General features: G+C 71.1%; 197 protein-coding genes, 5 tRNA genes, 9 pseudogenes and 1 riboswitch (2 of these 212 only partly in view). Of the genes and pseudogenes, 144 read left to right on the plus strand and 67 right to left on the minus strand.

Annotated elements, in window-relative coordinates:
* From ligA to gatB, 6 genes are all read left to right on the plus strand, one after another.
* A protein-coding gene (ligA, locus tag ACWD1U_RS14925; RefSeq protein ID WP_451107622.1) for an NAD-dependent DNA ligase LigA crosses the window boundary here: on the plus strand, nt 1-1394 show its 3' portion. The gene continues 802 nt to the left of window position 1, outside the view; 1394 of the gene's 2196 nt are visible here — the last part of the coding sequence; the start codon falls outside the window, past its left edge; its stop codon occupies nt 1392-1394.
* A gap of 259 nt (nt 1395-1653) precedes the next feature.
* Nucleotides 1654-3957, plus strand: a complete 2304-nt coding sequence (locus ACWD1U_RS14930) for a putative bifunctional diguanylate cyclase/phosphodiesterase (RefSeq protein WP_451107624.1) — start codon at nt 1654-1656, stop codon at nt 3955-3957.
* Between the two features lie 329 nt (nt 3958-4286).
* Entirely contained in the window at nt 4287-4583 is a 297-nt protein-coding gene (gatC, locus tag ACWD1U_RS14935; RefSeq protein ID WP_018531282.1) for an Asp-tRNA(Asn)/Glu-tRNA(Gln) amidotransferase subunit GatC, read from the plus strand.
* A gap of 6 nt (nt 4584-4589) precedes the next feature.
* Complete coding sequence (gene gatA, locus ACWD1U_RS14940; protein WP_451107626.1) at nt 4590-6083, plus strand: Asp-tRNA(Asn)/Glu-tRNA(Gln) amidotransferase subunit GatA; 1494 nt, start codon at nt 4590-4592, stop codon at nt 6081-6083.
* Nucleotides 6080-6319, plus strand: coding sequence for a hypothetical protein (locus ACWD1U_RS14945; protein ID WP_451107627.1), 240 nt, complete (start codon nt 6080-6082; stop codon nt 6317-6319). The genes gatA and ACWD1U_RS14945 overlap by 4 nt, the downstream gene beginning before the upstream one ends.
* A 15-nt stretch (nt 6320-6334) precedes the next feature.
* On the plus strand, nt 6335-7849 hold the full coding sequence (gene gatB / locus ACWD1U_RS14950) for an Asp-tRNA(Asn)/Glu-tRNA(Gln) amidotransferase subunit GatB (protein ID WP_451107629.1): 1515 nt from the start codon (nt 6335-6337) through the stop codon (nt 7847-7849).
* 61 nt (nt 7850-7910) lie between these two features.
* Here gatB and ACWD1U_RS14955 read toward each other — a convergent pair whose 3' ends face one another.
* The gene (locus ACWD1U_RS14955) at nt 7911-8714 is read right to left on the minus strand and encodes a methyltransferase domain-containing protein (RefSeq protein ID WP_451107631.1); all 804 of its coding nucleotides are present in this window, start codon (nt 8712-8714) and stop codon (nt 7911-7913) included.
* A gap of 191 nt (nt 8715-8905) precedes the next feature.
* Between ACWD1U_RS14955 and ACWD1U_RS14960 the strand changes: the two genes are divergently transcribed.
* The 7 genes from ACWD1U_RS14960 to ACWD1U_RS14990 all read left to right on the plus strand — a co-directional run bounded on the left by ACWD1U_RS14960 (nt 8906) and on the right by ACWD1U_RS14990 (nt 16790).
* On the plus strand, nt 8906-9253 hold the full coding sequence (locus ACWD1U_RS14960) for a hypothetical protein (protein WP_451107632.1): 348 nt from the start codon (nt 8906-8908) through the stop codon (nt 9251-9253).
* Between the two features lie 158 nt (nt 9254-9411).
* Nucleotides 9412-11658: an MMPL family transporter gene (locus tag ACWD1U_RS14965; protein WP_451107633.1), complete on the plus strand. Its 2247-nt coding sequence runs from the start codon at nt 9412-9414 to the stop codon at nt 11656-11658.
* On the plus strand, nt 11636-12208 hold the full coding sequence (locus tag ACWD1U_RS14970; protein WP_451107635.1) for a GNAT family N-acetyltransferase: 573 nt from the start codon (nt 11636-11638) through the stop codon (nt 12206-12208). The genes ACWD1U_RS14965 and ACWD1U_RS14970 overlap by 23 nt, the downstream gene beginning before the upstream one ends.
* Before the next feature lie 35 nt (nt 12209-12243).
* Nucleotides 12244-12780: a hypothetical protein gene (locus ACWD1U_RS14975; RefSeq protein WP_451107636.1), complete on the plus strand. Its 537-nt coding sequence runs from the start codon at nt 12244-12246 to the stop codon at nt 12778-12780.
* A 197-nt stretch (nt 12781-12977) separates the two neighbouring features.
* Entirely contained in the window at nt 12978-13163 is a 186-nt protein-coding gene (locus tag ACWD1U_RS14980) for a hypothetical protein (protein WP_451107637.1), read from the plus strand.
* Between the two features lie 337 nt (nt 13164-13500).
* Nucleotides 13501-16566: a helix-turn-helix transcriptional regulator gene (locus ACWD1U_RS14985; protein WP_451107969.1), complete on the plus strand. Its 3066-nt coding sequence runs from the start codon at nt 13501-13503 to the stop codon at nt 16564-16566.
* A gap of 50 nt (nt 16567-16616) precedes the next feature.
* Entirely contained in the window at nt 16617-16790 is a 174-nt protein-coding gene (locus ACWD1U_RS14990) for a DUF6191 domain-containing protein (protein ID WP_451107638.1), read from the plus strand.
* 9 nt (nt 16791-16799) lie between these two features.
* Here ACWD1U_RS14990 and ACWD1U_RS14995 read toward each other — a convergent pair whose 3' ends face one another.
* Nucleotides 16800-17951: a PQQ-dependent sugar dehydrogenase gene (locus tag ACWD1U_RS14995; protein ID WP_451107640.1), complete on the minus strand. Its 1152-nt coding sequence runs from the start codon at nt 17949-17951 to the stop codon at nt 16800-16802.
* A 145-nt stretch (nt 17952-18096) separates the two neighbouring features.
* Complete coding sequence (locus ACWD1U_RS15000; RefSeq protein WP_451107642.1) at nt 18097-19095, minus strand: aldo/keto reductase; 999 nt, start codon at nt 19093-19095, stop codon at nt 18097-18099.
* Between the two features lie 76 nt (nt 19096-19171).
* Here ACWD1U_RS15000 and ACWD1U_RS15005 point away from each other — a divergent pair, with 76 nt between their 5' ends.
* From ACWD1U_RS15005 to serA, 6 genes are all read left to right on the plus strand, one after another.
* Nucleotides 19172-20122 carry a 2-hydroxyacid dehydrogenase gene (locus ACWD1U_RS15005; RefSeq protein WP_451107643.1) on the plus strand — a complete coding sequence of 317 codons (951 nt, stop codon included), beginning with the start codon at nt 19172-19174 and terminating at the stop codon, nt 20120-20122.
* A 425-nt stretch (nt 20123-20547) separates the two neighbouring features.
* Complete coding sequence (locus tag ACWD1U_RS15010; protein WP_451107645.1) at nt 20548-23559, plus strand: putative bifunctional diguanylate cyclase/phosphodiesterase; 3012 nt, start codon at nt 20548-20550, stop codon at nt 23557-23559.
* Between the two features lie 230 nt (nt 23560-23789).
* Entirely contained in the window at nt 23790-25637 is a 1848-nt protein-coding gene (locus ACWD1U_RS15015; RefSeq protein WP_451107646.1) for an acetolactate synthase large subunit, read from the plus strand.
* Between the two features lie 26 nt (nt 25638-25663).
* On the plus strand, nt 25664-26188 hold the full coding sequence (gene ilvN / locus ACWD1U_RS15020) for an acetolactate synthase small subunit (protein WP_010048631.1): 525 nt from the start codon (nt 25664-25666) through the stop codon (nt 26186-26188).
* A 120-nt stretch (nt 26189-26308) separates the two neighbouring features.
* Entirely contained in the window at nt 26309-27307 is a 999-nt protein-coding gene (ilvC, locus tag ACWD1U_RS15025; RefSeq protein ID WP_451107647.1) for a ketol-acid reductoisomerase, read from the plus strand.
* A 221-nt stretch (nt 27308-27528) separates the two neighbouring features.
* On the plus strand, nt 27529-29118 hold the full coding sequence (gene serA, locus ACWD1U_RS15030) for a phosphoglycerate dehydrogenase (protein WP_451107649.1): 1590 nt from the start codon (nt 27529-27531) through the stop codon (nt 29116-29118).
* Nucleotides 29119-29169: 51 nt separating this feature from the next.
* Here serA and ACWD1U_RS15035 read toward each other — a convergent pair whose 3' ends face one another.
* Complete coding sequence (locus ACWD1U_RS15035; protein ID WP_451107651.1) at nt 29170-30726, minus strand: MFS transporter; 1557 nt, start codon at nt 30724-30726, stop codon at nt 29170-29172.
* An 87-nt stretch (nt 30727-30813) separates the two neighbouring features.
* Here ACWD1U_RS15035 and ACWD1U_RS15040 point away from each other — a divergent pair, with 87 nt between their 5' ends.
* Nucleotides 30814-31392, plus strand: coding sequence for a TetR/AcrR family transcriptional regulator (locus ACWD1U_RS15040; RefSeq protein WP_451107653.1), 579 nt, complete (start codon nt 30814-30816; stop codon nt 31390-31392).
* Here ACWD1U_RS15040 and ACWD1U_RS15045 read toward each other — a convergent pair.
* From ACWD1U_RS15045 to ACWD1U_RS15065, 5 genes are all read right to left on the minus strand, one after another.
* The gene (locus ACWD1U_RS15045) at nt 31379-32059 is read right to left on the minus strand and encodes an ATP-binding cassette domain-containing protein (RefSeq protein WP_451107655.1); all 681 of its coding nucleotides are present in this window, start codon (nt 32057-32059) and stop codon (nt 31379-31381) included. The two genes, ACWD1U_RS15040 and ACWD1U_RS15045, sit on opposite strands and share 14 nt — an antisense overlap.
* Nucleotides 32056-33024 (minus strand): ABC transporter ATP-binding protein, encoded by a 969-nt coding sequence (locus ACWD1U_RS15050; protein WP_451107657.1) that lies wholly within the window; start codon nt 33022-33024, stop codon nt 32056-32058. Before ACWD1U_RS15050 ends, ACWD1U_RS15045 begins: the two co-directional genes overlap by 4 nt.
* On the minus strand, nt 33014-34777 hold the full coding sequence (locus ACWD1U_RS15055; protein WP_451107659.1) for an ABC transporter permease subunit: 1764 nt from the start codon (nt 34775-34777) through the stop codon (nt 33014-33016). The genes ACWD1U_RS15050 and ACWD1U_RS15055 overlap by 11 nt, the downstream gene beginning before the upstream one ends.
* Nucleotides 34774-36264, minus strand: coding sequence for an ABC transporter substrate-binding protein (locus ACWD1U_RS15060; protein WP_451107661.1), 1491 nt, complete (start codon nt 36262-36264; stop codon nt 34774-34776). Before ACWD1U_RS15060 ends, ACWD1U_RS15055 begins: the two co-directional genes overlap by 4 nt.
* Before the next feature lie 374 nt (nt 36265-36638).
* Entirely contained in the window at nt 36639-38132 is a 1494-nt protein-coding gene (locus ACWD1U_RS15065; protein WP_451107663.1) for a PucR family transcriptional regulator, read from the minus strand.
* Between the two features lie 191 nt (nt 38133-38323).
* Between ACWD1U_RS15065 and ACWD1U_RS15070 the strand changes: the two genes are divergently transcribed.
* The 4 genes from ACWD1U_RS15070 to ACWD1U_RS15085 all read left to right on the plus strand — a co-directional run bounded on the left by ACWD1U_RS15070 (nt 38324) and on the right by ACWD1U_RS15085 (nt 41992).
* Entirely contained in the window at nt 38324-39304 is a 981-nt protein-coding gene (locus ACWD1U_RS15070; RefSeq protein WP_451107665.1) for a proline dehydrogenase family protein, read from the plus strand.
* Between the two features lie 54 nt (nt 39305-39358).
* Entirely contained in the window at nt 39359-40990 is a 1632-nt protein-coding gene (gene pruA, locus ACWD1U_RS15075) for an L-glutamate gamma-semialdehyde dehydrogenase (protein WP_451107667.1), read from the plus strand.
* Nucleotides 40991-41063: 73 nt separating this feature from the next.
* Nucleotides 41064-41606 (plus strand): GNAT family N-acetyltransferase, encoded by a 543-nt coding sequence (locus ACWD1U_RS15080; RefSeq protein WP_451107669.1) that lies wholly within the window; start codon nt 41064-41066, stop codon nt 41604-41606.
* Between the two features lie 254 nt (nt 41607-41860).
* A complete protein-coding gene (locus ACWD1U_RS15085) occupies nt 41861-41992 on the plus strand; it encodes a hypothetical protein (protein WP_389093301.1) in 132 nt (43 codons plus the stop codon).
* Between the two features lie 48 nt (nt 41993-42040).
* Here the strand turns inward: ACWD1U_RS15085 and ACWD1U_RS15090 are convergent, their stop codons facing one another.
* Complete coding sequence (locus ACWD1U_RS15090; protein ID WP_451107671.1) at nt 42041-43621, minus strand: purple acid phosphatase family protein; 1581 nt, start codon at nt 43619-43621, stop codon at nt 42041-42043.
* 155 nt (nt 43622-43776) lie between these two features.
* On the opposite strand from ACWD1U_RS15090, the gene ACWD1U_RS15095 reads away from it, so the two are divergent.
* From ACWD1U_RS15095 to cimA, 4 genes are all read left to right on the plus strand, one after another.
* Entirely contained in the window at nt 43777-44820 is a 1044-nt protein-coding gene (locus ACWD1U_RS15095; protein ID WP_451107673.1) for a 3-isopropylmalate dehydrogenase, read from the plus strand.
* A gap of 243 nt (nt 44821-45063) precedes the next feature.
* Complete coding sequence (locus ACWD1U_RS15100; RefSeq protein WP_451107675.1) at nt 45064-46152, plus strand: branched-chain amino acid aminotransferase; 1089 nt, start codon at nt 45064-45066, stop codon at nt 46150-46152.
* A 134-nt stretch (nt 46153-46286) separates the two neighbouring features.
* Complete coding sequence (locus ACWD1U_RS15105; protein ID WP_451107986.1) at nt 46287-46550, plus strand: hypothetical protein; 264 nt, start codon at nt 46287-46289, stop codon at nt 46548-46550.
* 344 nt (nt 46551-46894) lie between these two features.
* Nucleotides 46895-48499, plus strand: a complete 1605-nt coding sequence (cimA, locus tag ACWD1U_RS15110; RefSeq protein WP_451107677.1) for a citramalate synthase — start codon at nt 46895-46897, stop codon at nt 48497-48499.
* 24 nt (nt 48500-48523) lie between these two features.
* Here cimA and ACWD1U_RS15115 read toward each other — a convergent pair whose 3' ends face one another.
* Nucleotides 48524-49183, minus strand: coding sequence for an SLATT domain-containing protein (locus ACWD1U_RS15115; protein WP_451107679.1), 660 nt, complete (start codon nt 49181-49183; stop codon nt 48524-48526).
* Between the two features lie 175 nt (nt 49184-49358).
* On the opposite strand from ACWD1U_RS15115, the gene ACWD1U_RS15120 reads away from it, so the two are divergent.
* Nucleotides 49359-50714 carry a hypothetical protein gene (locus ACWD1U_RS15120; RefSeq protein WP_451107681.1) on the plus strand — a complete coding sequence of 452 codons (1356 nt, stop codon included), beginning with the start codon at nt 49359-49361 and terminating at the stop codon, nt 50712-50714.
* A gap of 12 nt (nt 50715-50726) precedes the next feature.
* Here ACWD1U_RS15120 and ACWD1U_RS15125 read toward each other — a convergent pair whose 3' ends face one another.
* A complete protein-coding gene (locus tag ACWD1U_RS15125) occupies nt 50727-51899 on the minus strand; it encodes a Cmx/CmrA family chloramphenicol efflux MFS transporter (RefSeq protein ID WP_451107971.1) in 1173 nt (390 codons plus the stop codon).
* Nucleotides 51900-52227: 328 nt separating this feature from the next.
* On the opposite strand from ACWD1U_RS15125, the pseudogene ACWD1U_RS15130 reads away from it, so the two are divergent.
* A pseudogene (locus tag ACWD1U_RS15130) lies at nt 52228-52460 on the plus strand (EamA family transporter); the annotation flags it as partial.
* A gap of 188 nt (nt 52461-52648) precedes the next feature.
* Here ACWD1U_RS15130 and ACWD1U_RS15135 read toward each other — a convergent pair.
* Together ACWD1U_RS15135 and ACWD1U_RS15140 are read right to left on the minus strand one after the other, a co-directional pair.
* Nucleotides 52649-53434 (minus strand): S1 family peptidase, encoded by a 786-nt coding sequence (locus ACWD1U_RS15135; RefSeq protein ID WP_451107683.1) that lies wholly within the window; start codon nt 53432-53434, stop codon nt 52649-52651.
* A 217-nt stretch (nt 53435-53651) separates the two neighbouring features.
* A complete protein-coding gene (locus ACWD1U_RS15140) occupies nt 53652-54257 on the minus strand; it encodes a YceI family protein (protein ID WP_451107685.1) in 606 nt (201 codons plus the stop codon).
* A gap of 355 nt (nt 54258-54612) precedes the next feature.
* On the opposite strand from ACWD1U_RS15140, the gene ACWD1U_RS15145 reads away from it, so the two are divergent.
* The 3 genes from ACWD1U_RS15145 to ACWD1U_RS15155 all read left to right on the plus strand — a co-directional run bounded on the left by ACWD1U_RS15145 (nt 54613) and on the right by ACWD1U_RS15155 (nt 57613).
* Nucleotides 54613-55470, plus strand: a complete 858-nt coding sequence (locus ACWD1U_RS15145; protein ID WP_451107687.1) for an SDR family NAD(P)-dependent oxidoreductase — start codon at nt 54613-54615, stop codon at nt 55468-55470.
* 330 nt (nt 55471-55800) lie between these two features.
* Nucleotides 55801-57384: an acyl-CoA carboxylase subunit beta gene (locus ACWD1U_RS15150; protein WP_451107689.1), complete on the plus strand. Its 1584-nt coding sequence runs from the start codon at nt 55801-55803 to the stop codon at nt 57382-57384.
* 34 nt (nt 57385-57418) lie between these two features.
* On the plus strand, nt 57419-57613 hold the full coding sequence (locus tag ACWD1U_RS15155) for an acyl-CoA carboxylase subunit epsilon (RefSeq protein ID WP_451107691.1): 195 nt from the start codon (nt 57419-57421) through the stop codon (nt 57611-57613).
* Between the two features lie 171 nt (nt 57614-57784).
* Here the strand turns inward: ACWD1U_RS15155 and ACWD1U_RS15160 are convergent, their stop codons facing one another.
* The 8 genes from ACWD1U_RS15160 to ACWD1U_RS15195 form a co-directional block, all read right to left on the minus strand.
* The gene (locus ACWD1U_RS15160) at nt 57785-58366 is read right to left on the minus strand and encodes a GTP-binding protein (RefSeq protein WP_014675207.1); all 582 of its coding nucleotides are present in this window, start codon (nt 58364-58366) and stop codon (nt 57785-57787) included.
* Complete coding sequence (locus ACWD1U_RS15165) at nt 58347-58931, minus strand: DUF742 domain-containing protein (protein WP_451107693.1); 585 nt, start codon at nt 58929-58931, stop codon at nt 58347-58349. The genes ACWD1U_RS15160 and ACWD1U_RS15165 overlap by 20 nt, the downstream gene beginning before the upstream one ends.
* Before the next feature lie 94 nt (nt 58932-59025).
* Nucleotides 59026-59439 carry a roadblock/LC7 domain-containing protein gene (locus tag ACWD1U_RS15170; protein ID WP_033321188.1) on the minus strand — a complete coding sequence of 138 codons (414 nt, stop codon included), beginning with the start codon at nt 59437-59439 and terminating at the stop codon, nt 59026-59028.
* Between the two features lie 10 nt (nt 59440-59449).
* Complete coding sequence (locus ACWD1U_RS15175; RefSeq protein ID WP_451107695.1) at nt 59450-62758, minus strand: nitrate- and nitrite sensing domain-containing protein; 3309 nt, start codon at nt 62756-62758, stop codon at nt 59450-59452.
* A gap of 377 nt (nt 62759-63135) precedes the next feature.
* On the minus strand, nt 63136-63711 hold the full coding sequence (locus ACWD1U_RS15180) for a GTP-binding protein (RefSeq protein ID WP_451107697.1): 576 nt from the start codon (nt 63709-63711) through the stop codon (nt 63136-63138).
* Nucleotides 63692-64087, minus strand: coding sequence for a DUF742 domain-containing protein (locus tag ACWD1U_RS15185; RefSeq protein WP_451107698.1), 396 nt, complete (start codon nt 64085-64087; stop codon nt 63692-63694). Before ACWD1U_RS15185 ends, ACWD1U_RS15180 begins: the two co-directional genes overlap by 20 nt.
* Before the next feature lie 110 nt (nt 64088-64197).
* Entirely contained in the window at nt 64198-64611 is a 414-nt protein-coding gene (locus ACWD1U_RS15190; RefSeq protein WP_031138073.1) for a roadblock/LC7 domain-containing protein, read from the minus strand.
* A 9-nt stretch (nt 64612-64620) separates the two neighbouring features.
* Complete coding sequence (locus tag ACWD1U_RS15195) at nt 64621-68478, minus strand: nitrate- and nitrite sensing domain-containing protein (RefSeq protein ID WP_451107700.1); 3858 nt, start codon at nt 68476-68478, stop codon at nt 64621-64623.
* A 600-nt stretch (nt 68479-69078) separates the two neighbouring features.
* Between ACWD1U_RS15195 and ACWD1U_RS15200 the strand changes: the two genes are divergently transcribed.
* The 10 genes from ACWD1U_RS15200 to ACWD1U_RS15245 all read left to right on the plus strand — a co-directional run bounded on the left by ACWD1U_RS15200 (nt 69079) and on the right by ACWD1U_RS15245 (nt 75458).
* Nucleotides 69079-69270, plus strand: a complete 192-nt coding sequence (locus tag ACWD1U_RS15200; RefSeq protein WP_451107987.1) for a hypothetical protein — start codon at nt 69079-69081, stop codon at nt 69268-69270.
* A gap of 194 nt (nt 69271-69464) precedes the next feature.
* Nucleotides 69465-70241, plus strand: a complete 777-nt coding sequence (locus ACWD1U_RS15205; RefSeq protein WP_451107702.1) for a fumarylacetoacetate hydrolase family protein — start codon at nt 69465-69467, stop codon at nt 70239-70241.
* A complete protein-coding gene (gltX, locus tag ACWD1U_RS15210) occupies nt 70234-71757 on the plus strand; it encodes a glutamate--tRNA ligase (RefSeq protein WP_451107703.1) in 1524 nt (507 codons plus the stop codon). The genes ACWD1U_RS15205 and gltX overlap by 8 nt, the downstream gene beginning before the upstream one ends.
* Before the next feature lie 165 nt (nt 71758-71922).
* Nucleotides 71923-74133, plus strand: coding sequence for a FlgD immunoglobulin-like domain containing protein (locus ACWD1U_RS15215; protein WP_451107704.1), 2211 nt, complete (start codon nt 71923-71925; stop codon nt 74131-74133).
* 29 nt (nt 74134-74162) lie between these two features.
* Nucleotides 74163-74894 carry an HAD family hydrolase gene (locus ACWD1U_RS15220; protein ID WP_451107706.1) on the plus strand — a complete coding sequence of 244 codons (732 nt, stop codon included), beginning with the start codon at nt 74163-74165 and terminating at the stop codon, nt 74892-74894.
* Nucleotides 74895-74985: 91 nt separating this feature from the next.
* Nucleotides 74986-75057, plus strand: a tRNA-Gln gene (locus tag ACWD1U_RS15225).
* A 21-nt stretch (nt 75058-75078) separates the two neighbouring features.
* Nucleotides 75079-75151, plus strand: a tRNA-Glu gene (locus ACWD1U_RS15230).
* Nucleotides 75152-75192: 41 nt separating this feature from the next.
* Nucleotides 75193-75265: transfer RNA gene (locus tag ACWD1U_RS15235), tRNA-Glu, on the plus strand.
* A 20-nt stretch (nt 75266-75285) separates the two neighbouring features.
* Nucleotides 75286-75357 (plus strand) — tRNA-Gln (locus ACWD1U_RS15240).
* Nucleotides 75358-75385: 28 nt separating this feature from the next.
* Nucleotides 75386-75458 (plus strand) — tRNA-Glu (locus ACWD1U_RS15245).
* 123 nt (nt 75459-75581) lie between these two features.
* Here the strand turns inward: ACWD1U_RS15245 and ndgR are convergent.
* Entirely contained in the window at nt 75582-76298 is a 717-nt protein-coding gene (ndgR, locus tag ACWD1U_RS15250; protein WP_020270051.1) for an IclR family transcriptional regulator NdgR, read from the minus strand.
* Between the two features lie 195 nt (nt 76299-76493).
* On the opposite strand from ndgR, the gene leuC reads away from it, so the two are divergent.
* The 4 genes from leuC (at nt 76494) to ACWD1U_RS15270 (ending at nt 79809) form a co-directional block, all read left to right on the plus strand.
* A complete protein-coding gene (leuC, locus tag ACWD1U_RS15255) occupies nt 76494-77924 on the plus strand; it encodes a 3-isopropylmalate dehydratase large subunit (RefSeq protein ID WP_451107707.1) in 1431 nt (476 codons plus the stop codon).
* A gap of 6 nt (nt 77925-77930) precedes the next feature.
* Nucleotides 77931-78524, plus strand: a complete 594-nt coding sequence (gene leuD, locus ACWD1U_RS15260; RefSeq protein WP_451107708.1) for a 3-isopropylmalate dehydratase small subunit — start codon at nt 77931-77933, stop codon at nt 78522-78524.
* Nucleotides 78525-78801: 277 nt separating this feature from the next.
* Complete coding sequence (locus ACWD1U_RS15265) at nt 78802-79032, plus strand: SCO5555 family protein (RefSeq protein ID WP_333933759.1); 231 nt, start codon at nt 78802-78804, stop codon at nt 79030-79032.
* Nucleotides 79033-79167: 135 nt separating this feature from the next.
* The gene (locus ACWD1U_RS15270; protein WP_451107710.1) at nt 79168-79809 is read left to right on the plus strand and encodes an HU family DNA-binding protein; all 642 of its coding nucleotides are present in this window, start codon (nt 79168-79170) and stop codon (nt 79807-79809) included.
* A 72-nt stretch (nt 79810-79881) separates the two neighbouring features.
* Here the strand turns inward: ACWD1U_RS15270 and ACWD1U_RS15275 are convergent, their stop codons facing one another.
* A complete protein-coding gene (locus tag ACWD1U_RS15275; protein ID WP_451107712.1) occupies nt 79882-80085 on the minus strand; it encodes a hypothetical protein in 204 nt (67 codons plus the stop codon).
* Between the two features lie 9 nt (nt 80086-80094).
* Nucleotides 80095-80733, minus strand: a complete 639-nt coding sequence (gene cofC, locus ACWD1U_RS15280) for a 2-phospho-L-lactate guanylyltransferase (RefSeq protein WP_451107714.1) — start codon at nt 80731-80733, stop codon at nt 80095-80097.
* A gap of 158 nt (nt 80734-80891) precedes the next feature.
* On the opposite strand from cofC, the gene ACWD1U_RS15285 reads away from it, so the two are divergent.
* The 3 genes from ACWD1U_RS15285 to ACWD1U_RS15295 are packed head-to-tail and all read left to right on the plus strand — an operon-like array spanning nt 80892 to nt 83928.
* A complete protein-coding gene (locus ACWD1U_RS15285) occupies nt 80892-81704 on the plus strand; it encodes a lysophospholipid acyltransferase family protein (protein WP_451107715.1) in 813 nt (270 codons plus the stop codon).
* Complete coding sequence (locus tag ACWD1U_RS15290) at nt 81701-82711, plus strand: NAD(P)H-dependent glycerol-3-phosphate dehydrogenase (RefSeq protein ID WP_451107717.1); 1011 nt, start codon at nt 81701-81703, stop codon at nt 82709-82711. Before ACWD1U_RS15285 ends, ACWD1U_RS15290 begins: the two co-directional genes overlap by 4 nt.
* Nucleotides 82712-82770: 59 nt before the next feature.
* Nucleotides 82771-83928 (plus strand): D-alanine--D-alanine ligase family protein, encoded by a 1158-nt coding sequence (locus ACWD1U_RS15295; RefSeq protein WP_451107719.1) that lies wholly within the window; start codon nt 82771-82773, stop codon nt 83926-83928.
* Between the two features lie 28 nt (nt 83929-83956).
* Here ACWD1U_RS15295 and ACWD1U_RS15300 read toward each other — a convergent pair whose 3' ends face one another.
* Together ACWD1U_RS15300 and ACWD1U_RS15305 are read right to left on the minus strand one after the other, a co-directional pair.
* Nucleotides 83957-84475, minus strand: a complete 519-nt coding sequence (locus tag ACWD1U_RS15300; RefSeq protein ID WP_451107720.1) for a DUF3515 domain-containing protein — start codon at nt 84473-84475, stop codon at nt 83957-83959.
* Between the two features lie 20 nt (nt 84476-84495).
* Entirely contained in the window at nt 84496-84729 is a 234-nt protein-coding gene (locus tag ACWD1U_RS15305; protein ID WP_158990895.1) for an Lrp/AsnC family transcriptional regulator, read from the minus strand.
* 206 nt (nt 84730-84935) lie between these two features.
* Here ACWD1U_RS15305 and ACWD1U_RS15310 point away from each other — a divergent pair, with 206 nt between their 5' ends.
* Both ACWD1U_RS15310 and thiD read left to right on the plus strand, forming a co-directional pair.
* Nucleotides 84936-85901 (plus strand): thiamine-phosphate kinase, encoded by a 966-nt coding sequence (locus ACWD1U_RS15310; protein ID WP_451107722.1) that lies wholly within the window; start codon nt 84936-84938, stop codon nt 85899-85901.
* Nucleotides 85898-86689 carry a bifunctional hydroxymethylpyrimidine kinase/phosphomethylpyrimidine kinase gene (thiD, locus tag ACWD1U_RS15315; RefSeq protein WP_451107723.1) on the plus strand — a complete coding sequence of 264 codons (792 nt, stop codon included), beginning with the start codon at nt 85898-85900 and terminating at the stop codon, nt 86687-86689. Before ACWD1U_RS15310 ends, thiD begins: the two co-directional genes overlap by 4 nt.
* A 149-nt stretch (nt 86690-86838) precedes the next feature.
* Here the strand turns inward: thiD and rpmB are convergent, their stop codons facing one another.
* Nucleotides 86839-87024: a 50S ribosomal protein L28 gene (gene rpmB / locus ACWD1U_RS15320; RefSeq protein ID WP_004924906.1), complete on the minus strand. Its 186-nt coding sequence runs from the start codon at nt 87022-87024 to the stop codon at nt 86839-86841.
* Between the two features lie 268 nt (nt 87025-87292).
* Here rpmB and ACWD1U_RS15325 point away from each other — a divergent pair, with 268 nt between their 5' ends.
* A complete protein-coding gene (locus ACWD1U_RS15325) occupies nt 87293-89239 on the plus strand; it encodes a DAK2 domain-containing protein (RefSeq protein WP_451107725.1) in 1947 nt (648 codons plus the stop codon).
* A gap of 145 nt (nt 89240-89384) precedes the next feature.
* On the opposite strand, the pseudogene ACWD1U_RS15330 reads toward ACWD1U_RS15325, so the two are convergent.
* Together ACWD1U_RS15330 and ACWD1U_RS15335 are read right to left on the minus strand one after the other, a co-directional pair.
* A pseudogene (locus tag ACWD1U_RS15330) lies at nt 89385-90004 on the minus strand (tetratricopeptide repeat protein); the annotation flags it as partial.
* A gap of 149 nt (nt 90005-90153) precedes the next feature.
* Nucleotides 90154-90534: pseudogene (locus ACWD1U_RS15335) on the minus strand (hypothetical protein); the annotation flags it as partial.
* Between the two features lie 245 nt (nt 90535-90779).
* Here ACWD1U_RS15335 and ACWD1U_RS15340 point away from each other — a divergent pair.
* The 8 genes from ACWD1U_RS15340 to mutM all read left to right on the plus strand — a co-directional run bounded on the left by ACWD1U_RS15340 (nt 90780) and on the right by mutM (nt 99174).
* On the plus strand, nt 90780-94022 hold the full coding sequence (locus tag ACWD1U_RS15340; RefSeq protein ID WP_451107727.1) for a helicase-related protein: 3243 nt from the start codon (nt 90780-90782) through the stop codon (nt 94020-94022).
* A 79-nt stretch (nt 94023-94101) separates the two neighbouring features.
* Nucleotides 94102-94689: a 16S rRNA (guanine(966)-N(2))-methyltransferase RsmD gene (gene rsmD / locus ACWD1U_RS15345; protein ID WP_451107728.1), complete on the plus strand. Its 588-nt coding sequence runs from the start codon at nt 94102-94104 to the stop codon at nt 94687-94689.
* 26 nt (nt 94690-94715) lie between these two features.
* The gene (gene coaD / locus ACWD1U_RS15350; protein ID WP_451107972.1) at nt 94716-95195 is read left to right on the plus strand and encodes a pantetheine-phosphate adenylyltransferase; all 480 of its coding nucleotides are present in this window, start codon (nt 94716-94718) and stop codon (nt 95193-95195) included.
* 121 nt (nt 95196-95316) lie between these two features.
* Nucleotides 95317-96396 carry a cell division initiation protein gene (locus ACWD1U_RS15355; protein WP_451107730.1) on the plus strand — a complete coding sequence of 360 codons (1080 nt, stop codon included), beginning with the start codon at nt 95317-95319 and terminating at the stop codon, nt 96394-96396.
* A gap of 127 nt (nt 96397-96523) precedes the next feature.
* Complete coding sequence (locus ACWD1U_RS15360; RefSeq protein ID WP_451107731.1) at nt 96524-97168, plus strand: YceD family protein; 645 nt, start codon at nt 96524-96526, stop codon at nt 97166-97168.
* 2 nt (nt 97169-97170) lie between these two features.
* Nucleotides 97171-97344: a 50S ribosomal protein L32 gene (rpmF, locus tag ACWD1U_RS15365; protein ID WP_003951102.1), complete on the plus strand. Its 174-nt coding sequence runs from the start codon at nt 97171-97173 to the stop codon at nt 97342-97344.
* A gap of 7 nt (nt 97345-97351) precedes the next feature.
* Nucleotides 97352-98203 carry a ribonuclease III gene (gene rnc / locus ACWD1U_RS15370; protein WP_451107733.1) on the plus strand — a complete coding sequence of 284 codons (852 nt, stop codon included), beginning with the start codon at nt 97352-97354 and terminating at the stop codon, nt 98201-98203.
* Nucleotides 98204-98313: 110 nt separating this feature from the next.
* Nucleotides 98314-99174, plus strand: coding sequence for a bifunctional DNA-formamidopyrimidine glycosylase/DNA-(apurinic or apyrimidinic site) lyase (gene mutM / locus ACWD1U_RS15375; protein ID WP_451107735.1), 861 nt, complete (start codon nt 98314-98316; stop codon nt 99172-99174).
* Here mutM and ACWD1U_RS15380 read toward each other — a convergent pair.
* Nucleotides 99147-99551, minus strand: coding sequence for a winged helix-turn-helix transcriptional regulator (locus ACWD1U_RS15380; protein ID WP_451107737.1), 405 nt, complete (start codon nt 99549-99551; stop codon nt 99147-99149). The two genes, mutM and ACWD1U_RS15380, sit on opposite strands and share 28 nt — an antisense overlap.
* A gap of 176 nt (nt 99552-99727) precedes the next feature.
* Nucleotides 99728-100897: a CAP domain-containing protein gene (locus ACWD1U_RS15385; protein WP_451107739.1), complete on the minus strand. Its 1170-nt coding sequence runs from the start codon at nt 100895-100897 to the stop codon at nt 99728-99730.
* A 161-nt stretch (nt 100898-101058) separates the two neighbouring features.
* Here ACWD1U_RS15385 and ACWD1U_RS15390 point away from each other — a divergent pair, with 161 nt between their 5' ends.
* From ACWD1U_RS15390 to ACWD1U_RS15405, 4 genes are all read left to right on the plus strand, one after another.
* Nucleotides 101059-101340, plus strand: a complete 282-nt coding sequence (locus ACWD1U_RS15390; protein ID WP_451107741.1) for an acylphosphatase — start codon at nt 101059-101061, stop codon at nt 101338-101340.
* 382 nt (nt 101341-101722) lie between these two features.
* On the plus strand, nt 101723-101926 hold the full coding sequence (locus ACWD1U_RS15395) for a hypothetical protein (RefSeq protein ID WP_003993245.1): 204 nt from the start codon (nt 101723-101725) through the stop codon (nt 101924-101926).
* Nucleotides 101927-102137: 211 nt separating this feature from the next.
* The gene (smc, locus tag ACWD1U_RS15400; RefSeq protein ID WP_451107744.1) at nt 102138-105719 is read left to right on the plus strand and encodes a chromosome segregation protein SMC; all 3582 of its coding nucleotides are present in this window, start codon (nt 102138-102140) and stop codon (nt 105717-105719) included.
* 223 nt (nt 105720-105942) lie between these two features.
* The gene (locus tag ACWD1U_RS15405; protein WP_451107745.1) at nt 105943-107361 is read left to right on the plus strand and encodes a sugar porter family MFS transporter; all 1419 of its coding nucleotides are present in this window, start codon (nt 105943-105945) and stop codon (nt 107359-107361) included.
* On the opposite strand, the pseudogene ACWD1U_RS15410 reads toward ACWD1U_RS15405, so the two are convergent.
* Nucleotides 107321-108140 (minus strand): annotated as a pseudogene (locus tag ACWD1U_RS15410) (LLM class flavin-dependent oxidoreductase). The gene ACWD1U_RS15405 and the pseudogene ACWD1U_RS15410 overlap by 41 nt on opposite strands.
* Nucleotides 108141-108412: 272 nt before the next feature.
* On the opposite strand from ACWD1U_RS15410, the gene ftsY reads away from it, so the two are divergent.
* Complete coding sequence (gene ftsY, locus ACWD1U_RS15415) at nt 108413-109612, plus strand: signal recognition particle-docking protein FtsY (protein WP_451107746.1); 1200 nt, start codon at nt 108413-108415, stop codon at nt 109610-109612.
* Nucleotides 109613-109715: 103 nt separating this feature from the next.
* On the opposite strand, the gene ACWD1U_RS15420 is transcribed toward ftsY, so the two are convergent.
* Nucleotides 109716-110390, minus strand: coding sequence for a bifunctional DNA primase/polymerase (locus ACWD1U_RS15420; protein ID WP_451107748.1), 675 nt, complete (start codon nt 110388-110390; stop codon nt 109716-109718).
* A 444-nt stretch (nt 110391-110834) separates the two neighbouring features.
* Between ACWD1U_RS15420 and nsdA the strand changes: the two genes are divergently transcribed.
* From nsdA to ffh, 5 genes are all read left to right on the plus strand, one after another.
* Nucleotides 110835-112328, plus strand: coding sequence for a transcriptional repressor NsdA (gene nsdA / locus ACWD1U_RS15425; protein WP_451107749.1), 1494 nt, complete (start codon nt 110835-110837; stop codon nt 112326-112328).
* Nucleotides 112329-112665: 337 nt separating this feature from the next.
* Nucleotides 112666-114003 carry an ammonium transporter gene (locus ACWD1U_RS15430; RefSeq protein WP_451107751.1) on the plus strand — a complete coding sequence of 446 codons (1338 nt, stop codon included), beginning with the start codon at nt 112666-112668 and terminating at the stop codon, nt 114001-114003.
* The gene (locus ACWD1U_RS15435; RefSeq protein ID WP_102907163.1) at nt 114000-114338 is read left to right on the plus strand and encodes a P-II family nitrogen regulator; all 339 of its coding nucleotides are present in this window, start codon (nt 114000-114002) and stop codon (nt 114336-114338) included. Before ACWD1U_RS15430 ends, ACWD1U_RS15435 begins: the two co-directional genes overlap by 4 nt.
* A 28-nt stretch (nt 114339-114366) precedes the next feature.
* Nucleotides 114367-116814 carry a [protein-PII] uridylyltransferase gene (locus tag ACWD1U_RS15440; protein WP_451107753.1) on the plus strand — a complete coding sequence of 816 codons (2448 nt, stop codon included), beginning with the start codon at nt 114367-114369 and terminating at the stop codon, nt 116812-116814.
* Nucleotides 116815-116897: 83 nt separating this feature from the next.
* Entirely contained in the window at nt 116898-118448 is a 1551-nt protein-coding gene (gene ffh / locus ACWD1U_RS15445; protein ID WP_451107755.1) for a signal recognition particle protein, read from the plus strand.
* An 82-nt stretch (nt 118449-118530) separates the two neighbouring features.
* On the opposite strand, the gene ACWD1U_RS15450 is transcribed toward ffh, so the two are convergent.
* Nucleotides 118531-119385: a methyltransferase gene (locus ACWD1U_RS15450; RefSeq protein ID WP_451107756.1), complete on the minus strand. Its 855-nt coding sequence runs from the start codon at nt 119383-119385 to the stop codon at nt 118531-118533.
* Nucleotides 119386-119584: 199 nt separating this feature from the next.
* On the opposite strand from ACWD1U_RS15450, the gene proS reads away from it, so the two are divergent.
* The 18 genes from proS (at nt 119585) to ACWD1U_RS15540 (ending at nt 134191) form a co-directional block, all read left to right on the plus strand.
* Complete coding sequence (gene proS / locus ACWD1U_RS15455) at nt 119585-121000, plus strand: proline--tRNA ligase (protein ID WP_451107758.1); 1416 nt, start codon at nt 119585-119587, stop codon at nt 120998-121000.
* Nucleotides 121001-121270: 270 nt separating this feature from the next.
* Complete coding sequence (locus ACWD1U_RS15460; RefSeq protein ID WP_451107760.1) at nt 121271-121873, plus strand: hypothetical protein; 603 nt, start codon at nt 121271-121273, stop codon at nt 121871-121873.
* A 290-nt stretch (nt 121874-122163) separates the two neighbouring features.
* Nucleotides 122164-122583: a 30S ribosomal protein S16 gene (gene rpsP, locus ACWD1U_RS15465; protein ID WP_010044494.1), complete on the plus strand. Its 420-nt coding sequence runs from the start codon at nt 122164-122166 to the stop codon at nt 122581-122583.
* Nucleotides 122584-122585: 2 nt separating this feature from the next.
* Nucleotides 122586-122825 carry an RNA-binding protein gene (locus ACWD1U_RS15470; RefSeq protein WP_031100565.1) on the plus strand — a complete coding sequence of 80 codons (240 nt, stop codon included), beginning with the start codon at nt 122586-122588 and terminating at the stop codon, nt 122823-122825.
* A gap of 81 nt (nt 122826-122906) precedes the next feature.
* The gene (rimM, locus tag ACWD1U_RS15475; RefSeq protein ID WP_451107762.1) at nt 122907-123467 is read left to right on the plus strand and encodes a ribosome maturation factor RimM; all 561 of its coding nucleotides are present in this window, start codon (nt 122907-122909) and stop codon (nt 123465-123467) included.
* Complete coding sequence (gene trmD / locus ACWD1U_RS15480) at nt 123467-124300, plus strand: tRNA (guanosine(37)-N1)-methyltransferase TrmD (protein WP_451107764.1); 834 nt, start codon at nt 123467-123469, stop codon at nt 124298-124300. The genes rimM and trmD overlap by 1 nt, the downstream gene beginning before the upstream one ends.
* A gap of 135 nt (nt 124301-124435) precedes the next feature.
* Nucleotides 124436-124786 (plus strand): 50S ribosomal protein L19, encoded by a 351-nt coding sequence (gene rplS / locus ACWD1U_RS15485; protein ID WP_030852073.1) that lies wholly within the window; start codon nt 124436-124438, stop codon nt 124784-124786.
* Between the two features lie 45 nt (nt 124787-124831).
* Nucleotides 124832-125560 (plus strand): signal peptidase I, encoded by a 729-nt coding sequence (lepB, locus tag ACWD1U_RS15490; RefSeq protein ID WP_451107765.1) that lies wholly within the window; start codon nt 124832-124834, stop codon nt 125558-125560.
* Nucleotides 125553-126644 carry a signal peptidase I gene (gene lepB / locus ACWD1U_RS15495; protein ID WP_451107767.1) on the plus strand — a complete coding sequence of 364 codons (1092 nt, stop codon included), beginning with the start codon at nt 125553-125555 and terminating at the stop codon, nt 126642-126644. The genes lepB (ACWD1U_RS15490) and lepB (ACWD1U_RS15495) overlap by 8 nt, the downstream gene beginning before the upstream one ends.
* Nucleotides 126532-127494 carry a signal peptidase I gene (gene lepB / locus ACWD1U_RS15500; protein ID WP_451107769.1) on the plus strand — a complete coding sequence of 321 codons (963 nt, stop codon included), beginning with the start codon at nt 126532-126534 and terminating at the stop codon, nt 127492-127494. Before lepB (ACWD1U_RS15495) ends, lepB (ACWD1U_RS15500) begins: the two co-directional genes overlap by 113 nt.
* Nucleotides 127495-127545: 51 nt before the next feature.
* On the plus strand, nt 127546-128313 hold the full coding sequence (lepB, locus tag ACWD1U_RS15505; protein WP_451107771.1) for a signal peptidase I: 768 nt from the start codon (nt 127546-127548) through the stop codon (nt 128311-128313).
* Nucleotides 128303-128827: an NUDIX hydrolase gene (locus ACWD1U_RS15510; RefSeq protein WP_451107773.1), complete on the plus strand. Its 525-nt coding sequence runs from the start codon at nt 128303-128305 to the stop codon at nt 128825-128827. Before lepB (ACWD1U_RS15505) ends, ACWD1U_RS15510 begins: the two co-directional genes overlap by 11 nt.
* A 56-nt stretch (nt 128828-128883) precedes the next feature.
* Nucleotides 128884-129192 carry a DUF2469 domain-containing protein gene (locus tag ACWD1U_RS15515; protein ID WP_003993268.1) on the plus strand — a complete coding sequence of 103 codons (309 nt, stop codon included), beginning with the start codon at nt 128884-128886 and terminating at the stop codon, nt 129190-129192.
* Between the two features lie 88 nt (nt 129193-129280).
* Nucleotides 129281-129643 (plus strand): YraN family protein, encoded by a 363-nt coding sequence (locus ACWD1U_RS15520; protein ID WP_451107774.1) that lies wholly within the window; start codon nt 129281-129283, stop codon nt 129641-129643.
* Entirely contained in the window at nt 129643-131268 is a 1626-nt protein-coding gene (locus ACWD1U_RS15525) for a YifB family Mg chelatase-like AAA ATPase (protein ID WP_451107776.1), read from the plus strand. Before ACWD1U_RS15520 ends, ACWD1U_RS15525 begins: the two co-directional genes overlap by 1 nt.
* Nucleotides 131265-132425: a DNA-processing protein DprA gene (dprA, locus tag ACWD1U_RS15530; protein WP_451107777.1), complete on the plus strand. Its 1161-nt coding sequence runs from the start codon at nt 131265-131267 to the stop codon at nt 132423-132425. The genes ACWD1U_RS15525 and dprA overlap by 4 nt, the downstream gene beginning before the upstream one ends.
* Nucleotides 132426-132693: 268 nt before the next feature.
* Nucleotides 132694-133539 (plus strand): RNA polymerase sigma factor WhiG, encoded by an 846-nt coding sequence (gene whiG, locus ACWD1U_RS15535; protein WP_451107779.1) that lies wholly within the window; start codon nt 132694-132696, stop codon nt 133537-133539.
* Nucleotides 133540-133633: 94 nt separating this feature from the next.
* The gene (locus tag ACWD1U_RS15540; RefSeq protein WP_451107974.1) at nt 133634-134191 is read left to right on the plus strand and encodes a TetR/AcrR family transcriptional regulator; all 558 of its coding nucleotides are present in this window, start codon (nt 133634-133636) and stop codon (nt 134189-134191) included.
* Between the two features lie 130 nt (nt 134192-134321).
* On the opposite strand, the pseudogene ACWD1U_RS15545 reads toward ACWD1U_RS15540, so the two are convergent.
* Nucleotides 134322-134891: pseudogene (locus ACWD1U_RS15545) on the minus strand (murein hydrolase activator EnvC family protein); the annotation flags it as partial.
* 273 nt (nt 134892-135164) lie between these two features.
* On the opposite strand from ACWD1U_RS15545, the gene rpsB reads away from it, so the two are divergent.
* From rpsB to ACWD1U_RS15580, 7 genes are all read left to right on the plus strand, one after another.
* Complete coding sequence (rpsB, locus tag ACWD1U_RS15550) at nt 135165-136079, plus strand: 30S ribosomal protein S2 (protein WP_451107781.1); 915 nt, start codon at nt 135165-135167, stop codon at nt 136077-136079.
* Nucleotides 136080-136253: 174 nt separating this feature from the next.
* Nucleotides 136254-137090: a translation elongation factor Ts gene (gene tsf / locus ACWD1U_RS15555; RefSeq protein WP_451107782.1), complete on the plus strand. Its 837-nt coding sequence runs from the start codon at nt 136254-136256 to the stop codon at nt 137088-137090.
* A 184-nt stretch (nt 137091-137274) separates the two neighbouring features.
* Complete coding sequence (gene pyrH, locus ACWD1U_RS15560) at nt 137275-138033, plus strand: UMP kinase (protein ID WP_010044452.1); 759 nt, start codon at nt 137275-137277, stop codon at nt 138031-138033.
* 165 nt (nt 138034-138198) lie between these two features.
* On the plus strand, nt 138199-138756 hold the full coding sequence (frr, locus tag ACWD1U_RS15565) for a ribosome recycling factor (protein ID WP_031120910.1): 558 nt from the start codon (nt 138199-138201) through the stop codon (nt 138754-138756).
* Nucleotides 138756-139883, plus strand: a complete 1128-nt coding sequence (locus ACWD1U_RS15570; RefSeq protein WP_451107785.1) for a phosphatidate cytidylyltransferase — start codon at nt 138756-138758, stop codon at nt 139881-139883. Before frr ends, ACWD1U_RS15570 begins: the two co-directional genes overlap by 1 nt.
* 119 nt (nt 139884-140002) lie before the next feature.
* The gene (locus ACWD1U_RS15575; RefSeq protein WP_451107786.1) at nt 140003-140452 is read left to right on the plus strand and encodes an SRPBCC family protein; all 450 of its coding nucleotides are present in this window, start codon (nt 140003-140005) and stop codon (nt 140450-140452) included.
* 359 nt (nt 140453-140811) lie between these two features.
* Entirely contained in the window at nt 140812-141027 is a 216-nt protein-coding gene (locus tag ACWD1U_RS15580; RefSeq protein WP_451107788.1) for a hypothetical protein, read from the plus strand.
* Between the two features lie 49 nt (nt 141028-141076).
* Here ACWD1U_RS15580 and ACWD1U_RS15585 read toward each other — a convergent pair whose 3' ends face one another.
* From ACWD1U_RS15585 to ACWD1U_RS15640, 12 genes are all read right to left on the minus strand, one after another.
* Nucleotides 141077-141328, minus strand: coding sequence for a hypothetical protein (locus ACWD1U_RS15585; RefSeq protein WP_451107790.1), 252 nt, complete (start codon nt 141326-141328; stop codon nt 141077-141079).
* A gap of 280 nt (nt 141329-141608) precedes the next feature.
* The gene (locus ACWD1U_RS15590; protein WP_451107792.1) at nt 141609-142844 is read right to left on the minus strand and encodes a tyrosine-type recombinase/integrase; all 1236 of its coding nucleotides are present in this window, start codon (nt 142842-142844) and stop codon (nt 141609-141611) included.
* Nucleotides 142844-143041, minus strand: a complete 198-nt coding sequence (locus tag ACWD1U_RS15595) for a helix-turn-helix transcriptional regulator (RefSeq protein WP_451107794.1) — start codon at nt 143039-143041, stop codon at nt 142844-142846. Before ACWD1U_RS15595 ends, ACWD1U_RS15590 begins: the two co-directional genes overlap by 1 nt.
* A 2-nt stretch (nt 143042-143043) precedes the next feature.
* Nucleotides 143044-144414, minus strand: coding sequence for a replication initiator protein RepSA (gene repSA, locus ACWD1U_RS15600; RefSeq protein WP_451107795.1), 1371 nt, complete (start codon nt 144412-144414; stop codon nt 143044-143046).
* Nucleotides 144407-144595 (minus strand): hypothetical protein, encoded by a 189-nt coding sequence (locus ACWD1U_RS15605; RefSeq protein WP_451107797.1) that lies wholly within the window; start codon nt 144593-144595, stop codon nt 144407-144409. Before ACWD1U_RS15605 ends, repSA begins: the two co-directional genes overlap by 8 nt.
* Nucleotides 144596-144684: 89 nt before the next feature.
* On the minus strand, nt 144685-145008 hold the full coding sequence (locus ACWD1U_RS15610) for a SpdD-like protein (protein ID WP_451107799.1): 324 nt from the start codon (nt 145006-145008) through the stop codon (nt 144685-144687).
* Nucleotides 145009-145037: 29 nt separating this feature from the next.
* Nucleotides 145038-145193 (minus strand): hypothetical protein, encoded by a 156-nt coding sequence (locus ACWD1U_RS15615; RefSeq protein WP_451107800.1) that lies wholly within the window; start codon nt 145191-145193, stop codon nt 145038-145040.
* A 12-nt stretch (nt 145194-145205) separates the two neighbouring features.
* Nucleotides 145206-145397, minus strand: a complete 192-nt coding sequence (locus ACWD1U_RS15620) for a mobile element transfer protein (protein WP_451107802.1) — start codon at nt 145395-145397, stop codon at nt 145206-145208.
* 1 nt (nt 145398) lies between these two features.
* Nucleotides 145399-145593 (minus strand): hypothetical protein, encoded by a 195-nt coding sequence (locus ACWD1U_RS15625; RefSeq protein ID WP_451107803.1) that lies wholly within the window; start codon nt 145591-145593, stop codon nt 145399-145401.
* 19 nt (nt 145594-145612) lie between these two features.
* A complete protein-coding gene (locus tag ACWD1U_RS15630) occupies nt 145613-146308 on the minus strand; it encodes a DUF2637 domain-containing protein (RefSeq protein ID WP_451107805.1) in 696 nt (231 codons plus the stop codon).
* 85 nt (nt 146309-146393) lie between these two features.
* Nucleotides 146394-147749 carry an FtsK/SpoIIIE domain-containing protein gene (locus tag ACWD1U_RS15635; protein ID WP_451107807.1) on the minus strand — a complete coding sequence of 452 codons (1356 nt, stop codon included), beginning with the start codon at nt 147747-147749 and terminating at the stop codon, nt 146394-146396.
* A 2-nt stretch (nt 147750-147751) separates the two neighbouring features.
* The gene (locus tag ACWD1U_RS15640) at nt 147752-148105 is read right to left on the minus strand and encodes an SCO3933 family regulatory protein (RefSeq protein ID WP_059423151.1); all 354 of its coding nucleotides are present in this window, start codon (nt 148103-148105) and stop codon (nt 147752-147754) included.
* A gap of 149 nt (nt 148106-148254) precedes the next feature.
* Between ACWD1U_RS15640 and ACWD1U_RS15645 the strand changes: the two genes are divergently transcribed.
* The 11 genes and pseudogenes from ACWD1U_RS15645 to ACWD1U_RS15695 all read left to right on the plus strand — a co-directional run.
* Nucleotides 148255-148623, plus strand: a complete 369-nt coding sequence (locus ACWD1U_RS15645; protein ID WP_451107809.1) for a winged helix-turn-helix domain-containing protein — start codon at nt 148255-148257, stop codon at nt 148621-148623.
* A gap of 235 nt (nt 148624-148858) precedes the next feature.
* Nucleotides 148859-150073 carry a helix-turn-helix domain-containing protein gene (locus ACWD1U_RS15650; protein WP_451107811.1) on the plus strand — a complete coding sequence of 405 codons (1215 nt, stop codon included), beginning with the start codon at nt 148859-148861 and terminating at the stop codon, nt 150071-150073.
* Nucleotides 150074-150092: 19 nt separating this feature from the next.
* Nucleotides 150093-150578, plus strand: a complete 486-nt coding sequence (locus tag ACWD1U_RS15655; RefSeq protein WP_451107812.1) for an NUDIX domain-containing protein — start codon at nt 150093-150095, stop codon at nt 150576-150578.
* A 14-nt stretch (nt 150579-150592) separates the two neighbouring features.
* Nucleotides 150593-150802 (plus strand): e9imm peptide, encoded by a 210-nt coding sequence (locus ACWD1U_RS15660; RefSeq protein ID WP_451107814.1) that lies wholly within the window; start codon nt 150593-150595, stop codon nt 150800-150802.
* A 421-nt stretch (nt 150803-151223) separates the two neighbouring features.
* Nucleotides 151224-151403: pseudogene (locus ACWD1U_RS15665) on the plus strand (HNH endonuclease); the annotation flags it as partial.
* Nucleotides 151404-152051: a hypothetical protein gene (locus ACWD1U_RS15670; protein WP_451107989.1), complete on the plus strand. Its 648-nt coding sequence runs from the start codon at nt 151404-151406 to the stop codon at nt 152049-152051.
* 211 nt (nt 152052-152262) lie between these two features.
* Nucleotides 152263-153369 carry a 23S rRNA (adenine(2503)-C(2))-methyltransferase RlmN gene (gene rlmN, locus ACWD1U_RS15675; protein ID WP_451107815.1) on the plus strand — a complete coding sequence of 369 codons (1107 nt, stop codon included), beginning with the start codon at nt 152263-152265 and terminating at the stop codon, nt 153367-153369.
* A 24-nt stretch (nt 153370-153393) separates the two neighbouring features.
* Nucleotides 153394-153500, plus strand: a riboswitch (TPP riboswitch).
* An 88-nt stretch (nt 153501-153588) separates the two neighbouring features.
* A complete protein-coding gene (locus tag ACWD1U_RS15680) occupies nt 153589-154662 on the plus strand; it encodes a thiamine ABC transporter substrate-binding protein (protein WP_451107976.1) in 1074 nt (357 codons plus the stop codon).
* 38 nt (nt 154663-154700) lie between these two features.
* The gene (locus tag ACWD1U_RS15685; protein WP_451107978.1) at nt 154701-156302 is read left to right on the plus strand and encodes an ABC transporter permease; all 1602 of its coding nucleotides are present in this window, start codon (nt 154701-154703) and stop codon (nt 156300-156302) included.
* A complete protein-coding gene (locus ACWD1U_RS15690) occupies nt 156302-157321 on the plus strand; it encodes an ABC transporter ATP-binding protein (RefSeq protein WP_451107817.1) in 1020 nt (339 codons plus the stop codon). Before ACWD1U_RS15685 ends, ACWD1U_RS15690 begins: the two co-directional genes overlap by 1 nt.
* A 3-nt stretch (nt 157322-157324) precedes the next feature.
* Nucleotides 157325-157639: pseudogene (locus ACWD1U_RS15695) on the plus strand (hypothetical protein); the annotation flags it as partial.
* Between the two features lie 59 nt (nt 157640-157698).
* On the opposite strand, the gene ACWD1U_RS15700 reads toward ACWD1U_RS15695, so the two are convergent.
* The 7 genes from ACWD1U_RS15700 to ACWD1U_RS15730 form a co-directional block, all read right to left on the minus strand.
* On the minus strand, nt 157699-158349 hold the full coding sequence (locus ACWD1U_RS15700) for an LAETG motif-containing sortase-dependent surface protein (protein ID WP_451107818.1): 651 nt from the start codon (nt 158347-158349) through the stop codon (nt 157699-157701).
* Between the two features lie 204 nt (nt 158350-158553).
* Nucleotides 158554-159675 (minus strand): LOG family protein, encoded by a 1122-nt coding sequence (locus ACWD1U_RS15705; RefSeq protein ID WP_451107820.1) that lies wholly within the window; start codon nt 159673-159675, stop codon nt 158554-158556.
* A gap of 23 nt (nt 159676-159698) precedes the next feature.
* Nucleotides 159699-160106 carry a VOC family protein gene (locus ACWD1U_RS15710; protein ID WP_451107980.1) on the minus strand — a complete coding sequence of 136 codons (408 nt, stop codon included), beginning with the start codon at nt 160104-160106 and terminating at the stop codon, nt 159699-159701.
* Between the two features lie 116 nt (nt 160107-160222).
* Nucleotides 160223-161770, minus strand: coding sequence for a hypothetical protein (locus ACWD1U_RS15715; RefSeq protein ID WP_451107822.1), 1548 nt, complete (start codon nt 161768-161770; stop codon nt 160223-160225).
* Entirely contained in the window at nt 161752-162501 is a 750-nt protein-coding gene (locus ACWD1U_RS15720; protein ID WP_451107824.1) for an ABC transporter ATP-binding protein, read from the minus strand. Before ACWD1U_RS15720 ends, ACWD1U_RS15715 begins: the two co-directional genes overlap by 19 nt.
* A gap of 393 nt (nt 162502-162894) precedes the next feature.
* The gene (locus tag ACWD1U_RS15725) at nt 162895-164256 is read right to left on the minus strand and encodes an aspartate aminotransferase family protein (protein WP_451107825.1); all 1362 of its coding nucleotides are present in this window, start codon (nt 164254-164256) and stop codon (nt 162895-162897) included.
* 19 nt (nt 164257-164275) lie between these two features.
* Nucleotides 164276-164815: an Lrp/AsnC family transcriptional regulator gene (locus tag ACWD1U_RS15730; protein ID WP_059419035.1), complete on the minus strand. Its 540-nt coding sequence runs from the start codon at nt 164813-164815 to the stop codon at nt 164276-164278.
* Between the two features lie 164 nt (nt 164816-164979).
* Here ACWD1U_RS15730 and ACWD1U_RS15735 point away from each other — a divergent pair, with 164 nt between their 5' ends.
* From ACWD1U_RS15735 to ACWD1U_RS15745, 3 genes and pseudogenes are all read left to right on the plus strand, one after another.
* Nucleotides 164980-166419, plus strand: a complete 1440-nt coding sequence (locus ACWD1U_RS15735) for a gamma-aminobutyraldehyde dehydrogenase (protein WP_451107827.1) — start codon at nt 164980-164982, stop codon at nt 166417-166419.
* Between the two features lie 90 nt (nt 166420-166509).
* A pseudogene (locus ACWD1U_RS15740) lies at nt 166510-166839 on the plus strand (hypothetical protein); the annotation flags it as partial.
* 113 nt (nt 166840-166952) lie between these two features.
* Nucleotides 166953-168557: an RNA polymerase sigma factor gene (locus ACWD1U_RS15745; protein WP_451107982.1), complete on the plus strand. Its 1605-nt coding sequence runs from the start codon at nt 166953-166955 to the stop codon at nt 168555-168557.
* Here the strand turns inward: ACWD1U_RS15745 and ACWD1U_RS15750 are convergent.
* Both ACWD1U_RS15750 and ACWD1U_RS15755 read right to left on the minus strand, forming a co-directional pair.
* Nucleotides 168502-169260, minus strand: a complete 759-nt coding sequence (locus tag ACWD1U_RS15750; RefSeq protein WP_451107829.1) for a glycerophosphodiester phosphodiesterase — start codon at nt 169258-169260, stop codon at nt 168502-168504. The genes ACWD1U_RS15745 and ACWD1U_RS15750 overlap by 56 nt on opposite strands.
* Nucleotides 169245-170306 carry an adenosine deaminase gene (locus ACWD1U_RS15755; protein ID WP_451107830.1) on the minus strand — a complete coding sequence of 354 codons (1062 nt, stop codon included), beginning with the start codon at nt 170304-170306 and terminating at the stop codon, nt 169245-169247. The genes ACWD1U_RS15750 and ACWD1U_RS15755 overlap by 16 nt, the downstream gene beginning before the upstream one ends.
* A 258-nt stretch (nt 170307-170564) precedes the next feature.
* Between ACWD1U_RS15755 and ACWD1U_RS15760 the strand changes: the two genes are divergently transcribed.
* Together ACWD1U_RS15760 and ACWD1U_RS15765 are read left to right on the plus strand one after the other, a co-directional pair.
* Nucleotides 170565-171209: a DUF4190 domain-containing protein gene (locus ACWD1U_RS15760; protein WP_451107832.1), complete on the plus strand. Its 645-nt coding sequence runs from the start codon at nt 170565-170567 to the stop codon at nt 171207-171209.
* A 26-nt stretch (nt 171210-171235) separates the two neighbouring features.
* Nucleotides 171236-171391, plus strand: a pseudogene (locus tag ACWD1U_RS15765) (DUF4190 domain-containing protein); the annotation flags it as partial.
* A 60-nt stretch (nt 171392-171451) separates the two neighbouring features.
* Here the strand turns inward: ACWD1U_RS15765 and ACWD1U_RS15770 are convergent.
* Nucleotides 171452-172027 (minus strand): NADAR family protein, encoded by a 576-nt coding sequence (locus ACWD1U_RS15770; RefSeq protein ID WP_451107833.1) that lies wholly within the window; start codon nt 172025-172027, stop codon nt 171452-171454.
* Nucleotides 172028-172226: 199 nt separating this feature from the next.
* On the opposite strand from ACWD1U_RS15770, the gene ACWD1U_RS15775 reads away from it, so the two are divergent.
* The 7 genes from ACWD1U_RS15775 (at nt 172227) to ACWD1U_RS15805 (ending at nt 180152) form a co-directional block, all read left to right on the plus strand.
* Nucleotides 172227-173771 carry a gamma-aminobutyraldehyde dehydrogenase gene (locus ACWD1U_RS15775; RefSeq protein ID WP_451107834.1) on the plus strand — a complete coding sequence of 515 codons (1545 nt, stop codon included), beginning with the start codon at nt 172227-172229 and terminating at the stop codon, nt 173769-173771.
* A gap of 209 nt (nt 173772-173980) precedes the next feature.
* Nucleotides 173981-175228 (plus strand): polyamine ABC transporter substrate-binding protein, encoded by a 1248-nt coding sequence (locus tag ACWD1U_RS15780; protein WP_451107835.1) that lies wholly within the window; start codon nt 173981-173983, stop codon nt 175226-175228.
* Nucleotides 175229-175234: 6 nt separating this feature from the next.
* A complete protein-coding gene (locus ACWD1U_RS15785) occupies nt 175235-176398 on the plus strand; it encodes an ABC transporter ATP-binding protein (RefSeq protein ID WP_451107837.1) in 1164 nt (387 codons plus the stop codon).
* The gene (locus tag ACWD1U_RS15790; RefSeq protein WP_451107838.1) at nt 176398-177327 is read left to right on the plus strand and encodes an ABC transporter permease; all 930 of its coding nucleotides are present in this window, start codon (nt 176398-176400) and stop codon (nt 177325-177327) included. The genes ACWD1U_RS15785 and ACWD1U_RS15790 overlap by 1 nt, the downstream gene beginning before the upstream one ends.
* Nucleotides 177328-178128, plus strand: coding sequence for an ABC transporter permease (locus ACWD1U_RS15795; RefSeq protein ID WP_451107839.1), 801 nt, complete (start codon nt 177328-177330; stop codon nt 178126-178128).
* A gap of 19 nt (nt 178129-178147) precedes the next feature.
* Nucleotides 178148-179566: an NAD(P)/FAD-dependent oxidoreductase gene (locus ACWD1U_RS15800; RefSeq protein ID WP_451107841.1), complete on the plus strand. Its 1419-nt coding sequence runs from the start codon at nt 178148-178150 to the stop codon at nt 179564-179566.
* 130 nt (nt 179567-179696) lie between these two features.
* Nucleotides 179697-180152, plus strand: a complete 456-nt coding sequence (locus tag ACWD1U_RS15805) for a hypothetical protein (RefSeq protein WP_451107842.1) — start codon at nt 179697-179699, stop codon at nt 180150-180152.
* A 3-nt stretch (nt 180153-180155) separates the two neighbouring features.
* On the opposite strand, the gene ACWD1U_RS15810 is transcribed toward ACWD1U_RS15805, so the two are convergent.
* Nucleotides 180156-180839: a phosphatase PAP2 family protein gene (locus tag ACWD1U_RS15810; RefSeq protein ID WP_451107843.1), complete on the minus strand. Its 684-nt coding sequence runs from the start codon at nt 180837-180839 to the stop codon at nt 180156-180158.
* Nucleotides 180840-181606: 767 nt separating this feature from the next.
* The gene (gabT, locus tag ACWD1U_RS15815; protein ID WP_451107845.1) at nt 181607-182941 is read right to left on the minus strand and encodes a 4-aminobutyrate--2-oxoglutarate transaminase; all 1335 of its coding nucleotides are present in this window, start codon (nt 182939-182941) and stop codon (nt 181607-181609) included.
* Between the two features lie 252 nt (nt 182942-183193).
* Between gabT and ACWD1U_RS15820 the strand changes: the two genes are divergently transcribed.
* The 3 genes from ACWD1U_RS15820 (at nt 183194) to ACWD1U_RS15830 (ending at nt 188687) form a co-directional block, all read left to right on the plus strand.
* Complete coding sequence (locus ACWD1U_RS15820) at nt 183194-185326, plus strand: ATP-binding protein (RefSeq protein ID WP_451107847.1); 2133 nt, start codon at nt 183194-183196, stop codon at nt 185324-185326.
* Between the two features lie 120 nt (nt 185327-185446).
* Complete coding sequence (locus ACWD1U_RS15825) at nt 185447-187120, plus strand: PucR family transcriptional regulator (protein ID WP_451107848.1); 1674 nt, start codon at nt 185447-185449, stop codon at nt 187118-187120.
* Between the two features lie 121 nt (nt 187121-187241).
* Nucleotides 187242-188687, plus strand: coding sequence for an aldehyde dehydrogenase family protein (locus ACWD1U_RS15830; protein ID WP_451107849.1), 1446 nt, complete (start codon nt 187242-187244; stop codon nt 188685-188687).
* A 97-nt stretch (nt 188688-188784) separates the two neighbouring features.
* Here the strand turns inward: ACWD1U_RS15830 and ACWD1U_RS15835 are convergent, their stop codons facing one another.
* The gene (locus ACWD1U_RS15835) at nt 188785-191622 is read right to left on the minus strand and encodes a glycoside hydrolase family 3 C-terminal domain-containing protein (RefSeq protein WP_451107850.1); all 2838 of its coding nucleotides are present in this window, start codon (nt 191620-191622) and stop codon (nt 188785-188787) included.
* 370 nt (nt 191623-191992) lie between these two features.
* Here ACWD1U_RS15835 and ACWD1U_RS15840 point away from each other — a divergent pair, with 370 nt between their 5' ends.
* From ACWD1U_RS15840 to ACWD1U_RS15870, 7 genes are all read left to right on the plus strand, one after another.
* On the plus strand, nt 191993-193684 hold the full coding sequence (locus ACWD1U_RS15840; RefSeq protein WP_451107852.1) for an extracellular solute-binding protein: 1692 nt from the start codon (nt 191993-191995) through the stop codon (nt 193682-193684).
* Nucleotides 193685-193711: 27 nt separating this feature from the next.
* Entirely contained in the window at nt 193712-194746 is a 1035-nt protein-coding gene (locus ACWD1U_RS15845) for an ABC transporter permease (RefSeq protein WP_451107854.1), read from the plus strand.
* Entirely contained in the window at nt 194743-195678 is a 936-nt protein-coding gene (locus tag ACWD1U_RS15850; protein ID WP_451107855.1) for a carbohydrate ABC transporter permease, read from the plus strand. The genes ACWD1U_RS15845 and ACWD1U_RS15850 overlap by 4 nt, the downstream gene beginning before the upstream one ends.
* A 137-nt stretch (nt 195679-195815) precedes the next feature.
* Nucleotides 195816-198023: a WD40/YVTN/BNR-like repeat-containing protein gene (locus ACWD1U_RS15855; RefSeq protein WP_451107857.1), complete on the plus strand. Its 2208-nt coding sequence runs from the start codon at nt 195816-195818 to the stop codon at nt 198021-198023.
* Nucleotides 198023-200005: a beta-galactosidase gene (locus ACWD1U_RS15860; RefSeq protein ID WP_451107858.1), complete on the plus strand. Its 1983-nt coding sequence runs from the start codon at nt 198023-198025 to the stop codon at nt 200003-200005. Before ACWD1U_RS15855 ends, ACWD1U_RS15860 begins: the two co-directional genes overlap by 1 nt.
* A complete protein-coding gene (locus ACWD1U_RS15865) occupies nt 200002-202194 on the plus strand; it encodes a glycosyl hydrolase family 95 catalytic domain-containing protein (protein WP_451107859.1) in 2193 nt (730 codons plus the stop codon). The genes ACWD1U_RS15860 and ACWD1U_RS15865 overlap by 4 nt, the downstream gene beginning before the upstream one ends.
* Nucleotides 202195-202231: 37 nt before the next feature.
* Entirely contained in the window at nt 202232-202945 is a 714-nt protein-coding gene (locus ACWD1U_RS15870) for a glycoside hydrolase family 12 protein (RefSeq protein ID WP_451107861.1), read from the plus strand.
* Nucleotides 202946-202980: 35 nt separating this feature from the next.
* On the opposite strand, the gene ACWD1U_RS15875 is transcribed toward ACWD1U_RS15870, so the two are convergent.
* The 3 genes from ACWD1U_RS15875 to ACWD1U_RS15885 form a co-directional block, all read right to left on the minus strand.
* Entirely contained in the window at nt 202981-204168 is a 1188-nt protein-coding gene (locus ACWD1U_RS15875) for a sulfotransferase family protein (protein WP_451107863.1), read from the minus strand.
* A 111-nt stretch (nt 204169-204279) separates the two neighbouring features.
* Nucleotides 204280-206322, minus strand: coding sequence for a glycoside hydrolase family 31 protein (locus ACWD1U_RS15880; RefSeq protein ID WP_451107864.1), 2043 nt, complete (start codon nt 206320-206322; stop codon nt 204280-204282).
* A gap of 148 nt (nt 206323-206470) precedes the next feature.
* Entirely contained in the window at nt 206471-207484 is a 1014-nt protein-coding gene (locus ACWD1U_RS15885; RefSeq protein ID WP_451107866.1) for a LacI family DNA-binding transcriptional regulator, read from the minus strand.
* A 335-nt stretch (nt 207485-207819) separates the two neighbouring features.
* On the opposite strand from ACWD1U_RS15885, the gene ACWD1U_RS15890 reads away from it, so the two are divergent.
* From ACWD1U_RS15890 to ACWD1U_RS15920, 7 genes are all read left to right on the plus strand, one after another.
* Entirely contained in the window at nt 207820-209760 is a 1941-nt protein-coding gene (locus tag ACWD1U_RS15890; RefSeq protein WP_451107867.1) for an acyl-CoA dehydrogenase family protein, read from the plus strand.
* A 98-nt stretch (nt 209761-209858) separates the two neighbouring features.
* Nucleotides 209859-211115, plus strand: coding sequence for a 1-deoxy-D-xylulose-5-phosphate reductoisomerase (gene dxr / locus ACWD1U_RS15895; protein ID WP_451107869.1), 1257 nt, complete (start codon nt 209859-209861; stop codon nt 211113-211115).
* Between the two features lie 8 nt (nt 211116-211123).
* A complete protein-coding gene (locus ACWD1U_RS15900; protein ID WP_451107984.1) occupies nt 211124-212416 on the plus strand; it encodes a M50 family metallopeptidase in 1293 nt (430 codons plus the stop codon).
* Between the two features lie 168 nt (nt 212417-212584).
* Complete coding sequence (gene ispG, locus ACWD1U_RS15905) at nt 212585-213742, plus strand: flavodoxin-dependent (E)-4-hydroxy-3-methylbut-2-enyl-diphosphate synthase (protein ID WP_451107871.1); 1158 nt, start codon at nt 212585-212587, stop codon at nt 213740-213742.
* 193 nt (nt 213743-213935) lie between these two features.
* Nucleotides 213936-214784, plus strand: coding sequence for a GNAT family N-acetyltransferase (locus ACWD1U_RS15910; RefSeq protein ID WP_451107872.1), 849 nt, complete (start codon nt 213936-213938; stop codon nt 214782-214784).
* A gap of 30 nt (nt 214785-214814) precedes the next feature.
* Nucleotides 214815-215345 (plus strand): GNAT family N-acetyltransferase, encoded by a 531-nt coding sequence (locus tag ACWD1U_RS15915; RefSeq protein WP_451107874.1) that lies wholly within the window; start codon nt 214815-214817, stop codon nt 215343-215345.
* A 107-nt stretch (nt 215346-215452) separates the two neighbouring features.
* Nucleotides 215453-217153 (plus strand): proline--tRNA ligase, encoded by a 1701-nt coding sequence (locus ACWD1U_RS15920; protein ID WP_451107875.1) that lies wholly within the window; start codon nt 215453-215455, stop codon nt 217151-217153.
* Nucleotides 217154-217596: 443 nt separating this feature from the next.
* On the opposite strand, the gene ACWD1U_RS15925 is transcribed toward ACWD1U_RS15920, so the two are convergent.
* The 3 genes from ACWD1U_RS15925 to ACWD1U_RS15935 are packed head-to-tail and all read right to left on the minus strand — an operon-like array spanning nt 217597 to nt 219584.
* Nucleotides 217597-218535 carry an aminoglycoside phosphotransferase family protein gene (locus ACWD1U_RS15925; RefSeq protein ID WP_451107877.1) on the minus strand — a complete coding sequence of 313 codons (939 nt, stop codon included), beginning with the start codon at nt 218533-218535 and terminating at the stop codon, nt 217597-217599.
* A 48-nt stretch (nt 218536-218583) separates the two neighbouring features.
* Entirely contained in the window at nt 218584-219048 is a 465-nt protein-coding gene (locus ACWD1U_RS15930; RefSeq protein ID WP_451107879.1) for a ferritin-like domain-containing protein, read from the minus strand.
* The gene (locus ACWD1U_RS15935) at nt 219045-219584 is read right to left on the minus strand and encodes a hypothetical protein (RefSeq protein WP_451107880.1); all 540 of its coding nucleotides are present in this window, start codon (nt 219582-219584) and stop codon (nt 219045-219047) included. Before ACWD1U_RS15935 ends, ACWD1U_RS15930 begins: the two co-directional genes overlap by 4 nt.
* A gap of 206 nt (nt 219585-219790) precedes the next feature.
* Between ACWD1U_RS15935 and rimP the strand changes: the two genes are divergently transcribed.
* The 8 genes from rimP to ACWD1U_RS15975 form a co-directional block, all read left to right on the plus strand.
* A complete protein-coding gene (gene rimP, locus ACWD1U_RS15940; protein ID WP_451107882.1) occupies nt 219791-220288 on the plus strand; it encodes a ribosome maturation factor RimP in 498 nt (165 codons plus the stop codon).
* A 2-nt stretch (nt 220289-220290) separates the two neighbouring features.
* Nucleotides 220291-221292: a transcription termination factor NusA gene (gene nusA, locus ACWD1U_RS15945; protein WP_451107883.1), complete on the plus strand. Its 1002-nt coding sequence runs from the start codon at nt 220291-220293 to the stop codon at nt 221290-221292.
* 101 nt (nt 221293-221393) lie between these two features.
* Complete coding sequence (locus ACWD1U_RS15950) at nt 221394-221690, plus strand: YlxR family protein (protein ID WP_451107884.1); 297 nt, start codon at nt 221394-221396, stop codon at nt 221688-221690.
* A 145-nt stretch (nt 221691-221835) separates the two neighbouring features.
* Nucleotides 221836-224940: a translation initiation factor IF-2 gene (gene infB, locus ACWD1U_RS15955; protein ID WP_451107886.1), complete on the plus strand. Its 3105-nt coding sequence runs from the start codon at nt 221836-221838 to the stop codon at nt 224938-224940.
* Between the two features lie 153 nt (nt 224941-225093).
* Entirely contained in the window at nt 225094-225387 is a 294-nt protein-coding gene (locus ACWD1U_RS15960; protein WP_190053521.1) for a DUF503 domain-containing protein, read from the plus strand.
* A gap of 44 nt (nt 225388-225431) precedes the next feature.
* Complete coding sequence (gene rbfA / locus ACWD1U_RS15965) at nt 225432-225884, plus strand: 30S ribosome-binding factor RbfA (RefSeq protein ID WP_389617220.1); 453 nt, start codon at nt 225432-225434, stop codon at nt 225882-225884.
* Nucleotides 225881-226786: a tRNA pseudouridine(55) synthase TruB gene (truB, locus tag ACWD1U_RS15970; RefSeq protein WP_451107887.1), complete on the plus strand. Its 906-nt coding sequence runs from the start codon at nt 225881-225883 to the stop codon at nt 226784-226786. The genes rbfA and truB overlap by 4 nt, the downstream gene beginning before the upstream one ends.
* 262 nt (nt 226787-227048) lie before the next feature.
* On the plus strand, nt 227049-229636 hold the 5' portion of the coding sequence (locus tag ACWD1U_RS15975) for a trypsin-like peptidase domain-containing protein (protein ID WP_451107889.1). The gene runs 832 nt beyond the window's last position; 2588 of the gene's 3420 nt are visible here — the first part of the coding sequence; it begins with the start codon at nt 227049-227051; its stop codon lies off the right edge, out of view.

Consider the following 229636-nt stretch of genomic DNA (forward strand, 5'->3'; position numbering starts at 1 on the left):
ACAGGGTGGTCGACGGCCTCGACGGCGTACGGGAGTTCATCGCGTACTACGGCGAGAACCGCCACTCCGTGGAGCACGAGATCGACGGCGTGGTCGTCAAGCTCGACGAGATTCCCCTCCAGGGCCGCCTCGGCTCCACCTCGCGCGCCCCGCGCTGGGCGATCGCGTACAAGTACGCGCCGGAGGAGGTCAACACCAAGCTCGTCAACATCCGTGTGGGCGTGGGCCGCACGGGCCGGGTCACCCCGTACGCGCAGGTCGAGCCGGTCACGGTCGCGGGCTCCGAGGTCGAGTTCGCCACGCTGCACAACCAGGACGTGGTCAAGGCCAAGGGCGTCCTCATCGGCGACACCGTGGTGCTGCGCAAGGCCGGTGACGTCATCCCGGAGATCCTCGGGCCGGTCGCCGACCTGCGCGACGGCACCGAGCGCGAGTTCGTGATGCCGAGCGAGTGCCCCGAATGCGGCACGGCCCTCCGGCCGATGAAGGAGGGCGACGTCGACCTGCGCTGCCCCAACGCCCGTACCTGCCCGGCGCAGTTGCGCGAACGCCTGTTCTACCTCGCGGGCCGCAAGGCGCTGGACATCGAGCACTTCGGCTACGTCGCCGCGGCCGCCCTCACCAAGCCGCTGGAGCCCGAGGACCCCCCGCTGGTGGACGAGGGCGACCTGTTCGACCTCACCATCGAGCAGCTGCTGCCCATCAAGGCGTACGTGCTCGACCCGGACAGCGGCCTGCCCAAGCGCGACCCGAAGACCGGCGAGGAGAAGGTCGCCACGATCTTCGCGAACCAGGAGGGCAAGCCCCGCAAGAACGCGCTTGCCATGCTGGAGAACATCGCCGCGGCCAAAGAGCGCCCGCTCGCCCGCGTCATCACCAGCCTGTCGATCCGTCACGTCGGGCCGGTGGCCGCCGAGGCGCTGGCCCGCGAGTTCCGCTCGATCGAGCGCATCGACCAGGCGACGGAGGAGGAGCTGGCGGTCACCGAGGGCGTCGGGCCGACCATCGCCGCCTCCCTGAAACAGTGGTTCGCCGAGGACTGGCACCGCGAGATCATCCGTAAGTGGCAGTCCGCCGGGGTCCGCATGGAGGAGGAGAGCACCGGCGAGGACGAAGGGCCGCGCCCCCTCGAAGGGCTCACGGTGGTCGTCACCGGCACCCTCGAACACTTCACGCGGGACGGCGCCAAGGAGGCGCTGCAGAGCCGTGGCGCGAAGGTGACCGGATCGGTTTCGAAGAAGACGTCATTCGTCGTCGTGGGTGACAGCCCCGGATCGAAGTACGACAAGGCGATGCAACTGAAGGTTCCGGTTCTGAACGAGGAAGGTTTCGGCGTCCTGCTGGAGCAGGGACCGGAAGCGGCGGCCGAAGTCGCCCTTTCGGCCGAGGAGTAGCGGTTGAAGGCCACCCGTTCGGCGCATACCAGATGCATACGGGCGGCCGGGGCGCATTCGGGCAACCGTCGGCGACCGCTGCCCGTGGAAGCCTTCCGCGGCCTACTGTTGAGATGTGCGCCTGCCGTGCCCAGCTGCGGTCGGGGCATCGTCGTGCTCGGGCAGGGGCGCGGGGAAGGGTTTTCCAGCGCGGGCCGTTGAGGGTTGTCGGGCACCGGGCCGCGTGGCGTGGGCACCGCCGGCTGTGAGAGGGACGGGAATGGAACCGACCGAGAGCGCCGTGCCGGGCTCACGGCTGCGCCTGAGCCGCATGGCGGTCGCATGGCGCGCAGTCCGTGGGGCCGGCCGGCCGGCGGGGCGTCCGGGCGCGGAGGTGCGCGCCGTCGGACAGTACACCGCGGGCGGGCGTACCGGCGGGGGGCACGCCGCGGCGGACGGCCGCGGTGCCCCGCCGCCGGTCACCGAGCACGGCCCCGCACTGACCGGAGCGGACGCGGACCCGGACCCCGATCGGCACCACGCCCGGCCCGCGCTGCCCGCGGCGGTCGTCGTGGCGGCCGGGTTCGTCCTGGGCGCCGGCTTCTACCGCGCCTTCACCGGCGGCCACGCCTTCTTCCCGTCGGGGACGGCCGGCTGGGCGCTGGCCGTGCTGACCGGCATCATCGTCGGCCACCTCGTCATGCTGGGCCGCTCCCGCTGGTGGGGCGGCACCGGCTCGGGCGCCGCCCTCACCCTCGCCGTGCTGCTGCTGTACGGCTGGGTCCCGGCCGGCATGGTCAGCCTCACGGTCGTCGTACTGGTCGGCGTGGCCCGCCGCAACCGCTGGCGTCAGGGCGTGCTGCACGGAGCGGTCGACCTCCTCGGCGTCGGCGCCGGCGGCCTGGTGCTGGGTGTCTTCGGCACCGTGCCGTCCGTCGAGTCCCCGGCGGAGCCCGGCGCCTGGACGCTCGCCACCGCGCCCGTGGTGGCCCTGGTCGTCGCCGCCTACCTGGCGGTCACCCGCGTCCTGCTCTGGTACCTGCAGGCCCCGCGCCCCGGACTGCCCACCGTCGCCCGCACCGCCCTGGTCAGACAAGGCCTGGTCGCGGTCGCACTGTTGGGCATCGCGCCGCTGGTCTGCGTGGTCGCCGCGGCCAAGCCGATCCTGCTGCCGCTGTTCTCCATCCCCCTCATCGCCCTGGACTCCACCCTGTGGATAGCCCGGGCCCGGGCGGAGGAGCAGCTGCGCGACCCGCTGACCGGGCTGCCCAACCGCCAGTGGCTGCTGGAGCGGATCTGGACCGCGCTGGACGACGCGGAGCGGATCGACGCCCGCGCCGCCCTGATGCTGATCGACCTCGACCGCTTCCGTTCGGTCAACGACACGCTCGGTCATCTGGCCGGTGACCGGCTGCTGCTGCAGATCGCCGACCGGCTGCGGGTGGCCCTGCCGCGCGGTGCCGAGGCGGCCCGGCTCGGCGGGGACGAGTTCGCCGTCTTATTGCCGGTCGCCGACTCCACGACCTCCGCGACCCGAGTCGCCCGCAACCTGGTCGCCGCCCTCAGCTCCCCGCTCGACCTCGACGGCCTCACCCTCGTCCTGGAGGCCAGCGCCGGGGTCGCCGTCTTCCCCGACCACGCCCTCGACGCCGAAGGACTGCTGCGGCGGGCGGACGTGGCGATGTACCAGGCGAAGCGCGACCGTACGGGCGTGGAGGTCTACGAGTCCAAGCGCGACTCCAACACCCCGGACCGGCTCGGCCTGCTGGGCGACCTGCGCCGCGCCCTCGACGCGCACGAGGTGCATCTGCACTACCAGCCCAAGGTCCGCTTCGACGGACAGGTCGCGGGCCTGGAGGCCCTGGTCCGCTGGGTGCACCCCGAGCGGGGCAAGGTGCCGCCGGACGAGTTCATAGCGATCGCCGAGTCCTCGGGCCTGATGCCCCACCTCACCGAGTACGTCCTGGAGACCGCCCTCGGCCAGGTCGCCCGCTGGCGCGCCCAGGGCCTGTTCGTCCCGGTCGCGGTGAACGTCTCCCCGCGTGACGTGCACACCCCGGGCTTCGCCGGCTCCGTCGCCGCCCGGCTGGCCCGGCACGGCGTCCCGGCGGGAGCGCTCCAGCTGGAGATCACGGAGCACGTCCTGCTGGAGGACCCCGGGCGTGCCGCCGACACCCTCAACGCGCTGACCGGTCACGGCGTGAAGATGTCCCTCGACGACTTCGGCACGGGCTACTCCTCCCTCGTGCACCTGCGCCGGCTCCCGGTCAGCGAGCTGAAGATCGACCGCTCCTTCGTGGCCCGGCTCGCGGTCGACACCGAGGACGCGGAGATCGTGCGCTGCACGGTCGACCTCGCGCACTCCCTCGGCCTGCTCGTCGTCGCCGAGGGCGTCGAGGACGACGAGACCTGGGAGCGCCTGCGCGACCTCGGCTGCGACGCCGTCCAAGGCTGGCTGGTCGCCGCCGCGATGCCTCCCGACGAGACCACGGCATGGCTGTGCGCCCGCGGCTCCCGGGGCTGGCAGCGCCCCCGGGCCGCGCTTCCGGCCGCGGCGGCGGACGACTCGGGCCGGGTCGTTTGAGGCTCGCCGTGCCGGGGTCTTCCGGTTCGAGCAGACCGTGGCCGCGTACGCGGTGCCCGGAGAGGTCGTCACCGCGGCCCGAGCCGCGGCATCCGATCTGCTGACCTGGCTGGCTACCCCTACCGAGCCGGTCATTGCCGCAGGCTGGGAGTGGCTGGAACGGGTGTGACGAGCCCGGCCGGAACCACGACCGGACGGCGCCTGACACCCTCCGCACGGGCGCGACCCCTCGCGCCCGCCGTCAGGCACCGGCAAACCGTTTCACGGGCACGGCCCCCCGCCCCATAGGATTGGGCCAAACCACACTCACTCACCCAGAGGATCGCTGCATGCCTGGCATCACGCGCGAGGAGGTCGCCCACCTCGCCCGGCTGGCGCGTCTGGAGCTGAAGCCCGAAGAGCTCGACCACTTCGCAGGCCAGCTCGACGACATCATCGGCGCGGTCGCCCGCGTCAGCGAGGTCGCCGACCAAGACGTACCGCCGACCTCGCACCCCCTCCCGCTGACGAACGTCATGCGGGCGGACGAGGTCCGTCCGTCGCTCACCCCCGAGCAGGCGCTCTCCGGCGCCCCGGCCCAGGAGCAGCAGCGTTTCAAGGTGCCGCAGATCCTGGGGGAGGACTAAGAAGCCATGACGGACATCATCAAGCTCACCGCCGCCGAGACCGCCGCGAAGATCGCCTCCGGCGAGCTCACGGCCGTCGAGGTCACCGAGGCCCACCTCGCCCGCATCGAGGCCGTCGACGAGAAGGTGCACGCCTTCCTGCACGTCGACCGCGAGGGCGCCCTCGCCCAGGCCCGTGCCGTCGACGACAAGCGCGAGAGGGGCGAGAAGCTCGGACCCCTCGCCGGCGTTCCCCTCGCGCTGAAGGACATCTTCACCACCGAGGGCGTGCCCACGACCGTCGGCTCGAAGATCCTCGAAGGCTGGATCCCCCCGTACGACGCGACCGTCACCCAGCGGCTGAAGGCCGCCGACGTCGTCATCCTCGGCAAGACCAACATGGACGAGTTCGCCATGGGGTCCTCCACCGAGAACAGCGCCTACGGCCCGACCGGCAACCCCTGGGACCTGACCAAGATCCCCGGCGGCTCCGGAGGCGGCTCCTCCGCGGCGCTCGCCGCGCACATGGCCCCCCTCGCCATCGGCACCGACACCGGCGGCTCCATCCGTCAGCCCGCGGCGGTCACCGGCACTGTCGGTGTGAAGCCGACGTACGGCGCGGTGTCCCGGTACGGCATGGTCGCCTTCTCGTCCTCCCTCGACCAGGGCGGGCCCTGCGCCCGCACGGTGCTGGACGCGGCCCTGCTGCACGAGGTCATCGCCGGGCACGACCCGCTCGACTCCACCTCCATCGACGAGCCCGTCCCGGCGGTCGTCGAGGCCGCCCGCAACGGCAGCGTCGAGGGCATGCGCGTCGGCGTCGTCAAGCAGTTCCGCGGCGAGGGCTACCAGGCCGGCGTCATCCAGCGGTTCGACGAGTCGGTCATGCTCCTCAAGGAGCTGGGTGCCGAGATCGTCGAGCTGGACTGCCCGTCCTTCGACCTGGCGCTGTCGGCGTACTACCTGATCGCCCCGTCCGAGTGCTCGTCCAATCTCGCCCGCTTCGACGGCCTGCGCTACGGCGTGCGGACCGGCGACGACGGCAGCCACTCGGCCGAGGAGGTCACCTCCCTCACCCGTGAGGCGGGCTTCGGACCCGAGGTCAAGCGCCGCATCATGCTCGGTACGTACGCACTTTCGAGCGGCTACTACGACGCCTACTACGGCAGCGCCCAGAAGGTCCGCACGCTCATCAAGCAGGACTTCGACAAGGCGTTCGAGCAGGTCGACGTCATCGTCTCCCCGACGACCCCGACCACCGCCTTCGCGATCGGCGAGCGCGCCGACGACCCGATGGCGATGTACCTCGCCGACCTGTGCACCATCCCGACCAACCTGGCGGGCAACGCGGCGATGTCGCTGCCGTGCGGTCTCGCCCCGGAGGACGACCTCCCGGTCGGCCTGCAGATCATCGCCCCCGTCATGAAGGACGACCGCCTGTACAAGGTCGGTGCCGCCGTCGAGGCCGCCTTCGTGGAAAAGTGGGGCCATCCGCTGATCGAGGAGGCTCCGTCGCTGTGAGCGCACTGTCCAAGGCCAAGGGCTTCAAGGCGTCCAAGTCCGGCCTGTACCTGTCGATGGCCACGTCGGCGTTCGGCGCCGTCGGTGTCTACAAGCAGATGAAGAAGGCCCGCGGGGACAACGACACGCTGCGGCTGCTCGACGCCGTCGTGACCGGAGCGGCGGTCGTCACCAACCTGGCCATTCTCTATCGCGAGCTGAAGCGGCTGGGCGACGACGACGTCCTGCTGGGCTGAGAGGGAAGTTTCACCGTGACCACCACGACCGACCTGGTGTCGTACGAGGACGCACTCGCGTCGTACGACCCCGTCATGGGCCTCGAGGTCCATGTCGAACTCGGCACCAAGACCAAGATGTTCTGCGGCTGTTCGACCGCCCTCGGCCAGGACGCCAACACGCAGACCTGCCCGGTCTGCCTCGGCCTGCCCGGCGCGCTCCCGGTCGTCAACGCGACCGCCGTCGAGTCCGCCATCAAGATCGGTCTCGCGCTGAACTGCGAGATCGCCGAGTGGTGCCGCTTCGCCCGGAAGAACTACTTCTATCCGGACATGCCGAAGAACTTCCAGACCTCCCAGTACGACGAGCCGATCGCCTTCAACGGCTACCTCGACGTGCAGCTGGAGGACGGCGAGACCTTCCGCGTGGAGATCGAGCGCGCCCACATGGAGGAGGACACCGGCAAGTCGACACACGTCGGTGGCGCGACGGGCCGTATCCACGGCGCGTCCCACTCCCTGCTGGACTACAACCGCGCCGGCATCCCGCTCATCGAGATCGTCACCAAGCCGATCGAGGGCGCCGGCGAGCGGGCCCCGGAGGTCGCGCGGGCCTACGTCCGTGAGCTGCGCGAGCTCATCAAGGCGCTCGGCGTCTCGGAGGCCCGTATGGAGATGGGCCAGATGCGCTGCGACGTGAACCTGTCGCTGCGCCCGAACGGCAGCGAGAAGTTCGGCACGCGGTCCGAGACGAAGAACGTCAACTCGCTCAGGTCCGTGGAGCGCGCCGCGCGCTACGAAATCCAGCGGCACGCGGCCGTGCTCTCCTCCGGCGGCACGATCGTCCAGGAGACCCGCCACTTCCACGAGGACACCGGGTCCACGACCTCGGGCCGGGTGAAGGAGGAGGCCGAGGACTACCGGTACTTCCCCGAGCCCGACCTCGTCCCGGTGGCGCCGTCGCGCGAGTGGGTCGAGGAGATCCGGGCCGGCCTGCCCGAGCTGCCGCTGGTCCGCCGCAACCGGCTCCGTGAGGAGTGGGGCGTCTCCGCCACCGACATGCAGGCGATCCTCAACGCCGGTGCGCTGGAGCCGATCGTCGCCACCATCGAGGCCGGGGCGGACGCGGCCTCCGCCCGCAAGTGGTGGATGGGCGAGCTGGCCCGCAGCGCCAACGAGTCGGGCACGGCGCTCGACGAGCTGGCGATCACGCCGGCGCAGGTCGCCCGGGTCACCGAGCTCGTCGCGAAGGGCGACCTGAACGACAAGCTGGCCCGGCAGGTCATCGAGGGCGTCCTCGCGGGCGAAGGCACCCCGGACGAGGTCGTCGACAAGCGCGGTCTGAAGGTCGTCTCCGACGAAGGCGCCCTCACCACCGCCGTCGAGGAGGCCATCGCCGGCAACCCGGCCATCGCGGACAAGATCCGCGGCGGCAAGGTGGCCGCGGCCGGCGCCCTGGTCGGCGCGGTCATGAAGGCGACCCGGGGTCAGGCCGACGCGGCCCGCGTCAAGGAGCTGATCCTGGAGAAGCTGGGCGTCAGCGAGGGCTGACCTCCGCGAACCCCGCAGGGGGGATGCACCGACGGTGCATCCCCCCTGCGCGTGCGTACTCCTACAGGCGACGGCCGACGACCCGGACGAAGCCCAGCGTCTCGCCCCGGTCGAGGCGCAGCATCTCGGCGCACTGTCCGGCCATCCGGATGTGCCACTCGTCCGAGTGCTCCTCGACCACGACCTCGCACCAGCGCAGCCAGTCGCGCCAGCCGTCCTCCAGCCAGTCGGCCGTCTCGACCTCCACGGCACCGCTGCGGGTCCAGTGGCGGCGCCACCAGGCGGCGGTGTGGAAGCTCCAGAACCCGGGCTCCCAGTACGGCTTGAGGTGCTCCGGCGGCTCGACGCCGTCGATCTCCTCACGCAGCGCCGGTACGACGACGCCGATCCGGCCGCCGGGCTTCAGCAACCTCGTCAGCTCGGGCAGGTACAGGTCGTTGGTGCCGAAGTAGTGGTAGGCGTCGACGGAGACGATCGTGTCGAAGCTGTTCTCGCCGAACGGCAGGTCGTGCGCCTCGGCGAGCACGGGCAGGACGCGGTCGGCGACGCCCGCCTCGGCGATGCGCCCGGCGTTCTCGTCGGGCTTGATCCACAGGTCGGCGGCGGTGACCTGGGCGTCGTACTCCTTGGCGAGGAAGATCGACGTCATGGCGCGGCCACAGCCCAGGTCGAGCACGCGCGAGCCCGGGCGCAGGGTGTCGAGCCCCAGGGCGGGGGCCAGCCACTCCAGCAGCCACAGCGCGTGCGGGCCCATCTGGTTGTCGATGGTCCAGCGGGCGCCGTAGCCGTTGCTGCGCGGGTAGCCGGGGTGGCTCACACGGTCAGTGAGGGGGTCGTTCGAGGTCCGGGAAGTGATGTCCGACATCGGTGAACGGGCTCCTTGAGTCCTTGAGGAAGAAAGGGGATGCGTCGGAGCTCGGTCGGACCGTCAAACAATGCACCTGCTTCGGCCGGGCGGCGGGATGCCGCGGGCATTCCTCGGACCAGCGGACGCTAACAGCCGACCCCTCGGCCCCGCACCCGGTTTTCCCCGCCCGTCGCGCTACCGTCTCGGCCATGAGTGGACGTGCTGATTCCGGCACCGACCCGGAAACAGCTGACTCGGAGGCGACCGCCGAGCAGGACGATGCCGACGATCTCGACGACACCGGCGACCCGGTGGTGGACGCCCGCCGGGCCCGCTGGACGGCGGCTGCCGGCGCCGCACTGGCCCTGGCAGGCCTGGCCGCGGCACTGCACCGCCTCATCCGCTCGGCACCCCTCCTCGTCCCCGCGGCGTACGCCTGTGGAGCCGCCGTGTGCGCCGCCGCCGCCGTCCTGGGCTCCCGGGGCCGTACCCGGCGGGCACTGTGGCTGCTCATCGCGGGGATGATGGTGATGGCGCTGGGGGACCGGTTCGACTGACCGCGGCCGCTGTGAATAAGCCCACGAAACCGACAAATGATCTCGTTCGGCTGTAAGAGTGGCATCGCATTGCTCACGCGTTCTTTGCGGGCTGTTCAGTTCCAGTACGACTGCTCCCGGTCAAAGATCCACACGAAGCAACTCCGGGAGCACGTTCCGTGGCAGCCCTCGCACGCTGGTGCGTCCAGCGCCGTCTGGTCACCGTTCTGCTGTGGCTCCTCGCCTTCGCGGGCATGGCCGCGGGCGCCGCCGCCGCCGGCACCACGTACTCGAACGACTACCAGGTTCCCGGCACCGAGTCCGGCCGCGCCACCCAGCTGCTGCACGACGGCTTCCCGCAGCTCGGCGGTGACAGCGACACCGTCGTCTGGCACACCACGTCCGGCAGCGTCCGCGCCGCCGACGTCGAGCAGACGATGACCCGCACACTGAACCGCGTCGAGAACCTCCCCGGGGTGGCCTCGGTCACCAGTCCCTACGACGGGCCGGGCACGGGCCGCATCAGCGCGGACGGCCGGACGGCGTACGCCACGGTCACCTTCGACGCCCAGGCCCAGGACATCGGCAAGGGCGAGGCCAGGGCGGTCGTCGACACCGCGAAGGCCGCCGAGACCGACGGGCTCCAGGTGGAGCTCGGCGGCAGTGCCGTGGCGCTCACCGAGTCCTCCGGCGGGCACCTCGCCGAGATCGTCGGCGTGGTCGTCGCCGCGGTCGTGCTGTTCCTCGCCTTCGGTTCGCTCGCCGCCTCCCTGCTGCCCATCGCCACCGCCCTGGTCGGCGTCGGTACCGCCTACGCCGGGATCGTGCTCCTCGGGCACGCGATGACCGTGGCCGACTTCGCGCCCATGCTGGGCATGCTGATCGGGCTCGGCGTCGGCATCGACTACGCATTGTTCATCGTCACCAGACACCGGCGCGGGCTGAAACGAGGGCTGTCCGTGACCGAGGCGGCCACGAACGCCGTCGCGACCACGGGACGCGCGGTCGTCTTCGCGGGTGCCACCGTTTGCATCGCCCTGCTGGGCATGCTGACCCTCCGGCTCGGCTTCCTCAACGGCGTCGCCATAGCGGCCGGCCTCACCGTGGTCCTCACCGTCGCGGCGTCCGTGACCCTCCTGCCCGCCCTGCTGTCCCTCATCGGCGTGCGCGCCCTCAGCCGCCGCGAGCGCCGCCGCCTGGCGGACCACGGACCCGAGCCCGAGCTGCCCACCGGCTTCGCCGCCCGTTGGTCGGCGTTCGTCGAGCGCCACCCCAAGGTGCTCGGTGCGGTCGCGCTGGTCGTCATGGCCGTCCTCGCGCTGCCCACGTTCTCCCTGCGCCTGGGCACCTCCGACCAGGGCAACGACCCGAAGACCGCTACCACCCGCCAGGCCTACGACCTCCTCGCCGACGGCTTCGGTCCGGGCGTGAACGGCCCGCTCACTCTCGTCACCAAGGTCGACGGCGCCGACGACAAGCTCGCCCTGGACAACCTCGACGGAACGCTCCGCGCCACCGACGGCGTCGCCTCGGTGACCCCGGTGACCTTCGACTCCGGCGGCCGGACCGCCTACCTGACCGTCGTACCGGAGTCCTCCCCGCAGTCGAAGCGGACCAGCGACCTCGTCGACCGGCTGCGCGAGGAGGTGCTGCCCCGCGCCGAGTCGGGCACCTCCCTCGATGTGCAGGTGGGCGGGGTGACGGCCGGCTACGACGACTTCGCCGACGTCATCGTCTCCAAGCTGCCCGTCTTCGTCGGGGTGGTGATCGGCCTGGGCTGTCTGCTGCTCCTGCTCGCCTTCCGCTCGGTCGGCATACCGCTGAAGGCCGGCGCGATGAACGTCGCCGCCGTGGCCTCCGCCTTCGGCGTGGTCGTCGCGATCTTCCAGTGGGGCTGGGGCAGCGAAGCGCTCGGCCTCGGCAGCGCCGGGCCCATTGAGCCGTTCCTGCCCGTGATCATGGTGTCGGTGCTCTTCGGTCTCTCCATGGACTACCAGGTCTTCCTGGTCAGCCGGATGTACGAGGAGTGGCTGGAGACCGGCGACAACCGGCGTGCGGTGCGCGTCGGCCTCGCCGAGACCAGCCGGGTGATCAACTCGGCGGCGGTCATCATGATCTCCGTCTTCCTGGCCTTCGTGCTCAGCGGCGACCGGGTGATCGCCATGTTCGGCATCGCCCTGGCGGCCGCCGTCGCACTGGACGCCTTCGTCCTGCGCACGCTCCTCGTCCCCGCGCTGATGCACCTGCTCGGCGGCGCCAACTGGTGGCTGCCCCGCTGGCTCGACCGGCGCATGCCGCGCCTCAGCATCGAACCGCCCGAGAGCCGGGCTGCCCATGAGAGGCTGGCCGCCGCGACGGACGCCGAGGTGGCGGACGTCCTGGCGGAGGAGGAGCGGCAGCGGGATGTACGCGATATCCCTGGGTGACGACGCCGAACTGAAACCCCTGGAGCCCTGGCACGCCGGGGAGTTCCTGGCGCACCTGGAGCGAGGGCGGGAGTTCATCGGGCAGTACGTCCCGTTCGGGACGACCGAGACGGATCTGGCCTCGGCCCGTGCGAAGCTCCAGCGCTACGCCGACATGCGCGCCGCCGACACGGGGTCCCTGCACGGCCTGTGGCTGGAGGGCACGCTCGTGGGCGGAGTGCTGTTCTTGAACTTCGACGCCGCGACCGGCACCTGCGAGGTCGGCTGCTGGCTGGAGCCCGCCGGTACGGGCCGTGGCCTCGTCACGCGCGCGATGCGGGTGCTGATCGACTGGGCGGTCGAGGAGCGTGGCATCCACCGCATCGAGTGGGTCGCCGCCTCGGGGAACCAGCCGAGCCTGAACGTGGCGCGGCGACTCGGTATGAGCCGCGACGGTGTGCGGCGCGAGGCGCACCTCTATCGTGGCGTACGGCACGATCTCGAAGTCTGGTCGCTGCTGGCGCCCGAGTGGCGCGCCGCACACGCGCGTGCCGCTCACGACGATCATTAAGAGACTTCTCAGACAGCGACCCTACGGTGCGAGGCATGGCAACGAACGCAGTGGACGAGACCGAGGCCACCGAGGCCACGACCGACGAGAAGGCGGTGAAGACCACCGAGTCCGACGAGGTGACGCAGACCGAGGCCCCGGCCGCGGCCGAGGAAACGGAGATCAAGGAGGAGAGCCCGTCCGGCGTCGGCCAGGGCGCCGCCGCCGTGGTCTCCGCCGCGCTGGGCGTCGTCTCGCTCACCGGCAGCTGGATCGGCACGGTGGCCGCCGCGCGCCAGAACCTCATCGGTCAGCTGCAGACCGCGCAGAACGCGAGCGTGGCGAAGCAGATCCAGGCGGTCTACGGCGACGCCTGGCAGACCACCGCCCTGTGGGGCGGCCTGTTCGCGCTGACCGCGCTGATCGTCGGCGTCGTCACGCTGGCCCGGCCCGCGTTCGGCACGCCCGGCCGGATCCAGGCCCCCTGGATCAAGTCGGTCGCCTGGGCGGGTGTCGCGCTCGGCGTCATCGGCCTGTTCCTGGCCGTCCTCAAGTACACCGACATCCTGCTCGGACTGCCGTCGGCGAGCTGAGTCAGTTCGGTTTTCGAGGGGTCTTAGGACATCCGTGAGCACCTTACGGATGCCCTGGGGCCCCTCAGTCGTGTCCTAAGGCCCCTGCCGCCGCCGAAGATGCGGAACTCTCCCGATGTGGCCGCCCCGCCTGGGAGACGAGAGTGAAGTCATCGCGGAGAACCCCTCCGTGACCAACCTCTCTCCAAGGACACGACATGCACGAGTACGCACTCCAGCAGCTGCGCACCGCCGACCTCATCCGCCGTGCCGACCACGAGCGCCTGGTCCACGAGGCCGCCCGTGCGCGCCGCACCGCCCGTCGGGAAACGGCCCAGGACTCCGCCGAGCACGAAAGCCATACGCGCCGTTTCCGCCGCCTCCGCTCCACCCGGACCGCGTGAAAAGCGGGACGGGGACGGCCGCCGCGGTGGCCGCTCCGCCGGGACCGGCGGCGGACATCGCGTCCTCCGGTACGGGAGGGGTGGCCGGTGGCACGGTCACCGGTACAGGGCCCGCGACCGGTGGCGGAGGCGTCGGCGCGGGATCGGCGGTGGGGGCGCGGTTGTGCGTACGGGATCGGCGGCGGGTGACCCAATCGTCCCTACGGGCTCGGGGGCCGGTGCCGCGGTCGGAGGTGCGCAAAGCGGTGTCGGTCCCGTGACCGTCCGTAGGACAGTGGTGCCCGGTGCCCCGTACGCCCTGGGGAAAACCGGTGCCGTGCCGTCGGACCCGCATGCGATGCTCGGGCCCGTGGAGACCAGGTCCGTCAGCCCCGTGTTCGTCGGCCGTGCCGAGGAGTTGGGCACGCTGCACGACGCGCTCGCCCGCTCCGGCGGCGGCGATCCGCAGGCACTGCTCATCGGTGGGGAGGCCGGGGTCGGCAAGACCCGCCTGGTCGAGGAGTTCGCCGGTGCCGCCCGCCGCCGGGGCGCGGTGGTCGCACTCGGCGGCTGCGTGGAGATCGGCGCCGACGGACTGCCCTTCGCGCCCTTCTCCACCGCCCTGCGCGCCCTGCGCCGCGAACTCCCCGCCGAGATGGCCGCCGCGGCCGCCGGTCAGGAGGAGGAACTGGCCAGGCTCCTGCCCGAACTGGGCGAGTCCGGCACCGGCCGGCACGACGAGGACGGCATGGGCCGACTCTTCGAGCTCACCGCTCGCCTGCTGGAACGCGTCGCCGCCGAGCACACCGTCGTCCTCGCCCTGGAGGACCTCCACTGGGCCGATGCCTCCACCCGCCACTTGCTCTCCTACCTCTTGCGCACCCTGCGCACCGGCCGCCTGGTCGTCCTCGCCACCTACCGTTCCGACGACATCCACCGTCGACACCCCATGAGGCCGCTGCTCGCCGAACTCGACCGGCTCCGCACCGTCCGCCGCCTCGACCTCGGCCGCTTCACACGCGAGGAGGTGTGCCGCCAGGTCGCCGGCATCCTCGCCCACGAACCCGATCCGGACCGGGTCGACGCGATCTTCGAACGCTCCGACGGCAACGCCTTCTTCGTGGAGGAACTCGCCGTCGCCACCCACGAGGGCTGCCGGACGGGCCTGACCGACTCCCTGCGCGATCTGCTGCTCGTCCGGGTGGAGGGGATGCCGGAGCCCGCGCAGCAGGTCGCCCGGATCGTCGCCGAGGGCGGCTCCACCGTCGAGTACCGGCTGCTCGCGGCCGTCGCCCGGCTCGCCGAGGACGACCTCATCGAGGCGCTGCGGGCCGCCGTGAACGCCAGCATCCTGACCCCCGCGCCCGGCGGCGACGGCTACCGCTTCCGGCACTCCCTGGTCCGTGAGGCCGTCAGCGACGACCTGCTCCCCGGTGAACGCTCCCGCCTCAACCGCCGCTACGCCGAGGCCCTGGAGACCGACCCGGCCCTGGTCCCGGCCGACCAGCGCGCGACTCGCCTGGCCAGCTACTGGTACCACGCCCACGACGCCGCCAAGGCCCTGCCCGCCGTCCTCGACGCCTCGGTCGAAGCCCGCCGCCGGCACGCCTACGCCGAGCAACTGCGGCTGCTGGAGCGGGCGATGGAGCTGTGGGACACCGCCCCCGAGGCCGTACGCCGTACCCTGCGCCCCGTCGACTGCGCCGAGGTGTACCCTCCCCCGCCGCCCGAACGGCGTGGGGGGACCCCCAGCGGCTGCCACCCGGCCGCCGCCCTGCGCCACCTCGACCTCCTGGCCGAGGCGGCCGTGGCCGGACGGCTGTGCGGGGAGCGCGAACGCGCCCTGCAGATCACCAAGCGGGCGCTGCGCCTGCTGGACGAGGAGGCCGACCCCTTGCGCGCCGCCTGGTTCTGGACCCAGCGCTCCCGGCTGGTGCAGGGGCTGGCCCGGGGTGACGGCTGGAAGGAGATCGCCACCGCACAGGAGCTGGTCCGGGGCCTGCCGCCGTCCGTGGTGCACGCCGAGGTGCTCGCCACGGCCGCCCACTGGTCGATGCTCCACGAACCCGGCCCGGAGGCCCTGACGGCCGCCGAGCGAGCCGTCGAGTACGCGCGCATGGTGGGCGCCGACGACATCGAGTCCAACGCCCGCCTCACCCTCGGCGGACTCATGGTCGAAGCCGGGCAGATCGACGCCGGGCTCGCCCACATGTACGACGTCAGGGACGAGGTGGTCGCACGGGGTCTCGCGGCGATCGTGGGCCGCAGCCATGTGAACCTGCCCTCCGCCCTCGAAGGCGTCGGCCGCTCCGAGGAGGCCGTCGGGATGCTGCGTGAGGGCCTGCGGCTCACGCGGACGATGGGTCTGCGGGACGCCGAGGCCTGGATCTGGAGCAATCTCGCCGAATCGCTCATCTCCCTGGGCCGCTGGGACGAGGCCGCCGAGGCCGCCGGCAACGCCCAGCGGCGCGGTCAGACCGCCGGTCCGCACGGGTCCGGCGCGAACAGTTTGGCGTTCCTCGGGCTCGCCCGCGGTCGGGTGCCCGAGGCAGCCCGGCATCTCGCCGAGGGCCGCGCCGCCTTCGGGCCGCACGACCCCATGCCGCAGCACGACCTGCCGCTCGCCTGCCTCACCATCGCGGTCGCCGTCGCCGAGGGGCGTCTGGCCGACGCCCGCGCCGAACTGGCCCGCACCCTGAAGTCCGGCTTCCCTCCCGGCACCCAGCGCTACGCCTGGCCGTTGCTGCTCGAAGCGGCCACCGCCGAGGCCGACGCCCGGGCTCTGCCAGCCGCGCGGGACGGCCGTGAGGAGGTCCTGGACGCCGTCTTCAGCGCCGTCAAGCGCCTCACCACCCACGCCCCCGTCTGGCTCGCGCACGAGCAGTGGGTCCGCGCAGAGCTGCACCGCGCGGCGGGCCGGAGCACCCCGGACATCTGGTCCCATGTGGTCACGGCCTTCGAGCCCCTGGACCGGCCCTACGACCTCGCCCGGGTTCGGCACCGCCTGGCCGAGTCCCTGCTGGCGGGCGGCGGCGAGGACGACCGCGCCCGCGCCACGGAGCTGCTCCGCCTCGTCCACGCCGTCGCCCGCCACCTCGGTGCCCGGCCGCTCGCCGACGCCGCCGGCGCGCTCGCCCAGCGGGCTCGGCTCCCGCTCACTCCGGCCCTTGAACCGGCCTCCGCGGACCCCGCCGGGACCCTGGGCCTCACCAGCCGGGAACGGGACGTGCTGCGCCTGGTCGCCGCCGGGCACACCAACCGCCGGATAGCGCAGGAGCTGTTCATCTCCCCGAAGACGGCGAGCGTCCACGTCTCCAACATCCTGGCGAAGCTCGGTGTCTCCGGGCGGGGCGAGGCGGCGGCGCTGGCACACCGGCTGGGTCTGTTCCCGTCCGAAACGCTCATGCCCGGTCCGGCGGGCTGAGGCATACGCTGTAAAAGAGGTCGCGGCTCCCGCGGCTCAGGGAGGCTCCGTTGTTCAACGTGTTCGAAGAACTGTTCTCACCCGGCCGCAAACACACCCGTGACGAGCAGAATCGGCTGGAACTGACCCGGGAGGACGTCGGGGACGGCGATGCCGGACGCGGCCCGATAGACCTGGCGTCCGGCAAGGTCGTCGTACGTCCGCCGGAGGAGCCGGAGGAGTAGGGCAGGGAGCTACTCGACCCGCACTTCCAGGATTCGGTCGTCCCCGTTCTTCGGGCTGCCCCGGCCGTCCGTGTTGCTGGTCGTGACCCACAGCCGGTCGCCGCCCGCCGGGACGACCGTGCGCAGCCGGCCGTACTCGCCCTCCAGGAAGGGCTGCGGGTCCGCCGAGGCCTCCGTGCCGTTCAGCGGGATGCGCCACAGCCGCTTGCCGCGCAGGCCCGCCATCCAGATCGACCCCTCGGCGTAGGCGATGCCGCTGGGGGAGGCCTCGGCCGTCGTCCACTGGTCGACCGGGTTGTGGAACCCGGAGTCGCCCGATTCGCCCTCGGCCTCGGGCCAGCCGTAGTTGTCACCCGGCTTGATCGCGTTCAGCTCGTCCCAGGTGTCCTGCCCGAACTCCGAGGCGAACAGCCGCTGCTTGCCGTCCCAGGCGAGCCCCTGCACGTTGCGGTGGCCGTACGAGTACACCGGCGAGTCCGGGAACGGATTGCCCGGCGCCGGCTCGCCCTCCGGGGTCAGACGCAGGATCTTGCCGCCCAGGGAGTCCTTGTCCTGGGACAGGCCCGTGTCGCCGCTCTCGCCCGTGCCGATGTACAGCATCCTGTCCGGGCCGAACGCGATGCGGCCGCCGTTGTGGACGAAGCCCTTGGGGATGCCCTTGAAGACCGTGTCGGGCGCGCCGAGCTGTTCACCGGGGGGCTTCCGCTCGTCGTAGATCATGCGGACGACGCGGTTGTCGGAGGCCGAGGTGAAGTACGCGTAGACCATGTGGTCCGAGGCGTGGTCGGGGGACAGGGCGATGCCGAGGAGGCCGCCCTCGCCGGCCGCCGACACCCCCGGTACCTCGCCCAGCTCCGTCTTCTTGCCGGTCTTCTCGTCGACGCGGACGATCGTCCCGTCGTCCCGCGAGGAGACGAGCAGGCCGCCGCCGGGCAGGGGCGCGAGCCCCCAGGGGGAGTCCAGGCCCTCGGCGACGGTACGCACCACCTTCACCGAGCCCTTGGCGGGCGGTGTCTCCTCGGCGGCCTGCCGCGGCGGGGCGGACGATCCCGGTGCCGTCCGGCTCGGGGAGGCGCTCCCGTCCGTGCCGGTAGATCCTCCGCCGTCGGAGGAGCAGCCGGCCGTCAGCAGGAGCGCGGCGGCGGCCAACACGGCCGGCACGGCTCGACGTTGCACGATCTTGGTCCCTTCGACGGGGCAGGTCTTCTCCCTGTCATACACCGCCGACGGCTTCCAAGTTCCCGATCACGGAACGCCGAACCGCGAACACCGGGTTTGCCCGAAACGCCCCCGGGAACACCGCGGCTCAGTCCCACGACCCCTGGGCCGCCGGAAGGCCCGCCACCTCTTTCAGATCGTCGGGCGTCAGACGCAGGCCCGCCGCGGCGGTGTTCTCCGTGACCCAGCGCTCCTGCTTCGTGCCCGGCAGCGGCACCACGTGCCGGCCCTGGGCGAGGATCCAGGCGAGGGCGACCTGGGCGGGCGTGACGGCCGGGCCGTGGCGGCGGGCCACGCGGCGCAGGCCCACGACGATCGGCTGGTTCGCCGCCATCATCTCGGCCGTGAAGCGGGGGTGCCGGGCGCGCAGGTCGTCCGCCTCGAAGCCCGCGCCGGGCCGCAGCCGACCGGTCAGGAAGCCGTTGCCCAGCGGCATCGCGGCGAGGAAGCCGACGCCCCGGGTCTCGCACCACGGCAGCAGCGTCTCCAGCGCCTCCGGCGACCACACCGACAGCTCCGCCTCCACCGCGCTCACCGGGAAGACCTGCTGCACCCGCTCCAGCTGCCGCACCGTCGCGTCGTGCGGCCGGGCCCCGGAGCGGCGGCCGGCCCGCGCCCCCACCGCGCACAGGCCCAACGCCCGTACCTTCCCGGCCTGGACGAGCTCCGCCATCGCGCCCCAGGTCTCCTCGACGGGCACCTCGGGGTCGGCCCGGTGCAACTGGTAGAGGTCGATGACGTCCGTCTGCAGGCGGCGCAGCGACGCGTCGCAGGCCCGCTTCACGTACCCCGGGCGGCCGTTGGCGACGATGTGCTGGTCACCCACGAGCAGTCCGACCTTCGTCGACACGAACGCGTCGGACCGCCGCTCCTTCAACGCGCGACCCACCAGCAGTTCATTGGTGAAGGGGCCGTACATGTCGGCCGTGTCCAGCAGGGACACGCCCAGATCCAGCGCCCGGTGCACCGCCCTGACCGACTCGTCGCCGCGCTGCCGCGACGCGCTGTAGGCCCAGCTCATCGGCATGCACCCGAGCCCGACGGCCCCCACCGCGAGTGCGCCCGCGCCGATCGTCCTGCGCTCCACCTGGTCGTGACCCTCCCTGTTCCGGCCACCCCAACCTAACCTCTGCCTGGCGCGCTCCTGACATAGCCTCCAGAGCATGACTGCTGACGTGTGGCTGCCCATCCCGCCGGACGAGATCGAGGGACTCCCCGAGGGTCCGGTCTACCGCTTCTGGAACGGCGCGGAGGACTTCCCCGCGGACCCGGCCGACTGCGCCTTCTACGTCGTCCCCTACATGAAGCCCAGCCCGCTGTGCGTACGTCCCCTGCCCCAGATGCGTCACGTACAGGTCGTGCAGACCCTGTCCGCCGGGATCGACCACGTGGAGCCGGGACTCGGGCACCTGCGTCCGGGCGTGCGGCTGTGCAACGCGCGCGGAGTGCACGAGGCCAGCACCGCGGAGCTCACTCTGACGCTGATCCTGGCCTCGCTGCGCGGGATCCCCGACTTCGTCCACGCGCAGGCGCGGGGGGAGTGGCTCGGCGGATTCCGGCCCGCGCTCGCCGACAAGAACGTCCTCATCGTCGGATACGGATCGATCGGCGAGGCCATCGAGGACCGGCTCGTTCCGTTCGAGGTGGCGCGGGTGGCGCGCGTCGCGCGCTCTGAGCGCACCACGGCGCGCGGGCCGGTGCATCCGCTCACCGAACTGCCCGCGCTGCTCCCGGAAGCGGACATCGTCATCCTGTCCACCCCCCTCAGCGAAACCACCCGTGGCCTGGCCGGAGCCGACTTCCTGTCCCGGATGAAGGACGGCGCGCTCCTGGTCAACGTCGCCCGCGGGCCCGTCGTCGACACCAAGGCCCTGCTCGCCGAGCTGGAGAACGGCCGGATCACCGCCGCCCTCGACGTCACCGAGCCCGAGCCCCTCCCACGCGAACACCCGCTGTGGCGTGCGCCGGGGGTACTCGTGAGCCCGCACGTCGGCGGACCCACCTCCGCGTTCCTTCCGCGCGCCAAGCGGCTCCTGGTGGACCAGTTGAACCGTTATGTGAACCGGGAGCCGCTCCGCAACGTGATCCTCACGACGGGTGCACCCACCGGCTGACCGATTTCGGGTACCGTCCGCAACCTTTCGGGTGCGGTGGGTACTCATCCATCTGTTGTGATCGTCACGGAGCGTAGAGAACCTATGTCCCTGAGTGACGAGACTGGTGTATCGTCCCGACAGGGGCTGCGCCGGGGACCGTTCGGCGCCGGGGACGAACGCTTCAGACTGTGAGGGGGGCGACAGGCGATGCACGGCCTATGGACGAGCGATCCGACGGGGCGGGACTGCCGGCGACGACCCTGGCGGACGGCCGCGAGCAGACGCGGTCAGCACGCCGATCACGTCGGCCACCACACCCGCCGCGGCGATCATCACATCCGGCACAGCGATCACCACCACAGGCCCGACAGTCGCGGAAGGCAGGCCCAGCCGGTCCACCGAGGCCCGCGGGACCCGGGGGCGGAGCGGACCGGGAGGGCCCGGTGAGTGCGCCCCCGACCCCCACGCTGGACGGAGCGCTGCGGGCACAGCCTCCGTCCCCGGGCGCGCCGCCCCGTACCCAGGCCCCCCGCCATCGGCCGGGCCTGACCCGCCAGCTCGTCCTCGCCCTGGTCTGCGCGGGATACGCCGCCGGTGCCGCGCTCGGCTGGGGCTCGAGCGAACTGGCCCTCATCATGGGTGACTTCGGACTGAGCGCCGCGGCCGGCACCGCCGCGGTCTCGTGCTTCCTCTATGCCCGCAGTCCCCGCACCCGCTTTCGCCCCGCCTGGCTGCTGTTCGGCCTGTCCTCGGCCATGGCGTCCCTGGGCAACCTGGTCTGGGGGTGGTACGAGGTGGTCCTGGGACTGCCGGTGCCCAGTCCCAGCTATGCCGACCTGTTCTTCCTGTGCTTCGCGCCGCCCGCGATCGTCGGGCTGCTCGTCCTCGCCAAGCGGCCCGTGACCAGGGCCGGCTGGGTCTGCCTGGGGCTCGACGCGTGGCTCATCGGCGGCTCGCTGCTGACCCTGGCCTGGAGCCTCGCCCTCGCCCAGGCCGCGAAGTCCGAAGGGCCGAGCGTGGCGCACACCGCGCTGTCGCTGGCGTACCCGCTGCTCGACATCGCTCTGGTCAGCATGGTGCTCGCACTGCACTTCCGGCGGTCCGCGGTGAACCGCTCGGCGGTCAACACCGCCATCGGCGCCCTCGCGCTGACCGTGATGTGCGACGCCCTGTTCACCTCGCCGCTGATGCACCACGACTACCGCTCCGGCCAGCTGCTCGACGCGGGCTGGTTCGCCGGCTCGCTGCTCCTGGCCTACGCCCCGTGGGCCGGGCCCCGCACCCCGGACGGCGACCGCCACGGCCCGGACCGGCACGGCACGGAGGGGTACACGCGCGTGGTGCACGAGCATGTGCCCGGGCAGCGCGGCGGACCGAACCACCATCCGTCCGCGCCCGGAGGAGAGCCCGGCCGGTACCCGGCCGCACGGCCCATCGCCGGCTCCCTCGCCGCCCTCACGCCGTACCTCGCGGCCGCCGTGTGCACCCTGGGCATCCTTTACAACGTCCTCAACGGCCGCAGTGTCGACCGCGTGGTCCTGCTGACCGGGGGCACGGTCGTGCTCGCTCTCGTCGTGCGCCAGGGCATCATGCTGCTCGACAACATCACCCTCACCCAGGAGCTGGCGCAGAAGGAGAACCACTTCCGCTCCCTGGTGCAGGGCTCCAGCGACGTCATCATGATCGCCGCACCCAGCGGCGTTTTGAGGTACGTCTCCCCGGCCGCCGCCGGCGTCTACGGCCGCCCGGCGGAGGGCCTGGTGGGTACGGAACTGGCCGGCCTCATCCACCCGGAGGACCTGGGCTGCGTCGTGCACGAGGTGCGGCGTTTCCTCGCCGCCAACCCGGTCGAGGAACCCACCACGCGCATCGAGTGCCGCTTCCGCTCGGGCGACGGAGGCTGGCTGAACGTCGAGTCGACCGTCAACCGCCACCACGGCGGCCTCATCTTCAACTGCAGGGACGTGACCGAACGGGTGCGACTGCAGGCCCAGTTGCAGCACAACGCCGAGCACGACCCGCTCACGGACCTGCCCAACCGCGCCCTGTTCACCAAGCGCGTCCAGCACGCCCTGTCGGGCCGCCGCGCCTCCGACCGGGGCGTGGCCCTGAGGAACACGGCCGTGCTCTTCATCGATCTCGACGGCTTCAAGGCCGTCAACGACACGATCGGGCACCAGGCCGGGGACGAACTGCTCGTCCAGGCCGCCCGCAGGCTCCATGACTCCGTACGGCAGGGCGACACCGCCTCCCGGCTGGGCGGAGACGAGTTCGCGGCCCTGATCGTCGGGGACGGCACCCGCGACCGGGACGCCAGGGAGCGGCACATCCTTGAGCTCGCCGACCGCCTCAGGGCGACGCTGTCCCAGCCCTACCTCATCGACGGCAACGATGTCCGCGTCAACGCCTCCATCGGCGTGGCCTTCGCGGAAGCCGGCCTCGGCGCCGGCGAGCTGCTGCGCAACGCCGACCTGGCCATGTACCGCGCCAAGGCCGCAGGCAAGGGCCGCGTCGAGCTGTACAAGCCGCAGATGCAGCAGGACGTCGTCCGCAAGGCGGAGCTGGCCACGCGCCTGCGGGCCGCACTGCACGACGGCGAGTTCGCCCTGCTGCACCAGCCGGTGGTGTCCCTGCAGGACGGCCGGATCGTCTCGGTGTCCGCCCAGGCGCGCTGGCGCTCCTCCCAGGGGGTGCTGTTCACCCCGGCGGAGTTCCTGCGTGTGGCCGAGGACAGCGACAGGACCGCCGAGCTGGACCGGTGGATGATCGAGGAGGCTGTCGAGCAGGCCGGGGAGCGGCACGCGAGCGGGCTGTCCGTGCCGGTCGTCATCAGGATGAGCGCCCGCCGGCTGCTGGACAGGTCGATGCCGCTCGGCTCGATCGAGGCGCAGCTCACCCGGCACCGGCTGCCGTCGGGTTCGCTGATCATCGAGCTGTCGGACGCCGACCCGAGGGTCTCCCTGGACGAGCTGGAGCGGCGCCTGGGCGCCCTGCGGCGGGTCGGCGTACGGATCGCGCTCGACGGCTTCGGCAGCGGCTACGCGGCGATCACGGCCCTCCGCAGGCTCCCCGTCGACATCCTCAAGCTCGACCGGGATCTGGTCGACGGCGTCGTCGAGTCCGCCCGCCTGCACAAGATCACCGGTGGGCTGCTGCGCATCGCGGGTGATCTCGGGCTGAAGTCCGTGGCCGAAGGGGTGGACCTGCCCGAGCAGATCGTCGCCCTGCGCGCGATGGGCTGTACGCACGGGCAGGGCATGGCGTTCTCCGGACCGCTCGACGAGCACCGGCTGCGCCGGACGCTCGCCGGCGGCCACTATCCCGTGCCGCACGGGCCGGCCGAACCGGCATTCGCGGGCGGCGCCCCGCGGGTGTACAGCTCGGGCGTGTCCGCCGTCATCGGAGGCGGCACGGCTCTCCGCTCACATAATGAGACTCCCGTCCCACCCACTTGACAGTTGGTGCGTGCCGGGGGGAGGGTCTGTGCCATGCGCACCCGAATTCTCGTACTTGGAAAGCGCGTCGGCTGACGCTGAGCCTCGACCGCTCAGCGACCCCACCCGGCGCGCTCCCCTCGCTTGCCTTACGGCACGAGGGGTTTTTTGTTGCACAGGCACCTGCCGTGCGGCAGAAGAGCACCGCACAAACCTCGCAAAAACCCTCAGCATCTGAGAAGAGAATGCCGATGACCGAGCAGGCCACCGGGGCCCATCACCCGCAGCCCCGGCCCCGATCCGGAGGACAGCACTCCGCCCCCGAGCAGGTGACGGGCGCGCAGTCCCTCATCCGCTCCCTCGAGGAGGTCGGCGCCGACACGGTATTCGGCATTCCCGGCGGTGCCATCCTCCCGGCCTACGACCCGCTGATGGACTCCACCAGGGTGCGCCACGTCCTGGTCCGCCACGAACAGGGCGCCGGTCACGCCGCCACGGGCTACGCGCAGGCCACCGGCAAGGTCGGCGTCTGCATGGCCACCTCGGGCCCCGGCGCCACCAACCTGGTCACCCCGATCGCCGACGCGCACATGGACTCGGTGCCGCTGGTCGCGATCACCGGCCAGGTCGCGTCCAAGGCGATCGGCACGGACGCCTTCCAGGAGGCGGACATCGTCGGCATCACCATGCCGATCACCAAGCACAACTTCCTCGTCACCAAGGCCGAGGACATCCCGCGGATCATCGCCCAGGCGTTCCACATCGCCTCCACCGGCCGCCCCGGCCCGGTGCTGGTCGACATCGCCAAGGACGCCCTCCAGGCGAAGACCACCTTCTCCTGGCCGCCGGCCATGGACCTGCCCGGCTACCGCCCGGTGACCAAGCCGCACGCCAAGCAGATCCGCGAGGCCGCCAAGCTGGTCACCCAGGCCCGCCGGCCCGTGCTGTACGTCGGCGGCGGCGTGCTCAAGGCCAAGGCCACCGCCGAGCTGAAGGTCCTCGCCGAGCTGACCGGCGCACCCGTCACCACCACCCTGATGGCGCTCGGCGCGTTCTCCGACAACCACCCGCAGCACCTGGGCATGCCCGGCATGCACGGCTCGGTGGCCGCCGTGACCGCCCTGCAGAAGGCCGACCTGATCGTGGCCCTCGGCGCCCGCTTCGACGACCGCGTCACCGGCAAGCTGGACAGCTTCGCCCCGCTCGCCAAGATCGTCCACGCGGACATCGACCCGGCCGAGATCGGCAAGAACCGCGCCGCCGACGTGCCGATCGTCGGCGACGCCCGCGAGGTCATCGCCGACCTGGTCCAGGCCGTGCAGAAGGAGCACAGCGAGGGCCACCAGGGCGACTACAGCATGTGGTGGAACGACCTGAACCGCTGGCGCGAGACCTACCCGCTCGGCTACGACCAGCCTCACGACGGCTCGCTCTCCCCGCAGCAGGTCATCGAGCGTATCGGGCAGCTCGCCCCCGAGGGCACGATCTTCGCGGCGGGCGTCGGCCAGCACCAGATGTGGGCCGCCCACTTCATCGAGTACGACAAGCCGGGCACCTGGCTGAACTCCGGCGGCGCCGGAACCATGGGCTACGCCGTCCCGGCCGCCATGGGCGCCAAGGCCGGAGCCCCCGAGCGGGCCGTCTGGGCGATCGACGGTGACGGCTGCTTCCAGATGACCAACCAGGAACTCACCACCTGCGCCCTGAACAACATCCCGATCAAGGTCGCCGTCATCAACAACGGCGCCCTCGGGATGGTCCGCCAGTGGCAGACCCTCTTCTACAACCAGCGGTACTCCAACACGGTCCTGCACTCCGGCCCGGACGACGTCAACCCGCAGGCCCGCGGCACCCGCGTCCCCGACTTCGTGAAACTGTCGGAGGCCATGGGCTGCTACGCCATCCGCTGCGAGTCCCCGGCCGACCTCGACAAGGTCATCGAAGAGGCGAACTCCATCAACGACCGCCCCGTCGTCGTCGACTTCATCGTCCACGAGGACGCGATGGTCTGGCCGATGGTCGCCGCCGGCACCTCCAACGACGAGATCATGGCCGCCCGGGACGTCCGCCCCGACTTCGGCGACAACGAAGACGACTGAGAGCCGTAGGAAAAGGAACGAGACCCATGTCCAAGCACACGCTCTCCGTCCTGGTGGAGAACACGCCCGGCATCCTCGCCCGGATCGCCGCCCTGTTCTCCCGCCGCGGCTTCAACATCGACTCGCTCGCCGTCGGCGTCACCGAGCACCCCGACATCTCCCGCATCACCATCGTCGTGGGCGTGGAGGACCTGCCGCTGGAGCAGGTGACCAAGCAGCTCAACAAGCTCGTCAACGTGCTGAAGATCGTCGAGCTGGAGCCGTCGCAGGCCGTGCAGCGCGAACTCGTTCTGGTGAAGGTGCGCGCCGACAACGAGACGCGCTCCCAGATCGTCGAGATCGTCCAGCTGTTCCGCGCCAAGACCGTCGACGTCTCCCCGGAGGCCGTCACCATCGAGGCCACCGGATCCGGCGAGAAACTGTCCGCGATGCTCAAGATGCTGGAGCCGTACGGCATCAAGGAGCTCGTCCAGTCCGGCACGATCGCGATCGGCCGCGGTGCCCGTTCCATCACGGACCGGTCGCTGCGCGCCCTGGACCGGTCGGCCTAAGACCCGAAACGGGCGGTCGGCGCGCTTCGGCCGCCCGTATTCCGAGACCCTCAAGCTTCCCTTCCGCCCCCCGTCATACGGTGGGACGCAACACCTGCACTCCCGAGGAGAGAACCCAAAGTGGCCGAGCTGTTCTACGACGCCGACGCCGACCTGTCCATCATCCAGGGCCGCAAGGTCGCGGTCATCGGTTACGGCAGCCAGGGCCACGCCCACGCGCTGTCGCTCCGTGACTCGGGTGTCGACGTGCGCGTCGGTCTGCACGAGGGCTCCAAGTCCAAGGCCAAGGCCGAGGAGCAGGGCCTGCGCGTGGTGACGCCGTCGGAGGCCGCCGCCGAGGCCGACGTCATCATGATCCTCGTCCCGGACCCGATCCAGGCCCAGGTCTACGAGGAGCACATCGCCCCCAACCTGAAGGACGGCGACGCGCTGTTCTTCGGCCACGGCCTGAACATCCGCTACGGCTTCATCAAGCCCCCGGCCGGCGTCGACGTCTGCATGGTCGCCCCGAAGGGCCCGGGCCACCTGGTCCGCCGCCAGTACGAGGAGGGCCGCGGCGTTCCCTGCATCGCCGCCGTCGAGCAGGACGCCACGGGCAACGGCTTCGCGCTGGCCCTGTCGTACGCCAAGGGCATCGGCGGCACCCGCGCCGGCGTCATCAAGACGACCTTCACCGAGGAGACCGAGACCGACTTGTTCGGTGAGCAGGCCGTTCTCTGCGGTGGCACCGCCGCTCTGGTCAAGGCGGGCTTCGAGACGCTGACCGAGGCGGGCTACCAGCCGGAGATCGCCTACTTCGAGTGCCTGCACGAGCTGAAGCTGATCGTGGACCTCATGTACGAGGGCGGCCTGGAGAAGATGCGCTGGTCGATCTCCGAGACCGCCGAGTGGGGCGACTACGTCACCGGCCCGCGCATCATCACGGACGCCACCAAGGCCGAGATGAAGCAGGTCCTCGCCGAGATCCAGGACGGCTCCTTCGCGAGGCAGTGGATGGACGAGTACCACGGCGGTCTGAAGAAGTACAACGAGTACAAGAAGCAGGACTCCGAGCACCTGCTGGAGACCACCGGCAAGGAGCTGCGCAAGCTCATGAGCTGGGTCGACGAAGAGGCGTGAGCCCCTGGGCCCGGCCGCGGCACCGATGCCGCGGCCGGGCCCTTTCCCGTCCGGGTGATCCTTCCGCAGAGGCGTGAGACGCCCACCGTCGCACCACTACACTGCTGCACATACAACGCGTCAGGCCCACAGCGTCGTGCGTCTTCCACGCGGCAAGCACCCCTCCACCGCCTGCGGCCGTCGGGACGGCCGTCCGCAGCACTGGACTTGTGAGGACTCACGTGAGCTCGAAACCCGTCGTACTCATCGCTGAAGAGCTGTCGCCCGCCACCGTCGACGCGCTTGGACCGGACTTCGAGATCCGCCACTGCAACGGAGCGGACCGAGCCGAGCTGCTCCCGGCCATCGCCGACGTGGACGCGATCCTGGTTCGTTCGGCCACCAAGGTCGACGCCGAGGCGATCGCCGCCGCGAACAAGCTGAAGGTCGTCGCACGAGCCGGCGTCGGCCTGGACAACGTGGACGTCTCCGCCGCCACCAAGGCCGGCGTGATGGTCGTCAACGCCCCCACCTCGAACATCGTGACCGCCGCCGAGCTGGCCTGCGGTCTGCTCGTCGCCACCGCCCGCAACATTCCGCAGGCGAACGCCGCGCTGAAGGACGGCGAGTGGAAGCGCAGCAAGTACACCGGTGTCGAGCTGGCCGAGAAGACCCTCGGTGTGGTCGGCCTCGGCCGCATCGGCGCGCTCGTCGCGCAGCGCATGTCCGCCTTCGGCATGAAGGTCGTCGCCTACGACCCCTACGTGCAGCCCGCGCGCGCCGCCCAGATGGGCGTGAAGGTGCTGTCGCTGGACGAGCTGCTCGAGGTCTCCGACTTCATCACCGTCCACCTCCCGAAGACCCCCGAGACCCTCGGCCTGATCGGCGACGAGGCGCTGCGCAAGGTCAAGCCGAGCGTGCGCATCGTCAACGCCGCGCGCGGCGGGATCGTCGACGAGGAGGCGCTGTACTCCGCCCTCAAGGAGGGCCGGGTCGCCGGTGCCGGTCTCGACGTGTACGCGAAGGAGCCCTGCACGGACTCCCCGCTGTTCGAGTTCGACCAGGTCGTCGCCACCCCGCACCTCGGCGCCTCCACCGACGAGGCGCAGGAGAAGGCCGGTATCGCCGTCGCCCGCTCCGTGCGTCTCGCCCTCGCCGGTGAGCTGGTGCCGGACGCGGTGAACGTGCAGGGCGGTGTCATCGCCGAGGACGTCAAGCCGGGCCTGCCGCTCGCCGAGCGCCTCGGCCGGATCTTCACCGCGCTCGCCGGTGAGGTCGCGGTCCGCCTCGACGTCGAGGTGTACGGCGAGATCACCCAGCACGACGTGAAGGTGCTGGAGCTGTCCGCCCTCAAGGGCGTCTTCGAGGACGTCGTCGACGAGACGGTGTCGTACGTCAACGCCCCGCTGTTCGCCCAGGAGCGCGGTGTCGAGGTCCGCCTCACGACCAGCTCCGAGGCGACCGAGCACCGCAACGTCGTCACGGTGCGCGGCACCCTCGCCGACGGCGAGGAGGTGTCGGTCTCCGGCACGCTGGCCGGCCCGAAGCACCTCCAGAAGATCGTCGCCGTCGGGGACTACGACGTGGACCTCGCGCTCGCCGACCACATGATCGTGCTGAAGTACGAGGACCGCCCGGGTGTCGTCGGCACGGTGGGCCGCATCCTCGGCGAGGCGGGCCTCAACATCGCCGGCATGCAGGTGTCGCGGTCGGTGGCCGGCGGCGAGGCGCTGGCGGTGCTGACCGTGGACGACACGGTGACCTCCGGTGTGCTGGCCGAGGTGGCGGCGGAGATCGGCGCCACGTCCGCTCGTTCGGTGAACCTGGCCTGACCTTCCCGGGGCCTGCCCCCGGGCCCCCGTTCGCCCGGAACGGGTTCGTCCTCACACGCCGGACGGGCTGAGTCGATCAGCTCGTCCGGCTTTTTTCACGCCCGGTTCCTCGGGGCCGGGCACCCGGCGCAATGTGATCGCCGCCAGTACGGCCGCGCCCAGCAGCAGCCCGGCACCGGCCACCGCTGCCGCATGCATTCCGCTGGTGAAGGCCTCCCGGGCCGTCGTCGCCAGGGCGTCCCCCGCGCGTCCCGGCAACTGCCCGGCCACGGCCAGCGCGCCGCCCAGCGTCTCGTGGGCCGGGGGCGGGGCGGAACCCGGGATCTCCTGGCGGTAGACGGCCGTCCCGATCGAGCCCAGGACCGCCATGCCCAGGGCGCCGCCGAACTCCGCGCCGGTCTCCATCAGGGAGGAGGCGGTGGCCGATCGTTCCACCGGGGCCGCGCCCATCGCCAGGTCCATGACCTGGGCCGTCACCATCACGATGCCGAAGGCCAGGACACCGCACGCGGTCAGCACGAGCCACATCGAGTCCGGACCGGCGAGGGCCAGCAGGACGTAACCGCTCGCGGCGATCACGTAGCCGGCCGTGACGACCGCGGTGCGGGACAGGCCCTTGTGGACCAGTTGGGCGGCCGCCGGGGCCGCCAAGCCGATCGGCACCGACGGGAGCAGAGCCCACAGGGAGGCCTCCAGCGCGCTCTTGCCGAGCACCGACTGGATGTACTGCGTGGTGAAGAACGCCGACCCCATCATCGCGAACAGGGAGAGCAGGTTCAGCACGACGGCGGGCCCGAAGCCGCGGGCGCGGAAGAGCTCGGGCGGGATCATGGGGGAGGCCGACGTGCGCTGGCGGTGGACGAAGAGGGCCGCGAAGAGCAGGCCGACCGTGATCGAGACGACGTACCGGACGTTCCAGCCGTCCGACGTGATCTCCTTGAGGCCGTAGATCACCGGGAGCACCGCCGCCATCGACAGCGGCACGCTCAGCCAGTCGAAGCGGCCGGGGGAGGGGTTCCTCGACTCGGGGAGCAGGATCGGGCCGAGGACCAGCAGCAGGGCCATGGCTGGCAGGTTGACCAGGAAGACCGAGCCCCACCAGAAGTTCTCGACGAGCACGCCGCTCATCACCGAGCCGAGCGCGACGCCGCCGGTCATCACCCCGGACCACAGGGCGATCGCCTTCGCGCGCTGCGCGGGGTCGGTGAACATCGTGCGGACCAGCGCAAGGGTCGAGGGCATCAGGGTCGCACCGCCGATGCCCAGTACCGCGCGGGCCGCGATCAGGGCCTCGGCACTGTGGGCGTACGCCGCGGCCAGCGAGGCGGCTCCGAAGGCGGCGGCGCCGATCAGCAGCAGCTTGCGACGGCCGATCCGGTCGCCCAGCGCGCCCATAGTCATCAGCAGGCCGGCCAGGACGAAGCCGTACATGTCGAAGATCCACAGCTGCTGGGTGCCGGAGGGTTCCAGGTCGGCGCTGATCTCCGGGACCGCGAAGTAGAGGACGGAGACGTCCATGGAGACCAGCAGCAACGGGAGCATCAGCACGCCGAGAGCCGTCCACTCGCGGCGACCGGCGAGGGCGGGAGGGTGCGGGTTCGTCGTCATGGAGCAGGACTGTACGAGCGTATTAAACAGTTGTCTAGTACGCTTGTATAAGACGGGCGTCTGGATGCCGGAGTAGGGTGACGGGCCATGGGACACCGTGAGGATCTGCTCGAAGGCGCCAAGCGCTGCCTGCTGGCGAAGGGCTTCCTGCGCACCACCGCGCGCGACATCGTCAAGGAGTCGGGGACCAACCTGGGCTCCATCGGCTACCACTACGGCTCGAAGGACGCGTTGCTGGCGCAGGCGTACGTCGAGATGGTGGAGGGCATGTCCGACGCCTTCGAGGGGGGCGGCGAACTGCCGGGCGAGCCGGGGTCGTTGGAGCGGTTCACCGGGGTGTGGGCGAACATCATCGGGACCATGCGCGACCCGGGGTCCATGTGGCGCCTCAGCATGGAGATCGTGGCCATGGGGGACCAGCTGCCAGAGGTGCGGGAGCATCTCGCGCGGGCCCAGCGGGAGGGAGCGCGCGGCATCGTGACGCTCTTCCACGGTGGGTACGAGGACGAGGTGACGGACGAGCAGGTGGACACCCTCGGATACTTCTACCTGACCCTGATGATGGGCCTCATGGCGCAGTGGACCTTCGATCCGAAGAGCGCGCCGGAGGCGGGTCAGCTCGCGGCGGGGCTCCGCCAGGTGATCGAGGGCGTCAGGGAGAGGTGACGCGTCCCTCGCGCATCTCGATCACCCGGTCCGCGAAGTGCCGTACGACCGCCCGGTCGTGGCAGATGAACAGGTAGCCGAGCCCCAGGTCGTCCTGGAGGTCGGCGAGCAGATTGAGCACGCCCGCGCGGACCGACGGGTCGAGGGACGACACCGGTTCGTCCAGGACCAGCAGGTGCGGATCGGAGGCCAGGGCGCGGGCGATGCCGGCCCGCTGGCACTGGCCGCCGGAGAGTTCGTGCGGCCGACGGTCGCCGTACGCGGGGTCGAGGCCGACGCGGTCGAGCAGTTCGGCGACGCGGGCGGGGCCGTCGGCGGGGTGCCAGCGGCCCTGGACCTTCAGCGGTTCGGCGATGGCGTCCTGGATGCGGTGGCGGGGGCTGAGCGTGCCGTACGGGTCCTGGAAGACGGGCTGCATGCGGGGGCGCAGGGAGCGCAGTTCGCGTTCCGGGAGGGACGTCAGCTCCCTGCCTTCGAAGCGCACTCGTCCGGCGTCCGGGCGGCGCAGCTGGAGTACCGCCAGGGCGGTGGAGGACTTGCCGCAGCCGGACGGGCCGTTCAGGGCGAGGGTCTCGCCGGCGGCCAGGGAGAAGGAGACGCCGTCCACGGCGGTGACGGGGCCGTAGCGGACGACCAGGTCGCGCACGTCGAGCAGGGGATCGCTCATGCGGGCTGCCCCTCCTTCAGGAACAACTCGGTGGCCGGGTGGGGGAGGTCCTCCCAGCGGTGGCAGGCGACCAGGCGTCCGGACACCTGCCGGGGCTCGGGCTCGTCCGTGTGGCAGGGGTCCGCCGCGAGTGGGCAGCGCGGGGCGAAGGCGCAGCCGGGTGGGAGCGTGCCAGGGGCGGGTGGGGTGCCGCGCAGGGCCGGGAGACGACGGCCGGGGGTCGCGTACTGCGGGAGGGACGCCAGCAGGCCGGCCGTGTAGGGGGCGCGGGGGCGGGCCAGCACCTCGTCCGCCGGGCCCACTTCGGTGAGGCGCCCGGCGTACATGACCAGCACGCGGTCCGCATGGCCCTGCACGGCGTCCAGGTCGTGGGTGACCAGGACGAGCGCGGCCCCGACCGCCTCCCGCTGCTCGGCGAGCAGCCGCAGCACCTGGTCGCGGCGCTCCTCGTCGAGGGCGGTGGTGGGTTCGTCGGCGACCACGACGTCCGGTTCGTTGATGGTGGCCATGGCGATCACCGCGCGCTGCCGCATGCCGCCGGAGTACTCGTGCGGGTAGGCCCGCGCCCTGCGCGCCGCGTCCGGGATGCCGACGCGGTCGAGCGCCGCGACCGCCCGGGCCCGGGCCTCCTTGCGGGAGACGCCGGTCACGGACCGTACGGCGGTGGCTAGTTGGTCGCCGACCCGGTGCACGGGCGACAACGCGGACAGGGCGTCCTGCGGGACCAGGGAGATGCGGTGGCCGCGATGGGCCGAGAGGTCCGGGCTGATCGTCCCGCTCGTGGTCGCGGCGCGCGGCAACATGCCGAGGAGCGCGCGGGCCGTGAGGGACTTGCCCGCTCCCGACTCGCCGACGATCGCCAGCACTTCGCGCGGCCGGACGTCGAAGGACAGGCCGCGCACCACCTCGACCGCGTCGAAGGAGATCCGCAGCTCGCGCACCGACAGCAGTGGCTCAGACTCCAACGGGTGCCTCCTTCTCGAGCGGAGCCGGGGCGGCTCGCCGTACCTTCCGGCCCTGTGTGAGGGCCGCGCCCGACACCGCGAGCCCCGCCAGCAGGGCCAGGGCCACCGCCGGGGCGAGGGCCGCCCAGGGGGCGCGTTCCACATAAGCGCGGGACTCGTCGAGCAGCAGACCCCACTCGGGGGCGGGCGGCTGGGCGCCCAGACCCAGGAAGCCCAGCGAGGCCAGCGCCAGGGCGATGCCCGGCAGACGCAGCAGGGCGTGACGGGCGACCGGGGCGGCCACCGACGGCAGGACGTGCCGGGTGAGGATCCAGAACGGGCTCGCCCCGATGGCCCGTTGGGCGGTCAGGAACGCCGACGCCCGTACCTCCTGCACCAGCGCCGCCGCGTGCGCGGACAGGGCCGGCCAGGAGATCAGGGCGACCGCGAGGGCCGCACCGCCGGTGCCGGGGCCGACGGCCGCCGCGACCAGGATGCCGACGATCACCGGGGGCAGGGCGTTGGCGATGTCCGCCGCGCCCGCCGCGACCCGGGGCAGGAAACCGAGGGCGAGCGCGACCAGCAGGCTCAGCAGGCAGACGGCCGCCGCCGTGCCGACCGTGGAGGCGGCGCCGTGGCCCAGCCGGGCGAGCACGTCGCGGCCGAGGCCGTCGGTGCCGAGCGGGTGGGTCCAGGAGGGCGCGGCCAGCCGGGCCGTGGTGTTCACGGCGTACGGGTCGCGCAGCAGGCCCCAGCCGATGGTCACGGCGAGGACGCCGAACAGCGACAACGGGATCCCGGGATGTGCGCGCACCGGCCGCGCAGGAGGCAGCGCCAGCGAGGCGTCACGCAGGGCCGGGCCCAGCAGCCGCCGCCGTGCGAGCGCCGCCAGCGCGCCCGTGATCAGCCCGAGCGCGAGCAGCGCGAGCACCGAGCCCTGGAGCAGCGGCAGGTCCTGCGACTTGGCCGCGCCGAGCGCGGTACGGCCGATGCCCGGCACGGCGAAGACCGTTTCCACGGCGACCGCGCCGCCGGTGAACCCCACGGCGACCATGCCGAACTGCGGGACCAGTGGCGGCAGGACGCGGCGCAGCGCCGCCCCCGCGATCCGGGCCCGGCTCACCCCCGCGCCCCGCCACAGCTCCACCCACCGCTCCTCCAGCACGGCGGGCAGCGCGTCCGCCACCAGGCGGCCCAGCAGCCCGCCGCCGGGAACGCCGAGGGCCACGGCGGGCAGGACCATGTTCTCCGGCCCCAGCCAGCCCGACGTCGGCAGCCATCCCAGCCACACCCCGAACACCAGCAGCGCGACGGTGGCCAGCAGGAACTCCGGTACGGCGGCCAGCATCGCGGCCCACGCCCCGGCCGAGGCCCGGCCCCGCACCAGCACCGGCGCGACCAGCGCGCACGCCAGCAGCAGCGCCACGCCGAGCGAGGCGCCCATCAGGGCCAACGACACCTGGAGCCCGGCGACCACGGAGGGCAGGACCTCGGTGCCGGACACCCAAGAGGCGCCGAGGTCGCCGCGCAGCAGGTCCGAGGCCCAGCCGCCCAGCAGGGACAGGGGCCCGGCGTCCAGGCCGAGGTCCCGCCGTACGGAGTCAAGGGCTTCCTCGGTCGGATCCTGCTCGGCGGAGCGGGCCCGCAGCACCGCCAGGGCCGGGTCCCTGCCGGAGAGCCAGGGCAGCAGCCCGACGGCGGCCAGGACGGCGATCAGGCAGAGCAGGCGGGTCAGCGCGGCGGCGCCGGCCGACCGCCGTATGCGGCCACTCACTTGACGTAGGTGTCCGCCGTGACCAGCTCCCGCTCACGCGGGTCGTGCGCCGCGCCGGTCACGCCGGCGGCGTCGCCCTGGATCACGCGCTCGTGCAGCATGGGCACGGCCGCGTCCGTGCCGAGTACGGCGGCCTCGGCGGCGATGACCGCCTCGCGCCGGGCGTCGCCGGTGGGCGTCCCGCCGGCCTTCTTCAGGGCCTTGTCCACGGCCGGGTCCGCGACCTGGGAGATGTTGAAGGAGCCGTCGGAGGCGAAGTCGCTGTAGAGGTAGGCGGCCGGGTCGCCGGAGTCGAGGACGGTGGCGCGGGAGAGGATGAACGCGTCGAACTCGCCCGCCAGCGCGTCGGACTCGATGTTGGCGTACTCGCGGACGTCGAGCTTCACCTTGAACCCGGCCTTCTGGAGCTGCTGCTGCAGCGCCGCGGCGACCTCGGGCAGCTCGGCACGGTCGGTGAAGGTACCGATGGTGATCGTCTTGCCGGCCGGGTCGGCCGCCTCGGCCCGCCGCACCGGCTTCCGCAGCTCCGCGGCCCACGGCAGGGCGGGGCCGAGCAGCCCCTCGGCGACGTCGGCGCGGCCCTCGTACACGCCCTTCACGATCGACTCGGCGTCGATCGCCTCGCGGGCGGCCGCCCGCACCTCGGCGCTCTTGAAGGCGCCCTGCTCGGTGTTGAGGTACAGGGTGTTGGTGCGCGGCATGGGCACCTCGGTGATCAGGTCCTGGTCCAGCACCGCCGCCTGCGACACCGGCACCGCCTCGACGATGTCGGCCTCGCCGCTGCGCAGGGAGGCGGCGCGGGCGGTGCCGTCGGGCACGAACCGGACGTCGATGCCGGGGGCCTTGGCCTTCTTCCCCCAGTAGCCGTCGTAGCGGTCGAGGGCGGCGGAGGAGGTGCCGTTGACCTTCGTCAGCTCGAAGGGGCCGGTGCCCGCGCCGACGGGATCGACGGTCTTCCCCTTGTAGGCCTTGGTGGCGAGGATCGAAAGCTGGGGGGAGCTGAGCCGCTGCGGGACCAGGGGGTCCTCGGTGGCGGTGGTGACGGTGACCTTGTCGCCGTGGGCCTTCGCGGTCAGGTCCACGCCGTCGAGGATGCGGGGCTTGGGGGAGGCGGCGGCTGCCTTGGTGAGGGAGTTGACGACGGCTTCGGCCGTGAGTTCCGTCCCGTCGTGGAAGGTGACGCCGTCGCGCAGGGTGAAGGTCCAGCTCCGGCCGGACTGCGTCCACTCGGTGGCGAGGGCGGGCTCGGCGTCACCGTCCGCGTCGAGCCGGACCAGGGTCTCCGCGGTCGACCAGCGCGACAGCTTGAAGGCGTCGTCCGACAACGGGGACAGCCCGGAACGCGGGGGCTGCATCATCGCCAGGCGGATGCGCTTGCCCTCCCCGGAGGCGGAGTCGCCGTCGCCGCCCGAGGAGAAGCATCCGGTGAGCAGGGCGGAGGCCGCGGTGACGGCTATGAGGGGGACGGGACGAGCGGGGACGCGCACGGGACACCTCGGTCAAGGCATGGTCAATGGTTGAACGCGCCATGACCGTAGCATGATGACAATCGTTTTCAGAAGTGGCCCGACGGTCGGGGCCGGACGGAAGCACGTCCCCGGTGCCCACGCCGCGAGTTGCCGTCCGGCGGCGATGCCCACCTCGTCGGCCGTCCGGTTGTGGATCCCGCGCGGGCGCCCGGCAGTGCGGGCGCGAGCACCCAGCAGGCCCGCCACCATCGTGCGCGTCGCGGACCAGGCACCTCGGTACCGCACGTGAGCTCCTCCCCAGCCGCTGGCGCACCAGGAGAAACGTGACCGCATGCGGCGCGCCGGCCAGGACGGGGTCCGTCCTGGAAACCGCCCGTTCAGGGCGACGGGCCTCACCTGGACGGCCCGTCGGCCTCACCGGGTGAGAGCCGGGCTCCCTTCAGCGCCATGTGCAGCAGCAGACGGTCCTCGCCGTCGTCCAGGTCGAGGCCGGTGAGCTTCTCGATCCGGGACAGGCGGTAGTAGAGGGTCTGGCGGTGGATGCCCAGCTCGGCGGCGGCCCGGGCGGCCTGGCCGGCGCAGTCGAGGTAGACCTCGGCGGTACGGGCGAGCTCCTGGTGGACCGGGGCGAGCAGCCTTCGGGCGACGGGGTCGTGGGCGACTTCCGGGGGCAGGGCGGTGAGCAGCCGGAACGGCCCGATCGAGGCCCACTGCGCGACCGGCCCCAGCCGAGGCTCCGCCAAGGCCGCCCGCGCCGCCGCCGACGCCTCCCACCAGGCGGTTCCCAGCTCGGCGAGACCGGAACGGGGGGTGGCGAGACCGGCGGCGGGTCCGGCAGCAGCACGCGAGACGCCGCCCGCGTCGCCCGATGCGCCGCAGGCCGCTCTGCCCGCGCCGCCGGCCGATACGCCCGGCGTGCCCGCAGCGGTCCTGCCCGCGCCGCCGGCCGATACGCCCGGCGCGCCGGTGGCGGCTCCGGCCGACGCGCTGCCGCCCGATCCGCCCGAGGCGGAGCCCTGCGCGATCCGCGCGGCGCCGCCCCCCGGTCCTTCGGGCGTGTTTCCCGTGCTGCAGCCCACCGGTCGCCCGGGCGCGAGCCCCGTGCCACCGCCTCCTGAGCCGCTCCCGCCCCGCGCCCGCTCCAGCAACCGGCCCGCCGCGGTGGTCGCCGGGGTCGGTACATCCGGTGAGCGCAGGCGGATCAGCACGGCCAGGCACTGGGACGTGGCCCCCCACGGCAGCGTGCACAGGGCTGTCGCGCCCGGCAGCGCCCGGGCCGAGGGGGCGTCGTCGGGGTCAGCGCAGGGCCAGGGGGCGACGCACACCACCGTGTGCAGGGCGTCGGCGCGGGCGCCGAGTGCGGTGCGCAGCTCGGCGATGGCCATGTCGCTCTGCCAGCCGCGCTCGGCGGTGAGGACCGCCCTCAGTTCGCGGCTGAGGTCGGCGCCGTGCTGGGCCTCGTCCGCGAGCAGGGCACCTATGCGGGCCGTGACCCGCATGGCGGCGGACAGTTGGCGCTCGCTCGGGCCGGGATCGTCGTCCAGGAGCCAGACGTAGCCGTGGACCACGCCCCGGTGGCGGACGGGGAGGCAGATCCGGCCCCGGTGGACACCGGCCTCCGGGGTCGGCGGGATGCGGACCGGGTCCGTGGCGCGCGTGATGCCGAAGCCCTCGAACCAGGCCCGGACCGCGGCCGTCGAGCGGCGGGTGAGGATCGAGCGGGTGCGCACCGGGTCCAGGGCCGACGGATCGAGGTCGCCCTCACTGTCGTACGCCCCGAAGGCGATCAGCTCGAAGTCGCGGTTCTCCAGCGTCGCGGGCGCGCCGAGCAGCTCCGAGATCTCGTCGACCAGCTCCTCGTAGTCGCCCCTGTGTTCCGACGTCACCCGGGCATTGTCCCTCACCACCGGGACCCCTTCATACATCTGTCTGAGATCTGCGGCACGGATGCGTGACAGCTGTCGATGGCCGACGATCGGAGGGATCCTTAGATTTCACGGTGGTTCTCCGTGCCGTACCCGACGCGTCCGACGCGAGGGGTCCGGCCTTCACGTCGCTCGTGCCCTGGAGGTGCCCCGTGCTGGGTCCCGTGATTCTCGCCGCGTCACGCAGCGACCGGATGCGACGCCTGATCTCGGCGGCCCCGGTGACCAAGCAGGTCGTCGACCGCTTCATCCCGGGCGAGGACGTCGACGACATCGTCCCGGTCCTCCGGGACCTCACCGAGCAGGGCCTGGAGCTGACGCTGGACGTCGTCGGCGAGGACATCACCACCCCGGCGCAGGCCGCCGCCGCCCGGGACGCCTACCTGGAGCTGATCGACCGCCTCAAGCCGCTGGAGCTCGGCACCCGCGCCGAGGTGTCGGTGAAGCTGTCGATGTTCGGGCAGGCCCTCCCTTCGCCCACCACCGCCCTGTTCGAAGGGCCCTCCGGGCCCACCCCCACATTCCAGGACGGCCACGAGTTGGCGCTGAAGAACGTCCGCCCGGTCGTCGAGGCCGCCGCCGAGATCGGTACCACGGTCACCCTCGACGCGGAGGACCACACCACCCTCGACTCGATGTTCGCCATCCACGAGGAGCTGCGGAAGGACTTCCCGCAGACCGGCTGCGTCATCCAGGCCTACCTCTTCCGCACCGAGGCCGACGCCCGCCGCCTCGCCGCGAGCGGCAGCCGGGTCCGCCTGGTCAAGGGCGCGTACAAGGAGCCCGCCTCGGTCGCTTTCCAGGACCGGCACGAGATCGACCGGGCATACGTCCGGATCCTGCGGACGCTGATGGACGGGAAGGGGTACCCGATGATCGGGTCCCACGACCCACGCCTGATCGCCATCGCCCAGGAACTCGCCCACCGGGCCGGGCGCAAACCCGGCGAGTACGAGTTCCAGATGCTCTACGGCATCCGAGCCGAGGAACACCTCCGGCTGGCCGCCGAGGGCCACCGCATGCGCGTGTACACCGCGTACGGCACCGACTGGTACGGCTACTTCATGCGCCGTCTCGCGGAGAAGCCGGCCAACCTGCGCTTCTTCGCCCGTTCGATGCTGACCAAGGGCTGACAGCTCATCAAGGGCTGAGACCGAGACACCGCTCAGTAAGGAGTTACGGAAACCATGGACGCTGTGACCGAGGTCCCCACCCCCGTCAACGAGCCGGTGCACGGCTACGCCCCCGGCTCGCCCGAGCGGGCCCGGCTGGAGGCCAGGCTGAAGGAGCTGGCCGACAACCCCGTCGACCTGCCCTGCACCATCGGCGGCGAGAAGCGGATGGGCGGCGGCGAGGCCTTCCAGGTCGTCCAGCCGCACAACCACAAGGCCGTGCTGGGCACGTACCGCAACGCCACGCAGGCGGACGCCCAGGACGCCATCGACGCGGCCCTGGCCGCCGCGCCCGCCTGGCGCGCGATGTCCTTCGACGACCGCGCGGCGATCATCCTGCGCGCCGCCGAGCTGCTGGCCGGCCCGTGGCGCGAGACGCTCGCCGCCTCCACCATGCTCGGCCAGTCCAAGACCGCCCAGCAGGCCGAGATCGACACGCCCTGCGAGCTGATCGACTTCTGGCGCTTCAACGTCTCCTACGCCCGCAAGCTCCTGGCCGAGCAGCCCCCGGCCAACTCCCCGGGTGTGTGGAACCGTCTGGACCACCGCCCGCTGGAGGGCTTCGTCTACGCGATCACGCCCTTCAACTTCACCGCGATCGCGGGCAACCTGCCGACGGCCCCGGCCCTGATGGGCAACGTGGTCGTCTGGAAGCCGTCCCCGACGCAGACCCACGCCGCCGTGCTGCTCATGCGGCTGCTGGAGGAGGCCGGCCTGCCCAAGGGCGTCATCAACCTCGTCACCGGCGACGGCATCGAGGTCTCCAAGGTCGCCCTGGTCCACCGCGAGCTGGCCGGCATCCACTTCACCGGCTCGACCAAGACCTTCCAGTACCTGTGGAAGACGGTCGGCAACAACATCGAGAAGTACCGCACCTACCCGCGCCTGGTCGGCGAGACCGGCGGCAAGGACTTCCTCGTCGCCCACCCGTCGGCCGACCCGGCGATCCTGAAGACGGCGCTGACCCGGGGTGCCTTCGAGTACCAGGGCCAGAAGTGCAGCGCCACCTCCCGGGCGTACATCCCCGCCTCCCTGTGGAACTCCGGGTTCAAGGAGGAGTGGGCCGCCGAGGTCGACGGCATCAAGATGGGCGACGTCACCGACCTGTCGAACTTCATCGGCGCCGTCATCGACGAGCGTGCCTTCGCCAAGAACAAGGCCGCCATCGACCGCGCCCAGGAGGACGCCTCCTGCACGATCGTCGCGGGCGGCACCTACGACGACTCCGAGGGCTGGTTCGTCCGCCCGACCGTCATCGAGTGCGCCGACCCGGAGAACGAGGTCTTCCGCACCGAGTACTTCGGCCCGATCCTCGCCGTGCACGTCTACGAGGACGACCGTTACGACGAGATGCTGACCCAGATGGAGTCGGTGTCCGATTACGCCCTCACCGGCTCGGTCATCGCGGGCGACCGCGCGGCGGCGGCGTACACGATGGACAAGCTGCGCTACGCGGCCGGCAACTTCTACATCAACGACAAGTCCACCGGCGCCGTCGTCGGCCAGCAGCCCTTCGGCGGCGGCCGCGCCTCCGGCACCAACGACAAGGCAGGCGCCCCGCAGAACCTGATGCGCTGGACCCTGACCCGCGCCATCAAGGAGACGCTGGTCCCGCCGACCGACTACACCTACCCGCACATGGGCTGACACCCCGGACGACCGACGGGCCAGGTCGCGAAAGACCTGGCCCGTCGGCAGGCCCGCCCGGAAGACTGGCTCGATGACCATCCGAGTGCGCACCGCCCACACCGCCGACCTGACCCCTGCCGATCTCGACGCCGTGCGGGCCCTCCTCGACGCCGCCTTCGACGGTGACTTCGGTGACGAGGACTGGGATCACGGGCTCGGCGGCATGCATGCCCTCGTGCACGACGGCTCGGGGCTCGCCGCGCACGGGGCGGTCGTGGTGCGCCGGGTGCGGCACCGCGGCCGGTGGCTGCGGACCGGGTACGTGGAGAACGTCGCCGTGCGGGCCGACGCCCGCCGCAGCGGCCTCGGCGGGCGGGTCATGGCGGAACTCGAGCGCCTCGTCGACCGCGCCTACGATCTCGGCGCGCTCTCCGCGAGCGACGACGGCGCCCGGCTCTACACCTCACGCGGCTGGCGGCTGTGGCGCGGGGAGGTGCACGCCCTCAGCCCGCGGGACGGCATCGTCCGGCTGCCGGACGAGGAGGGGAGCACCTACGTACGGTCCGCCCTCGCCGGTTCCCTCGACCCCGCGCATGAACTGCTCTTCGACTGGCGGGACGGTGACGTCCTTTAGCGATCACCGCAGGTCAGCGCCGTGTGACTCAATCCACCGTCTCAGATAGTAGGAAGTCCGAGTAATTGTGGAGACAGATGCTCCGGCCTCCCTTAGTTTTGTTGGAGCCGAACGTCTCGCTCGACCAAGCGAATGGCGGTCGTGAGCCGGGCCCCGTGCAGGCAATCCCTGCGGCCGTCGCTCCCCGCCCCTTCCGGCGTCTCGCAACCTTCCCTCCCTATCGCACTCCGTGCTGTCGAAGGAGCCGATGTCCCATGGCCGAGACGACCGTCCGCCGCCGAGTCCGTCACCTCTCCCGTACGAGTGAGTCCGACCGCAAGAACGCCGCCGCCGCGCTCCAGCGCGCCCTCGACCGCAGGGACAACGGCGGTTCCACCGGCCACTGAGCCGCACCGGACCGGGAGCCGCACCCGATCGAGGCGCGGTGCGGGGTCTCACGCCCCGCGCCGCACCTCGAAGTGGTCGATCCGCTCACCGCTCGCCGCCAGCGCCGACACCGCCAGCCTCGGCCTCGCGCCGCCGACCGCCTCCACCGAGAGGAACGAGAAGCCGCGGTAGCGCACCCGCGACCACTGCACCGACTCGGCCTTCGTGCCCCGGGCCTTGGTCCAGCGGAACGTGGCGAGCGACTCGCGGTCGGCGGTGTTCCCCTCGTAGCTCTCCTTCGCCCCGTCCGGGAAGCCGTACAGCTCCTTGCCGCCGCCGCCCGCGGTGACGTACACGATCCCGTCCCGGCGTGGATCCGTCGTCCCGCCGACCGGCAGCGGCCTGCCCACCTCACCGTTGCGGATGGCGTCGGTCCGCTCGTAGACGTGGTTGTGCCCGTTGATCACCAGGTCCACCTCGTGCCGCGCGAACAGCGGCAGCCATGCGGCGCGCACCCCGCCGTCGGAGGCGTGCGTGGACGTCGAGTACGCGCAGTGGTGGAAGAAGACGACGATGAAGTCGACCGACGCGTCCGCCCGCAGTTCGCCGAGCTTCCTGTCCAGCCACTTCGTCTGCCTGCCCTCCGTGTAGCCGAAGTTGGCCGGGATCTCGTACGACACGTCGTTCGCGTCCAGCGCGACCACGCCGACGTTGCCGTACGTGAAGGCGTACACGCCCGGTGCCGTGCGCGCGTCGAATCCGCTGTCCGGCAGCGAGAACCGGGCGAGTTGGCCGCCGTATCCGTCCGGGGAGTACCAGGCCTCCATGTCGTGGTTGCCGGTCGTCACCATCCACGGCACCGACTTGGCGACCGGCTCGGTCTGCCTGAGGAACCGGTCCCACTGGCGCGCGTCGAAGACGTCCGACTCCTTGCCCTTGCCGGTCGGGTCGGCGTAGCAGATGTCACCGGCGTGCAGATGGAAGGCGGGGTCCCGGCGCAGCAGCGTACGGTCGTTGAGGGCTGCCTCCTCGCCGACGCCCTGGTCGCCGAAGGCGGTGAACACGAACCGCTCGGGCGGGCTCGTGGGAGCCGTGCGGAAGGACGCGATGGTCGAGCGGTGCCGCGGGGACGCCGGGTCGAAGCCCTCGTGGCCGACGCCGTAGTAGTACGTCGTGTCCGGGCGCAGCCCGTCCAGCGCGGCGTGCACGTAGTACTGCTCGACCGCCGCGCGTACGCCCTTCAGCTCCGGGGTGTGCAGGTCGCGCAGCTCCGCCTCGATCCCGCGGCCGAGGTCGTCGGGGCGCAGGCCCACCCGGACGTACGGCTTCCGCACGGCGAGCGGCACCTGCCAGGAGATCCGCATCTGGGTCTTCGGATCGGCGCCGAAGGCGAGATGGCGGCCGAAGGGGGTGATGAAGGAGCCGGGCGCCCGCGATGTGCTGGACGACGGGCCCCTGGTCGCCGTGGCACCACCCTGTCCGGAGCCGGAGCCGGAGCCGGAGCAGCCGGTCAGGAGTCCGCTCGCGACCGCGCCCGCCGTCACCAGCGTGCGCCGCCGTGACAGCCGCGTGCGCAGGTACTCGTGCTGCTCCGCCATGCTCATCCGGCGCGCGAGCTCGGGCGGGATGCCGAAGTGGGGGATCTCCATGTCCAGTGAACTTCCCAGCGCAGGCCAACGGCCGCACCACGTAAGGGTGAACGGAACCCGGCGGACGCGTGCCGCCGCCCGGAGGGACGCCGTCCCACCTGTCCGCATCACGGACGCCTCGTGTCATCCCATGGGACGAGGAGTAGGGTGCCCGCATGTCTCGCAGCATCGATCTCGCAGTGATCCCCGGTGACGGCATCGGCCAGGAAGTCGTGGCCGAAGGCCTGAAGGTCCTCTCCGCCGTCCTTCCGCAGGATGTGAAGCTGGAGACCAAGGAGTACGACTTCGGCGCCCGGCGCTACCACGCCACCGGTGAGACCCTCACCGACGCCGACCTCGACGCCCTGAAGCAGCACGACGCCATCCTGCTCGGCGCGATCGGCGACCCGTCCGTGCCGTCCGGCGTTCTGGAGCGCGGCTTCCTGCTCAAGCTCCGCTTCGCCTTCGACCACCACGTCAACCTGCGCCCGTCCAAGCTCCTGCCGGGTGTCGCCACCCCGCTCGCGGGCGAGCCGCAGATCGACTTCGTCGTGGTCCGCGAGGGCACCGAGGGCCCGTACACCGGCAACGGCGGCACCATCCGCAAGGGCACCGAGCACGAGGTGGCCACCGAGGTCTCGGTGAACACGGCCTTCGGTGTCGAGCGCGTGGTCCGCGACGCCTTCGAGCGCGCCCAGGCCCGCCCGCGCAAGAAGCTGGCGCTGATCCACAAGAACAACGTGCTGACCTTCGCGGGTCACCTGTGGACCGGCATCTTCAACAAGGTGGCCGAGGAGTACCCCGAGGTCACCACCGAGTACATGCACGTGGACGCGGCGACGATCTACCTCGTCACGCAGCCCGAGCGCTTCGACGTCATCGTCACCGACAACCTCTTCGGGGACATCGTCACCGACCTCGCCGCGGCCGTCTCCGGCGGCATCGGCGTCGCCGCGAGCGGGAACATCAACCCGTCCGGCGAGTTCCCCTCGATGTTCGAGCCCGTGCACGGCTCCGCGCCGGACATCGCCGGCCAGGGCAAGGCCGACCCGACCGCCACGGTGCTGTCCGTCGCCCTGCTGCTGCGCCACCTCGGCTACGAGGCGGAGGCCGCCCGGATCGACGAGGCGGTCGCCGCCGACCTCAGCGAGCGCACCGGCAAGCCGGCCCGCTCCACCTCGGAGATCGGCGACGCGCTCGCCGTACGCGTAGCCGGCTGACCCGCCGCTGCTTTCCGCAAGCCGCCGGGTCGCATCCGCACCCGGCGGCTTCCGCATGTTCCCCGCCGGGTGTCACCATCGACCACCGGGTCGCATTCACCCCGTTCCTACCGCCGCCGCCCCCGGGCGATAATCGAACGCGAGGCCGCGGAACGAGGGAATGCTCGGACGTCCTAGCACTGGTCACCATCAGAGCAGTACCGAGCGCGGCCTGTCACTACAACCGGTGAAGGACATCAACCCATGACGACGCCCACGATCGAGCTCAAGCCGTCCGCCAACCCGCTCTCCGCCGCAGAACGCGAGGCGATTCTGGCCAGCCCCGGCTTCGGACGCCACTTCACCGACCACATGGTGACCATCAAGTGGACGGAGGGCCGCGGCTGGCACGACGGCCAGCTCGTGCCGTACGCGCCGATCTCCCTCGACCCCGCCACCACGGTCCTGCACTACGCGCAGGAGATCTTCGAGGGGCTGAAGGCCTACCGCCGCCCCGACGGCTCGGTCGCCACGTTCCGCCCGGAGAAGAACGCCGAGCGCTTCCAGCGTTCCGCGCGGCGGCTGGCGATGCCGGAGCTGCCGGTCGAGACGTTCATCGAGGCGTGCGACGCCCTGGTCAAGCAGGACAGGGCATGGGTGCCGGCGCACGGCGGTGAGGAGTCCCTCTACCTGCGCCCGTTCATGATCGCGACCGAGGTCGGGCTGGGTGTGAAGCCGGCCAACGAGTACCTGTTCCTGGTGATCGCCTCCCCGGCCGGCGCCTACTTCCCGGGCGGCGTGCAGCCGGTCTCCATCTGGGTCTCCGAGGACCGCGTGCGCGCCGTCCCCGGCGGCATGGGCGACGCCAAGACCGGCGGTAACTACGCGGCGTCCCTGCTCGCGCAGGCCGAGGCCGCGACCAAGGGCTGCGACCAGGTCTGCTACCTCGACGCCGTCGAGCACAAGTGGGTCGAGGAACTGGGCGGCATGAACCTGTACTTCGTGTACGGCGACAAGATCGTCACGCCCTCCCTGACCGGGTCGATCCTGGAGGGCGTCACCCGTGACTCCCTGCTCACCGTCGCGCGTGACCTCGGGTACGAGGCCGAGGAGGGCCGGGTCTCCGCCGAGCAGTGGCAGCGGGACTCGGAGAACGGGTCACTCACGGAGGTGTTCGCCTGCGGCACGGCCGCGGTGATCACACCGGTCGGTACCGTGAAGCGGGCCGGGGCCGAGTGGAAGCAGAGCGGGGGCGAGCCGGGCGAGGTCACGCTGAGGCTCCGCCAGGCCCTGCTCGACATCCAGCGGGGTACGGCCGAGGACAAGCACGGCTGGATGCACCAGCTGGCCTGAGCCCCCACCCCCGGGGGCTTTGCCCCCGGCCCCCCTTCGCCCACCCACCCGGGGGCTCCGCCCCCGGCCCCCCTTCGCCCAATCACCAACCGAATCGGTCGGCCATCGCCGTCCGGAGCAGCACGAACGACGTCATGGCGGCCTGCGCGGTCGAGAACGAGTGCCCCGCGAAGACGCAGGCCGTGGTTACGACGGCGACCGTGCAACCGGTACCTGCCTTCGTCTCGGCCGACCCGGGCGACCCCGGCCGCGTCACCCGGGCGTACGTCCGCGATCTGCGCACGGGGCGCACGGACGTCGACGGCCCGGGCGCCCGGGGCGTGTCCGCCCCGGTCCTCGACCGGCACGGGCCGCACGGTCGCCTTCAGCAGCTCCTCGCCCGACCCCGTGCCCGGTGACAGGTACGACACCTCGCATGTCACGTCCGCCACATGAGGTGACCGACCGCATCCTGAGACAGCCGTGAGCGAAGCGCGGGGGTTGTGCCAGACTGCCCCCCGTGCTCTCGTTCGCCATGATTATTGGCAGCAGGCGCGCCGGTCCGCAGTGACCGCCACGTACGACCAGGTACGGGCGGACACCGTCGTCCTCGACCCGCGCGCAGACCTCTCGCACCCGCGAGAGGTTTTTCGCATTTCTGGCCCACCCACAGCCGGAGACGAGAGCGCGAGGGAGTATGTGAGGGCGGTGGAGCCGGTCATTCCGGTACGACCGAGATCCCATCCTCAGGAGCCTTGAGACCATGACCGAAACCAGCGAGCTCGACGATTCCTTCCACGTCTTCGACACCACCCTGCGCGACGGCGCCCAGCGGGAGGGCATCAACCTCACCGTCGCCGACAAGCTGGCCATCGCACGGCACCTGGACGACTTCGGCGTGGGCTTCATCGAGGGCGGCTGGCCGGGCGCGAACCCCCGGGACACCGAGTTCTTCGCCCGAGCCCAGCAGGAGATCGACTTCCGGCACGCCCAGCTGGTCGCCTTCGGCTCCACCCGCCGCGCCGGCACCACCGCGGACCAGGACCCACAGGTCAGGGCGCTCCTGGAATCGGGGGCGCAGGTGATCACGCTGGTCGCCAAGTCGCACGACCGCCATGTCGAGCTCGCCCTGCGCACCACCCTCGACGAGAACCTCGCGATGGTCCGCGACACGGTGTCGTTCCTGAAGGAACAGGGCCGCCGGGTCTTCGTCGACTGCGAGCACTTCTTCGACGGCTACCGCGCCAACCCGGAGTACGCCAAGGCGGTCGTCCGCACCGCCTCCGAGGCCGGCGCGGACGTCGTCGTCCTGTGCGACACCAACGGCGGCATGCTCCCGGCGCAGATCCAGGCGGTCGTCGCCACGGTCCTCGCGGACACCGGCGCCCGGCTCGGCATCCACGCCCAGGACGACACGGGCTGCGCGGTCGCCAACACCCTCGCGGCCGTCGACGCGGGCGCCACCCACGTGCAGTGCACGGCCAACGGCTACGGCGAGCGCGTCGGCAACGCCAACCTCTTCCCGGTCGTGGCGGCCCTGGAGCTCAAGTACGGCAAGAAGGTCCTGCCCGAGGGACACCTGCGCGAGATGACCCGCATCTCGCACGCCATCGCCGAGGTCGTCAACCTCACCCCCTCCACCCACCAGCCCTACGTCGGCCTCTCCGCCTTCGCCCACAAGGCCGGCCTGCACGCCTCGGCCATCAAGGTCGACCCGGACCTGTACCAGCACATCGACCCCGAGCAGGTCGGCAACACCATGCGGATGCTGGTCTCCGACATGGCCGGGCGCGCCTCCATCGAACTCAAGGGCAAGGAGCTCGGGGTCGACCTCGGCGGCGACCGGAAACTGGTCGGCCGGGTCGTCGAGCGGGTCAAGGAGCGCGAGCTCAAGGGCTACACCTACGAGGCGGCCGACGCGAGCTTCGAGATCCTCCTGCGCACCGAGGTCCAGGGCAAGCCGCTGCGCTACTTCGAGGTCGAGTCCTGGCGTGCCATCGTCGAGGACCGGCCCGACGGCTCCCACGCCAACGAGGCCACGGTCAAGCTGTGGGCCAAGGGCGAGCGCATCGTCGCCACGGCGGAGGGCAACGGCCCCGTCAACGCCCTGGACCGGGCCCTGCGCGTCGGCCTGGAGAAGATCTATCCCCAGCTGGCCAAGCTGGAGCTGGTCGACTACAAGGTCCGCATCCTGGAGGGCAAGCACGGCACCAACTCCACGACCCGCGTGCTGATCTCCACGTCCGACGGTTCGGGCGAGTGGTCGACGGTGGGAGTCGCCGACAACGTCATCGCGGCGAGCTGGCAGGCCCTGGAGGACGCGTACACGTACGGGCTGCTGCGGGCCGGGGTCGTCCCGGTCGAGTAGAAGACGAGCTGCCGGGGGCCCGGGTCACATCGCGGTGTCCCGGGACCGCGGCCCCGGCACCTCACCGCCCCGGTCGCGGCCGGGCACCCGGTCGAGGCGGAAGAGCCCCGCGGGGTGGGGGCGCTGGCCGGCGGCCTGGGACGTGGAGCGGGTCAGTTCCTCGACGCCGTCGGCCAGATAGCCGACCCACGCCGAACCCTCCTCCTCGATGATCCGCTGGGCGTCGGTCCGCAGCCGCTCGATCACGCCCAGCAGCGCGGCCTGATCCTTGTCGCTGGGGGAGTCGGTGGTCCTCAGGTACGCCTGCGCCCAGTCGGACTGGGCCTTCTTGAGGAGCTGCTGCAGCGCCAGTTCCGTGCGAATGTAGCGGGTCCACGACGCCGAGAACCCGAAGATCCGGTCGAACAGGACGCAGCCCGCCCCGCCGGCCAGGAACACGAAACCCCACTCGGGCTGCACGGCCGTGGGGGCGGCGGCGTGCACCAGGGGCGTGATCGTGCCGACGATGCCCAGCAGCGCGGCGAGCGCGCGCAGTGAACGCGACCACAGCGCCGGCCCCCTCCGCCGCGCCAGGTACCAGCCGATCGCCGACCTCACCTCGGCCTCGGCATGCCGGAACAGCTCCCACAGCAGATCGGCCCGGGTCCGCGAGCGGTCCAGCTCGGTGAGTTCGGACACTGTCATGTCCGCGGTTCTGCGTCGTCCGAACATGCCTCGGTTCCCCGCCCCTCCCGCACCGGCCGGTGGGCCCGGCCGGCCCACGGCAGTAAGTCAGAAGGCATCGTAGGCCCAGCGGCCTCCCGAAATCCGTGCCTCGATCGATATCCCTTTCTGTGCCGTTTCGGGTAGCTTCGAACATATGAAGGCCGCACTGGTGCGTACCGTCATACGCCTGCTGATCGTGCCGGTCGCCGCCGTACTGGCGGTGCTGGTGGCGAGTGCGCCCGGTGCGCACGCGGCCACCGACCTCTCCAAGGTCGCCCAGGAACTGCGCGAGAATCCCGTCTACGTCGATCCGGCAGCCTCCGGCCAGCTGGCCGCGTCGGACGCCGAGGCGCTCGCCGACAAGATCAAGGACGCGGACAAGCCCGTCTTCGTGGCGGTCCTCCCGGCCGGCTACCCCGCGCAGTATCTGTTCCGGAACCTGCGCACCGAGACCGGAGTCACCGGCCTGTACGGCATCCGCCTCGGCGACGATTTCGACGCCCGCGCCGACAGCGCCGTGATGAGCCGCCAGTCGGTGTCCAACCTGGTCACGGCCGTACGGGGGGCGGGCGACACCAAGGCCCAGCTGAACGACTTCGTCGACGACGCCCTGCGCAACGTGGGCGGTTCGGCGCCGAGCAGCTGGAGCGACGGCTCGGGCGACGACGTGCCGGTCGGCGGGCTGATCACGGTCGGCGCCCTGGTCGCGGCCGGCGGCGCGGGCACCTACGCGCTGGTCCGGCGCAACCGGCGCCGCCACGAGGAGGAGCAGCGGGCGGCGCTGGAGAAGCTGCGTGTGGTAGTCGACGAGGACATCACCGCCTTCGGTGAGGAACTCGACCGCCTCGACTTCCACCCCGGAGAACCCGGCGCCGACGACACCATGCGCGCCGACTACGAACGCGCCCTGGACTCCTACGAGCGGGCGAAGGCCCTGATGGCGGCCGCGACGAAACCGGAGGACGTCCGGGCCGTCACCCAGGCCGTGGAGGACGGCCGGTTCTCCCTGGCCCGGCTCGCCGCCCGCCGTGAGGGCAGAGCGCTGCCGGAGCGCCGCCCGCCCTGCTTCTTCGACCCGCGCCACGGCCCCTCGGTCGCCGACGCGAGCTGGACGCCACCGTCCGGCACCACGCGCGAGGTCCCGGTCTGCGCGGCCGACCAGGTGCGGCTCGCGGAGGGCCGCGACCCGGTGATCCGCGAGGTCGACACCGACTACGGCCGACGCCCGTACTGGGAGGCGGGCCCGGCGTACGGCCCCTGGGCCGGTGGCTACTTCGGCGGCGGCCTCCTGCCCGGCCTCCTCGTCGGCACCATGCTCGGCAGCATGATGGCCGGCCCCGCCTACGCGGCCGACTACGGCTCCGGCTACGGCGACTTCGGCGGCTACGAGGGCGGCGACGTCTCCGGCGCGGACTTCGACACCGGTGACTTCGGAGGGGGCTTCGGCGGCGGCGACTTCGGCGGCGGCGGGGACTTCGGGGGCGGCGGGGACTTCGGCGGCGGGTTCTGACGACGACACGGCTCAGTGCCGTAGCGCCTCCAGGCCTCCGGCCCGCCCCCGCTGCCGCCACGCCACCCCGGCGACGGCGCCCGCCAGCACGACCAGTCCGGCGCTGACCCACACCGGCCCCCGATACCCGAACCCGGCGCCGATCACCATGCCGCCGGCCCAAGGTCCCAGCGCCGCGCCCACGTTGAACGCGGCCGTGGCGAAGCCCCCGGCCAGGGTCGGTGCGCCCGGAGCCGCGTACAGCGCCCGGGCGATCAGCGTGGATCCGACGCCGAAGGACAGCGCCCCCTGCAGGAAGACCAGCCCGAGCGCCGGAGCCGGGTGCCCGGCCCCGAGCGCCAGGGCGCACCAGCCCCCGCACACCGCGGCGCCCCCGCCGGCGAGGACCGGCACGGGGTGCCGGTCGGCGAACCGCCCCGCGGCGGCCACCCCCGTGAACGCCCCGGCCCCGAACAGGGCGAGCACCCCGGGGACCCAGCCGCTGCCCAGCCCCGCCACCTCGGTGACCAGCGGCGCGAGGTACGTGAAGGTGCAGAACGTCGCGCCGTTCACGAGGGCACCCAGCAGCAGGGTGACGAGCAGCCGCGGGCTGCGCAGCGACCGCAGCTCACCCCGCAACGCCGGCGGCGCCCCCTCGGCCGCACCACCCGGCACGGACCGCGCCACCGCCACGAGCGCGGGCAGCGACACCAGCGCCACGGCCCAGAACGCCGCCCGCCACCCCCACAGTTCGCCCAGTACGGCCCCGGCGGGCACCCCGACCACGCAGGCCAGCGTCACCCCGCCCAGCAGCATGGACGTCGCCCGCCCCTTCGCGTCCGCCGGGACCATGTCCGCGGCGGCCACGAGGGCGACGGCCAGGAATCCCGCGTTGGCGAAGGCCCCCACCACCCGCGTGGCGAGCAGCACCTCGAAACTCCCGGTGAGCGCACCGGCGACATGGACGGCGAGAAACACGACGAGGAAGGCCAGCAGCGCACCCCGCCGCGGCCAGCGCCGCGCGAGGCCCGCCACGAGCGGCGCCCCCACGACCATCCCGGCCGCGAACGCGGAGGTCAGCGCCCCCGCCGCGGGAACGGACACCCCCAGATCCCGCGCGATGTCCGGCACCAGCCCGGACAGCATGAACTCGGACGTACCTTGCGCGAACACGGCAAGGCCCAAAAGAGGAAGAGCGAACGGCATGAAGAAACTCCGCACCCGGAAGTCGACGTCGGACACGACAGGTCGGACGGCACACCGGCAGCGGAGCGAGCGGGCGGCCTCAGCGGCCCGGCATCAGCGTCACGAACAGCCACCGGAGAGCCGGTGGCCACGCTCTGGACGCCTCGGGGCTGGACATGGACGGCAGGTTAGACGCGCCCGGCGGACCGGGGCCACCGGTTTTCCCCATGCTCGCCCCGGGCGGCGGCCGGAGCCGCGTCCTTCCCGCCCTGACCGCGATGGACGACGACGACCGCTGCGAGGCTGACGGCCAGCCCGAGGGCGGTCTGGCCGCCGGACGGCTACCCCCCAGCTCGGCGTCTCCAGCGGGACGACGGCCCTGATCGACGGGGTCCAGCCCCTCGTCGCCGGAGCCCTCGCGGGGCCGCTGCTGGTCAGTACGTCTCGGGCCGGCAGTGGATCGGTCTGGTCCTGGGGCTGAGCGGCGTCGCCGTGGTCACCCTGGCCGACGCGGCGGCCGGAGCCGATGTGCTCTGGTGGGCGTACGTCGTCCCGCTGCTCGGCATGTTCTCCCTGGTCGCCATGCTCGGCGTGCTCCGCGCCAGGACCGACGGGCGGCACAGGCGGCGGCGGTCGAGAAGCTGGAGGCCGGGGCGCCGGACCGCTGAGCGGCGGGTGCCATGCGGGCCGGAGCCGACGAGGCCGTCCGCCGCGCGGGGCGGGCCCGGCGCCGAACGGCACCGGGCCCGCCCGGAGGACGGCGCGGCGGGTCAGAGCGTGGACGCCGCCGAGGCGATGGCGGAGGCGAAGGCCGACACCTCCGTGTAGACGCCGGGTGCCTCGGGCCGGGCGCAGCCCTCACCCCAGCTGACGATGCCGACCTGGATCCAGTCGCCGGCGTTGTCCTTGCGGAACATCGGGCCGCCGGAGTCGCCCTGGCAGGTGTCGACGCCGCCCGCGTCGAAGCCGGCGCAGATCTCCTCGTTCGCGACGAGGCCGCTGTACAGGCCGCCGTAGGCCTTGCAGGCGGCGTCGCTCACGAACGGCACGGTGGCCTTCAGCAGGTAGCGCTGCTGGGCCCCGCCCTCACGGTTCGCGCCCCAGCCGGCGACGGTGAAGTCACCGGTGTTGTACTGCGTGGTGGTGGCGATCTTCAGTGTCGGCAGGTTGATGGGCTGGGCGAGCTTGATGAGCGCCCAGTCCTTTCCTGTGCCGTTGTAGCCGGGGGCGCGCAGCACCTTGGTGGAGCGGACCTGGACCCGGCCGCTGGTGGACTGGAGGTCCACGACTCCCGCGGTCGCGGTGATGCCGGTGTTGTTGCCCGACCGGCCCACGCAGTGCGCGGCCGTGAGCACGATCTGCTGGGTGTAGAGCGCGCCGCCGCAGCCCATGGAGAGCCGGACCATGAACGGGAACTCGCCCTGCGCGGCGCGGGTCCCGCCGACCACGGGCGACGGGGCGGCCTGCGCGGAGGAGACGGGCTGCAGGCTGGCGATCGCGAGCGCGGCGGCGCCGAGGACCGCGCATCTCTTGAGGGCCGTGAGAAGTCTCTTCAACGTGATGCCTTCCGTGGGGGGTTGACTGGGGAGGTGCAACCGAAGCATCAATTGACGGGAACATGACAGCAGCGAGGGCAAAAAGAACGTCCATGTGCTGGCATGGACTGGTCAAAACTCTGCTGCTGGATTATGAGAACGCCGAAGGTCTTTCCACAAGGGGCCGATCCGGCCAGGACCGGCCCGGCGGTGCGTCACCGGGCCGGCCGAACGGGGTTCACGCGTTCCTGATCGCCGAGACGTCGAAGTGGAGCTTGATCTTGTCGGAGACCAGGACGCCTCCGGTCTCCAGCGCGGCGTTCCAGGTCAGACCCCACTCGGAGCGCAGGATTTCCGCCTTGCCCTCGAAGCCGACGCGCTCGTTGCCGAACGGGTCCTTCGCGGCGCCGTTGAACTCGAGGTCGATGGTGAGCGGGCGGGTGATGCCGAGGATCGTCAGGTCGCCGGTGATGCGGTAGTCGTCACCGCCGAGGGCCTCCGCCTTCGTCGAGCGGAACGTCATGTTCGGGAACTCGTCCGCCTTGAAGAAGTCGGCGCTCTTGAGGTGGCCGTCGCGGTCGGCGTTGCCCGTGTCGATGCTGTCCATCACGACGTCGAGGGAGGCCGTGGACCGCGAGGGGTCGGCGCCGTCGAGGTGGAGCGTGCCGGTGAAGTCCTGGAAGCCGCCCTTGACGTTGGTGACCATGGCGTGCCGGGCGGTGAAGCCGATCGTCGAGTGCGCGGGGTCGATCGTGTAGTCGCCGGTCAGGGCGGCCAGGCCGGGGTTCACGGCGCCGCCCGGGGCGGTGGCGGTGGCGGTGTCGTTGCGGCTGAAGATGCTCATGGGGGATGCCTCCTGCGCTGTAGTTGAACGTTTAACTACCCAACACGACCCACCATAGACCCATTCCATTCAACGTTCAACATCTTTGCCCGGGGTGTGCCCGCATCGCATCGGCGACGCCGCCCGATACCGCCGCCTGGCGGCATCGGGCGGCCCGCAGGAGTGGTCCTGCCGGATTCAGGTGCGGAACGCCGCGGCCAGTTCGCCGCCCGGGGGCCGGGCCGGTGGGCCCGGTGGGCCGGGTCCGCCGGAACGACGTGCGGTGGCGATGCCCCGGAAGGCGAGGTTCCGTTGCAAGGGACGTCTGGAGAGAGACGAGACCACGGCGGACGCACAGCGCAGGGGAGAGCGACTCGTGACACTCACCGGCTCCGGCTCGGCCTACGACCCACCGGCGGACCCCACGCCACACCGCTCCACACCCCTCGCCCCCGCCCCGGTGCGCGCGTACGGGCCGGCGCGGCGGCTGGATCGGCGCGTGGCCCTGATCACCGGGGCCTCCTCGGGCATCGGAGCGGCCACGGCGCGGCGCTTCGCTCTGGACGGCTGGCAGCTGCTCCTCAGCGGGCGCGACCGGTACGGCCTGGAGCGGACGGCGTCCGGCACGTCGGCCATCGTGCTGCCCGCCGACCTCGCCGCGCCGGACGGACCCCGCCTGCTGGTCCGTTCCGCGCTGCACACGACCGGCCGGATCGACGTCCTGGTCGCCGGGGCGGGCATCGGCTGGGCGGGCCCCTTCGCGGCCATGCCGCACACCGACATCGACCGGGTCCTGAGCCTGGACCTCAACGCCACGCTCCACCTCGTGCGCGAGGTGCTGCCGTCCATGATCGCGGCCGGGCGGGGCCGGGTGGTGCTGCTCGGCGCGGTCGCCGGCTGCGTGGGGGTCCCGGATGAGGCGGTGTACTCCGCCGCCAAGGCCGGCCTCGCCGCCTTCGCCGAGGCTCTGCGCCAGGAACTGCGCGGCACGGGTGTGGGCGTGACCCTCGTCGTGCCCGGCCCGGTCGACACGGCCTTCTTCACCCGCCGCGGCAGGCCCTACGACCGCACCCGCCCCGGTCTCCTCTCACCCGGCCACGTCGCCGGCATGATCTGGGAAGCGGTGTCCCGGGACCGCGACGAGGTCTGCCGCCCCACCCGGCTGACCCTGCCGAGCCGCCTCCGCGGCTCGGCGCCGGCTCTGCACCGCCGGTTGCTGAACCGCTTCGGCTGACCGGGGGCGGGGTATCCTTGCGCGGCTCGCGGCTCGCGGCTCGCGGCTCGCGGCTCGCGACCGTCGTCCGTGCCGACGCATCGGGCGACATCCTCTCCACAGGCCGCCGTCTGCGCGTGCGCGTCACTCTTGGGGAGGCATGTGCCACCCACGTGTGTGAGGTGACTCTCGCCTGACGACTTTGTGTGACCCCTACAACCCGCATGCCCCCTGAGCAGTCAGAAAGGCTGCACCCGGCCATGGTTCTGTTCAGGGGTACCAGGAAAACACGCCGGACACTGTGAGGAGTCGACGGCCCTCATTCCTCGGTCGGCTTCGTAAGGTCACTACATGACCGTTTTGGATGAGGCGCCGGGTGAGCCGACCGACGCGCGCGGACGCGTGGCCGAACTGCACGAGATCCGTGCGCAGGCGGTGGCCGGACCGAGCGAGAAGGCGACCGAGGCGCAGCACGCCAAGGGCAAGCTGACCGCGCGCGAGCGCATCGACCTCCTCCTCGACCCGGACTCCTTCCGGGAGGTCGAGCAGCTGCGCCGGCACCGGGCCACGGGCTTCGGCCTGGAGAGCAAGAAGCCGTACACCGACGGTGTGATCACCGGCTGGGGCACGGTGGAGGGCCGGACGGTCTTCGTCTACGCCCATGACTTCCGCATCTTCGGCGGCGCGCTGGGCGAGGCCCACGCCACGAAGATCCACAAGATCATGGACATGGCCATCGCGGCCGGAGCGCCCCTGGTCTCGCTGAACGACGGCGCGGGCGCCCGCATCCAGGAGGGCGTCTCGGCCCTCGCCGGCTACGGCGGCATCTTCCAGCGCAACACCAGGGCCTCGGGCGTGATCCCGCAGATCTCGGTGATGCTCGGCCCGTGCGCCGGCGGCGCGGCCTACAGCCCGGCCCTCACCGACTTCGTCTTCATGGTCCGCGAGACCTCGCAGATGTTCATCACCGGCCCGGACGTCGTCAAGGCCGTCACCGGCGAGGAGATCACGCAGAACGGCCTCGGCGGCGCGGACGTCCACGCCGAGACCAGCGGCGTCTGCCACTTCGCGTACGACGACGAGGAGACCTGCATCGCGGAGGTCCGCTACCTCATCACCCTCCTCCCGCAGAACAACCGGGAGAACCCGCCCCGCACCGAGTCCTCGGACCCGGTGGACCGCCGCTCGGACGCCCTGCTGGACCTGGTCCCGGCGGACGGCAACCGTCCGTACGACATGGCGAAGGTCATCGAGGAGATCGTCGACGACGGCGAGTACCTCGAGGTCCACGAGCGCTGGGCCCGCAACATCATCTGCGCGCTGGGCCGGATGGACGGCCAGGTCGTCGGCATCGTGGCGAACCAGCCCCAGGCGCTGGCGGGTGTCCTGGACATCGAGGCCTCCGAGAAGGCGGCCCGCTTCGTTCAGATGTGCGACGCCTTCAACATCCCGATCATCACCCTTCTGGACGTCCCCGGCTTCCTGCCCGGCGTCGACCAGGAGCACGGTGGCATCATCCGCCACGGCGCGAAGCTCCTCTACGCCTACTGCAACGCGACCGTGCCGAGGATCTCGCTGATCCTGCGCAAGGCCTACGGAGGTGCGTACATCGTCATGGACAGCCAGTCCATCGGTGCCGACCTCACCTACGCCTGGCCGACGAACGAGATCGCGGTCATGGGCGCCGAGGGCGCCGCCAACGTCATCTTCCGCCGCCAGATCGCCGAGGCCGAGGACCCCGAGGCCATGCGGGCCCGCATGGTCAAGGAGTACAAGTCCGAGTTGATGCACCCCTACTACGCGGCCGAACGCGGCCTGGTCGACGACGTCATCGACCCCGCGGAAACCCGCGAGGTGCTCATCAAGTCCCTCGCGATGCTCCAGACGAAGCACGCCGACCTGCCGTCCCGCAAGCACGGCAACCCGCCGCAGTAACCCGGCGGACATCAAAGCCACGGAGACTGACCCAATGGACACTCCTGACATCCGCGTCGAGAAGGGCCACGCCGAGCCCGAGGAAGTCGCCGCCATCACGGCCATCCTCCTGGCCCGCGCCGCCGCCCGCCCCACGGGCCCGATCCCGACCCATCGCGGCCGCGTGAAGGCCGGCTGGCGCCGACTGGAGCGCGAGCCCGGCTTCCGGGCACCGCACAGCTGGCGCTGACCCCGGAACCTGAAAGAAGGCCCCTCCACGGAGGGGCCTTCTTCGGGTGCGCGGGGCTATCGACACGCGGCTTCGCCGCCTGGGCGAAAACAACCACCACAACCCGCACCCGGCAACGCGACAGCCCCCGGCAGCCGCATGGCCGCCAGGGGCTGTCCCACAACCGACCGACTACCGCAGGCGAGCCATCAGCGCGTGCTCGACGAGCGTGATCAGCGCCGACTTCGCGTCCGCGCGGTGGCGGGCGTCGGTCGTGATGATCGGGGTGTCCGGTCCGATCTGGAGCGCTTCCCGGACCTCGTCCGGCGTGTACGGCTGCTGGCCGTCGAAGCCGTTGAGGGCGATGACGAACGGCAGGCCGCTGTTCTCGAAGTAGTCGACGGCCGGGAAGCAGTCGGCGAGCCTCCGGGTGTCGACCAGCACGATCGCGCCGATGGCGCCGCGCACCAGGTCGTCCCACATGAACCAGAAGCGGTCCTGGCCCGGCGTACCGAAGAGGTACAGGATCAGGTCCTGGTCCAAGGTGATACGGCCGAAGTCCATGGCGACCGTCGTGGTCGTCTTGTCCCCGGTGTGGGTGAGGTCGTCGATCCCCGCCGACGCGGACGTCATGACGGCCTCTGTGCGCAGCGGATTGATCTCCGAGACGGCGCCGACGAACGTGGTCTTGCCCACGCCGAAGCCGCCAGCCACCACGATCTTCGCGGACGTGGTGGAGCGGGAAGGCCCTCCGCTAGAGCTTGCGAAGTCCACTGAGCACCCTTTCGAGCAGTGTCACGTCTGGCTGGCCGCCGGCGTTCTCGTCGCCGCCGGGCTGATGGATGGCGACCAGTCCCGCCTCCGCCAAGTCGGCGACGAGGATCCTGGCCACGCCGAGAGGGATCGTGAGGAGCGCCGAGATCTCGGCGACCGACTTGATTTCCCGGCAGAGGTTGCAGATCCGCTGATGCTCGGGCAACTGGCCCTGCATCTGGTGCGGCTGCGCGGTGGTGTGCACCAGCGCCTCGATGGCGAGCTGGTAACGCGGGCGGGTCCGGCCACCGGTCATGGCGTACGGACGCACCAACGGGTTGTGATGGTTCGACGCCCCACCGGGCGCCGGCTCGGGGGTGCGGCGCTGCGGCTGCACGGGCTGGATGCGCGGGGCCTGCGGCTGGTCGTACGGCGACGGGCCGGGGCCCTGTGGCGCGTACGGCTGCCGGTGGCTGGGCGCGGAGGGGAAGTTGTAACGGTTCGGGTTCTGACCACCGTCGCCCTGGCCCTGGGCAGGGCCGTACGACCAGTTGCCCGAGGACGAACCGCCTGGGGGTGTTGCCACTTTCTCCTCCTCCGACTGTGCCTGGCACCCATCGCTGTGGAGCCGCGTCCCAAGACCTTACGGCCCCGGGACGCCAAAACGCACCGTCCGTCTGTTAGTTGAGCAGGCTCCCTTGGAGCTCCGCACGAAGGTCCGGTGTCAGGACCGTACCGGCTCGGTCAACCAGCAGGGCCATCTCGTACCCGACGAGACCGATGTCCGCCTCGGGATGCGCGAGTACCGCGAGCGACGAGCCGTCGGAGATGGACATGATGAACAGGAATCCCCGCTCCATCTCCACAACCGTCTGGTTCACGCTGCCGCCCTCGAAGATCCGGGAGGCGCCTGCCGTCAGAGACGTCAGACCTGAGGCGACGGCCGCGAGCTGGTCGGCGCGGTCGCGGGGGAAGCCTTCGGACATCGCCAGAAGGAGTCCGTCGGCGGAGACCACCACCGTGTGGGACACCCCCGGGGTGTTGTCCACGAAGTTGGTGATCAACCAGTTCAGGTTCTGTGCCGCCTGGCTCATCGGGCTCACACTAACGCTCCTGGTTGTAGGTGCTGTCAGGACCGAAGCCCTGGCCGTTCGTTTCACTGCCTGCGTTGCGCCCACGCTGGACGCCCCGACGCAGGTTGCTCAGCCTGCCTCGGACGTCCTCCGGGGCGCGGGAGACCTGTGGGCCCCCCTGGTGGGTGCTCTCGGCGGAACCCTCGATCAGGTTGGCCTTGGGTACCCGCCTCGGCAGGCCGGAGGAGGTGACCCCGCCCGCCTTGGGCTTCCGGAGCTGCGAGGCCTGCTGCCACCGCTCGTCGTTGGCCGAGCGCCAGTCGCTGTCGCCGTTGCTCTCCTGAGTGGAGGCCGGCGGCTCCTGGCTCACGTGCCGTGCGCCACCCGTGCCGTTCGCACCGCTCGCGGTGGCTCCGCGGCGGGGAAGCCCGGCGTCGGTCAGCGCCTGGGCGGCGGAGGGGGCCGGTCCCGGACGGTCGAAGCCTACGCGGTCCTGCTCACTCGCGTCAGCGGCCTGCGCAGATTCCGTTTCCGTGGTCTGAGAAGGGTACTGGTTCGGGTAGCCGTTCTGGTAACCGTCCTGCTGCGGCCAGTCATCCTGGTGGCGCCGCTGCTCGAAGGCGGGGAAGCCGTCCGGCACTCCCGCACCCTGCGCCGAGGTCTCCTCCTGAGCCGGCTCCGCATAGGAGGGCTCGGGGTAGCCGGCGTTCTGCGAGAAGGTGTCGTTCTGCGGCAGACCGCCGTTCGGCGCGTAGTACTGATCGTCGTACGCGGGCCGCTGCGGCTCGTCGTAGGCCGTCTGCTGCTGTTCCTCGTACGGTGCCCGCCGCTGCTCCTCGTACGGCGCCTGACGGTCGTACGCGGACGGCTGCTGCTCCGGGTAGCCGCTCCGGCCCGTGTCGTAGGCCTGGCCGGTGTCGTAGCCCTGCTGCCCGTTGTAGTCGTTCTGGTACCCGGGCGCCCCGGTGGGCTCCTGGGAGGCCTGTCCGGGCAGTGCGGGCTGCTCGTGCGACTGGGCCTCCAGGGCCGCCCGGCGCTCCTCGCGCATCAGGGAACGGCCGACGGGGTCCAGCTCGCGTATGTCGTCGGGGACCTCGGAGTAACGGCTGTCGTCGAAGCCGAGCTCCGCCGCCGTACGCATGGGCTGGCCGAAGTTCTCGCCGCCCCCGCCGAAGTTCTGCTCGGGGATGATCTGCGAGACGGTGAACTCGTCGCGGTCCACGTGCTGCTCGCCGCCACCGCCGTGGGTGATCGCGTCGGGCAGCATGACCAGCGAGGTCGTACCGGCCTGCTCGCCCGAGGGGCGCAGCTGGACGCGGATGCCGTGCCGGTCGGACAGCCGGCCGACCACGAACAGTCCCATGCGCTGCGAGATCGCGGCGTCCACGGTCGGCGGGTTGGCCAGCTTGTGGTTGATGTCCGCGAAGTCCTCGGCGGTCAGGCCGATGCCCTTGTCGTGGATCTCGATCATCACGCGGCCGTCGGGGAGACGGGTCGCGGTCACGCGGACCTTGGTCTGCGGGGAGGAGAACGTCGTCGCGTTCTCCAGCAGCTCGGCGAGCAGGTGCACGAGGTCGGTCACGGCCCGGCCGTGGATCTCCGCCTCCGGCACGCCCGACAGCTCGATGCGCTCGTACTGCTCCACCTCGGAGGAGGCGGCACGCAGCACGTCGACCAGCGGCACCGGCTGGTCCCAGCGGCGGCCGGGCTCCTCGCCGGCGAGGACGAGGAGGTTCTCGCCGTTGCGGCGCATACGGGTCGCGAGGTGGTCCAGGCGGAAGAGGTTCTCCAGCTGGTCCGGGTCGGCCTCGTTGTTCTCCAGGTCGGTGATCAGGGTCAGCTGGCCCTCGATCAGCGACTGGTTGCGGCGCGAGAGGTTGGTGAAGATCGCGTTGATGTTGCCCCGAAGCAGTGCCTGCTCGGCGGCGAGCCGGACGGCCTCGCGGTGGACCTGGTCGAAGGCGCGGGCCACTTCGCCGATCTCGTCCGTGGTGGAGATCGGGATCGCGGCGACCCGGGTGTCGACGCGGCCGGGGTCGGTGCGGGAGAGCTGGTCGACCAGCATCGGCAGGCGCTGCTCGGCGATACCGAAGGCGGCGTTGCGCAGCTGGCGCATGGAGCGGCTCATCTGGCGGGCGACCGCACCGGCCAGGATGAAGGCGAGGAGCAGGGCGACCACGACCGCGGCACCGGTGATGTAGGCGTCACGCTGGGCGTCGTCGGCGATGGTCGAGGCTTCGCTCACGGCCTTGTCGGCCAAGTCCGTCTCGATCTTCTCGTACGCGTTGAACTTGAGCGTGTTGACCGCCCACCAGTTCTCGGCGGTGATGCCCTTCTGGGCGAGGGCGGCCCGGGCGCTCGGGTCGGTGCTCTGCAGCGTCGCGACGGCGGAGACCATCGTCGTGGGGTTGGACGGCGGCGGGACGTAGTCCGGATTCTTGGCCTTCGCCTCCCGGGCCATCGCGGCACCGTCGCTCTTGATCTTGGCCTCGGCCGTCTCGAGCTTGGCCGCGTCCTGCTCGGTGCCGCCGCCGATGTACTCCTGCACGGCGATGCGCTCGAGGTAGGCGTACGAGGACAGGGCGATGCGCTGGCTGGCCAGGTTGCCGTCGTCCGGGCCCGGCTTGATCAGGATGTGCATGCCGATGGAGCGCTGCAGCGACAGGGCCGCCTTGGTGAGCTCGATGGCGTACACGGTCCGGCCGTAGCTGGTGATGTTGCCGGTGCCCAGACCCAGCTCGTTGGCGAACTCCGTCAGCGGGTGCGCGACCTCGACGTAGCCCTCTTCGGTCTGCACGCCCTTGAGCTTGGAGGTGTACGCGACCTGGCGCAGGGTGGCCAGCTTCGGCTCCGCCTCGCGGAACAGCCTCAGCCGGCGCTCCAGACCGGGCTTCGCCGGCATGTTCTGGGCGGCGGCGTCGAAGGAGTCGGCCGCCTGGTCGGTGAGCTTGCGCGCGTCGACGACGGTCTTGTCGTCCTGGCCCTTGCCCTGGAGCAGCGGGGCGGCGGTGATGTCGCGCTCGTTGTAGAGGGCGTTGGCGTAGAGCAGCGAGGCGCGGACCAGACGCGCGGTGTTCTCCGCGTCCTCGGCCTCCTGCCAGGTGTCGATCGAGCTCTTCACCTGGAAGCCGCCCATGACCAGGCCGACCAGCACGGGTATCAGCAGGATCGCGTTGAGCCTGGTCGCCACGCGCCAGTTGCGCGGAGAGAGACGGCCGCCGCTCTGGGCGGGTGCGGCCATCGGCTCCGAACCGGGCACGGGGGTGGGCGCCGCTGTCCGCGGCGGCGGGGTGAAGTTGCCCCGGGCCGACGGCTCGGGACTGTTCTTGCTTCGCCTCACTCGACCAACAACCTCTCGGCGGTCGGCACCAACGTTGTGCCGCGGTTTCTCAGAGCCCAACGCACCATCCAGGGACGAGTACGTCATTGACTATTGGGCAGTTCAGGCATTCCAGCACGTCGACCTGCGCTCTTCCAAACAGTCCGGGGCGGGGATCCCGGGTGATGTGAGCCCCAGATAAAACGGTCATAAAGAGCGAGCCCCGCCAAAAGGCGGGGCGATCGTGCGCGCAGCGAGACCGGGTGTGCGCTACGCGTGGCCGTACCACCCGATTCCTCTGCCGAAACGTTATGAACACCCTGGCCGACCGTGTCAAAGGACACAGCCGGCTCCGGTGCATCTACGACAACTGCCGTATGGCGCTTTCGAATTGGTTGCTACCTCAGACGTGCCATCAAAGCGTGCTCGACCAGCGTGATCAGGGCACCCTTCGCATCGGCCCGGTGCCGGGCGTCCGTGGTGATGATCGGGGTGTCCGGGCCGATCTGCAGTGCCTCGCGCACCTCTTCGGGCTGGTAGGGCTGCTGCCCGTCGAAGCCGTTCAGCGCCACGACGAAGGGCAGACCGCTGTTCTCGAAGTAGTCGACGGCCGGGAAGCAGTCGGCCAGGCGACGGGTGTCCACGAGCACCACCGCGCCGATGGCGCCGCGCACCAGGTCGTCCCACATGAACCAGAAGCGGTCCTGGCCCGGCGTACCGAAGAGGTACAGGATCAGGTCCTGGTCCAGGGTGATACGCCCGAAGTCCATGGCCACCGTGGTGGTCGTCTTGTCCCCGGTGTGCGTGAGGTCGTCGATGCCCGCGCTGGCGGAGGTCATCACGGCCTCCGTGCGCAGCGGGTCGATCTCCGAGACGGCGCCGACGAACGTGGTCTTGCCCACGCCGAAGCCGCCGGCCACCACGATCTTCGCGGAGGTGGTGGAACGACCCGCGTCAGAGCTTGCGAAGTCCACTGAGCACCCTTTCGAGCAGTGTCACGTCCGGGGCACCGGTGGCGTCGTCGCCGCCCGGCTGGTGGACCGCGACGAGACCGGCCTCGGCGAGGTCGGCGACCAGGATCCGGGCCACACCCAGCGGCATGTTGAGCAGGGCCGAGACCTCGGCGACCGACTTCACCTCACGGCAGAGGTGGCAGATGCGCTGGTGCTCGGGAAGCAGCCCCATGAGCGCGGCGGGGTCTGCGGTCGTGCTGATCAGTGCCTCGATGGCCAACTGGTAGCGCGGCCGGGTCCGGCCGCCGGTCATGGCGTACGGCCGTACCAGCGGCTGGTCGCCCTCGTCCTCGTACGGCTCCGCGTACGGATCATGAGAGGCGGTGGGCGGGGTCATGAGTCCTCCGGGCGGGACAGCAAGTCGGTGAGTCGAGCCGTCTGATGAGGCTGTGCGGGGGGTGTGGCGGCCGGACGGTGATGTGGTGAGACGGGTGGTGCGGGGGCCGATCAGTGGAGCAGACTGCCTTGGAGCTCGGCTCGCAGGTCCGGGGTGAGGACCGCGCCCGCGCGGTCGACCAGGAGCGCCATCTCGTAGCCGACGAGGCCGATGTCGCACTCGGGGTGCGCGAGGACGGCCAGCGACGATCCGTCCGAGACGGACATGAGGAAGAGGAATCCCCGCTCCATCTCCACGACCGTCTGCGCCACCTCACCGCCCTCGAAGATGCGGGAGGCGCCTGCCGTCAGGGACGTCAGGCCCGAGGCGACGGCCGCGAGCTGGTCCGCGCGGTCGCGCGGGAAACCCTCCGACAGCGCCAGGAGGAGACCGTCGGCGGACACGACGACGGTGTGGGACACCCCGGGGGTGTTGTCCACGAAGTTGGTGATCAACCAGTTGAGGTTCTGTGCCGCCTGGCTCATCGGACTCAACTAACGCTCCTGCTGGTGAGTGGGCCGTGGGTGGCTGCCGGTCTGGGTGGACCCGGCCTGACGACCCTGTGCGATTCCCCGACGGAGATTGGTCAGCCGGCCGCGCACGTCATCGGGTGCGCGCGAGACCTGCGGACCGCTCTGGTGGGTCTGCTGCTGCGCCGTGCCCGGGACGAGGTTCGCCCGGGGCACCCGGCGCGGCAGGCCGGAGGTGGTGACACCGCCGGCGGCGGGCTGGCGGACGCGCTCGGCCTGGCGGACGAGGTCGTCGTTCGGCGAGGTACGCCAGCCTGCGGGTGTGGACCGCTGCGGACCGGTGGGTCCCTGCGGCTGCTGCGGGGCGGCCGGAGCGGAGCCGTTGCTCTGCTCCTGGTGCTCCTGCTGGCCGTGGAACCAGTTGGTCTCCAGCGTGTCGTACAGCGGCGTACGGCCGTCGCCCGGGCCGGACGCCGGCGGCAGGGCTTCGGGCTCCTGCCGTACGGGCCGTGCCTGCGGGGCGGGCGGACGCGGAGCGCCGAAGTCGGAGCCGTTCCGGCCGCCGTCGGCCTGTGGCCGCTCGAAGTGGCCCGTGCCCGCCGGGTCGGCCTGGGTGGCCGGGCCGGGGAGGCTGGGGCGGCCCGAGCCGTTGTCCTGGCGGGGCGCGGGGTACTGGCCGGTGGTGTCCTGGCGGGGTGCCGGGTACCGGCCCGTGGAGTCGCCGTCCGGGCGGGGGGCCGGGTACTGCCCGGTCGAGCCGGTGTCCTGGCGCGGCGCGGGGTACTGCCCGCTCGAACCGTTGTCGTAGGACTGCGGGGCCTGCGGCGCCGGGTACTGGCCCGTCGAGCCGTTGTCGTACGACTGCGGAGTCTGCGGGTCGCGGCGGCCGGCCGTGGTGCCGAAGACGTCCGGGCGGACGAACTGGCCCGGGCCCTGCGGCCCGTTCCCACCCTGGGCGAACGGGTCCTGCTGCTGGGAGCCGCCGAAGTCGGCCGGCGAGCCCGGGCCCTGCCGGTCCGCGTCACGCGGCACGGCCGGGATCTCCGCCGTCGAGCCCGGGCCCTGCCGGTCGTCGATGCGCGGCATGGGCGACGTACGGGAGACATCCGGCTCCTCGTGCCCACGCGGGGTGTCCAGCGAGGCGCGCGGCACCTGCGGCTGGGCGTTCTCGTCGCTCCAGCTCGGCACGCGCGGCTGCTGGTCGCCGCCGGGCAGCTCGGCCCGCGGACCGCCGCGCGGCGGCAGCTGCGGCCGACGGCCCCTGCCCTGCTCGGCGTTGCCGCCCTGCTGCTGCCGGCCCCGGCCGCCACCGAAGGCGTCCTGGCCCTGCGGCCCGTTCGTGCCCGCGGCCTGCAGGCCCTGCGGGGCACCCGGCGCCTGACCGAAGCCGGCACCGGCGGGAGCCTGACGGCCCTGCGCGGGACCGCCCTGCTCGAACATCGAGTTGCCGGGACCCTGCGGTCCGCGGGCTCCGCCCGGACCGGCCGGACGGCCACCGTCGCCGTCCCGCCCGGGCAGCGCGGCCCGCGGGCTCTGACCGGGAGCGATACGGCCCCCGCCGGGCGCACCGCCGCCGAAGCCACCGCCACCGGACACACCGGCTCCGAGGGCGCCACCGCCCTGGCCGGCGCCGGCGGCCCGCCGGGCCGCCGCCGCACCGGCCGCGGCCTGCGCTGCGGCCGGACCGCCACCGCCGATCGGCGGCTGACCGCCGCCCTGCTTGGGCTGGGGCTTCCTGCCGCCCTGGGCGACGTCGACGGGCAGCATGACCAGCGCGGTCGTGCCACCGGAGTCGGACGGGCGCAGCTGGATGCGGATGCCGTGCCGCTGGGACAGCCGGCCGACCACGAACAGACCCATGCGGCGGGAGACGGAGACGTCCACCGTCGGGGGAGAGGCGAGCCGCTCGTTGATCGCCGCCAGGTCCTCCGGCGACAGACCGATTCCGGTGTCGTGGATCTCGATCAGCACCCGGCCGTCGGGCAGGGCGTGACCGGTGACCTTGACCTTCGTCTGCGGTGAGGAGAAGGAGGTCGCGTTCTCCAGCAGCTCGGCGAGCAGGTGCACGAGGTCGTTGACCACGCGGCCGGCGACCTCGGTGGTCGGCACGGAGGCCAGCTCGATGCGCTCGTACTGCTCCACCTCGGACGCGGCGGCGCGGAGCACGTCCACCAGCGGGACCGGGCGGGTCCACCGGCGGCCGGGCTCCTCACCCGCGAGGACGAGGAGGTTCTCACCGTTTCGGCGCATGCGCGTGGCGAGGTGGTCGAGCTTGAACAGCGAGGACAGCTGGTCCGGGTCGGCCTCGCGGGACTCCAGTTCGGAGATCAGCGACAGCTGGCGCTGGATCAGGCCCTGGGAGCGGCGCGAGAGGTTGGTGAACATCGCGTTGACGTTGCCCCGCAGCAGGGCCTGCTCGGCGGCGAGGCGGACCGCCTCGCGGTGCACGTCGTCGAAGGCCGCGGCCACCCGGCCGATCTCGTCCCGGGAGTGCACACCGACCGACTCCACGGACGTGTCGACGTCCTGCGGGTCGGACTCGGACAGCTGCTTGACCAGCTCGGGCAGACGGTCGGAGGCGACCTTGGTCGCGGTCTCCTCCAGGCGCCGCAGCGAGCGGATCATGGAGCGGGCCACGACGAAGGCGCCGACCAGGGACACACCCAGCACGATCAGGATCAGGGCACCGGAGATGATCGCGTCGCGCTCGGTGGCGCTGCGCAGCTCGCGGGCCTTCTGCTCCATCTCCTCGAGCAGCGTGTGCTCGATGTTCTTCATCTGCTGGATCTTGGTGGAGCTGTCGTCCAGCCAGTCGCGGTAGGACCGCTTGTCCTGCTGCGCGAGTCCGCTCGCGGAGACCAGGACCCGGCCCGCGTAGGTGTCGGTGGCCTTGATCGTGGAGTTGCCGCCGTCCTCGATCGGCTTCAGCAGCTCGGCGGCGGCATCCTCGCCGTAGATGCTCTTGAAGCTGCGGAGCTCGGACTTCTGGCTCTCCAGGGCCGACTCGGCGTAGAGCCGGTCGTTCGGGGAGAGCTTGCCGGTCGTGGTGTTGCTCGCGGGCAGCGCCGCGGCGAGGGCCGCGCGCTGGATCGAGGAGTACTCCTTGGCGGAGGAGAACGCCGCGAGGGCACGCGTGCGCTGGATCATGTCCGGGTTGCTGGTCGCCTCCGCCATGTCCTGGGAGAGGTCGATCAAATTCTCGATCAGACGGTGGTACGCCTCGATCGTCTGCGTGGAGTTGCCCTCGGAGGCGTAGGCGTTCTTGCGGATCTGCGCCAGGTCGCCAAGCTCGCCGGCGAGCTGGATGAGGTACTCGCGGACGCCCTTGAGGTTGCCGTCCTTGCTGGCGCTGTCGATCTCCTCGGAACTGTCGAGGAAGTTCTTCCTCGCGCGGTCGGTCTTCTCGCGCAGGCCCTTGACCGTGAAGTCCGTCGCCTTGCCGCCGTGCGCCAGCGGGCCGGCCGACTGGTCGCGCTCCTCCTGGAGGGCGGCGGACAGCTCGGTGGCCTGCTTGGTCATGTCCGTCAGCAGCTTCATGTTGTCGAGCTGCTGGATGTCGTCCATCGACTGGTCGATACGCAGTGCGCCGAGCGAGGTGGCCGCGACCACCGGGAGCGCGAGCAGCGACACCAGTCGGGTGGAGATGCGCCAGTTGCGCAGGGCTATTCGCGAGCCGGGGCCCACCGGACCCGTCGGCGGCTTCCCAGCCGGAGTGGCGGCCGGGCTCGCGGACCCCGAGGGGCCCTGCGCACCGGGGCGCTCACCGCCGTCGCCGGCCGGGCCCGGGTTCTGGGCGTGCTGGGGTGAGGGACCTCGGTCGGTCCCGCCGTGCGGCTCCGGCTCCGCCGAAGCGCTGCCATCCCTCTTGAAACGTCCCTGCACTAGCGTCGCAACCTCTGGACCAGGCACCCCGTCGCCTGAACGGCGGGGCACGGTGTCGGCGTTCTGGGGACGCCCTGAAGTACGCCCCGTGGTGGTCGTGAGTGACCGGCGCTGGCTCCCCCTTCTCACCGCCACTCGGCGCGTCTGTGCGCCCCCTGTGCGCCGGCTCGATCCTGCGGCGGTCCGTGAGATTCCAGCACAGCACAGGATCTCCAACAAGGCCCGTAGGTCACGCCGTGACCTAGGTGACACCACGTGAGGGCCGGATCACCTGACGTAGAAAGGGAGTTCGTCTATTTCGGACGTATGCCCGCGAGTCGCCGAGCCGTCGCGGGTGTCCCAGTCGCCATGATCAGGAGCGGAATGATGGCTTCAATGGGTCAATGTCCGCTTCGTCATGCCGCAGCGCAGGTCCGGAATGACCGATTCGCCCCCTGATTCGTGAGAAAACTCACATGCTGATCATGCACAGTCCACGACGGAGCCGGGAATCCCGTGTTTAGCCTGACGCTTTACAGAGACGGCACAACCGACAACCCGCGCCGGACAGGGGTCTGCGCACCCTCCCGGCGCCCGTCACAGGACAGGGTCAAGTAAACAGTGAAGACGACGACGATGTTCCACAAGATCGCCAACCCGCGGCGCACGACGCTGGCGCACCTGGACGGCGCCGACGAACTGCAGACGCCGGAACAGCCGGAGCACCCCGTCGAACTCCCCGCCCAGACCGCCAACCCCAAGCGCACCGTCCTCACGGAGCTCCCCGTCGCGGCCGCCGCGGCCGCGGAGTGACACCAGGAAGTACGCGCGCCGGCCGCCGGATGCTCACAGCGGCAGGATACGAACTTCGAGGGGCGCCCCCGGTGACGGGGGCGCCCCTCGGCACGCGTGCGGCGCCCTTCGTCCATGCGCGAGGCACGGCACCCTCCCCGCGTTAGCCTGGAGCGTCAGACTCCAGCCGCTTCAGTCAAGGGGCCAAGCATCCCGTGCGCATCGCCAGGTTCTCCATCGACGGGAACGTCGCCTTCGGCGCCATCGAGGGCGACAAGCAGGACGAGCTCGTCCTGGACATCATCAAGGGCATCCCGTTCGCGGACTTCGAGCTCTCCGGCACGAAGGTGCCGGTCGGCAAGGTCAGGCTGCTGCCGCCGGTGCTGCCCAACAAGGTCGTGGCCTTCGGCCGCAACTACGGCGAGCACGCGCGCGAGCTGGGCAACGAGGTGCCCGACGCCCCCTTCGCCTTCTTCAAGCCGTCCACCTCGGTGATCGGCCCCGGCGACGAGATCCAGTACCCCTCCTTCTCCGAAGAGCTGCACCACGAGGCCGAGCTGGCCGTGGTCATCGGCCGGATGTGCCGCGAGGTCCCGCGCGAGCGCGTCAAGGACGTCATCTTCGGCTACACCTGCGCCAACGACATCACCGCCCGCGACGTCCAGAAGCGCGAGAAGCAGTGGGCCCGGGCCAAGGGCTTCGACACCGCCTGCCCGCTCGGCCCCTGGGTGGAGACGGACCTGGACCCGGCCGACCTCACCATCCAGCTCACGGTCAACGGCCAGCAGCGCCAGCTGGGCCGCACCAGCGAGATGATCCACTCCGTCGAGGACCTGATCGTCAACATCTCCGAGGCCATGACGCTGCTCCCCGGCGACGTGATCCTCACGGGCACCCCGGCTGGGGTCGGCCCCCTGAACGTCGGCGACGAGGTCGCCGTCACCATCGAAGGCATCGGCACTCTCACCAACAAGGTTGTCAAGCGTGGCTAGCGCACCCGGCTCCCCCTCCCCCAAGTCCTCGAACCCGCTCGGACAGGGGGTACCCCCACGCGTCCGTTTCTGCCCGTCGCCCACCGGTAACCCCCACGTGGGCCTGGTGCGCACCGCCCTGTTCAACTGGGCGTTCGCCAAGCACCACCAGGGCACCCTGGTCTTCCGCATCGAGGACACCGACGCGGCCCGCGACTCGGAGGAGTCGTACACCCAGCTGCTCGACTCGATGCGCTGGCTGGGCTTCGACTGGGACGAGGGCCCCGAGGTCGGCGGCCCGCACGCGCCGTACCGCCAGTCGCAGCGCATGGACCTGTACAAGGACGTCGCGGCCAAGCTCCTGGACGCCGGCCACGCCTACCGCTGCTACTGCTCCCAGGAGGAGCTGGACACCCGCCGCGAGGCCGCCCGGGCCGCCGGCAAGCCCTCCGGCTACGACGGCCACTGCCGCGAGCTGACCGACGCCCAGGTCGCCGAGTACCAGGCCCAGGGCCGCGAGCCGATCGTCCGCTTCCGCATGCCCGACGAGACGATCACCTTCACCGACCTGGTCCGCGGCGAACTGACCTTCACCCCGGAGAACGTCCCGGACTACGGCATCGTCCGCGCCAACGGCGCCCCGCTCTACACGCTGGTCAACCCGGTCGACGACGCCCTGATGGAGATCACCCACGTCCTGCGCGGCGAGGACCTGCTCTCCTCCACCCCGCGCCAGATCGCCCTGTACAAGGCGCTGATCGAGCTGGGCATCGCCCGGCAGATCCCCTCCTTCGGCCACCTTCCGTACGTCATGGGCGAGGGCAACAAGAAGCTCTCCAAGCGCGACCCGCAGTCGTCCCTCAACCTCTACCGCGAGCGCGGCTTCCTCCCCGAGGGCCTGCTCAACTACCTCTCGCTGCTCGGCTGGTCCCTCTCGGCCGACCAGGACGTGTTCACCATCGACGAGATGATCGCGGCCTTCGACATCTCCGACGTGAACCCCAACCCGGCCCGCTTCGACCTGAAGAAGTGCGAGGCCATCAACGGCGACCACATCCGCCTGCTGGACGTGAAGGACTTCACGGAGCGCTGCCGCCCGTGGCTCCAGGCACCGTTCGCCCCCTGGGCCCCGGAGGCCTTCGACGAGGCCAAGTGGCAGGCCATCGCCCCGCACGCCCAGACCCGCCTCAAGGTGCTCTCCGAGATCACCGACAACGTCGACTTCCTGTTCCTTCCGGAGCCGGTGGAGGACGAGGCCAGCTGGACGAAGGCCATGAAGGAAGGCTCGGACGCCCTGCTGCGCACCGCCCGCGAGAAGCTGGAGGCGGCCGACTGGACCTCCGCCGAGTCGCTGAAGGAGGCCGTCCTGGCCGCCGGCGAGGCCCACGGCCTCAAGCTCGGCAAGGCCCAGGCCCCGGTCCGCGTGGCCGTCACGGGCCGCACGGTCGGCCTGCCGCTGTTCGAGTCCCTGGAGGTCCTGGGCGAGGAGAAGACCCTGGCCCGGATCGACGCGGCGCTGGCGAAGCTGGCCGCGTAACGCGTTCACATCGGGGCGGCGTCCGGTTCGGGCGCCGCCCTTCGCGTGTCCACCGAGCCGTCGTCCGGAGTTCACCCTTCTGGCCAACCACCGCTTGCTGAACGCACGTTGGATGCTCCCTGTGCACATGATGCGCGTGTGCACCCTGTTACGGGGAGAGGGAACGTGACGCGTTCACGAAGACTTGCCGCGGTGGCGCTCAGCGGGGCGGTGGCCCTGACCTGGGCCCTGCCGATCACGTCCGCGCAGGCCGCGGACTCGCCCGTGGGGACGGTCCGCCTCAGCTCGGAGAAGCGGCAGGAGATCAGGTACTGGTGGGCCGGCGCGTCCGGCTTCCGGTACGGCCCGGCCGCCGGCGGCTCCACCACCTGGGTCGACTACCCGGACCGTGTCCCGCCCGCGCACGCGGGGCCGGACGACCTGGCGACCGGGACCGACGTCATCACCACCTTGAGTGGTTCCACCGCCACGCAGAAGCACCGCTCCGCGGGCGTGACCGCCACCCTCGCGATCCCGGCCGGTCACACCTACCGGGCCGCCGCCGGCTGGAGCGTGCTGACGCAGGACACCACCGGTGCCCTGCACGTGCTGCGTGCCGCTCCCGACGGCACCACCGCCGACCTGCCCGTCTCCGGCCTCCCCGAGGGCGCCGAGCCGACCGCCTACGTCCTCGGCGGCTCGGTCCGGCGGCTCGCGGTCGTCTACACGATGGACGGCACGACCTCCGTCGGGCTCGTGGACCTCGCGGACGGCGCCTTCCGCACGTACGTCACCGGTGTGATCGAGAATCCGCAGGTCGTCTTCAACGACCGCTGGCTCGTCGCCGACTGGAAGTCCGTACGGGTCGACGCCGAGCCCGGCACCGATCCCACCGCGCACACCCGACGGGGCGCCCAGCTCGAGGCCGTGGTCGGCGACCGACTCCTCATCGGCAACCCGGACTTCGTCCAGGGCGGCACCCAGCCCGCACTGACCGCCCACTCCCTCGTGACCGGCGCCGACACCACCGTGCTCAGCTCGTCGTTCGGCGGGATCGGCCCGACCCTCGACGGCGGCGCACTCGCCACCGCCGGCACGACCAGCCTCGACTGGAACGTCCACCGGATCACCCCCACCGAGGACGGCGGCACCGCCACCGAGAAGGTGGCCCGGGTCCCGGCCTTCACGGTAGGTGTGCAGGGACTGGCCGTCGCCGGCGGCGAGTTGTTCCTGTACGGCGCGACGCCGGGCGCCTCGCAGCGGTACAGCAGCTTCCAGCTGGACACCACGGGCAGACCCACCGGTCAGCAGACTCCCCGCAGCCCGGCGCTGAGCGGGACCACCTGTCTCCCCGGCGACGCCGCCTGCCCCCAGCTGGAGGCCCTCGGCGACGGCCGGGTCGCCTACCTGTGGACCGGCGCCGCGGGCCAGGAGTCCGTCCTCAACGTCGGCCTCGACACCACCACCGTCCTCAACGAGCCCACGGACGGCGACTCCGGCGGCCGCCTCGCCGGCGGCACCGGCCGCTACGTGCTCTACAACGGCGCCTCCGGCAAGCAGCGGCTCGTGGACTTCCCGCGCGCCGCGACCGGCGGCGAGACCGCCCTCACCCGCGACCGCACCGCCGCCGCCGTCTGGGGCCAGACCCTGTGGACCCCGGGCGGCACCCAGGGCGCGGTCACCGGCCGCAACCTCAAGACCGGCGCGACCACCACCATCGCCACCGGCGCCCCCTGCACCCCCACCGACATCCAGGCCGTCAACACCTGGCTGTACTGGTCCTGCGGCAGCACCGCGGGCGTCTACGACCGGGCGACGAACCGCAAGATCACGGTCCCGGCCGACAACGGCCCGGCCCGCCTCGCCGACGGCTTCCTGCTCCGCGAGAACCGCACCACCCACGAACTGCTGCTCACCGACTTCCACACCGGCACGGCCACCACCCGCACCCTGGTCAAGCTGCCGGCCACGGACCAGAACACCGGCGGCAGCAACGGCCGCTGGGCCGTCGACCGCTTCGGCGGCCACATCGCCTACCTCAACGGCACGTACGGCGAGGTCTCGATCGTCCCCAGCGGCGTCCCCGCCTCACCGCTCGCACAGATGGAGGCCCAGGTCTACTCGCCCTCCGTGATCGGCAAGTCCTTCCCCTGGTCGCCGGTGTGGCAGCTGAACAAGCCGTCCACCTGGACCCTCACCCTCGCCAACGCCTCCGGCACCGTCGTGCGCACCCTGACCGGCGCCTCCACCGGAGCCGCCGTACGCCCCGCCTGGGACTGCACCACCGACAACGGCGGCGGAGCCACGGGTGGCACCTACACCTGGAAGCTCACCGCCCACCCCCGTGACGACCAGGGCCCGGACCTCACGCTCTCCGGCACCATGACCCTGGGCTGAGAGCACCGCGCAGTGGGTACGGTCCGACCATGAGGATCCACGCCGTGGTCTGGGACGTCGACGACACCCTCTTCGACTACTCCACCGCCGACCGCCTCGGCATGCGCGCCCACCTGGCGGCCGAGGGCCTGCTCGCCGACTACGACACCGTCGACCAGGCCATCGCCCGCTGGCGGAAGATCACCGACCAGCAGTGGGCGCGCTTCTCGGCCGGAGAGGTCACCTTCCAGGCCCAGCGGCGCGACCGCGTAAGGGTTTTCCTGCGCCGGGAGATGACCGACGCCGAGGCCGACGCGTGGTTCGAGAGGTACGTCACTCACTACGAGGCCGCCTGGGCCCTCTTCCCGGACGTCCTGCCCGTCCTCGACGCCCTCGCCGTCAGCCACCGGCACGCGGTGCTCTCCAACTCCAGCCTCCACGTCCAGGACCGCAAGCTGCGCGCCCTCGGCGTCCACGGCCGCTTCGAGACCATCCTGTGCGCGGCCGAGCTGGGTATCTCCAAACCGGAGCCCGGGGCGTTCCTGGCGGCCTGCGAGTCCTTGGGCCTGCCACCGCACGAGGTCGCCTACGTCGGCGACCACCCGGAGATCGACGGCCGGGGTGCCGCCGACGCCGGGCTGCTGTCGGTGTGGATCGACCGCGGCGGCCGGTACGCCACGATCGACCCGCCCGTGGGGCCGCACCGCATCGCCTCCCTAACCGAACTGCCGTCTGTGCTCGGCGCGGATACTCGTTTTGGAGCCCCGTCCACCTTCGGGTAATGTTCTTCCTGCGCCACGGGGAGCGGGCCGGAAGGCCGGAACCCCGGAGCGCAGAACTAGAACACGATCCCCCGAGGGGCTTGCGTTCCAGTGGCCTATGGTGTAATTGGCAGCACGACTGATTCTGGTTCAGTTAGTCTTGGTTCGAGTCCAGGTAGGCCAGCTCGCAGAGCTCATCTGCAAAGCCCCCGTTGTGTAGCGGCCTAGCACGCTGCCCTCTCAAGGCAGTAGCGCCGGTTCGAATCCGGTCGGGGGTACTGGTTCCGGAAGATCGACGATCATTCTCGGGACTGCTAGGGCCCCCGTTGTGTAGCGGCCTAGCACGCCGCCCTCTCAAGGCGGTAGCGCCGGTTCGAATCCGGTCGGGGGTACTGACTGGTCTAAACCACATTGGTCTATGGTGTAATTGGCAGCACGACTGATTCTGGTTCAGTTAGTCTTGGTTCGAGTCCAGGTAGACCAGCTCGGACCTGCGGAAACGCAGTGTCCATGCCCCCGTTGTGTAGCGGCCTAGCACGCCGCCCTCTCAAGGCGGTAGCGCCGGTTCGAATCCGGTCGGGGGTACAGCAAAGAAGGCCCTCCACTTGTGTGGAGGGCCTTCGGTGTATCTGCCCGGGGTGCGGGGAACCGCGCTCGGGAAAGCCTGCCGCGGCGTCGAGGCGGACTCTCCCGAAACGCTTCCGTGGATCAGCCGGTGCGCCGCAGCGCCTCGGAGAGGCGCCCCGCCGCGTCGATCACAGCCTGCGCGTGCATCCGGCCCGGGTGCCTTGTCAGCCGCTCGATGGGGCCGGAGACCGACACGGCGGCCACCACGCGGTTGGAAGGGCCGCGCACCGGCGCCGAGACGGACGCGACGCCCGGCTCCCGCTCACCGATCGACTGGGCCCAGCCCCGCCTCCGCACGCCCGACAGGGCCGTCGCCGTGAAGCGCGCCCCCTGCAGGCCGCGGTGCAGCCGCTCCGGCTCCTCCCAGGCCATGAGGATCTGCGCCGAGGATCCGGCTTTCATCGTGAGCGTGGAACCGACCGGGACCGTGTCCCGCAGTCCTGACAGCCGCTCCGCCGCGGCGACGCAGATGCGCATGTCGCCTTGGCGGCGGTAGAGCTGCGCGCTCTCGCCCGTGACGTCACGCAGGTGCGTGAGCACCGGGCCGGCGGTGGCGAGGAGACGGTCCTCACCCGCGGCCGCGGCAAGCTCTGCCAGGCGGGGGCCGAGAATGAAACGGCCCTGCATGTCGCGCGCCACCATGCGGTGGTGTTCCAGCGCCACGGCCAGGCGGTGGGCCGTGGGTCGTGCCAGTCCGGTGGCGCCGACCAGGCCCGCGAGGGTGGCCGGACCGGACTCCAGAGCGCTCAGGACGAGGGCCGCCTTGTCCAGAACGCCGACGCCGCTACTGTTGTCCATGAAACGATACTCCCGTCTCACTCTGTGAAACGCAAGTTCAAGTTTCCGTGGAACCCGCCACCCTGGAATCACGAAGTCACAACGGCCCGTGACGTAAGGGCCTGGTGGTGCGTGCCCGGGATCAGGGGAACGGGCGCCGCCTCCTCAAGATCTCTAGTTGGGTCGGCGGACCGTCGCCGGCCGGAGGGAACAGCGATGGGTAGGACACTCGCGGAGAAAGTCTGGGACGACCATGTCGTCCGGCGCGCGGAGGGCGAGCCCGACCTTCTCTTCATCGATCTGCACCTGCTGCACGAGGTGACCAGCCCGCAGGCCTTCGACGGCCTCCGCAAGAGCGGCCGCACCGTGCGGCGCCTCGACCTCACCATCGCGACCGAGGACCACAACACCCCGACCCTCGACATCGACAAGCCGATCGCGGACCCGGTCTCCCGGATCCAGCTGGAGACGCTGCGCAAGAACGCCGCCGACTTCGGCGTGCGGCTGCACCCGCTGGGCGACGTCGAGCAGGGCGTGGTGCACGTCGTCGGCCCGCAGCTGGGCCTGACCCAGCCGGGCATGACCGTCGTCTGCGGCGACTCCCACACCTCCACGCACGGCGCCTTCGGCGCGCTGGCGTTCGGTATCGGCACCTCCCAGGTGGAGCACGTGCTGGCCACCCAGACGCTGCCGATGGTCCGCCCGAAGACCATGGCGATCACGGTCAACGGCGAACTGCCCGAGGGCGTCACCGCCAAGGACCTCATCCTGGCGATCATCGCCAGGATCGGCACCGGCGGCGGCCAGGGATACATCCTGGAGTACCGCGGCGAGGCCATCGAGAAGCTCTCGATGGAGGCCCGGATGACCATCTGCAACATGTCGATCGAGGCCGGCGCCCGCGCGGGCATGATCGCCCCCGACGAGACCACCTTCGCGTACCTCAAGGGCCGCCCGCACGCCCCCGAGGGCGAGGACTGGGACGCGGCCGTGGCGTACTGGAAGACGCTCAGGACCGACGCGGACGCCGAGTTCGACGCCGAGGTCGTCATCGAGGCCGCCGAGCTGTCGCCGTTCGTCACCTGGGGCACCAACCCCGGGCAGGGCGCGCCCCTTTCCGCGTCCGTCCCCGATCCTGCTTCGTACGAAGACGCATCGGAGCGCTACGCCGCCGAAAAGGCCCTGGAGTACATGGGGTTGGAGGCCGGGCAGCCGCTGCGCTCCATCAAGGTGGACACCGTCTTCGTAGGCTCCTGCACCAACGGCCGCATCGAGGACCTGCGCGCCGCCGCCGAGCTGCTCAAGGGCCGCAAAGTCGCCGACGGCGTACGGATGCTGGTCGTCCCGGGCTCCGCGCGGGTCGGTCTGCAGGCCGTCTCCGAGGGCCTGGACGTCGTCTTCAAGGAGGCCGGCGCCGAGTGGCGGCACGCGGGCTGCTCCATGTGTCTGGGCATGAACCCCGACCAGCTGGCCCCGGGTGAGCGCTCCGCGTCCACGTCCAACCGCAACTTCGAGGGCCGGCAGGGCAAGGGCGGCCGGACGCATCTGGTGTCGCCGCAGGTCGCGGCCGCTACCGCCGTCCTGGGCCACCTGGCCTCCCCGGCCGACCTGTCCGACGCCGACGTCCGTACGCCCGCTGGAGTCTGATCAGTCATGGAAGCATTCACCACCCACACCGGCCGGGCCGTCCCGCTGCGCCGCAGCAACGTCGACACCGACCAGATCATCCCCGCGCACTGGCTCAAGAAGGTCACGCGCGACGGGTTCGAGGACGGGCTGTTCGAGGCCTGGCGCAAGGACGCGTCGTTCGTGCTCAACCAGCCCGAGCGGCAGGGCGCGACCGTCCTGGTCGCCGGCCCCGACTTCGGCACCGGCTCCTCCCGCGAGCACGCCGTCTGGGCGCTGCAGAACTACGGCTTCAAGGCCGTGATCTCCTCCCGCTTCGCCGACATCTTCCGCGGCAACTCACTCAAGAACGGCCTGCTCACAGTCGTTCTGGAGCAGAAGATCGTGGACGCGCTGTGGGAGCTCACCGAGAAGGACCCGCAGGCCGAGATCACCGTCGACCTGGTCGCCCGCGAAGTCCGCGCCGAGGGCATCACCGCCTCCTTCGGCCTGGACGAGAACTCCCGCTGGCGGCTGCTGAACGGCCTCGACGACATCTCGATCACCCTGAAGAACGAGGCGGACATCGCCGCGTACGAGGCGAAGCGCCCGTCGTTCAAGCCGCGGACGCTCCCGGTCTGATCAGGAGCACGAACCGCCGCCCCTGAGCAAGGCGACTTTCGGCCACTGCAAAACCCCCTCTGTACCCCCGATCAGCCCGATCGGGGGTACAGCCGTTTCTGTACCCGAACGGCCCTGCCCGCCCCCAGGAGTGCGGTCAACTTCCCACGTTATGCAGGCGGTTGCCGGGGTACGCGAGAGGTACACCCGTGACCTCCGCGTGTGCCCAAAAGGCCGTTCGGGGCGGCAGTTGTCCCCTGGGCAGGCGACAACTCGCCCCAGATGGCACAATCTGTGCATGGAACACGACGGCCAACTCGAGCTCTATGCGGCAGTCGCGGACCAACTCAAGGAAGCGCATGCAAGGGTGCGCGCACTGCAAGTCCCGGAGGGCGTACGGATGGCGCTGACCCGGAAGCTGCTGGTCATTACGGCCGCGGCCAAGCACGATCTCGCCGACGCGGCAAGGCGGCTGGAGCGGTTCACCGCAGACCTCGACGAGGGACGTCTCCCCGTCGAGGAACGCTGAACCTGTCGACACCGCCGAGTTCGTTGCGGCACAAGGGTGATAAGCCCGTTTCGTGTTTGATTTGCGGTATATATCTGCCTAACGTGCGAAAAAGCTTGAACATTTCGTTCTGGCGATGTCTCCGAAGGGGAAGACGTGAACAAGGCGCAGCTCGTAGAAGCGATTGCCGACAAGATGGGCGGCCGCCAGCAGGCCGCCGACGCTGTCGACCATGTGCTGGACGCCATCGTCCGCGCGGTCGTCGCAGGTGAGAGGGTCTCCGTCACCGGCTTCGGTTCCTTCGAGAAGGTCGACCGTCCGGCGCGCTACGCCCGTAACCCCCAGACGGGCGAGCGGGTTCGCGTCAAGAAGACCTCCGTTCCGCGCTTCCGTGCGGGCCAGGGCTTCAAGGACCTGGTCAGCGGCTCGAAGAAGCTCCCGCGCGGCGGTGAGGTCTCCGTCAAGAAGGCGCCGAAGGGCAGCCTGACCGGCGGCGCCGGCGCGACGGTCAAGAAGGCCGCCGCGAAGAAGACGACCACGAAGTCGGCCGCCGCAAAGAAGACCACCGCCAAGAAGACGACGGCGAAGAAGGCCACCACCAAGACGGCGGCCGCGAAGACGACCACGGCGAAGAAGGCGCCCGCCAAGAAGACCACGGGGACGTCCAAGACCGCCGCCGCGAAGAAGACCACCGCCCAGAAGGCCCCGGCGAAGAAGGCCACGGCCAAGAAGGCGCCCGCCAAGAAGTCGACGGCGCGCAAGACCACCGCCAAGAAGACCACCGCCCGCAAGAAGTAGGGGCGCCGGGGTACTCACGCGCCGGGCCGGACTCCGTCGAGGAGTCCGGCCCGCGGTGTGTTCAGGGAGTGTTCAGAGGGTCTGCAGGGTCACCAGAGTGATCCGGAAGTCGTCCTTCGGGCCCTCCACCTCGATGCGGACGCGCTGACCCGGGCGCAGCAGCCGCAGGCCGCCCGCGTCGAACGCCGCCGCGTCGAAGGGCACCGGGGTGCCGTCGTCCAGGAGCACCTGCCCGCTGCGGCTGTCGGGGTCGTACGTGTACGCGGTCGCCTGCATGGCCGCAGCCTACTGCCCGGGTATCAGCAACCGCGCGGCGGCCGCGGCCGTATGAGGGCCGACCCCAAGGGCCAGCGCGCTGCGCAGGTCCTCGCCGGTGTCCACGTCCTGGCGTACGGAGTCCACGGCGGCGAGGGACAGTTCCACGGCCCCCGACGCACGGTGCCGGTCCCGGGAATCGGTACCGAAGGCCGGGCGCAATTTCCGGCCCGGGGCGGCGGCCAGCAATGTCGTTCCGATTGCGGCCGCGTCGGGAAGAAATGCACGTGGGAATTCACCAGCGGCATCGAGTACCCGGGACAATTCCCCGGGGCGCAGGGCCGGCAGGTCGGCGTTGAGCGCGGCCACCCTGCTTGCCGGACGGTCGGCCCGTACGACCCCCGCCCCGTGTGCCAGGGCGGCGTTGAGGCCGCTCCCGGGCTCGTCGGGGATGATCGCGGCGCCCAGTGCGGCCAGCTCGCGGCCCGCCAGGGCGTCGTCCGTGACGACTGCCACATCCCGTACCGCGGGGCAGGCCAGCGCGGCCGCCACGGTGTCCTGGGCGAAGGCGAGCGCCAGGCCGGGCCGCAGCCCGTCGTCCGCGGTGTCCGCGAGCCTGCTCTTGGCCCGGGCCAAGGGCTTCAGGGGTACGACCAGGGTCCACTGCACAGGGGTTCCGTCCTCTTCTTGTCGCGGTCATTGTCACCCGGGGCATCCGGCGGGCGGTGTGCTGGGGCGTACGGTGTTCTCGACAGACCGGCGGCCTGGGGCGACACTTGTGCGGCCCCCCGTGGCCCCCGCTTCAGGCCCTAGAGGAAGGTGACCGCGTGCCCCGCCGCAGAATCGGCTTCTGGTACCGCTTCGCTGCGGTGATCTGCAAACCGCCGCTGGTGGTTCTGCTCAAGCGGGACTGGCGCGGAATGGAGCACATTCCGGCCGAGGGTGGATTTATCACCGCGGTGAACCACAATTCGCACATCGACCCCTTCGCTTACGCGCACTTTCAGTACAACACCGGGCGCGTCCCGCGATTCCTCGCGAAGAGCGGGCTTTTCAAGAAGGGATTCGTCGGTGCCGCGATGCGCGGCACCGGACAGATCCCCGTCTACCGCGAGAGCGCGGACGCGCTCAGCGCCTTCCGGGCCGCTATCGACGCCGTGGACCGCGGGGAATGCGTGGCCTTCTATCCCGAGGGCACCCTCACCCGTGACCCGGACGGCTGGCCCATGACCGGCAAGACCGGGGCCGCGCGCGTCGCCCTGCAGACCAAGTGCCCCGTGATCCCCGTGGCCCAGTGGGGCTGCAACGAGCTGCTGCCGCCGTACGCGAGGAAGCCGCACCTGCTGCCGCGCAAGACGCACCGGGTGCTCGCCGGGCCCCCGGTCGACCTCACGCGGTTCTACGACCGGGAGATGACCGCGGACCTCCTGAAGGAGGCCACCGAGGTCATCATGGCCGCCGTCACCGCCCAGCTGGAGGAGATCCGCGGCGAGAAGGCGCCCGAGACGCCCTACGACCCGCGCCGGGAGCGGATCGAACAGCGGCGCCGCACGCGGGCGCAGACACAGCGGGGCGGGCGGCAGTCGGAGCGGCCGGTGCGGTCGTCGCAGTCGAGGCAGGAAGAGGGGCTGGGCAAGTGAGCAAGCCGGTCAAGGCGGCGGTCCTGAGCGCCGGTTCGTGGGGCACGGCCTTCGGCATGGTGCTCGCCGACGCGGGGTGCGAGGTCACCCTGTGGGCGCGCCGCCCGGAGGTCGTGGAGGCGATCAACGCCACCCGAACCAATCCCGACTACTTCCCGGGCGTCGAGCTCCCGGAGCGCGTACGGGCCACCACGGACCCCGCCGAAGCGGCCGCCGACGCCGACTTCACCGTCCTGTCGGTCCCCTCGCAGACCCTGCGCGGCAACCTCGCCGAGTGGGGTCCGCTGCTCGCCCCGGGCACGGTCCTGGTGTCGCTGATGAAGGGCGTCGAACTCGGCTCCGCGATGCGGATGAGCGAGGTCATCGACGACGTCGCCAAGGTCGGCACGGACCGGATCGCCGTGGTCACCGGACCCAACCTGGCCCGGGAGATCGCCGCGCGGATGCCGGCCGCGGCCGTGGTCGCCTGCACCGACGAGGCCGTCGCCCAGCGGCTCCAGGCCGCCTGCCACACGCCGTACTTCCGCCCGTACACCAATACGGACGTGGTGGGGTGCGAACTGGGCGGAGCCGTGAAGAACGTCATCGGCCTCGCCGTCGGCATCGCGGACGGCATGGGCCTCGGCGACAACGCCAAGGGCTCGCTCATCACCCGCGGTCTCGCCGAGACCACCCGGCTCGGCATGGCGCTCGGCGCCGACCCGCTGACGTTCTCCGGACTCGCGGGCCTGGGCGACCTGGTGGCCACGTGCTCCTCACCGCTGTCGCGCAACCACACCTTCGGCACCAACCTCGGCAAGGGCATGACCCTCCAGGAGACCATCGCGGTCACCAAGCAGACCGCCGAGGGCGTCAAGTCCTGCGAGTCGGTGCTGGATCTGGCCCGCCGGCACGGCGTCGACATGCCGATCACTCAGACGGTCGTCGGCATCGTGCACGAGGGCAAGCCTCCGGTGGTCGCCCTCAAGGAGCTGATGTCGCGCAGCGCGAAGCCCGAACGACGCTGAGCGACGCGAGGCCGGGGGCGCTGTCTCCGGGCCCTACCAACGGGTACCCTCAACGCGATATGAGCACCGAGAACCTCCCCCAGAGCCCCGAGCAGCCGCCTCGCAAGCCGCGTGTGGCCGTCGTGTTCGGTGGGCGCAGCTCCGAACACGGGATCTCCGTGGTCACCGCCGGCGCCGTCCTCAAGGCGATCGACCGGAGCAGGTACGACGTCCTGCCGATCGGCATCACCCAGGACGGCCGTTGGGCGCTCACGGCGGACGAACCGGAGCGGATGGCGATCGTCGACCGGCGCCCGCCGAGCGTCGACGCGCTCGCCGAGTCCGCCGAGGGCGGAGTGATCCTCCCGGTCGACCCCGCCGACCGCGAAGTCGTCTACAGCGAGCCGGGATCGGTACCCAAGGCGCTCGGTGAGGTCGACGTGGTCTTCCCGGTGCTGCACGGCCCGTACGGCGAGGACGGCACCCTCCAGGGCCTCCTGGAGCTCTCCGGCGTCCCGTACGTGGGGTCGGGTGTGCTTGCCTCGGCCGTCGGCCAGGACAAGGAGTACATGAAGCGGGTGTTCACCTCCTTCGGGCTCAAGGTGGGCCCGTACGTGGTGATCCGGCCGCGGGAGTGGGAGCAGGGCGAGGCGGCCGCCCGTAAGAAGATCGTGGACTTCGCCGGCGAGCACGGCTGGCCGCTGTTCGTGAAGCCCTCGCGAGCCGGTTCGTCGATCGGCATCACCAAGGTCGACGACCTCTCCGGGCTCGACGAGGCGATCGCCGAGGCGCAGCGGCACGACCCGAAGATCCTGGTGGAGGCCTCGCTGCGCGGCCGCGAGATCGAGTGCGGTGTCCTGGAGTTCGAGGACGGCCCCCGGGCCTCCGTGCCCGCGGAGATCCCCCCTCCCGAGGCGCACGCGTACTACGACTTCGAGGCCAAGTACATCGACTCCACCCCGGGGGTCGTGCCGGCGCCGCTGACGCCGGAGGAGACGGCCGAGGTGCAGCGCCTGGCGGTCGACGCCTTCGAGGCGGCGTCCTGCGAGGGCCTGGTCCGCGCGGACTTCTTCCTCACCGAGGACGGCGAGTTCGTGATCAACGAGATCAACACGATGCCCGGCTTCACGCCCATCTCGATGTATCCGCAGATGTGGCAGGCGAGCGGCGTGAGCTATCCGGAGCTGATCGACCGGCTGGTGCAGGCGGCACTTCGCCGTTCGACGGGCCTGCGCTGAACAAGGCCCGGGCCCGGCGTACAGAACTTCAGGAGGCGATCCCCTCGGGGATCGCCTTCTTCACGGCCGAGGCCAGGTCGATGAGGACGCCGGAGCTGTCCGCACCCTCCGGCACCGCGACCTCGACGTAGGCCTCCCGGTTGGCGGTCGTGAAGACGTACCCCCCGCCGTCCCGCTTCTCCATCAGCCAGTCGACCCCGTTCACACCCCCGGCGACCGCGTCCGGGTCCTGCCCGTCGGCCACCTTCGGATCGATCATCTTCGGCGGCTGCGGCACGCCGCAGCGAAGTATGATCGCCGGGCTGCCCCAGCCCGCCGTCAGCGCCGACGCGGGCTCGGGATCCTCGCGAGGCTCACCGTCCACCTTCCCGGGCAGTACCTTGTCCAGGTTCCGGCACAGTTCCGTGACCGCCGCGTCCGGACTGGGAACCGCCGCCGACGCGCTGTCGTCTGCTGAGGAGCAGCCCGCCGCAGTGATCAACAGCGCGAGAGCGGGCAGGCGGGACATGCGGAAGACATGACGGCGCCGGTGACGGAAAGAGTTCACCGGCTCAGGGTAGACGGGGGCTACAGATGAACGACCGGGCAGGTCAGGGTGCGGGTGATGCCGTCCACCTGCTGGACCTTGGCGACCACCATGCGGCCCAGATCGTCGACGGTGTCGGCCTGCGCCCGAACGATCACGTCGTACGGTCCCGTCACGTCCTCGGCCTGGATGACCCCAGGGATCTTGGCGATCGTCTCGGCGACGGTCGACGCCTTGCCGACCTCCGTCTGGATCAGGATGTACGCCTGTACCACGGAACCTCCAGGGCGGCCACGAGGATCATGTGGGGAAAAGGAACGCCACGGTATCGCGTCGCCGCTCGCCGCGGGGAGACCTGTGGGGACCGGGTATTGCGCGCCGGGGTGCAGATCCGGCAGAACTTGACGGTCACCTCGACCGTAGCGAGGACTGAAGTGCCTCGCGACCGGGCACGGACAGGGACAGAAGGGGAGAAAGGGCAATGAAGGGCACTGTTGGTGAGCTCGGTGAGTTCGGGCTCATCAGGGAGCTCACCTCCCGTCTCACCACCACTCCGGCGGTCCGGGTCGGCCCGGGCGACGACGCCGCCGTGGTGTCCGCGCCCGACCGCAGGGTCGTGGCCAGTACGGACATCCTGGTGGAGGGCCGGCACTTCCGCCGGGACTGGTCCACGGCCTACGACGTGGGCCGCAAGGCGGCCGCGCAGAACCTCGCCGACATCGCCGCCATGGGGGCCGTCCCGACCGCGCTGCTGCTCGGCCTGGTCGTCCCGGCCGAGCTGCCGGTGACGTGGCCGAGCGAGCTGATGGACGGCGTGCGCGACGAGTGCCAGGTGGCGGGCGCCGCCGTGGTGGGCGGTGACGTCGTACGCGGCGACTCGATCATGGTGTCGATCACCGCGCTCGGCGACCTCCGCAACCAGGAACCGGTGACACGGGCGGGCGCGCAGCCCGGCGACCTCGTCGCGGTGACCGGCTGGCTGGGCTGGTCGGCCGCCGGGTACGCGGTGCTCTCCCGGGGGTACCGCTCGCCGCGGGCGTTCGTGGAGGCCCATCGGCGCCCCGAGCCGCCCTACCACGCGGGTCCGGCCGCCGCCGGGCTCGGGGCGACCGCCATGTGCGACGTGAGCGACGGACTGATCGCCGACCTGGGGCACATCGCCGAGGCAAGCAAGGTGCGGATCGACATCCGCTCCCAGGCGATCGACATCCCGTCCCAGATGAACGACATCGGGCAGGCGGTCGGCGTCGACCCGATGCAGTGGGTGCTGACCGGGGGAGAGGACCACGCGATCGTGGCGACCTTCCCGCCGGACGTGAAGCTGCCCGCCCGCTGGAAGGTCATCGGCGAGGTCCTCAACCCCTCGGCGCTGCCCCAGGTGACGGTCGACGGGGCGCCGTGGACCAGCAAGGGCGGCTGGGACCACTTCGGGGACGTGGAGTCGTGATCCCCAACGTCCTCACGGTGGCGGGCTCCGACTCCGGCGGGGGCGCGGGCATCCAGGCCGACCTGAAGACGATGCTCGCGCTCGGCGTGCACGGCATGAGCGTCCTCACGGCGGTGACCGCGCAGAACTCCCTCGGCGTACAAGGGGCTTGGGAACTGCCGGTGGAGGCGGTCCGGGCCCAGTACCGCAGCGTCGTCGACGACATCGGTGTGCGGGCGGTGAAGACCGGCATGCTCGCCTCCGCCGGACTCGTGGAGGTGGTCGCCGAGTTGCTCGCGGACACGGACGCCCCGGCGGTCGTCGACCCGGTGGGCGTCTCCAAGCACGGCGACTCCCTGCTCGCCGCCTCCGCGCTGGAATCCGTCCGTACGAGACTGCTGCCGGTGGCGACGGTCGCCACGCCCAACCTCGACGAGGTGGCCCAGCTGACGGGCGTGCGCGTCGAGTCGGAGGGGCAGATGCGGCGGGCCGCTGCGGCGGTGCTCGGCTACGGCCCGCGCTGGGTGCTGATCAAGGGCGGCCACCTCTCCGGCGACGCCGTGGACCTGCTCACGGACGGTTCCGAGGAGCACTGGCTGCGGGCGCCCAGGCATGACAACCGCCACACCCACGGCACCGGCTGCACGCTCGCCTCCGCGATCGCCGCGCAGCTCGCCAAGGGGGACTCCGTACCGGAGGCGGTGGCGGCGGCGAAGGAGTACGTCACCGGAGCCGTCGCGGCCGGGTTCGCGCTCGGCGGGGGTATCGGGCCGGTGGATCATGGCTGGCGGTTCCGGGCCGGGTCCTGAGCGTCGAGGTGCGGCGTCCGGGGCCGGGTCCCTGAGGCGGCACGGGGTTCAGCATCGGCCATGGAGATTCCGGGTACCGCAAAGAGCCGGCCCACCAGAGGTGGACCGGCTCTGCAGCGAACCAGCAGTGGCCGCGCGCTAGCTGAGCGTCAGCGCGAGACCTTGCCGGCCTTGATGCACGAGGTGCAAGCGTTCACGCGCTTCGGCGTCCCGCCCACCACGGTACGCACACGCTGGATGTTCGGGTTCCAGCGACGGGGCGTACGGCGGTGCGAGTGCGAGATGTTGTTGCCGAAGCCCGGCCCCTTGCCGCAGACGTCGCAGTTGGCAGCCACGGGTCACTCCAAAGACTTCAGATGCACTTACGGTTAATCCCGGCATGCCGGGATCGAGATTCTTCGGCTCCGGGAGCCGACGAGATCTGAGTGGCGCTGCCAGGGGGAAAAGCCCGATCAGGATCGGGCAACCGGAGCAGCATACAACGGCTGCACCCGTACAACGAAACTAGCACGGCAGCTCAGGGGCCCGCCCCCGGCCCTCTTCCGGTGGGCACCGCCCCGGGGTCTACGCTGCCAGCCACGTCCAGCAGCTCAGGGAGGCGCGGTGGCGCAGGTGCCGCAGACGTTCTTCGATGCTCTCGCGGTGCGCACCTGGTGCGGTCTCGCGCTCGAGACTCTGGGGCGGGCGCGTGAGGAGATCGACGCGATCAACGTCTATCCGGTGGCGGACGGCGACACCGGGACGAATCTGTATCTGACCGTGGAGTCGGCGGTCGGCGCGGTGGAGGCGGTGTTCGCGGGGCACGCCGCGGGCCCGGCGGGTGCCGCCGGTACCGGCCCGGGAGGGCCGACCCTCGCCGAGGCCGTCCGGGCGATGGCGCACGGGGCGCTCATCGGTGCCCGCGGGAACTCCGGGACGATCCTCGCCCAGCTGCTGCGCGGCATGGCCCAGGTGCTGGCCGACGACGACCCACCTCATGCCGACGGCCGGGGGCTGCGGCTCGCCCTGCGGCGCGCGGCCGACTCCGCCCGCCAGGCCGTGGCCCACCCGGTCGAGGGCACCGTCCTCACGGTCGCCTCGGCCGCCGCCGACGCCGCCGAAACCGCCGAGGGCGACTGCGGGACGGTGGCCCGGGCGGCCTACGCGGGAGCGCGCACGGCCCTCGCCGAGACCCCGGGCCGGCTGCCCGTCCTGGAGCGCGCCGGGGTGGTCGACGCCGGTGGCCGGGGGCTGGTGGCGGTGCTCGGGGCGCTGGTGGAGACGTTCACGGGGGAGAGGCCGCGGGGGGTGGTGGTGAGCGCCGCGACGGGCGCGGGCGGTGCGGCGCCCGCGTCGAGTGTGCCGGGGGCCGGGGCCTCCGGGCACGTGGCGCCACGGGAACAGTCCGGGGCGCGCGTGCGGGTGACGCCCGGAAAAGCCGGTGGTTCGGCGCCGGGCGCGCGCACCGCCCCGGCCGACGGCCCTTGCGCACGCCTGGCGCCCGCCCAGGGGGACAGCCCGGCGCCGGAGCTCCGTACCGGCCCGGCCGATGCGTCGCACGCGCGTGTGGAATCCGCCCCTGGCCCCGGCCCGGCCGCCGGCGAGCCGGCCGAGTGCGCCGACAGCACCGCCCAGCCCGGCCACGACGGTCCCGCCTTCGAGGTGATCTACCTCCTGGAGGCGGAGGACACGGCCGTGGCGCGGCTGCGGGAGCGGCTCGACGCCCTCGGGGACTCGCTCGTCGTGGTCGGCGGCGACGGGCTGTGGAACGTGCACGTCCACGTCGACGACGCGGGCGCCGCCGTCGAGGCCGGCATCGAGGCCGGGCGGCCGTACCGGATCCGGATCACGCACTTCGGTGCCGGTGATGTGCACGCCACCGGCGCCGAGCGGCCGCCGCGGGAACGCGCGCAGCGTGCCGTCGTTGCCGTCGTGCCCGGCGAGGGGCTGGCCGGGCTGTACACCGAGGCCGGTGCGACGACCGTGCTCGCCCGTCCCGGCGAGCCGCCCGCGAGCGGAGAGCTCGTCCAGGCCGTACGCAGGGCCCACGCGCGCGAGGTCGTGCTGCTGCCCAACGACGCCGAGCTGCGCCACACCGCCGCGGCGGCGGCCGAACAGGTCCGTACGGAGGGCGTCCGCGTGGCTCTCATCCCGACCCGTTCGGCGGTCCAGGGCATCGCGGCACTCGCGGTGCACGAGCCGGAGCGCCGCTTCGACGAGGACGTCGTGTCGATGACCTCGGCGGCCGGGGCCACCCGCTACGCCGAGGTCACCGTCGCCGAACGCCGGTCCTGGACGATGGCCGGCATCTGCCAGGCCGGTGACGTCCTCGGCCTGATCGACGGCGACGTGGCCGTGATCGGCTCGGACGTCACCGCGACGGCCGAGAGCGTCCTGGACCGGATGCTCGCGGCCGGGGGAGAGATGGTCACCCTGGTGCTCGGCGACGACGTCCCGGACACCGTCGCCGAGCACCTGGAGGGCCGGGTCCGCGAGGGGTACCTCGCCGTCGACACGGTCGTGTACCGGGGCGGACGGCAGGGGGCCCTGCTCCTCATCGGCGTGGAGTAGGGCCGGGGACGCGGTCCGGCTGCTCCGTCACGAGCCGCGGCAGATACTCCGCCTCCGCCCGTCGGGCCGCCACCGCCCCGCCGTCGTGTCCGCTCCCGCCGTGGTCTCCGTCGTACGCGGAGAGAACCGCACGCGCGCGTGCCACCGCCCCGGCGGGCAGCCCCGCCGGCCCGAGGGACTCCCCGGCCAGGTGGGCGAGGGTCGGTCGTGCTGCTCCGGCGAGGTGCGGGCGATCTCGGCGGCCCGCAGGCGCAGTTCGGCCGCCGCGCGGTGCTCGCCGAGCTCGCTCAGGCAGTCGCCGAGCCACCACTGCGTCTGCACGATCGCCCTGTCGCCGTGCGTCTCGGCGGTCAGATCGGGCAGCGCGGACTCCAGCACCTTCGCGGCCTCGGCCCACCGCCCTGCCGCAGCAGGAACCCGCCGAACTGCTGCCGCGCCCAGGCGCCCAGCGTCGCCCCCTCGCCCGCCTCGTCGGCCCAGTGCGCGCCTCCAGAGCGTGCTCGGCGGCCTCCTCGGCATCACCCGGCCGCCGACCACCTCGGCGAGCTGGAGGTGCAGCTGGGCCCGTCCGGGCGGCTCCGGTTGCGGTCCGCCGTGCTCCAGGGCCGCCCGCAGCGCCCGCTCGGCCTCCGCCGTGTCGCCGAGGTGGTGGGCCAGGGCAGCCAGCCGGGCCTCGTACTCCACCGCGAACCACGGCAGCCCCGCCGCGACGAACGCCGCCGTGCCCCGCGCGAACAGCACCGCGGCCGTCTGCAGTATCCCCGTGCCGCCGGCGGCGTACAGCGTGAGGATCTCCTCGTACGGCCACGGCCGCGACCGCCTCGGCCACGTCGCCCTCCAGGGCACGTACGCACGCCGCACGCGCCCGTGCGCCTCGATCACGGCGAGCTGGATGTTCAGCTTCTCGGCCGCCGTCAGCAGCTCCTCCGCGCGCGCGTTGCGTGCCGGTCCCTCCGGCTGCTCGGAGTTGTCCGCGATCGCCCGGCGCAGGGCTTCGAAGTCGGTGGTCTCGCTCGTGCCCGGCCGTCCTCACTGTGCGTGGCCCACTCCAGGAGGCCGATGAACGCGTGGCTGAGCAGCGCCGAGTCGGCGGGCCTGAGCGGCCGCCGCGCCCTCAGCAGCGCCTGCCCGTACAGCGACTCCGTGGCGGTGCCGATCAGTTCGGTGTCGTGCAGCGAGCTGATCCGCCGGACGAGCGGGTTGAGGTGGTTGAGGACCAGGCACGCGTGGGGAGCGCTGCAGCGCAGGGAGGCGAGGATCTGGGCCCACAGGTCGTCGGCCTGCGCCTCGGCGTCCTGAGGCGACGGGGACGACGGGACGCCTGGGATGCCGGTGAGCTCTGGGAGTCCATCTTCACGGGGCCGGTGGGGACTCGCGACGGCGCGGGGTCGGGCGGCCCCGGGGGTGAGGCGGTGACCGCGTAGGAGGGCCGGGAGCGCGTCATCCCATGGCCCGAACCAGCCGCCTGACCAGGGGTTTCGTGACCTTTACGACGGCATCGGCCCCGGCCTGGAGGCCATTGTCAGTGGCGTGGTGTGCAATGGATCTCGTGCCCGCACTGGAAGAACCCCTGCGACAACCGCTGAAGTCGGTGCTCGGCCCCGCCACCGCGAAGGTGATGGCCGAGCACCTCGGCCTGCTCACCGTCGGCGACCTGCTCCACCACTACCCGCGCAGATACGAAGAGCGCGGCCAGCTCACCCACCTCGCCGACCTCCCCATGGACGAGCACGTCACGGTGGTCGCCCAGGTGGCCGACGCCAGGCTGCACACCTTCGCCTCCGCCAAGGCCCCGCGCGGCAAGGGCCAGCGCCTGGAGGTCACGATCACGGACGGCAGCGGCCGGCTCCAACTGGTCTTCTTCGGCGCGGGCGTTCACAAGCCCCACAAGGAGCTCCTGCCGGGCACGCGCGCGATGTTCGCGGGCAAAGTCTCCGTCTTCAACCGCCGCCTGCAACTCGCCCACCCGGCCTACGAGTTGCTGCGCGGCGACCCCGAGGAGTCCGTCGAGACATGGGCGGGCGCCCTGATCCCGATCTACCCCGCCACCGCGAAGCTGGAGTCCTGGAAGATCGGCAAGGCTGTCCAGACGGTCCTGCCCACCGCCCAGGAGGCCGTCGACCCGCTGCCGGAGTCGCTGCGCCGAGGCCGCAGTCTGGTCCCCCTCCCCGAGGCCCTCCTGAAGATCCACCGTCCGCACACCAAGGCCGACATCGAGGACGCCCGCTCCCGCCTCAAGTGGGACGAGGCCTTCGTCCTCCAGGTCGCCCTCGCCCGCCGCCGGCACGCGGACGCCCAGCTCCCCGCCGTCCCTCGCAAGCCGACCCCCGACGGCCTCCTCGCCGCCTTCGACGCCCGCCTCCCGTTCACCCTCACCGACGGCCAGCAGTGGGTCTCCCGGGAGATCTTCGACGACCTGGCGACCGACCATCCGATGCACCGGCTGCTGCAGGGCGAGGTCGGTTCGGGAAAGGCGCAGCCGCTCGATTCGCTGGTGCTCACACCCACCGGTTTCCGCCGCATGGGTGACGTGCGACCGGGGGACGAAGTGGTCGTACCGGACGGGGAGATCGCGCTGGTCGACGGTGTCTTTCCGCAAGGAGAGCGCGATGTCTGGCGGCTGGTCCTTTCCGACGGAAGTTCCGTCGAGTGCGACGACGAGCATCTGTGGATCGTCGGCACGAGCTCCGGTCGGCACCGTGGCCAGGCTCGCGAGGTCATGACGACCCGGGAGATCCGTTTCGACACGCTCAAGGCCGACGGGTCCTCGAAGTGGTACATCCCGCCCGCGAAGCCGGTCGATCTCGGCGGCGACGCCGGGCTGCCCCTCGACCCGTACCTCATCGGGCTGCTGCTGGGGGACGGTTCGTTCCAGCACGATCTCCGTCTTTCCATCCTCGACGACGAGATCCGTGAGGCGGTGGCGGCGGCAGTGGCGCCAGATTGCCGGCCGGTACCGGTGAAGGGATCACACGGTGACTGCACGATCCAGCTCAAGCAGCGTGCCGGAGGCGTGCGCAACCCGGTGATCCAGGCCCTGCGCGAGTCGGGCCTCTGGGGGACGACGTCCCACGACACGTTCGTCCCTCAGGACTTCAAGATCGCTTCGATCAAGGACCGTCTCGCCGTGCTGCAGGGGCTCCTGGACGTGGCCGGCACCGTCCAGGCCGATGGCATGAGCATCTCCCTCTGCTCGGCTTCGCGCCGGCTCGCGGAGGACGTCGCATGGCTCGTACGTTCTCTGGGGGGCCGGGCGCGCGTGTTGCCGAGGAGAGCCGCGTACGACGTGCAGGTGTCCCTGCCGGACGCATACGCCCCGTTCCGGCTCACCCGCAAAGCAGAACGCGTGCGTCCGGGGCCGAAGCACGACACGTTCCGACGCGGCATCCGGGCGGTCGAGTACGTGGGACGCAAGCCGGTCCAGTGCATCAGCGTCGCCCACCCCAGCCATGCCTACGTCACCGACAACTTCACCGTCACCCACAACACCATGGTCGCCCTGCGCGCCATGCTCGCCGTGGTCGACGCCGGTGGTCAGGCCGCCATGCTCGCGCCCACCGAAGTGCTCGCCCAGCAACACCACCGGTCGATCGTCGAGATGATGGGCGAGCTGGCCGAGGGCGGCATGCTGGGCGGGGCCGAGCAGGCCACCAAGGTCGTGCTGCTCACCGGGTCCATGGGCGCCGCAGCACGCCGTCATGCCCTGCTGGACCTCACCACCGGCGAGGCCGGCATCGTCATCGGCACGCACGCGCTGATCGAGGACAAGGTGCAGTTCCACGACCTGGGCCTGGTCGTGGTCGACGAGCAGCACCGCTTCGGCGTCGAGCAGCGCGACGCCCTGCGCGGCAAGGGCAAACAGCCTCCGCACCTGCTGGTCATGACGGCCACGCCCATCCCGCGCACGGTCGCGATGACGGTCTTCGGTGACCTGGAGACCTCCGTCCTCGACCAGCTCCCGGCCGGCCGCTCCCCGATCGCGAGCCATGTCGTCCCGGCCGCGGACAAGCCCCACTTCCTGGCCCGCGCGTGGGAGCGGGTCCGCGAGGAGGTGGAGAACGGCCATCAGGCGTACGTGGTCTGCCCCCGCATCGGCGACGAGGAGGACGACCCGAAGAAGGCCGGGAAGAAGAAGCCCGCGGAGTCCCCCGAGGACGCCGCGGAGAAGCGCCCGCCGCTCGCGGTCCTCGATGTGGCCGACCAACTGGTCAAAGGCCCGCTGCGGGGCCTCCGGGTCGAGGTCCTGCACGGCAGGATGCACCCCGACGACAAGGACGCGGTCATGCGCCGCTTCGCCGCCGGCGAGACCCACGTCCTGGTCGCCACCACGGTCATCGAGGTCGGCGTCAACGTCCCCAACGCCACCGCCATGGTGATCATGGACGCCGACCGCTTCGGCGTCTCCCAGCTCCACCAGCTGCGCGGCCGCGTGGGCCGGGGTTCGGCCCCTGGCCTCTGCCTCCTGGTCACCGAGATGCCCGAGGCGAGCCCGGCCCGTCAGCGCCTCGACGCGGTCGCCTCCACCCTCGACGGGTTCGAACTCTCCCGCATCGATCTCGAACAACGCCGCGAGGGCGACGTCCTCGGCCAGGCCCAGTCGGGCGCCCGCACCAGCCTCAGGATGCTCGCGGTCATCGAGGACGAGGAGATCATCGCGGAGGCCAGGCAGGAGGCGACGGCCGTGGTCGCGAACGACCCGGAGCTGACCCGCCTCCCGGCCCTGCGTACGGCACTGGACGCCCTCTTGGACGAGGAGCGGGAGCAGTACCTGGAAAAGGGCTGAGTGATACCCCTCAGGGGCGCGGGGAACCGCGCGACCAGCCACACTGATACCTGAAGCCGTCCACGACCAAGGACCACAGATGACCCGCGTGATCGCCGGCACAGCCGGCGGACGTCGACTCGCCGTACCCCCCGGCACCGGCACCCGCCCCACCTCCGACCGTGCACGCGAAGGCCTCTTCTCCACCTGGCAATCCCTCCTCGGCGGCCCCTTGGACGGCGAACGCGTCCTGGACCTCTACGCGGGATCAGGGGCCGTGGGCCTGGAGGCCCTGTCCCGGGGCGCGGGCCACGCCCTCCTGGTCGAGGCCGACGCGCGAGCGACGCGCACGGTCCGCGACAACGTGAGGTCCCTCGGACTCCCCGGTGCCGAGGTCAGGTCAGGCAAAGCGGAACAGATCATCCGCACGCCACCCCCCGGTGACCCGTACGACCTCGTCTTCCTCGACCCCCCGTACGCAGTCTCGGACGACGATCTTCGGGAGATCCTCCTCACACTCCGCACGGAAGGCTGGCTCACCGAAGAAGCCCTCGTCACCGTGGAGCGCAGCACCAGAGGCGGTGAATTCCGGTGGCCCGAGGGCTTCGAAGCCCTGCGGGCCCGACGCTACGGCGAGGGAACGTTTTGGTACGGTCGCGCCGCCTCTACGTGCGAAGACGCACGATGACCGGACCGGAGAGCGAGGGATCACAAGTGCGCCGCGCCGTCTGTCCCGGGTCGTTCGACCCGATCACCAACGGACACCTCGACATCATCTCCCGCGCCTCCAGGCTGTACGACGAGGTCTACGTCGCGGTGATGATCAACCAGGCCAAGAGAGGCCTGTTCGAGATCGAGGAGCGGATCGACCTGATCCGCCGGGTCACCGCCGAGTACGGCAACGTCCGCGTGGAGGCCTTCCACGGCCTGCTCGTCGACTTCTGCAAGCAGCGCGAGATCCCCGCCATCGTCAAGGGCCTGCGCGCGGTGAGCGACTTCGACTACGAGCTGCAGATGGCCCAGATGAACAACGGCCTCTCGGGTGTGGAGACCCTCTTCATCCCCACCAACCCCACCTACAGCTTCCTGTCGTCCTCCCTGGTCAAGGAGGTCGCGACCTGGGGCGGAGACGTCTCCCACCTGGTGCCCGCGGAGGTCCTCGAGGCTCTCACGGAGCGCCTGCGGAAGGACTGAGCGCGCCCCGGGCGCACCGCGGGGGCCTGACCCCCCGTCACCCGGTGTTCCCCGGGGACCGCGTGGCCGTACAGTCGTCCCGTCCGTCTCCAACGCATCTGTAGAGAGTGGCGAGCACACGGTGGACGTGCAGAAGAAGCTCGACGAGATCGTCTCCGCGGTCTCCGGCGCCCGGTCCATGCCCATGTCGGCCTCGTGCGTGGTCAACCGCGCCGAACTGCTCGCGATGCTGGAGGAGGTGCGCGCGGCGCTGCCCGACTCCCTCGCCCAGGCCGAGGAGCTGATCGGCGGCCGTGAGCAGATGGTCGAGCAGGCCCGCCAGGAGGCCCAGCGGATCATCGAGAGCGCGCACGCCGAGCGCGGATCGCTGATCTCCGGAACCGAGGTGGCCCGCCGCTCCCAGGCCGAGGCCGACCGGATCCTCGCCGAGGCCCGCCAGGAGGCCGAGGAGATCCGCGCCGAGGCCGACGAGTACGTCGACTCCAAGCTCGCCAACTTCGAGGTCGTCCTCACCAAGACCCTCGGCTCCGTCGGCCGCGGCCGGGAGAAGCTCCTCGGTACCGGACCCGGCACCGACGAGCAGGGCTACGAGGACGAGGACGCCCCCGAGCGCAGCCACGACCCGGACACCCAGCGCCGTACCGCTGACGAGTACGTCGACGTCAAGCTCGGCGCTTTCGAGGCGGTCCTCGCCAAGACCCTGGAGGCCGTCGGCCGCGGCCGGCAGAAGCTGCACGGCCGGATCGCCACCGACGACCTCGGCGCTCTCGCCGACGACACGGGCACCGTCCAGCACTCCAGCGACGAGGACTACCTCGCCGACCTGGCCGCCCTCGCGGAGCAGAAGCCCCCGGCTGCGCGGCCCGCCGAGCAGCCGGACTACGCACAGCCGCAGCCGGCGTACGGCTACCAGGCGCACCCCGACCCCTACGGCGGCTACCCGCAGCAGGCCTACGCCGCCCAGCAGGACCCCTACGGCTACCCGCAGGCCGATCCGTACGCCTACCAGGGCTACGACCCCCAGCAGGCCGCCTACGACCCGAACCAGGCCCAGCAGCAGACGCAGCAGACGCACCAGGCCCAGCAGCAGGCGCAGCAGGCCCAGCAGGCGTACGCCCTCGACGAGACCAGCCTCTTCGACACCGGCATGATCAGCGCCGAGCAGCTGCGGGCCTACGAGCAGGGCCGCGGCAACGGCTGAGGGCCGGATTGGGCCGACAGCGAAAGGTCCAGTATCCTTGCTCTTCGGTCGCGCGTACGTCCGCGATCAACGCTGCCCGGAACACCGAAGGGCGGCGCCCCCCGAGCTCAGCAGACCGAAAGCAGGAATGGCCCTGAACGCCCGCCTCGACCACCGCAACCCCCTCGTGTTCGACACACACGAGCTGGGCCGGCGGCCTGGTGCGCTGCAGCGCCTGTCCCGCACGGTCGACGCTCCCAAGGACTTCGGTATCAAGGGAGTCATCGGAGTGCCGGAAGGCGCCCCGGTGGAGCTCGAACTCCGTCTGGAGTCGGTCATGGAAGGGGTGCTCGTCACAGGCACCGCCCGTGCCGGGGCCGAGGGGGAGTGCGTAAGGTGTCTGGAGCCGCTGGAGCTCGAGCTCGAAGCGGAATTCCAGGAGATGTTCTCGTACCCTGACGCCGACGACCGGGGCCGCGTGATCGCGGAACCGGGCGACGACGCCGAGGACGACGAGGACAGGCTCTTCCTCGAGGACGGCTTGTTCGACCTCGAGCCCGTGCTGCGTGATGCGGTGGTGCTCGCACTGCCGATGCAGCCGGTGTGCCAGGAAGACTGCCCTGGTCTGTGTGCCGATTGCGGCGCACGGCTGGCGGACGACCCGGACCACCACCACGACGCCGTCGACATCCGTTGGGCGGCATTGCAGGGACTCGCCGGCACCATGCAGGACGGCGAGAAGGACGAGATGAGCGGCGCCGAAGCGGGCGTCGACGAGAAGCAGGAGAAGTAGCCGTGGCTGTTCCGAAGCGGAAGATGTCGCGCAGCAACACGCGCCACCGCCGGTCGCAGTGGAAGGCTGCGGTCCCCACCCTGGTTGCGTGCGAGCGCTGCCACGAGCCCAAGCAGCAGCACATCGCGTGCCCGTCGTGCGGCACTTACAACAAGCGCCAGGTCCTCGAGGTCTGAGCGGCTGGTGAGAGGCACTGTGTCCACGCCTAAGAACAAGTCCTCCCGTGTGAGCGGGAGTGCTCCGGCGGACAACCAGGCCTCGTCCCACACGCTTCTGGAAGGGCGGCTCGGCTACAAGGTCGAGTCCGCCCTTCTGGTGCGAGCGCTGACCCACCGGTCGTACGCATACGAGAACGGCGGTCTGCCGACCAACGAGCGCCTGGAGTTCCTCGGGGACTCCGTCCTCGGCCTCGTGGTCACGGACACGCTGTACCGCACCCACCCCGATCTGCCCGAGGGCCAGCTGGCCAAGCTCCGGGCAGCGGTGGTGAACTCGCGTGCGCTCGCCGAGGTGGGCCGCGGGCTCGACCTGGGCTCCTTCATCCGGCTCGGCCGCGGTGAAGAGGGCACGGGCGGGCGGGACAAGGCGTCCATCCTCGCCGACACCCTGGAAGCGGTGATCGGCGCGGTCTATCTCGACCAGGGCCTGGACTCGGCGGCGGAGCTGGTGCACCGCCTGTTCGACCCCCTGATCGAAAAGTCCTCGAACCTCGGAGCCGGCCTGGACTGGAAGACCAGTCTCCAGGAGCTCACCGCGACCGAAGGACTCGGCGTTCCCGAGTACCTGGTCACGGAGACCGGCCCCGACCACGAGAAGACCTTCACTGCTGCCGCCCGCGTCGGAGGCGTCTCGTACGGCACCGGCACCGGCCGCAGCAAGAAGGAGGCGGAGCAGCAGGCCGCCGAGTCCGCGTGGCGGTCCATCCGGGCCGCGGCGGACGAGCGCGCCAAGGCGGCCAAGGACGCCGAGGCGACGCAGACGGCCGCGGCTCATGCCGCCCACGCGGCCGTCGACGGCAGCAGCGTCGACGGCTGACGGTCCGGTCGCCGTCACCGGCGGCCGGCACAGCACAGCGCACCCGAGCGCCCGCCCCTGCCCGGGGGCGGGCGCTCCGGTCATCCGCAGGTTTGTGACGGGGGACCCCCATGCCCGAGTTGCCCGAGGTCGAGGTCGTACGGCGCGGACTTCAGCGGTGGGTCGCCCACCGGACCGTCGCCGAGGCCGAGGTGCTGCACCCGCGCGCGGTGCGCCGCCACCTCGCGGGCGCCGACGACTTCGCGCACCGCCTGAAGGGCCACCGCATCGGCGTCCCGAGCCGCCGCGGCAAGTACCTGTGGCTGCCCCTGGAGGACACGGACCAGTCGATCCTGGCCCACCTCGGCATGAGCGGTCAGCTGCTGGTCCAGCCGCGCACGGCCCCGGACGAGAAGCACCTGCGCATCCGCGTCCGCTTCACCGACGCCCTGGACACCGAACTCCGCTTCGTCGACCAGCGCACCTTCGGTGGCCTGTCGTTGCACGACAACACCCCCGACGGCCTGCCCGACGTCATCGCGCACATCGCCCGTGACCCGCTCGACCCGCTCTTCGACGACGAGGCCTTCCACCGGGCGCTGCGCCGCAAGCGGTCCACGATCAAACGCGCCCTGCTCGACCAGTCGCTGATCAGCGGCGTCGGCAACATCTACGCGGACGAGGCTCTGTGGCGCTCCCGCCTTCACTACGAGCGCCCTACCGCGACCTTCACCCGCCCGCGCACGCTGCTGCTCCTCGGCCATGTCCGGGACGTGATGAACGCCGCCCTGGCCGTGGGCGGCACCAGCTTCGACAGCCTGTACGTCAACGTCAACGGCGAGTCGGGCTACTTCGACCGGTCGCTCGACGCGTACGGCCGGGAGGGCCTGCCGTGCCGGCGCTGCGGCACGCCGATGCGGCGACGGCCCTGGATGAACCGGTCGAGCTACTTCTGCCCGAAGTGTCAGCGGGCGCCGCGGGTCGCGTCGTAACGCTCGCGTGCCGCGAGCACGTCGTCCATCTGCTCCTCCACGAAGTGGATGAGGTTCAGCAGCCGCTCGGCGACCCCCCGCCCCAGCGGGGTCAGTTCGTAATCGACGCGGGGCGGGTTGGTCAGCTGTGCCTCGCGGTGTACCAGGCCGTCGCGCTCCAGGGCGTGCAGCGTCTGGGACAGCATCTTCTCGCTGACGCCGTCGACGCGGCGGCGCAGCTCGTTGAAGCGCAGCGAGCCCTCGTACAGGGCGCCGAGGGTGAGTCCGCCCCAGCGGCCCGTGACGTGCTCCAGCGTGCCGCGCGAGGGGCAGGCCTTGGCGAACACGTTGTACGGGAGGTCGTCCAGCTCCTCCGTGAGCTCCTGGGTGGTGGTCATACGGCAAGCCTACGCCAGCGCAGCGCTAACCGACAGGTTGCACTTACTGCAAGTTAGCGCCTGTGTTCGGCCTCGGCCTGTGCGGGGCTGGGGCAGCAACACCGGATCCGAGCACGAACCGGCACCGTCTGTCGGTGTCTTCACCGGCGCCGCCGCCCGGGTGTGGCGACTGGGGCCTAGTAGCCGAAGTTCTGCGTCCACCAGGGGCCGCCGGAACCGAACTCGACACCGACGCCCAGCGTCTTGAAGTCGCAGTTCAGTATGTTCGCGCGGTGGCCGGGGCTGTTCATCCAGGCGTCCATCACGGCCGCGGCGTCGGCCTGGCCGCGGGCTATGTTCTCGCCACCGAGGTTGGATATCCCGGCCTTCTCGGCCCGGTCCCACGGCGTCCGGCCGTCCGGGTCGGTGTGGTCGAAGAAGCCCCGCGCCGCCATGTCCTCGCTGTAGTTCTGGGCGAGGGCGGTCAGGGCGCTGTTCGCGGCGACCGGGCTGCAGCCCACCTTGGCCCGCTCCTCGTTCACGAGCGCGAGCACCTGGGCCGCGGCGGCGGACTCGCCGGAGAGGGCGGCGGAGGCGCTGGGCTTCCTCGGCGCCTTCGTGGCCGTACGGGAGGGCGTGCTGTCCGGCTTCTCGCTGGGGGTGGTCTCGCTGGGGGTGGCCGCCGGCTTCTTCTTCTCCGGCGTCTTCTCCGGTGTCTTGTCCGCCTTCTCCGGTGTCTTCGTCGGCGCGGCCGACGACTTCGAGGCGGACGGTGACGGCGAGGCGGAGCGTTCGGCGTCCCGGCTGGTGGGCGCACCGTCCCGGCCGTCGGCGCTGCCGGAGGTGCCGCCCTGCTCGATCGGCGTGTTCGTCGGAGTGTCCCCGGCCTGCACCTTGTCGGCGCCGCTGTTGCCGCCCAGCTGGTAGTTCTCGAGGCCGGGCACCGCGCCCGTGGCGACCGCGACCGTGCCGAGCGCCACCGCGGCGGACACGCCGAGCAGCCCGGTGCGCATCGGCCGCGCGGTCTTCTTCCGGCGGCGGTGCGCGCCCACGCGGCGGGCGCCGCCGTCGGGCGTGTAGCCGTCGAGGGAGCCGTCGCCCGTGAAGCCGTCGCTCGCGAAGACGGCCGTCTCCTCGAAGCGGTCCCCCGCTGCGGACGCATCCGCTCCGAACAGGTACGCCTCGCTCTCGGCGTAGGTGCCGGCGTACGCCTCCGGGTTCAGATAGGGCGCGATGCCCATGGTCGGGGCGTCATCCACGGTGGAGTGTCGCGGGTCGTGGCCCTCCACGAAGCCGTCGGCTTGGGTGAACCCCGTGGCGCGGCTCTCGGCGGCGCGGCCGGCGGCGGAGCGTCGGTGGCGTCCCATGTCCTGGCCTTCCTCGTCCTGGCGGTCGACTCGTCCTCGAGATCAACACCAAACTCACTCGATCGTGTGAGTTTCATATGAGATTCGTTGAGGGGGGACGGTACCGCATGGCGCAAGTGGAGGAAGTGCCCGGAGGGAGTCCCGACGGTTAGGTTGCAGTCATGAGCGAGGAAGTGCGACTGGTCGCCTGGGTGCGTGGACGCGTCCAAGGTGTGGGTTTCCGCTGGTTCACTCGGGCCAAGGCGCTGGAGATCGGCGGCCTGAGTGGCTTTGCTCTCAATTTGGGCGACGGGCGGGTCCAAGTGGTCGCCGAGGGCGCGCGCGAGGGATGTGAGGGGCTGCTGCAGTGGCTCCAGGGGGACGACACGCCCGGCCGCGTGGACGGCGTCACCGAGATCTGGGACACACCTCGCGGCGGCTACGACGGCTTCGCCATCCGCTGACCCCGCACCGTCGGGCGGCCCCGGTGGTCGCCCGCGGGCATGCCCCGGGCGGCCGCCCGGGACGGAAACTTGCTGGTGGTTGCCAAGAATCACTTGCCTTGGCAGACTCCAGGCGCAAGGATGATCGCCACGCCCTGAGGGCCCCGCTGAAGCCGCCGCGCCGCCGTTGAAGGCCGTGTGCGCCCGGGCCACCCGCCAATACGGGGCGTGATCGTGTTGACCGTCAAACTTTTTGGTGAGACGCTGAAAGCACCCCGCGCACCTTAGCTGTTTGGCATGGCTGAACGGCAGCACAACTCCAGGCCCTGCCCAGACCGCGGGTGCGAATCCCTCACGACCCACACCGCATCGGTCGGTCACTCATTGTGGAGGACCATCCATCATGGCAAAGGCGCTTCTCGGTTACGTCGGCGGCTCCGACCCTCGACTCCTCGCCGAGATGCGACGGCTCCAGCAGCGCGTCCAGGACCTGGAATCCGAGCTCGTACGGATCCAGGCGGAGAACGAGGCGCTGACGGCTGCCGCTTCTCACGACAGGATCATGGAGAGCGTTGACGCACACCAGGCGGAGCCTGCGCTCACCTGATCACTGCACCGCTCCACAACGGCAAGCAGTGGTCGGGCCGCCCGTCACAACCGCCAAGTTGTCAGAAGTGCAAGGGACGCCATCGGCGTCCCTTCTTTCTTTCCCCCGCGCATCCTTTCACCGTCTTTAACGTCTGGTGTGCCCTGCGCGATCAGTGGCGAAACCGTGGGTTCATGGAGTGAGACGGACCCGGGCGGTAGAGTCCGGCGGCGTGCACCTCAAGGCCCTGACCCTTCGCGGGTTCAAGTCGTTCGCCTCGGCTACCACCCTCCGGTTCGAACCGGGGATCACGTGCGTCGTCGGACCGAACGGCTCGGGCAAGTCCAACGTCGTCGACGCGCTCAGCTGGGTGATGGGCGAGCAGGGCGCCAAGTCGCTGCGCGGCGGCAAGATGGAGGACGTCATCTTCGCCGGCACCACCGGCCGCCCGCCCCTGGGCCGCGCCGAGGTGTCCCTGACCATCGACAACTCCGACGGGGCCCTGCCCATCGAGTACGCCGAGGTCACCATCACGCGGATCATGTTCCGCAACGGCGGCAGCGAGTACCAGATCAACGGCGACACCTGCCGCCTGCTGGACATCCAGGAGCTCCTCTCCGATTCAGGCATCGGCCGCGAGATGCATGTCATCGTCGGGCAGGGCCAGCTGGACTCCGTGCTGCACGCCGACCCCATGGGCCGGCGCGCCTTCATCGAGGAGGCCGCCGGCGTCCTCAAGCACCGCAGGCGCAAGGAGAAGGCGCTGCGGAAGCTGGACGCGATGCAGGCCAACCTCGCGCGCGTGCAGGACCTCACCGACGAACTCAGGCGGCAGCTCAAGCCCCTCGGCCGCCAGGCCGCCGTCGCCCGCAGGGCCGCCGTCATCCAGGCCGACCTGCGCGACGCCCGTCTGCGCCTCCTCGCCGACGACCTCGTCCGGCTCCGGGAAGCCCTCAAGGCCGAGGTCGCCGACGAGGCAGCGCTGAAGGAGCGCAAGGAGTCCGCCGAGCAGGAACTGCGCAAGGCGCTCCAGCGCGAGGCCCTCCTGGAGGACGAGGTACGGCAGCTCACTCCGCGGCTCCAGCGTGCCCAGCAGACCTGGTACGAGCTCTCCCAGCTCGCCGAACGCGTACGGGGCACGATCTCGCTGGCCGACGCCCGCGTGAAGAGCGCCACCTCCGCGCCCCCCGAGGAGCGGCGCGGTCGCGACCCCGAGGACATGGAGCGCGAGGCCGCCCGCATCCGCGAGCAGGAGGCCGAGCTGGAGGCGGCCCTGGAGGCCGCCGAGCGCGCGCTGGAGGACACGGTCGCCCACCGCGCCCAGCTGGAGCGCGAACTGGCCCAGGAGGAACGCCGCCTCAAGGACGCCGCCCGCGCCATCGCCGACCGCCGCGAGGGACTGGCCCGGCTCAGCGGCCAGGTGAACGCGGCCCGTTCCCGCGCCGCCTCCGCCCAGGCCGAGATCGAACGCCTGGCCGCCGCCCGCGACGAGGCGCAGGAACGTGCCGACGCCGCCCGGGAGGAGTACGAGACCCTCAAGGCCGAGGTCGACGGCATCGACGCCGGCGACGCCGAGCTCGCCGAACGGCACGAGGCCGCGAAGCAGCAGCTCACCGAGGCCGAGGCCGACCTCACGGCTGCACGCGAGGCGACCACGGCGGCGGAACGCAAGCGCGCCGCCACGCAGGCCCGCCACGAGGCCCTGGCGCTGGGCCTGCGCCGCAAGGACGGCACCGGGATACTGCTCACTGCGAAGGACCGCCTCTCCGGCCTCCTCGGCCCGGCGGCGGAACTCCTGACGGTGACCCCGGGGCACGAGGTCTCCCTGGCCGCCGCGTTCGGTGTCGCCGCCGACGCGTTGGCCGTCACCAGCCCTTCGGCGGCCGCCGGCGCCATCCGCCTGCTGCGCAAAGGGGACGGAGGCCGCGCAACCCTGCTCCTCGCCGGAGCTCCCGACGACCTCCGGAGCGCGGGCAACCGCGCGACCAGCCCCCTCGGGCCCGTCGACACAGGTCACACCTTCGCCGCAGACCTGGTCCGCGGCCCTGACGACCTCATGCCGGCCGTACGCCGCCTCCTGCGAGGAATCGTCGTCGTCAGCACCCTCGAAGACGCCGAGGACCTCGTCTACGCCCACCCCGATCTCACGGCGGTGACGGCCGAGGGCGACCTCCTCGGCGCCCATTTCGCCCACGGCGGCTCCGCGGGCGTGCCGAGCCTCCTGGAAGTACAGGCCTCCGTCGACGAGGCCGCCGCCGAGCTGGAGGTGCTGGCCGTCCGCTGCGAGGAGCTCACCGAGGCCCAGGCCTCGGCCGTGGCACGGCGCGAGGAGTGCGCCGCGCTGGTCGAGGAGCTGGGGGAGCGGCGCCGGGCCGCCGACCGGGAGAAGTCCGCCGTCGCCCAGCAGCTCGGCCGGCTGGCCGGGCAGGCGCGGGGAGCGGCGGGGGAGGCCGAGCGGTCCACCGCCGCCGCGGCCCGGGCCCAGGAGGCCCTCGACAAGGCGCTCGACGAGGTCGAGGAACTCGCGGAGCGGCTCGCCGTCGCCGAGGAGATGCCGATCGAGGAGGAACCCGACACCGCCGTACGGGACCGGCTCGCCGCCGACGGAGCCAATGCCCGCCAGACGGAGATGGAGGCCCGCCTCCAGGCCCGTACGCACGAGGAGAGGGTCAAAGGGCTGGCTGGACGGGCCGACTCGCTGGACCGGGCCGCCCGGGCCGAACGCGAGGCGCGCGCGCGTGCCGAGCAGCGGCGGGCCCGGCTGCGGCACGAGGCGGCCGTCGCCGAGGCCGTCGGCTCGGGCGCCCGGCAGCTGCTCGCACACGTCGAGGTCTCCCTCGCCCGCGCCGACGCGGAGCGCACCGCCGCCGACGCCGCCAAAGCCCGCCGCGAACAGGAACTCGCCCGCGCCCGCACCGAGGGGCGCGATCTCAAGGCCGAACTCGACAAGTTGACGGATTCGGTCCACCGAGGCGAGGTACTCGGCGCCGAGAAGCGGCTGCGGATCGAGCAGCTGGAGACCAAGGCGCTGGAGGAGCTGGGTGTCGAACCGGCGGGGCTGGTGGCGGAGTACGGACCGCACCAGCTCGTGCCGCCCTCGCCCCCCGCCGAGGGCGAGGAGCTGCCGGAGGACCCGGAGCACCCGCGCAACCGGCCCAGGCCGTTCGTCCGGGCCGAACAGGAGAAGCGCCTCAAGGCCGCCGAGCGTGCCTACCAGCAGCTCGGCAAGGTGAACCCGCTCGCCTTGGAGGAGTTCGCGGCGCTGGAGGAACGACACCAGTTCCTCAGCGAGCAGCTCGAGGACCTGAAGAAGACACGGGCGGACCTCCTGCAGGTGGTGAAGGAGGTCGACGAGCGCGTCGAGCAGGTCTTCACCGAGGCCTACCGGGACACGGCCCGGGAGTTCGAGGGCGTCTTCAGCCGGTTGTTCCCCGGTGGTGAGGGGCGGCTGGTGCTGACCGACCCCGACAACATGCTCACCACGGGCGTGGACGTCGAGGCCCGTCCGCCGGGCAAGAAGGTCAAGCGGCTGTCGCTGCTTTCGGGCGGGGAGCGGTCGCTGACCGCTGTGGCGATGCTCGTGTCGATCTTCAAGGCGCGGCCCAGCCCGTTCTACGTCATGGACGAGGTCGAGGCCGCCCTCGACGACACCAACCTCCAGCGGCTCATCCGGATCATGCAGGAGCTGCAGGAAGCCTCCCAGCTGATCGTGATCACCCACCAGAAGCGCACGATGGAGGTCGCCGACGCGCTCTACGGCGTCTCGATGCAGGGCGACGGTGTGTCGAAGGTCATCTCCCAGCGCCTCCGCTAGGTGAGTGCGCTCTACACCGGTCTCACCTGCGCCCTCTCGGTGACTTCAATACTTGAACACATCGCCCTCACATCCTGCCTGGATTCACAGGAGTCGGGCTCTTGACTTCGAAACTTGAAGGCATAGTCTCGGCAACGTTCCTTTTACCTTCAGGTACCTTCAGGTGGCACCTTGAAGGGCTGACCCCCCTCCGGCAGCGTTGCCGGTGGCCCGAGGAGTACACGTGACCAGCACAGCGCAGGCATCCAAGTCAGGAGCCGGGACGGCTCAGCCCGATCATCTCGGGCACGTCATCTTCATCGCGGCGGCGGCCGCGATGGGCGGGTTCCTCTTCGGCTACGACAGTTCCGTGATCAACGGCGCCGTGGAGGCCATCCGCGACCGCTACGACGTCGGCTCCGCCGCCCTCGCCCAGGTCATCGCCATCGCCCTCATCGGCTGCGCCATCGGTGCCGCGACCGCCGGCCGCATAGCCGACCGCATCGGCCGCATCCGGTGCATGCAGATCGCCGCGGTCCTCTTCACGATCAGCGCCGTCGGCTCCGCGCTGCCCTTCGCGCTGTGGGACCTCGCCTTCTGGCGCGTCGTCGGCGGTTTCGCCATCGGTATGGCCTCCGTGATCGGCCCGGCCTACATCGCCGAGGTCGCCCCGCCCGCCTACCGCGGCCGGCTCGGCTCCTTCCAGCAGGCCGCGATCGTCATCGGCATCGCCGTGTCGCAGCTGGTCAACTGGGGTCTGCTGAACGCCGCCGACGGCGACCAGCGCGGCAAGCTGATGGGCCTGGAGGCCTGGCAGGTCATGCTCGGCGTCATGGTCGTCCCGGCCGTCCTGTACGGCCTGCTCTCCTTCGCGATCCCCGAGTCCCCGCGCTTCCTCATCTCGGTCGGCAAGCACCAGCGCGCCCGGGAGATCCTCATCGAGGTAGAGGGCAAGGACGTCGACCTCGACGCCCGCGTCGCCGAGATCGAGGGCGCCATGAAGAGCGAGCACAAGTCGAGCTTCAAGGACCTGCTCGGCGGCAGCTTCTTCTTCAAGCCGATCGTCTGGATCGGTATCGGCCTGTCGGTCTTCCAGCAGTTCGTCGGCATCAACGTCGCGTTCTACTACTCCTCGACGCTGTGGCAGTCGGTCGGGGTCGACCCGACGGACTCCTTCCTCTACTCCTTCACCACGTCGATCATCAACATCGTCGGCACCGTCATCGCGATGATCTTCGTCGACCGCATCGGCCGCCGGCCGCTCGCGATCATCGGCTCGGTCGGCATGGTCGTCGGCCTGGCTCTGGAGGCCTGGGCGTTCTCGTACCACCTCGTCGACGGCAAGCTGCCGGCCACGCAGGGCTGGATCGCCCTGATCGCCGCGCATCTCTTCGTCCTCTTCTTCGCCCTGTCCTGGGGTGTGGTCGTCTGGGTCATGCTCGGCGAGATGTTCCCCAACCGGCTCCGCGCCGCCGCGCTGGGCGTGGCCGCCGCCGCGCAGTGGATCGCCAACTGGGCCATCACCGCGAGCTTCCCGTCGCTGGCCGACTGGAACCTCTCCGCGACGTACGTGATCTACACGGCCTTCGCCGCGCTCTCCATCCCGTTCGTCCTGAAGTTCGTCAAGGAGACGAAGGGCAAGACCCTGGAGGAGATGGGCTGAGCCCGTCCCACCCGCTCGGGGAGAAGGGCCAAACAGTCCCCGCTGCCCCTCTCCCCGTAATCCGCCGCCGCCCCGGTTCGGCCACTGCCCGAGCCGGGGCGGCGGTGCGTTGTCCCACCGGATCAGGACGCCGGCGCCGTCTTCCAGGGCGCGCAGGGCCGTCGCCTCGATGTTCCGCAGCCGTGACCCGAGCTGGTCCCGGCGCTCGGTGATCCCGCGCCCAGGACCGGTCCGGGTTCTCGGACGCATGTGGCAGGGCGTCTCGTCGGCGGGCATCATGACCCGGCCCTCGGTGCCGTACTCGGCGAGCCGCTCCTTGTAGTACGCCGCCAGCTCCGGCAGGTGGGCGCTCGGGAAGAACGGCGGGCCGAGGCGGGCAGCGGCCCGGGAGGAGCCGCCGACCAGGAGCAGGGGGTGGGGCTCGGTGAACGGGCGCGGGGTGATCCGGACCGTTCGGCCCTGGTAGGAGAAGGGCTCACTCGGCCACGCCTCCAGCAGCGTCTTCAGCAGCTCGTCCTGGAGCCGCTCGCGCCGGGCGAAGCCCACGCCGAACTGGTCGTACGCCTCGGGCCGGTGTCAGATCCCGGTGACCGTCACCAGCCGACGACCGTTCAGCCGGCCCAGCACCGCGATCCCCTCGGCCGGCCGCAGCGGGTCGTGCGGCGGGCCGGTGACCGCCGAGACGGTCACCGCGACACGCCGGGTCGCGCCGAGGACGGCCGCGAAGGGGGCGACGGGAGCCAACTGCTCTCGGCGCCGTGGTGCTCCTCCGTCTGCACCGTCGTGACGCCCCGGTCGTCGGGTCAGGCGGTCGTCTCCAGGGCCGCCCGGTACCGGGCGCCGAGCGCGACTGGACCTGCCCCGGGAGCGACGAGGTTGAATACGACCGTGACGGGCGTGGAACCTCTTCCCTTCGCCGGGTGGGTGTCCCGGGGGCGTTGGCTGACGGGACATCAGGCATCCAGGGGTGTGGTGATCCCGGCGGCCCTCGGCTCTTCGGGGCGGTGCAAGCAGGGTGACCCGGGGCCCCATGACTGATACTGGACGCGTTATGGACATCGTCATCCTTGCTGTAGTCATCGCCGTGGTCGTGCTCGGCGCGCTCGGCGGGCTCATCGTCGGCAGCCGGCGCAAGAAGCAGCTGCCCCCGCCCCCGCCCGCGGCGCCCGACATCACCGCCCCACCGGCCGAGCCGCACGTCGGCGACGAGGCCGAGACGCTGCGGGAGGAACCGCGGCGCACGATAGAGGAGGTGGATCTTCCGGACGGCTCGGCTCCGGTCGTCGTCGAGGAGCCGCCCGCCGAAGCTCCCGAGATCGAGATCCCGGAGCCCACCGCGGGTCGCCTGGTCCGGCTGCGGACCCGGCTCTCTCGCTCACAGAACGCCCTCGGCAAGGGTCTGCTGACCCTGCTGTCCCGCGAGCACCTCGACGAGGACACGTGGGAGGAGATCGAGGACACGCTGCTCACCGCCGACGTCGGCGTGCAGCCCACCCAGGAGCTGGTCGAGCGGCTGCGTGAGCGCGTCAAGGTGCTCGGCACCCGCACGCCCGAGGAGCTGCGCACCCTGCTGCGCGAGGAACTCGTCACCCTGGTCGGCCGCGACATGGACCGCGTGGTCAAGACCGAGCCGGAGGACCGCAAGCCCGGCATCGTGATGGTCGTCGGCGTCAACGGCACCGGCAAGACCACCACCACCGGCAAGCTCGCCCGCGTCCTGGTCGCCGACGGCCAGAGCGTGGTCCTCGGCGCCGCCGACACCTTCCGGGCCGCCGCGGCCGACCAGCTCCAGACCTGGGGCGAGCGCGTCGGCGCCTACACCGTGCGCGGACCGGAGGGCGGCGACCCCGCCTCCGTCGCCTTCGACGCGGTCAAGGAGGGCAAGGAGATGGGCGCGAACGTCGTGCTCATCGACACCGCCGGCCGCCTGCACACCAAGACCGGCCTCATGGACGAGCTCGGCAAGGTCAAGCGGGTCGTGGAGAAACACGCCCCGGTCGACGAGGTGCTGCTGGTTCTCGATGCCACCACCGGTCAGAACGGTCTGGTCCAGGCCCGGGTCTTCGCCGAGGTCGTCGACATCACCGGCATCGTCCTCACCAAACTGGACGGCACGGCCAAGGGCGGCATCGTGGTCGCGGTCCAGCGGGAACTGGGCGTACCGGTCAAGCTGGTCGGGCTGGGCGAGGGCGCGGACGACCTGGCGCCGTTCGAGCCGGAGGCGTTCGTTGACGCCCTTATCGGGGAGTGAGATCGGCACCTGCCGAGGAACGACCCTGCGAAAGTCCGTACGTGCGGAAGAAGCGCCCGCCCCCGAGGTGCAGTCGGGGCCGGGCGCTTCGCTGTGGACGTGGCTATGACAGGCCCTGGGCCCGCGACCGGTGCGCCACATACGCCAGCGTGCCGAGCACCAGGCGGGCCTCCGGCGGGCGGGACGCCGAGTCCAGGGCGGGGGAGCGCAGCCAGCGCACCGGGCCGAGGCCGCCGCGGTCGGAGGGCGGTGCCGTGATGTGCGTGCCGGGGCCGAGGCCGCACAGGTCGAGGGCGGCCGGGTCGTCCCAGCCCATGCGGTAGAGCAGGCCGGGCAGATCGGCGGCGGCACCGGGGGCGACGAAGAAGTGGGCGCGGCCGTCCGGGGTCGCCGCGACCGGGCCGACGGGCAGGCCCATGCGCTCCAGCCGGGCCAGGGCGCGGCAGCCGGCGGCCTCGGCCACCTCGATGACGTCGAACGCCCGGCCGACCGGCAGCATCACCGAGGCGCCGGGGAACTCGGCCCAGATCTCGGTCACGTCGTCCAGCGTCGCACCGGCGGGGAGCACCGGCGCGAAGTCCAGCGGATGCGCGCCCGGTGCCGGACAGTCACCGCGGCCGCAGGAGCAGGCGCCCGCCGACGCCCGGGCGCCCGGCACCACGTCCCAGCCCCACAGCCCGGTGTACTCGGCCACGGCCGTGCAGTCCGACGTGCGGCGGCGGCGCGAGCCGGTCCGGATCTCGCGCATGCCGCGGCTGATGCCGATCGTGAAACCCATGCCCCCTCCAACGGTCCGACGCACCGGTGGTTACGCAGCGGACGCGATGCGTGACTCTCTGTTCCCACCTTCCCCGCGGTGGTCGCTTCACTCAGCGCCCGGGAGTACCCAGGGTGGTGCGCCTGGCGGCGCGCGCCCTCGAACGCAACGCTGCACCTCCTCCTGGTGTGCTGTGTCAAGTGAATCGCGGGGAGGCGTACGTGAGTTCATTCGAAGGGGTGGCGAATGGTGGCGTTTCCGTGTGAGCCGTGGCTGGACGGGTGATCGCAGGATTACTTTGTGTGCACGAGTCCCGGGGGCGCATGCACTCGTGAGTATGCCGGAGGCAAGTCGTCCTTCCGTTCGGAGGGTGGCAAGGGCCGGACGGGCGGCCGTACGAACCGGCATGCTGATAGGGCTTGGCGCATTCGGCGGCAAGTGGTCTCAGGGATGGGGGCGTTTCCAGTGAGCGGCAACGGCGGAAGCGGGACGAACGCTGCGAGCGCGACGCACACTGACAAGCGCCCGAACGAGCTGCTCGCCTCCTGGTTCGTGCGAAGCGGCTGGTCCAAGGGCGAGCTCGCCCGCCAGGTCAACCGCCGGGCACGCCAGTTGGGCGCCAACCACATCTCCACCGACACCTCGCGCGTGCGCCGCTGGCTCGACGGCGAGAACCCGCGCGAGCCGATCCCCCGGATCCTCTCCGAGCTGTTCTCGGAGCGCTTCGGCCTCGTCGTCTCCGTCGAGGACCTGGGGCTGCGCACCGCGCGCCAGTCACCTTCCGCGACCGGCGTCGACCTGCCGTGGACGGGCCCGCAGACGGTGGCCCTGCTCAGCGAGTTCTCGCGCAGCGACCTGATGCTGGCGCGGCGCGGCTTCCTCGGGAGCTCGCTGGCCCTGTCTGCGGGCCCGGCCCTCATCGAGCCCATGCAGCGCTGGCTCGTCCCCTCGCCCCCGGCTCCGCGGGCGGAAGCCGACCCCGCCGGTTCCGGGCGGGCCCGCGGCCGGCTCTCCAAGCCGGAGCTGGACCTCCTGGAGACCACGACCGTGATGTTCCGGCAGTGGGACGCCCAGTGCGGCGGCGGTCTGCGCCGCAAGGCGGTCGTCGGGCAGCTGCACGAGGTGACCGACCTGCTCCAGGAGCCCCAGCCCGAGGCCACCACCCGGCGGCTGTTCAAGGTCGCCGCCGAACTCGCCGAGCTGGCCGGCTGGATGTCGTACGACATCGGGCTCCAGCCGACAGCGCAGAAGTACTTCGTCCTCGCGCTGCACGCCGCCAAGGAGGCCGGCGACCGGCCCCTCGGGTCCTATGTGCTGTCCAGCATGAGCCGGCAGATGATCCACCTCGGCCGGCCCGACGACGCGCTGGAGCTGATCCATCTCGCCCAGTACGGCAGCCGGGACTGCGCCAGCCCGCGCACCCAGTCGATGCTGTATGCGATGGAGGCCCGCGCCTACGCCAACATGGGCCAGCCCGGCAAGTGCAAGCGGGCGGTCCGGATGGCCGAGGACACCTTCGCCGAGGCCGACGAATGGGACGAGCCCGACCCCGACTGGATCCGCTTCTTCTCCGAGGCCGAGCTGTACGGCGAGAACTCGCACTCGTACCGGGACCTGGCCTATGTCGCCGGCCGCAGCCCGACGTACGCCTCGCTGGCCGAGCCCCTGATGAAGCGGGCCGTGAAGCTCTTCGCCGAGGACGACGAGCACCAGCGGTCGTACGCGCTGAACCTGATCGGCATGGCCACGGTGCACCTCCTGCAGCGCGAGCCCGAGCGGAGCACGGTCTTCGCCACCGAGGCCATGCAGGTCGCCAAGAAGGTCCGCTCCGAGCGCGTCAACACCCGTATCCGCAAGACGGTCGACACGGCCGCACGCGACTTCGGCGACCTCGGTGAGGTCGTCGACCTCACCGAGCGGCTCGCCGCCGAACTGCCCGAGACCGCCGAGGCGGTCTGACCAGCCGTACGACCGTGAACCCCGGCCGCGGCCGGCCCTCCCGAACTGCCCGACTCGGCTCCCCCCCACGCCAGGTCATCGGAAGGCCCGACCGCGGCCGGCCCGTGTTCTCCCAGGCTGCGAGGCCCGAGGTTGCGCCACGATAACGATCGGCGCGCCCGCGATCCGGTAGTTCATCTACGCGTAACACAGCACACGCCTTCGTCACGGCCGCGAAACAACGAGGGGCCTCGACCGAAACCGCGCTGCGTCAATCTCGTGGCGCATAACCGGCCCACCCCTCATTCCGCTCGAGGCTTCGCCCGCACGGGGCCGTACCAACGACGAGGAGACGCCGATGGCACCAGCCATCACCCTTGCCGCAGAAGCACCCAAGCTGTCTGCCGCCAACACAGGGTTCATGCTCATCTGTTCCGCCCTGGTGATGCTCATGACCCCGGGCCTGGCCTTCTTCTACGGAGGCATGGTCCGCGTCAAGAGCACCCTGAACATGCTGATGATGAGCTTCATCAGCCTGGGGATCGTCACCATCCTGTGGGTGCTGTACGGCTTCTCCATGGCGTTCGGCACCGACTCCGGCAGCCTCATCGGCTGGAACTCGGACTGGCTCGGCCTCAGCAAGATCGGCCTGACGGAGCTCTGGCCCGGCTACACCATCCCGGTGTTCGTCTTCATGGTCTTCCAGCTGATGTTCGCGATCATCACGCCCGCCCTGATCAGCGGTGCCCTCGCGGACCGTGTGAAGTTCAGCGCGTGGGCGCTGTTCATCACGCTGTGGGCCACGGTCGTGTACTTCCCCGTCGCGCACTGGGTGTGGGGCGCCGGTGGCTGGGCCTTCGAGCTGGGCGTGATCGACTTCGCCGGCGGTACGGCGGTCCACATCAACGCCGGTGCCGCCGCCCTCGGCGTGATCCTCGTCATCGGCAAGCGCGTCGGCTTCAAGAAGGACCCGATGCGCCCGCACAGCCTGCCGCTGGTCATGCTCGGCTCCGGTTTGCTGTGGTTCGGCTGGTTCGGATTCAACGCCGGCTCCTGGCTCGGCAACGACGACGGCGTGGGCGCGCTGATGTTCGTCAACACGCAGGTCGCCACCGCAGCGGCCATGCTGGCCTGGCTCATCTACGAGAAGATCCGCCACGGCGCCTTCACCACGCTGGGTGCCGCCTCCGGCGCGGTCGCGGGCCTGGTCGCCATCACCCCGGCGGGCGGCGCGGTCACCCCGCTCGGCGCCATCGCGGTCGGCGCCATCGCCGGTGTGCTGTGTGCCATGGCCGTCGGCCTGAAGTACAAGTTCGGCTACGACGACTCGCTCGACGTCGTCGGTGTCCACCTGGTCGGCGGTGTCGTCGGCTCCCTGCTGATCGGCTTCTTCGCCAGCGGCAAGGGCCAGTCCGAGGTCGAGGGCCTCTTCTACGGCGGCGGCCTGACCCAGTTCTGGAAGCAGTGCGCCGGTGTCTTCGCGGTGCTCGCCTACTCGCTGATCGTCTCCGCGATCCTCGCCTTCATCCTCGACAAGACCATGGGCATGAGGGTCCCCGAGGACGATGAGGTCGCCGGCATCGACCAGGCCGAGCACGCCGAGACCGCATACGACTTCAGCGGCGCCGGCGGCGGTGCCGCCAAGACGGCCGTCACGGCCCCGGTCGCCGCAGCGAGCAAGAAGGTGGACGCATGAAGCTCATCACCGCCGTCGTGAAGCCGCACCGGCTCGACGAGATCAAGGAGGCCCTGCAGGCCTTCGGAGTGCACGGCCTGACGGTCACCGAGGCCAGTGGCTACGGTCGTCAGCGGGGCCACACCGAGGTCTACCGCGGTGCCGAGTACACCGTCGACCTGGTCCCCAAGATCCGTATCGAGGTCCTGGTCGAGGACGACGACGCCGAGCAGCTGATCGAGGTCGTCGTCAAGGCGGCCCGCACCGGCAAGATCGGTGACGGCAAGGTCTGGTCCATCCCGGTCGATACGGCCGTACGGGTCCGGACCGGCGAGCGCGGTCCGGACGCGCTCTGAGGCAGGAAAACAGAACAGGAGTCGCTGGGTGACGGGTACGGACGTGCAGAAGGAAGCAGAAGACTCGGGACCCAGCGGCTACGCGGCGGCCCGGCTGCGTCTCCTCACCGAGGAGGCGCGGTCCGGGCCGCCGCGCCGTGCGGCCCTGGCCGAACTGACGGACGACTGGCTCACCGGCCTGTTCACCGCGGGCGCGCAAGGACTGCGGGGCGCCTCCCTGATCGCCGTCGGCGGCTACGGCCGCGGCGAGCTGTCGCCCCGCAGCGACCTCGACCTGCTCCTGCTGCACGACGGCAGTGATCCCAAGGCCGTGGCCGCCCTCGCCGACCGGCTCTGGTACCCCGTCTGGGACCTGGGCCTGGCCCTCGACCACTCCGTCCGCACGCCGGCCGAGGCCCGCAAGACCGCCGGTGAGGACCTCAAGGTGCAGCTCGGGCTGCTGGACGCCCGGCACATCGCCGGTGACCTGGGCCTGACGGCGGGGCTGCGTACGGCCGTGCTGGCCGACTGGCGCAACCAGGCGCCCAGGCGCCTCCCCGAACTCCAGGAGCTGTGCGCCGAGCGCGCCGAGCGCCAGGGCGAGTTGCAGTACCTGCTGGAGCCCGACCTGAAGGAGGCCCGCGGCGGGCTGCGGGACGCCACCGCCCTGCGGGCCGTCGCCGCCTCCTGGCTCGCCGACGCCCCGCGCGAGGGCCTCGCCGACGCCCGGCGCCGGCTCCTAGACGTACGGGACGCCCTGCACCTGGCCACCGGGCGGGCCACCGACCGGCTCGCCCTCCAGGAACAGGACCAGGTCGCCGCCGAACTCGGCCTGCTCGACGCGGACACGCTGCTGAGGCAGGTGTACGAGGCGGCGCGGGTCGTCTCGTACGCCAGTGACGTCACCTGGCGTGAAGTGGGACGCGTGCTGCGGTCGCGCTCCGTGCGGCCCCGGCTGCGCGCCATGCTGGGCGGCGGGAAGCCGACTGCCGAGCGTTCGCCGCTGGCGGAGGGCGTGGTGGAGCAGGACGGCGAGGTGGTGCTCGCGCGTGCGGCGCGCCCCGAGCGCGATCCCGTCCTGCCGTTGCGCGCCGCGGCCGCCGCCGCGCAGGCCGGGCTCCCGCTCTCCCTGCACGCCGTGCGGCGCCTGGCGGCCACCGTGCGCCCGGTGCCCACGCCCTGGCCCGCCGAGGCACGCGAACAGCTCGTCACCCTGCTGGGCTCCGGCCGCCCGACCATCGAGGTCTGGGAGGCGCTGGAGGCCGAAGGGCTGATCACGATGCTGCTGCCCGACTGGGAGCGGGTCCGCTGCCGGCCGCAGCGCAACGCCGTGCACCTGTGGACGGTCGACCGGCACCTCATCGAGACCGCGGTACGCGCGTCCGAGTTCACCCGCCGGGTCAGCCGGCCCGACCTGCTGCTGGTCGCCGCGCTGCTGCACGACATCGGCAAGGGCTGGCCCGGCGACCACTCGGTGGCCGGCGAGATCATCGCCCGGGACGTGGCCGCCCGTATCGGCTTCGACCACCACGACGTGACCGTCATCGCCACCCTCGTACGCCACCACCTGCTGCTCGTCGAGACGGCCACCCGGCGCGACCTGGAGGACCCGGCCACCGTGCGCTCGGTCGCCGAGGCCGTCGGCGCCCAGGGCACTCTGGAGCTGCTCCACGCGCTCACCGAGGCCGACGCCCTGGCGACCGGCCCGGCCGCCTGGTCGTCCTGGCGCGGATCGCTCGTCACCGACCTGGTCGAACGGGTCTCGGCGGTGCTCGCCGGGGACGACCCGGCCGAGCCCGAGGAGGCCGCGCCGACCGCCGAGCAGGAGCGCCTCGCCCTGGAGGCCGCCGCGACCGGCAGCCCCGTCCTCTCCCTGCGGGCCCAGACCGAGCCGCCCGCCGGACAGGAGCCGTCCGGCGACCCCGAGCCGCTCGGTGTGGAACTGCTCATCGCCGTCCCCGACCAGGCCGGGGTGCTGCCCGCGGTGGCCGGTGTCCTCGCCATGCACCGGCTGACCGTACGAACCGCGGAACTGCGGTCCCTGCACCTCCCGGACGGCGTCGACGGCTCCGTCCTGCTGCTGGACTGGCGGGTCGCCGCCGAGTACGGCTCCCTGCCGCAGGCCACCCGCCTGCGCGCGGACCTCGTCCGGGCCCTGGACGGCTCCCTGGACATCGCCGGTCGCCTCGCCGAACGGGACGCCGCCTATCCGCGCCGCCGGGGCGTGGTGCCCCCGCCGCCCCGCGTGTCGGTCCACCCGGCCGCCTCCCGGCTCGCCACGGTCATCGAGGTCCGCTCCCAGGACGCCCCGGGCCTGCTGTTCCGCATCGGCCGCGCCTTGGAGGACGCGAGCGTACGGGTGCGCAGCGCACACGTCTCCACGCTCGGCGCCAACGCCGTCGACGCCTTCTACGTGACCGGCCCGGAGGGCGCGCCGTTGCCCGGCGACGAGGCCGCGGCGGTGGCGCGGAAGCTGGAGGAGACACTGCGTGGGTGAGGCCGACCCGGCGACTTGTCACGCCGGGATACCCTGGAGGGCGATTCCCCAGTCTGTCTCCGACCCCGAGGACCGCGAGCGCCGTGTTCGATACTCTTTCCGATCGCCTCTCAGCGACCTTCAAGAACCTGCGCGGCAAGGGACGGCTCTCCGAGGCGGACATCGACGCCACGGCGCGCGAGATCCGGATCGCGCTCCTCGAGGCGGACGTGGCGCTGCCGGTCGTCCGTACGTTCATCAAGAACGTCAAGGAGCGTGCCCTCGGTGCCGAGGTCTCCAAGGCGCTGAACCCGGCCCAGCAGGTCCTCAAGATCGTCAACGACGAGCTGGTCACCATCCTCGGCGGCGAGACCCGGCGTCTTCGTTTCGCCAAGCAGCCGCCCACCGTGATCATGCTGGCCGGTCTCCAGGGTGCCGGTAAGACCACCCTCGCGGGCAAGCTCGGCCGGTGGCTGAAGGAGCAGGGCCACTCGCCGCTGCTGGTCGCCTGTGACCTCCAGCGCCCGAACGCCGTGAACCAGCTCAGCGTCGTCGCCGAGCGCGCCGGTGTCGCCGTCTACGCGCCCGAGCCGGGCAACGGTGTCGGCGACCCGGTCAAGGTCGCCAAGGACTCCATCGAGCACGCCAAGTCCAAGGTCCACGACATCGTCATCGTGGACACCGCCGGCCGCCTGGGCATCGACCAGGAGATGATGCAGCAGGCCGCGGACATCCGGGACGCGGTCAGCCCCGACGAGATCCTGTTCGTCGTCGACGCGATGATCGGTCAGGACGCCGTCAACACCGCCGAGGCCTTCCGCGACGGCGTCGGCTTCGACGGCGTGGTGCTCTCCAAGCTCGACGGTGACGCCCGCGGTGGTGCCGCCCTGTCGATCCGGCAGATCACCGGCAAGCCGATCATGTTCGCGTCGAACGGCGAGAAGCTCGACGACTTCGACGCCTTCCATCCTGACCGGATGGCCTCCCGCATCCTCGACATGGGTGACCTGCTCACCCTGATCGAGCAGGCGGAGAAGACGTTCAGCCAGGAAGAGGCCGAGAAGATGGCCTCCAAGCTGGCGTCCAAGAAGGGCCAGGACTTCACCCTGGACGACTTCCTGGCCCAGATGGAGCAGGTCCGCAAGATGGGCTCCATCTCCAAGCTGCTCGGCATGCTCCCGGGCATGGGCCAGATGAAGGACCAGATCCAGAACCTGGACGAGCGGGACGTCGACCGCACGGCGGCCATCATCAAGTCGATGACCCCGGGCGAGCGCCACGACCCGACGATCATCAACGGCTCACGCCGCGCCCGTATCGCGCGGGGTTCCGGAGTCGAGGTCAGCGCGGTGAAGAACCTGGTCGAGCGGTTCTTCGAGGCCCGCAAGATGATGTCCCGCATGGCCCAGGGCGGCGGCATGCCGGGGATGCCCGGGATGCCGGGCATGGGCGGCGGCCCCGGCCGGGCGAAGAAGAAGCAGAAGCAGGCCAAGGGCAAGCAGCGCTCCGGCAACCCGATGAAGCGCAAGCAGCAGGAGCAGGAGGCCGCCGCCCGCCGCGCGGCCGCCGCCGAGGGCGGCAACGCGTTCGGCCTGCCCCAGCAGGGCGCCAAGGACTTCGAGCTCCCCGACGAGTTCAAGAAGTTCATGGGCTGACACGGCCCGTTCAGTACGGCACAGAGGGCACCCCTCACCGAAGGGCTGCCCTCTGTCGCTTCGTACCGTCAGGCGTCGGCCGTCACGGAGTCCGGGCGATCAGGTAGCGGAACACGTTCGGCATCCACACCGTGCCGTCCTGGCGCTGGTGGGGATGGAGCGCCTCCGTCAGCTCCTTGTCCACCTGTACCTGGTCCGTCGCCTTCGTCGCCGCGTCGAACAGGCCCGTCGACTTGAGGCCGCGTACCGCGCTGTCCACGTCCGCGTAGCCGAAGGGGCACGCCACTCGCCCGGAGCCGTCCGGCCTGAGCCCGGCTCGCTGGGCGACCTCCTCGAGATCGTCGCGGAGGGCGGGGCGCCAGCTGCCCGAGTTGCGCAGCGGCTCGGCCAGCTTCGTGGCCACCCGCATCACGGAGGTCGTGGCGCACCGCTCCGGCGGACCCCAGCCGGCCAGCACCACGGCCGCACCGCGCTCGGCGAGCGGTGTCGCCTCCGCGAGCAGCCCGCCCAGCCCCTCCGAGTCGCCCGCGAGGCACCCGATCGGCTCGAAGGCCGTCACCAGGGTGTACCCCGCGGCGCCCGGCTTCTCGGTGTCCCGGGGCGAGCCGTCGACCAGCCGGGTGTCCGGACGCGTGCGCGTGCCGGGTGCCTCTGGCCGTAGTCGCTCCCGTGCCAGAGCCATTCTTTCGGGGGATGCGTCGACACCGGTGACCGCCGCTCCCCGGGCGGCGGCCATCAGCAGGGCGAGCCCGGAACCGCAGCCCAGGCCGAGCAGCCGCGTGGCGGGACCCACGTCCAGTCGCTCGTAGACGGCCTCATAGAGCGGTACCAGCATCCGCTCCTGGATCTCGGACCAGTCACGCGCGCGTGCACGCAAGTCCACGCGGGGTGCGGACCCCGCGTGTGGCAGGTGCTGCCGCACGAGCGTAGGTGTCATAAGTAAGCGCCCCAATCCGCCGAGAGTTGCCTCTTGCCCGATTCCATGGCCCCCGTGACAGTGCGCTCGCACTACCCCCGTATGCCAGGAAACTCCCCCCTCGACCTGTCGTCCAGTGGAATGCGGCAGGGCTTGTGAGTTGTCATGTGCCTATGGCGAGATTTCACATCCCGGCAATCCGGACCCGTACCATCTCGCCATGGCCAAGGCACCCGTTCTCACCCCCCAGGCGGTCGATTTCCCGCGCTGGTACCAGGATTTGATCACCAAGGCGGAGCTCGCAGACAACGGTCCGGTGCGCGGCACCATGGTCATCCGACCGTACGGGTACGGGCTGTGGGAGCGGATGCAGGCGGAGATGGACGCCCGCATCAAGGAGACGGGCACCCAGAACGCGTACTTCCCCCTGCTGATCCCCCAGTCGTACCTGACCAAGGAAGCGGACCACGTCGAGGGCTTCGCGCCCGAGCTGGCCGTGGTCACCCACGGCGGCGGCAAGGAGCTCGAAGAGCCGGCCGTGGTCCGTCCCACCTCCGAGATGATCATCAACGAGTACTTCTCGAAGTGGGTGCAGAGCTACCGCGACCTGCCGCTGCTCATCAACCAGTGGGCGAATGTCGTGCGCTGGGAACTGCGGCCCCGCCTGTTCCTGCGGACGTCCGAGTTCTTGTGGCAGGAGGGCCACACCGCGCACGCCACGTACGAGGAGGCGCGGGATTTCGCCGCGCACATCCACCGGCAGGTCTACGAGGACTTCATGCTGAACGTCCTCGCGATGGACGTCGTCCCCGGCCGCAAGACCGTGAAGGAGCGCTTCGCGGGCGCCGTCAACACCCTCACGCTCGAAGGCATGATGGGCGACGGCAAGGCCCTCCAGATGGCCACCAGCCATGAACTGGGCCAGAACTTCGCGAAGGCCTTCAACACGCAGTACTTGTCCAAGGACGGCAAGCAGGAACTGGTCTGGCAGACCTCCTGGGGCTCCACCACCCGCATGATCGGCGCCCTGGTGATGATGCACGGCGACGACAACGGCCTGCGCGTGCCGCCGCGGCTGGCGCAGATCCAGGCCGTGGTGCTCGCGATCAAGGGCGACGAGGCGGTTCTGGCCAAGGTCCGCGAGCTCGGTGACCGGCTGAAGGCGGCCGGTGTCCGCGTCCACGTCGACGACCGCACCGACACCCCCTTCGGCCGCCGCGCCGTCGACTGGGAGCTCAAGGGCGTCCCCGTGCGCATCGAGGTCGGACCGCGCGACCTGGAGAACGGCACCGCGATGCTGGCCCGCCGCATCCCGGGAGGCAAGGAGTCGGTCTCCCTGGACGCCCTGGTCGAGCTGCTGCCCAAGGTCCTCGAGGAGGACCAGGCGCTGCTGCTCGAGCAGTCCCGCCAGCGCCGGAAGTCCCGTACCACGGAGGTTTCGACGCCGAAGGAGGCCGTCGAGGCCGTCACCGCCGGCGGCTGGGCCCGCATCCCGTGGGGCGCGCTCGGCGAGGAGGGCGAGGCCGAGCTGGCCGATCACGCGGTGACCGTACGGTGTCTGGTCGCCGAGGACGGGTCGGTGCCGGACGACGGTGACGCACCCGGTAACGTCGCGGTCGTGGCACGCGCTTACTGACGCGCGGCACGCGCTTACCTAGGGGGCGCAAGGCGGCCGAAACGCCTCTTGCGTTTGCGTGAACCTCTACTGCCCCGGCGCGCCAAGACGTTCTACGCGCCGGGGCGTACGCGGGACTACGCACCACCTTGTGGTGAGCTGTGAGGCTTCTCCACAGATCAGCGCACCCGCCCTCGTCGGGACGCATGAGAGGCAACTGACGGGTACGTGCAAAATATTTGGGATGGCCCGGAATCGGAACACTGGGGCACCCCGGCTCGTTGTCATTACGTGAGCACGACACAGACACCACCTGTTCTCGCCGCAGAGCTGGCACAGGCGTGGGCCGACATTCAGCGGTACCACCCCGAGCTGCCCGACCTTGCCGCGCCAGAGTCCCTGATCGGGGAGTCGTCGTCCGCGTGCGGTCACGAGCTCTCCTTCGAGCGACTGCTCCATGAAGCAGTCCATGGCATCGCCGCCGCCCGCGGCGTCCGCGACACCTCCCGTGCCGGCCGCTACCACAACCGCAGATTCCTCGCGATCGCCGAGGAGCTGGGCCTGGACCACCCCGAGGAACCGCATCCCAGCAGCGGCTTCTCACTGGTCACGCTCACGCCCGAGGCGAAGCGCCGCTACCGCCCGACCATGGAGCGCCTCCAGCGCGCCCTGAAGGCCCACACCGCCGCGACCTCCTCCGACACCTCCCGCACCTTCCGGGGCCCGGCCGCCCGCCACGGCTCCTCCGGCGGCGGGGTACGCGTCAAGGCGGTCTGCGACTGCGGCCGTAACGTCCGCGTCGTCCCCTCGGTCCTCGCCCAGGCCCCGATCGTCTGCGGCGGCTGCGGCAAGCCGTTCCGGATCCCGGAGGTCGTGGGAGCGGTGGCCGGCTGACGTCCGGTACCGGCATCTCGTGGCTGCCGGTCGGGACGGACGCCGGGGCGGGTCGGCACCCGACGTACCTCACCTTCACGCCGGGTGCCGATGCGGCATGCCCGCACAGCGGCTCACACCCGGGCCCGGAGCGACCCGCCGGGTATGGCACAATGGCTAGCTGTACTCGACAGCCGCACAGGACCCCTCTCTCCTCCGGCTGACGCGTCCATCGGGCACTCGGGTACCGCAACCCCACGCGGCTTTTCTCGCCGTGCCCAACCACGTCAAATCCAGGAGAACCCACTCCCGTGGCAGTCAAGATCAAGCTGAAGCGTCTGGGCAAGATCCGTTCGCCTCACTACCGCATCGTCGTCGCCGACTCCCGCACCCGTCGTGACGGCCGTGCGATCGAGGAGATCGGCAAGTACCACCCGACGTACAACCCGTCGGTGATCGAGGTCGACGCCGAGCGTGTGGCGTACTGGCTCGGTGTCGGCGCCCAGCCGACCGAGCCCGTGATGGCCATCCTCAAGAAGACCGGCGACTGGCAGAAGTTCAAGGGCGAGCCCGCCCCGGCTCCGCTGCTGACGCAGCCCGAGAAGGCCGCGCGCCCGTCGTTCGAGGCCATCGGCGGTGACGACGAGGGCAAGGGTGAGGCGATCACCCAGAAGAAGAAGGCTGAGAAGAAGGACGAGGCCGCCGCTGAGTCCGCTTCGACCGAGGCCTGAGCATGCTCGAGGAGGCTCTCGAGCACCTCGTGAAGGGCATCGTCGACAACCCTGACGATGTGCAGGTCGCCTCGCGCGACCTGCGTCGCGGCCGCGTGCTCGAGGTCCGGGTCCACCCGGACGACCTCGGCAAGGTGATCGGCCGCAACGGCCGCACCGCACGCGCCCTGCGCACCGTAGTGGGCGCCATCGGCGGTCGCGGCATCCGTGTCGACCTCGTCGACGTGGACCACGTCCGCTGACGCTTAACGCGAACCGGCTCGGGCCGGGGAGGGCCTGAGGGCCGTCCCCGGCCCGCAGTCGTATGACAGGAGAATGGACACGTGCAGCTGGTAGTCGCACGGATCGGCCGTGCCCATGGCATCAAGGGTGAGGTCACCGTCGAGGTACGGACCGACGAGCCGGAGCTGAGGCTCGCCCCCGGCGCCGTACTCACCACCGATCCCGCATCCGCGGGACCGCTCACCATCGAGACGGGCCGCGTCCACAGCGGCCGCCTCCTGCTGCGCTTCGAGGGCGTCAGAGACCGCACCGGCGCCGAGGCCCTGCGCAACACCCTCCTGATCGCCGAGATCGACCCGGAGGAACTGCCCGAGGGCGAGGACGAGTACTACGACCACCAGCTCATCGACCTCGACGTGGTCACCGCCGACGGCACGGAGGTCGGGCGGATCACGGAGATCTCGCACCTGCCCACCCAGGACCTGTTCATCGTGGAGCGTCCCGACGGCAGCGAGGTGATGATCCCCTTCGTCGAGGAGATCGTCAGCGCGATCGACCTGGAGGAGCAGAAGGCCGTCATCACCCCGCCGCCGGGCCTGATCGACGACCGCGCCGAGATCGCCTCGAGCCGGGAAGACGTCTCCAGCCGGGAAGAGTCGTAATGCGCCTCGACGTCGTCACGATCTTCCCCGAGTACCTGGAACCGCTGAACGTCTCCCTCGTCGGCAAGGCACGCGCGCGTGGGCAGCTCAACGTCCACGTGCACGACCTGCGGTCCTGGACGTACGACCGGCACAACACCGTCGACGACACCCCGTACGGCGGCGGCCCCGGCATGGTCATGAAGACCGAGCCCTGGGGCGACGCCCTGGACTCCGTCCTGGCCGACGGCTACGAGAGCGGCTCCCGCCGACCCGCCCTCATCGTGCCCACCCCCAGCGGCCGCCCCTTCACTCAGGAACTCGCCGTCCACCTCTCCGAGCGCCCCTGGCTGATCTTCACGCCGGCGCGCTACGAGGGCATCGACCGCCGCGTCGTCGACGAGTACGCGACGCGGATGCCGGTTTACGAGGTGTCCATCGGCGACTACGTCCTGGCCGGCGGTGAGGCGGCCGTCCTCGTCGTCACCGAGGCCGTGGCGCGGCTGCTGCCGGGCGTGCTGGGCAACGCCGAGTCCCACCGGGACGACTCCTTCGCGCCCGGCGCCATGGCGAGCCTGCTGGAGGGGCCCGTCTACACCAAGCCGCCCGAGTGGCGCGGCCGGGACATCCCCGACGTGCTGCTCAGTGGCCACCACGGGAAGATCGCCCGCTGGCGCCGGGACGAGGCCCTGAAGCGCACCACCGCCCACCGGCCCGACCTCATCGAGCGGTGCGACCCCAAGGCCTTCGACAAGAAGGACCGCGAGATGCTCTCCATCCTGGGCTGGGCTCCCGACCCGGCGGGGGAGCCTTACGGCCGATTTTGGCGCAGGACCGACGGCGTGGAACAATAGCCAGCTGTTGTGCGTCCGTCCGGCGCGCGCCCCTGCCACAGGGGGAGACGACGCCCGTCCCGACCCGCACAGCCCTGATCCGAAACACCTAGTTTCCGTTGATGACCTGTGGCATCAGCGAAGAAAGCAGACGAAATGTCTCACCTGCTCGACACCGTCGACTCCGCGTCGCTGCGCAGCGACGTCCCCGCCTTCCGCCCGGGCGACACGGTCAACGTGCACGTCCGCGTCATCGAGGGCAACCGCTCCCGTGTGCAGCAGTTCAAGGGCGTCGTGATCCGCCGCCAGGGCTCCGGCGTCCGTGAGACCTTCACGGTCCGCAAGGTCTCCTTCTCCGTCGGCGTCGAGCGCACCTTCCCGGTGCACACCCCGATCGTGGAGAAGATCGAGCTCGTCACCAAGGGTGACGTCCGCCGCGCCAAGCTGTACTACCTGCGCGAGCTGCGCGGCAAGGCCGCGAAGATCAAGGAGAAGCGCGAGAACTGAGCGCTCTCCGGGGTTCACATCGGGGCCGGATAGCATCTGGCTCCGATGGACACCGAAGCACAGCACGCGGAACGCGACCGTTCCTCCCGCCCTTCCGATTCCGAGACGACCTCGGACTCCGCAGGGCCGGAGGAACGGTCGCGTTTCGCGTTGGTGGCGCGGGTCAGCGCCTGGGTCCCGGGCGGCCGGATCACCCTCGCCCTGCTGCTCTGCCTGCTGTTCCCGCTGCTGGTCAGCATGTTCGTGCTGCGGCCGTATCAGATCCCCAGCGGATCCATGGAACAGGGATTGAGGATCGGGGACCGGGTTCTCGTAAATAAGTTGGCGTACCGTTTCGGTGCCGAGCCGCAGCGGGGAGACATCGTCGTGTTCGACGGGACCGGGTACTTCGGGCACGCGGACTACATCAAGCGCGTTGTCGGCGTGGGGGGAGACCACGTGGTCTGCTGCGACCAGGAGGGGAGAATCCAGGTGAACGGCCGGCCGGTCGACGAGTCGGGCTTCCTGTACCCCGGCGACAGCCCGTCCGCGGTGCCCTTCGACGTCGTCGTGCCCGACGGCACCCTGTTCCTCCTCGGCGACCACCGCGGCGACTCCAGCGACTCCCGCGACCACCTCGGCTCGCCCGGCGGCGGCATGATCCCGGTCGGCGACGTGATCGGCCGCGCCGACTGGATCGTCTGGCCCTTCGGTCACGCCACCCGGCTCGACCGCCCCGGCGCCTACGCGCGCGTGCCCGCCTCCGCCGCCGGAAGGGCGGGCGCCCATGGGTAACCGCGGCAAACCGCGCGGCGCCCCCGCCAGCCCCGCGGACAATCTGCTGCCCACCGGCGCCCGGCGCGCCGCCGGGCCCTCCGGCGGCCGTACGCGTGCCGAACGGCGCAGGCTCCAGCGCAAGGTCAAACGGCGCCGCAGGCGCGGTGCCGTCAAGGAGATTCCCCTCCTCGTCGGCGTCGCCGTCCTGATAGCTCTCGTGCTGAAGACGTTCCTCGTCCAGGCCTTCGTCATCCCGTCGGGCTCCATGGAGCAGACGATCCAGATCGGCGACCGCGTCCTGGTCGACAAACTCACCCCGTGGTTCGGCTCCAAGCCGCAGCGCGGGGACGTCGTGGTGTTCAAGGACCCCGGCGGCTGGCTCCGGGACGAGCAGACCACCCCCAAGAAGGACGATCCCGTCGTCATCAAACAGGTCAAGGAAGGGCTCACCTTCATCGGCCTGCTGCCGTCCGACAACGAGAAGGACCTCATCAAAAGGGTCGTCGGTGTCGGTGGCGACCGCGTCAAGTGCTGCGACGCACAAGGGCGCGTGACCGTCAACGGCGTCCCCCTGAACGAGGACTACCTGTACCCAGGTGTCGCCCCTTCCGACACACCGTTCGACATCACCGTCCCCCCGGGGCGGTTGTGGGTGATGGGCGACCACCGCAACAACTCCGCGGACTCCCGCGCCCACCAGAACACCGGCTACGGCGGCACGGTCTCCGAGGACGAGGTCGTGGGCCGCGCCATGGTCATCGCCTGGCCCTTCGGGCACTGGACCACCCTCGAGGAACCGAACACCTACGCCTCCGTGTCCGACTCGGCCACCGGGTCGACCGCTGCTCCCGACCTGTCGCATAGGGTTGCCCCCTACGATTCGAACGGAACGAGTCAGCTCCCGACCCCTGCGGAACTCCCGCTCGTTATGGGAGTGGTGGGCCTGCACCGCGTATGGGGCAGGCGGCGGCACAGAGTAAGGAGTTGGCGTGGGGGATGTGGCGGTTGGCGCACGGTCCGGACACGACGGCGAGGAGCACCGCGGGAGCCCCGCGGAATCCGCCGTCCCGGCCGCGGACAGCGCCGTGACCTCCGGGAATGACTCCGGGGCAGCCGAGGACGACAGGGTGACAGGCGAGCACACGACAACCCAGGACCAAGGACCGGACGGTCCGGCCCGGACACCGAAGAAGCCGCGCTCCTTCTGGAAGGAGCTGCCCATCCTAATCGGTATCGCGCTGGTGCTGGCGCTGCTGATCAAGACCTTCCTGGTGCAGGCGTTCTCCATCCCCTCCGACTCGATGCAGAACACCCTCCAGCAGGGTGACCGCGTCCTGGTCGACAAACTCACCCCCTGGTTCGGCTCCGAGCCCGAGCGCGGCGAGGTCGTCGTCTTCCACGACCCGGACAACTGGCTGGCGGGCGAGCCGACGGCGGACCCCAACGCCCTGCAGACGTTCCTCAGCTGGATCGGCCTCATGCCGTCCGCGGAGGAGAAGGACCTGATCAAGCGCGTCATCGGCGTCGGCGGTGACACGATCGAGTGCAACGGCACCGGCCCGCTGACGGTCAACGGCAAGGCGCTGGACGAGCGGTCGTACGTCTACGCCGGAAACACGCCGTGCAGCAACGACGAGCAGGGCGGCCAGTTCAAGGTCAAGGTCCCCAAGGGCTACATCTGGGTCATGGGCGACCACCGGCAGAACTCGCGGGACTCCCGCTACAACCAGGCGGACAAGCACCACGGCATGGTCCCGGTGAAGGACGTCGTCGGCCGCGCCATCGTCATCGCCTGGCCGATCAACCGCTGGGACACCCTGCCGGTGCCGGACACTTTCGACCAGCCCGGGCTGAACGCGCAGCCGGCCGCCGCGGACCTGCCGGTGGCGCCGCAGGGCCTGGCGCTCGTCAGCGTGGTGCCGGTGGTGCTGTGGCGGCGCCGGAAGCAGTGATCCCGACCATGGGCTGACCCCGGCCGGTACCCCCGGGTAGGGTGCGGACCCATGGGTGGCGAGAGCATGACGCACACGGCCCCGCGCAGCGGCGGCACGGGGACGGGCCCGGTGGGCAGCCGGACCGGACAGCGATTGTCCGGACTGGCCGTCGCACTGGGCCTTGTGCTGTTCCTCGGCGGTTTCGCCTGGGGAGCGGTGGTCTACCGGCCGTACACCGTGCCCACCAGCTCCATGACACCGACGATCGACGCGGGCGACCGCATCCTGGCGCAGCGCGTCGACGGCGACGAGGTGCGCCGCGGCGACGTCGTCGTCTTCCAGGACGCGACCTGGGCCAACGCGCCCATGGTCAAGCGCGTGGTCGCCGTCGGCGGCGACACGGTCTCCTGCTGCCAGGACGGCAAGCTCAAGGTCAACGGCAAGAAGATCGACGAAACGTACCTGCCCAAGGGCACACCGGCGGAGATGAGCAACTTCCCGACCGTGACCGTCCCCGAGGGCCGTCTCTTCCTGCTCGGCGACGAACGCGGCAACTCGGTGGACTCCACCGCCCACCTGACCGACGCCGCGAGCGGCACGGTGGCCCGCTCCGCCGTGGACGCACGCGTGGACGCCGTCGTCTGGCCCATGAAGGGCATGCTGGAGCGCCCCACCGGCTTCGCGCCGCTCGGCGCCCTCTCCTCGCCCGGGCCGCTGCGCACGATCACCGTCCTGGTGATCGCCGGCGCCGTGCTCGTCCTGGGCGGAGGCGCCCACGGCCCGATCGCCAAGCGCCGGGCCCAGCGGGCGACCGCGGAGCCCGCGGGTGCCCACTGAGGCCGTGAGCGCCGGTCAGGACACCCACGAGGGCGGGCTGCGCAAGGTCGCCCGGATCGTGCTGCTCGACCCGCAGGAGCGCATCCTGCTGCTGCACGGGCACGAACCGGACGATCCGGCCGACGACTGGTGGTTCACCCCCGGCGGCGGTGTGGAGGGCGACGAGACCCGTGAACAGGCCGCCCTGCGGGAACTCGCCGAGGAGACGGGCATCACCGAGGTCGATCTCGGCCCGGTGCTGTGGCGGCGGAGGTGCTCCTTCCCGTTCGCGGGGCGCCGCTGGGACCAGGACGAGTGGTACTACCTGGCCCGTACGACGCGGACGGAGATCCAGGCCGCAGGGCTGACCGAGCTGGAACGGCGCAGCGTCGCCGGAGCGCGCTGGTGGACGTGTCCGGAACTGAGCCGGGCACATGAGACGGTGTATCCGACCAGACTCGCCGGGCTGCTGCGCACGCTGCTCGACGAAGGTCCCCCGCCCAGGCCTGTGATCCTTGACCCGGAAATCGTCTAGGGGCCCACGGGACTGGCGCACAATGGGGGGATCGCACGGCTGAAGGGGAACATGCCATGAGCGCCGAGGACCTCGAGAAGTACGAGACCGAGATGGAGCTGAAGCTCTACCGGGAGTACCGCGATGTCGTCGGTCTGTTCAAATACGTGATCGAGACGGAGCGGCGCTTCTACCTGACCAACGACTATGAGATGCAGGTGCACTCGGTCCAGGGCGAGGTGTTCTTCGAGGTCTCCATGGCGGACGCCTGGGTGTGGGACATGTATCGGCCGGCGCGCTTCGTGAAGCAGGTCCGAGTCCTGACGTTCAAGGACGTGAACATCGAGGAGCTCAACAAGAGCGACCTCGAACTGCCGAGCGGGTGACGAGGTTATCCACAAAGGCTGAGCTGTCCACCAAGATCCACTCCCCGGGGACGGCTGCGTGATCGTTGGCGCCGGAGGTGGTGCCGACATGAACGCACGCAGTGCGATGGGCAGGTACGGAGAGAGCCTGGCCGCCCGACGGCTGGCGGAGGCCGGTCTGACGGTCCTGGAGCGCAACTGGCGCTCGGGCCGGAGCGGCGAGATCGACATCGTGGCCAGGGACGGGGACGTCCTGGTCGTCTGCGAGGTGAAGACCCGCAGGGAGAGCCCCTTCGAGCACCCGATGGCGGCCGTGACCCCGCAGAAGGCGGAGCGGCTGCGGGATCTCGCCGAGCGCTGGATCCAGTCCCACGGGGGCGCCCCGCCCGGCGGGGTCCGCATCGACCTGGTCGGCGTGCTGCTTCCGGCCCGCGGCGCCGCCGTGGTCGAGCACGTGCGGGGGGTGGCCTGATGGCCTTCGCCCGTACGTGTTCGGTGGCGCTGGTGGGTGTCGAGGGCGTGGTCGTCGAGGTCCAGGCCGACCTCGAACCCGGTATCGCGGCCTTCACACTGGTGGGGCTGCCCGACAAGAGCCTGACGGAGAGCCGCGACCGCGTCCGCGCCGCGGTCGTCAACTCGGGCGCGGCCTGGCCGCAGAAGAAACTCACGGTCGGTCTGAGCCCGGCCTCCGTCCCCAAGTCCGGCAGCGGCTTCGACCTGGCCGTCGCCGCAGCGGTCCTCGGCGCGGCGGAACGCATCGACCCGCGGGTCCTCGCCGACATCGTGATGATCGGGGAGCTCGGCTTGGACGGGCGGGTGCGGCCGGTGCGAGGGGTGCTGCCCGCGGTGCTGGCGGCGGCGGACGCGGGATATGAGCAGGTGGTGGTGCCGGAGTGTGCCGCCGCCGAGGCGTCTCTCGTGCCCGAGGTGTCCGTACTGGGCGTCCGCAGTCTGCGGCAGCTGATCGCCATCCTCGCCGACGAACCCGTGCCCGACGAGGAGCCGGACGAGCAGGGCCGCCCGGATCCCCTCCTCGCCGGACTGCGCATGCCGGGAACGGGCGCGGCCACGGGCATGCACAGCGTCGGCGCGGCTGAGCACGACCACGGCCACGACCTGGCGGACGTCGTGGGGCAGACCTCGGCGCGCACGGCTGTGGAAGTGGCCGCGGCGGGCGGGCACCACCTCTTCCTCGAGGGGCCACCAGGTGCCGGCAAGACGATGCTCGCGGAGCGGCTGCCGGCCATCCTGCCGCGACTCGGCCGGCAGGAGTCGCTCGAGGTCACCGCAGTGCACTCGGTGGCGGGCCTGCTGCCCCCGGGAAAGCCGTTGATCGATGTCGCCCCGTACTGCGCCCCGCACCACTCGGCCACCATGCAGGCACTCGTCGGCGGCGGCGGGGGCGTCGCGCGTCCCGGCGCGGTGTCGCTGTCCCATCGCGGGGTGTTGTTCTTGGACGAAACGCCCGAATTCAGCGGCCAGGCCCTGGACGCGCTGCGGCAGCCGCTGGAAGCCGGGCATGTCGTGATCGCGCGCAGTGCGGGCGTCGTGCGCTTCCCGGCGAAGTTCCTGATGGTGCTCGCGGCCAACCCCTGCCCGTGCGGCCGGTTCTCGCAGCGGGACGACCTGTGCGAGTGCCCGCCCTCGGCGATCCGCCGCTACCAGGCCAGGCTCTCCGGCCCACTGCTCGACCGCGTCGACCTGCGCGTCGAGGTGGACCGCGTCACCCGCACCGAGCTGACCGCCTGCGGCGCCCGGGGCGAATCCACCGCGACGGTGGCCGACCGGGTGCGGGCAGCTCGGGAGCGGGCTCTGGAGCGCCTCGCAGGCACCCCCTGGTGCACGAACAGCGAAGTGCCCGGCCGTGAGCTGCGCAACCGCTGGTACGCCATGCCCGGCGCGATGGACGAGGCCGAGCGGAACCTCGAGCGGGGCGTTCTGACCGCCCGCGGCCTCGACCGCGTCCTGCGGGTGGCCTGGACGGTCGCCGATCTCGTCGGCCACGACCGCCCCGACGCGACGGACGTGGCCCTCGCGCTCCAGCTGCGCACGGGAGTGCCGCGGGGCGTCCCCATGGCCATCGGGGCCATCACGTGAGCGCCGTCGAGGAACCGGACGACGAGCTGCTCGGCCGTGTCTTCCTCACCCGTGTCATCGAACCCGGCGACGAGGCCGGTGGCCGGTGGGTGCGGGAGTTCGGGGTCGCGGAAGTGGCGCGGCGCTTGGGGGAAGGCGGGGCGGCTCTGCCCGGGGTGAGCGGCAAGCGGTGGACGGGGCTGGTGGCCAGGGCCGGGGTCGCCCGGCCGCGACGGGATCTGGAGGTCGCCCGGGAGGCCGGGGTGCGGTTCGTGTGCCCCGGGGACGCGGAGTGGCCGGGGCAGCTCGACGACCTCGGGGATGCCCGGCCCCTCGGGCTGTGGGTGCGCGGGCGGGCCAGCCTGCGGATGTGGGCGCTGAAGTCGGTGGCTGTCGTCGGGGCCCGGGCCTGCACGGAGTACGGGGCCCACATGGCCGCCACCCTCGCCGCCGGTCTCGCCGAGCAGGGCTGGGTCGTGGTGTCGGGAGGCGCCTACGGAGTCGACGGCGCAGCCCATCGCGGGGCCCTCGGGGCCGGCGGTGCCACCGTCGCCGTCCTCGCCTGCGGTGTCGACCGGCCCTACCCCCGCGGGCACACCCAGCTGATCGGCAGAATCGCCGAACAGGGTCTGGTAATCGGGGAGTTGCCGCCCGGCGAACATCCGACGCCCAGCCGGTTCATCCTGCGGAACAGGGTGATCGCGGCGCTCACCCGCGGCACCGTGGTCGTCGAGGCCGCCCACCGCAGTGGCTCCCTGGTCACGGGGAGGGCGGCACAGCGCCTCGGCCGGCACACGATGGGCGTGCCGGGCCCGGCCACCAGCGGGCTGTCCGCCGGGGTGCATGAACTGCTGCGCGGCGAGGCGGCCCTGGTCACCGACGCCGCCGATGTCGTCGAACTGGTCGGCGACATCGGGCAACTGGCCCCCGAGAGGCGCGGTCCCGTCCTGCCCCGGGACCTGCTGGAACCGGGCTCCCGGCAGGTGCTCGCCGCGCTCCCGGCCCGCAGGGCCGCCGGGCCGGACGAGATCGCGCGCCGCGCACAGACCGCTCCGGACGACGCGATCGCGAGACTGTACGAACTCCGAGCACTCGGTTACGTCGAACGACACGGCGACGGTTGGAAGTTGACACGCCAGGCGGTGATGTCGGTCCGCGAAGGTCGCGAACCGTGTTGACCGCCTGTGTTCGGCCGTCCGGGGGATCCTCGACACCCCTTGGAAAAATACCCAGTTGGGGTTCTCGGGTTGTCACACCGAGCGACCGCGACGCCCGTCGGGGCGCCCTGAGGAACATATCTGCGCCCGCCTCGACCTCCGGGCTTCGCGCACCGCGACACCGCAGTCACGCTACGCTCACGAGGATCCCGACACGGACTGGCAACTCGACATCAGACAGACAGCTCACCCCAGCAGCACCACTGCGCAGAACGGCACAAGGCGACGAATGCCCCAGCACACCTCCGGGTCCGACCGGGCGGCGATCCCCCCAGCCGCCCGTGACGGTGGCAGCGTACGGCCGCCCGCTCCCTCGACGCTCGACGAGCTGTGGCGGTCGTACAAGGCGACGGGGGACGAGCGGCTGCGTGAGCAGCTGATCCTGCACTACTCGCCGCTTGTGAAGTACGTCGCGGGGCGGGTCAGCGTGGGCCTGCCGTCCAACGTGGAGCAGGCGGACTTCGTCTCGTCCGGGGTGTTCGGGCTGATCGACGCGATCGAGAAGTTCGACATCGACCGGGAGATCAAGTTCGAGACATACGCGATCACCCGGATCCGCGGCGCGATGATCGACGAACTGCGGGCGCTGGACTGGATCCCCCGCTCGGTGCGGCAGAAGGCTCGCAACGTGGAGCGGGCGTACGCCACGCTGGAGGCCCGGCTGCGGCGGACTCCGACGGAGGGTGAGGTGGCCTCCGAGATGGGCATCGCGGTCGAGGACCTCCACGCGGTGTTCAGCCAGTTGTCGCTGGCCAACGTGGTGGCCCTGGAGGAGCTGCTGCACGGCGGCGGGGCCGAGGGCGGCGACGGACTGAGCGTCATGGACACGCTGGAGGACACCGCCGCTGACAACCCTGTGGAGGTCGCCGAGGACCGGGAGTTGCGGAGGTTCCTGGCCCGTGCGATCAACACGCTGCCCGACCGTGAGAAGACCGTGGTCACGCTGTACTACTACGAGGGCCTCACCCTGGCCGAGATCGGAAACGTGCTCGGTGTGACCGAGAGCCGGGTCAGTCAGATCCACACCAAGTCGGTCCTGCAACTGAGAGCGAAACTGGCGAGCTTCGGCCGCTGAACCGGCGGAATGACGTCGGGCCGGCAGGAGCCACTCCCGCAGGGCGGGAGGCGTCCGTAGAGTGGTTGACGTGCCAAGGATTCGAGCGGCCTCCGTGGCCGAGCACCGGTCGATGCAGCGAGCCGCCCTGCTGGACGCGGCTCGTTCCTTGTTGTCCGAGGGCGGTACGGAGGCGCTGACCTTCCCGGCCCTCGCCGAGCGGACGGGCCTCGCGCGGTCGAGCGTCTACGAGTACTTCCGGTCCCGGGCGGCCGTGGTCGAAGAGTTGTGCGAGGTCGACTTCCCGGTCTGGGCGGCCGAGGTGGCGGCCGCGATGGAGCGGGCGGAGACGCCCGAGGCCAAGGTCGGGGCCTATGTGCGGCAGCAGCTGGAGCTGGTCGGGGACCGGCGCCACCGGGCCGTGGTCGCGATCTCGGCCAGCGAGCTCGACGCGGGGGCCCGGGAGAAGATCCGGGCGGCGCACGGCGGGCTGGTCGCGATGATCGTCGAGGCGCTGGGAGAGCTGGGGCACGAGCAGCCTCGGCTCGCGGCGATGCTCGTGCAGGGGGTTGTGGACGCGGCCGTGCGGCGGATCGAGCTCGGGGCCGCCGAGGAGCCCGGCGCGATCAAACAGGCGGCTGTGTCGATGGCGCTGCGGGGTGTGCGGGGTTGAGGCCGCCGGGGCGGTGCGCAGCGAGGCGGGGCCGGGTTCCGCTGCGCCCACCCTCCCCAGGCTCTCCACTGCGCTCGAGCCGGGCCGACCCAGCTCGCCCGGGAAGCGCGACTGTCCGGAGCTGGACAGGCCCGTAGACCGGCAACAGTCGCGACGGGCCCCGGTGGAGCAGCCACGGTGGCAGCAAGGACAGTGGATTCAGGTACGTCTCGCCCCGGCGCAGGCCCCAGTGCACACACGTTCCCGTGCAATGTGAGCCCCTCGCGTCGACCGTGCCGATCACCTCGCCCGGTGCGACGTCCGCACCCTCCTTCACCGTCGCCGTCACCGGTTCGTACGTCGTGCGCAGCGGTGGATCGCCGGTCTCCGTGAGGTCCACCGAGACCACCCCCTTGCCGGCCACTCGGCCCGCGAAAGCCACCCGGCCGGCGGCCACCGCCCTTACCGGAGCTCCCGGCGGTGCCGCCAGGTCCACGCCCCGGTGGCCCGGGCCGTACACCGTCGCCGGGGGCTCCCAGGCGCGCAGGACCCGGGGGCGTAAGCCGACCGGCCACGCGCGTCCCACCGTCGGCACGGTGGCGTCCGCGACCGGTGAGCCGGCGGCGAACAGGGGCGGTGGCGGGGCCATCAGGGCCGTCACCGTCAGGACCAGCAGCAGGGCCGACCGCGTGATCACGCGCACACATCGCTTCGCTCGCATGCGGAAAATCGTCCCGGAACGCCCCCGACTCCGCCCGTGGCTGTGGACAACCGCCCGGTTGTGGACAACGGCGTCACCCGGTGCCCCGCGGGTCCCGTACACTTCTGGTGGCGATCCGGGTCACCGGGTCGACTTCGCACGCCCCGATACGACGGCCGGAAACGGTTCGTATCAGCGCCCCTCGGTCCCTCGTGGCACGGCGCGCAGCGGGCGTCAGGCGCGGAAGCCGTCCGGCATCCGCGGCACAACCGAGAAATTCAAGGAGATACGGCCATGGCCGTCGTCACGATGCGGGAGCTGCTGGAGAGCGGCGTCCACTTCGGTCACCAGACCCGCCGTTGGAACCCGAAGATGAAGCGCTTCATCTTCACCGAGCGCAACGGCATCTACATCATCGACCTGCTCCAGTCGCTGTCGTACATCGACCGCGCCTTCGAGTTCGTCAAGGAGACCGTCGCCCATGGCGGCACGGTCATGTTCGTCGGCACCAAGAAGCAGGCGCAGGAGGCCATCGCCGAGCAGGCCACCCGCGTCGGCATGCCCTACGTCAACCAGCGCTGGCTGGGCGGCATGCTCACCAACTTCTCGACCGTCTACAAGCGTCTGCAGCGCCTCAAGGAGCTCGAGCAGATCGACTTCGAGGACGTCGCCGCGTCCGGTCTGACCAAGAAGGAGCTTCTCGTGCTCTCGCGCGAGAAGGCCAAGCTGGAGAAGACCCTCGGCGGTATCCGCGAGATGCAGAAGGTGCCCAGCGCCGTCTGGATCGTGGACACCAAGAAGGAGCACATCGCCGTTGGTGAGGCCCGGAAGCTGAACATTCCGGTCGTCGCGATCCTCGACACCAACTGCGACCCCGACGAGGTCGACTACAAGATCCCGGGCAACGACGACGCGATCCGCTCCGTCACCCTGCTCACCCGCGTCATCGCCGACGCCGTCGCCGAGGGTCTCATCGCCCGCAGCGGTGTCGCCACCGAGGGCAAGGGCGAGAAGGCCGCGGGCGAGCCGCTGGCCGAGTGGGAGCGCGACCTGCTCGAGGGCGAGAAGAAGGCCGACGAGGCCGCCCCCGCCGCTGAGGCCGCTCCGGCCGCCGAGGCTGCTCCGGCCGCTGAGGCCGCCCCCGCCGCCGAGGCCGAGGCCGAGAAGCCGGCCGAGGGCGAGAAGGCCGTCGAGGCCGAGCAGGCCTGACCCGTCAGTCCGAGGTGACGGCGGGAGCGGTACGGCATCACCAGCGCCTTCGGCGCGGTGAAGTCCGCTCCCGCCGTTCACCCGTAGGTCAGCGGAAGGACAGCGTCCCCCGGCTTCATGGGGCACATCCGCAGATCTTCGATCTTCCAGACTTCGAGAGAGATTCACAGACTCATGGCGAACTACACCGCCGCCGACGTCAAGAAGCTCCGTGAGCTCACGGGCGCCGGCATGATGGACTGCAAGAAGGCGCTGGACGAGGCCGAGGGCAACGTCGAGAAGGCCGTCGAGGCGCTCCGCATCAAGGGCCAGAAGGGCGTCGCCAAGCGCGAGGGCCGTTCCGCCGAGAACGGTGCCGTCGTCTCGATCATCGCCGACGACAACTCCTCCGGTGTCATCGTCGAGCTGAAGTGCGAGACGGACTTCGTCGCCAAGGGCGAGAAGTTCCAGGCCGTGGCCACCGCCATCGCCGAGCACGTCGCCAAGACCTCCCCGGCCGACCTGGAGGCGCTGCTCGCCTCCGAGATCGAGGCCGGCAAGACCGTCCAGGCGTTCGTGGACGAGGCCAACGCCAACCTGGGCGAGAAGATCGTCCTGGACCGCTTCGCGCAGTTCGCCGACGGCTACGTCACGGCGTACATGCACCGCACGATGCCCGACCTGCCCCCGCAGATCGGTGTCCTCGTCGAGCTGGACAAGCCGAACGCGGAGATCGCCAAGGGCGTCGCCCAGCACATCGCCGCCTTCGCGCCGAAGTACCTCTCCAAGGAGGACGTCCCGGCCGAGGTCGTCGAGTCCGAGCGCCGCGTCGCCGAGGAGACCACCCGCGCCGAGGGCAAGCCCGAGGCCGCCCTGCCGAAGATCGTCGAGGGTCGCCTCAACGGCTTCTTCAAGGACGCCACGCTGCTCGGCCAGCCGTACGCGCTCGACAACAAGAAGTCCGTCCAGAAGATCCTGGACGAGGCCGGTGTCACCCTGAAGCGCTTCACGCGTATCAAGGTCGGCATCTGAGTCCGTACCGCGACCGACGCGCGACCCCGATAGGGTCGACAGCAGTCGTCCGCGTGCGCCGTCACAGGGGTGACGGACGACAGCAGATCTGACGAGGAGGCCATTGCCGTATGGGATGCGAAACACGCCCCACCGGCAATGGCCTTCTTCGCATGTGCAACACGTGAAAGAGGCGGGATCCCCCATGACCACCAAGGCCCAGAAGAGCGACGACGGCAAAGTACGCGGCCGGTTTCTGCTGAAGCTGTCCGGAGAGGCCTTCTCCGGCGGTGGGGGCCTGGGCGTCGACCCCGACGTGGTGCACAAGATCGCCCGCGAGATCGCGGCCGTCGTGCGCGACGGTGCGCAGATCGCGGTCGTCATCGGCGGCGGCAACTTCTTCCGCGGTGCCGAGCTCCAGCAGCGCGGCATGGACCGGGCCCGCTCCGACTACATGGGCATGCTCGGCACCGTCATGAACTGCCTCGCTCTCCAGGACTTCCTGGAGAAGGTGGGGGTGGACTGCCGGGTGCAGACCGCCATCACCATGGGCCAGGTCGCCGAGCCGTACATCCCGCTGCGCGCCGTACGGCACCTGGAGAAGGGCCGCGTGGTCATCTTCGGCGCCGGTATGGGCATGCCGTACTTCTCCACCGACACCACCGCCGCCCAGCGCGCCCTGGAGATCGACGCCGAGGCCCTGCTGATGGGGAAGAACGGCGTGGACGGGGTCTACGATTCCGACCCGAAGACCAACCCGGACGCGGTGAAGTTCGACCACCTCGGGTACGGCGAGGTCATCACCCGCGATCTGAAGGTCGCTGACGCCACAGCCGTGACGCTGTGCCGCGACAACAAGCTCCCGATCGTGGTCTTCGAGCTGCTGGCGGAGGGCAACATCGGGCGAGCCGTCAAGGGTGAGAAGATCGGCACGCTGGTGGGGGACCCCGGCAGCCGGGACTGAGTCCCCGAGAACAACCCCGTCCGGGGGACGGACGGGACGGAGCCGGGCCGGGGGATGGACAATGTCCCGCCGGTCGGGAACCGTGCAGAAGAAGACGCGACGCAGCCGGCCGCCGCCCCGCATGGAACCGCAGCCGGGCCTACTCAAGACACGCAGGAGCAAGTGGTGATCGAAGAGACCCTCCTCGAGGCCGAGGAGAAGATGGAGAAGGCCGTCGTGGTCGCCAAGGAGGACTTCGCCGCGATCCGCACCGGCCGTGCGCACCCGGCGATGTTCAACAAGATCGTGGCCGACTACTACGGCGCGCCGACCCCGATCAACCAGCTGGCCTCGTTCTCGGTGCCCGAGCCGCGCATGGCCGTGGTGACCCCGTTCGACAAGAGCGCGCTGCGCAACATCGAGCAGGCCATCCGCGACTCCGACCTGGGCGTCAACCCGAGCAACGACGGCAACATCATCCGGGTGGTGTTCCCCGAGCTGACCGAGGAGCGCCGCCGCGAGTACATCAAGGTCGCCAAGAGCAAGGGTGAGGACGCCAAGGTCTCCATCCGCTCCGTGCGCCGCAAGGCCAAGGACGCCATCGACAAGCTGATCAAGGACGGCGAGGTCGGCGAGGACGAGGGCCGCCGTGCGGAGAAGGAGCTCGACGACACCACCGCGAAGTACGTCGCGCAGGTGGACGAGCTCCTGAAGCACAAGGAAGCGGAGCTGCTCGAGGTCTGATGAACAACTCTTCCTGGGGGGCGCCGCCACAGGCCGGGTACTGGGGGCCCACCGACCAAGGGCAGGGCCGCGGGCCCGTCGGGAGCCCCGGCCAGGGGCACGTCCCGGGGGCTGCTCCGGCGGGTCCCGCATACGATGCGTATGAAGCGCCTCAGACTCGCCCCATGCCCATCGTGCCCGACGTGACCGACTTCGGCGGAAACCAGGATGACGACCGGGGGGCTGCTCGCGTGAGCGGCCCCCCGGTCCGAAACGACACGAATCCGGAGCCCATGCCCGACGCCTCGCAGCCGGCCCCCAAGCCGCAGAAGAAGAGCGCGGGTCGCGACCTGAGTGCCGCGATAGGGGTGGGTGTCGGTCTGGGCGCGGTGATCGTCGCGTCGCTGTTCGTCGTCAAGGCCGTCTTCGTCGGCGTCGTCGCGGTCGCCGTCGTGGTGGGCCTGTGGGAACTGACCAAGCGGCTGGACGAGCGCAAGGGCATCCGTGCGCCGCTCGTGCCGCTCGCGCTCGGCGGTGCCGCGATGGTCGTCGCCGGGTACGTCCGGGGTGCCGAGGGCGCCTGGATCGCCATGGCACTCACGGCACTGGCCGTGCTCGTGTGGCGCATGACGGAACCGCCGGAGAACTACCTCAGGGACGTCACCGCCGGCGTCTTCGCGGCGTTCTACGTGCCGTTCCTGGCTACGTTCGTCGCGATGATGCTCACCGCGGACGACGGGCCGCAGCGGGTGCTCACCTTCCTGCTGCTGACGGTCGTCAGCGATACGGGTGCCTACGCCGTCGGCTGGCGGTTCGGCCGGCACAAGCTCGCGCCGCGCATCAGCCCCGGCAAGACCCGCGAGGGCCTCGCCGGGGCGGTTTCCTTCGCCATGGTCGTGGGCGCGCTGTGCATGCAGTTCCTCATCGACGACGGTGCCTGGTGGCAGGGCCTGGTGCTCGGTCTCGCGGTCGCGGTCAGCGCCACGCTGGGCGACCTCGGCGAGTCCATGATCAAGCGGGACCTCGGCATCAAGGACATGGGCACGCTGCTGCCCGGTCACGGCGGCATCATGGACCGCTTGGACTCGCTGCTGCCCACCGCTCCGGTGGTGTGGCTGCTGCTCGTGCTCTTCGTCGGGTCCGGCTGAGCCGACCGGGCATCGTCAGTGAGCTCTCGTCCGGCCGGGCGGGGGCTCACTGTCGTATCGAGCGGCATCGCGGGGCGCAGAGTGGGACGATGCAGATGTACCTCCCGAAGGAGGCCATCATGCCCATCATCCGACAGAGCATCGATGTCGACCGGCGTCCCGAGGACGTCTACGACTACGTCACGGACGCCCCGCGACTGCCCGAGTGGCAGCTGAGCGCCGTGTCCGCGGAACGCCTGGACCAGGGGCCCGTCGGCGTCGGCTCCCGGGTCCGCGTCACCCGGCATGTCGGCAACCGCGTCATGCCCATGACCATGGAGGTCACCGAGTACGACCCGCCGCACAGCTGGGGCATGCGCGGCGTCGACGGCCCCGTCAGGGCACGGGTGCACGGCGAGGTCGAGCCGATGGACGAAGGGCGTCGTTCCCACGTCACGATCGAAATCGACTTCGAGGGCCACGGCGTCGGCAAGGTCCTCGTCCCCCTCGTCGTACGCCCCCAGGTCCGCAAGGAACTCCCGCGCAACGAACAACTCCTCAAGGACCGGCTGGAGCACCCGGGCGAGTAGGGCGCCTCCCTTTGCTGCCGTCGGCTGCGCTCAGCGCCGTCGGGGAGCTTTCAGCTGTTCTGCCGCAGTTCGAAGAGGACGAACAGTCTCACGCAGAGCACCGGCGAGTCCCCCTTTTCACGCGGCCGTCCGCGAGGTCCGGGAGGAACCGGGCATCACCCACGCCTTGGACGCCTGCTCGCGTCGACCGGGCCCCGAACGGGGCCGAGGGTGACAAGGTGTTCTCGGCGATCACGTGGTCGGCCAACGGGCCGGTCGAGTGATGACCGAGCCTGGGGGAAGGATGTATCCGCACAGCCATCGGGTCGATGGCCGACGTGACTGGTTCCGTACCGGCAGCGCACACATGGGGGACTCTCATGATCGAACTAGGCATCCTGTTCGGCCTCTTGGTGGTGACAGCGCTGGCTTTGATCTTTGTACTCCTGCGCCGAAAAAACGGCAGCACGGAGAATGCCGACGGACTCCTCATCGAGCAAGCTCAGCGGATACAGGCTCAGAACGAGCGAGCGGCATACAACGCCGGCGCAGTGGACGGCTTCTTGCCACCCACCCGCGACTCCTGCCGCCCCTAGTTGAGGGGTCCCGAGGCAAGCGGCCCGAGAACCTCAGCTCAGCGTCTCGTCAGCTCAGCCCAGGCGTGGACACGCTGATCATGCGAGCGGTGACAGGCCCTTGCCCTCCAGGGTGAGCGAGCAACGAGTCAAGGCATGCGTCCGCCGCGGTCAGATCAGAGCGGAAGAACGAGTCCTCGCCGAGCGGCCCGCCGCTGACGATGACCATCCATGCCGTCCTCCGCTCAACCATGCGGTCCCCGTCGACCTTGAAGACGGTCGTCATTCCGCGCTCGGCCGACCACTCCATCAGTTCGAGCACGCCCACTCGCATCCCTCCGGAGAGGTCATCCCATCTCCCGGAGCACGCGCCCCTGGGCCGTCTCCGGGTCGTGCGAGGGCGGCCAACGCCGTCGGGCGGCATCCACAGGTGACCGCCCCCACCCCGCTCAGGCCTGGGCTGCCGCAGTTGATCTGCCACACTGGAAGGGTTATGCCTGCACCCGGAGAACTGATGTGCTCCGGGCACGAAGAAGCCCCCTACCAGCGATGTTGTCGCCAGTAGGGGGCCGTCTTGTGTCCCGTGGGCCGTCCCTGGGCCGTCAGGGCTCCTGGGCCGTGCCGAAGACACTGTCCAGAGCTCGGCGGGCACGCTCTCTGCTGCTGGGCATCAGGTGGGCGTAGACCCGCAGTGTCATCGCCGGGTCGGAGTGCCCGAGGTATTCGCTCACGGCCTTGATGCTCTCGCCCGCGTCCAGGAGGACCGAGGCGTAGAAGTGGCGAAGGGCGTGCATTCCGTGCTGCCGTGCGGAGGCGTACGGCTTGCCGGGCTCGGGCGTCGGGATGAGGCCGGCCGCCGCGAGGGCGGGCTTCCACTCCTGGATGTTGAAGTTGCTTCGCCAGACGATTCCGCTGGCCGTGTTGGTGAAGATCAGACGCCGTTCGGTGAGCGGACCGTCCGGCCTGCCCCACGGCAGCTTGATACCCACGGGCGGGTGGCTCTTCATGTGCTGCCGCAGAGCGGAGGCCACCGAGGACGGCAGCGGTACGTCCCGCTCCTTGTTGCCCTTGGGTGGAGCGAAGACCGCGACACCACGGATCAGCTTCACCTGAGCGGTGACGCGGAGAGTGTCGCTGTCGAGTTGCAAGGTGTCTTCGGCCAGACCGATGATCTCGCCCTGGCGGAGGCCGCAGCCACTGCCGACGTCAACCATGGCTTGGTAGCGCTCGGGCAGGGCATCTCGGACCGCACGCACCTGGGACGGGAGCCAGGGCACGACCCGGGCAGTCGAGACTGCGGGCGGGCGCACTGACGCTGCTGAGCACGGGTTCCGGGCGAGGAAGCCGTCATCCACGGCGGCCGACAGCACGGCACGGACGTTGGCGTAGATGTTGCGGGCGTAGGTGCCGCCCATCGAGTCGTTCTCCAGGTCGCGCACGAACTCGCGGATGTGGACTGGACGGAAAGACCCCAGCGGACGCGCCCCGATACGAGGGAAGGCATGCAGCCGAAGACGGGTCTCCACACCGATGCGTGTGTTCAGGTCGGTCGTCTGCCCGGTGATCCAGCGCTCTGCGTACTGCTGAAAGGTGGTCTGGGCTGCTCTGGGGTCCACGTACTGACCACGGGACATGTCGGCAGCCGTCTCGGCCAGCCACTCTTCCGCCCGGCGCTTCTGGCGGTCTGGGAAGGACTTGCTCTTCTCTGTGCCGTCCGGGCCGACGTAGCGGGCCCGGTAGCGGAGTCCGTTGCCGTAGCGTTCGGTCTTGACCCTTACCGGCTTGCCGTCGGGGCCTGGCTCGGTCTTGTACCAGCGGTCTTGGACGTGCCCCGCCATTAGGCGGCCTCCTCGAGCTGGGAGTCGACCCAGGCCCGTATGTCGTTCGGGTCGAAGCGGAGATGCCGTCCGACTCGGAAGCCGCGGGGGCCGGTGCGCTTGCGGCGCCACTGGTAGACGGTTTCGACGCTGGGCAGTTCGAACATCTCGACCAGGTCTTCAGGCGTCAGGAACCGGGGCGGCAGCTCTGAGGCCATGGTCAGTACTCCCCTTCTGCGAGTTGGTCGCGTAGGGCTTCGCGGGCGGTTTCGCGATTGGCTTGGATGTCGCGGGCGATGGTGGCGGCGAGGGCAGATTCGCCGGGGGTGTGGCCGTGTCCGGCGTACTGCCAGTCGGCCAGGACGAGGACGGTGTCGGGCTCGCGGTCGTCCAGGCCGAGGGCGGCGTGTTCCTGGGTAGCGCGGTAGTCGGCGCGTGCCTGGCGCAGGGTGCCGAGGGTGGTGGAGTAGCGGCGGGACTTGGAGGAGAAGTGGCCGCGGAAGCCGAGCATGTGAGCCCAGGCCCACAGGCGCCGGTCGGGGTACAGCGGATCGAGCACCTTGCAGGCCTTGATGAGGTGGCGGGTGTGCTCGGGTACGCCGTGGCGGTCCAGCTCGGAGAGTTCGCCGATACGCCGGTCGAGGGTGCCGGTGGTCTCGGCGGCCTTGGTGGCGTACTTGGCCACGTAGGAGGCGACCGCCTGCTCGGTGATAGCGGAGCCGTCACCGAAGGCCTTCACCGGCCGGACGTCGAGCTGGGTGCCCCAGCGGAAGGTACGGGCGGGCTGGTCCTCGGAGGCCGGGATGGAGACCGAGGTGTAGGAGTGCGCGGCAGCTGCACGGATCGAGTCGGCCAAGAGGTCGACCGTGGCCCAGGACGGCGGCGGAGTGTCCGGCCCCTCAGATCCGTCGATGCGGATCACGGCGTGGAAGTGCACGGCGCCGCGCTTCTGGAACTCGGCGACCTTGCCGTAGGAGAGGCGGGCGCACTCCTTCAGCTCGCGTTGGGTGATGCCGGCGCGGGCGGCGATTTCGCGGCGGAGCCGATTGGTGAAGCGCTGCCAGAGCTGCCCGGCGTGGTTGTTGAACAGCACGGCGCCCGCGTAGTCGTACGTCCCCGGGTCCAGGGCGGTGCCCAGCTCAGGAGCGTCCGCGGCGTGGCGGATGCCGCACCGGCAGACGCCGTGATCAGGCCGGTTGTGCACGCGACCGAATGAGGGGGCGGTGAGGGTGGCGAAGACGCGGGGGTGGTCGCGGACGGTGGCGGGGATGTCGCGTCGGTCGTCTCCGGCGAGCCCTGCGCGGATGAGGTGGTAGGTATCGCCCGCGTAGGTCCAGGCGCAGGACGGGCAGCGGGAGGCCCGCCGGTTGCCGCAGGCGACGCGGAGGCGTCCGCCCGGCTCGTTGGCGGTGGTGTAGTGGTGCAGGGTCTCGCCGGTGGTCTTGTCCTTGGTCAGGGTCCAGCCGGTGAGGTGGATGGGGTCGGCGCAGCCGCCGGTGCGGCGGATCTGCTCGTGCCAGCGGTCGAAGTCGGATGCCGAAGCCACCCTCAGCAGGTCGCCGAGGGTGGTCGGGTCGAGCAGGTCAGGCACGCGCACCCTCCCGGACGCGGCGGGCGGGGACGGTGCCCAGGCCGTCGCAGGCCCGGCAGTCGATGGTGAGCGTGGGCAGCTGGCCGTGCCGGTCGCGGCTGCCGGTAGTGATGGCGACCGTGGCGAAGCCGTCGCAGTTGGGGCAGATGCGGGGCGTCGGCGTGGTGGTGAGGTGCGGCATGCTGGGGGTTCCTTCCGGTTCAGTGGATCGGACAGGGACGGCGCCCGGGCGGCGGATGCTTGGCGGTATCGGAGCCGCCCGGGGGCCGGTCAACGTCGCTTCGTCTCCGAGGCGAGGAGCGAGCGCAGGACGACGGCGCAGACGGCGACCGAGGCGCCGGTGATGGCGACCGCCAGGAGCATGGAGATCAGGACGGCGCCGACGACCAGGACCACGGCGGTGCCGCCGCCGACGAGGGCGAGGGCCGTGCCGGGGGTGAGCTGAACCGTCGGCCGGGACGGGACCGGGGCCGGGGCCACCGGGGCGGGCTGCGGGGTCTGAGCGGCCGGGACGATAGTGGTCGGCTCGACCACGGCAGGCGGTGTGACCTGGCCGGTCGGCGTGGGCATGGTCGGAATCTTCGGACGGAACATCAGCGGTTCTCCCTTCCGAGGGCGGGTGGTTACTTGATGAAGGTGTCGATGGCGGGGGCGAGGACGCTGTCGGCGAGGAGGAAGCCGCCGAGCAGCAGGACGGCGATGAGCCAGGCGGGCGGGCGGATGAGCTTGACGCCGAGGTAGCCGATGACGAGCAGGGCGAGCCAGAGCGGTACTTCCATGGCGGTGGCCTCCTAACGGACGCGGCAGCGGTGGGTGCGGGCGGCGAGCTGGGCGGCGGACTGGCTGCCGTAGTCGGAGGACCAGCCGCAGCGGTCGGCGGTGCACACGGCGGCGTGCTTGGTGTGGCCGTGGCGGTCGCGGTGGGTGCCGATCTGTACCGGGCCGATGCGCATCACGGAGTGGAAGTGGTCGCGGGCGGGCATGTCAGTCGGTCTCCTCTCGGGTCGGGGCCGGGTCGGGGTAGGCGGCGCGGATACTGGCGGCGGTGGCCGGGTCGGTGGTGCGGCGGGCGGCTTCCTCGGCGAGCAGGTGGGCGAGGAGGGGCCGGTTCGTGGCGGCCATCTCGCGGGCGGCGTCGAGGTGGTCGGCGGCGGTCAGGTCGGCCGGGTCACTGGTCATGGCGTGTCTCCCGTCGGGATCAGGCGAGTTGGGCGGCGATGGCGTCGGCGAGCTGGGGCGGGACGCCGAGGCGGGCGCGCAGGGTGTCGGTGTCGATCGGGGTACCGGTGCGGGCGTGGTGGTCGTCGGCGACCTTTCGGGCGTGGTCGACCAGCGCGGCCGGGACCGGCACAGCCGGAGCGGGGTCGGCCGGGGCAGGCTCAGCCGGGGCGGGATCGCTAGCCGGGAGGGCCGGGGTGTGGTCGACCGCTGGAAGTGGCTCGGGCTCGGGCTTGGGATCGGGTTCGGCGACCGGTTCAGGGTTCGGTTCGGCATCTGGCGTTGTGGGTGCCGGCGCTTCTGCCACCTGCTCTGTGGCGGAGTGGGCGAGGAGGGTGCCGCCCATGAATGCCAGGGCGGGCCAGGCGGCGACGAGGATCCGCAGCCAGGCCGGGACGTGGTCGAGGTCGAGGAGTCCGGCGGTGGCGACGTTGGCGCCGAGCGAAGCGACAAGGGCGATGACGAACCAGCACCAGGCCAGCCGGGACGGACCATCGACACGGAGCCGCCGCCAGGCAGCGACCAGGAGCAGGTCCACGCTGATCGGGTAGGCCCAGGCTTTCCAGCCGTCCTGCCCGGCAGCGGCAGCCAGGTCGTGCAGGTGGGCGAAGGACAGCGCCCCGGCAATGACGGCCTGGACCAGGACGGCATCTATGCGGAGAGCGGGGCGGGCCATCACGGCTCCTTCCAGTGATGAGGCATGGCGGGGGTAGGGACCTGGCGCGAAACGGTCACGCCGACCGGAGATGAGAGGGGAAGGGTCAGGCCGTGGCGGGGGCTGTCTTGGACAGCGGCACCCGGGCCGAGGGCAGTGAGCCAGTCACGGGCCGGTAGGCGGCCAGGGCGGGCACGTCGGGGGTGCGGTCGGCGTACTTATTGCAGAGGTTCACGGCCTGGCGCAGCGAGGTGTGCGGGGCGCGGATGCGGTGCCAGCCACCGGTGGAGTCACCGGCGATCGCGATGCCGCGTGTCTCGGCGGGGATCTGGATGGCGGCCAGGACAGCGTCCGGCGAGATGTCACCGAAGGCCATGTTCGCGCTCGTCTCGTCGTTGACACGGTGGGCGGTACGGCCGGTGAGCTGGGCACGGAGCATGGTGATGCCCTTGCCGAGCTCGGAGCCGAAGCGCTGCCCGCAGATCTCCAGATAGATGCCGGCCGCACGGCCGAGCTGGGCGAGCCGCACGAGTGCGGTGATGATCCGGTCCCGGCGCTTCTCCTCCTCCCTCGAAGCGAACAGGGCAAGTTCGGCAACCTCGTCGACCAGGACCACGACTGGCACGGGGCGGATGTCGTCGGGCAGGTCCCAGATGTCGGCGGCGACCTCCGCATCCGGCACCGCGACGCTGATGCGCTGCTCAGCCCGGATTAGCTGATACACCTCCTCCATGTGGGACACCAGGGCTTCGAGCAGTTCCAGGGCCGTGTCGGGGTTGTCGGCGAGGGCGGAGAAGCGGCGGGCCAGGGGGAACAGCTCGACGCCCTGTTTGCAGTCAATGCCGACCAGGGCGACGTCCATCGGAGCGAGCCCGGCGACCAGGTTGCGCTGATAGACGGACTTGCCGGACTCGGTCGCCCCGAGGGTCAGCCCGTGGGGAACGGCGCGGTAGTCGCGGTAGTGCACCGAACCGTCCTCCCGCAGCGCGACCGGAACCCGCATCGGACGGGTGTCGGTTTTGGCGGGCATCTGCACTTGCTTGAGCACGTCGTAGCCGGTCATCCGCACCTCAACCACACCCGAGCGGACCTCGCGGGAGGTCACGCCGTACATCCCGAAGGAGTGGCGCAGCCGGTCCGTGGCCGCCGACACGTCGAAGGCGTCCTGACCGGGGCGGAGCTTGAGCCGCAGGACCAGACCGGTCCGGGTGGGCCGCAGCCGAAGGATGCGCGGCACCCGAGACTCAGGAACCGGCCGGTTGGCCACCCGGGCCAGCGCCAGCCGCCAGCGCGAGGGCGGAACCGTCAGCCCACAGGCGTCCATGACCGAGGCGTAGCGGACCAGGACCCGCACCGAGGCGACGAGGACCCCGAAGGTCAGCCAGTACCAGGCGGGGCGCCGCCACCGCAGGAGACCCGCAGCGGCGACGACCACAACCACAGCGACCATGAACCAGGTCATGATCAGGCCGCTTCCGATGCCGAGCCGGTGGCGGCCAGCGAGGTGACGGCGACCGCGCGGAATGCGATGCCGTGGCGCTTCTGGCCGTTGAACTCGTTCTCCCACGGCCGGGCGATCAGCCCCGTCAGAGCGACCGGGGTGCCCATGGCCAGGTCGCTGGAGATACCGGGCTCGGGGACGGTGATGGACAGGATCTCGACCTCGTCGTTGGCCGCGAACATCACGTCCACGGTCATCAGCTTGACGCCGTCGGCGTCGGTGGCGATCTCACCGGTCCGACGGTCACGGACCTTGGGCTGCGGGGCCTTGGCGACCATCACGGTCGCGCCGGACGTCTCAACGGGGATCTGACGCATGAGTGCGCTCCTAGCTGTCGTCGAACTTGACGTACTTAGTACGTCGACCTGTCATGAGGGTGCACCTGAAGTACTTAGTACGTCAAGTGGTTCTCGACTGTTGTCGGTTGGATGTGCTGCACTTAGTGCGACAAGCACTGAGAGGGGCTATGGCCGAGTTCACCGGACGCGCGAAGTACCTGGAGATCGCTGACGACTTCAAGCGCCGCATCCGCCAGGGAGAGCTGGATCCAGGCAAGAAACTGCCGTCCGAGACCGAGCTGATGGCAACGCACGACGTCTCGCGCACGGTGGCCCGACAGGCGATCTCACGCCTTCGCGAGGACGGCTACGCGATCTCCCACCAGGGCAAAGGCAGCTTCGTCACTCTTCCCGACGAGCCTCGACCGGCGAAGCACAGCCCGGAGTTCGAGGAGATCGCCGGATACCTGTCGGAAGTCCGCCAGGAGGTACGTCGGCTCGCCGACCGGATGGATCAACTTGAGCAACTGGTGCGGAACCAGGCGCAAGACGACTGACCAACGCCTCAGCTCGATTCCCGAGCGCGGCCACCTCCTCGCCAAGCTCTCTGACCTCCTTGATGAGTTCGACCACTTCGGCCGGGGTCAGCGGCATCGCGTGGCTCCTTCGTCGTGGTTCGACCTGACAGTCCCTGGGGTTGTCAGCAACGCTAGGAGCGGGTCGGTGGAGTACCCCGGAAAATCTCTCCGGGGTCCCATGTAGAGACGGGGGGACGCTCTTGCCATGCGAGGAATGACGACGAACCTGACGATCGGCGAACGCGTTGCCTGGTACCGCCGCAGGCGTGGCATGTCCCAAGAAGTCCTGGCCGGACTGGTCGGCCGAACCGTCGACTGGCTGAGCAAGGCCGAGAACAACCGGATCGAGCTGGACCGGCTCTCGGTCATCAAGTCGCTTGCCGATGCACTCGACGTGACCCTGGGCGACCTGCTCGCCGAACCCACCCTGTTGGACTGGACAGCCGACAGCGGCAAGCGCACGGTGCCGGCGCTTCGCTCGGCCCTGATGAACTACCGCCAGCTGACCCCACTTCTTGGGATCACGACCGAGGGCGAGCCGACCTCACTCGACGAACTCCGCAGCAGCGTCGCTGAGGTGTGGGACGCGTATCAGGACTCGCGGTATGCGTTCGCCACTCGCCGCCTACCGCTGTTGCTGGCCGATGCGCTCATCGCGGCCCAGGCCTACCAGGGCCGGGAGCGCGAGCAAGCACATGAACTCACGGCGATGACCTACCAGGGCGCGGCCATGGTGCTCACCAAGCTCGGCGAGGCTGATCTGGCGTGGATCGCAGCCGACCGCGGCTTGGCTGCCGCTCAGCAGTCCGGCAATGCCGTGGTGACCGGGTCCCTGTTCCGCTCCGTCGCCCACTGCCTGTTGACCACCGGCCGGTTCGGTGCCGCCACGCAGCTCGTCGGCGACGCGGGGGAGTACCTCCGCCCCGGCCTGGACGACGCGAACCCCGAGTTCCTGTCGATCTACGGAACCTTGTTCCTCGCCGGATCCATGGCGGCTGCCCGGGCGGAGGACCGTGCCACGACTCAGACCTTCCTCGCCGAGGCCGACCAGGCAGCCCGGCGGCTGGGAACCGACGCCAACCACGTGTGGACCGCTTTCGGCCCGACCAATGTGGCCATCCATCGCGTAGCCACGGCCGCAGAGCTGGGAGACATGCAGGTCGCGGTGGATCTGGGTCCGCAGATCGACACCAGCGCGCTGCCGACCGAGCGCCGCACACGCCACAACCTCGAAGTGGCCCGAGCCCTCAGCGCCCACAACCGTATGGAAGACGCCTTGGCGAAGATCCTCGAAGCGGAGAGCTGGGCCCCTGAGCAGGTACGGAACCACTACCTCGCGCGCGAACTCGTCCTGACTTGGGTCCGGAACCAGAGGGGCCGGCCGAGCCGCAGCCTGGCGGACCTGGCCAACAGGCTGCATGTCATCTGAGCTGGGTACTCTCGGCTGCATGGCACTGAACGCACAGGAAGCGAAGATGGCGCATCCGCGCATGGCAGCGGGTGCGCTTTTCTTTGATGCCGCTGGGCGGGTCCTCATGGTGGAGCCCACGTACAAGGACTACTGGGAGATCCCCGGCGGGTACGTCGAGACCGGCGAGTCTCCGCTGCACGCGGCCATCCGCGAGGTCAAGGAGGAGCTGGGCATTACCCCACCCCTTGGGCGCCTGCTCGCGGTCGACTGGGCCCCGAACAAGGCTGAGGGCGACAAGGTGCTGTACCTGTTCGACGGCGGCCAGCTCGGCGAGGACGACGTGGCCCGGATCAGCTTGCAGCCCGACGAGCTGAAGAGCTTCGCCTTCTTCACTCCCGAGCAGATCTCGGAGCACACCATCCCGCGGTTGGCCCGACGCGTCATCGCAGCAACAGAGGCCCGAGACGCAGCTTCGCCGGTCTACCTGGAGCACGGCCAGACACCCGGCACCGAGGCAGCGTGACCACTCCCCGCGGCATGAGTCGAGCCGAAGCGATCCACCTCGTCCAGCGGCTCATGAACGCCGACTATGCCGACGAGGCCGAAGCCGACGACATCCTCGCGGGGCTCGTACGTGGACTTGGCTGCCCGCACATCAGTGACTATGTCTTCTGGGACCACGATCCTCAGCTGACGGCAGAGAAGGTCGTGGGCCGAGCTCTGTCCTACGAGCCGTTCGCCCTGTAACCGCACAGTAGACCGCATTGCGGTAAGAGTTTCTCTACTTCATCAAGGCCCGCGCACGGCGCGGGCGCGCGCCGCCTCTGCGGCGCGGCCTGCCTCCTGTCTGCGCCCCGGCTGGCCGCGCCCGGCGGCGCGCTCGGCGGCTGCGGGCATGAAGGGGGAGACACCCTCTGTGGCTGGGGCGGTCGGCTCCACGGCTTTAGGCAGCCACTTTGGGGCGAGCCTCTAAGATCATGGCCCCAACGTCGTGCTTTAACGGGCAGGTCCACAGACTGCCCGACTCGCCATGAGCTTACGGGGCCATGATCACTCGCCCCAAAGCAGCTCCAGCCCAAAGCCGCTCCGCCGACCTTGTTCTCCAGCCGTCACGTGGAATGCCCGCTATATTTGGTGCATTGTTGCGACTTGAGAAGCTAGGGGACGCATGTACGAGGATCGACCCAAGACCCCTTCTGAGGTCAAGCGGAAGTTGCGTCAGCATGCCCGTTTCGGCTGCTGTAGGTGCGGGCTCCCGATTTACCAGTACCACCACATTATCCCGTATAGCGAGGACCAGCACTTCCGAGTAGAGGACATGATGGTTCTGTGTCCCTTGTGTCACGACATGGCGACGAAGGGTGTTTTCACTGCAAAGCAGCAGCGAGAAATTCAGGCGAGCCCGTTCAATGCCCGAAGAGGCTTGGCGGGCGGAATGCTATATACCAAGCAAGATTACTGCGCCGTGCTGGCGGGCGGCGTGCTGATGGTTGGTGAAGGGCCGGTGATCATTGTAGATGGGGAACCGCTATTGACCCTTACTCCAGGTTCAGATGGGCACGTCAGTCTATCAATGAACCTGCGTGATCAAAGTGGCAGCCTAATCGCCTTGATTGAAGACAACGAATGGATATCGGGTGATGCTGCGGTATGGGATATGGAGTCGGACTATCAAAAGCTGACGGTCCGATCTGGCGTCAATAATGTGGCACTGAATCTGAACATGAAAGGCGAACCGGCTCACCTCCGGGCTAAATTCTGGCGCTCTGGCTACTTGGTTGATCTGCGTGGAATCGGGATCCGGGTTAATGGAGTGAATGCTGGCCAGCATCTAGCGGAAGGGCTTGCGTTTGCCGGTATGACGATTGAACTAGACACTAAAACCTCGGTTGTGCAGCTTGTGCCTCAGCTCAAGAACGCATTTCTGGTCAGCGAGCCCGATCCGCTGGAGCGGCTAAGGAAGACCGTCGAGGCATGGCGAGGACTCAAGAACTGAGAGTCTGGCAAGGACGCGAAGCCCTAGCCGTGAGTGCGCGCCGCTTTGCTTCCTTGATCGGCCTGGACCAGTAATCGCGACCGCGGGGCCCCCTGGGCCGTCCCTGGGCCGTCCGAGGTCGGCCAACGCTGACAGTCCGCACCCACAGGTGACCACCCCCACCCCGCTCTGGCCTGGGCCCCCCGAGTTGATCTGCGACACTGGGAGGGTTATGCCGAAGCCCGGAGAACTCACTTTCGTCGCCCCCCGCGGAGCCAAGAAGCCGCCGCGGCATCTCGCCGACCTCACTCCTGCCGAGCGCAAGGAGGCCGTTGCCGCGGTCGGGGAGAAGCCGTTTCGTGCCAAGCAGCTGTCGCAGCACTACTTCGCGCGGTACGCGCACGATCCGGAGCAGTGGACCGACATCCCGACCGGTTCCCGCGGCCGGTTGCAGGAGGCGCTGCTGCCCGAGCTGATGACCGTCGTGCGGCATCTGTCGACCGACCAGGGCACCACGCGCAAGACGCTGTGGCGGCTGTTCGACGGGACGCTCGTCGAGTCCGTGCTGATGCGCTACCCGGACCGGGTGACCATGTGCATCAGTTCGCAGGCGGGGTGTGGAATGAACTGCCCGTTCTGTGCGACCGGGCAGGCGGGGCTGGACCGGAACCTGTCCACGGCCGAGATCGTGCACCAGATCGTGGACGGCATGCGGGCCCTCAGGGACGGGGAGGTCCCCGGCGGCCCGGCGCGGCTCAGCAACATCGTGTTCATGGGCATGGGCGAGCCGCTCGCGAACTACAACCGGGTGGTCGGATCCATCCGGCGGCTCACCGACCCCGAGCCCGACGGCCTCGGGCTGTCCCAGCGCGGGATCACCGTCTCCACCGTCGGCCTCGTCCCGGCCATCCACCGGTTCGCCGACGAGGGCTTCAAGTGCCGCCTCGCCATTTCGCTGCACGCGCCCGACGACGAGCTGCGCGACACCCTCGTGCCGGTGAACACGCGGTGGAAGGTCCGCGAGGTGCTGGACGCCGGCTTCGAGTACAGCGCCAGGTCCGGTCGGCGGCTGTCCATCGAGTACGCGCTGATCCGCGACATCAACGATCAGGCGTGGCGCGGTGACCGGCTGGGCCGGATGCTCAAGGGCAGGCCGGTGCATGTCAACCTGATCCCGCTGAACCCGACGCCCGGCTCCAAGTGGACCGCCTCGCGGCCCGAGGACGAGAAGGCGTTCGTGGAGGCGATCGCCGCGCATGGTGTGCCGGTGACGATCCGGGACACCCGTGGTCAGGAGATCGACGGGGCGTGTGGTCAGCTCGCGGCCACCGAACGGTAGTCTGACCGCCGTAAGAACATCTGCATATTCCGACAGGGGAGCGCCACAGCGCTGAGAGTGCGGCACACGGCCGCAGACCCTCCGAACCTGGCCCAGGTCATTCTGGGTAGGGAGATCGGTCATCACTCGAGCTGTTGCGCCCTGCCCGGGGCCCCAGAAGTCCCGGGCAGGGCCGCGTCTTCTCCTGGTCACTCCAGGAGGAATCCGGTGAACATCAACATGAAGCGGCTGACGGCGGCGGCCGTCGGGATCGGCATGGTCGGCACACTCGCCGCGTGCGGGTCGTCCGACGGCGGCCAGGGGTCCGGCGACTCCAAGACCGTGACGCTCGTCAGCCACGACTCGTGGGCCGCGTCCAAGGACGTCATCGCGGCCTTCGAGAAGCAGTCCGGCTACAAGGTCAGGGTCCTCAAGGACGGCGACGCCGGGCAGGCCGTGAACAAGGCCATCCTGACCAAGGACAACCCACAGGGCGACGTCTTCTTCGGCGTCGACAACACCTTGCTGTCCCGCGCCCTCGACAACGGCCTGTTCCAGCCGTACGAGGCGAAGGGCTCCGACCTGATTCTGCCGGAGTACCGGGTCGACCAGGGCAGGCACCGGGTCACGCCCATCGACACCGGCGACATCTGCGTCAACTACGACAAGAAGTACTTCGCCGACCACAAGCTCGATCCGCCGCGGAGCTTCGACGACCTGGTCAAGCCCCAGTACAAGAACCTCCTGGTCACCGAGAACGCCTCCGCCTCCTCGCCCGGTCTCGGCTTCCTGCTCGGCACCGCCGCGAAGTACGGCGACGGGGGCTGGGAGGGGTACTGGAAGAAGCTCAAGGCCAACGGCGTGAAGGTCGTCGACGGCTGGGAGCAGGCCTACAACGAGGAGTTCTCCGGCTCGGCCGGCGGTAAGAAGGCCAAGGGCGACCGGCCGCTCGTCGTGTCGTACGCCTCCTCGCCGCCCGCCGAGGTCCTCTTCGCCGACCCGAAGCCGAGCACCGCCCCGACCGGGGTCGCCGAGGGCACCTGCTTCCGGCAGGTCGAGTACGCGGGGCTGCTGAGCAACGCGAAGAACACCAAGGGCGGCAAGGCCTTCCTCGACTTCCTGATCAGCAAGCGGTTCCAGGACGACATGCCGCTCAACATGTTCGTCTACCCGGTGCGCGAGGGCGCCCAGGTGCCGCCGGAGTTCGCCAAGTACGGGCCGCAGGCGAAGGATCCCGAGACCATGGACCCGGCGAAGATCGCCGACCACCGTGACCAGTGGGTCAAGTCGTGGACCTCACTCGTACTGAAGTAGCCGTCCGCAGGCGGGGCGCGGCGGCGCGGTTCGGCCTGCTGGCCGCGCCCGTCGCGTTCTTCGCGGTCTTCTTCGCCTATCCCGTCGCCGCGATCGTCGCGCGGGGTCTGAAGGCCGACGGGGTCTGGCACCTCGGGCGGGTCGGAGGGGTGCTGGCGCAGTCCGACGTCCGGCACGTCCTGTGGTTCACCACCTGGCAGGCGCTCGTCTCCACCGCGCTCACCCTGCTCGTCGCGCTCCCCGGCGCCTACGTCTTCGCGCGCTTCGACTTCCGGGGCAAGCAGGTGCTGCGGGCGGTCGTGACCGTGCCGTTCGTGCTGCCGACGGTCGTCGTCGGTACGGCGTTCCTGGCGCTGGTGGGGCGCGGCGGGCTGCTCGACGAGCTGTGGGGCGTACGGCTCGACACCACCGTGTGGGCGATCCTGCTCGCGCACGTCTTCTTCAACTACGCGGTCGTCGTACGGACCGTCGGCGGGCTCTGGGCGCAGCTCGACCCGCGGCAGGAGGAGGCCGCGCGGATGCTCGGGGCGTCTCCGCTGAGGGCCTGGCGGCAGGTGACGCTCCCTGCCCTCGCCCCGGCCGTGGCCGCTGCCGCGCTCATGGTCTTCCTGTTCACCTTCACCTCCTTCGGTGTCGTGCAGATCCTCGGCGGTCCCACCTTCTCGACCCTGGAAGTGGAGATCTACCGGCAGACGTCCGAGATCTTCGACCTGTCCACGGCGGCCGTGCTGACGCTGATCCAGTTCGTCGCGGTGGGTGCGATCCTCGCGCTGCACGCCTGGACCGTGCGGCGGCGGGAGACCGCGCTACGGCTGGTGGACGCGGCCGTGACCGCGCGCCGGCCGCGCGGTGCGGGGCAGTGGGCGCTGCTGGGCGGGGTGCTCGTCACCGTCGTCGTGCTGCTTCTGCTGCCGCTGGCCGTGCTGGTGCAGCGGTCGCTGGACGCGCCGGGTTTCGGTTACTACAGGGCGCTGACCAGGGAGGACGGCGGAGTCTTCCTCGTCCCGCCGATCGAGGCGATCGGCAACTCCCTGTCGTACGCGGTCGCCGCCACAGCCATCGCCGTGGTGATCGGCGGACTGGCCGCTGCCGCGCTCACCCGCCGGGACGCCGGGCGGTTCGTGCGCGGCTTCGACGCGCTGCTGATGCTGCCGCTCGGGGTGTCCGCGGTGACCGTCGGCTTCGGGTTCCTGATCGCGCTGGACGAGCCGCCGCTGAATCTGCGGTCCTCGTGGATCCTGGTGCCGCTCGCGCAGGCGCTGGTCGGGGTGCCGTTCGTCGTGCGGACCATGCTGCCCGTGCTGCGGGCGGTGGACGTGCGGCTGCGGGAGGCGGCCTCGGTGCTCGGGGCCTCGCCCTGGCGGGTGTGGCGGGAGGTGGACCTGCCGTTGGTGCGGAGGGCGCTGCTCATCGCGGCCGGGTTCGCCTTCGCGGTGTCGCTCGGGGAGTTCGGGGCGACGGTGTTCATCGCACGGCCCGACAACCCGACGCTGCCGGTGGCCGTGGCACGTCTGCTGGGGCGGCCCGGGGACCTGAACTACGGCCAGGCGATGGCCCTTTCGACGATTCTGATGGTGGTGTGCGCCGTGGCCCTGCTGGTGCTGGAGAGGCTCCGCACGGACCGGACGGGGGAGTTCTGATGCTGCTGGCTCTGGAGGGTGCGACGGTCCGTTTCGGCGGGCGTGCCGTGCTGGACGCCGTCGATCTGGAGGTCGCCGAGCACCAGATCGTGTGCGTGCTCGGGCCCAGCGGCAGTGGCAAGTCGACCCTCTTGCGGGTGGTGGCCGGGCTGCAGCCGCTCGACTCCGGGCGGGTGGTGCTCGACGGGCGCGACCAGACGGGCGTGCCCGCGCACAAGCGGGGCGTCGGGCTGATGTTCCAGGACCATCAGTTGTTCCCGCAGCGTGACGTGGGCGGCAATGTGGCCTTCGGGCTGCGCATGCGCGGGGCGGCGAAGCTCCACCGGGCCGAGCGTGTCCAGGAGTTGCTGGACCTCGTGGGCCTGCCCGGTGCGGAACGCCGGGGCGTCGCCGCGCTGTCCGGCGGGGAGCAGCAGCGGGTGGCGCTCGCCCGGGCCCTGGCACCGAGCCCCCGGCTGCTGATGCTGGACGAGCCGCTGGGTCAGCTCGACCGGTCGCTGAGGGAGCGGCTCGTCGTCGAACTGCGGGAACTGTTCGGCCGCTTGGGCACGACCGTGCTCGCCGTGACACACGACCAGGGGGAGGCCTTCGCGCTGGCCGACCGGGTCGTGGTGATGCGGGACGGGCGGATCGCCCAGTCCGGTACGCCCCTTGAGGTGTGGCAGCGGCCCGCCGACGCGTTCGTGGCCCGCTTCCTCGGCTTCGATAACGTCGTCGAGGCGACGGTCGGGGTGGAGGCCGCGGACACGCCATGGGGCAAGGTGCCGGTGCCGGAGGGGGCCCCGCAGGGCACGCGCACCCTGCTGGTCCGGCCCGCCGGCGTGCGCCTGGTGCCTGTCGGCACGGGCCTGCGCTGCACGGTGACCGCCCGCACCTTCAAGGGCACCCACGTCGCCGTCCGCCTTCAGCCCCGGGACGCCCCGCGCCTGGAGGCGGCGTGCGCGCTGCGGGCGGCGCCGGAGGTCGGGGACGAGGTCGGCGTGGACTTCGACGGGGCCGAAATCGTGGTGCTCGACTGATCGCTGCAGATCGTGGAGTACGTGCAGCGGACGGCTCCGCACGACACGGTGGGGGAACTGCGCGGCCCGGGCCGCAGCATCCATCTGCACGCCATCGACACCGGGCCCGGCCTGAACGCCGAGTGGCTCGTCGAGTTCACCGAGGACGGTGTCGCCTGGCGCCGCGGACATGAGAAGGCCACGGTCGCCCTGCGCGGACCCCTCACCTCCGTGCTGCTCGCCTTCTACCGGCGACTTCCCCTGGACGCTCAGGAGTTGGAGATACTCGGCGACCGGGAGCTGCTGGAGTTCTGGCTGCGGCGGGCGACGTTCGGGTGAGACGGGACGTGGCCCGCCCCCGGATCAGGGGACGGGCCACATCGCGGTGTGCGGAGTCGTCAGCTGTCGGTCTTCGCCCCGCGGCGGCGCATGCCGAAGAACACCGCGCCGCCACCGACGACGACCAGGGCCGCCGCGATGCCGGCGATGATGCCGGTGTTGGAGTCGGCGCCGGTCTCGGCGAGGTTGGAGTCACCGGCCGGAGCGGGCGCGTTGGCCGCCGGTGAGGTGCTCTGGCTCTCCGACGGCGTCGGAGCCGGAGTCTCGGTCTCCTCGGCCGGCTTCGACGGGGAGGCCGACGGGGTCGGCGTGGCCGGCACAGTCGCCGGGGGCTGCTCCTCCTTCTTGCAGGCCGTGGCCGGGGTGACGAGGTTCGGCTTGATGTCCTCGTCGACGTACGGAGTGGCCTTGACGTGGATGCGGTACTCGGCGTTCGGCTTCCAGTCCTCGGCGAAGGTGATGGTGGTGCCCTCGCGCGAGCCCTTGACCACCTGTTCACCGACCTTCTTCACGTCGGCGCCGTTGTTCTCCAGGTACACGGTGACCGTCGCCGGGACGCCGGCCGGGTCCACGTCGGTGACGGTGATGACGCCCTTGTCGCCGTCGCACTTCGCCTCGGCCGAGAACTCGTTGATGTTGCAGGCGAGCGCGTCGCCGGCGGCACCGAGCGCGAGCGCGGCCGAGGCGGAGACGACACCGAGGATCCGCACGGAACGTGCGACGGTACGACGCGATGCCGTACGGCGTGATACGGACAGAACTGCCACGTTTGTCCTTTACGGGATGCGCAAATGCGGGGGGTGGAGGCAGTGTTGACGGAAGATCAGCACTACCGGGAGGCTCACAGGTCTATAAGCGCTGCATAAGTAGTGTCAACGCATATGCAGGTTGCAAGCACTTGCTTTGCCAGCTTATTAACCGCCGAGACGTTTCAACGCCTCCGGCGCCTCCTCGATCCGCTCCACCAGCGCGATCCGCGCCTCCATGGAGCGCCCCTTGGCCAGCGACCGGAGCAGGGGCCAGGCCGGCAGTCGCTCCGTCCAGTGCGCGCGGTTCACGAGCACCATGGGTGTCGGCTCGCCGCGCGACTCGTAGTAGTTCGGCGTCGCGTTGTCGAAGATCTCCTGCAGCGTCCCGGCGGCGCCCGGCAGGAACACCACACCCGCGTTCGACCGGGCCAGCAGGCCGTCCTCGCGAGTGGCGTTGGCGAAGTACTTGGCGATGTGGGAGGCGAACGCGTTCGGCGGCTCGTGGCCGTAGAACCAGGTCGGGATGCCGACGGAACGACCGCCCCGGGGCCAGCGGGCGCGTATCTCGAGGGCGGCCGCCGCCCATTGGGTGATCGACTGGGTGAAGTGCGGTGTCTTGCCGAGCAGTTCGAGCGACTCCGTGAGCATTTCGTCGCCGAACGGGGCGGCGTACGCTCCGAAGTTGGCCGCCTCCATCGCGCCGGGGCCGCCGCCGGTGGCGACCGTGAAACCGGCCCGGGCCAGCTCCCGGCCGAGCCGTGCGGCGCCCGCGTACTCCTCCGTGCCGCGGGCCATCGCGTGACCGCCCATCACGCCCACCACCCGCGCACCGGAGAGGAGTTCGTCCAGGGCGTCCGAGACGCTGTCGTCGTGGACCGCGCGCAGCAGGGACGCGTAGATGTCCCTGTCCGCCTTGGTGCGCTGGAACCAGGCGTAGGCGAGGGCGTCGGGCGTGGCCTCGTAACCGTCGGCCAGGGACGCGAACAGCTCGTCGGGCGAGTAGAGCAGGCCGCGGTACGGGTCGAACGGCAGGTCCGCGACCGGCGGGAAGACCAGGGCGCCGTCGCCGCGGATCTTCGCGGCCGCGTCCTCGCGCATCGCGCAGCCGAGGAAGACCGCGCCGGCCGTGTCCGTGGTGAGCAGCTCGCGCGTGCGGTCCGTCAGATCGACGGCCTGGACGCGGTGACCGGCGAGCGTGCCACGCGCCGAGACCGTCGCGTCGAACTCCTCGAGCGTCTCGATCTCATGGTCGTCGTGGTGGGCCGCATGGGCGGGCATCGTCTGCACCCGCCCATGCTGGCACAGCCGGTTCAGCCCTCGACGGCCGACGGGTCCATCCACACGACCTCGAAGGTGTGGCCGTCCGGGTCGTCGAAGGCACGGCCGTACATGAACCCGTGGTCCTGGGTCTCGCCGGAGACGGAACCGCCCGCAGCGACCGCCTTCTCGACCAGTTCGTCGACCTTCTCGCGGCTCTCGGAGCTCAGCGCGAGCAGCACCTCGCTGGTCTTCGTCGAGTCCGCGATCTCCTTCTTCGTGAACTGGGAGTACTTCTCCTTGGTGTGCACCATCACCACGATGGTCTCGCTGATCACGACCGAGGCGGTCGTGTCGTCGCTGAACTGCTCGTTGATCGTGAAGCCCAGCTCCGTGAAGAACTTCTTCGAGGCGCCGAGGTCGCTGACGCACAGGTTCACGAAGATCATCTGCTGGTACATGGAGGTCTCTCCCGTCGGGTCGATGTCGTTACGCGAGATGAGACCGGGGACCGGCGCGCAACTCATCGCCGTTCGGAGATTTTTTTCGTACGAGTCTTCGGCGGGCGCCGGCGGGCTCAGCGGGCCAGCGGCAGCGCCGCGAGTTCCGCGACCGTCAGCGTGAGCGGACCGAACAGGGCGAGCAGCGCACCCGCGCGGAGAGCGGTGGCGCTGCGCAGCATCGTCGCGGGGGCGCCGAGACGCAGCAGCGCCGCGGTGATGTCGGCGCGGGCCTGCCGGGCCTCGACCGCGGCCGTGAGGAGCGTCGCCACGGTGCAGCCGGTCACGAGCAGCACGCCGAGGATGGTGAGCGGACCGAGCGACAGCCCGTTCGGGGCGTGCAGCAGCGTCATGGCCCATGCGGCGGCCATGACCGCGCAGACGACGCCCAGGGGTCGGCCGATGCGCGTGGCCTCCGCCATGAGGATGCGGCCGGCCAGGAGCCGCAGGGCGCCGGGGCGGGCCGACTGGAGCAGCCGCCCGCACAGGTGTGTCAGGCCCGGCCCGGCCAGGGCCAGGCCCACGGCGCACAGCGCCCAGCCCACCAGGACGCCGGGGGAGGCGCCGGAGAAGGTGAGGTCGGGGGGCGTGGGGGAGGTGCGGCTCGTGTAGGTCTCCACGGCGAGGCCCGCGGCCAGGACGGCGATGCCCCAGGGGAGACCGGAGGGGGCGGCGGTGGGGGAGGCCTCGGGGTCGAGAGTGCCCGGCAGCGCCGCGTCGAGGGCGGCGGGGTCGTCGGCGCTGTCACGTGCCGCGGGGTGCCCGGCAGGGGCCTCGTCGAGACTGAGGGCGCTCACGGCGTCCGGCCTCGCGGGGTGCGGGGCGGGATGCTGAGCGGGATCGCCGGTCAGATTCACGGGACCGGGCGGCTGAGTGGGGTCGACGACCCCACTCGCCGTGCCGCCGCCCGTGACGGTCGCCGAGGCCTGCCCGTCGGTCCTGGCCACCGGTGGCCCGCTCTTCCGCGCGGCGGACTCCGTACCGGTGGCGTCCCCGGGCCGGACGATCTGCCGGCCGAACCGGCCGTACGCCCCGAAGGTCTCGCGTGTGCTCGTACGGCGGTACGCGCCGAAGCGGCCGTACGTCCTGGCCGCACGGGGCCCGGCCGGCCTCGCCTCCCTGGGCCGCAGCGCCAGTGCCACCGCGACGGACGCGCCCACGGGCACGATCGCCAGCAGCGTCAGGACACCCGGCAGCGGCAGCGGCTGGTCGGCGGCGAGGGACTCGGCGGCGGCGGCGTCGAAGGGCATGCCGGTCAGGTCGCCCCGCAGGTGGAGGAAGAACAGCAGGGCGAGCATCGAGCCCAGGGTGCAGGACAGGGCTGTGGTCGTCGCCGAGACGGCCATCAGGCGCACCGGGCCGAGGCCGATCGCCGAGAGGCCGGGGCGGGGCTGGGTGCCGGGGTCGGTGCGGGCCACCGCGACCGCGAAGTACACCGTTGCGGCCAGCGGGGCCGCGCACCAGGCCAGGCGCAGCAGGGCGGCGCCGGGGGAGCCCGGGTGGCCGAGTGCGTAGCCCAGGGCGCAGAGCAAGAGGAAACCCGTGCCCGCCGAGGCCGCCGCGACCAGGAGGCGGCGCAGCTGGACGGCGGGGTGGGAGCCGCGGGTCAGACGGAGAGCGAGCACGCGGCCCGGCCTTCCGGCTCGGCGTTCTCACCGACCGGCGGTAGGTGCACGGTCTGCACGCACCGCCCGTCGAGCAGCGACACGGTGCGGTCGGCGAGGGCCGCGGTCTCCGGGTCGTGCGTGGCCAGGACGACGGTGATGCGGTGGGAGCGGGCCGCCGTGGTGAGAGTGCGCAGCACATGGGCGCGGTCGGCGCGGTGCAGGGGCGCGGTGGGCTCGTCGGCGAACAGCACCGACGGCGCCGGGGCGAGGGCGCGGGCGATGCAGACCCGCTGGCGCTCTGCCTGGACCAGCTCGTGCGGGCGTTTGCGGGCGCTGTCGCCGATGTCCAGGCGCTCCAGCCACTCCAGCGCAGCGGTCTTGGCCCGGCGCCGGCTGGTGCCGCGCAGCATCAGCGGCAGGGCGGCGTTCTCCCAGACGTTGAGCTCCGGCACCAGGGAGGGGGCCGGGTCGATCCAGCCGAAGCGGTCGCGGCGCAGCCGCTCACGAGTGAGGGGGCCCATGGTGTGCACGGGCACGCTGTTGAACCAGACCTCGCCGCGCCGGACGGGCACCAGGCCGGACAGGCACCGCAGCAGGGTCGTCTTGCCGCTGCCGCGCGGGCCGCTGAGGGCGAGGATCTCGCCCTCCCGGACGCCGAGCGAGACGCCGCAGAGCGCGGGCGAGCCGTCCTCGTGCTGGAAGTGCAGGGCACGTGCCCAGAGCACGTCGTTGTCCGGCCGGGCCTCCATGGGCGTACACCTCGGTTCTGGTCGGAAATGCTGCGCTGTGTCCCTCGTGCGGGCGAACGAGTGCGGAGGCCGCCGGTCACGCGCTCGGTCCCGGGTAACGTGTGTCGTGGACAGCGCGTCGCGAGAAGCAAGCACGTGCCGCCTCCTAGGCGTTTCTGCCGCCCGGGCTGGTCTCAACCCGGCTGGTGCTGATCGCGTCGGACTCGGTCGCTCGCTGAGCGACCGAGCAGCGTGAGCCAGGAACCCCCGTGAGGGGGAGGAGTCAATGGGCACGCTAGGCAGCCCGCGGCAAGCAGCCGGACAGCACGCGGCCCCGGGCGCCCGTTTCTCACTCGAACGGACGGCACCGGGGCCGTTGTTGATCATCCCTATGCTGATCGCTCCTAAGGAAGATCAGAGCTTCGTCCACGCCTCCGACAGCGTCGCCCGCAGGATCTGCTCGATCTCGTCGAACGTCGACTGGTCGGAGATCAGCGGCGGGGCGAGCTGGACGACGGGGTCGCCGCGGTCGTCGGCGCGGCAGTACAGGCCGTTCTCGTACAGCTTCTTGGAGAGGAAGCCGTACAGGACCCGCTCGGTCTCGTCCGCGTCGAAGGACTGCTTGGTGTCCTTGTCCTTGACCAGCTCGATGCCGTAGAAGAAGCCGTTGCCGCGGACGTCGCCGACGATCGGCAGGTCGTGGAGCTTCTCCAGGGTGGCGCGGAAGTTGCCCTCGTTGTCCAGGACGTGCTGGTTGAGGTTCTCGCGCTCGAACAGGTCGAGGTTGGCCAGGCCCACGGCCGCGGAGACCGGGTGGCCGCCGAAGGTGTAGCCGTGCAGGAAGGTGTTGTCGCCCTTGTAGAACGGCTCGGCGAGGCGGTCGGAGATGATGCAGGCGCCTATGGGGGAGTAGCCCGAGGTCATGCCCTTGGCGCAGGTGATCATGTCCGGTACGTAGTCGAACTTGTCGCAGGCGAAGTACGTGCCCAGCCGGCCGAAGGCGCAGATGACCTCGTCGGAGACGAGCAGCACGTCGTACTGGTCGCAGATCTCGCGGACGCGCTGGAAATAGCCGGGCGGGGGCGGGAAGCAGCCGCCCGCGTTCTGCACCGGCTCCAGGAAGACCGCGGCGACCGTGTCCGCGCCCTCGAAGAGGATCTGCTGCTCGATCTGGTCGGCGGCCCAGCGGCCGAAGGCCTCGGGGTCGTCGCCGTGGATCGGCGCCCGGTAGATGTTGGTGTTCGGGACCTTGTGGGCGCCCGGTACGAGGGGCTCGAAGGGCGCCTTGAGGGCGGGCAGTCCGGTGATGGACAGGGCGCCCTGCGGGGTGCCGTGGTAGGCGACCGCGCGGGAGATGACCTTGTGCTTGGTGGGCTTGCCGACCAGCTTGAAGTACTGCTTGGCGAGCTTCCAGGCGGTCTCGACCGCCTCGCCGCCGCCGGTGGTGAAGAAGACCTTGTTCAGGTCGCCCGGCGCGTGGTGCGCGAGGCGCTCGGCCAGCTCGACGGCCTTGGGGTGGGCGTACGACCAGATGGGGAAGAACGCCAGCTCCTGCGCCTGCTTGAAGGCGGTCTCGGCGAGCTCGACGCGGCCGTGCCCGGCCTGCACCACGAACAGGCCGGCGAGCCCGTCCAGGTAGCGCTTGCCCTGGTCGTCGTAGATGTACGTGCCCTCGCCCCGGACGATCGTGGGGACGGGGGCCTTCTCGTACGACGACATACGCGTGAAGTGCATCCACAGGTGGTCGTACGCGGTCTGGGAGAGGTCCTTGCTCACGGCTATCGGGTCCTCACGGTTATCGGGTTCCCCACATGTAGGTCTGCTTCTTGAGCTTGAGGTAGACGAAGCTCTCGGTGGAGCGCACTCCGGGGACGGCCCGGATGCGTTTGTTGATGACGTCCAGGAGGTGGTCGTCGTCCTCGCAGACGATCTCCACCATCAGGTCGAAGGAGCCTGCGGTCATCACCACGTACTCGCATTCCGACATGGCCGTCAGCGCGTCCGCGACCGACTCCACGTCGCCCTCGACGTTGACGCCGACCATCGCCTGTCTGCGGAAGCCCACGGTGAGCGGGTCCGTGACGGCGACGATCTGCATCACGCCCTGGTCGAGCAGCTTCTGCACGCGCTGGCGCACGGCCGCCTCGGACAGGCCCACGGCCTTGCCGATGGCGGCGTACGGCCGGCGGCCGTCCTCCTGGAGCTGCTCGATGATGGCGAGGGACACCGCGTCCAGCTGCGGCGAGCTGCCGTTCCTGGACTCGCGGGAGGACTCGCGGTGCTCCCGCGAGCCCTTCTGGTCTGCGCTTCGACTGGCCACGAGGTCACTGTGCACGAGGTCTCGACACTTCCGCAAGCCTCGATCGATGAAATCCGTTGTTTCAGTCGCTCGCTACTGCGGATTCCGCACGATCGAAGGGAGCGGGGGTGTTGAAAACGTGGGTCGGCCGACTAGGGTGGGTGTCTCAAGTACTGGACATCCGAACTGGAGGGCCGGCAGTGAGCACCGAGCTGCGTCGTCTGCGCAACTACATCGGCGGTGAGTTCCGGGACGCCGCCGACGGACGGACCACCGAGGTGGTCAATCCCGCGACGGGCGAGGCGTACGCGACCGCTCCGCTGTCCGGGCAGGCGGACGTGGACGCCGCGATGGCGGCGGCCGCCGAGGCCTTCCCCGGCTGGCGCGACACCACTCCCGCCGAGCGCCAGAAGGCCCTGCTGAAGATCGCGGACGCCTTCGAGGAGCGCGCCGAGGAGCTGATCGCGGCCGAGGTGGAGAACACGGGCAAGCCCATCGGGCTGACCCGCTCCGAGGAGATCCCGCCGATGGTCGACCAGATCCGCTTCTTCGCGGGCGCGGCGCGGATGCTCGAGGGCCGCTCGGCCGGTGAGTACATGGAGGGCCTGACCTCCATCGTGCGCCGCGAGCCGGTCGGCGTCTGCGCGCAGGTCGCGCCGTGGAACTACCCGATGATGATGGCCGTGTGGAAGTTCGCCCCGGCGATCGCGGCGGGCAACACGGTCGTGCTGAAGCCTTCCGACACCACCCCGGCGTCGACGGTGCTGATCGCGGAGATCCTCGGCGGGATCCTGCCGAAGGGCGTCTTCAACGTCATCTGCGGTGACCGCGAGACCGGCCGCATGATGGTCGAGCACGAGACCCCGGCGATGGCCTCCATCACCGGTTCCGTACGGGCCGGCATGCAGGTCGCCGAGTCCGCGGCCAAGGACGTCAAGCGCGTCCACCTGGAGCTGGGCGGCAAGGCCCCGGTCGTCGTCTTCGAGGACACCGACATCGCCAAGGCCGTCGAGGACATCTCGGTCGCGGGCTACTTCAACGCCGGCCAGGACTGCACGGCCGCCACGCGCGTACTCGTCCACGAGTCCATCCACGACGAGTTCGTCTCCGCGCTGTCGAAGACCGCGTCCGAGACGAAGACCGGGCAGCCGGACGACGAGGACGTGCTGTTCGGCCCGCTCAACAACCCCAACCAGCTCAAGCAGGTCGAGGGCTTCATCGACCGGCTGCCGGCGCACGCGCGCGTGGAGGCCGGCGGCAAGCGGGTCGGCGACAAGGGCTACTTCTACGCGCCGACCGTCGTCTCGGGCCTGAAGCAGGACGACGAGATCATCCAGAAGGAGGTCTTCGGCCCGGTCATCACCGTCCAGTCCTTCCGCGACGAGGACCAGGCGGTGGAGTGGGCCAACGGCGTCGAGTACGCGCTCGCCTCCTCCGTCTGGACCAAGGACCACGGCCGCGCCATGCGGATGTCCAAGAAGCTCGACTTCGGCTGCGTGTGGATCAACACCCACATCCCGCTGGTCGCCGAGATGCCGCACGGCGGCTTCAAGAAGTCCGGCTACGGCAAGGACCTGTCGGGGTACGGCTTCGACGACTACACGCGGATCAAGCACGTGATGACGTCGCTGGACGCGTAGTCACCCGAGCAGTCCGCGAGCGGCCCCGGACGGTTGGTTTCCGTCCGGGGCCGCTCGTGCGTCCACAGGTGGCTCTCGACACCCCGACAGCTCGCGGTCGCCTTCTACGGGCCCTACCGCGACCCGGCCCGCAACATCTGGGTCGTCGAGTTCGGGATGATCGCCTGCGCGGGCATCGTCCCGCTCGCCCTGATCTGCGGACCCATCCGCGAGATCCCCTTCTGGTGGTCGGTGATCGACATGGCCTTCGGGGTGCTCGGGGTGATCCCGCTGTACGCCGTACGGCAGAAGATCAAGCGGCTGGAGGCGCTCACCCCGCGCCCCGTCCCGGTGCCGCGGCCTGACCGGAGCCGGTGCCGTCCGGTTGGTCCGCGCGAAAAAGTGTTATCCGTGCGCCTTCACCTCGTCTCCACGATGTGATCTTCGACATGGCGAGAACCCCGGGACCGCCTGAGAGGGTGCGTGCGCGGAACATCAGTGAACCCAGGCGTCGAGAGGCCACCGTGGACAGTCAGCACTGGCGTGCCGTCGTCATGGCGGCGCAGGCCGGCGACCGGCAGGCGCTGGACGAGCTGGTCGCGGGCTGGCTGCCGCTGGTCTACAACATCGTGGGCCGGGCCCTGAACGGCCACGCCGACGTGGACGACGTCGTCCAGGAGACCATGCTGCGCGCGGTCGGCAACCTCGGTTCGCTGCGCGACCCGGACAGCTTCCGGTCCTGGCTGGTGGCCATCGCCATGCGGCAGGTCCGGGACCGCGCCCGGCGGAAGACCCCGGACCGGCTGGAGGAGGCCGCGGCTGCCGACTTCGCCGAACTGGCCGTGCTGCGACTGCAGTTGGAGGGGCAGCGGCGCGAGGTCGCCGAGGCGGTGCGCTGGCTCGACGACGAGGACCGGCAACTGCTGTCGCTGTGGTGGATGGAGGCCGCGGGCGAACTGACCCGGCGTGAGCTGGCCGCCGCCGTCGGCATCACCCGGCAGCACGCGGCCGTGCGCGTCCAGCGGATGAAGGAGCGCCTGGAGACCTCGCGCGGCATCGTCCGCGCCCTGGACGGTGCCTGCCCCGACCTGCGCGAACTGACCGGCCGCTGGAACGGCCGGCCCGACTCGGTGTGGCGCAAGCGGCTGGCCCGGCACATCCGCGGCTGCGGCTACTGCGGCGACACCCGGGAGCCCGTCGTGCCGGCCGAACGCCTTCTCGTCGGCATCGCGCTCGTCCCGCTGCCCGCCGGCTTCACACTGTCGCTGGCCTTCGGTGGCAAGACGGCGGTAGCCGCCACCTCCGCGGGCTGGTCCGCCAAGCTCCTGGGCGGGCTCACCAAGCCGGCCGTCGCGATGACGGCGGGCGCCACGATCGTGGCGGGCGGCGCCTACGTCGTCACCCAGCCGCCCGACGCCCCGCCGCCCCGGGTCGCGGTCACGCCCACGGCGACGGCCGCCTCCGAACCGCCACCGGCCTCCGCTCCGTCCACCCCCACGCCCTCCCCGCCGGTGACGAAGAAGCCGGACCTGTACGGCACGGTCGTCGACGCCGTCGATCGCGCTCCCGACCCGGACGCCCGGCCCACTGCCCTGCCCCGCCGTCCCGAGTCCGGCATCACCAGCACCGGCGGCCCCAGGGCCGTCATGCAGCACCGGGGCGACAGCGTGACGCTGAGCGGCCAGGGCTATGTCCTGGTCCGCTGGCAGATCTCGCCGCACGCCCGGCCCGGCGCGGTCGTCATGCCGACCTGGACCGGCCTGAAGGGCAAGCTGTTCCACGTGGCCTCCGGCGGCTCGCGCCGCATGGACGACCCGCTGCCCGGCGCCCCGAACGGCTACGTCACCGGCATGGGCGGCCCCGGCATCGGGTACGCGGTGCTGCCGCCCGGCACCCAGCAGATGTGGCAGAACGAGTACTTCTACGTCGACGGCACCGTCACCCTCACCCAGAACGAACGCGGCTGCGACTACGGCATCGCCGTCTTCACGTCGAGCTGGCAGGCCGTGGACAAGGACGTCAACGAGGGCCCCGCTCAGGGCGCCATCCGCTACGGCCTCGTCCGCGACACCGGCACGGACGGCGCGCCGGTGCCGCAGTACCTCACGCGCGCGACCCCGGCCGACCCGGCGACGGTGCCGCAGCGCTCGCGCGTGTAGCGCACAGCACGTCGACGCGGTTGGTGGTGATCGAGTCCACCCCGGCGGCCAGGAGCCGTCGCATGGAGCGACGCGTGTCCGGGGTCCAGACGGACAGCAGGCAGCCGTCGCGGTGGACCCGGTCGGCGAGGGGGCGGTCCACCAGCGAGAACCGGTAGTTGAGCCAACGCGGGCGGATCGCCTCCAGCAGGACGGGCCGGGGCGGGGCCAGGGTCGTCCAGGTGAGGGCGATCTCGGCGGCCGCGTCCGCCGCGCGCACGGCGAGCATGGCGTCGGCGCCCGCGCAGTAGTAGACGCGGTCCGCCGCCCCCGACGCCCGCACGGCGTCCATGACCCGGCGCACCGCCCGCACGTCGGGCGAGCCGGGCAGGTCGATCATCACCCGGTGCCCGTCGGTCGCCGCCAGGGCCTCCGCCAGGGTCGGCACCCCGCCGTCGGTCAGCCCGCGCACCTCGTCCGAGGACAGCGCGAGCACCGGCCGCTCGTGCTCCCACAGCCGCTTCAGCGTCGCGTCGTGCAGCAGCACCGGCACGCCGTCCCGGGTGAGCCGCACGTCGATCTCCACCGTGTCCGCGCCCCGGGCGAGCGCGGAACGCAGCGAGGCGACGGTGTTCTCACGGACCCGGTAGGGGTCGCCCCGGTGAGCCACGGCGGTCACGGGCCGCCCGGGCCGCTGTGCGGTCGGCGTCACCGGTCGAGCCATCCCGCGGTGTACGTGTCGATCTCGTCGTCGATCCGGGCCTTGCCCGCGGCGTCCAGGAAGGACGCCCCGACGGCGTTCTTGGCCAGGCCGGCCAGGCCCCGCTCGTCCAGGTCGAGGAGCCGGGCGGCGACCGCGTACTCGTTGTCGAGGTCGGTGCCGAACATCGGCGGGTCGTCGGAGTTGATCGTGACGACGACGCCGGCCCGCACGAACTCCTTGATCGGGTGCTCGTCGAGGGTGCGGACCGCGCGCGTGGCGATGTTCGAGGTGGGGCACACCTCCAGCGCAATCCGGTGCTCGGCGAGGTGTGCGAGCAGCTTCGGGTCCTGCGCGGAGCTGGTGCCGTGCCCGATGCGCTCGGCCCGCAGATGCGTCAGCGCGTCCCAGACCGTCTCGGGGCCGGTGGTCTCGCCGGCGTGCGGTACGGAGTGCAGTCCGGCGGCGATCGCGCGGTCGAAGTAGGGCTTGAACTGCGGCCGGGGCACGCCGACCTCCGGCCCGCCGAGACCGAAGGAGACCAGGCCCTCCGGGCGCAGCCGGTCGTCGGTGGCGAGCCGGGTCGTCTCCTCGGCGGCCTCCAGGCCCGCCTCGCCGGGGATGTCGAAGCACCAGCGCAGCACGGTCCCGAACTCGGCCTCGGCCGCCTTGCGGGCGTCCTCGATCGCGTCCATGAAGGCACGCTCGTCGATGCCGCGACGGGTGGACGAGAACGGCGTGATGGTCAGCTCGGCGTAGCGCACCTGCTGCCGGGCCAGGTCCCGGGCCACCTCGTACGTCAGCAGCCGGACGTCCTCCGGTGTGCGGATCAGGTCGACGACCGACAGGTACACCTCGATGAAGTGCGCGAAGTCGGTGAACGTGAAGTAGTCGACCAGGGCCTCGGGGTCGGTCGGCACCTTCGAGTCGGGGTGCCGGGCGGCCAGCTCGGACACGATCCGGGGGGAGGCGGATCCCACGTGGTGCACGTGCAGTTCGGCCTTGGGCAGTCCGGCGATGAACGCCGTGAGGTCGCGTGGGGCGCGGGGGTCGACGAGATGCTGGGTCAAGGTTCCTCCCCGGAACGGCGCTGGTGCCGGCGCGTGGCGGGCGGGGCGCGGGTGATCGGCTGATCGATGACTCGGGGCCATCGTAGGCCGAGTGGGGAAGGCGTTTTCCGAGGGTGGGGCGTTCGGTGGCCGCGCGAGCGGGGGCACCGTCGTCAGGGGCACGGGGAACCGCGCGGCAAGCTCCCGAGCACCCGCCCTGTGGCCCGCGCCGGACGGCCCCGTAGCATGGCGGCACGATCGACCCAGGGGGGATGCACCATGACGGACCCGACGCAGCCCGGCGGAGGCGGCGCACACGACCCGTGGGCGCCCCCGGAGAGCAAGCCGTCACTCGACAAGGACCAGCCGCCCACCGCGGGTCCCCCCTCCGTGCACGACCAGGCCACGGTCACGTCGATGCCGAGCGCGGGCTTCACCCCGCCGGCCGGCACGTCGCAGTTCGACGGCACCGGCACGGGCGCGGTCCCGCCCCCGCCGGTCGCCCCCACCGGCCCGGCGGCGACCGGCGGTTACGGATATCCCGGCTACCCCCAGGCCGGGGGCGGCTACGGCTGGCCCGGTATGCCACCGGCCCCGCAGAACGGCATGGGCATCGCCGCGATGGTGCTGGGCATCGTCTCCTGCACCCTGTTCTGCCTGTACGGCGTGGTCTCCCTGGTCACCGGCATCCTCGCCGTCGTCTTCGGCATCAAGGGCCGCAAGCGCGCCGAGGCCGGTGTGGCCACCAACCACGGTCAGGCCCAGGCCGGTCTGATCATGGGCATCATCGGGATCCTCCTCGGCATCGCGGTGATCGTGCTGATCGCCGTCGGCATCACGGCCGCGATCAACAGCGACGAATACGACGACGACCCGTACTACGGCGCACAGGGTCCGGTGGCCACCGCCGCGTCCCACCGCTGAAACAGCCGTACGCCGCCGCGGACCTGGCCGTCGGCCGGGGCAGGGCCACCCGCGGTGAGGCCACCAACAAGGGTGCGGCGACCGCCGGTTTGGTCTGCGGCATCATCGCCACCGTGATCCTGCCGCTGCTGGGCTTCCTGCTGTTCGCCAGGATCATGGGCGGACTCGGCGCGGCCGCTTGAACGAGGCCGCGGCCTGAACGAAGTCTCGGGGAGGGGCCGGTCCCCGGACCGGCCCCTCACTCATGCCGCTTCAGCCCGCAGCCGCTGTCGCGCCTCCATCAGCGCGAACCCCAGCAGATTCGGTCCCCGCCACCGCTGCGGATCCATCGCCGCCTCGTCGTCCGCGGCCAGCCCGATGCCCCACACCCGGTCCACGGGGCTCGCCTCGACCAGCACCCGGTCACCCGTGGTCAGCAGGAACTCCCGCAGCCCGGGGTGGGCGCCGAACTTGTGGACGCTGCCCTCCACGACGATCCGGAACCGCTCCCGCTCCCATATCGCCTCGTCGAACCCGCGCACCAGCCGCCCGGCCTTCTTCGCCTCGGCGGGATGCCCGGACGCCAGCACGGCACGCTCCGCCGCCGCGTCCTGGAACAGCCGGGCCTTGGCCGTCATCATCCAGTGCTCGGCCGTCGCGTACTCCACGCCGTCGACCGTGAACGGCGACGGCCACCACTGGCTCAGGCAGCTCGGTCCGATCCGGCCGTCCGGACGCGGCCGGTGCCCCCAGAAATGCAGATACTTGATCTTCGTCCCCGCACGGACCGCCCTGATCAGGGCGTCCCGCGAAGCGATCGCCCCCGTGATCTCCTCCATGCACGCGAGTCTGGCACGCACTACGGACACAGCGTCCTGCCTTTCCCGGCCGACTCGGCACCTGGTCGACAGATTCCGTCGCGTAACCAAAAATCAACAACGGAATCCCTTGTTGGAGTGTCATCCCTCTGTCAGGATCGGCACTCAAATCGAGCCTGAGCCACGCCGGCCCCACCGCGGGGACACGGAGGAGAGCGACATGCACAACCCGGGTACCGCCACCCCGGACCGATTTCCGGCCGAGGAGCGCTTCGCGCAGGGCGCGCAGTTCATCGCGGGACGCCTGACCAGGGGCACCTCCGGCCGTACCCACGCGGTCGTCGACCCGGCCTCGGGTGCGGAGGTCCTCACCTACGAACTGGCGGGCACGGCCGACGTCGACCGGGCCGTCGCCGCCGCCCGCGAGGCCTTCCCGGGCTGGGCCGCGACCACGCCCGGCGAGCGGTCCGACGCCCTGCACCGGTTCGCCGCGGTCCTGGCCGACCGAGCTGAGGACTTCGCCCGCGCCGAGTCGCTCCAGTGCGGCAAGCCGCTGAAGCTGACCCGCGAGTTCGACGTCCCCGGGACGATCGACAACACCGCCTTCTTCGCCGGCGCCGCACGGCATCTGCAGGGGCAGTCCGCCGGAGAGTACTCCGGGGACCACACCTCGTACGTCCGGCGCGAGCCCATCGGGGTCGTCGGGTCGATCGCGCCCTGGAACTACCCCCTGCAGATGGCCGCCTGGAAGATCCTCCCGGCCATCGCGGCGGGCAACACCATCGTCCTCAAGCCCGCTGAGCTCACCCCACTGACCTCGCTGCTCTTCGCGCAGGCGGCCGCGGACGCCGGCATCCCCGACGGCGTGATCAACATCGTCACCGGCACCGGAAGGGAGGCCGGAGAGCACCTCGTGGGGCATCCCGACGTGGCCATGACCTCCTTCACCGGTTCCACCGCCGTCGGCAAGCGCGTGGCGGAGATCGCCACCGCCACCGTCAGACGCCTCCACCTGGAGCTCGGCGGCAAGGCGCCCTTCGTGGTCTTCGACGACGCCGACCCGGAGGCCGCCGCCCACGGCGCGATCGCCGGCGCGCTCATCAACACCGGGCAGGACTGCACGGCCGCCACGCGCGCGTACGTGCAGCGACCGCTGTACGACGCCTTCGTGGAGCGGACCGCGGCGCTCATGGAGACGGTCCGGCTCGGCGACCCGTTCGCCGCCGGCACCGACCTCGGCCCGCTGATCTCGCACGCGCATCGCGACCGGGTCGCCGGTTTCGTCGACCGGGCGCGCGCCTACGCGCGCGTGGTGACCGGCGGCGAGGCACCCGAGGGGGAACTCGCGAAGGGCGCCTACTACCGGCCCACCCTGATCGCCGACGCCGCCCAGGACAGCGAGGTCGTCCAGTCGGAGATCTTCGGGCCGGTCCTGGTCGTGCTGCCCTTCGACACCGACGACGAGGGCATCGCGCTCGCCAACGACACCCCGTACGGACTGGCCGCCTCCGCCTGGAGCCGGGACGTGTACCGGGCGAACCGGGCCACGCGCGAGATCAAGGCCGGGTGTGTATGGGTGAACGACCACATCCCGATCATCAGCGAGATGCCGCACGGCGGCTACAAGTCCTCCGGGTACGGCAAGGACATGTCCGCGTACTCGTTCGAGGAGTACACCCAGATCAAGCACGTCATGTTCGACAACACCGCGGTGGCCGCGAAGGACTGGCACCGCACCGTCTTCGGGGACCGAGGGGGCTCCTGATGGATCTCCGTGGCGTCACGGCGTCCGGCACGCACGCTCGCCGCACGCCGTGAACGGACAGGTGGCTCCGCCACATGACCGTTCCCACCGCACGCCGATCGCACGCACCGGACGCCGCTCCTTCTTCCACGGATGTCCATCACAAGACCCCCAGCCGTATCAGGCCGCCTGACCCGCGGCCGCCCACCCTCCGAAAGGGCACCACGCGCATGGAGCAGTACGAGCCCGACCGCCTGTCCCCGGCCCAAGTGGCCGCCATGCGGCGCAGTTTCACGAACGGCAGAGCCGCCCTCACACGGCGGTCCCTGCTGCGCGCCTCCGCGGGCGGCGCGCTGGCGGCCGGCGGACTCGGGACGCTGAGCGCCTGCGGCATCCCGGCGGCGGGCAAGTCGCAGGGCGGCGTCTCCGCAGAGGACCACTCGGCCAAGGAGAAGACGGTGAACTTCTCCAACTGGACCGAGTACATGGACGTCGACGACAGCGGCAAGCACCACCCGACGCTGGAGCAGTTCGCCAAGCGGACCGGCATCAAGGTCAAGTACACCGAGGACATCAACGACAACAACGAGTTCTTCGGCAAGATCAAGCCGCAGCTCGCCGCCGGCCAGGACACCGGCCGTGACCTGATCGTCCTCACCGACTGGCTGGCCGGCCGCCTCATCCGACTGGGCTGGGTGCAAAAGCTCGACCCGAGCAACCTGCCGCACGCCTACGCCAACCTGTCGGCCCAGTTCCGCAGCCCCGACTGGGACCCGGGGCGCGCCTACTCGTACGTCTGGCAGGGCATCTCGACCGTCATCGCGTACAACAAGAAGGCCCTCGACGGCGTCGAGGTGAAGTCGATATCCGACCTGCTCGACAACCCCAAGCTCAAGGGGCGGGTCGGCTTCCTGTCGGAGATGCGCGACAGTGTCGGGATGACGCTGCTCGACATGGGCAAGGACCCGGCGGACTTCACCGCCGACGACTACGACGCGGTCATCGCCCGTCTGCAGAAGGCCGTCGACAAGGGCCAGATCCGCCGCTTCACCGGCAACGACTACACCTCGGACCTGACCAGCGGCGACTTCGCGGCCTGCGTCGCCTGGGCCGGGGACGTCGTCCAGCTCAAGGCGGACAGCCCCGACATCGACTTCCTCATCCCGGACAGCGGCTACATGACGTCGACGGACAACCTGCTGATCCCCAACAAGGCCCGTCACAAGGCGAACGCCGAGCGGCTCATCGACTTCTACTACGAGCCGAAGCCGGCCGCCGAACTCGCCGCGTACATCAACTACGTGTGCCCCGTCGACGGCGTGAAGGCCGAGCTGGCGAAGATCGACGAGGACGCGGCGAACAACCCGCTGATCATCCCCGACAAGGCCATGGCCGCCAAGTCGCACGCCTTCCGCTCGCTGAGCTCGAAGGAAGAGACCGAGTTCGAAGCGAAGTTCGCGAAGCTGACGGGGGCGTGACCCAGGATGACGAACAAGACAGACCCCACCGGCGACGTCCGCCTGACGGGCATAGCCAAGACCTACGGCGCCTTCACCGCCGTGCACCCGCTCGACCTGACCGTGCCGCAGGGCTCCTTCTTCGCCCTGCTCGGCGCCTCCGGCTGCGGCAAGACCACCACCCTGCGCATGATCGCGGGCCTGGAGGACCCCTCAGCCGGCACCGTCTTCCTGGGCGACCAGGACGTGACGGCCCTCCCGCCGTACAAGCGGCCGGTGAACACGGTCTTCCAGTCGTACGCCCTCTTCCCGCACCTCGACATCTTCGAGAACGTCGCCTTCGGCCTGCGCCGGCGCGGCCTGAAGTCGGTGAAGAAGCAGGTCGAGGAGATGCTCGACCTGGTCCAGCTCGGCGAGCAGGCCCGCAAGAAGCCGCACCAGCTCTCCGGCGGCCAGCAACAGCGCGTCGCCGTGGCCCGCGCGCTGATCAACCACCCCAAGGTGCTCCTGCTCGACGAGCCGCTCGGCGCCCTCGACCTGAAGCTGCGCCGCCGGATGCAGCTGGAGCTCAAGCGCATCCAGACCGAGGTCGGCATCACCTTCATCCACGTCACGCACGACCAGGAGGAGGCCATGACGATGGCCGACACGGTCGCCGTGATGAACGCGGGCCGCGTCGAGCAACTCGGGTCGCCCGCCAACCTCTACGAGAACCCGCGCACCACGTTCGTCGCCGACTTCCTCGGCACCTCGAACTTCATCGAGGCCGAGGTCGACGGCAAGAGCGGCGACCAGATCGTGCTCAAGGCGGGCGGCGGCAAGCTCGTCCTGCCCGCGGCGCGGTGTTCCGCGCCGGCGACGACCGGCGGCAAGGTGCTGGTCGGCGTCCGTCCGGAGAAGATCTCCCTCACCCACGCGGACGACGCCGGCGAGATACCGGAGGGCCGCAACCGCATCACCGGCCGGATCGCCGACTCCAGCTTCATCGGCGTCTCCACGCAGTACGTCGTCGACAGCCCGGTCTGCTCCGACTTCGAGGTCTATGCCCAGAACCTCGACCGCGATCCGCGTCTGGTGCCCGGCGTCGAGGTCGTCCTGCACTGGAACCCGGCCCACACCTTCGGGCTGGACGCGGCCCGGTCCGTGCTTGACGGACCAGAGGGCCCCGCCGGAGCGGAAGAGGCGGTCTGATGTCGACACTCACCGAGGCGCCACCGCCGCTCGCACCACAAGCACCCGGGCCGAAGCCCCCGAAGCGCCGGGGCCGCTGGACCCCGTACTGGCTGCTTCTGCCCGGCATCCTCTGGCTGCTGGTGTTCTTCGCGCTGCCGATGATCTACCAGGCCTCCACGTCCGTGCAGACGGGGTCGCTGGAGGAGGGCTACAAGGTCACCTGGCACTTCGCCACGTACTGGGACGCGCTGTCCGCGTACTGGCCGCAGTTCGTCCGCTCGGTTCTCTACGCGGGCACGGCGACGATCCTGTGCCTGCTGCTCGGCTACCCGCTCGCGTATCTGATCGCCTTCCGGGCGGGCCGTTGGCGGAACCTGATCATGATCCTGGTGATCGCGCCGTTCTTCACCAGCTTCCTGATCCGCACCCTGGCCTGGAAGACGATCCTCGCGGACGGCGGCCCGGTCGTCGGCGCGCTCAACACGCTGCACGTTCTGGACGTCACCAGCTGGCTCGGCTGGACCGACGGAGACCGCGTCCTGGCCACCCCGCTCGCCGTGGTCTGCGGCCTGACGTACAACTTCCTGCCGTTCATGGTCCTTCCGCTCTACACCTCGCTGGAGCGCATCGACGGCCGGCTCCACGAGGCCGCCGGCGACCTGTACGCCCGTCCCTGGACGACCTTCCGCAAGGTGACCTTCCCGCTGTCGATGCCGGGCGTCGTCTCCGGCACCCTCCTCACCTTCATCCCGGCGGCCGGCGACTACGTCAACGCCGACCTCCTCGGCTCCACGGACACCCGCATGGTCGGAAACGTCATCCAGACGCAGTTCCTCAGAGTGCTCGACTATCCGACGGCCGCGGCGCTCTCCTTCATTCTCATGGCGGCCATTCTCCTCATGGTCACCCTCTACATCCGCAGGTCCGGGACGGAGGATCTGGTCTAAATGCCCTTCGTCAACTGGCTCAAGAGAAATCTCGTCGTCATCGCGGGACTGCTGACGCTCGGATATCTGCTCCTGCCGAACATCATCGTGACGGTGTTCTCCTTCAACGCACCGAAGGGGCGCTTCAACTACGAGTGGCAGCAGTTCTCCCTGGACGCCTGGAAGGACCCCTGCGGGGTGTCCGACCTGTGCGGCTCGCTGTCCGTCAGCCTCCAGCTCGCGTTCTGGGCGACCCTCGGCGCCACCCTCCTCGGCACGCTCATCGCCTTCGCCCTGGTCCGTTACCGGTTCCGCGCCCGCGGCGCCGTGAACTCGCTGATCTTCCTGCCGATGGCGATGCCCGAGGTCGTCATGGCCGCCTCGCTGCTCACCCTGTTCCTCAACATGGGCGCGCAGCTCGGCTTCTGGACGATTCTCATCGCGCACATCATGTTCTGCCTGAGCTTCGTGGTCACGGCCGTCAAAGCGCGTGTGATGTCGATGGACCCGAAGCTCGAGGAGGCGGCGCGGGATTTGTACGCCGGCCCGTTCCAGACCTTCGTCCGGGTCACCCTGCCGATAGCGGCGCCGGGGATCGCGGCGGGCGCGCTGCTCGCCTTCGCCCTCTCCTTCGACGACTTCATCATCACCAATTTCAACGCCGGCTCGACCGTCACCTTCCCCATGTTCGTCTGGGGATCGGCGCAGCGCGGAACGCCCGTTCAGATCAATGTCATCGGCACGGCCATGTTCGTCATCGCCGTACTGTTCGTCCTGATTTCCATGGCGGCCGGAAACCGCCGCAGCAGACAGAAGCCATAAGCCGTAGGGAGTTGAAATCATGGCCCCTGGCGCCATGAATCAGTGGACTCGTTCGCTCTCCGACGCCCAGCCGGTCCCGTACTGGCTGGACGACCCCGGCCGGCCCCGCCCCGAACCCGCCCTCACCACCTCCGAGACCTGTGACCTGCTCGTCGTCGGCGGCGGCTACAGCGGACTGTGGACGGCGTTGACAGCCAAGGAGCGCGATCCGCAGCGGGACGTGGTGCTGGTTGAGGGCCGCGAGGTGGGCTGGGCCGCCTCGGGCCGCAACGGCGGGTTCTGCGCCGCCTCCCTCACCCACGGCCTGCCCAACGGCCTCGCCCGCTGGCCCGAGGAGATCCACAAGCTCCAGGAGCTGGGCGCCCGCAACCTCGACGAGATCGAGGCGGCCGTCGCCCGGCACTCCATCGACTGCGACTTCGAACGCACCGGCGAGATCGACGTCGCCACCGAGCCGTACCAGGCGTGGGAACTGCGCGACCGGCACGAGGAGACGACCCGCCTGGGCCTCGCCGAGGGCGTCGAGTACCTGGACGCCGAAGCCGTACGGGAGCAGGTGAACTCACCCACCTTCCAGGCGGGCCTGTGGGACCGCAGGGGTGTGGCGATGCTGAACCCGGCGAAGCTCGCCTGGGGCCTGAAGCGGGCGTGCGTGGATCTGGGCGTGCGCGTCTACGAGCACACCCCCGCCCTGACGCTCGAGCCCTACGGCGCCGGCATGGCCGTACGCTCTCCCTACGGCCAGGTCCGCGCCCGCCGGGTCGCCCTGGGCACGAACATCTTCCCGAACCTGGTCAGACGCGTCCGCGCCTACACCGTCCCGGTCTACGACTACGCCCTCATGACCGAGCCGCTCAGCGCCGGCCAACTGGCGTCCATCGGCTGGAAGAACCGCCAGGGCCTCGGGGACAGCGCCAACCGGTTCCACTACTTCCGCCTGTCCGCCGACCACCGGATCCTCTGGGGCGGCTACGACGCCGTCTACCCCTACGGCGGCCGCGTCCGCGCCGAGTACGACGACCGCCCCGAGACCTACGCCGCGCTCGCCGGGCACTTCTTCACCTGCTTCCCGCAGCTGGAGGGAGTCCGCTTCAGCCACGCCTGGGGCGGCGCGATCGACACCTGTTCCCGATTCTCGGCCTTCTTCGGCACCGCCCACCAGGGCAAGGTGGCCTACGCGGCCGGGTACACCGGTCTCGGCGTCGGCGCCACCCGGTTCGGCGCCGAGGTGATGCTGGACCTGCTGGCGGGGGAGCGCACCGAGCGGACCGAGCTGGAGATGGTCCGCAGGAAGCCGCTGCCGTTCCCGCCCGAGCCGTTCGCCTGGACGGGCATCGCCCTCACCAAGTGGTCGCTGGCCCGGGCGGACGCGCAGGGCGGACGCCGCAACCTGTGGCTGCGGACGATGGACCGGCTGGGGCTGGGCTTCGACAGCTGACGTACGGGGTGTGAGCCGGTTCACTCCAACGAGATGGCGGAACCCGCGTAATGACCACCAGGAGACCTGTCTCTCCCTCGTGACGCGCTGCGCGTCCGCGGGATTCACGAGAGAGATGGGGGTCTTCCTGATGACAGGGGCGAAGACGGCGGTCGAGTGGCTCGCATCCGGCGCACCCGATCCCGAGGCCTGCCGCTGGGAGTGGGAGCGCAACCCGCTCGGGGTCGCGCTGCTGCCCGCCGGCCGTACCTGGGACGTGCTCATCCTGCCCGGCGTACTCGGCTGCGCCACGCTCGATGTGCTGACCCGGATCCTCGGCCGGCCGGGGCCCGTGCTCGTCGACTCCGGTGACGCGCGCATGGGCTTCTTCGTGCCGCCGGGCACCGCGGCCCGCTGGCTCGGCACAGGCATCCGCACGGCGGGTGCCGGCACCTGGATCGCCGTGCCGTACCCGGGCCGTTCGTCACCGGGCGGCGTGCGCTGGCTGGTTCCCCCGGACGGCACCGGCCTGCTGACGGACCCGGCCCTGCTGGAACTGGCGATGCACGAGGCGGCGGCGGGACTGGCCACGGAGAACGGCGATTAGGCCCTACCGGAGCTGCTCGGGCGGCGTGGTCCGCCTGAGGAGCAGCCACAGCGACGACAACAGCACCGTGCACAGACACCAGCTGGCCACCACGTCCAGTGGCCAGTGGTAGCCGCGGCGGACCAGACCGTAGCTCGCGCCGAGTACGAGCAGGACACAGGCGGTGACCAGGGCGCGGCGGGCGAACGCCGTGCGGAGCCAGGGGAACAGGAGCAGCGTCGCCGAGCCGTAGGCGACGGCGGCCGTGGCGGTGTGGCCGGAGGGGTAATAGCCGGTGCCGGGAGGGACGGCCGGGGTGCCCGGGCGGTCGGTGAGTTCCTTGAACGGGATGATCAGCGCCGGTACCAGGGCCATGAGCAGGGCCGCGGCGGCGACCGGCAGCCACCAGCGGCCGCTTCCGCCGCGCCGGGTGCGTACGGCCGCGTACCCGAGGGCGACGGCGAGGACCGGGACCGCGACCTGGGCGTTGCCCAGGTCGGCGAGGATCTCGGAGAAGCGATCCGGGCGGACGAGGTCGCGGCTGACCTGCGCGTCGAGTCGGACGAGCGGGCCGTCGGCGACGACCTGCCAGGTGATCAGGGCGAAGAGCAGGGCGGGAAGGCCGAACAGGAGGCTCGACCTCCCCGGCCGCGTTCTCCTGTCCCGCGCGGCGGACGCGGCGGGTTCCTGGTTCGCGGCGATCGGCATGGGGCACAGCTTGGCACGAGCACGAACGTCCACTCGCGGGCCCCTGCGGAGGATCACGTGAACCACCCGCCGCAGGACGACGGCCTCTTCGACCACTGCCCGTGGCTCTCCGCCGGGCAGGCATCGGACGAGCAGCGGGCGGGGCGGCACAGGAGCAGCGGCAGAAGCGGCTGGTCGCCGGGACCGAGCGGGGAGCCGTGTGCCTCGGCGAGGACTGCTGCGTGGCCGAGACCGCCGCGGTGTGCCCGGCGTCCTGCACCTGGGCGACCGCTCGTACATCGCGGCTCACGCCTGTGTCACCGGCGACATACGCACAGGCGCCGACCGCACGGTCTACTCAAGGGGGGACCGCACCGGCAGCCGTGTACCCGGCCGAAGGGGCGTAGAAGGAGGTTCGGCCGCCCCGGAACAGGGGGGGTGGTTCCGGGGCGGCCGAGCGGACCGGAACGTCGCGCGCCCCGGGGGGTTTGGGGCGGGCGACCGTCCGATCGGTGAGGAGATCCAGAGCGTCAGGCTCCGGTTGTGTGCGCGAGGCACGACCAGGTCGAAGCTGGGGAGGCCCCGGCCTGATGCCACCCACAGTCCCCTGTGGGCGGGTGTATCTCTCATCTGGGTAGAACCTACGACAGGGGTTTCGCCGAGGACAGGCCGTAGGGCCCCCTGTCATCCACCTCGCACACCTTCTTCACAGGCTCTGCCGCTCGCCGCCCGGTAGCGGAACCGGGGTGGCTCACCCGGCCCGACGACGGCTCCCGCGTGGCAGCGCCTCAGATGCGGGAGAAGGCCTGCTCGATGATGTCGAGGCCCTCGCCCAGCAGGTCCTCGCCGATCACCAGCGGGGGCAGGAAGCGGAGCACGTTGCCGTAGGTGCCACAGGTCAGGACCAGCAGGCCCTCGGCGTGGCAGGCCTTGGCGAGTGCGGCGGTCGCCTCGGGGTTCGGCTCCTTGGTGGCGCGGTCCTTGACCAGCTCGATGGCGATCATCGCGCCGCGCCCGCGGACGTCGCCGATGACGTCGAACTTGTTCTGCATGGCCGAAAGGCGCGCCTTCATGACGCCCTCGATGTTCTTGGCCCTGGCGTTGAGATCGAGCTCCCTCATCGTCTCGATCGAGCCCAGCGCACCGGCGCAGGCCACCGGGTTGCCGCCGTAGGTGCCGCCCAGACCGCCGGCGTGCGCGGCGTCCATGATCTCCGCCCGACCGGTGACGGCGGCCAGGGGGAGACCACCGGCGATTCCCTTGGCGGTGGTGATGAGGTCCGGGACGATGCCCTCGTCCTCACACGCGAACCACTGGCCGGTGCGGCAGAAGCCGGACTGGATCTCGTCGGCGACGAAGACGATGCCGTGGTCGGAGGCGAACTCGCGGATCGCCGGAAGGAAGCCCTTGGCCGGCTCGATGAAACCGCCCTCGCCGAGCACCGGCTCGATGATGATCGCGGCGACGTTCTCCGCGCCGACCTGCTTGCTGATCTGGTCGACGGCCTGGGCGGCGGCCTCGGGGCCGGCGTTCTCGGGACCGGTCGGCCAGCGGTAGCCGTACGCCACCGGCACCCGGTACACCTCGGGCGCGAACGGTCCGAAGCCGTGCTTGTACGGCATGTTCTTCGCGGTCAGCGCCATCGTGAGGTTGGTGCGGCCGTGGTAGCCGTGGTCGAAGACCACGACGGCCTGGCGCTTGGTGTACGCGCGGGCGATCTTGACGGCGTTCTCGACGGCTTCGGCGCCGGAGTTGAACAGCGCGCTCTTCTTGGCGTGGTCACCCGGGGTCAGCTCGGCGAGCGCCTCGGCGACCTCGACGTACCCCTCGTACGGCGTGACCATGAAGCAGGTGTGGGTGAAGTCGGCGAGCTGTGCCGACGCCCGCCGTACGACGGCCTCGGCGGAGGCGCCGACGGACGTCACGGCGATGCCCGAGCCGAAGTCGATGAGCCGGTTCCCGTCGACGTCCTCGATGATCCCGCCACCGGCACGCGCCGTGAACACGGGCAGCACGGACCCCACGCCCTGCGCGACCGCGGCGGTACGGCGGGCCTGCAGCTCCTGCGACTTCGGGCCGGGAATGGCGGTGACGACGCGACGCTCCTGCGGCAGTGCGCTCATGCGGGGCTCCTGGGGTGGTGCGGAGGGTGACATACGGACGCTTGGCTTCTTTTCTCGCAGGCTAGGGCGGGGGAAGGGGGGTGGGCATGCTCCATGTGGGCGTTGTCGGCAGACCGGCTTGTCCGAGGTGGACATGGCAGTCTGCGGGGCTGCTGCCCACGACCCGGCCGCGTAAGCGGTGAACTCCCCAGGGGAGGGCGTTAGATTGGCTCGCTGATGGTGGACGGAGCGGCCGGTCAGGGGGCAAGGGCGATGGACAGCGACGGGACGCAGGAGGCCCGGGGTACGCATGCGCATCCCGTGCCGCGTCCGGCGGGGCCGCCGGAGGTGCCCGCGATGCCTCCCCGGCCGCCCCAGGCACCGGCTGCGCCGCCGCTGCCGGACGGGTCGGCCTTCCTCGACTGGCTGCGCGCACCACGCCCCGACGCCGCGCCGGGCGTGTGGCGGTTCGGGCACCGGCCGCGGCCCGACGAGGAGCCCGAGGAGGTCCCCACTCGGCAGTTGCTGAGCGGGGCGCTGATCGCCTTCCTGGTGGGATGGCTGATCTGGTCGCTGCTGCAGAACGAGTACCTGGGCAACTGGTGGTGGGTGCCGTTCGACCTGATCGTCCCCGATGCCTGGCGCGGCGCCGACAGCGATCTCGGCGAGACCGGCACGTTCGTGGTGTACCGGGGGTACGAGCTGCTCGTCGCCTTGGGGATCATGGTCGGGGTGGCCCGGCTCGGCCGCTGGGGCGAGGTGTGGCGGCGCTTCGTCGCCCCCCGCTTCCGCCGGCCGGAGTCCCGGGCGGCGCAGCCGGCCCCGCAGGACGACCCGGCCCAGTGGACCGAGCTCCGCGCCGCCGGAGCCGCCGACGCCGCGGAGCGGCTCGCCGCCGAGGCCCGCTCCGGCCTGATGCGGGACGTCGACCACGCCCGGATCCTCCGCGCCTGGCAAGGCGTGCGCACCGGACGACACAGCCTCACCACCTTCAGCGGTGCCGTGCTCAAGGACGGCGCCGCCGCCTGCCTCCACCCCTCCGGAGAGCGCGACCTGCCCGCCCGGCTCGCCCGGCACGACCTGGTCACCGGGCAGGTGCGGCTCGGGACCACCGTGGACGACGCCCGCAACCCCTACGCCTACCGCGGGGCGGGGCTCGCCCTCGGCCCCGACCTGCTCGGCACCTCGCTCGTGGCCGTGGGTCCCGCCGGCTCCGGCAAGACCGGCACCCTCGTCCGTCCGCTCGCCGAGTCCCTGTGCCTGCAGGCCCTCGCCGGACGCGCCGCCGTGGTCGTGGTCGGGGCGGCCGGGGCGGGGCTCGGGCCGGCCGACGCCTACGACGTCGTCGTGCGGATCGGCCATCAGGAGTCCGAGTACGACCTTGATCTCTACGGAGGGACCAGCGACCCGGACGAAGCCGCGGCGGTGCTCGCCGAGGCGCTGGTCGGGGACCTCGCCGATCCGCATCCCGGGAATGACAGCCGACGGTCCACCACCGTCCTGGCCCGGCTGCTCGGGCCGTTCCGGGCCGTGCACGGGCGTTTCCCCTCGGTACCGGAGCTGCGGCAGCTGCTCGACGGTGCCCCCGGGCCGTTCGCCGCGCTGCGGCAGGGGCTTCAGGAGACCGGGCAGGAGTCGCTGCTGCGGGAACTCGACGCCCGGGAGCGGCAGATGGGGCAGCCCGGGGACGTCGGCGGGGTGCTCGCGGACCGCGTCGCGTTGCTCGACCGGCCCGCCTTCGCCGGGTTCTTCGACACCTCCGGGCAGTCGCGGCCGTTCACCCTGAGGGCCCTCGACCATCCCGTGCGCGTGCGCATCGATCTGCCCCAGCGCGGGCACGCCGACGCCTCCCGGATGCTCGCGCGGCTGGTGCTCGCGCAGTTCACGGCGAGTGTCGCCGTACGCGAGGACCGGTCGCTGTTCGCCTGTCTCGTGCTCGACGACGCGACCGGGGTGGTGACGCCCGAGGCCGTGCGCGGCATCCAGCGGCTGCGATCCGGCAACGCCGGTGTCGTGCTGACCCTGCGGACGCTGGACGACGTGGCCCGGCCGCTGCGCGGGCCCCTGCTCGGAGCCGTCGGGTGCCGGGTGGCGTTGTCGGGGCTCACACCGTGGGACGGGCAGGACTTCGCCGAGGTGTGGGGCAAGGAGTGGACCGAGGCCCGGGACGTCACCGACCGGCAGATCATCGCCGAGACCCCGGCCGGCAAGGCACTGCACGCGGTACGTCGGGTGATCACCGGCAAGGCTCCGACCGCGCGGGCGGTGACCGTACGCCAGGTCGAGCGGGAACGGTGGTCCGCGTCCGAGCTGGCGCACAGGGTGCCGGCCGGGCACGCGGTGCTGTCCCTGACCACGGTGCAGGGCGAGCACGCGCCACCGCTGCTGGTGGATCTGCGGAGCTGATCTCCTCTCACCGGTACGAGTACGCGGAGTCCGTACGGTGAGGCAGAATCGTCACAGGTCGTTCATACGCGGCGGCCAAAGACCACAGAGATCACATACAGTCCTGACGCAGAAGGCCTCATGCCCCCGACGCTCGCCTCGCTCGTGCACCACTCCGCGCTGAAACTCACCGTGCGGGCGGGGGAAGACCGTCTTGACGTGCCGGTGCGCTGGGCGCACGTCAGCGAGCTCGCCGACCCCGTCCCCTACATGGAGGGCGGCGAACTGCTGCTGATCACCGCGCTCAAGCTGGACGCCGAGGACCCGGAGGCCATGCGCCGCTACGTGCGGAGGCTGGCCGGCGCCGGGGTGGTCGGCCTCGGATTCGCGGTCGGCGTCAACTACGAGGAGATCCCCAAGGCGCTCGTCGACGCGGCCGGGGAGGAGGGCCTGCCGCTGCTGGAGGTGCCGCGCCGCACCCCCTTCCTGGCCATCAGCAAAGCCGTGTCCGCCGCGATCGCCGCCGACCAGTACCGCGCCGTCACCGCCGGGTTCGCCGCCCAGCGCGAGCTGACCCGGCAGGCGCAGACCGGCGGGCCGGAGGGGCTGCTGGCCGCTCTGGCCGCGCAGGTCGACGGCTGGGCGGCGCTGTACGACGCCTCGGGGGCGGTCGTCGCCGCGGCACCGGAGTGGGCGGGGCGGCGTGCCTCGCGGCTCACCGGCGACGTGCAGCGGCTGCGGGACCGCCCCGCGCCCGCCTCGTCCGTGGTCGGCGGGCCGGAGAACGAGGACCGGGTCGAGCTGCACAGCATCGGCACCGGCCGGCGCCCCCGCGCGGCCCTCGCCGTGGGCACGGCCTCCGCCCCCGGCACCGCCGAGCGGTACGCCGTCCACTCGGCCGTCGCGCTGCTGACCCTGACCACGGAGCGCTCCCGGTCCCTCCAGGCGGCCGAGCAGCGGGTCGGCACGGCGGTGCTGCGCATGCTGCTGGCCGGCGAGCCGGACCACGCGCGTGCGGTCGCCGGCGATCTGTACGGCGGGCTGCTGGACGCGCCGTTCCGGATGATGGTCGCCGAGCGGGTGCCGGTGTCGGCGTCGGCCGTGCTCGCCCGCGCCGAGACCCGCGCGGGTGCCCCGGCCGCCGACCGGCCCTCCGCCGCCGCGCTCGCCGCGGCCGACACGGGCGGTGACCCCCTCGCGGCGCTCGCCGATGTCATCGAGTCCGCGGCGGCCCGGGCCGGCGAGGCCGTCCTGGTCGTGCCGGAGGGGGAGCGGCTGGTGGTGCTGGCCGCGGACGGCGGTGCGGCCGCGGCGGCCTGCGCGGAGTACGCGGCCGCCCTGGAGACGGCCCGGGCCGGTATGCGCGAGAAGGCGCCGGGGGGCGAGGAGGGCGACCTGGTCGTGGGCCTGTCGGCCCCGGCCGGGCCGATCGCCGCGTCCGCGGCGTACAAGCAGGCCGAGCAGGCGCTGTCGGTGGCGCGGCGGCGCGGGCGTGTCCTCGTGGAGCACGAGCAGATGGCGGCCGGATCCGTGCTGCCGCTGCTGGCGGACGACGCCGTACGCGCGTTCGCCGACGGCATGCTGCGCCCGCTGTACGAGCACGACGCCACGGGCCGCGGCGACCTGGTCGCCTCCCTGCGCGCCTGGCTGTCCAAGCACGGCCAGTGGGACGCGGCGGCGGCCTGTCTCGGCGTCCACCGCCACACCCTCCGCTACCGCATGCGCCGCGTCGAGGAGATCCTGGGCCGCTCCCTGGACGATCCGGACACGCGGATGGAACTCTGGCTGGCCCTCAAGGCGACCTCGACGGACTAGCCAAACCGTAGTGTCCCCGCCCGTCACTGCTACGCCTCGGACAAACGCCGTTCGGCCACCTCGCACCTACCGTTGATCCGTAGCACAGGAACACCCCCAACGCCGAAGGGCCGGAACCCACATGACCTCCACCCACGCCTTCTGGCTCGCCGGCCGCCAGGCCACCGGCGAGGACACCTTCGACGTCAGCTCCCCGTGGGACGGGCGCCTCGTCGGCCGGGTGAGCGTGCCGACGGACGCGCAGGTCGAGGAGGCCGTGGCCGCCGCGTACGCCGTGCGGGACGGGTTCGCCGCCACCCCGGCGCACGTGCGGGCCGCCGCCCTCGACCACGTCAGCAAGCGCCTCGTCGAGCGCACCGAGGAGATCGCCCGGCTGATCTCCGCCGAGAACGGCAAGCCCCTGAAGTGGGCGCGCGGCGAGGTCGGCCGTGCCGTGTCCGTGTTCCGGTTCGCGGCCGAGGAGGCCCGGCGGTTCAACGGCGGCGAGGCCCAGCGCCTCGACACCGACCTCGGCGGCCAGGGCCGGCTCGCCCTCACCCGCCGCTTCCCGAAGGGCGTCGTGCTCGGTATCGCGCCCTTCAACTTCCCGCTCAACCTCTGCGCCCACAAGGTCGCCCCGGCCATCGCCGCCGGCGCCCCGATCATCCTCAAGCCGGCCCCGGCCACCCCGCTGTCCGGCCTGGTCATCGGCGAGCTGCTGGCCGAGACCGAGCTGCCCGCGGGCTCCTGGAGCATCCTGCCGGTCGCCAACGACAAGATGCCCGCCCTCGTGCAGGACGAGCGCCTGCCCGTGATCTCCTTCACCGGCTCCGAGCAGGTCGGCTACGCGATCATGGACTCGGTGCCGCGCAAGCACTGCACCCTGGAGCTGGGCGGCAACGGCGCGGCCGTCGTCCTCGCCGACTGGGCGAGCGACGAGGACCTGGATCGGGCGGCGAACCGCATCGCCACCTTCTCCAACTACCAGGGCGGCCAGTCCTGCATCTCCGTCCAGCGGGTCATCGCCGACGCCTCGGTGTACGACCGGCTGCTGCCGCGCATCGTCGCCGCCGTCGAGGCGCAGGTCACCGGCGACCCGAGTGACGACCGGACCGATGTCGGCCCGCTGGTCAGCGAGGACGCCGCTCAGCGCGTCGAGACGTGGGTCCGGGAGGCGGTCGACGCCGGGGCCCGGCTGCTCACCGGCGGCAAGCGCGACGGAGCCTCCTACGCCCCGACTGTCCTGGCCGAGGTCCCGGCCGACGTCACGATCTCCTGCGAGGAGGTCTTCGGGCCGGTTCTCACCGTGCAGAAGGTGGACGGCGAGGCCGAGGCCTTCGCCGCCGTCAACGACTCCAAGTACGGCCTGCAGGCAGGTGTGTTCACCCACGACCTGCAGACCGCCTTCCGGGCCCACCGGGCCCTCGAGGTCGGCGGCGTGGTCATCGGAGACGTGCCGTCCTACCGCGCCGACCAGATGCCGTACGGCGGCGTCAAGCAGTCCGGCGTGGGCCGCGAGGGCGTGCGCTTCGCCATGGAGGACTACACGTACGAGCGCGTGATGGTCCTCACCGGCATCGACCTCTAGCTCATGGGAACCATTTTCATATAGGCTCTGCGAAGAGGCCCGGCACCGATGCCTTCCGGTGCCGGGCCTCTTCTGTACGCCGGCCTGCTCCGGACCCTCAACCGGAGAAGCCGACGTGCGCGAGCCGCAGTGGGCCGCGCAGCCTGAGGTGCACGTCGTGGACGCCGACGGCGGCGACGGACGCGCTGAGGGAGACGTACTCGTACGGGCCAGGGGTCGGTGCGGCCGTGGACAGCACCGCGAGTGCCGGACCGTTGTCGAGGGACAGCTCCACCGTGCCCCCGCCGGCCACCTCCACCGTCACCCCGGAGATGCCGCGCCCGAAGTCGCAGGCACGGTAGACCAGTTCGCCGAAAGATGCGTCCGCCGGTGTCACCGCGTCACCCGAGACCTTCGTCCGGTCGACGATCTCGATGCCGCTCTGCTCGTCGAAGCCGGCCGCCGCGAGGCCGCCCGAGAAAACCGCGCGCGGCAGGGTGGGCTCGCCGTCGAGCGTGACCGTCGTCCGCAGCCGGACGTCCTCGCTGGAGGCCCCGGCGAGCAGTTCGTACGCGCCCGGCTCCACGCGCCACCGGTCCTGGGTCACATCCCAGAACGCGAAGGCGGACAGCGGCACTTCGAAGCTCAGCCCCACCGTCGCCCCCGGGCCGAGGGTGACCCGGCGGTGGTCCAGCAGCTCGCGGCGCGGACGTGGCACGGACGGGTCCACGGCCCTCGTGTAGAGCTGGGCGACCTCGTCGGCCGTGACGTCACCGGTGTTGGTGACGGAGAAGGAGACGTGCACCGTCCCGTCCTCGACCCGGGTGATCAGATCGCCGTACGCGAACGACGTGTACGACAGGCCGTGCCCGAAGGGGAACAGGGGCGTGCCCTCGAAGTACAGGTACGTCTGGCGGCTGCCGATCACGTCGTAGTCGAGGAGGTCCGGCAGGTCGGCGTCGCCGGCGTACCAGGTCTGGGGGAGGCGGCCGGCGGGGGAGACGTCGCCGGCCAGCACGCGGGCCAGGGCGGTGCCGGCCGCCTGTCCGCCGTGCGCGGTCCACAGCACGGCCGGGAGGCCGTCCGGGTCGACGGCGTACGGGTAGGCGGAGACCAGCGCCAGCACGGTGGCCGGGTTCGCCGCGCGGGCGGCCCGCAGCAGCCGCTCCTGCTGCCCGGGCAGGCGCAGGGTCGTACGGTCCTCGGTCTCGCGGCCGTTGATGTGCGGGTCGTTGCCCGCGACCACCACGACCACGTCGGCCGCCGCGGCGGCACGCGCCACCGCGTCCTCGCCGCGCTCGACGACGACCAGCTCGAAGACTTCGGGATCTTCTTCGGCAACCTTCACGCCGTCGGCGGAGACACATACATGCCGACCCGTCCCCAGGTGCCTGAGGAGGTGCCCGTTCCCGTGCGGTTCCAGGTTGAACGTCTCCTGGACGACCCAGCCGCCCGGCTGGTCCGCGGAGGCGCGGACGTAGCCGTCGTCGGCGACCGAGAGGTAGCGGCCGTCGGGGGCGCGCAGGGTCAGGACGCCCTCGCCCCAATCGACCAGCGCCAGCTCGGTGCCGGTCGGGTCGGTGGTGAGCGGGGGCAGGTCGGTGCGACCCGCGAGCAGCGCCGGGTCGAGCGCGCCCTCGGCGCCGCGCGCCGCGTCGGCGGCGTCCTCGGCCGCCGGTACGTGCAGGAACACACCCGCGGCCGTCTTCAGCCGGACCCGGTCCACGCCCTCGGCGAACTCCACCCGCGCCGCGCCGAACCGCTCGTACAGGCCCTCCAGCGGGGTCGAGCGGTGGAGGAGTGTGCCGCTGTACCAGTCGAGCTTGCACTCGTCGGCGAGCAGCCCGACCACCGCGACCCGGGTCTGTGGGGCGAGCGGCAGCACCCCGTCGTTCTTCAGCAGCACGATCGCCTGCTCGGCGGCCTCCTGCGCGAGGGCGCGGTGCGCCGGGGTGTCGAACTCGCCGGTCGCGTCGTGCGGGTCGTACTCAGGGTCGAACTCACCGAGCCGGAAGCGGACCGAGAGCTGGCGGCGGACGGCCCTGTCGAGGTCGGCCTCGGTGAGAAGGCCGCGCTCCAGGGCGCCCCGCAGTCGTCCGATCATCTGCGAGGAATCCGTGCCGTGGTCGGTGAAGCTGTCGACGCCCGCGACGAGGGAGGCGGCGGTGGCCTCCTCGTGGGTGTCGAAGTAGTGCTCGGAGTCGACCAGATTGCTCGGCGCGCCCGCGTCCGAGCAGACCAGCAGGTCCTCGTCGGTCCAGGCGCGCAGCTGCTCGCCCAGGTAGGGGGAGACGTGGTTGGGGCGCCCGTTGACCAGGTTGTACGCCGGCATCACCCCGGCCACCGCGCCCGCCTCGACGGTCTCGCGAAAGGCCCTCAGGTCGTACTCGTGCAGCACGCGCGGGCGCACCGAGCTCGACGTGGTGGAGCGGTCCGTCTCGTTGTTGTGGGCCAGCCAGTGCTTCAGTACGGGCGCGGTGCGCCAGTAGGCGGGGTGGTCGCCGCGCAGACCGTGCGTGTAGGCGGTGGCGATCGCCGAGGTGAGCTTCGGGTCCTCGGAGTAACCTTCCTCGTTGCGGCCCCACAGGGGGTGGCGCAGCAGGTTGACCGTGGGGGCCCAGACGTTGAGGCCGACCCGGTCGTCCTTGGCGCGCATCGCGCGGGCCTCCTTGGACACCGCGTCGCCCACGCGCCGCACCAGCTCCGGGTTCCAGGTGGCGCCGAGGCCGACCGCCTGCGGGAACACCGTCGCCGGGCCCATCCACGCCACGCCGTGCAGGGCTTCCTGCCCGGTGCGGAAGGCGGCGACGCCGAGCCGCTCGACGGCGGGCGCGAACTGGTGCAGGAACGCGGCCTTCTCCTCGAGCGTGAGCCGCGACAGGAGGTCGTCGATCCGCTTCGCGAACGGCAGACGCGGATCGCGGAACGGCGGCAGGGGCGGCGTGGGTGCGGTCACGTGGGATTCCCTTTGCATGGAGCGACAAGGCGCTTTCGAAGCGCTTCGATGCTCATTCGATGTGGGGGCGGGTGTCAAGACACCCCGGCGCAACAACTCGGGCCTTTCGGTGGCATTCCAAGCGGCAGACGCGTCAGATATCGATCGTGAACACCTCGGAGGAATCTTGGAATCGCCCCTTGTGCACCCCTGGGCCTTCACTTAACCTCGCAGCAACATCGAAGCGCTTCGACTGTGAAGTCCGCCACCAGGTGGTGCGCAGTCCTCGTCACGCGTCGGAGTATCGCTTCGGCTCAGCCAGTTCCACTCGAGACACCGCAGCCGACGGCCCACCGCCGGGTGTCCTGGTGCGCCATGAAGGGTTGACGCAATGACGCCGAACGCCGCCTCCGCCTCCTCCGGACCGAGCCGGAGAAGTTTCCTCGCCTCCACGGCGGTCGCCACCGCAGCGGTGGCGGGCGGGATGCCGCTGCTCGCCGCGTGTGGCGGGTCGGACAGCGGGTCGCGGGACGGGACCACGTCGGGCAAGGACGCCAAGAAGATCCTGCCGGCCTTCGTGGCCAGCAACGTGGTGAAGCCGGACATCCCGGCCAAGAACGGCTCGGCGATCGGTTTCACCAGCAAGCTCGACCTGGCCACGTTGAAGACCTCGGTCACGAAGAAGCTCGGCAAGGGTGGCAAGGTCACCATCATGTCGCCGTTCTGGGGCTCGCCGCCGAAGCAGAACAACTCCTACTACACGTCGATGAACGACCTGATCGGCGTCGACGTCGTCTGGCAGAACCAGGACGGCAACACCTACGACCAGAAGCTCGGCGCGGTTCTCGCCTCCAGCGACGTTCCGGACGTGGTGGTCATCCCCGGCTGGAACATGGGCGGCAAGATACCCAGCGCCATCCTCAGCAAGTTCGCCGACCTCGGGCCCTACCTCTCGGGGGACGCGGTCAAGGAGTACCCGAACCTCGCGGCGATCCCGACGGAGGCCTGGCAGCGCTCGATCTTCGGTGGCAAGCTGCGCGGCCTGCCGATGCCGGCGCCGTACGCCCCCAGCATGGTGCCCCTGTACCGGCAGGACATCTTCGAGAAGGAGGGCTACGAAGTCCCGAAGTCCTGCGACGAGTTCATGGCCCTGGCCAAGGAGATCACCAACGCCAAGGCCAGGCGGTGGGCCTGCCTGGACATGAAGTGGACCGCCTTCCAGGCGTTCGGTGTGCTCTCGGGCAGCGAGAAGCCGCTCGGCTGGAATCTCGTCGACGGCAAGCTCGTCAACCGCATCGAGACGGAAGAGTTCCTCGAGGCGCTGGAATGGTCCCGCAAGCTCTTCGCCGCCGGGGTCGTCCACCCCGACTCCGAGATGGGCAAGAACGCCCCCGACCCGGGCCCCAAGTTCGCGGCGGGCGAGTTCCTGATCTACCCCAACAACATCACCCAGTGGTGGAGCCGCACCGCTGAACAGGCCACTCAGAACCCGGACTTCAAGATCTGGGGCATGGACGTCTGGGGTCACGACGGCGGCAACCCCACCCTGTGGGCCGATCAGCCCGCCGGCATCTTCGCCTTCATCAACAAGAAGGCCTCCGAGTCGGTCATCCGTGACGTGCTGGCCGTCGCCAACGTCACCGCCGCGCCGTACGGCACCAAGGAGTACATGATGACCAACTACGGCGTCGAGGGCACCCACTACTCCGTCAAGGACGGCGTCCCGGTCAAGACCGACAAGGGCAACAACGAGGTGATGAACGCCTACGTGATGGTCGCGAGCCCTGCGGCGACTCTCGCCCACCCCGACTTCCCGGACGTCGCCAAGGGCCAGGTCGAGTGGCAGCAGCGGATGGGCGCCTTCACCAAGAAGTCCTCCTTCTGGGGCATGCAGATCACCGAGCCCGGCCGCTACACCAACCTCGGCAACGACTTCGAGCAGCTCGAGGACGACATCACCCGCGGCCGCAAGAAGATCAGCGACATGCAGCAGGCCGTCTCCGACTGGAAGAGCAAGGGCGGCGACAAGCTGCGCGACTGGTACAAGAAGATCCTCGACGAGAACGGCTCGGCGGCGAGCTGACCAGGCTCTGAGGCAAGGAGAACGGCCGTGTCCCACAGCACGGTGCCTCGGAGCAGGGCCGAGGCCGACATGACGGAGAGGACCTCGGTGGCGTCCGGCGGCGCCACCGGTTCACCGGAGAAGCGACCCTCGGGGAAACTGAGCCTGCGGCTCAGGTTCAGACGCGACCGCGTCCTGCTCCTGATGACCCTGCCGGCCGTCGTGCTGGTCCTGGTCTTCAACTACCTGCCGATCCTCGGCAACGTCGTCGCCTTCCAGGACTACGACCCCTACATCAGCGACAACGGCATCGTCTCCATGCTGAACAGCCCCTTCGTGGGCATGGAGAACTTCCAGCGGATCTTCGAGGACTCGGCGTTCTGGAACGCCCTCCAGAACACGCTGGTGCTGTTCTCCCTCCAGCTCGTGCTGTTCTTCCCGATCCCGATCCTGCTCGCGCTGCTCATCAACAGCGTGGTCAGGCCCCGGGTGCGGGCGGTGGCACAGGCCGTTCTCTACCTGCCGCACTTCTTCTCCTGGGTGCTGGTCATCGCCGTCTTCCAGCAAATCTTCGGCGGCGCGGGCATCCTCTCCCAGCTGCTGCGGCAGCACGATTACAACGGCCTCAACATCATGACCGACCCGAACACCTTCGCCCTCCTGATCACCGCGCAGAGCGTGTGGAAGGACGCCGGGTGGGGGATCATCGTCTTCCTCGCCGCGCTGGCCTCGGTCAGCCCGGACCTGTACGAGGCCGCCGCGATGGACGGCGCCGGCCGCTGGCGCCGCATGTGGCATGTCACGCTGCCCGCGCTGCGCCCGGTGATCGCCTTGCTGCTGGTCCTGCGGGTCGGCGACGCCCTCACCGTCGGTTTCGAGCAGATCCTGCTGCAACGCGACGCCGTCGGACCGGGCGCGGCCGAGGTCCTCGACACCTTCGTGTGGTGGAACGGCGTGCGCAACCAGGACTTCGGCTACGCGGCCGCCGCCGGACTCATCAAGGGCGTGATCAGCATCGGCCTGGTCCTCGCCGCGAACAAGGTGGCCCATCTTATGGGCGAGCAGGGGGTGTACAAGAAGTGAGCGCCGTCATCGACAAGCCGGTGAAGGAACCTGGCTGGTGGGAGGCGCCGCCCCGGCCGGCCTGGGAGGAGGCGCCCTCCAGGGCCGGTCTCGCCGGCAAGGGCCTCGCCCTGTCGCTGGCCTGCCTGGCGATCCTCTTCCCGCTCTGGATCGTGGTCGTCACCAGCCTGTCCTCACGCAAGACCATCGACGAGGCCGGCGGCCTGGTGATGGTGCCCAAGGACATCACCTTCATCGCCTACCAGGAACTGCTCAGCGGCGGCCAGGTCACCCGCGCGGCGATCATCAGCGTCCTCGTCACCCTGGTCGGCACGCTGTTCTCGATGACGGTGTCCGTCCTGTGTGCCTACGGCCTGTCCCGCAGCGGCTCCCTCGGCCACCGCTGGATCCTGATGACGCTGCTGGCGACCATGTTCTTCAGCGCCGGTCTCATCCCGACCTACCTTCTGGTGCAGTCCCTCGGCCTGACCGACAGCTATCTGGCGCTGATCCTGCCGAGTGCCCTCAGCGTCTTCAACATCCTCGTGCTGCGCGGCTTCTTCATGGGGATCTCGCAGGAGCTCATCGACAGTGCGCGGATCGACGGGGCCGGGGAATTCCGGATCCTGCGGCAGATCGTCATGCCGTTGTCGCGGGCGGTGCTCGCCGTTATCACGCTGTTCTACGCCGTCGGGTACTGGAGCGCCTGGTTCAACGCCTCCCTGTACCTGAACGACCAGGACATGATGCCGCTGCAGAACGTCATGATCCAGCTCGTGCAGAAGCAGGAGGCGCCGGTCGGTCTGGGCCAGGCCATCAAGACCGGTCAGCTGTCGGGGCTCGCCGTGCAGATGGCCGTGATGGTGATGGCCCTCCTGCCGGTCGCCGTCATGTCCCCCTTCGTCCAGAGGCACTTCAAGAAGGGCATGCTCACGGGGGCCGTCAAGGGGTGACGCCCCTTGAGTGACGTCCCGCCGTAGGACTGTCGGTCCTTCGCTGTCCGCGGCTCTGTTTGGGCTTGTCGCGCAGTTCCCCGCGCCCCCGAAGAAGGGGCACCCACTTCCCCCCTTCGCATGAACCGAGGTATGTCATGAGCACGTTTCATCTCAGCAGACGCTCCGTGCTGGCCGGGACCGCTGTCGCCGCCGCGGTCGTCTCCCTTCCGATGGTCCAGGGACGTGCGCAGGCCGCCGCTCCCGCCGGGGCCGCGTACCGCTGGCGCAACGCCGTCCAGGGCGGCACCGGGTTCGTCACCGGCGTCCTCTTCCACCCCTCCGTCCGCGGCCTCGCCTACGCCCGTACCGACATCGGCGGTGCCTACCGCTGGGACGACCGGACCGACCGGTGGATTCCGCTGACCGACCACATCGGCTGGGACGACTGGAACCTGCTCGGCGTCGAGGCCATGGCCGTCGACCCGGCCCATCCGAACCGGCTGTACCTCGCCCTCGGCACGTACGCGCAGTCCTGGGCCGGCAACGGGGCCGTACTGCGGTCCGAGGACCGGGGGGCCACCTGGAAGCGCACCGACCTGACCGTCAAGCTCGGGGCCAACGAGGACGGGCGTGGCTGCGGGGAGCGGCTGCTCGTCGACCCGCGGAACAGTGACACTCTGTGGCTCGGCACCCGGCACGACGGGCTGCTCAAGTCGACCGACCGGGGCGCCACCTGGAAGGCCGTGAGCTTCCCGGCCACCCCCAGCGCCACCGGCCAGGGCATCACCCTCCTCGTCGCGGCGGGCCGCACCGTCTACGCAGGCTGGGGCGACTCCGACGGCACCTCCGCGAACCTCTACCGAACCGCCGACGGCACGACCTGGGAGGCCGTCCCCGGGCAGCCCGCCGGCACCGCGGCCAAGGTCCCGATCCGGGCCGCGTACGACCGGCACACGCGCGAGCTGTTCGTGACGTACGCCAACGCACCCGGCCCCAACGGGCAGTCCGACGGCAGTGTGCACAAGCTGCGCGTCAGCAGCGGGAGGTGGAGCGAGGTCACCCCGGTGAAGCCGGGCGGCACGACGGCCGACGGTTCCGCCGACGCCTTCGGCTACGGCGGTGTCGCCGTGGACGCCCGCCGGCCCGGTACGCTCGTCGTCTCGACGAACAACCGCTGGGCCGACATCGACACCGTCTACCGCTCCACCAACGGCGGCCGCACCTGGACCTCCCTGAAGGACAGGGCCGTCCTCGACGTCTCCGAGACGCCGTACCTCAAGTGGGGCGGCGACAAGCCCAAGTTCGGTTGGTGGATCCAGGCCGTCGGCCTCGACCCGTTCGACTCCGAGCACATCGTCTACGGCACCGGCGCGACCCTCTACGGCACCCGTGACCTCAAGAACTGGGCCCCGGAGATCCGCGGTCTGGAGGAGGCCTCCGTACGCCAGCTGGTCTCGCCTCCGACCGGCGAGGCGCACCTGATCAGCGGGTCCGGGGACATCGGCGTGATGTACCACGAGCGGCTCACGGCATCGCCGTCGCGCGGCATGGCGTCGAACCCGGTGTTCGGCACGGCGACGGGACTCGCGCTGGCCGCGGCCAAGCCGTCGTACGTCGTGCGGGCCGGGTGGGGGGACAACGGCAACGGTGCCTACTCGAACGACGGCGGAAAGACCTGGGCGCCCTTCAAGACGCAACCCGCCATCGCCAAGGACGCGCCGGGGCCGATCGCCACCAGCGCCGACGGCGGCGTGCTGCTGTGGTCCTTCGTGCACTGGGACGGCACCAGGTACCCGGCCCACCGCTCGGCGGACAACGGCGCCACCTGGACCGAGGTCACCTCCTACCCGAAGGGCGCCGCCCCGGTCGCGGACCCGGTCGATCCGAACCGCTTCTACGCCTTCGACACCACCACCGGCACGCTCCACGCCAGCACCGACGGCGGCCGGACCTTCTCCGCGCGGGCCACCGGCCTGAACTCGGGCGACAGCGAGTTCCAGTTGACGGCGGCCCCCGGGCGCTCCGGTCACCTGTGGCTGAGCCTGAAGTGGAACGGGCTCTACCGCTCCACCGACGGCGGCGCCACCTTCACCAAGGTCGGCAGCTGCTGGGCGTCGTACACCCTCGGCTTCGGCAAGGCCGCCGAGGGCGCCTCCTACCCGGCGGTCTACATGGTCGGCTCCACCGAGACGATCACCGCCGTGTACCGCTCGGACGACGAGGCGAAGACCTGGACGCGGATCAACGACGACCAGCACCAGTGGGGCTGGATCGGCGCGGCCATCACCGGCGACCCGCGGGTGTACGGCCGGGTCTACATCGCCACCAACGGGCGCGGAGTGCAGTACGGGGAGCCCGTCTGATGCAGCAGCGAAAAGGGCCCGGCCTGAGTGATGCCACCCGGGGCCGTCTCCTCTTCGGCGGCGACTACAACCCGGAGCAGTGGCCCGAGGAGACCTGGCGCGAGGACGTCCGGCTCATGAAGGCCGCGGGCGTCAACTCGGTCACCCTCGGCGTCTTCTCCTGGTCGACGCTCGAGCCGGAGCCGGGCGCGCGGGAGTTCGGCTGGCTCGACACGCTGATGGACCTGATGCACGCAGGCGGTATCGGTGTCGTCCTCGCCACCCCGACCTCCGCGCCCCCGCCCTGGATGGGCCGGCTGCACCCCGACACCCTGCCCGTCACCGAGGAGGGCCGCATCGAGTGGTGGGGCGGTCGCCAGCACTTCTCGCACTCCAGCGCCACCTACCGGCGCTACGCCGCCGCCATCACCGAGGACCTGGCCGCCCGCTACGGAAGCCACCCGGCCCTGACGATGTGGCACATCAACAACGAGTACTGCACCTTCGACTACGGCGACGAGGCCGCGGCAGCCTTCCGCCGCTGGCTGCGCGAGAAGTACGGCACGCTCGACGCTCTCAACGAGGCCTGGGGAACCGCCTTCTGGAGTCAGGGCTACGACTGCTGGGACGGCGTCCTGCCGCCCCGGCTGCCGCACTACATGCGCAACCCCGCCCAGGTCCTGGACTTCCGGCGCTTCACCTCCGACATGCTCCTGGAGTGCTATGCCGCCGAGCGCGACATCGTCCGTCGGCACACTCCGCACCTCCCGGTCACCAGCAATTTCATGCCGCTGTGGTTCGGGCAGGACGCGTGGCGCTGGGCGGAGGAGGAGGACGTCGTCTCGGTCGACCTCTACCCCGACCCGCGCGACCCGCTCGGCGCGCAGAACGGCGCTCTCGTCCAGGACATGACCCGCTCCCAGGCACGCGGGCCGTGGATGCTCATGGAGCAGGCGGCCGGGCCGGTCAACTGGCGGGGCGTGAACCACCCCAAGCCTCGGGGCCTCAACCGGCTCTGGTCGCTCCAGGCGGTGGCCCGGGGCGCCGACGCCGTCTGCTACTTCCAGTGGCGGCAGTCCCGGCAGGGCGCCGAGAAGTTCCACTCCGGCATGGTCAGCCACGCCGGGGAGGAGGGCCGGACGTACCAGGAGGTCAAGCGGCTCGGCGCCGATCTGGAGCGGATCGCCCCGGCGGTGGCCGGCCGGCACATCACCGCCAACGTGGCCGTCCTGCACGACTGGCACGCCTGGTGGGCCGGCGCCCAGGACGGCCGCCTGTCCAGCCGGGTGGAGTACCCGGACGTCCTGCGTGCCTGGCACCGGGCCCTGTGGCAGGCCCACCTCACCACCGACTTCGCCCACCCCGAGCACGACCTGACGCCGTACTCGGTGGTCGTCGTGCCCCAGCTGTACGCGCTCACCGACGCGGCGATCGACAACCTCCTCGCCTACGTACTGCAGGGCGGCACCCTCGTCTGCGGATTCCTCACCGGCGTCGCCGACGAGGACGACCGTGTGCGTCCCGGCGGCATGGACGCCCGGCTGCGGGAGCTGTTCGGCATCCGCACGCTGCACGAGTGGTGGCCGCTGGACGCGGGGGAGACCGTCGCCTGCGAGGGCTTCCGGGGCACGCTGTGGTCCGAGGAGCTGGAGGGGGACGGCACCGCCGAGGAGACCGTGCCGTACAAGGGCGGCGAGCTCGACGGACTGCCCGCGGTCCTGCGCAAGGGCAGGGCCTGGTACCTCTCCACGCTCCCGGAGCCCGAGTCGCTGCGCGACCTGCTGGCCTCGATCGCTCAGGGCGCGGGGGTCCGCCCGGTGCTCGACGGCCTGCCCGAGCAGGTCGAGGGCGTACGCCGGGGGGAGCTGCTGTTCGTGCTCAACCACGGCCGCGAGCCGGTGACCGTCGAGGTGCCCGGCACCCACCACGACCTGCTGACGGGCACGGACGTCACCGGCCGGGTCACCCTCGGCCGCTACGAGGCGGCGGTGCTCCGGCCATGACCGCCTCCGCACCCGTCCACGGCACCTGGGAGCCGCATCCGGCCACCCGCTGGGAGGACGCCTTTCTCAGCGGCAACGGCCATCACGGCGCCCTTGTGTTCGGTGACCCGAACGCTGAACGGGTCATCGTCACGCACCACACCCTGGTGCGGCCCAACGGCAGGGACCCCCGGCCCCCGCAGCTCGCCGCCGACCTCCCCGCCCTCCAGGACCGACTCCTCGCGGGTGACACGACCGCCGCCGAGAGCTTCACGGACGGCCGCCCCCACCAGTGGGTGCAGCCCTTCCACCCGGCCTTCCAGGTCCGGCTGGACAGGCCCGCCGACGCCCGTCACGACTACCGCCGCGAGGTCGACTTCACCACCGGCGTGGTGAGCGCGACCTGCGCCGGCTGGACGAGCCGGGTCTTCGTCTCCCGCGCCGACGACGTGATCGTCCAGCACGTCACCGGCCCCGGCCTCACCCTCGACATCGAGCTGGACCACCGGCTGCCCGGTGCCCCCGCCGGGCTGGGCATCGGCCACGGGGCCGTCCTCACCCCCGAGGGCGCGCTGCTGAGCCTGCGCGCCCGCTACCCGGGCAGCGACCGGTCCTGCACCGGCGTCACACAGGTCACCGTCACCGGGGGCACGACGACCCTGGTGCCCCCGGGCGTGCGCATCGAGGGCGCCCGGTCCGCGCTGCTCCTCACCCGGGTGCACCGGCACACCGGCGAACTCGACGTGGTCGCGGAGGGCCGGGCCCTGCGCGACCTGCCCGCCGACTACGACGCACTCCTCGACCGCCACGTCACCCCGCACCGCACCGCCTACGAGCGCGTCACCCTCGACCTCACCGCCGATCCCGCCGAACGGGCCCTGCCCGGATCCGAGTTGCTGAAGCAGCCCCGCAGCGCCGCCCTGCTGGAGCGCCTCTTCGCCGCCGGCCGCTACCACCTGCTGTCCGCGAGCGGCCTCTTCCCGCCCCGCCTGACCGGGCTGTGGACCGGAGACTGGAACACCGCCTGGTCGGGCGCGTTCACCAACGACGCCAACCTCAACCTCCAGACGGCCTCCGCCGCTGCCGCCGCCCTCCCCGAGGTCGCCGAGGCCCACGCGAACCTGATCGACCGCCAGCTCCCCGACTGGCGCGACAACGCCCGTGCGATCTTCGGTACCCGGGGCGTGGTCGCCCCCGCCCACACCGACGGCGAGTCCGGCCACTCCTACCACTACAACCGCGAATACCCCCTGCACCTGTGGACCGCCGGCGCCGACTGGCTGCTCAAGCCGCTCGTCGACCACGACGAGACACAGGGCACCCGCGACCCGCGCACCGCCGCCGCACTGGCCGAAGTCGCCCTCTTCTACGAGGACTTCCTCACCCGCACCGACGAGGACGGCCACCTCGTCGTCGTCCCCTCCTACTCACCCGAGAACCGCCCCGCCAACGCGAGCTGGGGCACGATCAACGCCGCCATGGACCTCTCCGCGGCCCGCCACGCCCTGCGCACGGCCGCCGCCTACCACCCGGACACCCCGGACGCCGACCGCTGGAGCGCCCTCGCCGACCGGCTCCCGCCGCACCGGATCAACGAGAACGGGGCCCTCGCGGAGTGGACCTGGCCCGGCCTCTACGACTCCTACGACCACCGCCACCTCAGCCACCTGTACGGCGTCTGGCCGCTCGACGAGATCACCCCCTACGACACCCCCCCTCTCGCCGCCGCCGCGCACCGCGCTCTCGAACTGCGCGGAGCCGAGAACGACTCCGCGCACGGCCACCTGCACCACGCCCTCATCGCGGCCCGGCTCAGGGACGGCGACCGCGTCGCCCACGCCCTCGGCCAGGTCCTGGACGGCGACTTCTTCCACGCCTCCCTGATGAGCGCGCACTACCCCGGCCGCGACGTCTACAACGCCGACGCCGCGCACACCCTGCCCGCCGTGCTGATCGAGATGCTCGTGCAGTCGACCCCCCACCGGCTGGTCCTGCTGCCCGCGCTGCCGACGGCGTACCCCAGCGGCGCACTGCGCGGTGTGCGCACGCGGTTCGGGGCCGGACTGGACCTCACCTGGAGCCCGGACGGCGCCACCGCCGTCATCCGGCCGAGCCGTACCGTCCGCGTCGAACTCAGGACTTCCTCCGCCGCCGAGCCCCTCGACCTCGTCGCCGGAGAAGACCGCGTCCTCACCGTGAGGGCGCGGTGATCCCCCCGCAGTTCCCCCCACCCATGGAAGGGACACCATGGCAACACGCACACTGAGCAGGATCACCAAGGCACTGCTGGCCCCGGCCCTCGCGCTCGGTGCCACCGTCGGCCTCGCCTCCGCCCCCGCCTCCGCCGCCGTCTGGAACTCCTGCGACCAGTGGGGCAACACGAGCCTGAACGGCTACACGCTCTACAACAACATCTGGGGCTCCGGCGCCGGCAGCCAGTGCGTCTGGGCCAACTCCGGCACCAACTGGGGGGTCTGGGCCAACCACCCCAACACCGGCGGCATCAAGTCCTACCCCAACTCGAAGAAGGTGATCAACAAGTCGATCACCTCCCTCTCCTCGCTCAGCAGCAACTACAACGTCAGCGTCCCGTCGTCCGGCGCGTACAACACGTCGTACGACATCTGGGACACCGACTACGACTACGAGATCATGCTCTGGATGAACTACAACGGCGCCGTCGGCCCGATCGGCACCTCCCAGGGCAGCGTGACCCTCGGCGGCCACACGTGGAACGTCTACAAGGGCAGCAACGGCCACAACGAGGTCTTCTCGTTCCTGCGGACGTCCGACTCCAACTCCGGCAGCGTCAACATGCTGCCCATCCTGAAGTGGATCAAGGACACCAAGAGGTGGATGGGCAACGAGACCATCGGTGACGTGCAGTTCGGCTACGAGATCACCTCGTCGTCCGGCGGTCTGAACTTCACCACCAACAACCTGACGGTCAGCAGCAGCTGATCCTCGGGTCTCAGGGCCGGGGCCGGTCGTGCCGTTCAGGCGCGCTCGACCTCGGCCCGCAGCGCGTTGTAGCCCGCGAAGGCCGACTCGACCTCGGACCGGGTCAGGCCGTAGCGGGACAGGTCATAAGTGTGCTTGCGGGTGCCCTCGGGGCGGGCGACGGCCGCGGGGAGGCGGGCCGCGTCGGCCTCGGTCCAGGGGGCGCCGACGGCCGCGTAGAGCTTCGGGGCGCCGGTCGCGGGGTCGGAGCCGAGCCAGGAGTACGGGGCGTCCACCAGCCGCTCCGCAGGGATGGCGGGCCGGGCCGCGAGGCCGCGCGTCATGGCACGGCTCAGCAGTCCCAGCCAGGTGGCGCCGATGCCGGCCAGGTCGAGCGGGCGGGTGCTGACGGCCATGCCGTGCTCGATCAGGGAACAGAAGGACGCCACGACGGTGACCGGGTCGCGGTGGCACCACACGATCGTCGCGTCGGGGAAGACCGTGCGCAGCGCGTCCAGGTTCTCCAGGTGCATGGGCGACTTCAGCATCCAGCGCCGCCGCGGACGGCCGTACTGCAACACCTGGTAGACCTGCTTGAGGTACCGGTAGTCGGCCGTGAAGTCCCGCTCGCAGTGCCAGGCCAGGTACTCGGGGATACGGGCCTGGGAGACCGGCATCACGGCGTGCGGGAGCGCGAACGTGCACTCCTCGGGGTCCTCGGCGGCCATCGCGTGGATGTCGTGGAAACGCGGCGCGAAGAGGTCCGTGCCCTGCACCAGCCGGCGCCCGGCCGTGATCGCCTTGCGCCGCTGCCGGGGCGGCAGCTCCAGGTCGGGTCCGAGCAGTTCCCACAGCAGGGGACACCGGTGCTCGTCCGAGATCGACAGCACGGAGTGCGTGACCGTGGTCGCGGTGCGCGGCAGCCCCACGACGAACACCGGCTTCTCGATGGGCTCCCGCTCGATGTCCGGATGCTCGGCGATCAGCCGCCGCACCCGGGCGCGGTTGGCGAGATGCCGCCGGACGTGCGCCTGCGCGGACTGCCAGCCGACCGGGGTGAGGTTCTCGGCCTTCGCCCACCAGCCCAGCAGGGACCGGAAGCCGTCGACGAACTCCCGGTCTCCCGGCGCCTCCCCGGCTTCCACCACGATGCGGTCGAAGATCCGGCCGGGGTCACGGCGGGAGCCGAAGGCGGGCCGCAGCAGCAGGTTCGCCAGGGTGAGGGCGAGCGGAGGCGTGGACATGCCGGAAACCTATTCCGTCGGAACCCGTCTCCGCTGGAGGGAAGTTGGCCGAACAGGTGAAAGGGGTGGCCGGAAGACCTCCATCGATCCGGCCACCCCCTTGCGACGCGGCTACTCCGCTACAGGCAGCCGCGCCCCGTCCCGCAGGAACAGCGGGATGCGGTCCAGCGGGGCGTCGACCGTCACGGCCTGCCCGCCCTCGTAGGTCTCACCCGTCCAGGCGTCCGTCCAGACGGCCCCCGCCGGCAGATACGCCCTACGGGCCGTGGCGCCGGCCGTCAGCACCGGCGCGACCAGCAGGTCCGGGCCGAACAGGTAGGAGTCGTCGACCGACCAGGTCGCCTGGTCGTCGGGGAACTCCAGGAACAGCGGCCGCATCACCGGCAGTCCCTCCTCGTGGGCCGCGCGCATCACGTCCAGCACGTACGGCTTGAGCCGCTCGCGCAGCCGCAGGTACTTCTCCAGGACGGCCCCGGCCTCCTCGCCGTAGGACCACACCTCGTTCGGGCCGCCGGTCATCTGAGGGCCCAGCGGCATGCCCGGGTCGCGGAAGCCGTGCAGGCGCATCAGCGGGGACAGCGCGCCGAACTGGAACCAGCGGACCATCACCTCCCGGTACGCCGGGTCGTCCGGGTCGCCGCCGTGGAAGCCGCCGATGTCGGTGTTCCACCACGGGATGCCCGACAGGGCCGTGTTGAGGCCGGCCGCGATCTGGCGGCGCAGGGTCGGGAAGTCGGTGCCGATGTCCCCGGACCACAGCGCGGCGCCGTAGCGCTGACTGCCCGCCCAGGCCGAGCGGTTGAGGCTGACGACCTCCTCCTCGCCGGTGGCGACGAGGCCCTCGTAGAAGGTGCGGGCGTTCTCGGCCGGGTAGATGTTGCCGACCTCCAGGCCGGGACCCGCCCAGTAGCGCAGGTTCTCCTGGAAGCCCGGCTTCAGCTCCGGCTCGCAGGCGTCCAGCCAGAACGCCGTGATGCCGTACGGGTCGAGGTAGTTCTCCTTCACCTTCGACCACACGAACTCCCGGGCGTCCGGGTTGGTGGCGTCGTAGAAGGCCACCTGGACCGTGGAGGCGACCTCCTTGTCGGGCCAGTCGGCGTGCGCCATAGGGCCGTACTGGGTGCCGATGAAGTAGCCGCGCTGCTCCATGACCGGGTGGTTCTCGCTCAGCGGCGACACCGACGGCCAGACGCTCACCACCAGCTTGATGCCGAGCTCCTCCAGCTCGCGCACCATCGCCGCCGGGTCCGGCCACTCCTTCGGGTCGAACTTCCACTCGCCGAGGTGCGTCCAGTGGAAGAAGTCGCAGACGATCGCCGAGATGGGCAGACCCCGGCGCTTGTACTCCCGGGCCACCGCCATGAGTTCGTCCTGGGTGCGGTAGCGCAGCTTGCACTGCCAGAAGCCCGCCGCCCACTCGGGCAGCATCGGCGTCCGGCCGGTCACCGCGCTGTAGCGGCGCTGGGCGGCGGCCGGGTCGCCGGCCGTGATCCAGTAGTCGATCTGCCGGGCCGAGTCGGCGACCCAGCGCGTGCCGTTGTGGGCCAGCTCCACGCGGCCGATCGCCGGGTTGTTCCACAGCAGCGTGTAGCCGCGGCTGGAGGTCAGCACCGGGATGCCGACCTCGGCGTTGCGCTGGACCAGGTCCAGCACCAGGCCCTTCTGGTCCAGGCGCCCGTGCTGGTGCTGACCGAGGCCGTACAGCTTCTCGTCGTCGTAGGCGGCGAAGCGCTGCTCCAGGCGGTGGTGGCCGTTGCCGACGGCCGTGTAGAGGCGTGAGCCGGGCCACCAGAAGTGGGCGCGGTCCTCGGCGAGGATCTCGCCGCCGTCCTCGGTGCGCAGGAAGCGGATCAGGCCCTCGGCGCTGACCTCCACGGTGAGCGCCCCGACGGTCAGCTGTCCGCGGCCGCCCTCGATCTTCACCGTGGACGACGTCGCGGGGGCCTCGTCGAGGAGTGCGCCCGGAAGCCCTTGAAGGACCGGGCCGCCGAGCCGGGCACGCACCCGGACCGCGTCCGGACCCCACGGCTCGATCCGTACGGTCTCCTGGCGGCCGCTCCACTCCAGCGCGCCGTCCCGCTCGCGGAAGGTGCCGACAGTGGGGGAGGACTGCGCCAGGCTCACCTGGGTCTGGGTTTCAGCAGGCTGGTTCACGCGGGCTCCTGTGCTCCTGGAGGAGTGCGGACAGAGGTGTGCGGGCATGAGGGCGCCCTGAGAGGTGGCTGGTGTTCGACAGGGTGGTGCCCAGCGAGGGGGCAGGGGAGGCCGGGGCAGCGGAGGAGGGACAGGAGACGCGAGGGGACTACGACCGGCTGGGCGCCGGCCCCGTGCTCCCCCGTACGGTCAGCTCGGGCGCGATCAGCACGACCTCGTCGCCGCCGCGCCCCTCGAGCTTGGCGACCAGGTGTTCCACCGCGTGCCGGCCCATCTCCTGGGCGGGGATGGCGACCGACGTCAGCCGCACCGAGGCCTGCATCGCCACCTGGTCCGGGCAGATCGCGACCACCGACACGTCCTCCGGCACGGCCCGGCCCTGCTGCCGCAGCAGCGCGAGCAGCGGCTCGATCGCCGACTCGTTCTGCACGATGAGCCCCGAGGTGTCCGGGCGTTCGTCGAGGATCCGGGCAAGCGTCACCGCCATCGCGTCGTACCCGCCCTCGCACGGCCGGTGCAGCAGCCGGACGCCCATTTCCCGGGCACGGGACCGGAGCCCGTCGAGGGTGCGTTCGGCGAAGCCCGTGTGCCGCTCGTAGACGGCAGGGGCCTCCCCGATGACAGCGATGTCCTGGTGACCCTGCTTCGCCAGGTGCTCCACGCACAGCGCGCCCGTCGCCCTGAAGTCCAGATCGACGCAGGTCAGACCGGCGGTGTCGGCGGGCAGCCCGATGAGCACGGACGGCTGGTCCGTCGCGCGCAGCAACGGAAGCCGCTCGTCGTCGAGTTCGACGTCCATCAGGATCATCCCGTCGGCGAGCCCGCTCCCGGCGACGCGGCGCACCGCGTCCGGGCCCTCCTCGCCGGTGAGCAGCAGCACGTCGTACCCGTGCGTGCGCGCCGAGGTCGCCACGGCGATGGCGATCTCCATCATCACGGGCACGTACATGTCCGTGCGCAGCGGGATCATCAGCGCGATGATGTTCGACTTGCTGCTGGCCAGTGCGCGCGCCCCGGCGTTCGGGTGGTACCCGAGCTCGCGGATGCTCCGCTCGACCCGCTGGCGGGTGGTCGCGGAGATGGACCGCTTGCCGCTGAGGACATAGCTCACCGTGCTCGCCGAGACTCCGGCGTGCTGGGCGACCTCGGCGAGGGTGACCATCCAGCTCTCCAAGCTTTGTGAAGCGCTTCGACAGTGCGCATTGCTGATGGGAGTGAGTGAGGGTGGTTCGACAGTAGCTCCAGCGGGTGTGGGTGTCCATAGGTTGTCGAAGCGCTTCGATACCGAATTCGCGAAGCGGCGTGCGACTCCCGTTCGGCACCCCGATGCAACACCCTCGTCAGGCGCGCGACAAGTGCCGGGAGTACTTGGCCCCCTTCGGCTGAACGGACGCGCGAGGACTGGTGGGAGCGTCCGGTTTCGGGTACCAACGATCCAGTAGCACTGGTCGGTACCGTACGGTCCATAATTTGCCTCTATGCGGCGAGGTGAACCTCATGTCCGCTTCCACCACCCCCTCTTCCCGTCCCGCCGTCACCGAGCGGGAAGCCCGCGAGGTGGCGGAGGCCGCCCGGGAACAGCACTGGCGCAAGCCCAGCTTCGCCAAGGAGTTGTTCCTCGGCCGCTTCCGGCTCGACCTCATCCACCCTCACCCCCTCCCCACCGACGAGGCCGCCCAGCGCGGCGAGGAGTTCCTCGCCAAGCTCCGCGACTTCGTCGAGACGAAGGTCGACGGGGCACTGATCGAGCGCGAGGCCCGGATCCCCGACGAGGTGATCGACGGGCTGAAGGAGCTCGGCGCCCTGGGCATGAAGGTCGACACCAAGTACGGCGGGCTCGGCCTCACACAGGTGTACTACAACAAGGCGCTCGCCCTGGTCGGCTCCGCCAGCCCCGCGATCGGCGTGCTGCTCTCCGCGCACCAGTCGATCGGCGTCCCCCAGCCGCTGAAGCTGTTCGGTACACCGGAGCAGCGCGAGCGCTTCCTGCCGCGCTGCGCCCGCACCGACATCAGCGCGTTCCTGCTCACCGAGCCGGACGTCGGCTCCGACCCGGCCCGCCTGGCCACCACGGCCGTGCCCGACGGGGACGACTACGTCCTCGACGGAGTGAAGCTGTGGACCACCAACGGCGTGGTCGCCGACCTGCTGGTCGTGATGGCCCGGGTGCCGAAGAGCGAGGGCCACAGGGGCGGCATCACCGCGTTCGTCGTGGAGACCAACTCGCCGGGCGTCACCGTCGAGAACCGCAACGCCTTCATGGGCCTGCGCGGCATCGAGAACGGCGTCACCCGCTTCCACCAGGTCCGCGTCCCCGCCGCCAACCGTGTCGGCGAGGAGGGCCAGGGCCTGAAGATCGCGCTGACCACGCTCAACACCGGGCGGCTCTCCCTGCCCGCGTCCTGCGTGGCGGCCGGCAAATGGTGCCTGAAGATCGCCCGGGAGTGGTCGGCGGCCCGCGAGCAGTGGGGCAAACCCGTCGCGCACCACGAGGCGGTCGGCTCCAAGATCTCCTTCATCGCTGCCACCACCTTCGCCCTGGAGGCCGTGACGGACCTGGCCTCGCAGATGGCCGACGAGGACCGCAACGACATCCGCATCGAAGGCGCCCTCGCCAAGCTGTACGCCTCCGAGATGGCCTGGCTGATGGCCGACGAACTCGTCCAGATCCGCGGCGGCCGCGGCTTCGAGACGGCCGAGTCCCTCCGTGCCCGCGGCGAGCGCGGCGTACCCGCCGAGCAGGTGCTGCGCGACCTGCGCATCAACCGCATCTTCGAGGGCTCGACGGAGATCATGCATCTCCTCATCGCACGCGAGGCCGTCGACGCCCACCTCTCGGTCGCCGGTGACCTCATCAACCCGGAGAAGTCCCTCGGCGACAAGGCGAAGGCGGGCGCGAACGCGGGCGCCTTCTACGCCAAGTGGCTCCCCAAGCTGGTCGCGGGCCCGGGTCAGCTCCCCACCTCCTACAGCGAGTTCAAGCACGACGTGGACCTCTCCGGTCACCTGCGCTACGCCGAGCGCACCGCCCGCAAGCTCGCCCGCTCCACCTTCTACGCCATGTCCCGCTGGCAGGGCCGCATGGAGTCCAAGCAGGGCTTCCTCGGCCGGATCGTCGACATCGGCGCCGAGCTGTTCGCCATGAGCGCGACCTGCGTACGCGCCGAACTCCTGCGCGGCCAGGGCGACCACGGCCGTGAGGCCTACCAGCTCGCCGACGTCTTCTGCCGCCAGGCCCGCATCCGGATCGAAGAGCTCTTCAACCGCCTGTGGACCAACACCGACGACCTCGACCGCAAGGTCGTCAGGGGCGTCCTCTCCGGCACGTACGAGTGGTTGGAGCAGGGCATCGTCGACCCGTCGGGCGAGGGCCCCTGGATCGCGGACGCGACACCGGGGCCGAGCAGGAAGGAGAACGTCCATCGGCCGATCCGCTGACCGGCCGTCCCCGAGGGGCGTGGGGCCGCACGGCACGCGCCCCCCGGGGAAGGGGATGCGCTGTCCTCACACACGGCCCTTACGGCAACAATGGAGGGATGAGCGACAGTCCAGCCCCCCTCGCCGATCCCCACCTGGTCTACGACCCCGCAGCGGGCGACGGACCGAAGGACGTGGTGATCCTCGGCTCCACCGGGTCCATCGGCACCCAGGCCATCGACCTCGTGCTGCGCAACCCCGACCGGTTCCGGGTCACCGGCCTGTCCGCCAACGGCGGCCGGATCGCCCTCCTCGCCGAGCAGGCCCACCGGCTGCGGGCGCGCACCGTCGCGGTCGCCCGCGAGGACGTCGTACCCGCCCTGCGCGAGGCGCTGGCCGCGCAGTACGGCACGGACGAGCCGCTCCCCGGGATCCTGGCCGGCCCCGACGCGGCCACCCAGCTGGCGGCGTCCGACTGCCACACCGTCCTGAACGGCATCACCGGCTCCATCGGCCTCGCCCCGACCCTGGCCGCCCTGGAGGCGGGCCGCACCCTCGCGCTCGCCAACAAGGAGTCGCTCATCGTCGGCGGCCCGCTGGTCAAGGCCCTCGCCAAGCCCGGGCAGATCATCCCGGTCGACTCCGAGCACGCCGCCCTCTTCCAGGCCCTGGCCGCCGGCACCCGCGCCGATGTGCGCAAGCTGGTCGTCACCGCCTCAGGCGGCCCCTTCCGCGGCCGTACCAAGGAGGAGCTGTCCCACGTCACCGTCGAGGACGCCCTCGCCCACCCCACCTGGGCCATGGGCCCGGTCATCACGATCAACTCCGCGACCCTCGTCAACAAGGGCCTGGAGGTCATCGAGGCGCACCTGCTCTACGACATTCCCTTCGACCGCATTGAGGTCGTCGTGCATCCCCAGTCGTATGTCCACTCGATGGTTGAGTTCACGGATGGATCGACACTGGCCCAGGCGACCCCGCCCGACATGCGCGGGCCCATCGCGATCGGCCTCGGCTGGCCCGAGCGGGTACCCGACGCGGCGCCCACCTTCGACTGGAGCAAGGCCTCGACCTGGGAGTTCTTCCCGCTCGACAATGAGGCCTTCCCCTCGGTGAACCTCGCCCGGCACGTCGGCGAGCTCGCGGGCACCGCCCCGGCGGTGTTCAATGCGGCCAACGAGGAGTGCGTGGAGGCGTTCCGCCGGGGCGCACTGCCCTTCAACGGGATCATGGACACCATCACCCGGGTCGTCGAGGAGCACGGCACCCCGCGTGCGGGAACCTCGCTCACCGTGTCGGACGTCCTCGAAGCGGAGACCTGGGCGCGGGCCCGGGCCCGGCAACTGGCGGCACAGACGGCGGAGGCCCGTGCATGACGACCCTGATGTTCATCCTCGGCATAGGTCTCTTCGTGGTCGGCCTGCTCTTCTCGATCGCGTGGCACGAGCTGGGGCACCTGTCCACCGCCAAGCTCTTCGGCATCCGCGTGCCGCAGTACATGGTCGGCTTCGGCCCCACGATCTGGTCGCGCAACAAGGGTGAGACCGAGTACGGCATCAAGGCCATCCCGTTCGGCGGCTACATCCGCATGATCGGCATGTTCCCGCCCGGCCCCGACGGCCGGATGGAGGCCCGCTCCACCTCGCCGTGGCGCGGCATGATCGAAGACGCCCGCACCGCCGCGTACGAGGAGCTCAGGCCGGGCGACGAGAACCGCATGTTCTACACGCGCGCCCCCTGGAAGCGCGTGATCGTGATGTTCGCCGGCCCCTTCATGAACCTGGTCCTGGCGGTGGCGCTGTTCCTCACCGTCCTGATGGGCTTCGGCATCACCCAGCAGACCACCACGGTCAGCTCCGTCTCCCAGTGCGTCATCGCGCAGAGCGAGAACCGCGACAAGTGCGAGAAGGGCGACCCGGCCGCCCCGGCCGCCGCGGCGGGCCTCAAGGCGGGCGACAAGATCGTCTCCTTCAACGGCGTGCCGACCGACGACTGGAACAAGCTGTCCGACCTGATCCGCGCCAACCCCGGCAAGGAGGTGCCGATCGTCGTCGACCGCAAGGGCCAGGACGTCACCCTGCACGCGAAGATCGCCACCAACCAGGTCGCCGAGAAGGACTCCAGCGGCCAGATCGTCGAGGGCCAGTACGTCCAGGCCGGCTTCCTCGGCTTCAGCGCCGCCACGGGCGTCGTCAAACAGGACTTCGGCGATTCCGTGACCTGGATGGGCGACCGGATCGGCGAGGCCGTCGACTCCCTCGCCGCCCTCCCCGGCAAGGTCCCGGCCCTGTGGAACGCGGCCTTCGACGGCGCCCCGCGCGAGGCCGACTCCCCGATGGGCGTGGTCGGCGCGGCCCGCGTCGGCGGCGAGATCTTCACGCTCGACATCCCGCCGACCCAGCAGCTGGCCATGGCCCTCATGCTGGTCGCCGGCTTCAACCTCTCCCTGTTCCTGTTCAACATGCTCCCGCTGCTGCCGCTCGACGGCGGCCACATCGCGGGCGCGCTGTGGGAGTCGCTGCGCCGCAACATCGCCAAGGTCCTGCGCCGGCCGGACCCGGGCCCCTTCGACGTGGCGAAGCTCATGCCGGTCGCGTACGTGGTCGCCGGGATCTTCGTCTGCTTCACGATCCTGGTGCTGATCGCGGACGTGGTTAACCCGGTGAGAATCTCCTAGTCACACGGAGTTCGAGGGGGCTCGGCATCCTTTGTGCCGAGCCCCCTCCCATCGAGTGGCAACACGGGCGGGATGTGCCCGCGCCCAGGCTCGTGCCGTAATCTCGAAGCTCGGAGCCCGCTGCTCACGGGACCGGACCTTGATCCACGACTTGGGGTTGCACAGCAGATGACTGCGATTTCTCTCGGCATGCCGTCCGTTCCGACCAAGCTCGCCGAGCGCCGGAAGAGCCGCCAGATCCAGGTCGGGTCCGTGGCCGTCGGCGGAGACGCCCCCGTCTCGGTGCAGTCGATGACCACGACGCGCACCTCCGACATCGGCGCGACGCTCCAGCAGATCGCCGAACTCACCGCCTCCGGCTGCCAGATCGTCCGTGTCGCCTGCCCGACCCAGGACGACGCCGACGCGCTGGCGACCATCGCCCGCAAGTCGCAGATCCCGGTCATCGCCGACATCCACTTCCAGCCGAAGTACGTGTTCGCCGCGATCGAGGCCGGCTGCGCCGCGGTGCGCGTCAACCCCGGCAACATCAAGCAGTTCGACGACAAGGTCAAGGAGATCGCCAAGGCGGCCCGGGACCACGGCACCCCGATCCGCATCGGCGTCAACGCGGGCTCCCTCGACAAGCGCCTCCTGCAGAAGTACGGCAAGGCGACCCCCGAGGCCCTGGTCGAGTCGGCCCTGTGGGAGGCGTCCCTCTTCGAGGAGCACGACTTCCGCGACATCAAGATCTCCGTCAAGCACAACGACCCGGTCATCATGATCGAGGCCTACAAGCAGCTCGCCGCGCAGTGCGACTACCCGCTGCACCTCGGCGTCACGGAGGCGGGGCCCGCCTTCCAGGGCACCATCAAGTCGGCGGTCGCCTTCGGCGCGCTGCTCAGCCAGGGCATCGGCGACACGATCCGCGTCTCCCTGTCGGCCCCGCCGGTCGAGGAGGTCAAGGTCGGCAACCAGATCCTGGAGTCGCTCAACCTGAAGCAGCGCGGTCTGGAGATCGTCTCCTGCCCCTCCTGCGGCCGCGCCCAGGTCGACGTCTACAAGCTGGCCGAAGAGGTCACGGCCGGCCTGACCGGGATGGAGGTCCCGCTCCGGGTCGCCGTCATGGGCTGCGTCGTCAACGGCCCCGGCGAGGCCCGCGAGGCCGACCTCGGTGTCGCCTCCGGCAACGGCAAGGGCCAGATCTTCGTCAAGGGCGAGGTCATCAAGACCGTCCCGGAGTCCAAGATCGTGGAAACGCTCATCGAGGAGGCCATGAAGCTGGCCGAGCAGATGGAGCAGGACGGCGTCGCCTCCGGCGAGCCGTCGGTGGCGGTCGCGGGCTGAGCCGTCGCGGTGTCCCCGCGCTCCTCGGGGCGCGGGCTGTTGTCGACATGCGGCTCCGCCGCCTGGGCGCGACAAGCCGCGGCGTATCCGTCACCCACCGGCAAGTCCCCGCTCCCGAGTTCCCAGGCGCCCGGCACAAGCAGCGCAGCTATAGTGCGGGGATCAGCCGACCCCGTTGTGTGAGGCCCCACACGTGTTGACCCAGACCACCTCACGGGTCCTCGAACCGAGCGACCTGGACGCCGCGCTCGCCGTACTCGACCGCGAGCCGGTCGCGAACGCCTTCGTGACGTCCCGGGTGCAGATCGCCGGTCTCGACCCGTGGCGGCTCGGCGGCGAGATGTGGGGTTGGTACGAGGACGGCATTCTCACGTCGCTCTGCTACGCCGGCGCCAACCTGGTCCCGATCTGCGCCGGCCCGCGCGCCGTCCGCGCCTTCGCCGACCGCGCGCGCCGGTCCGGCCGCCGCTGCTCCTCGATCGTCGGACCGGCCGCCGCGACCGCCGACCTGTGGCGGCTGCTGGAACCGCACTGGGGCCCGGCCCGCGACGTGCGCCGCCACCAGCCGCTCATGGTCACCGACCGCCTGCCGGCCGACATAGCACCCGACCCGTACGTCCGCCGCGTCCGCAAGGACGAGATGGAGACGATCATGCCGGCGTGCGTGGCGATGTTCACCGAGGAGGTCGGCGTCTCCCCGCTGGCCGGCGACGGCGGGCTCCTCTACCAGGCCCGGGTCGCCGAACTCGTCGGCTCCGGCCGCGCCTTCGCCCGCTTCGACGCGGACGGCAAGGTCGCCTTCAAGGCCGAGATCGGCGCCGCGACGGACCGCACCTGTCAGATCCAGGGTGTGTGGGTGGCCCCCGAATACCGGGGGACCGGTATGGCGGCGCCCGGCATGGCGGCCGTGCTGCGCTACGCCCTGGCCGACGTGGCCCCGGTCGTCAGCCTCTACGTCAACGACTTCAACACGGCGGCCCGCCGGGCGTACCAGCGGGTGGGCTTCCAAGAGGTAGGCGCCTTCATGAGCGTGCTGTTCTGACAGCGCAAACCCCCCTGTAGGCTCCCCGCCATGGACCTGGTGATCGGCCCCCTCGACCTCTCCGCCCACGTGGACGAGGCCCTTGCCGTCCAGGCCGTGGCCTTCGGCCTGGGCCCCGACGAAGTCGCCGTCCGCCGCCAGATCGTCCTCCGCCACATGACCTACCCCGGCGCCCGCGCCCTCGGCGCAACGGTCGGCGGCAACCTGGTCGGTTTCGTCTACGGCATGCCCAACGACCGCACCCACTGGTGGTCCACCGTCGTGGAGCCGTACCTCAGGGCGAACCGCAACGACCACTGGCTCGACGACTCCTTCGTGATCACCGAGCTGCACGTCCACCCCGCCCACCAGAACCACGGCATCGGACGTTCCCTGATCACCACGATCACCGACGGCGCCGCCGAGCCCCGCTCGATCCTCTCCGCGATCGACACCGAGAGTCCGGCCCGCGCCCTCTACCGCTCCCTCGGCTACCAGGACCTGGCCCGCCAGGTCCTCTTCCCCAGCGCCCCCAAGCCGTACGCGGTGATGGGCGCCCCTCTGCCCCTGCGGCGCGGATAACCGATTTCCACCCCCGCGCACCCCCCGGATAACCTCCTGCCATCACCTTCCCCCACTCTCGGCTCCGCTCGAGCAGGGGGACCCCCAGCAGCAGGAGCAGAAGAACCATGGCGAACGCACCGGTCCAGCGCATGTCCCAGTTGATGGCGAAGACGTTGCGCGACGACCCCGCGGACGCCGAGGTCCTCAGCCACAAGCTGCTCGTCCGCGCCGGGTACGTGCGCCGTACCGCCGCCGGCATCTGGAGCTGGCTGCCCCTCGGCAAGAAGGTGCTGGCCAACGTCGAGCGGATCGTCCGCGAGGAGATGGACGCCATCGGCGCCCAGGAGGTCCTGCTCCCCGCCATCCTGCCGCGCGAGCCCTACGAGGCCACCGGTCGCTGGGACGAGTACGGACCCGAGCTGTTCCGCCTCCAGGACCGCAAGGGCGGCGACTATCTCCTCGGCCCCACCCACGAGGAGATCTTCACCCTCCTGGTGAAGGACCAGGCGTCCTCCTACAAGGACCTGCCGGTCATCCTCTACCAGATCCAGAACAAGTACCGCGACGAGGCCCGCCCCCGCGCCGGCATCCTGCGCGGCCGCGAGTTCCTGATGAAGGACTCCTACTCCTTCGACACCGAGGACGACGGCCTCGCCCAGTCCTACGCCCTGCACCGCGAGGCCTACCAGAAGATCTTCGCGCGGCTCGGTCTCGACTACCGTATCTGCGCCGCGACCGCCGGCGCGATGGGCGGCTCCAAGTCCGAGGAGTTCCTCGCCCCGGCCGAGGCCGGCGAGGACACCTTCGCCGACTGCCCGAACTGCGACTTCGCCGCCAACACCGAGGCGACCACGTACGAGTTGAAGCCCGTCGACGCCTCGGACGTCCCGGCCGCCGAGGACATCCCCACCCCCGACACCCCGACCATCGAGACCCTCGCCGCCTCCCTCGGCGTCCCTGCCTCCGCGACCCTGAAGAACCTCCTCGTGAAGGTCGACGGCGAGATCGTCGCCGTCGGCGTCCCGGGCGACCGCGAGGTCGACATGGACAAGGTCGAGGCGCACTTCGCCCCGGCCGCCGTCGAGCTGGTCACCGAGACGGACTTCGCGGTCCGCCCCGACCTGGTCCGCGGCTACGTCGGACCGCAGGGCCTGGACAAGCTCACGTACATCGCCGACCCGCGGGTCGCCCCGGGCACGGCCTGGATCACCGGCGCCAACAAGGCCGGCACGCACACGAAGAACGTGGTCGCGGGCCGCGACTTCGAGGTCGACGAGTACGTCGACGTCGTGGTCGTCCAGCAGGGCGACCCCTGCCCGAAGTGCGGCACGGGCCTCGTCCTCGACCGCGCCATCGAGATCGGCCACATCTTCCAGCTGGGCCGCAAGTACGCCGACGCCCTCAAGCTCGACGTCCTCGGCCAGAACGGCAAGCCGGTCCGCGTCACCATGGGCTCCTACGGCGTCGGCGTCTCCCGCGCGGTGGCCGCCCTGGCCGAGCAGACCGCGGACGACAAGGGTTTGTGCTGGCCCAAGGAGGTCGCCCCGGCCGACGTCCACGTGGTCGCCGCCGGCAAGGCCCTCCAGACCGAACTGGCCCTCGACATCTCCGGGAAGCTGGCCGCCGCCGGTGTCCGCGTCCTGGTCGACGACCGCCCCGGCGTCTCCCCGGGCGTCAAGTTCACCGACTCCGAGCTGATCGGCGTACCGCAGATCCTGGTGGCCGGGCGGCGCGCGGCCGACGGCGTCGTGGAACTGAAGGACCGCCGCACCGGCGAGCGCGAGGAACTGACGGTCGAGGAGGCCGTCGCCCGCCTCACGGCGTGAGAGCCGAAGCCTCCGGGCGCCGGGCAGGCCGACGGCCTCCCGGCGTCGGGAGGGCTGATGGTTCCCGCCGGCGTCGGGCGGCCGACCGTCCCGCGGGCGTCGATCGGCCGGGGGGACTTTCCCCGCCGGGCAGGCTGACTGATCGTGACCTGGCGTCGGGCCGAGCCGGGTGGCCGGGCCGGGCGACCTTTCCCTGCCGGACTACTCGTCCTGCCGGGCCGCCCCTGATTACGGATTGGGCCGACCGGCCCACGGGCGAGCAGACCGTCCCCCTCGGTGTCGGGCGGACTCACCTTTCCCCCGAGGCGTGGGGCGGCCCGGGCAACCTCCCCCGGGCGGGCAGGCCGACTGACCGCGCCCGTCCGGCGGCGCTGGGGGACAGGGCCCATTCAGGGCCGAGGCGGCGACCGCGGGCGGCCGCCCCGTAGCTCAGCCGAAACGCCCTACAACCACCCGGCGAACTCCAGCAACAGCTCCGCATCGCGGGGCCGACCCACCCGTCCCGCCCGCACACCCGACTCCACGGCCCGGAACAGTGTCCAGCCGCGCAGCCGCTCCTGGTCCACGTCCAGGGACTCGGCCAGCCGCTTCACCCGGCGCCGGGTCGTGGCCGCGCCGGACGGCTGGGCGATGAGGTCCTCCACCCGGTCGCGAACCAGCCGGGCCAGATCGAAGGCGCACTCGCCCACCACCGGGTCGGGCCCCACGGCCAGCCACGGCATCCGCTCCCCGGAGAGCACCTTGCTCTGCCTGAACGTGCCGTGCAGCAACCGGTGTTCGGGCGGCGCGGCCAGCAGCTCCTCGCGCGTCGCGAGCGCCACGTCGACCAGCGGGGCCACCTCGGAATCGACCTGGGCACGCGCCCGCATCGCCTCGGCCTGCCGCCCGGTCCGCTCGGCCACTGTCTCGAAGGGGAAGCCGGCGGGCGGCTCGACCCACAGCCGCCGCAGCGTCCCCGCCGCCTCCAGCAGCGCCTTCGCCTCCGGCAGCGATCGCACCGACACGTCCGGATGCAGCCGCTCCAGCAGCAGCACACCCTCGGCCGACGGGGGTGCATCTCCGCTCGAGCGAAGCCGAGAGCTGGGTGGAGGTTCGAGCAGTTGCACGGCGCCCCGCCCGGACCAGTGCGCGAGCGCGGCCCGCTCCGCCTCCGGCCGTGCCCGGCCCGGTGCCAGCTTCAGCACGGCGGGCGTCCCCTCGGCGGTCCGCACCAGCACGACCAGGCTGCTGCGCCCGCCCGGCAGCTGCACCCGCTCCACGGTCAACTCGCGTAGCGCGACGGCCCGCTGCGCCGCCTCGGGCAGCTTCTCCAGCCAGTCGTCACCGTCCGGTGCCGTCTCACCGAGCGCTCTGGACAGGCGCTGCGGCGGTTCGAAAGCCATGCGCGAGTGATTCCCTTCATGCTGTCCGCGGTGCGTGCCCCGCGCGGGTCACGCCGTCGGCGCCGCCGGGGGCGGGGCCGTGCCGGCCCGCTCGGCGAGCCCAGGGAAGGCTACGCTCTCCCCGCGCCAGCGCACCGCCCGCACCGCCGCCTCCCGCAGCGCCTCGGCGGCCAGCGCCCGCCGCTCGCCGCTCGCCGCCCGCACCAGGTCGGAGTAGACCCCGGCCACCCGGTCCTCCAGCTCGGTGGCGAGCCGCGCGGCAGCCGCCGCGTCCGGTACCTGGAACGGCAGCGCGTACCCGGCGGCCGCCGCCACCGGCTTGCCCCCCGCATCCCTCACTTCGCGCACCAGCGCGTCCCGGCGTGCCCGGTGCGCGTCGTAGGCGGTCCGTGCCTCGACGCGTCGCGCCTCGCCGATCCGCCCGCCGACGACGCCGTACCCGTACACCGCCGCGTGCTCGGCCGCCAGTGCCGCCTGCAGGGCCCGCAGCTCCCGGTCCTTCGCCTCGCTCACGCGTTCCCCTTGGTCAGCAGATACACGTGCGCCGCCCCGGCCGCCGCCACCGAGGCCAGCAGCCGCGCCAGCTCGCCGGGTGCGCCGAGCAGCGCTTCGGCCCGCCGGTCGGCGAGCTCCCGCTCGGCGGTCGCCAGTGCGGCCAGGGCGTCCTTGTCGTTGTCCGGCACCTCGGGCGCCGGGGAGGGAGGCGCCGAGTCCGGGACCTCGGGCGCCGAGGAGGGCGATCCCGACGGGGAGGCCTTCCGGCCGCCCCCGAACGCCTGCGCGTGCCGCACGGCCTCCTCCCGCAGTGGCCGCAGCCGCTCCGCGAGGGCCGGCCTGGCGGCGATCACGGCGTCGTACCGCTCCACCAGCCCCTCGCTGTCCCGCGCCGCACGCGCGCGTGCCCGGCGCTCGGCCGCCGACGGGCCGTCGTCGGCCGCGTCCTTCGGACCGGCGGTGCAGCCCGCCAGGACGAGGGCCGTCGAACCGACGGCGAGCAGGCTCCTTCTGCGCGGCCCCGAGCGGGCGCGCGGCGATGAGGGGAACGGCACGTCAGACGTCCTCGGGGGCTCGTTGAGAGAAAGAAGCGACTTCCAGGGCTGCACGCCCGTGATCACGGTACCCGGGCCCCTGCCCGCGACCACTCAGCGGCACCGTTCGTGACCGGGTGGACGGCAACACTCCCTGCGACCGGATACCCTTTGACCAGACACGCGACCCATCCCACAACAGCACACGCGGCCGAGGAGTCACCCGGATGAGCACCACCCAGAGCGAGAGGCTGCGAGAACTGCTGGAACCGCTCGTCAGCTCTCAGGGCCTGGATCTCGAAGAGATCGAAGTGGACTCCGTCGGCCGAAAGCGTGTGCTGCGCGTCGTCGTCGACTCGGACACCGGTGCGGACCTGGACCAGATCGCCGATGTGAGCCGCGCGCTCTCGGCGAAGCTCGACGAGACGGACGCGATGGGCGAGGGCGAGTACACCCTCGAGGTCGGCACCCCGGGCGCGGAGCGCCTCCTCACGGAACACCGGCACTACGTCCGTGCCACGGACCGGCTGGTGAAATTCCAGCTGGCGGAGGGCGGCGAGCTGGTCGCCAGGATCCTCAAGGTCGACGACGAGGGCGTCGACACCGAGGTGCCCGGGGTCAAGGGGCGCAAGCCCACCGCACGCAGGCTCGCCTTCGACGACATCGTCCGGGCGCGCGTGCAAGTCGAGTTCAGCCGTAAGGACAAGAAGGAAGAGGAGGCGTAGCCGTGGACATCGACATGAGTGCCCTGCGGGGCTTGGTTCGGGAGAAGGAGATCTCCTTCGACCTGCTGGTCGAGGCGATCGAGTCGGCCCTCCTCATCGCCTACCACCGCACCGAGGGAAGCCGCCGCCACGCGCGCGTGGAGCTCAACCGGGAGACCGGCCATGTGACCGTGTGGGCGAAGGAGGACCCCGACGACCTCGAGGAGGGCCAGGAGCCCCGCGAGTTCGACGACACCCCGTCCGGCTTCGGCCGTATCGCCGCCACCACGGCCAAGCAGGTCATCCTGCAGCGCCTGCGCGACGCCGAGGACGACGCGACGCTCGGCGAGTACGCCGGCCGGGAGGGCGACATCGTCACGGGCGTGGTCCAGCAGGGCCGCGACCCGAAGAACGTGCTCGTCGACATCGGCAAGCTCGAGGCCATCCTGCCGGTGCAGGAGCAGGTGCCGGGCGAGACCTACCCGCACGGCCTGCGGCTGCGGTCGTACGTCGTCCGGGTGGCCAAGGGCGTCCGCGGTCCGTCCGTGACGCTGTCGCGTACGCACCCCAACCTGGTGAAGAAGCTCTTCGCCCTGGAGGTGCCGGAGATCGCCGACGGGTCCGTGGAGATCGCCGCGATCGCCCGCGAGGCCGGTCACCGCACGAAGATCGCCGTACGGTCCACCCGTTCCGGCCTGAACGCCAAGGGCGCCTGCATCGGCCCCATGGGCGGCCGGGTACGCAACGTGATGGGCGAGCTGAACGGTGAGAAGATCGACATCGTCGACTGGTCGGAGGACCCGGCCGAGATGGTGGCGAACGCGCTGTCCCCGGCCCGGGTCTCCAAGGTCGAGATCGTGGACATGGCAACCCGGTCGGCCCGGGTGACCGTGCCCGATTACCAGTTGTCCCTGGCCATCGGCAAGGAGGGGCAGAACGCCCGCCTCGCGGCCCGGCTGACCGGCTGGCGGATCGACATCCGCCCGGACACCGAGCCTGCCGCCGGGGACGGCTCCGGGGAATAGATCCAAGCCGCGCGTCGTTCAGATCACGACAGGTTCGTGCGCGGAACTGTTCGAATCCTGCCCCAAAGGGGTGAGGAACGTACGGGGAGGTAGACTTAGCAGTGTCTGGCCGGACGCGAGCCCGCGCATGCCCTGAACGCACTTGTGTGGGGTGTCGGGAGCGAGCGGCCAAGGCCGAACTGCTGCGGATCGTGGCGATCAAGGACGCATGCGTTCCTGATCCTCGCGGTACGCTGCCCGGCCGGGGTGCGTACGTTCACCCCACTACGGTCTGTCTCGACCAGGCGGTACGCCGCCGGGCGTTCACGAGGGCACTGCGCGCCCCGGGAGCGCTCGACACAAAGGCGTTGCGCCGATACGTCGAGCAGACGACAGTTGCCGAGCAGGCAACACGGTAAGACGTGCCGTACGGAACCCCGTGCGGCTAGGTACCTCGCGAGTCGAAAGCAGGTCGAGATTGCGATGAGCACTCGATGAGTACGCGATGAGTACGCCCATGAACTAGCGACGGTCCGGACGCAACCCGGACCTCAAAGGAGCGAAGTGGCTAAGGTCCGGGTCTACGAACTCGCCAAGGAGTTCGGTGTCGAGAGCAAGGTCGTCATGGCCAAGCTCCAGGAACTCGGTGAATTCGTCCGTTCGGCGTCTTCGACCATCGAAGCGCCCGTTGTACGCAAGCTGACGGACGCCCTCCAGCAGGGCAACGGAGGCGGCAAGTCCGCCCCTGCCCGCAAGGCTGCCCCGGCGAAGCCGGCAGCCCCCTCTCCGGCGCAGGCTGCCCGTCCGGCCGCCCCGCGCCCGCCGGCTCCCAAGCCGGCCGCCGAGAAGCCCGCGGCTCCGGCCGCGCCGGCCACTCCCGGCCCCCGTCCCACCCCGGGCCCGAAGCCCGCGCCGCGGCCCGCCCCGGCGTCCCCGGCTCCGACCACGCCCGAGTTCACGGCACCTCCGTCGACGCCCGCCGCGCCGGCTGCTTCCCAGGGTTCCGGCCCGCGTCCGGGCGCCCCGCGTCCGGCCGGCCAGGCTCCGCGTCCGGGTGCTCCGCGTCCGGGTGGTTCCGGCCAGGGTGGCCAGGGTCGTGGTGACCGTGGCGACCGTCCCGGCGCCTCGCGTCCGGGTGGCGGCGCCCCGCGTCCCGGTGCCCGTCCGGCGGGTCCCCGTCCCGGCAACAACCCGTTCACTTCTGGTGGCTCCACCGGCATGGCGCGCCCGCAGGCGCCCCGTCCGGGCGGTGCCCCGCGTCCGGGCGGCCCCGGTGCGCCCGGTGGCGCCCCGCGTCCGCAGGGCCAGGGCCAGGGCGGTCCCCGTCCGCAGGGCGCCGGCGGCGGTCCTCGTCCGCAGGCTCCGGGCGGCGCGCGTCCGACCCCGGGCGGCATGCCCCGCCCGCAGGGCGGCGGTCCGCGTCCCGGCGGCGGTCCCGGCGGCCCGCGTCCCAACCCCGGCATGATGCCGCAGCGTCCGGCTGCCGGTCCGCGTCCCGGCGGCGGTGGCCCCGGTGGCCGCGGTCCCGGTGGCGCTGGCCGTCCCGGTGGCGGCGGCGGTCGCCCGGGTGGCGGCGGCTTCGCCGGTCGTCCCGGTGGCGGCGGTGGCGGCGGTTTCGCCGGTCGTCCGGGTGGTCCCGGTGGCGGCGGTGGCGGCGGTTTCGCCGGTCGTCCGGGTGGTCCCGGCGGCGGTGGCCGTCCCGGCTTCGGCGGTCGTCCCGGTGGTCCCGGTGGCCGTGGCGGCACGCAGGGTGCGTTCGGCCGTCCCGGCGGTCCGGCGCGTCGTGGCCGCAAGTCGAAGCGGCAGCGCCGCCAGGAGTACGAGGCCATGCAGGCCCCGTCGGTCGGCGGTGTGATGCTGCCTCGCGGCAACGGCGAGACCGTTCGCCTGTCGCGTGGTGCCTCGCTCACCGACTTCGCGGAGAAGATCAACGCCAACCCGGCGTCGCTCGTCGCGGTCATGATGAACCTCGGCGAGATGGTCACGGCCACGCAGTCCGTCTCCGACGAGACGCTGCAGCTCCTCGCCGACGAGATGAACTACACGGTTCAGATCGTCAGCCCCGAGGAGGAGGACCGCGAGCTCCTCGAGTCCTTCGACATCGAGTTCGGCGAGGACGAGGGCGACGAGGAGGACCTGATGGTCCGCCCGCCGGTCGTCACCGTCATGGGTCACGTCGACCACGGTAAGACCCGGCTCCTCGACGCCATCCGCAAGACGAACGTCATCGCGGGCGAGGCCGGCGGCATCACCCAGCACATCGGTGCCTACCAGGTCGCGACCGAGGTCAACGACGAAGAGCGCAAGATCACCTTCATCGACACCCCGGGTCACGAGGCGTTCACCGCCATGCGTGCCCGTGGTGCGCGGTCGACGGACATCGCGATCCTGGTCGTCGCGGCCAACGACGGCGTCATGCCGCAGACGGTCGAGGCGCTCAACCACGCCAAGGCGGCCGAGGTCCCGATCGTCGTCGCGGTCAACAAGATCGACGTCGAGGGTGCCGACCCGACCAAGGTGCGCGGTCAGCTGACCGAGTACGGCCTCGTGGCCGAGGAGTACGGCGGCGACACGATGTTCGTCGACATCTCCGCCAAGCAGGGTCTGCACATCGACTCCCTGCTGGAGGCCGTGGTCCTCACGGCCGACGCCTCGCTCGACCTGCGGGCCAACCCGCACCAGGACGCGCAGGGCATCGCGATCGAGTCCCGTCTCGACCGCGGCCGGGGTGCCGTGTCGACGGTCCTCGTCCAGCGCGGCACGCTGCGGGTCGGCGACACCATGGTGGTCGGCGACGCGTACGGCCGAGTCCGGGCGATGCACGACGACAACGGCAACCTCGTCACCGAGGCCGGCCCGTCGACGCCGGTGCAGGTCCTGGGCCTCACCAACGTCCCGGGTGCGGGCGACAACTTCCTCGTCGTCGACGAGGACCGTACGGCCCGTCAGATCGCGGAGAAGCGTGCGGCGCGCGAGCGCAACGCGGCCTTCGCGAAGCGCACGCGCCGTGTGTCGCTGGAGGACCTGGACAAGGTGCTCAAGGCCGGCGAGGTCCAGCAGCTGAACCTGATCATCAAGGGTGACGCTTCCGGTTCCGTCGAGGCCCTCGAGTCCTCGCTGCTCCAGCTGGACGTCGGCGAAGAGGTCGACATCCGCGTCCTGCACCGAGGCGTCGGTGCGGTCACGGAGTCCGACATCGACCTGGCCATGGGCTCGGACGCCATCGTGATCGGCTTCAACGTGCGCGCCGCCGGGCGTGCGCAGCAGATGGCCGAGCGCGAGGGTGTCGACGTCCGGTACTACTCGGTCATCTACCAGGCGATCGAGGAGATCGAGGCGGCCCTCAAGGGCATGCTCAAGCCGGAGTACGAAGAGGTCGAGCTCGGTACGGCGGAGATCCGCGAGGTCTTCAAGTCGTCCAAGCTGGGCAACATCGCGGGTGTTCTCATCCGCTCCGGCGAGGTCAAGCGCAACACCAAGGCGCGCCTCATCCGCGACGGCAAGGTGGTCGCGGAGAACCTCAACATCGAGGGTCTGCGTCGCTTCAAGGACGACGTCACCGAGATCCGCGAAGGGTTCGAGGGCGGTATCAACCTCGGCAACTTCAACGACATCAAGGTCGACGACGTCATCGCGACGTACGAGATGCGCGAGAAGCCGCGCGTCTGAGCGCTCGGGCTTCCGAGACGGTCCGGTCCGGGGCCGGTCGACGGAGAGTAATTTCCGTCGATCGGCCCCGGCCGTTCGTTGTACGGTTCTGATGTCCCTGCCACGCGGATGGCAGGGCCATCGATCCCGTACCGGCGGGTCATCCGGACACACATGTACGTGGGGACTCTGTCCTTCGACCTGCTCCTCGGCGACGTACGGTCGCTGAAGGAGAAGCGCTCCGTCGTCCGCCCCATCGTCGCCGAGCTCCAGCGCAAGTACGCGGTGAGCGCGGCCGAGGTGGATCACATGGACCTCCACCGCAGGGCCGTCATCGGCCTCGCGTTGGTGTCCGGTGATGCGGGGCACCTGAGCGACGTACTCGACCGGTGCGAACGGCTGGTGGCCGGCCGCCCCGAGGTGGAGTTGCTGTCCGTCAGGCGGCGCTTCCACGGCGAAGACGACTGACGAACCGAGAACGAACCGGACAGGAAAGAACGGGAGACGGACCAGTGGCCGACAACGCGCGGGCTAAAAGGCTGGCGGACCTCATCCGAGAGGTGGTGGCCCAGAAGCTGCAGCGCGGGATCAAGGACCCGCGGCTCGGCTCGCACGTCACCATCACGGACACCCGGGTCACGGGTGACCTCAGGGAGGCGACCGTCTTCTACACCGTGTACGGGGACGACGAGGAGCGCGCTGCGGCCGCCGCCGGCCTGGAGAGCGCCAAGGGCATCCTGCGCTCCGAGGTGGGACGGGCGGCCGGTGTGAAGTTCACGCCGACCCTGACCTTCGTCATGGACGCCCTCCCGGACACCGCCCGGAACATCGAGGACCTTCTCGACAAGGCGCGGCAGTCCGACGAGAAGGTGCGCGAGGCGTCCGCCGGTGCGAAGTACGCCGGTGACGCCGACCCGTACCGCAAGCCGGACGAGGACGACGAGACGGACGACACCGCCGAATGACCCAGAAGCACACCACGCCCGACGGCCTGGTCATCGTCGACAAGCCGTCGGGCTTCACTTCGCACGACGTCGTCGCCAAGATGCGCGGCATCGCCAGAACACGACGCGTCGGGCACGCCGGCACGCTCGACCCGATGGCGACGGGCGTGCTCGTCCTCGGCGTGGAGAAGGCCACCAAGCTCCTCGGCCACCTCGCGCTGACCGAGAAGGAGTACCTGGGCACCATCCGGCTCGGGCAGAACACCCTCACCGACGACGCCGAGGGGGAGATCACCTCCTCAACCGACGCCTCCGGGGTCACCCGCGACGCCGTCGACGCCGGTGTCGCCAAGCTGACCGGCGACATCATGCAGGTGCCGTCCAAGGTCAGCGCCATCAAGATCAACGGCGTGCGGTCCTACAAGCGGGCCCGGGAGGGCGAGGAGTTCGACATCCCGGCCCGGCCGGTCACGGTCTCCTCCTTCGGCGTGTACGACGTCCGGGACGCCGTCGCCGACGACGGCACGGCCGTACTCGACCTGGTCGTCTCGGTCGTCTGCTCCTCGGGTACGTACATCCGGGCCCTGGCCCGCGACTTGGGCGCCGACCTCGGCGTCGGTGGTCACCTCACCGCCCTGCGGCGTACCCGCGTCGGCCCCTACAAGCTGGACGCGGCCCGCACGCTCGACCAGCTCCAGCAGGATCTGACCGTGATGCCGATCGCGGAGGCCGCCACGGCCGCGTTCCCCCGCTGGGACGTCGACGCACGGCGGGCCAAGCTGCTCACCAACGGCGTACGGCTGGAGATGCCCGAGACGTACGCGGGCGCCGGCGCGGTCGCCGTCTTCGACCCGGAGGGGCGTTTCCTCGCCCTCGTCGAGGAGCAGCGGGGCAAGGCCAAGAGCCTGGCAGTCTTCGCCTGACGGAGGAACCGGGGACCGGGCACCCGCCCGTGGAGCGGCGGCCACGGGGTACCCCCCCACTGCCGCCGCTCCACGATCCCCCTCGGTTCCCCCACCCCTAAGGTGTATCCAGCCGCCCCCGTTCCTTCACCCGTCCGTGCGGGCGCTCGGAGTGAACCGGGGGAGCGGAAGGGGGCGCTTCCGCAGAGCGATCTGTCCCGCTGATCATCGCGCCCCTACTGTCGAACGCGAGGGCACGGGTGTACGGCGGGGAGGCTCGACGATGGCGTCGCGGAACGGGTCCCGGGAGGCGGACGACAGCCCACAAGGCGGCCGGGACCGCTCCGGAACAGCAGGGCACGAGGACAGGGCGACCCCGGCGGACGCCCTCGTCCGTATCCACGATCCGTCCGGCCGCCCTCGCGGCACCGGCTTCCTGGCCGACCACCACGGCACGCTGATCACCAGCCACGAGGCCGTCGACGGCCTGCCCCGGCTCGTGCTGCACGGGGCCGGGGGGCGCCGCCGGGTGGTGGCCGCCGACGCGGTCACCCCGCTGCCCGCGCTGGACCTGGCCCTCGTACGGACCGAGGGGCTCGGCGTGCCGCCGCTGCCCGTCACCGTGCGGGACGGCGCCGGGACCGGCGCCTATGTGCGGATCGCCGCGGGCGGCTGGCGCGAGGCGCGGGTGCTGGGCCGGGCCGCTGTGACGTACGCCGCCAAGGACCGCTGTCACCGCCTCGACGCCCTGGAGCTGGCGGTCGGCACGGCGGGGCGGGACGCGCTGCGGCTGGGCGGTGGAGCGGCCGGCGGGCCCGTGCTCGACGCCGTGACCGGAGCCGTCGTCGGAGTCCTCGGCACTGCGCTCAGCTCCGACCACCGCGACGTCGGGTTCGCCGTACCGCTGCACGCCCGGGTCCCCGGAGCGGGGGGCCCGCTCGCCGAGTTGCTCGCCGAGAACGCGGCGACGGTCCCCGCCTACGGGGCCGATCTGAACCTTGCCGGGGTGCTGGAGCTGACCGGCACCTCGGTGGAACTGGACGGCCCACCCGGCGGGACCGGTGTCCCGGAGCCGGTCGAACGGGCGGCCGTGGTCGCCGAGTTGAGTGCCTTCGCGGCAGGACCGGCGACCGTCCTCGGGCTCGTCGGGGCGCCCGGCAGCGGTCGTACGACGGAACTCGCCGCCCTCGCCGCGCGCCGCCGTCGCGGCGGGCACCCCACGCTGTGGCTGCGCGGCTGCGAAATGCGGGACGGTGACGCGTCGGTGGCGGACGCCGTCCGCCGGGCGCTGACCCGGGCCGCCCCTGTCGTGGCCGCCTCCCGGGCCCCGTTCCCCGCCGACCTGCGCGACACCACGCCCGAGCGTCTCGCCCGGCTCGCCGGTGCCCACGGCCGGCCCCTGCTGCTCCTCCTGGACGGCCCCGAGGAGATGCCGCTGGACCCGGCCCGCCGCCCGGCCGACTGGACGGGCGGCACGGTGCGGTGGCTGCGGGAGACCGGGGCGCGGCTGGTGGTGGCGTGCCGGGCGGAGTACTGGGAGGGGGTGTCGGGCCCGCTGCACCGGCCCGTGTGTGTGCGTCTCGGCGACCTCACCGAGGAGGAGGCCCGGCAGGCCCGCCTGCGGTACGGCGTCCCGGAGAACGCCCTCGTCGACACCGACGCCCGGCATCCCCTGACCCTCCGTCTGCTCGCCGAGATCCGGGCCGCGCTCACCGGCGCCCCGGACCTCCCCGCGGCCCCCCTCGACCGGCACGAGGTCCTCTCCGCCCACCTGGACCTGATGTCCCTGCGCATCGCCACCCGCCTGGCCGCCGGAAACGGCCTGCGCGGCACCGCCGTACGCCGACTGGCCGCAAAGGTCGCCGGGCAGGTGCACGAGGCCGCCCGGCGCAGCCTCGGCCCCGGGCCGGGGGACCTGGACCGCGAGACGTTCGAGGCGGTGTTCCCGTGGGGGCCCGCCCCGAAGCGGCTCGGCGGCGGCACCGGCTGGGCGTCGGCCGTGCTCGCCGAGGGGCTGCTCGTGCCCGCCGGGCCCGGCTACCGCTTCGCCCACGAGGAGCTCGGCGACTGGCTCCAGGGCACGCACCTCGACCTCGACGCGGCTCTGCACGCCCTCGTCCACCGCGGCGAGGAGGCCCAGTCGGAGCCCGTGCCGCACCACCGCATCGGGCCGGTCGTCCAGGCCCTGCTGTGCCTCGCCCGCCAGCACGGTGCCGGCCGACTCGCCACCCGCCTGGCCGACCTCGTACACGCCCTGGACGCCGATCCACGATCCTGGTGGGCCACCCGGCTGCTCGCCGGGACGTTGTCGGCCCTGCCCGACGCGGCGCCGTACGCGCAGGTGCTGCGGATGCTCGCCGACCGGATCGTGGCGTGGCGGCGGCAGGAGCGGCCCGTGCCCGAGGAGCTCGGGCCCGCTTTCTGGACCGGTGTACGGCTGCCGGAGGAGGCGCGCTGTGCGCTGCTGCGGCGGCTGGTGCACGCCGACGGGCCGCCGTGCGAGGCCGGGCCCCGCTTCCTGGACGCCGTCGCCGGACTCCTCGCACGCGACCCCACCGCCGTGCAACCGCAGCTCGCCCACTGGTTCGACGACGAGCAGCCGCTGCCCGCGACCCCGCACGCGACCGTCGCCACCGCCGCGCAGGCGCTGCTGCACACCCACCGTCACGGTGCCCTGGACGATCTGATCGACGTGCTCGTCGACCGCGCGCACCCGCGGGCCGACGAACTCCTCGCCGTGCTGGCCGAGGAGGAGCCCTCGGCCATGTGCCGGGCCGTCGACCGGTGGGCGCGCGACGAGCGGCCGACGCGGCGGAACGCCGTGGCGGCGCACGGACTGCGCGTCGCGCCGCATGTGAGCACGACAGACGA

The organism is Streptomyces sp. NPDC002788 (assembly GCF_053592115.1).

What these genes read in the sequence shown, in the direction of transcription:
- ACWD1U_RS15080 (WP_451107669.1), top strand. Translation starts at nt 41,064, where the DNA reads ATGACCATCCGAGTGCGCACCGCCCACACCGCCGACCTGACCCCTGCC.
- ACWD1U_RS15140 (WP_451107685.1), bottom strand. Translation starts at nt 54,257, where the DNA reads ATGAGCATCTTCAGCCGCAACGACACCGCCACCGCCACCGCCCCGGGC.
- ndgR (WP_020270051.1), bottom strand. Translation starts at nt 76,298, where the DNA reads ATGGACAACAGTAGCGGCGTCGGCGTTCTGGACAAGGCGGCCCTCGTC.
- leuC (WP_451107707.1), top strand. Translation starts at nt 76,494, where the DNA reads ATGGGTAGGACACTCGCGGAGAAAGTCTGGGACGACCATGTCGTCCGG.
- ACWD1U_RS15150 (WP_451107689.1), top strand. Translation starts at nt 55,801, where the DNA reads ATGACCGTTTTGGATGAGGCGCCGGGTGAGCCGACCGACGCGCGCGGA.
- ACWD1U_RS15275 (WP_451107712.1), bottom strand. Translation starts at nt 80,085, where the DNA reads ATGCAGGCGACCGCGTACACGTACGACCCCGACAGCCGCAGCGGGCAG.
- ACWD1U_RS15430 (WP_451107751.1), top strand. Translation starts at nt 112,666, where the DNA reads ATGGCACCAGCCATCACCCTTGCCGCAGAAGCACCCAAGCTGTCTGCC.
- ACWD1U_RS15115 (WP_451107679.1), bottom strand. Translation starts at nt 49,183, where the DNA reads ATGACAGTGTCCGAACTCACCGAGCTGGACCGCTCGCGGACCCGGGCC.
- ACWD1U_RS15770 (WP_451107833.1), bottom strand. Translation starts at nt 172,027, where the DNA reads ATGGAGGAGATCACGGGGGCGATCGCTTCGCGGGACGCCCTGATCAGG.
- ACWD1U_RS15615 (WP_451107800.1), bottom strand. Translation starts at nt 145,193, where the DNA reads ATGGAAGTACCGCTCTGGCTCGCCCTGCTCGTCATCGGCTACCTCGGC.
- ACWD1U_RS15090 (WP_451107671.1), bottom strand. Translation starts at nt 43,621, where the DNA reads ATGGAGATCCCCCACTTCGGCATCCCGCCCGAGCTCGCGCGCCGGATG.
- ACWD1U_RS15105 (WP_451107986.1), top strand. Translation starts at nt 46,287, where the DNA reads ATGGCGGCCTGCGCGGTCGAGAACGAGTGCCCCGCGAAGACGCAGGCC.
- ACWD1U_RS15605 (WP_451107797.1), bottom strand. Translation starts at nt 144,595, where the DNA reads ATGCCGCACCTCACCACCACGCCGACGCCCCGCATCTGCCCCAACTGC.
- ACWD1U_RS15450 (WP_451107756.1), bottom strand. Translation starts at nt 119,385, where the DNA reads ATGACACCTACGCTCGTGCGGCAGCACCTGCCACACGCGGGGTCCGCA.
- ACWD1U_RS15745 (WP_451107982.1), top strand. Translation starts at nt 166,953, where the DNA reads ATGGCGGCGCAGGCCGGCGACCGGCAGGCGCTGGACGAGCTGGTCGCG.
- ACWD1U_RS15395 (WP_003993245.1), top strand. Translation starts at nt 101,723, where the DNA reads ATGGCAAAGGCGCTTCTCGGTTACGTCGGCGGCTCCGACCCTCGACTC.
- ACWD1U_RS15185 (WP_451107698.1), bottom strand. Translation starts at nt 64,087, where the DNA reads ATGACCCCGCCCACCGCCTCTCATGATCCGTACGCGGAGCCGTACGAG.
- ACWD1U_RS15095 (WP_451107673.1), top strand. Translation starts at nt 43,777, where the DNA reads ATGTCTCGCAGCATCGATCTCGCAGTGATCCCCGGTGACGGCATCGGC.
- ACWD1U_RS15875 (WP_451107863.1), bottom strand. Translation starts at nt 204,168, where the DNA reads ATGTCCACGCCTCCGCTCGCCCTCACCCTGGCGAACCTGCTGCTGCGG.
- pyrH (WP_010044452.1), top strand. Translation starts at nt 137,275, where the DNA reads ATGACCACCAAGGCCCAGAAGAGCGACGACGGCAAAGTACGCGGCCGG.
- whiG (WP_451107779.1), top strand. Translation starts at nt 132,694, where the DNA reads ATGCCCCAGCACACCTCCGGGTCCGACCGGGCGGCGATCCCCCCAGCC.
- ACWD1U_RS15760 (WP_451107832.1), top strand. Translation starts at nt 170,565, where the DNA reads ATGACGGACCCGACGCAGCCCGGCGGAGGCGGCGCACACGACCCGTGG.
- ACWD1U_RS15670 (WP_451107989.1), top strand. Translation starts at nt 151,404, where the DNA reads ATGGCGACGAAGGGTGTTTTCACTGCAAAGCAGCAGCGAGAAATTCAG.
- ACWD1U_RS15780 (WP_451107835.1), top strand. Translation starts at nt 173,981, where the DNA reads ATGGAGCAGTACGAGCCCGACCGCCTGTCCCCGGCCCAAGTGGCCGCC.
- ispG (WP_451107871.1), top strand. Translation starts at nt 212,585, where the DNA reads ATGACTGCGATTTCTCTCGGCATGCCGTCCGTTCCGACCAAGCTCGCC.
- ACWD1U_RS15595 (WP_451107794.1), bottom strand. Translation starts at nt 143,041, where the DNA reads ATGGCCTCAGAGCTGCCGCCCCGGTTCCTGACGCCTGAAGACCTGGTC.
- ACWD1U_RS15435 (WP_102907163.1), top strand. Translation starts at nt 114,000, where the DNA reads ATGAAGCTCATCACCGCCGTCGTGAAGCCGCACCGGCTCGACGAGATC.
- rpsB (WP_451107781.1), top strand. Translation starts at nt 135,165, where the DNA reads ATGGCCGTCGTCACGATGCGGGAGCTGCTGGAGAGCGGCGTCCACTTC.
- ACWD1U_RS15390 (WP_451107741.1), top strand. Translation starts at nt 101,059, where the DNA reads ATGAGCGAGGAAGTGCGACTGGTCGCCTGGGTGCGTGGACGCGTCCAA.
- ACWD1U_RS15795 (WP_451107839.1), top strand. Translation starts at nt 177,328, where the DNA reads ATGCCCTTCGTCAACTGGCTCAAGAGAAATCTCGTCGTCATCGCGGGA.
- ACWD1U_RS15265 (WP_333933759.1), top strand. Translation starts at nt 78,802, where the DNA reads ATGGAACACGACGGCCAACTCGAGCTCTATGCGGCAGTCGCGGACCAA.
- ACWD1U_RS15820 (WP_451107847.1), top strand. Translation starts at nt 183,194, where the DNA reads ATGGACAGCGACGGGACGCAGGAGGCCCGGGGTACGCATGCGCATCCC.
- rimP (WP_451107882.1), top strand. Translation starts at nt 219,791, where the DNA reads ATGAGCACCACCCAGAGCGAGAGGCTGCGAGAACTGCTGGAACCGCTC.
- ACWD1U_RS15870 (WP_451107861.1), top strand. Translation starts at nt 202,232, where the DNA reads ATGGCAACACGCACACTGAGCAGGATCACCAAGGCACTGCTGGCCCCG.
- ACWD1U_RS15885 (WP_451107866.1), bottom strand. Translation starts at nt 207,484, where the DNA reads ATGGTCACCCTCGCCGAGGTCGCCCAGCACGCCGGAGTCTCGGCGAGC.
- ACWD1U_RS15625 (WP_451107803.1), bottom strand. Translation starts at nt 145,593, where the DNA reads ATGACCAGTGACCCGGCCGACCTGACCGCCGCCGACCACCTCGACGCC.
- ACWD1U_RS15040 (WP_451107653.1), top strand. Translation starts at nt 30,814, where the DNA reads ATGGGACACCGTGAGGATCTGCTCGAAGGCGCCAAGCGCTGCCTGCTG.
- ACWD1U_RS15220 (WP_451107706.1), top strand. Translation starts at nt 74,163, where the DNA reads ATGAGGATCCACGCCGTGGTCTGGGACGTCGACGACACCCTCTTCGAC.
- ACWD1U_RS14960 (WP_451107632.1), top strand. Translation starts at nt 8,906, where the DNA reads ATGAGTGGACGTGCTGATTCCGGCACCGACCCGGAAACAGCTGACTCG.
- ACWD1U_RS14955 (WP_451107631.1), bottom strand. Translation starts at nt 8,714, where the DNA reads ATGTCGGACATCACTTCCCGGACCTCGAACGACCCCCTCACTGACCGT.
- ACWD1U_RS15575 (WP_451107786.1), top strand. Translation starts at nt 140,003, where the DNA reads ATGCCCATCATCCGACAGAGCATCGATGTCGACCGGCGTCCCGAGGAC.
- ACWD1U_RS15630 (WP_451107805.1), bottom strand. Translation starts at nt 146,308, where the DNA reads ATGGCCCGCCCCGCTCTCCGCATAGATGCCGTCCTGGTCCAGGCCGTC.
- lepB (WP_451107767.1), top strand. Translation starts at nt 125,553, where the DNA reads ATGGGTAACCGCGGCAAACCGCGCGGCGCCCCCGCCAGCCCCGCGGAC.
- ACWD1U_RS15100 (WP_451107675.1), top strand. Translation starts at nt 45,064, where the DNA reads ATGACGACGCCCACGATCGAGCTCAAGCCGTCCGCCAACCCGCTCTCC.
- ACWD1U_RS15890 (WP_451107867.1), top strand. Translation starts at nt 207,820, where the DNA reads ATGTCCGCTTCCACCACCCCCTCTTCCCGTCCCGCCGTCACCGAGCGG.
- ACWD1U_RS15635 (WP_451107807.1), bottom strand. Translation starts at nt 147,749, where the DNA reads ATGACCTGGTTCATGGTCGCTGTGGTTGTGGTCGTCGCCGCTGCGGGT.
- ACWD1U_RS15750 (WP_451107829.1), bottom strand. Translation starts at nt 169,260, where the DNA reads ATGGCTCGACCGGTGACGCCGACCGCACAGCGGCCCGGGCGGCCCGTG.
- ACWD1U_RS15590 (WP_451107792.1), bottom strand. Translation starts at nt 142,844, where the DNA reads ATGGCGGGGCACGTCCAAGACCGCTGGTACAAGACCGAGCCAGGCCCC.
- ACWD1U_RS15155 (WP_451107691.1), top strand. Translation starts at nt 57,419, where the DNA reads ATGGACACTCCTGACATCCGCGTCGAGAAGGGCCACGCCGAGCCCGAG.
- ACWD1U_RS15960 (WP_190053521.1), top strand. Translation starts at nt 225,094, where the DNA reads ATGTACGTGGGGACTCTGTCCTTCGACCTGCTCCTCGGCGACGTACGG.
- ACWD1U_RS15620 (WP_451107802.1), bottom strand. Translation starts at nt 145,397, where the DNA reads ATGCCCGCCCGCGACCACTTCCACTCCGTGATGCGCATCGGCCCGGTA.
- ACWD1U_RS15015 (WP_451107646.1), top strand. Translation starts at nt 23,790, where the DNA reads ATGACCGAGCAGGCCACCGGGGCCCATCACCCGCAGCCCCGGCCCCGA.
- ACWD1U_RS15520 (WP_451107774.1), top strand. Translation starts at nt 129,281, where the DNA reads ATGAACGCACGCAGTGCGATGGGCAGGTACGGAGAGAGCCTGGCCGCC.
- ACWD1U_RS15720 (WP_451107824.1), bottom strand. Translation starts at nt 162,501, where the DNA reads ATGGAGGCCCGGCCGGACAACGACGTGCTCTGGGCACGTGCCCTGCAC.
- ACWD1U_RS15775 (WP_451107834.1), top strand. Translation starts at nt 172,227, where the DNA reads ATGCACAACCCGGGTACCGCCACCCCGGACCGATTTCCGGCCGAGGAG.
- ACWD1U_RS15680 (WP_451107976.1), top strand. Translation starts at nt 153,589, where the DNA reads ATGAAGCGGCTGACGGCGGCGGCCGTCGGGATCGGCATGGTCGGCACA.
- ACWD1U_RS15470 (WP_031100565.1), top strand. Translation starts at nt 122,586, where the DNA reads ATGCTCGAGGAGGCTCTCGAGCACCTCGTGAAGGGCATCGTCGACAAC.
- ACWD1U_RS15610 (WP_451107799.1), bottom strand. Translation starts at nt 145,008, where the DNA reads ATGTTCCGTCCGAAGATTCCGACCATGCCCACGCCGACCGGCCAGGTC.
- ACWD1U_RS15690 (WP_451107817.1), top strand. Translation starts at nt 156,302, where the DNA reads ATGCTGCTGGCTCTGGAGGGTGCGACGGTCCGTTTCGGCGGGCGTGCC.
- ACWD1U_RS14985 (WP_451107969.1), top strand. Translation starts at nt 13,501, where the DNA reads ATGCTCGGGCCCGTGGAGACCAGGTCCGTCAGCCCCGTGTTCGTCGGC.
- gabT (WP_451107845.1), bottom strand. Translation starts at nt 182,941, where the DNA reads ATGAGCGCACTGCCGCAGGAGCGTCGCGTCGTCACCGCCATTCCCGGC.
- ACWD1U_RS15570 (WP_451107785.1), top strand. Translation starts at nt 138,756, where the DNA reads ATGAACAACTCTTCCTGGGGGGCGCCGCCACAGGCCGGGTACTGGGGG.
- lepB (WP_451107765.1), top strand. Translation starts at nt 124,832, where the DNA reads ATGGACACCGAAGCACAGCACGCGGAACGCGACCGTTCCTCCCGCCCT.
- ACWD1U_RS15925 (WP_451107877.1), bottom strand. Translation starts at nt 218,535, where the DNA reads ATGGCTTTCGAACCGCCGCAGCGCCTGTCCAGAGCGCTCGGTGAGACG.
- rlmN (WP_451107815.1), top strand. Translation starts at nt 152,263, where the DNA reads ATGCCGAAGCCCGGAGAACTCACTTTCGTCGCCCCCCGCGGAGCCAAG.
- ACWD1U_RS15340 (WP_451107727.1), top strand. Translation starts at nt 90,780, where the DNA reads ATGGATCTCGTGCCCGCACTGGAAGAACCCCTGCGACAACCGCTGAAG.
- ACWD1U_RS14970 (WP_451107635.1), top strand. Translation starts at nt 11,636, where the DNA reads ATGTACGCGATATCCCTGGGTGACGACGCCGAACTGAAACCCCTGGAG.
- ACWD1U_RS15805 (WP_451107842.1), top strand. Translation starts at nt 179,697, where the DNA reads ATGACAGGGGCGAAGACGGCGGTCGAGTGGCTCGCATCCGGCGCACCC.
- ACWD1U_RS15790 (WP_451107838.1), top strand. Translation starts at nt 176,398, where the DNA reads ATGTCGACACTCACCGAGGCGCCACCGCCGCTCGCACCACAAGCACCC.
- ACWD1U_RS15920 (WP_451107875.1), top strand. Translation starts at nt 215,453, where the DNA reads ATGGCGAACGCACCGGTCCAGCGCATGTCCCAGTTGATGGCGAAGACG.
- cimA (WP_451107677.1), top strand. Translation starts at nt 46,895, where the DNA reads ATGACCGAAACCAGCGAGCTCGACGATTCCTTCCACGTCTTCGACACC.
- ACWD1U_RS15045 (WP_451107655.1), bottom strand. Translation starts at nt 32,059, where the DNA reads ATGAGCGATCCCCTGCTCGACGTGCGCGACCTGGTCGTCCGCTACGGC.
- ACWD1U_RS15840 (WP_451107852.1), top strand. Translation starts at nt 191,993, where the DNA reads ATGACGCCGAACGCCGCCTCCGCCTCCTCCGGACCGAGCCGGAGAAGT.
- ACWD1U_RS15640 (WP_059423151.1), bottom strand. Translation starts at nt 148,105, where the DNA reads ATGCGTCAGATCCCCGTTGAGACGTCCGGCGCGACCGTGATGGTCGCC.
- pruA (WP_451107667.1), top strand. Translation starts at nt 39,359, where the DNA reads ATGGACGCTGTGACCGAGGTCCCCACCCCCGTCAACGAGCCGGTGCAC.
- rsmD (WP_451107728.1), top strand. Translation starts at nt 94,102, where the DNA reads ATGACCCGCGTGATCGCCGGCACAGCCGGCGGACGTCGACTCGCCGTA.
- ACWD1U_RS15380 (WP_451107737.1), bottom strand. Translation starts at nt 99,551, where the DNA reads ATGACCACCACCCAGGAGCTCACGGAGGAGCTGGACGACCTCCCGTAC.
- ACWD1U_RS14930 (WP_451107624.1), top strand. Translation starts at nt 1,654, where the DNA reads ATGGAACCGACCGAGAGCGCCGTGCCGGGCTCACGGCTGCGCCTGAGC.
- ACWD1U_RS15525 (WP_451107776.1), top strand. Translation starts at nt 129,643, where the DNA reads ATGGCCTTCGCCCGTACGTGTTCGGTGGCGCTGGTGGGTGTCGAGGGC.
- ilvN (WP_010048631.1), top strand. Translation starts at nt 25,664, where the DNA reads ATGTCCAAGCACACGCTCTCCGTCCTGGTGGAGAACACGCCCGGCATC.
- ACWD1U_RS15900 (WP_451107984.1), top strand. Translation starts at nt 211,124, where the DNA reads ATGTTCATCCTCGGCATAGGTCTCTTCGTGGTCGGCCTGCTCTTCTCG.
- ACWD1U_RS15660 (WP_451107814.1), top strand. Translation starts at nt 150,593, where the DNA reads ATGAGTCGAGCCGAAGCGATCCACCTCGTCCAGCGGCTCATGAACGCC.
- ACWD1U_RS15825 (WP_451107848.1), top strand. Translation starts at nt 185,447, where the DNA reads ATGCCCCCGACGCTCGCCTCGCTCGTGCACCACTCCGCGCTGAAACTC.
- ACWD1U_RS15085 (WP_389093301.1), top strand. Translation starts at nt 41,861, where the DNA reads ATGGCCGAGACGACCGTCCGCCGCCGAGTCCGTCACCTCTCCCGTACG.
- ACWD1U_RS15420 (WP_451107748.1), bottom strand. Translation starts at nt 110,390, where the DNA reads ATGGGTTTCACGATCGGCATCAGCCGCGGCATGCGCGAGATCCGGACC.
- ACWD1U_RS15860 (WP_451107858.1), top strand. Translation starts at nt 198,023, where the DNA reads ATGCAGCAGCGAAAAGGGCCCGGCCTGAGTGATGCCACCCGGGGCCGT.
- trmD (WP_451107764.1), top strand. Translation starts at nt 123,467, where the DNA reads ATGCGCCTCGACGTCGTCACGATCTTCCCCGAGTACCTGGAACCGCTG.
- ACWD1U_RS15710 (WP_451107980.1), bottom strand. Translation starts at nt 160,106, where the DNA reads ATGTACCAGCAGATGATCTTCGTGAACCTGTGCGTCAGCGACCTCGGC.
- rplS (WP_030852073.1), top strand. Translation starts at nt 124,436, where the DNA reads ATGTCTCACCTGCTCGACACCGTCGACTCCGCGTCGCTGCGCAGCGAC.
- ACWD1U_RS15170 (WP_033321188.1), bottom strand. Translation starts at nt 59,439, where the DNA reads ATGAGCCAGGCGGCACAGAACCTGAACTGGTTGATCACCAACTTCGTG.
- truB (WP_451107887.1), top strand. Translation starts at nt 225,881, where the DNA reads ATGACCCAGAAGCACACCACGCCCGACGGCCTGGTCATCGTCGACAAG.
- ACWD1U_RS15800 (WP_451107841.1), top strand. Translation starts at nt 178,148, where the DNA reads ATGGCCCCTGGCGCCATGAATCAGTGGACTCGTTCGCTCTCCGACGCC.
- ACWD1U_RS15645 (WP_451107809.1), top strand. Translation starts at nt 148,255, where the DNA reads ATGGCCGAGTTCACCGGACGCGCGAAGTACCTGGAGATCGCTGACGAC.
- leuD (WP_451107708.1), top strand. Translation starts at nt 77,931, where the DNA reads ATGGAAGCATTCACCACCCACACCGGCCGGGCCGTCCCGCTGCGCCGC.
- ACWD1U_RS14975 (WP_451107636.1), top strand. Translation starts at nt 12,244, where the DNA reads ATGGCAACGAACGCAGTGGACGAGACCGAGGCCACCGAGGCCACGACC.
- ACWD1U_RS15655 (WP_451107812.1), top strand. Translation starts at nt 150,093, where the DNA reads ATGGCACTGAACGCACAGGAAGCGAAGATGGCGCATCCGCGCATGGCA.
- ACWD1U_RS15120 (WP_451107681.1), top strand. Translation starts at nt 49,359, where the DNA reads ATGAAGGCCGCACTGGTGCGTACCGTCATACGCCTGCTGATCGTGCCG.
- tsf (WP_451107782.1), top strand. Translation starts at nt 136,254, where the DNA reads ATGGCGAACTACACCGCCGCCGACGTCAAGAAGCTCCGTGAGCTCACG.
- ACWD1U_RS15005 (WP_451107643.1), top strand. Translation starts at nt 19,172, where the DNA reads ATGACTGCTGACGTGTGGCTGCCCATCCCGCCGGACGAGATCGAGGGA.
- ACWD1U_RS14980 (WP_451107637.1), top strand. Translation starts at nt 12,978, where the DNA reads ATGCACGAGTACGCACTCCAGCAGCTGCGCACCGCCGACCTCATCCGC.
- ACWD1U_RS15650 (WP_451107811.1), top strand. Translation starts at nt 148,859, where the DNA reads ATGACGACGAACCTGACGATCGGCGAACGCGTTGCCTGGTACCGCCGC.
- ACWD1U_RS15810 (WP_451107843.1), bottom strand. Translation starts at nt 180,839, where the DNA reads ATGCCGATCGCCGCGAACCAGGAACCCGCCGCGTCCGCCGCGCGGGAC.
- ACWD1U_RS15915 (WP_451107874.1), top strand. Translation starts at nt 214,815, where the DNA reads ATGGACCTGGTGATCGGCCCCCTCGACCTCTCCGCCCACGTGGACGAG.
- ACWD1U_RS15865 (WP_451107859.1), top strand. Translation starts at nt 200,002, where the DNA reads ATGACCGCCTCCGCACCCGTCCACGGCACCTGGGAGCCGCATCCGGCC.
- ACWD1U_RS15295 (WP_451107719.1), top strand. Translation starts at nt 82,771, where the DNA reads ATGAGCACCGAGAACCTCCCCCAGAGCCCCGAGCAGCCGCCTCGCAAG.
- ACWD1U_RS15515 (WP_003993268.1), top strand. Translation starts at nt 128,884, where the DNA reads ATGAGCGCCGAGGACCTCGAGAAGTACGAGACCGAGATGGAGCTGAAG.
- ACWD1U_RS15360 (WP_451107731.1), top strand. Translation starts at nt 96,524, where the DNA reads ATGGCCCTGAACGCCCGCCTCGACCACCGCAACCCCCTCGTGTTCGAC.
- gatC (WP_018531282.1), top strand. Translation starts at nt 4,287, where the DNA reads ATGCCTGGCATCACGCGCGAGGAGGTCGCCCACCTCGCCCGGCTGGCG.
- ACWD1U_RS15310 (WP_451107722.1), top strand. Translation starts at nt 84,936, where the DNA reads ATGAAGGGCACTGTTGGTGAGCTCGGTGAGTTCGGGCTCATCAGGGAG.
- ACWD1U_RS15830 (WP_451107849.1), top strand. Translation starts at nt 187,242, where the DNA reads ATGACCTCCACCCACGCCTTCTGGCTCGCCGGCCGCCAGGCCACCGGC.
- gatA (WP_451107626.1), top strand. Translation starts at nt 4,590, where the DNA reads ATGACGGACATCATCAAGCTCACCGCCGCCGAGACCGCCGCGAAGATC.
- ACWD1U_RS15035 (WP_451107651.1), bottom strand. Translation starts at nt 30,726, where the DNA reads ATGACGACGAACCCGCACCCTCCCGCCCTCGCCGGTCGCCGCGAGTGG.
- ACWD1U_RS15385 (WP_451107739.1), bottom strand. Translation starts at nt 100,897, where the DNA reads ATGGGACGCCACCGACGCTCCGCCGCCGGCCGCGCCGCCGAGAGCCGC.
- proS (WP_451107758.1), top strand. Translation starts at nt 119,585, where the DNA reads ATGGCCAAGGCACCCGTTCTCACCCCCCAGGCGGTCGATTTCCCGCGC.
- ftsY (WP_451107746.1), top strand. Translation starts at nt 108,413, where the DNA reads ATGGACATCGTCATCCTTGCTGTAGTCATCGCCGTGGTCGTGCTCGGC.
- ACWD1U_RS15855 (WP_451107857.1), top strand. Translation starts at nt 195,816, where the DNA reads ATGAGCACGTTTCATCTCAGCAGACGCTCCGTGCTGGCCGGGACCGCT.
- ACWD1U_RS15580 (WP_451107788.1), top strand. Translation starts at nt 140,812, where the DNA reads ATGATCGAACTAGGCATCCTGTTCGGCCTCTTGGTGGTGACAGCGCTG.
- ACWD1U_RS15190 (WP_031138073.1), bottom strand. Translation starts at nt 64,611, where the DNA reads ATGAGCCAGGCGGCACAGAACCTCAACTGGTTGATCACCAACTTCGTG.
- ACWD1U_RS15125 (WP_451107971.1), bottom strand. Translation starts at nt 51,899, where the DNA reads ATGCCGTTCGCTCTTCCTCTTTTGGGCCTTGCCGTGTTCGCGCAAGGT.
- dxr (WP_451107869.1), top strand. Translation starts at nt 209,859, where the DNA reads ATGAGCGACAGTCCAGCCCCCCTCGCCGATCCCCACCTGGTCTACGAC.
- mutM (WP_451107735.1), top strand. Translation starts at nt 98,314, where the DNA reads ATGCCCGAGTTGCCCGAGGTCGAGGTCGTACGGCGCGGACTTCAGCGG.
- lepB (WP_451107771.1), top strand. Translation starts at nt 127,546, where the DNA reads ATGGGTGGCGAGAGCATGACGCACACGGCCCCGCGCAGCGGCGGCACG.
- ACWD1U_RS15785 (WP_451107837.1), top strand. Translation starts at nt 175,235, where the DNA reads ATGACGAACAAGACAGACCCCACCGGCGACGTCCGCCTGACGGGCATA.